Origin of the sequence: Marinobacterium sp. xm-d-564, assembly GCF_013283345.1 — a bacterium.
Taxonomy (GTDB): Bacteria; Pseudomonadota; Gammaproteobacteria; order Pseudomonadales; family Balneatricaceae; genus Marinobacterium_E.
The window spans coordinates 57496-288181 of sequence record NZ_WBYO01000003.1 but is presented as its reverse complement, the minus strand read 5'-3'; the positions used below and the strand labels follow the sequence as shown (position 1 = coordinate 288181).

Below are 230686 nucleotides of genomic sequence, written 5' to 3'. Positions count from 1 at the left end.
CATAAGCAGATAAAGCCCAATCAAAATCATGGGTAGAGAGAGTAACTGACCCATTGTTAAAACATCAAACCCAATAAAGCCAAGATGCGCATCCGGCTCCCTGAAGAACTCTACAGCACTACGAGCAAGGCCGTAACCTAACAAAAAGAGCCCTGAAACCGACCCCAACTTGCGCGGTTTCATTGAGTAGATCCAGACAATTGAGAACAGAACAATACCTTCGAGCAGCGCTTCATAAAGCTGCGAAGGGTGTCTAGCTAACAGGTCGCTGGCACGTGGAAAGATCACACCCCAGGCCTGATCAGTGGCACGCCCCCACAACTCACCACCGATGAAGTTACCCATCCTGCCAGCAGCCAAACCTAAAGGCACGAGCGGGGCGACAAAATCACCGATCTCAAACAGTGATTTACCCTGACTTTTAGAGAACCAGAGAATGACTGCAACCACCCCTAACAGGCCACCATGGAAGGACATCCCGCCCTCCCAAACATGGAATAACCAGAGCGGATTTTCTAAGAAGTAGTCAAAGTGGTAGAAAAGGACATAACCGACTCGGCCACCAAGAATGACACCTAGAGCACCATAAAAAATCAGATCAGAAAGCTGCTTTTCGCTCCATAGACCGGTTCGCTTTGCTTGAACAGTACCCAACCAATAGGCCGAACCGAATGCGAGCAGGTACATGATGCCGTACCAATGAATCTGTATAGCACCAAAGCCGACCGCAACTGGGTCAATATCATGAGTCCAGATCACGCCAGCCCCATCAAGTTAATCAGCAAGAAACGAACACCAATGACCATTAAGAAGATGGCAAAGATCTTTTTCAGGTGTTTTTGTGGCAGAGAGTGCGCCAATTTCGCACCGACTCGAGCAAACTGTGAACTGGCAATCGCAATGCCCACAAAGGCTGGCAGATAGATGTAGCCAACACTATAAGCTGGCATACCTGCGGCATCTTGGCCGGCCCAGATATAAGCCAGTGCACTGAACAGCGCGATGGGCAAACCAACTGCGGCTGAAGTACCGACCGCTTCACGCATGTCACTGCCTCGAGCGGTCAAGTAGGGCACCGTCAAGGTACCACCGCCGATACCGAAAATAGAGGAGGCTCCACCAATGACTGACCCCGCAACACCCAACTCTAAGTTTTCAGGCGTGCTATTACCTTGACGCGGCTTCAAATCGAAAGCCATCTGCACTGCGACCATACAGGCAAAAATTCCAAAGATGATTTGAAGATTATCACCAGTTAACTGATCAGCGATCCAAACACCGACCATAGCACCAACGGCAACACCGACAGCGAGCGGCTTAAACTGATCAAAGCGAACCGCACCGCGTTTATTATGCGCCAGTACCGAACTGATCGAGGTAACCACAATGGTTGCAAGTGAAGTCGCTACTGCAGCGTGGGTCACAACGACCTCTGGCATCGCCTGAGCCGTAAAGCTAAAGATAAGAACGGGGACGATCAAAAGACCGCCACCAATACCAAAGAGCCCAGCCACAACGCCAGCCACCGAACCTAGAACTAGGTAGGTAATTAATGTCTCTATCATCTAATCGTTTCCTGGAAGAACGGGACGCGTCAACTGTGTCAGACCCGCGTTTTGAAGCGTTTCACGAAGCAATAGGTGAATATCTGAAGACTCATCCATTTTCATCACCTGCCCTAAAAGCAACGCTGCATCTTTATATTCAACACTGCGAATCGCCAACTTAACTTTAGGTAAGTTGGTCGAGTTCATTGAAAGCACGTCATAACCCATCGCCATCAACAGCAACGCACCGCCGGGATCGGCCGCCATCTCACCACAGATAGAGACCTGTTTCTGGTATTTGTGCGCCTCATTAGCAATCAACTGCAGTGCCTGCAACACCGATGGGTGATAGGTGGTGTAGAGATCAGCAACACGCGGATTATTGCGATCAACTGCGAGCAGATACTGAGTCAAATCATTAGAACCGACTGAGACAAAATCGATCAAAGGCGCAAAACGGCCAATTTGATAGACCGCAGCGGGCACTTCAATCATGACGCCAATCTCAGGCTTCTGAAGATCCAACCCCTCCTCCAACAACTCGTTGAACGCCTGATTAATCTGCTCCAGCGCCGCTTCCACCTCTTGAACACTGCTGATCATTGGCAGCATGATCCTTAAGTTATTGAGCCCCTCAGATGCCCGCAACATAGCACGCACCTGAACAAGGAAGATCTCGGGATGATCTAAGGTGACACGAATGCCTCGCCAACCAAGGAATGGGTTCTCTTCCTCAATTGGGAAATAGGGCAACGCCTTATCACCACCAATATCTAGGGTGCGCATGGTTACAGGTTTGGGGGCAAAGGCTTCCAGTTGACGACGGTAACTGTCCGCTTGCTCTAGTTCAGAAGGAAAAGTATCCCTAATCATAAACGGAATTTCTGTACGATAGAGTCCGATACCTTCAGCACCGCGTTTAACCGCACGCTCCACATCTGCCGTCAGACCGGTATTAACCCATAACGTCTGATTGAAACCATCTTGTGTCTCAGCGGGAAGGTCGCGAAGTTGATCCAGGTTAGCCTCAATCGCTCGCTCCTCTTTGAGAATAGAGCTGTAGGCTTCTAACAGATCATCTGTCGGGTCAACGTAGATCCTGCCTGAGTAGCCATCGACAATAACCTGACGACCATCAAGCTTGGTATAGGGCAGCTCAACCACACCCATCAGCGTTGGAATACCCATTGAACGAGCCAATATGGCGGCATGTGAGGAGCCAGAGCCGGTCACAGACACCATACCGACCAACTTATCTTCAGGCACCAAACCGAGCATAGCCGGCGAAAGGTCATCGGCAATCAAAACCGTGTTATCTGGGAAATCAGGAACCCGTTCAGCCCCCTCTTGTTGCATTGCCGAGAGCAGACGACGACCTAAGTCACGAATGTCAGTTGCCCGCTCGCGCAAGTAGGGGTCCTCCATATCGGAGAACTGCCTAACATGAGCTTGAATAACTTCCCGAAGCGCACCCTGAGCCCAGTTTCCTGCCTCAATCTTAGTTCGCACTTCACTTGGAATGGCATTGTCATCCAGCATACGGAGGTAGACTTCGAAGAGCGCCTGCTCCTCTGTTCTAAGGCGCGTCGCTAGAGAGTCAGAGACCTTCTGAATATCTTCCCGCACTTGAACCAGGGCGTGTTCGAAATCTTGCAGCTCTGCCTGGATATCATTGGCCGGCTTGTCAGGCACACTGCGTAGATCTGCAGAGAGCGTTGCCACATAGACATTACCGATAGCGACACCGGGTGCGCCAGCGATACCGACAAAACGCTTCGCCGTGACAGGCTCATCATCCTGTTTAGCGGCAGCAAAAACATCAAGAATGGAGCCGGTGGCCTCGGCATGGGCAATCACGCCAGCGAGCTGAGCCGACAGAGTAACCATGAAAGCCTCTTCAGACTCATCAAAGCGTCGAACTTCCCGCTGCTGAACAACCAACACACCGTGCACTTTACGCTGATGGATAATCGGCACACCAAGGAAGGCGTGGAAGCGTTCCTCACCGGTCGATTGTAGATAGACAAACGAAGGGTGAGTGAAGGCATCTTCAAGGTTGATCGGTTCTGCACGAGAACCGACTAAACCCACGATACCCTCAGTCGACGATAGAGAGACCTTACCCACCGCGTCCTGATTCAAACCCTCGGTGGCACGAAGCACATAACGATTCGTTTGCGTATCGGTTAGGTAGATGGAGCACACTTCAGTCGACATTGTCTCACGAATGCGACGCACAGTAAGGGAGAGTACCGACTCAAGATCGGACTCACTGCCTACTTCCTGCACAATCTGACGCAATCGAGCGAGCATGCTCATGTGCGACTCCTTTTAGACATTGTGTGTCTAGCGTTTAACGATACGTGTCAAACGAGGAGATAACTCCCGCATCGCTTTACGATAAACCTCTTTTTTAAATGAGACGACTTGCCCTACTGGGTACCAATAACTCACCCATCGCCAACCATCAAATTCTGGGGTGTCCGAACAGTCGATTTTCACTGCCTCGTCACGACTCAACATGCGCAACATAAACCACTTCTGTTTTTGACCTATACAGAGTGGAAACTGATTACGACGAATCATGCGTTTTGGCAGACGATACCTTAACCAACCACGGGTAACGCCGAGGATCTCCACATCCTTTTTCGTTAGGCCGATCTCTTCATGGAGTTCACGATACATGGCTTGTTCAGCGGTCTCATCCGCATTGATTCCACCTTGTGGAAACTGCCACGCATCTTGACCACAACGACGCGCCCACAGAACTTGACCCAGCGAGTTAACCAGAATGATACCTACATTCGGTCTAAACCCATCTGAATCGATCACTTTGTTTTCCTTAAAAAACTTTAACTTATGGTCCTATTGTTCCACAGTACCAACTTTTAAGAAATAGACTATTCACAGTGTCTTGCCAGTCAGCTCAGACACCCGTATTCTCTGCAGCGAATCCTAAACACGAGAACCTTATGAAACCCTTGGCTATTTTTGATCTGGATAACACCCTACTCAACGGCGACAGTGATCACGCATGGGGGGAGTTTTTGTGTCAAAAAGGCATTGTTGATGAGACCGCCTACCGAGCCGCAAATGATCGTTTTTTTGAACAGTACAAAGCGGGTACGATGGATATCAACGAATTTCTCGAGTTTGCGTTAAAACCACTGACAGAGCACAGCAAAGCTCAACTAGATCAGTGGCACAACGAATTCATGTCCGAGGTTATTGAGCCGATCATCCTGCCTAAGGCTGAAGAGCTCTTAGCAACACACCGCGCCGCGGGAGATAGGCTGATGATCATCACCGCGACCAACAGCTTTGTCACAGGACCCATTGCTAAACGCTTAGAGGTAGATGAGTTTCTTGCCACTGAGCCAGAACAGCTCAATGGTGCATACACAGGAAAAATAGCGGGCACACCCTGCTTCCAATCTGGCAAAGTTACCCGACTCAACGAGTGGCTCAAAGAGCACAACGCCAACCTCTCTGGCAGCCACTTCTACAGCGATTCAATCAACGATCTACCTCTGCTTGAGCAGGTAGAACGCGCCGTAGCCGTTAACCCAGACGAACGACTAACAGCTGAAGCTCAGCAGCGCGGCTGGCCGATCCTTGATCTTCGCCGCTAATCCTACGCAACTGTTTTAAGCGGATTTTTTGGTATTCGCCAGCGTGTCATTAAGTGCACGCATCACATTTTTACGGGTTACTATTCCAAGCAACTTACCCTCTTCACAGACTGGGTAAACCTTAGGCTTACCACCTTCCATGCGCTCAGCCAGCTGCAACAGCGTCTCTTTAGGAGAGACCGTCAGTGGTTGGCGATACATGATATCGCTGACACAGGTGCGATCATCAAGATAGTAGCTACTTGAGATGAGGTAGCGCAGGCAGTCATGCTCTGACAAGAATCCTGAAATTTTGCCCTCAGTGTTAACAACGGGCAGACCCGGGTAGTTAGAATCAACAAGGTGGGCAACCGCCACCTCCAAAGAGGCAGACTCTTGCAGAGGCACGACCGAAGCATCCATTAGATCTGAAACCAGTTTCTGGGAAAACATTACTCTCTCCTATTGATTAGAGTCACACTTTCATTATGGTTCAAAATCCAATTTTTTCCACACTCAGACTTAAGAGATAATCAATCAAATGATCTGGCACAAAAAAACGGAGCTAGGGCTCCGTTTTTCTCTTCCATAAATTCTGATCACTCATTCGCCAATAAGCGCATGAAATAAGCTTTCAGATACTCAGTTTCAGGAATCGCTGGGTGAATAGGGTGATCCGCTCCCTGATAGCCCTGTGCGAAAATTTGCCCCTGACGATCCAGCTCACGACTGTTGGTCCGTAGCGTATCGACTAGACGGTCTGTCTGCAGGTGCATTGAGCATGATGCCGATACCAACACACCACCACGCTTCAGCAGACGCATCGCAAAGTTGTTGATACGTGCATAAGCACGCTCACCATTACGAATGTCTTTTTTGCGCATAATAAAGGCAGGTGGATCGACGATCACCACATCAAAGCGCTCTTTATCAGCTACCAGTGTTTTACAGATATCGAAGGCATCGCCTTGCAGAGCTCTAAATTTCGGCAGAGCATTTTGTAGACGCGCATTCTCTTCAGCCACTTCCAGTGCGCCTGCAGACGCATCAACACAGGCCACTTCAGACGCGCCGGCAGCCAGTGCTTGAGCACCCCAGCCACCCACATAACTGAACAGATCAAGGACCTTTTTACCCTTCACCATCGTCTGCATACGTGCTCGGTTTTCACGGTGATCGTAGAACCAACCTGTTTTTTGCCCCGTCAACAGGGGTGCAACTAGGTTAACGCCATTTTCAGACAGTGGTGACAGATCGCCGACTTCACCTTGAACCACCTCAACGTAGGCCTCAAGACCTTCGGTTTCACGGAACTTACCGTCATTACGCAACACAATGGCGGCCGGCATAAAGACCTTGTTCAAGGCATCAATCACATGATGCTGAACCTTCTCCATCCCTGCCGTCGAAATCTGTATCACAAAGATATCGTAGTATCGATCGATCACTAGGCCAGGTAGACCGTCCGAATCGCCATACACTAAGCGGTAGCAGGGCTGATCAAAACTCATCTCGCGCAAAGACAGTGCGATGTTGAGACGGTGCACAATCAGCGAGCGATCGAGCTCTTGCTCTGGATCACGACTAAACAGACGACCACAGATCAAGGTATTGGGGTTGATAATCGCACTGCCTCTTGGGCGACCTTGGGAATCTACAACCTGGACCTGCTCTCCCACCTCAAAATTTTTCAGGGGTGAGGCTTTATTGTCCACCTCATTACTGTAGATCCAGACGTGTCCGCCACGAAGACGGCGATCTGCACCCTGCTGTAGAACTAAAGATTTTGCTTTCATCTAGCGATTACCAAAAATAAAAATACCCCGGTTGGCATTGAAACTTTCAAGCCAACCGGGGTTTTAGTCAGATCAGATTACTCTTCTTCGCAAGCAGCTGAGTATTCGTCAGCGCTTAGAAGGTCATCCAATTCACTCTCATCAGTCAGTTTAAGTTTGAAGAACCAGCCATCACCATAAGGGTCGCTGTTAACCATCTCTGGTGCATCTTCAAGATCATCGTTAACCGCAACGACAACACCGCTAACCGGTGCATAGATATCAGATGCTGCTTTTACAGACTCAACCACACCTGCGTCATCACCAGCAGACACCTCTGCATCGATGTCAGGCAACTCAACAAATACCACATCGCCCAGTGCTTCTTGCGCGTGGTCTGTAACACCAATCGTTACAGTGCCATCACCCTCAACACGGATCCACTCGTGGCTGCTTACATACTTCAATTCGCCAGGAACGTTACTCATCTTTTATCACCTGATCTGATTATTCAAAAACTTTTTTGCCGTTGCGGACGAAAGGCGGACGGACGACTCGAACGTCGATCTCTTTTCCACGCATTTCAACTTTCGCAGCAGCACCAGTACCGGCAGGCACTCGAGCCAGAGCGACCGAGAAGCCTAAGGTTGGGGAGAATGTACCACTGGTAATTTCACCCTCACCAACACCGTCAACAATAACACGCTGATGCCCTCTTAAGACACCTCTTGTTTCAAGCACCAAGCCCACTAACTTATCGTAGCCGCCATTCGCTTTTTGCTGATCAAGAACCTCACGACCGACAAACTGTCGATCAGATGGTTCAAACGCCACCGACCATGCAATGCCGGACTCTAACGGAGTCACAGAATCGGTCATATCGCTGCCGTATAGATTCATACCCGCCTCCAGGCGAAGCGTATCACGCGCACCTAAGCCACAAGGTGCGACACCCGCTTCAGCCAGTGCAGACCAAAACTGAGCAACTTCATCATCAGGCACCATGATCTCAAGGCCATCTTCGCCGGTATAACCGGTGCGGGCAATAAACCACCCTTCCGACTCAAACCCTTGGAAGACCGATAGTTCGTTAATGGCCTGCTCACGCGATCCACCAAGAAGCGCAGCGACTTTTGCACGCGCCTTAGGACCCTGCACAGCGACCATGGCCAACTCAGGTTGCTCATTTAACGTCACATCAAAACCGATCGCTCGATCCGCCATCCAGGCCAAATCTTTCTCACGCGTCGCACAGTTAACCACCAAGCGGTACCACTCGTTAGAAGAGCTCTTATCAGTCATCAAGTAGATAATAAGATCATCGATAATGCCGCCCTGCTCATTGAGCATGGCTGTATAGAGCGCCTTACCTTTAACTTCTAAACGCGCGACATCATTAGCCACAAGATATTGAAGATACTTACGTGATTCCTGACCTGATACGTCAACAATGGTCATGTGCGACACATCGAACATACCTGCATCTTGGCGCACGATATTGTGCTCTTCTAGCTGAGAACCATAGTGCAATGGCATATCCCAACCGCCGAAATCGACAAGCTTACCGCCCATTGATGCGTGCAACTCATAGAGTGGAGTTTTGTGTCCCATTTACAGTCCTGTTATTCAATCAATAAACTCCGCTTCTCTGCGGAGTTTCAAAAAGGGACAAGAAGTTTACCCTAAAATGGGTTTAGTTCAATCTTTGATCAACGCTTGCCGACGCTGCTCGTCGCATCCGAGTCGGTAGATCGCCGGAAAGGCCCATCGCTTCTGACATAATGTGCTGCTTAATTGGCTCAACGCGATTGAAAAGACGCATACCAACACTGCGCGCCCATTCGATCGGAGCTGGTTGTGGAGCAAATAGACGCCTAAACCCTTCCATCACCGCGCTCATGCGCAGGTTACTCATCTGCCTTGAACGCTCATAACGCTTTAACACCTTCGCATCACCGATCGGCTCACGACGCATCTGTGCCTGAGCAATCACGTCGTTGAGCGCAGCGCTGTCCAAAAAACCTAAATTGACACCCTGCCCTGCAAGCGGGTGGATCGTGTGTGCAGCATCGCCGATCAGTACTCCTCCCTCAACAGCATAGTGCTTGGCGTGACGCTGTCTTAACGGAACCTTTTGAATACCAGTTGCCGACGCCACTCGGCCCAACACATCACGCGAACCAAAGCTGACGGCTGCACAAAAGGCATCCTGATCCATCTCTAATAGTTCTGCTGCATGTTTAGGCGAGGTCGACCAGACCAACGAGACATGATGAGCGCTTGCGGTCTTAAGAGGGAGCAGTGCAAGAGGGCCATCCTCTGTAAACCGCTGCCAACAGGTGTGTTGATGAGGCCGAGTCATCTCAAGCGTTGCCACAACGGCATGCTGACCATAGTCCCACTCATGAGTAGCCAGACCCAACTGCTTACGTGTATTTGAGTGGGCACCGTCAGCACCTACCACAAGCTGCGCAGATAAAAGATCACCATCTTCGAGCTCTATGAGTCGACTAGACTCTTGGAATCGCCCCAGTGTTTTAATACGTGAGGCGAAATTGAGCTTAAGATTTGCACGGTCAAGTGCCGCTTTTAATAGACCTAAAACAACCAGGCGATTCTCTACGATAAAGCCCAACTGCTTCTCGTGAATATCAAAACAGTCAAAATCGACCTCGCCACGCGTTTCACCGTCCCAGACATGCATTTTCTCATAGGGTTCTGCTCGCCAGCTAAGAATATGCGACCAAGCCCCCAAGGATTTCAGTAACTCGACTGAGGCCAGTGTGAGTGCACTCACACGAGAATCAAAAGCCCCCTGCATGAGCTGAGCAGCCTGGTCATCAATGGTCGACAGATCCATACCAAACTGATCCAACACCTCAACCTTCAAACCAAGATCCGCCAGTTGAATCGCCGCTGCCAAGCCGGTCATACCTGCACCAGCAATGGCAACGTCCATTGAGCGAATAGCATTTTTATCAGTCATTGGACTTTAACCTCGCTGCCGGAGTATCCAAACCCATTGCAGCCCTCGCCAATAGAGTGCGTGCTGACGGAATCAGATCTAAGGTCTGAAGAGCCAAGCTTCGTCCCAAACGCAAAGCAGGGTTAGTAGAGCTGAAGATTTTCAATGCAGAGTCGCCAAAACCGATCGTACGACTTTGATCTTTTCGACGCCCGTCAATGAACTCTTCCAGCATGGCTAATGCACCCATATCTTGGTTAGCTTGCTTGGCCAGAATAATCCGTTCCGCCAACTCACAAACACCGCGTAATGCCAAGTTAAACCCCTGCCCTGCGATGGGGTGCAGAGCATGGGCGGCATTACCAAGAACCACCAAACCACGGCGAACCTGCTCATCAGCCAAGGTTAAATGCAGTGGGTACGAGAATCGCTCACCCACTCCAATCAGTCGACCGGCACGGTAGCCAAACGCTTGTTGTAGATCGGTCAAAAACTGCTGGTCGATTTGCTCCATGCGGGTAATGACCTGATCGTCAGACAGCGTCCAAACCAACCCCATTCGATGGCGCCCTTCGTGATCCTCGATCGGAAGCAGTGCAATGGGGCCATTTTCGGTAAAACGTTCATAGGCGATGCCATCATGAGGGCGATCAATTTCGACGTTGGCAATGAGTGCATGCTGATGATAAGGGGTCTGGCGATACTCAATACCCATACGTTGTCTCAGCTCAGAACGTCCACCATCCGCCATGACCACCAGTGGTGCTGTTAAGGTTATCGACTCACCATCTTGATCTATCACTACATGACGCTGACCCTCCACCCACTCAACCGATTCAACGGTTGCCGGCGAATAGAGTTCGACCTGATCGCGCGCGGCCAGTACCGAGCTCATTAACACCTGACCTAACCAGTGGTTCTCGACAACATAGCCCAGTGCGTCGACGCGCTCCTGCTCAGCACTCATGGTCGTTTGACCCCAGCGTCCTCGGTCAGAAACATGGATCCGATCGATGGGAGTCAGGTGTTCATAGAGAAGCTCCCACACACCCATAGACTCAAAGGCGGTTCGGGATCCATAAGCCAATGCGGTAGAGCGTGCATCAAAGCTGGGCTGAAACTGAGGATTGGGCTTAGCCTGCATAGGGCTCTGCTCAACAAGAGCGATCTTAAGACCTAAGGATTTGGCAGAAGGTGTTAACGCAGCGACTAAACTGGCGCCCACCATGCCACCACCACAAATGATTAGATCAAACTGCGATTCATGCACGGCGCATCAATGCCTCTATCTCATCAATCTCTTTGGGTACTGCAGAGGTTAAAACTCGCGCACCCTCTTCTGTTACCAAAACATCATCTTCGATGCGAACACCGATGCCGCGCCAGCGCTCTTCGACGGTGTGATCATCGGGGGCGATGTAGAGACCCGGCTCAATGGTCGTAACAATGCCAGGCGAAAGCTCTCGCCACTCACCCTCGACACGGTAGGAGCCAACATCATGAACATCCATACCTAACCAGTGCCCAATGCGGTGCATATAGAATCGACGATAAGCGCCCGATTCAATTAACTGATCCACCTCACCCGACAGCAAACCGAGCTCAACCAACCCTTTAGTCAATATTTCGACAGACAACTGATGCAGAGAGTCCCAATTACAACCCGGTTTGACCGCGTCAATGCAGGCTTTGTTGGCGTCTAAGACCAACTGATAGATGGCACGCTGCTCTTCGCTGAACTGGCCGTTAGCAGGGAAAGTCCGGGTAATGTCACTGGCATAGTTATCCAATTCACAACCTGCATCTATCAGAATGAGATCACCCTCATTAATGGGCTGATCGTTGTCGATATAGTGAAGAATACAGGCATTTTTCCCTGCCGCCACAATAGGCGTGTAGGCTTGAAAACGAGCACCCTCAGCCATGCAGTGACTCTGAATAATCGCTTCCAGTTGGTACTCATTCATGCCAACCCGGCACTGCTGCATCGCTTTAACATGAGCCTCTGCAGAGATATCGGCCGCTCGCTGCATGATGGCGATCTCAGCATCGGATTTAAACAGACGCATCTCATGCAAAATAGGATCTGAATCACTCAAAGCCTTGGGAACTTCAGCGCCCGCTCGAACACGTTTAGCCAGATCCTGAATCCAACCTTTTACCCGGGAGTCCAATGCAGCATCGCGTGCTAACGGGTAGAACAGCTGATCAACGCCATCGATTAGGCTGGGAAGCTGTTGATCAATCTCTGAAAGATTGTATGCAGCATCCGCGCCAAAGGTCTCAATGCAACCCTCTGGACCTGCTCGGTAACCAGTCCAGATCTCCATTTCAGGATCACGTGGCTGACAGAACAGTACCACCGGCTGATCTGAACTTGGCTTAAGCAGCAACAAACCATCCGGTTCATTAAATCCCGTAAGGTAGTAGAAATCACTCGACTGCCTAAACGGAAACTCAGCGTCGGCGTTGCGGCTGACCAAAGAGGCCGCAGCGATAATCATGACCGAATTGTCAGGTAACTCAGAGAGCAGTTTAGCTCGACGCTCTTTGTAGATTGAGAGATCAATTTTCATCAGTGCATTACCGGTTTATCAGACTCAGTAGACTCCGCTTTATTACATTCACTAAATAGCAGCATGGCAGCCATACGAACGTACTCTTCCACCTCCATCAGGAGATTCTCGTCCTCTTCGGCCTGGCCGTCCGCCTCAATTTGCGCAATTTGCACCAGATCTTTAAGACCATCTTGCGCATCATTAGAGAGATGTTGCCCTTGATCGCCAATCGCCATGCCAAAACCTGCTAGGAACCCAGTCACCCAAAGGCCTAACTGCTCTGCACGCTCAGCCAGAGGTTGCTCATCATCCGGTAGTAAAATGGCCAACTCAAAAGCGGATGATTCCAGCTGTTCTAAAATCTGGGTGTAGAGTGCCATCAACTTTTCGCTGCTGCTCTCAAGAGCGATACGAGTGATATCCATTTGAGTGACACAAAACGCCTCAAGACTCGCTTTATCAAAACGTTTAGCGGCGGTGAGCTGCCCAACGATCGCGCCATGTAACTCAGAGGGTGAAAAGGCGATAGCCCCCTCTTCAATCATTAAATTGGCTAGTTGATCAAAATCTGGCGCGCTCATCGACTCTCACTTATTACGGTAGAAATAAAGGTTCAGATGCTATTCAGAGGGCGTTTAAGACGACCGCTTTCAAGAGCATTTATTGGGGATGATCCTAGCACTTTGCGGCCTTTGGAGCTATGCAGAACATTGACCCAATGCAACTGCCTGCTAATATGGTCGGAATTCAAAACGTTCGAGGCAGTCAATGTCAGAAGTAAACCCATCAACGCTCGCCACCAAAGTGGATCAATTGATCGAGTTGGTACAAAAGTTGGATGAGCAGAATCGTCACTTACAGACACAGAACCTGAAGTTGAAAGAGGAGCGTGCTCAGCTACTCAAAATACATGAGGGCACCCGTAGTCGTGTTGAATCGATGCTAAATCGCCTTCGTGTTTTGGAGAAAAGCTCATGAGTAACACACTGACCGTTGCCCTTCTTGATAAAGAGTACACACTTAGCTGCCCAGCCGGTGCTGAGGCAGGCCTTATTGCTGCAGCAGAAAACTTGGACGAGAAAATGCGTGAGATCTCTAGCAGTGGCAAACTACTGGGCATGGAACGTATCGCAGTGATGGCGGCTCTCAACCTGAGTTATGACAATTTGAACTCATCAAAAGCCGAAGCGAGCTCAAACGATGAATCCAAGCAGTTGATCGATAAGATCGACGCGACGCTTGCAAAATTTTCATAGTTTTTCCGGTCTTAAACCCTTTAATAGCGGCTTCATAGGGTTATAATTAACTCAACCCTGGGATGTTCGACAGTTGTTCAAGTCCCTCGAGCCGATAATCATTTTCCCGGATGCGGGGAATAGGTATTGTGAGCATGTCCGCGTGCGGAAAGCCTAATATATCTATACTCGTATCCACTCTGAACCTTCGGGTTCAGGGCCAAGAACACCACCGGCATCCTGGGGTCTTTTCTCTATGCTCAGTATCGAAGATAGAAAAACCATTCGTCTTGAGAAACGTCGAGCACGTCGTGCGCTCTCCAGTAAACAGCAGAAGCGTGCTGCACTCTCATTAGTTCACCAACTAAGAAAAGCCCCCTACTTTCATCGCGCTAAACGCATTGCCGTTTACCTAGCTAACGATGGTGAAATCGATCTTCAACCGCTCATCAAGTTGTGTTGGAAACTTAAGAAATCGGTCTACCTGCCGGTACTGCATCCGGTTCGACACAATCGACTCTGGTTTACTCAATATCAACCCAACACCTCAATGAACCAAAATCGCTACAAGATTTGGGAGCCAAAATTAAAGCGCTCACACTCTCCTGCCTGGGCAGTGGATCTAGTACTGATGCCGCTGGTTGCATTTGATCAGCAAGGTGGACGCATGGGCATGGGGGGCGGTTACTACGATCGAACCTTCGAGTTCACACAGAAAAAAGGGTTCATGCACGGCCCTAAACTCATTGGCGTGGCACACGACCTGCAAAAGGTTGAGCAACTACCGATACAACCTTGGGACGTTCCAATGCACGGCATTGCGACTGACAAGGGACGCTATATTGCTTAAAGAGTGAGATTAGATCGATTGGATCAACCCGGTCACTGCAACTCCGGTTACTAAGGTAACCGTGAGTAGCAGTAATAGGTCTGGAGATTGTTTCATTTTCATATTTTGAACTGAAACTAGGAGGCTTATTAAGTAAGACCTCAGCATCAGAAAAAAGTTCAAAATAAGTTCAAAAAAATTTCAAAATTAATATCATTTCACAAAATCAGGCCCGGCAAGGATAGCGCCACCGGCAATGTCAGCATCGATAACAGGGTCTGTGCAGAGAGAATATTTGCAACTAAGGGTGCATCTCCATTCAGCTGTTTCGCCAGAATATAGGCCGCTGAAGCCGTCGGGACCGACGCAAACACCATAAAAATCAGCAGTGACACTGATGAGAGTTGAAGCATCGCACCAACTGCCAATGCCAATAGCGGCATAACGATTAATCGAGCAGCAACGCCCATCATCAGTGGCAAACCTGAAGATCGCATCGCCTTTAAATTGATTCCCGCACCCACCGCCAACAGACCCAGCGGTAAGGCAACCTGAGCCAACAGCTCCAACACCGGTGTGACGAGAGAAGGTATTCCCAACTTAGAGAGGTTCAACGCCAAGCCCAGCAGACAGGCGAGAATCAGGGGATTACTCAGTATCTGCTTCAACACAGTGAAAACAGAGGGGCGTTTATCGCTGTAGAGGGCAAAGACCAACACGCAGAGTAGATTGAGTAGAGGAATCATGACAGAGGCGATGATCGCCGCAATCACTAACCCCTTACCGGGAATCAGGCTCGCCGCAATAGCCAGTGTGATGTAGGTGTTAAAACGCAGTCCGCCTTGGTAAACCGAAGTAAATGAAGCCGCACTGAATTTGAAAAGCCTCTGCAACGCGAGTAAGAACAGCGAGCCTAGCGCTAGAAGTAGTAGCACCGCTTCAATCAACACCAGAGATTCACTGCCATTAAAGTCAGCCGCGGCCAGCCGTGTCACTAACAGGGCTGGGAAGCAGAGGTAGTAGATGATCTTCTCTGCGCCGTTCCAAAAGTTGTGATCCACGAACTGGACTCGATTGATCAACACACCTAACAACAGAAGTGCGAAGACAGGCCAAAGGGCCGCAAAAATATCCATCAGTTATGCACTCTTGCCAAACAAAGTGCTAGTCTTTGAGACAAATCTAGTAACGATCATGCTTTAGAGCATCCTATCTGTGGAGCGACGACAATGAAATCTTTAGTGCTCAGCTTTATTGCTGATGATAAACCAGGATTGGTAAACCTTATCTCTGCAGCCATCTCAGAGCACCAAGGCAACTGGTCTGAATCCAGTCTATCGCAACTGGCGGGTAAATTCGCGGGCGTTGTAGTGGTTGATGTACCTACCGCAAACTTAGATGGTTTAACTCGCGCATTAGACGACCTAAAAGAGCAAGGCATTCGCGTCTCTTGTGAAGTCAGCAACAGTCAAGAGAGTGATACCGAGTATGAAACCGTGACGCTTGATCTGGTTGGACATGACAAACAGGGTATCGTTCGTGATATCTCCAATACCTTGTCCCTACTGGGCGTTAACGTCGCCAGTTTAGAAACCGAATTGACACCCGGCTCAATGTCATCTGAGCTTTTGTTTAAAGCCAAAGGTGAACTGCAAGTACCGAAAAGCGTTGATTTAGACAGCGTACAAGCAGCACTTGAAGAGATCGCATCCGATCTGATGGTCGACATCACCTTCGCCTAACGATCCCCTAAAACAAAAAAACTGCCCGTAGGCAGTTTTTTTTGCTTAGGATAGCCGAATATTACTCAGCGCGTTGCGCCAACTCGTTTCGACCCGCCGCAACCGCCAATCGAACTTGGTTAGGTGCCGTACCGCCAATATGGTCACGAGCGGCCACCGAGCCCTCGAGGGTTAGCACTTCGAAGACATCTTCATGAATCTGATCTGAGAACTGACGTAGCTCTTCAAGAGTCATATCGGATAGATCTTTGCCTGTTTTAATACCATAAGCCACCGACAGCCCAACGATTTCATGGGCATCACGAAAGGCAACACCTGCACGCACTAGGTAGTCAGCCAAGTCCGTTGCGGTAGAGAAACCACGGCGAGCCGCTTCGCGCATCTCTTCAGGACGAGCCTCAATCGCAGGCACCATATCACCAAACGCGCGCAGACAGCCTTGAACCGTATCGACAGCATCAAACAAAGGCTCTTTATCCTCTTGGTTGTCTTTGTTGTACGCCAGCGGTTGTGACTTCATCAACGTCAGCAACGACATCAGATGTCCGTAAACACGGCCCGATTTACCACGTACCAGCTCAGGCACGTCTGGGTTCTTCTTCTGTGGCATGATTGAAGAGCCGGTGCAGAAGCGATCTGGAAGATTGATAAAGTTGAACTGTGCAGAGGTCCAAAGCACCAACTCTTCTGACATACGAGTCATGTGCATCAGCAACACGCTTGAAGCAGCACAGAATTCAATCGCGAAATCACGATCTGACACAGCATCTAATGAGTTGCGAGCTGGCATCGTAAAATCTAGAAGCTCTGCAGTGTAGTGACGATCGATTGGGTAGGTCGTACCGGCCAAAGCCGCGGCACCGAGTGGCATCACATTGACACGCTTACGACAATCCGCAAAACGCTCGTAATCACGACAAAGCATCTCGTACCAGGCCAACAGGTGGTGACCAAAGGTAACAGGTTGTGCCGTTTGCAGGTGAGTGAAGCCAGGCATGATTGTGTCAGCATTGCGCTCAGCCAGATCCAAAAGACCCGCTTGCAGACGCGTGATTTCAGACAGTATCTGGTCAATCTCATCACGCATGTAGAGGCGGATATCGGTCGCTACTTGGTCGTTACGCGAACGTCCGGTATGCAGCTTTTTACCGGTAATGCCAATCTTCTTAGTCAGTGCCGCTTCAATGTTCATGTGCACATCTTCCAGTGCAACAGACCATTCGAACTCACCACGTTCAATCTCAATGCGAATCTCACCCAGACCTTTAATGATTGCATCGCGCTCATCTTCAGTCAGAACACCCACTTTGGTCAGCATGCGTGCATGCGCAATAGAGCCCTGAATGTCTTGGCGATAGAGACGCTGATCAAAATCAACAGAGGCTGTGAATCGAGCCACAAACGCATCGGTTGCCTCACTAAAACGACCACCCCACTGCTGGTTCGTTTGATCACTCATCTCATTTACCTCTCTTGAAACTGTCTCGGTGGATGACACCGCATAAAATAGTGGCGCGATTATAGCACTCTCAGCCGATCTAATAACCCGTCCGGACGCTCAATTTAGTAGAGACATCTGATACACTTAGAAAATTCGAAAAAAAGATCTCTATTTGGAAGTTTCATGTCACGCACACTCCGCATTGCGACTCGCCAGAGCTTACTCGCTTTATGGCAAGCAGAATTCGTAAAAGCCCGTCTTGAAGAGCTACATTCCGATCTTAACGTTGAGCTAGTTACTATGGTGACCCGCGGCGATAAGATTTTGGATACCCCTCTCGCCAAAATCGGCGGCAAAGGCCTGTTCGTTAAAGAGTTAGAAGTCTCCATGCTGGAAGGACGCGCTGATATCGCCGTGCATTCAATGAAAGATGTACCGATGGAGTTTCCAGAGGGGCTAGGATTGTCTGTTATCTGTGAGCGAGAAACACCAACGGATGCGTTTGTCAGCAATACTTACAACCACTTTGATGAACTGCCGCAGGGGGCTGTGGTGGGTACCTCATCGCTTCGTCGCGAGGTGCAACTGCGTGAACGCCGTCCTGATTTAGAGATCAAAACCTTGCGTGGCAATGTTCAGACCCGCCTTGGAAAACTCGATGCCGGTGAATATGACGCCATTATCCTTGCATCAGCCGGACTGATTCGCCTTGAGCTGAAAGATCGCATTAAACATCAAATCGACTCTACCGAGAGTCTTCCCGCGGGTGGCCAAGGCGCAGTCGGTATCGAGTGTCGAATGGATGATCTAGAGACTCAGGCTCTGTTAGCACCACTGAACCACGACGAAACGGCGGCTCGTGTCATTGCCGAACGCGCTATGAACAAACGCCTAGAGGGCGGCTGTCAGGTTCCAATCGGTTGCTATGCCGAACTGGAAGGCGATCAAATCTGGTTACGTGGTCTTGTAGGTCGCCCTGATGGCACACTGGTATTGCGCGATGAGATTCGTGGTCATAAAGAGAGTGCCGAAGCCTTGGGAATTGAGTTAGCTGAAAAGCTCCTTGAAGCAGGTGCTGGTGAGATTCTAGAGCAGGTGTATGCCGAGCGCGGCTAAACCCAGCGTACTAACCACGCGCCCGGCAGCCATGCAGGGCGCGCTAACGTCTGCCTTGAAAGAGAGAGGCTTTACGCCTATCCCACTGCCACTTCTAGAGATCATTCCTGAAGATCTAGAGAACCCATCCACCCCTGGTCTGCAAAGCAAACTACTGGATCTCGACCTCTATCAACACGTCATCGTTGTCAGCCGAAATGCGGCCAGAATTGCCATTGACCTACTCGATCAACTCTGGCCTCAACTGCCTATTGGGGTTCAGTGGCACGCCATCGGCAAAGGGACGGCTGATGAACTGGCCAGTTATGAGATTTATGCCAATACTAATGAAGGGCTCGATTCTGAAGCCCTTTTAACACTGCCTGCATTTGCACAACCCTCTGGAGAACGAATCCTAATATTCAAAGGCGTAGGCGGTAGAACACTTCTAGAAGAGACCCTAGCCGAGCGCGGTGCAAAGGTCGAAACGATCAGTCTCTATCAACGTCAAATGCCTGAATACAGTGACGCTGAACTTTCAGAATGTTTTAAACAGGCACCAGGCGCTATACTCATTAGTAGTGGCGAAGCGTTAGAGCATTTAGCGAAGCTTGCCGATGAGTGGGGCATGTTTGCTGATACACCCATTTTTGTTCCCAGTCAGCGTGTTGCCGATCTGGGAAATACCTTAGGTTTTACCGATATCACAGTCGCAGAGGGTGCTGATGACAGTGCCATGATCGCGGCCTTAGAGCAGCGATTTCAATAAAGGAATAGAGCGATGAGTCACTCCGATAAAGAGAATCAAACCGATCAAGTAGAAGATGCCGAGATTCTCGAAGCTGAAGTTGTCGAGTCAAAGGCAGAAGAGACGGCCAGCGAGCAGGCTGAAGATAGCTCCGAATTGACAGAGGCCTCAGATGTAAAAGAGACTGGCCCAGCCAAAAAAAGCGCGTCAGCAATCTTAGCGACGATCATCAGCTTGGTTGCTCTAGGGGCGGTTGGTGCTGGCGGTTACCTGGCCCAGCAAAAACTCACCCAACTCGAAGAGAGCTTTAATCAGCGCAGTGCCGCTCAACAGCTGGAAGCCACTGCAGCGGTCAATGATGCCAATGCAGCAGTTGCCGAGCTGACTGAGAGCTTCCAACAGATCCAAGCAGAAAAAGTGGCACAAACGGCCGAAATCGCCACTCTACAAGAACGCCTAAGTGATGCCATCAAACAGGTCGAAGCCGGTCGTGAACGATCAGAGAGTGACTGGCGCCTAGCTGAGGCTGAGTATCTATTACGCTTGGCGAACCAACGCATCTTAATGGAGAACCGCGCCGAAGGTGCGCTGGCCCTCTTGCGCAGTACCGACACCATTCTTAAAGAGTTGGATGATGTCAGCCTCTACCCACTGCGCCAAAGCCTTGCCAGTGATATCTCTAAACTCGAATCAGTACCCAATTTGGACATAGAGGGCACTTACTTACGAGTTGCAGCACTAATTGAGCGCAGTAAAGACTTACCCACACTGACCTTAGAGCAACAACGCCAACTGCCTGAGCTGATCGACAATGTTATTACTGAACAGGTTGATGCCGATACACAGCAGAACATCACCAGCGGTTTTGCCAAAGCGATCAGCAAACTTGAGTCACTGATCGTTATTCAACGACACGATCAACCAGTAGAGCCGATCCTATCACCGGATCAAGGTCACTACCTTCGCCAAAATATCCAGATGTTGTTAGAACAGGCGCAACTGGCGCTATTACGTCAACAGCAGTCTATATTCACAACCAGCTTGTCACGCGCGCAGTCTCTGTTGATGCAGTACTTTGATAAGGATAACTACACAACCAGTGTTCTAATCCAATCCCTAGCGGAACTGACAACCTTGAATGTGTCGCCAACGATTCCGGACATCTCGGGATCATTGAAGGCTCTGCAGCAGCATCAAAAAGAGATGGCTAACCTGCGCAGGGAGGCAGAGTAATGAGACGCTTTTTAATCCTACTCTCACTCCTGCTATTAGTAGGTGCTTGGGTCGGGCAGGCCATGATGAAAGACAGTGGATATGTCTTGATTGCCTACCAACAGGTCTCCATTGAGACCAGTCTGTGGGTGCTTCTGATCGCGGTGGTTCTGCTGTTCACATTGACCCACTGGCTATTCAATCTATTCTCGAATTGGCGCTCACCTGCCGAGAAGCTCCGCCGCTGGAGCGAAGCGCGCGGTGATAGAAAAGCCGGCACAAAATCCAATCAAGCGCTGGAAGCGGAACTGGATGGTGACCTATGGAAAGCTCGCCGCCTGTTTATCCAAGCTGCAGAACTCAGTCGAACTCCTGCCCTATTCTATTTAGAAGCGGCTCGATGCGCGGCAGAGCAAGGGGATGAAAAAGAGGCGCACCGCATTCTTATCAAAGCGGCTAAAGAGTCACCTGAGTCAGAGTTACGCCTTCAACTCGAGCAGGTACGTTTTGACGTTAAATCAGGTCACCATGAGAGGGCTGGCGAACTGCTCAGCAGACTTGCAAAAGAGCGCTCAAACTCAACCGCTGTAGATCGTGAAAAAGCGGCGTTACTGAGTGCGAAACGCGATTGGAACGCGCTACTGCCAATGCTACCGAGCCTGCAAAAGCGCAAGGTTTTAAACAGCAGCGACATACAAACTTTAAGACGCACAGCCGCTCTCTCTAAATTGAACAATCTAGAAGAGACGTCTCGTACTGCGCTAGATCAGTGTTGGGAAGATCTGAGTTACGAAGCACAACAAGATCCAGAAGTTCGCCGCGCTTACATTGGCCAGCTAACCGCCCTAAACGAAACAGCAGATGCCTGCTCGCAGATCATTAAGTGGTTAGCTAAACACTGGGATAACGATCTAGCGGTTCGCTTCAGCGAACTGCCCTGTGATGATCCAGATTCCATGATCAAAACGGCTAAAGGCTGGTTAAAACAGCAGCCTGACAATGCGGCGGTAGAACTGGTTCTGGCACGTCTATCTCGTCGCGCTCAGTTATGGGGAGCCGCGTTAACGCACTACAGAAAATCACTCGAACTCAACCATCAGGCACAGACGTTGATCGAACTAACCGAGCTCTACCTACAGCTGGGTGAACAGCGCGAAGCGGCTCAACTGTTGAGTTCCAAGAACGCACCGCTTCAACTGCCAACTCCGTCGGAAGCGGATCGCACGACACGACACCATTTAACTCATTAAGGATTGCACCGTGGCTGAACGTTTTATTGAGCGCTTGATGTATTCAACTCGCTGGATTTTAGCGCCCATTTACTTAGGACTTAGCTTAGCCCTGGTCGCATTGGCCATTAAGTTTTTCCAAGAAGTGATACACGTCCTGACCGATGTGACGGTTCTACCAGAGGCTGATCTCATTTTGATCATTCTCTCTCTTATTGATATCGCGTTAGTCTCGGGATTGATCGTCATGGTCATGTTTACAAGCTATGAAAACTTTGTCTCGCGCCTCGATATTCGTGAATCGACAGAAAAGCTCGAATGGCTTGGCACACTCGATACCAACTCTCTGAAGAACAAAGTCGCCGCCTCCATTGTTGCCATCTCTTCAATCCACTTACTTAAGGTCTTTATGAATGCGAGCAACATCGATAACGATAAACTGCTCTGGTACGTCGTCATTCATCTAACCTTTGTTATCTCAGCAGTGGCAATGGGCATGCTTGATAAGATCACCCGCAAAAGCCCTAAATGAGAGAGCTGATCGAGCAAAATTCGATCAGTAGTGATAGAATCCGCACAATTCAATTTGCTAGACCCCAACCACAGGAAAACCATGACCACACTGATTCTTGATGGCAGCGCCGTTGCTAAAAAAACCGAAGCTGAACTCGCTACACGCGTTGAAAACCTTAAAGCGAAAAGCGGCGGTCAAACGCCTGCATTAGCCACTATTTTGGTAGGCGCTGACCCAGCGTCAGCAACCTACGTGCGCATGAAGCAGAATGCCTGCAAACGTATCGGCATGGAATCAATCACGGTTGAGATGGGTGCAGAGACCACCACCGAAGAGCTGTTAGAGAAAATCCAAGAGCTGAACAGTAATCCAAACTGTCACGGCATCCTGCTTCAGCACCCAGTTCCAGAACAGATTGATGAGCGTGCCTGTTTCGATGCCATCGCTCTAGAAAAAGACGTAGACGGTGTCACCTGTCTTGGCTTCGGTCGCATGGCGATGCAGGAAGAGGCCTACGGCTCCGCAACTCCACAAGGCATTATGCGTCTTCTAGACGCTTATGACATTCCGCTTTCAGGTAAGAACGCTGTCGTAGTTGGTCGCAGCCCTATTCTAGGCAAGCCGATGGGCATGATGCTGTTAAACGCTGATGCGACTGTGACCATCTGTCACTCACGCACCCAAGGACTAGCCGACATTATCAAACAGGCTGATATCGTCGTGGGTGCGGTTGGCCGCCCAGAATTCATTAAAGCAGAGTGGATCAAAGATGGCGCCATCGTTGTCGATGCTGGCTACCACCCAGGCGGTGTGGGTGATATCGAACTTGCACCACTAGAGAGTCGTGTTGCTGCTTTGACTCCTGTCCCAGGCGGCGTTGGCCCTATGACCATCAACACTCTAATATTCCAGTGTGTCGCAGCCGGGGAAAAGAAGATATCTGGCTAAAGCTGAATGCTAACTGATTGCATTTAAAACCAACGAAGGAGAGCAGTAGCTCTCCTTTTTGTTTCTTATCGGCACAACGCAGACGGCTACTCACGACCCATTTGAGACACTCAAGTTAAATTTACACTCCACGTTTCAAAGGTCATTTCAGCATTATCGTGACATGTTTTCAGTGAATAAGATTTTGGTATAGGCAAACACAAAAATCAAAAAGCCTATACTCCAAAGTAGAGCTGATGACGCTATAACTATTGAATATTCCATGCCGAGTAATGACCCTGTGACGCGGTCAATCGCAGCAAAACTAAGGGCTAATAAGGAACAAGTAACCCAAACATTAGCCTTAATAAGTCGTCCAGTATGCCCTAATGAAACTCTCGATATCATCGATAAGATCATAAGTCCCATCCCGCCAACCGTGATCGAATGAAAACCAAATGAAACACTTGGTATCAAATTCATTTTCGCCAAGGCGAGTAGAATAAAACCTAGACTCATAGCTAAGTAACTAAGATGTAAGGACCATACTAGTGGGACCTGCAACGTCACCCATAGCCTCCATCGCAAAGCCCTAAATAGATTTGAAATCCCTGCCACGAATAGAACAGCAATGCTAAGAGTGATCGGTACAAAGTTTTGAGCCAAAGTTGTAATAAACACAATCACAATGCTTAGAATCGAAAGTTGCTCTAACCACCCAATCGAGTTAACCCGAGGTGTCTTTGTTCCGTTGGCTGTGAACATGGGAAAGACTCGCCCCCCCATTATGCTCATTACTAGCGCTGCAAGGATGACCATGGCGTGCGAAATAGTGGTGATATCAACGATAGACTCACTCGACAATGAAAAATGAAAGACAGCATTCATCATCGCCATCACAAGTAGGATAGGTACAAAAAAGAGATTCCTCCACATCTTGGCTTGCAGTATCGGGCGCGCTAAAAAGCCAGCACAGGCAGGCAAGAAGAGAAGATCTATAACGATTGTGTAATCACGAAAAAAGGCGGGTTGAAAGGCAAGTGTTATACGACCTAGAAGCCATGTCAGTACAAGAGCAGCTAACCACCATCCTTCAATGCATTTTCGCTTTGTCCAGGTTTGAACAGCAGTTAGGAGAAACCCAACCATGATTGCTGGAAAAAAACCGAATAGCATTTCATGTAGGTGCCACGCATAGGCACCGCCATATAGGTTCAATTCAATTAAACCCAGAAAGCTAAGTGCCCAAGCGGGTATGCTTAATGCACCAAACGCAGCACCAAGCAAGAAGAATGGCCTGAAAGCTGCGTTTAAAAAAGCAGGGTGGAGCTTCTTTGTGTTTTGTTCGTCAGTTATAGACCCGTCAATTTGTATTAGCGCCACAAATACTCTCTTAGTTTGTCGATGACTTAGATTTCAGCTCATTAACAATTGCATACAGTGAAGGCACAACAATCATGACCAATACTGTAGATGCTAGCAAACCGAACACAACAGAGATCACCAATGGTTTAAGGGTTTGCGCTTGAGTCGATGTTTCCGTGAGTAATGGAGCCATTCCCATTATGGTCGTTGAAACTGAAACAAAAATAGGACGAAATCTAGAGCGAACGGCTTCGCTGGCGGCTTCTATTACTGACTTGGTATCAGATGCTCTCTCTTTGATGACACCGATTAACAATATTGCATTGTTTACAACGATACCCGAGAGTGAAGCTGCACCGACAAGGGATGGCATAGATATGTTGTAACCCATTAAATAGTGTCCCCATACAACACCAAGAAAAGCCATTGGGATAGTTAAAAGCACTATAAAGGGTTCAACATAGCTCCTAAATTGGAATGAAAGAATCAGATATACACCCACGATTCCGATCAAGAAGCCACGAAGAATAGAGGCGACAGTTTCAGCCGAATTCGCTGCTTGCCCTGCTATTTCAAACGTAATACCCGAGTATTCTGATTGAATATTAGGTAACAGGTTTTTCTTTATGTCTGCAGTAATGGCATCAGCATTGGCTATACGGCCATCCACATCCGCTTGAATTGTTACAGATCTTGCCCCATTTCGTTGAGTAACTGAACTCCACTCTCTAGTTTCATAAAGCTGGACAACATTAGGTAAGAGAACTGTTGATCCATCACTCAGTTGTAGCTCAAAAGCCAACAGATCGTTGATGTCTTGTGTGCTGTTATCTGCAAACTTCACTTCAATCGCGTATTGGAGTTCACCAACGCGAATATCATCAAGGGTTTCGCCAAGAAACGCTCCTCGCAACTGATTAGCAATAGCTAATGGCGTTAAGCCTAAAGCTTGTCCGTCAGAAGTTATCTGCATGCCAAGTTGAGGCTTGCCAACATTTAGATCATGTTTGGAGTTTAATACGCCATTGTACTTCTCTACTTCACTTAATAGCTCTTGCGAAGCCTTCGAAAGCAAATTCAAATCCTCATGGAAAAGTCTTAGCTCTACGGCTATACCCTGCGGACCAATACCAGGCTCTGTAATAATTAGGGATGTGATGCCTGGTAATACCCCAATTTCACGTTTCCATATTTCAATGAGTTCATCGAGCGTTGTAGCTCGAATCTCTGCAGATAATAGATCCGCTGAAACCGTAGCCACATGACTTCCGCTCTCTCCAACAGATAAATTTCTTCCGAATCGAGTTATCACACGTTTCACAAGGTCCTGTTGTTGCGGTTGTTTAGACTTTAGCTCGATATTCACACGCGCAAGGGCTTCTTCCACCTGGCGGACAGCTTCCTCAGTTCTACCGAGCGATACCCCCATGGGTAGTAAAATTCGTGCTTCAATTACATCACCATCAATTTCAGGCATTGCTTCCCGCTTCACTACGCCTGAACCTAGGGCTCCAATAGTAAGGATCAATAATCCAACAGCGACTCCAACAACTAGCCAGCGATGATCAATAGCCCAGTCTGCTAGCCTGCCAACGCCCCGCTCTTTAAATGAATTAAAGATCTCTTCGAAGCGGACTTTGAATTTGTTGGGCGAATAATTCGATTTAGTTAGGCTTTGTTTTAGGTGGTGAGGAAGTATGAAAAAAGCCTCAACTAGGCTTGCTGTTAACGCAGCTAAAAGAACGACTGGAAGTACCTCAAGTACAGCGCCAAGCTCACCTGCTAAAAATGATAACGGCAAAAATACAGAAACAGTTGTAAGGAATGAAGAGACTACACCTGGAGCAACCGCTACAACGCCCTGAACTACTGAATTCAAAGTCACGTTACCATGAGAATGCACTGCTATGGAGTCGGATAATACAATCGAATCATCCATAACAATCCCTATAGCCATAAGTAACGCAACTACGGTGATCATATTTAAACTTTCACCAGTCAATGACATCCATGCAAAGGCGCCTAGAAACGCTACAGGCAATCCCATTGCTGCCCATGCTGCATAAGCTGGTCGGAAGAATAGGCTCATTACGAGTACAACAAGGACTAGACCAACGACGCCGTTTTGAACCAGCATTGTTAATCGATCTCGTATAATTGAAGTTACATCCTGAACGACTTCAAGGTGAATCGAGCCAATACCTCTGCTTTGCTCGGCTTTCACCGTATTTGTTAGGTCGTCGAGAGATCTTAAAGCGTCAGCATCCAGGGGTTTGTGTACTTCAAGTAGGATGACAGGAACGCCATCTAAATAGGCTGCGTTACTCGCTGGCTCATAATGCTCCTCTACGCTAGCGATATCACTCAGATTGATCACAGCACCATTGGTTAAGGTGATAATGGGTAGGTTGAATAGGGCATTCTTAGATAGCGCTTCGGAGTCAAATCTGATGTTGTATTCACCGCTTTCTCCTTCAAGAGTTCCAGCAGGAACATTAATGCTGTGTTGTTTAAGTGCATTGGCGATAGAGGAGGTTGTTAAACCGTACTCTTTCAAAACACGAGGATCAGCCTGTATTGACCAGGTTCTCTCCCCTACACCAGAACGAATGACTTTCGCTACAGTATCGAGTGAAGCTAACTTGTCTTGTAGAATCTTTGAGTAGTGATCAAGTTGTTCCAGTGGTAGCTCACCAGATACAGCGACAGAAGCCACAAGATCTGTGCGATGAAGTTCACGAATAATGGGAGCTTCCGCTAATAATGGAAATGAATCAATTGCCGAGATTTCAGTTCTTAGATTGCTGACAAATCTAACGGCATCCCCACTTGGCTGCATTGTCGCTACAGCGTGGGCTAAATTGTTTTGTGCTGTACAGACAAATTCACTCAGTGATTCAACCGATTGAACGGCATCCCATAGGGGTTCACATATTTTCTTTTCAACATCGGAAGGTGTTGCGCCACGATAAACAACAGATACTTCCGCTTCGACAGGGCGAAAGTCTGGAAAAGTCTCTCGTAGAAGGGTCGGTGCTGAAAACGATCCAACTGCTATAAACACTAACAGCAGTAAATTAGCTGAAGTGGGATGGGATGCAAACCATCTGATCATTTCGCCACCTCAATCCCAGTAAACTTTTGTCCTGGTATTGCAGTTATCAGAGAGTCGAGTATCAATCTGTCGCCTGCCTTGAGCCCGCGAGTAATTTTCACTTGGTTCTCTTGCATGAGACCAAGCTGAACTTCTCGAAACTCAATTTCATTCTCTTTATTTAGCAAAAGAACCTGATCTTGGTGAACCGCAGATAATGGAATTGTAATGACGCTTGAGGGCTGAATCGTTTTAAAAACCAACTCAATTGGTTGATTTGGTAACAGTGGGAAATTCTGTGCAGTGGAATGGCTCGAATATGGATCATCCACCCTTACTACGATTTGAAGGGTTCTTGCTCGGTTATCCAGCTCAGTACGAACAGATATTATCTCTGCCTTCCAAGATTCGCTTACGCTCCCAACTGTTCGCACTTCGGCAGAAACCAATTGATTTAAGGTTTGAGTTACAAATTCATTATTCAGAGTGGAAGGTGGCGTATTGAGACCAATTAAATCTCTGAACTTATCGATGTTTGCTTGTGCAGTAACATTGGCTGATTTAACACCCACCCCTTCAATTAAAGGCTGCCCAACGTTAACAGCCTGATAGTCTTCAACAAGAAGCTTAGAGATCCTAAGTGGGTAAGGCGCGACAATATCTGTTCGAGCTAAATCCCTATGTGCACGGTCTAGTGAGATACTTAACGCTTGCTTTTGAGCTAGCAGCTTCTGCTTTTTAGGTTCTACAAGCAACAAGCCATTATTAATGTCTGTAACGACCTTCTCTGAAGTCAGAGTGGCTCTTTGGACATCATCTAATTGCTTACGTGTTGCGGATCCGCTGGCATATAGCTTTTGGATTCGATCTAGATCCGCTTTTGCATATGTAAGCTGTCGCTGCTCTAAATCTAAGATCCGTTGCGTGTTTTCTGCCTCGGCATTCAGAAGTGAAAGCTCGTACTCAATACCAGTCAACTCAGCACTAATTTGAGAAATAGCAAGCTCATAGTCCAAAGGATCTATCTTGAGAATGACATCACCAGCGTCAACCCAAAGCCCTTCAACGATTGAGTCATTTGATCGGTAAATTTCCCCTTTAACCTGTGCAACAGCCGACCATTTGTCGCTTGCCTCAATTGTTCCCGAAATCGACATCTCTGAGAATGCTTCCTCGGGCTGAACAACTAGGTATTTAACCGCTTTGATTTCTATTAACGATGCGCTCTTTTCTGGTGGTTTGACGCCGTTGAGTAGTAATGCAGTTCCAGCAATTCCCACAACAATAGGAATTCCAAACTTTAAGTAACGAGTCCACTGCATCTTGTTACTTCCTTGCAAGAAACATTCGATTCAATAAACCATCTTTCATTATGAAATGATGGTAAAGAGCAGCTAAAACATGCCCAAGAACTGTTATTAAAAGTAATACCTTAAAAAGGTTGTGTGCATTGGCCGCAGCGTCAATATTGAAGAACCATGCCATTCCACCGCTAAGTACCATCATCAGTAAAATTGCATAGAGAAGCTTATGCGCTATGTTTGATAATCTGTTGCCGAGTAAGTCTTTTGTTTCATGGGTGCTTATTGACCTCAAACGCAATCGTATGAGTACAATTGCTGCTATAAAGATACCGCCAGCTACGTGTGATAGCACTAGCGGATCAAATGAAACAGACTTGCCTGATTGGATGAGTTCCCAAGCGTTTACAATAGAGTCATGAAGCACGTATTGAGCTATAACAAGGGCTACTGTACTCCAATGGAGTACGATTTGAGTTTTGCTATACCAGCGTAATTGATCGGACATGGTTTTGGGTCCTTAAACTATTAATTAGATAGTTCTAATGTTATGTTAGTATTTAATTACTTACAAGAGAAAACGTTTTGCTAAAAAGAATGTCCGCATCAAAGCGCAAAGATGAACTTATCAATGCACTTCTAGAGTTGGCTTATGAAATAGGACCAGACCGCCTTACTACCAGTGATATCGCAGCGCGAATTGGAGTCACTCAGGGAACGGTTTTCCGCCATTTCAAAAATAAAGATGAGTTGTGGGTAGCAGCAATACGCAAAGTCACTGATGGACTGAAGAGCGCATGGGCTGAAAATTTACTCCTATCCAAGGAGGTGGATGCCAAACAGCGAGTTGCTCGATTAGTCCATTGCCAGCTTGAACTTATTCAAAATACACCAGCTTTGCCCTTGATTCTCTTTTCACGTGAGTTAAACACGGAGAATGAAGAGCTGCGAACGATTATCAGAGAAACACTGTTTGTGTTTGATAGCCATCTCTCCACTCTGATTGAAGAGGCGCTCATTGGTCGTGACCAATCGGGAATTACAGTGCCTGATGTAGCCAAATATTTAACATCATTAATACAGGGGCAGGCTGTACGATGGGGATTGAGTGATAAGAGCTTCGATTTAGTAGCTAGTGGCAATCAATTATCCCTCAAATTGATTGATATCTTAATTAGCTAGCCCATCAACTGTGAACGGCGGCTATGTGCCGTAAAGCGAAGCTTAACTGAGTGTTCAAAGACGACCCAAAGCCCACATTTAATCGTTTACTTGCAGTTCTTTGTTTTAAACCACATCATTAAATATTGTGACATTTAATCGGTAGAAAGATGACTCTAGAAAGCTCTCTTTCATTCTTCTTGGCTGTTTTGGTCTTTGGGGTAACACCTGGCCCAGGAGTATTTGCAATTTTAGCTAGAGCATTGGTATCTGGCTCACGTTCATGTCTTTTTTTAGCACTCGGTATGACGATTAGTGACATTCTCTATCTAATAGCTGCATGCATCGGGCTTGCGGCACTGGCAACTCACTGGGGCGAAGTGTTTACAGTTATCCGTGTAGTTGGAGCTGTCTACTTAATCTATCTTGGCTGGAAGATGTGGAATGCCCCGCTTGATTTGGATTCCGTAGATTCCGATTCATCAACTTCAGGTGGTCTTTTGAGTTTTGTGCAGGGCTTTTTAATATCCGCATCCAACCCTAAAGTTATTCTTTTTTACATCGCATTCTTACCAACGTTTATGGATTTAAATGCTCTAGATTTAAGTGATATAGCACTTGCTGCTTTTCTAACTTTAATAGCGTTAATGATTGGCTTAATGGGAATTGCTGTTTTTGCAGCTAAAGCACGGAAGTTTTTTAAATCTGAACTGTCAGTAAAGCGGCTTAACAGAAGTGCAGGCTCAATAATGGTCGCAGCAGGGGCTTACTTAGTATCACGCAATTAAGCTTCTTATGACTGCTTAGTGCCGTTAGGCGATCCTCACTCATAGACTTCAGTAGTCAAAACATATTAAGAGACAACCTTTTGCGCCAATTTGATAAACAGAGCGCGCTCGTCATCGCTTAAATTGGCTACCACTTGATCCTGTAACGCCTTAACCACCGGGGTGATCTCCTCCAGAGCCTTACGCCCTTCTTTGGTTAGCGTCACCAATTTAGCGCGTCGATCTTTGGGGTTTGATTTACGCTCTACCCAACCACGTTTTTCGAGTCGATCAATCACGCCTCCAATCGTCGCTTTGTCGTAGTGAATCGACTGCGCGATCTGTGACTGCTCCATCTCGCCATGCAACTCTATTGCCTGCATTGAGGCAAATTGCACCGACGTGACATCGGCACCGATACGCTTCATCTCATCTTGAAACACCTGATTCGACTGCTGACTTAAGCGACGTATCAGGTGACCAGGCATCTCGTAGTAGGACAACTCGTTCTCCAACACTTTTTACTGTTTGTTCCATCCTATTTGAAAAGAACTAGTTTGTATACTTACTAGTTTACAACCACATAAAACTTTGGTTACACTATGAGCACAAATAGTAAGCATACTTACTAACAAGGTTCTCTGAGCCGCACTAAGAGACAGAAGATAATAAGGAGTCTAGTGATGCAATATTACGAAGATGGTTTCCGTGGTGGTAACCCAGATCGCAAAAATGCTGCACCTAACCGTCGCGAATTCGCACCTAATGCCATTCTTCCTGAAAAAGTCGATGTACTGATTGCAGGTACAGGCCCTGCAGGCCTCTGTCTGGCGGCTCAGCTCTCTCAGTTCCCCGAGATCAGCACGATGATCGTTGAACCAAGCCCAATGAATATCCAAAAAGGTAAAGCCGATGGTATCAACACGCGTACCATGGAGATGTTCCAAGCCTTTGGTTTTGCCGATGCCGTTAAGCGTGAAGCTTACTGGGTAAACCAGACCAACTTCTGGATGCCAGACCCAGAAAATCCAAAGAATATCCAACGCATTGGCCGTGTACAGGATGTTGCTGATGACTCATCTGAAATGCCTCACATCATTGTTAACCAGTCACGCATCCACCAGTGGTTCCTTGAGGTGATGGATAACTCACCGACGCGTATGCAACCAGATTACAACTGGTCGGTAGAGACGTTGGAAGTAAACCCATCTCTTGATGAATACCCAGTGACAGTGACTCTGGTGAACACCGGTGTAAACAAAGGCCAGAAGAAGATTGTTCGCGCTAACTACGTGGTCGGCTGTGACGGTGCACGATCTAACGTTCGTACCGCCATTGGTGGCGAGCTGCACGGCGATGCTGCTCACCAGGCTTGGGGTGTAATGGACATCCTAGCTAACACAGATTTCCCTGATGTTCGCCAGAAATGTTTGATCACCTCTGCCACTGAGGGCAACGTACTGATCCTTCCTCGTGAAGGTGGTTACATGTTCCGTATGTACGTGGAGCTGGATAAACTAAAAGAAGATGAGCGCGTTGCCAACCGCAAGTTCACATCGGATGACACGATCGCAGCGGCTAACCGCATCATGCACCCATACAGCATCGATGTGAAAGAGGTTGTTTGGTGGTCTGTTTACGAGATTGGTCACCGCATGACGGACCGTTTCGATGATGTGACTGATGAAGAGCGTGCAACTCGCAACCCTCGCGTATTCACTGCGGGCGATGCCTGTCACACGCACAGCCCGAAAGCGGGTCAGGGTATGAACGTATCAATGCAAGATACCTTCAACCTAGGCTGGAAGTTAGTCCACGTACTGACTGGTCAATCAGACGCATCTCTACTACACACTTACTCTAAAGAGCGTTGGACAGAAGCGAAACGTCTTGTTGAGACCGACCACGAGTGGGCGCGCATCATGTCGGCACCTCCTGGTACGTCTGAACTGGATAAAGGCGATGAGCCTCGTTTCGTTCGTGCCTTCAAAGAGAATCTGGAGTTCACCGGCGGTCTGGCCGTTAAATATGATGAATCAATTCTAACCGGTGCACAAACTTACCAAGCACTAGCAACAGGAGAAGAGATTGGACGTCGTTTCCACTCAGCGCCGGTTCTACGCCTATCAGATGCTAAGCACATGCAACTTGGTCACGCAGCTCAGGCCGATGCTCGTTGGAGAATCTACGCATTTGCAGGCAAAAACGACACCAGCTCAAGCTCTGCCATTCATACGCTAGCGGACTGGTTAGAGAACGACAGCAACTCACCGGTTGTTAAGTACACCAAGTCAGGTGCTGACATCGATTCAGTCATTGATGTTCGCGCTGTATTCCAGCAGACATTCTACGACTTGGATTACGATAAAATGCCTTCTCTACTGATTCCTAAGAAGGGCAAGCTGGGTATCCAGGATCATGAGAAAGTCTTCTGTGTTGATCATAAAGGTAATGGCGACATCTTCGATATGCGCGGTATCGATCGTGAGCAAGGCTGTATGATCGTCGTTCGTCCAGACCAGTACATCGCACACGTACTGCCACTATCGGCAACCGACGAATTGGCCGACTTCTTCTCCAACATCTTTGTTGAGCAGAACTAAGTTCAGATCCAAGGATCAAAGGCACCTCAGGGTGCCTTTTTTATTGCGCACATCAACGGTTTCGCGAAGTGAATTCCGCTGTTTTTCCGCTTGAGTGAATGAACGCCTTAACTTAAGGTTCTTATAGTGTCTTAACCCTAGGTAACCTCATGTCTAAACTGCTATGGCAGCCAAGTAATCAACGCATTGCAGCTGCACGCTTAACCGAATTCCAAAACCGCGTGAACGACCAGTGCTCACTGGCACTGTCGACTTATGATGATCTGTGGCAGTGGAGTATCGATCAGCCCGATCAGTTTTGGGGCTCGGTGTGCCAGTTTCTCGATATTGAGTTCAGTCAGCCAGCACAAGAGGTTCTACAAACCGGGATTGGAATTCGTGACGCCCGTTGGTTTGAAGGGGCCAAGCTCAACTTTGCCAAGCATCTATTAAAACGTCGCGATGACAGCATTGCGATCATTTTTCGGGGTGAGAATGGCAAACGCAGAACGCTGACCTATGCAGAGCTCTTTCAGCAGGTTGCATCGGTACAGGGCTACCTGAAAAAGATGAATATCGGCGCCGGCGATCGTGTTGCAGGTTACCTACCCAATGCGCCAGAGGCGATCATTGCGATGTTGGCCACCACAGCACTGGGAGCGGTTTGGACCTCCTGCTCACCTGACTTTGGTGTCAATGGCATCGTCGACCGGTTTGGGCAAGTTGAACCGAAACTGATCTTTACGGTAGATGGCTACCACTACGCAGGCAAACAGATTAACAACCTCGACAAACTACCGGAGATCGTTGATCGCATTCCCAGTGTAGAAGGGGTCGTGGTCTACCCGTTTCTGAATGATTCACCCGATCTAACGGGGATCAAGGGAGCACAGCCTTGGTCAGAGGCACTGGACGACCAAGCCGGCGACATCGATTTTGTTGAACTCCCTTTTGATCACCCGCTCTACATCCTCTACTCATCGGGCACGACAGGAGTTCCTAAATGCATCGTGCATGGCGCTGGCGGAACACTGCTCCAGCACATGAAAGAGCTAGCCCTACATACAGACTTAGGCCCTGACAGCCGGTTAATGTACTTCACAACCTGCGGTTGGATGATGTGGAACTGGATGGCATCTGGTTTAGCAGTTGGTGCTTCACTCGTTCTGTTTGATGGCTCCCCTTTCCACCCGACTGCCTCGGCACTGTGGGACATCGTGGAGCAAGAGGAGATCACTGCCTTCGGCACCAGCGCCAAGTACATAGCCGCGATTCAGAATGCCGGTTACTTACCCAATCAGCACCACAGCTTTGCTCAGCTTAGATCGATACTCTCGACCGGATCGCCACTCTCACCGGAAAGTTTCGAGTTTATCTATGACTCAGTTAAACAAGACCTTCATCTGGCCTCTATCTCAGGCGGAACCGACATCGTCTCATGCTTTGCGTTGGGTGTGCCGACCCTCCCCGTCTACTCAGGCGAGTTACAGGCCAGAGGCTTAGGTATGGCCGTTGATATTTATGACGATGAAGGCAACTCTTTGCTCGAGGAGAAGGGTGAATTGGTGTGTACAGCCCCCTTCCCTAGCCGCCCCATCGGTTTTTGGAATGATCCGCAGGGTGAACGTTACAAAGCAGCCTACTTTGAACGCTTCGATAACATCTGGGCGCACGGTGATTACGCTGAACTGACAAAACGAAAGGGCGTGATCATCCACGGTCGCTCTGACGCGGTATTGAATCCAGGCGGTGTCCGAATCGGTACAGCCGAGATCTACCGTCAAGTCGAAAAGGTCGCGGGAATCACCGATAGCATCTGCGTCGGGTTACCCAAAGAGGATGATGTCGTGGTAGCGCTCTATGTCGTGCTCGCAGACGGCCTGGAACTCACCGACGACCTAGTGGCCGAGATAAAACGCACCATCCGCAACAACACCACGCCGAGACATGTACCCGGTATCATCAAAGCGGTTACGGACATCCCGAGAACCAAAAGCGGAAAAATCGTTGAGATAGCAGTACGCAACGTGCTGGTTGGCGAGCCGGTTAAAAATAGAGAGTCACTGGCTAATCCAGAGGCGTTAGTGCTGTTTGAAGGGTTAGGAGTTTAGGAATTAAAACGACCCAAACTAATTAATTTTTAAACTTAGCAATCGCTGCAAACTGACCTTGTGTGACTCTCAACAGGTCAGTTGGTGCCAACTCAATCTCAAGTCCACGTCTGCCAGCGCTGACATACAAAGTCTTCAAAGACTCGGCACTCTGATCAATTAAGGTAGCAAAAACTCGCTTCTGCCCCAGTGGACTGATCCCTCCAACCAAGTAGCCGGTTAAGCGCTGAGCAACCTGAGGATCCGCCATCGATACTTTTTTCTGTTTTAGCGCTTTGGCTGCGGCTTTGAGATCCAACGTTGCTGCTACTGGTATGACTGCGACCGCTAGCGCATTTGGGCCTCGGTCAGTCTCAAGCATCAAAGTTTTAAAAACCTGACCTGGGTCGAGGGCTAACTTATCTGCAGCTTCGAGGCCGTAAGCGGCCCCGGGTGCATGTTCATACTGATGCGTATTGAAGGATATTTTTGCCTTTTTGGCAGCATCAATAGCAGGGGTCATAGGTGAATTTAATGATTAAGGACGCGGAGCGTAGGCAAACACGTCAGATTTCATCTGACTCTGAGTAAAGCCCTGCTCTTCTAAAGCATCCAACAGTGCATACACCATTGCCGGCGATCCGCATGCGAACACCTCTGCTTTTGTCAGGTCGTCAACATCTTCCACAATGGCCGCTGGTAGTAAGCCCGTACGTCCACTCCAACCCGGGCTCTTATCTGGTTCACTAACGACAGGAATAAAGTGAATGTTGGCGTGGTGCTCTGCCCAGCTCTTCGGCAACGCTTCGAGGTACATATCCTCTTCAACCCGGGCACCCCAATAGACATGGATCGGATTTTTGCGCGCTCTGGCGATCAGGTGCTCAACAATGCTTTTCACCTGTGAAAAACCGGTACTTGCGGCAGCAAAGATGATGGGCTGATCGTCATTGAGCTCATCTAGATTGATGGTGCAGTCGCCCATCGCCAACTCCACTTCAACGCTCGGTTGATGCAGCAGATGTTGGACAATCGAATCGTTAAACTCACTGTCAGGCATATGGCGAATGTGAAGTTCTAATTCACGACCTGCCTCGGGTGCCGAGGCAATAGAGAATGAAGCTTTTTTCCCGTCTGGCAGGCAGATATCTAGATACTGTCCCGCTTTAAATTCAGCGCCCGCTTGCTCAGACTCAGGAAGCAAAAGGCGGATACGGTAAACATCCCTATTTAACAGATCAGCCGATAAAATCGTCGTAACTTTCCTTGCCACGTTCACTCTCCAAATAACAGTCCACGCGATGCGTGAATTAACAATTTACTCTAGTCAGGTAACTAAATAGTGGGGACTTAGTCGTCGATTCCAAGATCAGCCCAGATATCATCTACTCGACGTTTCACCGACTCATCCATGGTAATGGGCTCTCCCCATTCACGATCCGTTTCGCCCTGCCACTTATTGGTCGCATCCAATCCCATTTTGGAACCCAACCCAGACACAGGGGATGCAAAGTCCAAATAGTCGATCGGGGTATTCTCAATCATCACCGTATCCCGAGCCGGATCCATACGCGTAGTAATGGCCCAGATGACATCCTGCCAGTCACGAGTGTTCACGTCTTCATCCACAACGACAACAAATTTGGTGTACATGAATTGACGCAAGAAGGACCATACCCCCAGCATCACACGCTTAGCATGACCCGGGTACTGCTTCTTCATACTGACAACCGCCATACGGTAAGAGCATCCTTCTGGTGGCAAGTAAAAATCGACAATTTCTGGGAACTGCTTCTGCAGAATCGGTACAAACACCTCGTTCAATGCAACGCCCAGAACAGCCGGTTCATCCGGTGGACGGCCCGTGTAAGTACTGTGATAGATCGCATCAGCACGTTTCGTGATGCGTTCCACCGTAAAGACGGGAAAACTGTCGACCTCGTTGTAGTAGCCGGTGTGGTCACCAAACGGACCTTCGTCCGCCATTTCGTCAGGGTAGATGTAACCCTCTAATACGATTTCTGCACTAGCAGGCACCTGCAGGTCGCTACCAATACAGGACGTCACTTCCGTTTTCCCACCCCGTAACAGTCCAGCAAAAGCGTACTCGGACAGAGTATCGGGAACCGGTGTCACAGCGCCCAGAATGGTCGCCGGATCCGCACCCAAAGCCACCGCAACCGGGAACGGCTCGCCTGGATGCTGTTGCTTCCACTCAAGAAAATCCAACGCACCACCGCGATGCGACAGCCAGCGCATGATCAGTTTGTTCTTAGCAATTTTCTGCTGACGGTAGATACCTAGGTTTTGACGCTTTTTGTTTGGGCCGCGAGTAATGACCAATGGCCAGGTCACCAAAGGACCAGCATCACCTGGCCAGCAGGTTTGAATCGGAATCAGATCCAAATCGACAGCATCACCCTCAAGTACCACTTCCTGACAGGGCGCCTTTTTGACTACCTTAGGCCCCATATTCAGCACTTGTTTGTAGAGCGGTATTTTGTCCAGTGCATCTTTAAAGCCCTTGGGTGGTTCAGGCTCTTTAAGTTGCGCCAGCAATTTACCGACATCGCGCAGTGCCGAAACGGACTCTTCCCCCATGCCCAGTGCAACGCGATCAGGTGTACCAAACAGGTTGCCTAATACCGGCATGTCATAACCAACCGGGTTTTCAAACAGCAGTGCTGGACCACCGGCTTTTAACGTGCGGTCACAGATTTCTGTCATCTCTAAATTGGGGTCGACAGGATGCGTTATTCGCTTAAGCTCACCACGAGCTTCCAGCTGGCTAATAAAATCACGCAGATCTCTGTACTTAGGTGTCGCCATACAATCCTCGGCAAAAACAAAAAAGGGCGAGTGGTAAATGCTCGCCCTGTTTCAATACTAAGCCAAATAAACGCTCAGATTGATTACTTACGCTTCATCGAAAGGAAGAACTCTTCGTTGGTCTTGAAGTCCTTCAGTTTATCGATGACAAATTCAGTTGCGGCCGCATCTTCCATTGGATCCAACAGCTTACGCAGAATCCACATACGTTGGAGCTCTTCTTCTGTTGTAAGAAGATCTTCACGACGCGTACCTGAACGACGAATGTTGATCGCAGGGAAGACACGCTTCTCAGCAACGCGACGATCCAGGTGAACTTCGGCGTTACCAGTACCTTTGAACTCCTCAAAGATGACTTCATCCATCTTAGAGCCCGTATCAACCAGAGCCGTAGCAATGATCGTCAAGCTACCACCCTCTTCGATGTTACGTGCCGCACCAAAGAAACGCTTAGGACGCTCAAGTGCATGCGCATCGACACCACCGGTCAGTACTTTACCCGAAGAAGGCACAACCGTGTTGTAGGCACGGGCTAGACGGGTAATCGAATCAAGTAGAATGACAACGTCTTTCTTGTGCTCGGTTAGACGCTTCGCTTTCTCTAGCACCATTTCAGCCACTTGTACGTGGCGTGATGGCGGCTCATCAAAGGTAGAAGCAACCACTTCACCACGCACCGTACGCTGCATGTCGGTTACCTCTTCCGGACGTTCATCAATCAGAAGAACAATCAGGTAACACTCTGGGTTGTTACGTGTGATGCTATTAGCAATGTTCTGTAGCATCAGTGTCTTACCGGCTTTAGGTGGAGAAACCACCAATGCACGCTGACCTTTACCAACCGGAGTCACTAGGTCTAAGACACGAGCGGTAATATCTTCTGTACTACCGTTACCGATCTCCATACGCAGACGCTTTTGAGCGAAGAGTGGCGTAAGGTTCTCAAACAGAATTTTGTTCTTGGCATTTTCAGGCTTGTCGTAGTTGATCTCAGCCACTTTAAGCAGTGCGAAGTAACGCTCACTGTCTTTCGGTGGGCGGATCTTTCCGGCAATGGTGTCACCCGTGCGCAGATTGAAACGACGAATCTGGCTTGGCGATACATAAATATCATCAGGTCCAGCTAGGTAAGAGGAGTCCGCTGAACGAAGGAAGCCGAAGCCATCCTGTAGGATTTCAAGAACACCGTCACCGTAAATATCTTCACCACTGCGGGCGTGCTTCTTAAGGATCGAGAAGATGACATCTTGTTTACGAGAACGAGCAAGGTTATCTAGGCCCATTTCTGCTGCGATATCGAGCAGTTCAGGCATGCTTTTTAGTTTGAGTTCGGTAAGGTTCATTTTTTCGTTATGAATAGTGTCGTGCACGACGAGAGCCGCGAGACAGGAATGATTGAAATTAGAAGAAGATTATTTGGGTTGGTCAGAAATCAACCAACGGAGTTAATATATAACCAGTTGGTGGTGCTGTCTAGCCAATAGACAAAGAAAAGGCGGGATATCCCGCCTTTTACCTAATATTTAGATGTTTGCGTCAACAAACGCCGTTAGCTGCGACTTAGACAGTGCGCCAACTTTGGTTGCTTCAACGTTGCCGCCTTTGAAGATCATCAGTGTTGGAATACCACGAATACCAAACTTAGGAGCGGTTTCAGCGTTTTCGTCGATGTTCAACTTACACACTTTCAAACGACCCGCGTACTCAGTCGCAACTTCTTCTAGGACCGGTGCAATCATCTTACAAGGGCCACACCACTCTGCCCAGTAATCAACCAGTACTGGACCTTCAGCCTTTAGGACGTCCTCTTCGAAACTTGCGTCAGTTACGTTTAGGATGTTTTCGCTCATCTGTTCTTATCTCCAATGCGTTTTACGCGAAGCGGTTGCAAGACTTGTCTTAACAAGACATCAACCTTAAATTGCAAAATAACTTGCCCAATAATAGCATCTGCTCACCAATAATGGGAATGATGTCGAGAACTGTGATGAATCCACTAATGAAACACCTGCGTGAAGTCACAGAGGACAGTGTTCGCGTTACCCTGACCCTGTTCAAAATACTCATCCCAGCCATCGTCATTGTACGCCTATTGGAGCTAATCGGTGCAGCCGACTTCTTAGCCGACACACTCAGTGCACCTATGGAGTGGCTAGGTCTACCAGCCATTGCCGGCATTGTATGGGCCACCACGCTGCTCACCAACATCTACGCAGGCTTAATTGTCCTATTCACCTACTCACAAGCCTGGACACTTGAGCAGATTACGTTGATGGGCATCCTGATGCTGGGTGCGCACAACTTGATTGTTGAGATCGCCATCACCTATCGAGGGGGTTGCCGATTATTGCCGATGATTCTAATTCGCATCGGCGGCGCACTCGGGCTTGCGATCTGTATGCACTGGGTCTACCAAGATATGCCCAGCATGCAGCAGCTGGTTAGCTTCGATTTTGCCCCAGAGATTGGTGACAACAGTTGGACCGCGTGGCTAAGTGCACAACTCGAGATGCTATTTTGGACCGTTGTCGTCATTTTTGGTTTGGTAGCCGTTCTAAGAATTGCCAAAGTGACGGGTTTAGAGCGCGCCATCGAATATCTACTTAGACCGATTCTCAAACTGATTGGTATTAAACGAGAAGCCCTACCGATGAGCTTAATAGGGATGACACTGGGATTAGCCTATGGTGGCGGATTACTGATTCGTGAAGCAGAGCGAGGCACCATCAGTGGACGCGATATTTTTGCCTCTTTTGCCCTTCTTGGCCTGTGTCACAGCCTGATTGAAGATACCCTACTGATCGCACTAACCGGTGCAGAACTGCACGGCATACTCTGGGCTAGATTGGCTTTTGCACTGATTATCATTGCCCTACTAACGCGGCTACTACCTCTGATATCAGATCAAACCTTCTATCGATTCTTCATGAGAAAGCAGGAGTAATATTAAAAACTGAGAGGCGGCTTTGAGTCGTTGAAGTTTTTACCGCCCCCAATCCTTACCACTCATTTCGACCAACCGAGACGCGGCTCGTCGAAAAGAGAAGGCTAGATCATTGGCGGCCGATAATTTTGCCAGTGACGCGCCATTTAGACCCGTTGCCGACCACTCCATATCTTCACCCTCTTTGGAACGAATCATGGTCGTCGCAAAGGAGCTTGAGTTGCCCCCTTTTTCACTAACAAACAACTCTTCATTGCCATCGCTGCGTTCAATTTGCGCTGAGAAATCGACAAACAGTTCATCGAGTGGGACGTTGGCTGCCAGCACCAAGCGGGTGCGAGATTCATAACACAGGTCAATGAGGGTCAAAAATCGTCGCCCTTCGTCAAGGTGATTGACGTCTAATTGCGGAACACCGTCGATGATGAGGACCGGAAATCGGTCGCAAAGGGAAATATAATCGGACGCGCCAAGCGGCTGGTGACACAACTCGGAAAAATCAAACCAGGCGCACCGGTCATTATGTCGTTTGACCTGGACGGTGCGGCCGAAGCGTACGTCAATGACCTCGTCCTCAGTTCCCGATACAGTGCCACCAAATATATCTTTAAGCTGCGACTGAATGTTGTTATTGCCATGGTCATCCTTGTTTGACCAAAAATAGGAATGACCATCTGCTCGAGTTTCGAGTCGATAATCTCTGGCGGAATCCTCCATGGAGATAATGTCGAACCTGTCTTTTAACATGTCTATGAATGGCAAAAAGAGGGATCGGTTAATGCCTCCCTCATACAATGTATCCGGGGAGCGGTTTGAGGTGGCGACCACTACGACATTCCTATCCAATAATAATGAAAACAGTCGCTTCAAAATCATGGCATCGGCAACATCGGTTACTTGAAATTCATCAAAACAGAGGAGTTGAGCTTCCTGTGCCAATTGTTGTGCAACAACAGGCATCACATCATCTAGTGGGTGCTTCTGTTTGAAGACAAATAGGCGATGGTGCACGTCTAGCATGAATTCATGAAAGTGGACGCGGCGCTTGGTAATAGAAGCCTTAACCGACGCGTAAAAGAGGTCCATTAGAAAGCTCTTGCCGACTCCGACCGGACCATGAATATAGATACCGCGCGGTGGTGGACTAAAAGACCACAAATTGAGTTTCTTTCGAAGAGAGAACTGAGCGGAGACCAAAGATCGTCCAAGTGGAAGCGGGCTGTTGCTAGTAGTACTGCTCGCTATCGATTTATCAGAACCCACAGGGACTGGCGGTAGCAAGGCAAGCGAATCATGCAGAGCATCGAGTTTTGCGGCTAGTGTGACTTGTGCCTCATCTCGTTGCACCTCCCCCGCATCCACCATTCGTTCATAGGTCTCAGTCACGGGGCCTATCGATAGGGGTTGCTGGGTGACGAAATGTTGTGCTGCCATATTCTTCCTAACCGTACTCATCATGAATCTGATCAGTAATACGGTATGGTAGGCAATATATGATCAAGTCTTTCATTGAAACCACTCATCGCGTTTCTCCTGTTTGTTAGATAGTTAAAATTTACCCCCAAGCCTCAGTAATATGAAATTAGATCTGTTTATCGGTCTGATAACCTTTTGGCTATAGTTGATAACGAGAGTTATTTGAGCTCAGCTCTGCAAAGGTCTGCAAACTGAGGCAGAACATAAATTGGCTTGTCCCCATCATAGAACTTCAGCTTTACGCCGAATTGGCGAGTCACTTCGTCGAAACTAGTCATCACCCCATGAACTAGAGGGCATGTTTTGGAGACGACAAACGTAAATTTGCTACCCCAACAGTTGTGAGGCTCACACAGACTATAAATTTCAAAAACGAAACCGCCCTCCTCTACGTACTCAACTGGATGCTCCACGGCACCGTTGTCCAGGTATTCAGCCAACCACTGATCTACACCAACCTCGCCTTCAAACAGACCGTTCCATTTCATCCGATAGTCCGGTTTGTCGATCACGTCTGTGAGATAGTCAGGCATTGGTTGTTTTAATACATCGGAGAAATCGTCACGCGTTGGGTTTTCTTCGGCTTGAACTGGAACCGCTAGCATTAACACGCTCAACACAGCTGCTATTTGATTGTTCATAGAAGAGCCCCTCTGTCCTTAGTGGATATCAGTCTCATTTTACTTTTTTGTTTCTGCTGCCCACTTGTTCACCTGCTTTGAAAGCTGCAAGTATTCCTGACAACCCCTTATTATTATTTGCCTAGCGGACAGCGTCGATATCAGCTTTTACAGTAACAAAAAAGGCGACCTAAGGTCGCCTTCTAATCAAAGATATGCAATGTAATTACAATTACTTTTTACCTTTTTTGTACTGTTTTTTTAGCTGACTACCCGAGCCATCGCCAGACTTTTTCATCGTTTTGGTCTGTGTTTTGGTCTGTGCCATAGTACCCAAATCTGAGCCGGTACCATCTTCAACGTGTAACATAAGTTTCTGTTGAGTTTGTGTCTGTAGTGCCTCATCGGCAATGGCAAAGTTGATCGACACTGTAGATAAAGAGGCAACTAATGCTGCGGTAATCATCTTTTTCATAATAAGCTCCAATAATGTATTCATCGTTGCCGGTGGTAACGATGAAGACATTATTGCGTATCAAAATATTAAGTTGGGTTTCTGAGGTGTAAATAAAGGTAAAGTTGTAAAACTAGAACTCAATACCGTCGAGAAACTTTAAAACTCATTTTTTAACAATAAAAAAGGCGACCTAAGGTCGCCTCTCTATACTGCATGCTGCCTCTTAAATTTGAGGGCCTGCAGCAATGATCTTCTCATCAACACCTTCAAATTTTTCGAAGTTGTTAACGAACTGTGCGGTCAGATCGGCACAAGCAGCATCATAATCGGCGCCGTTTGCCCAAGTATCACGTGGCACAAGTAGGTTGTCATCAACACCCTGAACGGTCACAGGCACTTCTAGGTTTAGACCAGGGATGTGCTTAGTTTCCACATCTTTAAGGTGTCCGTGTTGAATCGCAGAGATGATGCCGCGAGTCGTTGGGATGCTGAAACGCTCACCTGTACCGTAGCTACCGCCGGTCCAACCGGTATTCACTAGGTAAACTTTAGAGCCGTACTCTTCGATACGCTTGATCAGTAGTTCTGCGTACTCGCTTGGTGGACGCGGGAAGAATGGTGCACCAAAACAGGTTGAGAAGGTCGACTTGATGCCGCCGCCTGAACCCATCTCTGTAGAGCCAACCAACGCTGTGTAGCCAGATAGGAAGTGGTACGCCGCTGCCTCTTTGCTCAGGATAGAGACAGGAGGCAGTACGCCGGTTAGGTCACAGGTTAGGAATACGATGTTATCTGGCTCGTCACCCATATTAGTCGCCGAACGCTTCTCAACATGGCTCAACGGGTAGGCACAACGACCGTTCTCTGTCAGGCTGACATCGTTGTAATCCGCTTCACGACACTCGTCTAGAACAACGTTCTCGACGATTGCACCAAAACGGATTGCATCCCAGATGATCGGTTCGTTTTTCTGGCTAAGGTTGATTGTCTTAGCGTAACAACCGCCTTCTAGGTTGAAGACACCGCCTTTCGCCCAACCGTGCTCATCATCACCGATTAGGTAACGGCTTGGGTCTGCAGAAAGGGTTGTTTTACCAGTACCTGAAAGACCGAAGAAGAGCGTCGTTGAGCCATCTTCACCAATGTTCGCTGAACAGTGCATTGGTAGCACGTCTTTTTCAGGTAGAAGGAAGTTCTGTACAGAGAACATCGCTTTCTTCATTTCTCCCGCGTAACGCATACCGGCGATCAACACTTTACGTTGTGCGAAGTTCAGAATGACACAGCCATCAGAGTTGGTGCCATCACGCTCTGGCTCACACTCGAAACCAGCAGCGTTAAGAATTTGCCACTCTTCTTTACCCTTAGGGTTGTAGTCGCTTGGACGGATGAAGAGATTTTGACCAAAAAGATTTTGCCATGCAGTTTCAGTTGTCATACGCACTGCAAGGTAGTGACTTGGATCAGAACCGACATGCACTTCAGAAGTGAAAGACTCTTGCTCAGAAATGTACGCTTCAACACGCGCCCATAATGCATCAAACTTGTCTGCGTCGAATGGACGGTTGATTGGCCCCCAAGAGATGGCATCGGATGTGCTTGGCTCTTGGACGATGAAACGATCCATTGGTGAACGACCTGTACGCTTACCGGTAGTAACGACAAGTGCACCTGTGTTTGCTAGTACGCCTTCATTGCGTGCGATAGCAGCCTCAACCAACGCGGCAGGCGTCAGGTTAAGGTGATTCTCTGCGATTGACTCTTTAGTCATCAACTGATCCCTTGGGCTTTAACCCATTTGTACCTAAAAGTTACCGTCCTCAAAGAGGGCGGAACGCGGAAAATAATTTAAATAATATTATTGGTGGTTGGTTTGAAAGGTCGTGGCCAACTCTTTTTGTAGGTGCGCGATTATCTCATAGCCGGGGGCTCTAACAAACCCCCAGATCGATAACCTTTAGTGTAACGAGTCACTCTCGTTCAATGCCCCATCGTTGTGGAACAGTGCTTTAATGTCTTGCGCATCAAAATCATAGCTGCGATTACAGAAATGACAAGTTGTTGATACGACACCGTTATGCTCTTCAGCAAGGCTCAGAAGCTCCTCTTCGGTCATCGTTTGCAGAGCGGCTGCACTGCGTTGACGTGAACAGTCACACGAGAAGCTTAACGGCTCAGGATCTGTGATACGTGCGCTCTCTTGGTGGAATAGACGATACAACAGTGTCTCGTTATCCAACTCGAGTAGCTCATCGTTTTGCAGGGTTTGCGCCAGAGTAGAGATGTGATTCCAATCCTCATCGCCATTGCCAGCAGCCGGTAACACTTGCAGCATCATGCCAGCGGCACGCTGACCATCGGTGGTCAGAATCAGTTGCGTGGGTAGCTGCTCTGATTGGCGGAAATAGCCTTCGATACACTCGGCAACGCTCGCCCCTTCAAGCGGTACAATGCCTTGGTAACGCTGACCCTGTTCAGGCTCCATGGTCAGCGCCATGCGACCATTAACAAAGGAGTGATCGAAACGCTCGCCGTGCTTTAGAGTCTCTTCGTCAAAACGAGCAATCGCACGGACCTGGCCTTTATCGTTGCACTCAGCAAGAAGCAGACGCAGTCCACTGTCGCCCTGTGCTTGAAGTGACAAACGACCTTCGATCTTCAAGTTTGAACTGAGTAGCACAACCGCCGCCAACATCTCGCCCAACAGGTGGCGAATCTCATCCGGGTAGTCACCATAAGCAATCGCTTGCTGGAAACTCTCTTCAAGACCGACAACAACGCCTCGCACGTCGGCATTATCAAACAGGACGCGTTGAATTTGATCAGGTGTGCTCATCAGAAGACCTATAATAATTTAACAATTGGGGCGCGATTTTACGCGGAATTGGTGCAGGTTTCAGCTATCAATCTCGTAAATAACCTTTAACCCGCAACAACTCACGACGGCTCTTTTTATCCGGTCGTGCATCAGGCCCTGAGCCCAACTGCTTACGCATCGCAGCGTTCTCTTCGCGCTTATTGATACTGGCTTGAGTCTCAACGTAGAGTTTTTGAGCTTCTGGCGCGCCACGACGTTGATCAGAGAGTGCAACGATCTCGATCTCTTTCTCGTCGTAGCCCTGACGAATCTTAAGCTTGGCACCAATCTCAACCGCTTTACTGCACTTTGCTCTTTGCCCGTTGTAGTGCACCTTACCGCCTTCAATCATCTCTTTGGCAATGCCTCGGGTCTTGTAGAACCGGGCAGCCCAAAGCCACTTATCTAGACGGATACCGCTACTCATTCGTTTACCATTACCTCATTAAAATCATTGATCGACATAAAATCACAATCACTCATGTCGCGTGGGGGCATCTGCAGATCAGGCTGATCAATCGTTAGCAGATGCTTGATGCCGAAATCATGTGCGGACTGCAGAACCGGTAGACTGTCATCCACCATCAATGTACGCTCAGGGTCGAAGGGCTCATGCTTCATAAGAGTCTCCCAAAAGGCTTGCGACTCTTTCGGATAGCCATAGTCGTGTGAACTGATCACACCCTGCACCTCATCCGCTAAATTGGTACGAGAGAACTTTAAATCAACCCCTGCCCGATGCGAATTGGTGACAATCAGCACACGTCGACCACTCTGTTTAAGCCAAGCTAGAAACTCGGGCACAGAGTGGCGGTAGCCAATCCTATCGGCCACCTCGTGTTTTAGCTCAGCAATCGGTAGCTGAAAGCGCTCACTCCAGTAGTCAAAGCAGTACCAGTTTAATGTCCCCTGCTCTTCCATAATGTTCGACAGGATATATTTCTTAGCCTCTTCAACATCGATTTGGTGAATCTCTGCGTAACGAGCAGGCAGAAACTCAAGCCAGAAGTGTGAATCGAAGTGAAGATCCAACAGGGTGCCGTCCATATCTAAGAAGACGGTGTCTATCTCTTGCCATTGAAGCATAATCGGGGAACACTCTAGGAAACGTTATTTGGATACCAGTATGCCGATCAAACCGGAAATTTTGAAGGTCACTAAGCCAGAGAAGAGTGCACTGTTTCATGTCGAGCAGGTCGACCTTCGCTTCAGCAATGGTGAGGAGCGTCGATTTGAACGTCTGGCATCCAAGGGCCGAGGCGCCGTCATGGTGCTTGCCATCGATGCCCAACAGAACATCGTTCTGATTCGAGAGTATGCGACCGGCTTTGATGATTATGTCTTAACACTACCCAAAGGCGTGATCGATCCCGGCGAAGATGCCCTACAAGCAGCCAATCGAGAGCTTCAAGAGGAGGCTGGTTTTGCTGCCAATCAACTTCAGGTTATCCGGAATATGAGCGCGGTGCCCAACTACATGGGCAACTCACTGACGCTGGTTGTGGCGCAGGATCTTTATGAGAGTCGTTTAGAAGGTGATGAACCAGAGCCTCTGGAAGTTGTGAAATACCCACTGGCGGATATCGAGACACTGGCGATGCAGAGTGATTTTCATGAAGGCCGAGCCATTGCCGCACTGTTTCTGGTCAAGCAATGGCTTGCCGAGCAGTAGTTACTGATCCGCAGACTTACAGGCCAACGTACCAGCTGCAATAACGCGATCCACGCGCTCAGAAAAACCAGCATCAGACCGATCACTACGCAGAATGCGACCGACTTCCAAGTCGTCAAAGCGCTCGTGGACATAATCGGTTAGACAGCTGCAGCGCGCTTCAGAGGCACCTGACACCAGACAACCGTTCATAAACGGTTCGTAGGTTTTGGATCCAAAGTAGTTAACACGAACAATGTAGATGGCGCCCATAACAACGGCGATCCACAACAGAACCTTTGACATGCTTTAAGCCTTGTAAATGATCAAGATGGCCGCATTGTAATCAGAGGTGAACATAATTTCAGCTATCTTTAGTTGCAGATACGAAACAACCGAGTGATCTAAAGACATTACTTTTTGTGCCATTAATAGTCGGGCGAAAGGTGATATGATCGCATCCACTAACTTACCGCCAGGGTTTTTATGCCCTGACTAACTGAAATGATTGGAGCATAAAATGAGCTTTGAACTTCCAGCACTGCCATACGCAAAAGATGCACTAGAACCACACATCTCTGCTGAAACTCTAGAATTCCACCACGGCAAACACCACAACACTTACGTGGTTAAGCTAAACGGCCTAGTACCAGGTACTGAGTTTGAAGGTAAATCTCTAGAAGAGATCATCAAAACGGCACCAGCTGGCGGCGTATTCAACAACGCAGCACAGGTATGGAACCACACCTTCTACTGGAACTGCCTATCACCAAACGGTGGCGGTGAGCCAACAGGCGCTATTGCTGACGCGATCAGCGCTCAGTGGGGCTCTTTCGACAAGTTCAAAGAAGAGCTAAACGACAAAGCGGTTAACAACTTCGGTTCTTCATGGACTTGGTTGGTTAAAAACGCTGACGGTTCTTTAGAGATCGTAAACACTAGCAACGCAGGCACGCCAATGACTAACGGTCAAACAGCGATCCTGACTGTAGACCTTTGGGAACACGCTTACTACATCGATTACCGCAACGTACGTCCAGACTACCTAAACGGTTACTGGTCACTTGTGAACTGGGACTTTGCAAACGCAAACCTAGCGGCTTAATCAGTAGCCCGTCATTGAAAAGAGAGCTTCGGCTCTCTTTTTTATTGTCTACTGCACGCCTATTTCCGGTCCCACAACACTCATCACGGTCTCAAGAATGATCGGCTGAGCGACCGCTTTAGGGTGTAGGCCATCTGACTGCATCAGATCCCAATCGGTCGCCACGCCCTCTAACAGGAATGGCACGAGTGGTGCATCAAATGTTTCAGCCAGCTGGGGGAATAGATTAAAAAAAGCGCGGGTGTATCGTGGACCATAGTTGGGCGGTAGCTGAATACCAATCACAATCAGCTTTGCACCTGACTCAGTAATCTTACTGGCCAAAGCTTCAAGATTGGTTTGAATAATATTCAGAGGAGTACCGCGTAAACCGTCATTGGCTCCTAACTCAAGCAGGACCCATTTAGGTTCGTGTAGCTCTAACAGATCGGGAAGTCGCGCCAGCCCCCCGGCTGTGGTTTCACCACTGACACTGGCATTTAATAACGTCAGACCGGAACTTTCCAAACGCTGTTCCATCAACTCTACCCAACCTTCACCCGGGGTTAATCCATAACCGGCCGAGAGGCTATCTCCCAACACCATAATATCCGCTGCCTTAACCGGCAGCGCTAACCAAAAAGCGATGAATAAGTGCAGTATGAAATTCTTTAACAAAACGACCTCGAACCTTTAAAAGCGACGTAACAAACCCAAAATTAATAATAGTCGTAAGGGTATTAGAAGACTATTGGATCATTAAGAGGACACCATGACTAGCCGCTCCGTTCTACTTGAAGCAAAACAGCTGGGAAAACAGTTTAAGACCGGAAGCGGAACACTGGATCTGTTCGTCAATCTCAACCTAACCATTAATGCCGGGGAGACGATAGCGATCATCGGTAAATCTGGCGCCGGTAAATCGACGCTACTCAGTCTGCTTGCGGGGTTGGATACGGCCACCTCTGGGACAGTCGAATTTGAAGGCAAGCCTTTAGAGTCACTGTCGGATGCAGAACGAGCAAAACTCAGAGCCGATAAAATTGCCTTTATTTTCCAATCCTTTCACCTGCTGCCCGAGCTAACAGCACAGGACAACGTCGCACTACCCCTTGAGATTCGCCAGCAACCCAACGCGGAGTCGACAGCGTCAGAATGGCTACAAAACGTCGGGCTGGGTGATCGAACTGATCACTACCCTTCACAACTGTCCGGTGGCGAACAGCAACGCGTGGCGATAGCGCGTGCTTTTGCAGGCAACCCTGCCCTGCTCTTTGCCGATGAGCCTACCGGCAACCTCGATGAAGCGACAGGTCAACAGATCGTTGAACAACTCTTCTCATTGAACGAACAACAGGGCACAACGCTGATATTGATCACTCACGACCTTGAGCTAGCGAAACGCTGTCAGCGTCGAATTCAACTGAGTAATGGGGCTATCGAGGAGCTATCATGAGTTCTGCCATCCCCCGTATTGCAAGGCGTCAGCTGTGGGTCCAACTGCGGACCATTGAGTGGCGAGTATTAATCCTTGCGGCTCTACTCGCTGTGACACTGACCAGCTTTTTATCGATCGTCAGTGATCGTTTAGAGAGTGGCCTCCTCAGAGAGAGTGCCTCAGTGCTAGGGGCCGATCTAGTCGTTCGATCCAGTCGACCCATTAATGAACAACGCACGGACCTAGCTGAAGAGCTGGGGCTAACCACCACCCGAGTGATTCAATTCCCCACCATGGTCGGTGCTGGTGACAACCTCATCCTAAGCTCAGCCAAAGTAATCTCTGATCCCTACCCGCTCAGGGGAGAGGTGATTACTGATCCACCTATGCAAGTAGCGGTACCTGAGCCGGGAACCGCATGGGCTGAAGAGCGCATTATTGATCAACTAGGCCTGTCGATTGGCGACACTCTGCAGTTCGGTTACGCCGATCTAGTGCTTACCGCCAGGTTAAAGCAGTCCCCCGATAGAGGCAGCGGTTTCAACACACTCAACCCACATCTTCTGGTCAATCAGCAAGATCTTGAGAAGAGCGCGGTACTAGGTCCTGGCTCTAGAGCCGAGTTCCGTCTACTGATCAGTGGTGACAATGATCAGCTTAAAACGTACGAGGCACGTCTAAAACCGACGCTGGAGAACCACGAGCGGATACTGTCACTGATCAATGATCAACCGGTCACCGGTAACGCCCTCGCTAACGGTCTCTCCTATGTTCGTTTGAGTTCACTGACGACCCTACTGCTTGCATCACTGACCATTCTGTTGGCACTGCGTCGTTTCGGACATGCCCAGCAGAGTCGCAGCGCGCTCTTCTTAAGCATGGGGTTAACACCCAACGCCTTAGTAAGGCTCTATTTTTGGCAACTTGGCATAGCCGCAACCGTTATCGCAGTGATTGGCGGGATGGCTGGCGCTCTTCTCGCTGGCCTAGCCGATATCTGGCTATCCGGTCTGCTTCCACAAGCGCTCCCTAACGCGCAGTGGAGTAGCTACATAATAGGCCCTGCGTTGGGGTATGCGATGCTACTTCTACTCGGCATGCCTCCCGCACTGGAGCAGGCCAAGGTCCCAGTTGCACAGTTACTACGAAGCGACCAGACGAACACGACTCAAAAAGCGAGCTGGGGGCTCTACCTCATCAGTCTGGTACTGCTAAGCGCTGTCTTACTGCTATTTTTGGCGGCGCCTGCCGCTGCTGCGGTTTTACTGATCATGCTGGGTATCAGCGGCCTGCTGTTCGGTTGGTTGGCCCAACTGATTTTGCATAGCCTCGGGCGTTTTTTAGCTAACCGCCTTGCCCTTGGGCGTTTGCTCACCATGCGTTTGCGCCAGCAACGTAAATGGCACCGATTACAAGCGGGTGTCATGGTTCTGTTACTGATGTTGTTGAGCGTTATCTGGGTGGCTCGTCAGGACTTAGTCAAAGAGTGGCAAGCGCAATTCCCTGAAGACGTGCCGAACTACTTCTTAATCAATATCCAGGAGTGGCAAAAGCCAGGGGTCGATCAGTTTTTGGCAGATCGCGACATTGATACCGAACTCTATCCCATGATACGCGGGCGATTAGTGGACCTTAACGATGCACCGATCAGACCTCAGCTAAACGAAGAGCAGTTAAAGGATAACTCTCTACGCCGTGAGTTAAACCTGACCTGGCGCCAGCAACCACCGGTGCATAACCAGATCATCCAAGGTGAGTGGTGGGATTCAGACTCTAGCGAGCACCAGATCTCAATCGAGCGGGACATGCTGGAGGATCTAGGGCTTAAACTGGGTGACAAGCTCGGCTTTGACGTCGGTGGCCAACCCGTCAGTGGTGTCATCACCAGTGTGCGTGAAGTGAAGTGGGAATCTTTCCAACCCAACTTCTACGTCATTTTCTCGCCAGCAGCACTGCAATCTTATCCGGGCACATGGATCACCAGCTTTAAACTGGCCGAGGAGCGCAAAGCACAAGCGAACGAACTGCTTCGCGAATTCCCGTCGTTAACCTTGATCGATATCGATCAACTGATGAAACAGCTCGCTGGCTGGTTAGAAAGACTCGCTGAAAGCTCGGCCTTTGTGTTGATTATGACGCTGGCGACTGGCCTTATTCTGGTCACTATCACCCTGCTCCAAGCATTAGAACAGCGTAAAACTGAGGTGGCACTGCTGCAAACATTAGGGGCAAGAGCGACTGAGACCAAACAGCTTGATCTCTTGGAGTTTGGTCTTTTGGGTCTGGTGTGTGGCTCACTCGCTGTGTTCAGTGCAGAGATCACCTTGGCAGCCATGAATCAGTTTTTGTTGAAGATACCGCTCTCTGCTCACTGGGAGCTGTGGCTCACTCTGCCAATACTGGCCAGTTTCGCGTTTATTGCGATAGCCAGTCTGCTGCGTGCTCCACTTAAGATAGAGCAGTGCTATGCCATTCTTAAATCCAATGGGTAATAACAACGGCTAATTCCACTATTGGAGTAGTGTTATTTTTCATTAAAGATGTGTAGAATTCGCTCAAATTTTGATCTACATCAACAAATTTGAGGGTTTAAAACCATGGCACACGACGAAAACTTCCGTGACAAATCTGGCTGGGGCTGGATCGCAATCAACCTAGTTGCTCTTGCTTGGATCACTATGCCAGTCAGCATCGCATTGACTCAGGTTGTTCAGTGGTAAGCCACTCAACCAACAAAAAAGGAGCCTAATGGCTCCTTTTTTTGGCTGTACTTTTCCGACTTAGACAGTCAGTGTCTCAACACCCTCTGGCGTTGCCATCAGGACAAGGTCTGCAGGGCGCAGCGCAAACAGACCATTGGTGACAACACCCACCAAGTCGTTCAACTCTCGCTCTAGCCCTTTTGGATTGAGGATCTCCATATCGTGAACATCCAAGATGATGTTGCCATTATCGGTCACAAAGCCCTGGCGGTATTCAGGCTGCACACCCAGCTTCGCTAACTCACGAGCTACGTAAGAACGAGCCATCGGAATCACCTCTACCGGCAGAGGGAAAGCGCCCAATACATCAACCTGCTTAGACTGATCGACAATACAGACAAACTCTTTGGATGCTGCTGCGACAATCTTCTCGCGAGTCAACGCACCGCCGCCACCTTTGACTAGGTTTAAGTGTGGATCGAACTCATCGGCGCCATCGACGTAGACCTCAATACCTGAGACTGAGTTCAAATCAACCACTTCAATGCCATGTGAGCGCAGACGCTCGGCAGAAGCTTCCGAGCTGGCCACGGCCGATTCAAATGCACCTTTGTGTGCTGCCAATGCATCAATAAAGCAGTTAGCCGTAGAGCCGGTTCCGATACCAATCACCGAATCCGCTTTTAATTTTGGCAATACATAATCCAGTGCCGCTTGTGCGACCGCCTGTTTCATTTCGTCTTGAGTCATCAATCCATCTCTAAACAGTCAATTTTCGGGTGTTTTAGCAGCCATTTGCCTGGCTATCTAGACGCAATAGCAGTGAGTCTATACCATTTGCATCCATATTTCTTAAGCAAAACAGCTCTTGATCACTATGCAGCGATACATACGAAAAATTCTTGAAGCGCGTGTTTATGACGTAGCCGTCGAAACCGCACTGGATGACGCACCCGGTTTGTCCGAGCGCACAGGCAACAAAGTCCTACTAAAACGTGAGGATGAACAACCTGTCTACTCGTTCAAAATTCGTGGTGCCTACAACCGTATGGCTCAGCTGACCGATGAAGAGAAGGCGCGCGGTGTTATTACTGCATCCGCCGGCAACCACGCTCAAGGCGTTGCAAATGCGGCTAAATACCTTGGTATTAAAGCGACCATTGTCATGCCCAAAACTACGCCAGACGTGAAAGTCACCAACGTGCGTCGCTTGGGCGGAAAAGCGGTTCTGCACGGTGATGCCTTTGACGATGCGCGCCAGCATGCTGCCAAACTAGAGCAAGAGAAAGGCTTAACGTACATCCCGCCCTACGATGACCCCGATGTCATTGCAGGACAGGGTACCGTTGCGATGGAGATGTTGCGCCAGCATACTGGCCCCATCGAGGCGATCTTTGTACCGGTCGGCGGTGGCGGCTTAATTGCCGGCGTGGCGGCTTACGTAAAATACCTTCGACCCGAGACCAAGATCATTGGCGTTGAATCGGATGAGTCCGCGTGTCTTGCACTGGCTATGGAGAAGGGTCGTCGTGCCACACTGCCACAAGTTGGCATCTTTGCGGACGGTGTCGCCGTAGCTCAGATCGGTAAGCACACTTGGGAAATATGTAAAGATCATGTCGATGAAGTGATCACCGTCAGCGTGGATGAGATCTGTGCGGCCATTAAAGATATCTTTGACGATACCCGTGCGGTGTCAGAACCCGCAGGTGCCCTAGCGGTTGCCGGCCTCAAACGCTATGTCGAGCGCGAGCAGTGCACCGGCAAAAATCTAATCGCCATCAACTCAGGGGCCAACGTAAACTTTGATCGTCTGCGTCATGTTGCTGAGCGTTCAGAGATCGGTGAAAAACGTGAGTTATTAATAGCGGCCAAAATCCCAGAGCGACCAGGTGCCTTTAAGCAGTTCTGTAAAACGCTGGGGAATCGCAACATCACTGAGTTCAACTACCGCTATAGCGACAGCGATGCGGCCGTGGTGTTTGCCGGTGTTCAAATCCGAAAAAACAACGATGGTCGCGAAGAGTTACTGGCCGAACTTAACGACGCATTAGATGAAGTGACAGACCTTACCGATAACGAGGTGGCAAAAAGTCATATTCGCTATATGGTTGGCGGTCACAAGCCTGATGCCTGTGGTGACGAAGCGCTCTTCCGCTTTGAATTTCCAGAGCGTCCAGGCGCGTTGATGAAGTTCCTAAATACTCTGGGTGGGCGTTGGAATATCTCAATGTTCCACTACCGCAACCACGGCGCTGCCTATGGACGCGTTTTAGTGGGTATGGAAGTGCCTAAGAAAGAGCGTTCTGAAGTGCGTAAGTATTTAGACGAGTTGGGCTACACCTGGTTTGAAGAGACCACCAACCCAGCCTACCAGCTCTTCCTAGGTTAACCGAAAAACATCAGTGGTGTTCTGGGGTCTCGGGTGAGACGTCGAACACCTCTTTAGTTAGCGCTTTCATTCCGTATACCAGCAACGAAATAGTTCCCCAGGTCAGACCCAGTACGACACCAGCATCGACAATGCCGCGCCAAGGTTGCGGGATAGAGTGCACCACAATGATCAACACAATGATAAATGTGGTCAGTGAATAGCTGACGATTTTGCGCTTCTTAGTGGTATGAAAGAACCCCATGCAAAAGAGCGGTGCGAGTACCAAACGCGCAGGCGTCACATGGTGACGAAGGTATCGCGCTCGAGCAGCGGCACGAGGTGAAAAGTTTTGCTGGAAGCCGCGATATCCCTCGGCAAAGCCCATAAAGACCAACGAGAAAGCCAGTGCCACCCAATGGCCAAAACTCAATTCAGCAAACGGAAGTTCCAAAGCCATAGGTGCTAAGCGATAGATTGCACTGCTCAACAGAGCAACAACGCCAACAATACCCCAAACAGCTGCAATTGAACCCAACATAGAGAGTCGCCTTATATTCAAACAAGCGGGCAAGTATAACGAATAGTCAGGTCCTGACAACCGGGTGCGTTATTTGTAGTCCGCTTTATCAAGACCGTACTTACGCATTTTGTCAGAGAGGGTTTTTCTAGGTAGACCCAAAGCGGCCAGCGTCTCTTTGATTGAGCCGGCATGACGAGCCAATTCGGTTTGAATCAACGTTTTCTCAAAGTACTCAACGCGATCAGGTAGGCTCATAGTGGTGTTCTGATTACTCTCCAACTCGCCCGCTTCCCCACAATTGAGCTCACCGAGCAGCACAAAACGCTCCGCCACATTGCGCAGCTCACGCACGTTACCTGGCCAATCATAGGCGACAAGTTGCTGAATCTGCTCCGGTGTTAGCGGTTCGACTTCACGGCCAAACTGACCTGAGGCGACCAGAGCAAAGTGTTTAAACAGCAAAGGGATATCTTCGCGGCGTTCCCTAAGGGCGGGTAGATCGACTCGAACGACATTGAGTCGATAGTAGAGATCCTCTCGGAAATCGCCCTGGTCGGCCGCTTCACGCAGGTCCACTTTAGAGGCGGCGATGACTCTTAAGTCCAGTGAAATAGGGTCGTTCGAACCTAAACGCTCAATGACACGCTCTTCCAACACACGCAGCAGTTTAATCTGCAAAGAGATCGACATGCTTTCGATCTCGTCTAAGAACAGTGTTCCACCTTGAGCATGCTCTAACTTACCAATTCGACGATTTTTGGCGTCGGTAAAGGCGCCCGCCTCATGGCCAAAGAGTTCACTCTCAATTAGGTTTTCAGGAACCGCCCCACAGTTAATGGCGACAAAGTTGGCCCCGCGACGGCTGCTGTTTTCATGGATATAGCGAGCTAGCAGATCTTTACCCGCTCCGGTCTCACCGTGAATCAAAATATCCGCAGGGGTATCAGCAACCGCTCGAACAATATTACGCAGCTGTTGAATGCGCGGACTGGCGCCAATTAAACGAGGGCCTGCCGCGTTGTGAGTGGCTAGTTCCTCTTTAAGCGCTCGGTTTTCGAGAGTTAACGAGCGCTTTTCGATCGCACGACGTACGACATCAATCAGCAGCTCAGAGGCAAAGGGTTTTTCAATGAAATCGTAGGCGCCATCACGGATCGCCGTTACCTCCATAGAGATGTCGCCATGACCGGTAATAATGATGACCGGAATATCAGAATCGATGGCTTTGATCTTAGCCTGTAGCTCTAAACCGGTCATACCCGGCATGTTGATATCGGTGACGACAATCCCCGACCAACCTGAACTGATGATACCCAACGCCTTTTCAGCACGATCACAGGTCACCACAGAGTAACCTTCAAGCTCCAGCGTTTGCCCAGCCGAATCCAAGATGTAGGCGTCATCATCTACCAGTAATACTTGAATCTCGTCAGCTCTAGACTCTGTCACTCGGACTCCTTAGTTGCTTGTGCACTGGGTGGTTGAGCCCTATTTAGAAGAATACGAAACTCGGCGCCACCCTCGGGTAAGTTGTGGGCGCTAAGCATACCACCAAGCGACTCGACAATCCGCTGCGAAATAGAGAGACCAAGCCCCAAACCAAGCCCCTGCTCTTTTGTGGTAAAAAATGGTGTAAAGATCTGCTCTAACGCCTCATCACTTAAACCGGGTCCGGTATCGCATACAGAGATGGCGATCTGCTCCCCGAGAAACTCTGTACGAACCTGAATCTGCTTATCTTCACTCTGCTCCATCGCTTGAGCAGCGTTGTTGATCAGATTCACCATCACCTGCTCCATACGCAGAAGATCCGCTTTCAACCAAATTTGATCCGAGTTATCGGGCCAGGTGATCTCAACATTTTGACGCTCTAACTGCCCGTAAAGGATAGACATAGCCCCATCGCGCAGATCACGCAGCGACACACTACTCTGTTGCGGATCTTGCTTACGCGAGAACTCTTTCAGGGGGTGCAGTATGTTGGCCATTCGCTGCGTCAGATTGGCAATCTGCTGCAGATTGCTCGTGACTCGTTCTGCATTATTCAGTGTCTGAAACTTCAAGGCGTTATCGGCGTAATTGCGAATTGCCGTCAGTGGTTGATTCAACTCGTGGTTTATACCGGCTGACATCTGACCAATGGTCGCCAACTTAGCCGCCTGTACCAACTCGTTCTGAGTTAACTGGTGATTTTCGATCTCGGACAATAGCTTTTTGTTGGCGGCCTGAAGGTCCTGAGTACGCTCTGCAACACGACGTTCAAGCTCATTTTGTGCACGCTGTAAGGCCTGTAAATGCTCGCGACGTTCGGTGATATCAACCAAGGTGACAATCAGGTGATAACGGCCACTCTGCTCCATGTTACTGAGGGTCAGTTCAACCGGGATAACGCTACCATTAGCGTTGAGGCAATCCACCTCCAGCTTCAGATGCTGTTCACGGGTTGCGACCTCTAACTCAATATAGCGCTTCAGTAGTAACTGATCCTGCGGCGACAGTAGCTCATGAAACGGCTTGCCGATGATCTGATCCAAGCGATACCCCAGCAGTCTCTCCAGCACCGGATTAAAGTACTCAATCTTACCTTCTGTATCGATCAGAGAGAGGCCAACCTGAGTATTATTAATCACGCCTTCAATGCGCGCTTCCTGCTCTTTTCGAACTCGGCTTTCACGCTCAGTATAGCGCTGACGCTCAATGCGAATGCGGCGTCGCTGAAAGGCCACAAGACTGGCCAGAACGATCAACACACCCAGTATCGTGGTAATCAACTGCACCACCAATACGCGATCTTCAACCGTTTGCAGATTGGCGAGATGGCGAACGGTCAGACCAGTGTTAGAGATCTGGTCCGCCAACAGCAGATACTGTCGTGTGTCGAGCTCGGCCGATGCTGCAGGGTTGTCACTCTCATTGTGCAGCACAGTAATGATCTCAAACTGCTCATCCTCCACACTGCGTTTAGCAATATTCAAAGAATTAAGCGGCTGATCACCGTATCGAAGACTTTCGGCTATCCGCTTCATCTGCTCATCTGACAGCGGGCTGAGTGTCTTAAACATCCAATCTGGCTCGGTACTGATAACGATAACGCCATCCTCATCTGACACCATCACTTCGGTGGCCGGGTTGTTCCAGCGCTCTTCGATCTGATCCAAGTCGATCTTAACGACGACAACCCCAATGATTTCACCATTGCGGTGCATCGGGTGACTGAAGTAGTAGCCCCGTTTATTCGTCGTACTGCCCAAAGCAAAATAGCGCCCCGACTGCCCTTTCATGGCATCGGTGAAATAGGGCCTAAATGAGAAGTTCCGCCCAATAAAACTGGTCTCTTTAAACCAGTTGCTGGAGGCTCTGGTGTAGCCCGCACTGTCCATCACATAGATATCCAATGCATTGACCAGATCAACGGCTCGTTGCAGATAGAGATTCGCCTGCCCAACACGCTCCTCTTCGGCGCCAGTGACCGCATCAGCCAGTAATTCATGATCGGCTAACAGTTCGGGCAAGCTACGAAAACGATCCAGTCTCTGCTCCACTGACACTCGGTAACGATCAAGCTCACTGGAGGCCTGCTGATGCAGCTCCTCTAATGCCTGTTGACGGGTAAACAGGGTCAAGTAGATCAAAGAGACGACAAACAGCGTAAGCACACCTAGAATCACTTCGGGTCGGAAAGGTAAGAACTGTTTGGGCGTATAACGCTCGGGCATCGACTATCCTGTATAGGCGTTTTAAATAAACAGATATCGATTTTTCCACCTTGCAGGGCATCCCACAACCCCGATGTTGAATATGAAATTAAATCGTCTGCAATCCTCGTGGTTTCTGAAGGCTCTCTGATATACTTCGCCAACCAAGAGTAAGGAAGCTTCAAGGTGTTACAAGCAGTTAAAGAGAATCTGGATCGCCTCGTTGCAAGCGGTCATCAACATCTGTTGCGTGAGCTAGGTCACGGCATCGAGAAAGAGGCACTTCGAATCGACAGTGCCGGTCATATTGCCAAGACAGACCACCCCGCCGCGCTGGGTTCTACGCTGACCCATGGACAGATCACGACCGACTACTCTGAAGCTCTGATGGAGTTCATTACCGGAGTCAGCACCGATGTGCGCGACTCACTCAAAGAGCTGACCGAACTGCATCAATTCACCTACTCTTTACTAGGTCATGAATCGCTCTGGTGTGCCAGCATGCCCTGTGCGATCAAATCGGTAGATGACATACGCATTGCCGAATACGGCAGCTCCAACATTGGACAACTGAAGTACATCTATCGTGTGGGCCTTGAGCATCGTTACGGAAAGATGATGCAGACCATCGCAGGCATTCACTACAACTTCTCGATTTCGGAAGCCTTCTGGCCAGCGTGGAAACAGGTGTGCGACTCGGAACTTAGCGACCAAGATTTCGCCTCCGATCGTTACTTTGCACTGATTCGTAACTTCCGTCGTTACAGCTGGTTGCTGCTCTACCTGTTCGGTGCATCACCGGCTGTCAGCAAAGATTTCTTGCACTCTGTAGAGCACCACCTAGAGCCTCTCGACGATGATACCTATTACCTCCCCTACGCAACGTCACTGCGTATGAGTGATCTGGGCTATTCAAACAGAGCCCAAGAGGGGCTGAACGTCTGCTTCAACCATCTTGATACCTACTCAGACTCTCTTCAGGCTGCGATACACCAACCGCACCAACCCTATGAAGCGATTGGTATTAAAGTCGATGGCCAGTATCGCCAGCTCAACTCCAATGTGTTGCAGATTGAGAATGAGTACTACAGTGACATTCGTCCGAAACGCGTTGCCTTCAGCGGTGAAAAACCTGTCCACGCACTGATGGAACGAGGGGTTCAGTACATCGAAGTACGTAACACCGATATCAACCCACTGTTGCCGATTGGTATCGATCTGCAGCAGAGCCTCTTTATGGACGCCTTCCTGTTAACCTGTTTATTTGCAGGTGAGCAACTACTTACTAGCACTGAATGCGCTATGGTAGCTCACAACAAAGACAAGATTGTCTCTGAAGGGCGTCGCCCAGGTCTGATGCTTGAGACTCTTGAGGGCGAAGTGTCACGTGAGCAGTTTGCTCGCGACATCCTCGATCAGGTGACTCTGGTCGCTGAATTACTCGATCAGATCCACGGCGGAAATGCCTATCAACAAGCGGTTCAGAAACAGTATGAACTGGTAGCTGATCCGCAGCTGACTCCTTCAGCTAAAATTATTAGCGAGCTGAAATCGAGCTCACTCACCTTCCAACAGTGGACGCTCAAAATGGGACAGGTGCACCGCGAGACCCTGTCACGCGAACCGCTTGATCCAGCTGTTAAACATCGACTAACTGAAGAGGCTGAACAGTCACTGGCCAAACAGCGCGATGCTGAATCACAAGATGAAGCACCCTTTGATGAATTCCTTCAGCACTACCTAGCCTCCTAAGTGGAACTTAGTTATCACTTGCCAGCACTCTATCGATCGGCATAGACTGAAATCTCAATTGGAGGTTTTGTTATGTTAGAGAACTGCAAAGATGCTCGTGAACGCTGGGGCGGTGTCAGCACCATTATTGACCATTGGCTGGATGAACGTGCCGCGTTAATTCGAATTCTAATGGAAATTCCCCATACTCAAGTGGGCGAAGAGTTGGATGCGCGACTGGGTGAATTTTGCCAACTCTTGGTAGACTACCTCTCATCAGGACACTTTGAAGTTTACCAACAGCTGGTAGCAGAGGGAGAAGCCTTCAGCGATTCACAACTAGCAGAGGCTCAAGCACTCCTTCCCAAGATTCAGATTTCAACCGATCTTGCGCTCGATTTTAACGACCGTTTCTCTGATCTGCCTGCAGCGACCGTTGAAGATATCCGCTACTTCAGCGAACAGGTCTCTAAACTGGGCGAAGCCTTGGCTGATCGATTTGAGTTAGAGGATCAGATGATCGCCATGCTGCATGAGACACATCGCGAAGCCGTTAGCTAAATTTGCGGGACACTGAAACAAAAAAGGCTGCCCAAATGGCAGCCTCTTTTATATATGAGCAATTTACTCAGCCGGATTGATCGCAAGCAGTTCAACTTCGAACACTAGCGTCGCGTTTGGTCCGATCATACCGCCAGCACCGCCAGGGCCGTAAGCCAGATCAGATGGGATCACTAGACGTCCTTTACCACCCTCTTTAATCATCTGCAGACCTTCAGTCCACCCTTTGATAACGCCAGACAGCGGGAAGGTCACTGGTTCGCCACGACCGTAAGAGCTATCGAACTCTTGGCCATTGATCAGCATACCTTTGTAGTGCACTTTGACGTTATCTTCTGCTGTTGGTGTAGGGCCTGCGCCCTCTTCCAAAATCTCTACCTGAAGACCCGTATCAGTAGTGACAACACCTTCACGCTTAGCATTCTCTGCCATGAAGTCTTGGCCATTTTTCAGGTTAGCATCCGCTAGTGCTTGCTCTTTCGCCTGTTCAGCTTCTAGCTTTTTCGCTTGGAATGCCATCATCACATCAGACAGCTCCTGCATGGTCATCAACGGCTTGTTGCCTTCGAACATGTCCTTAACACCCTGACTCAGTAGATCGTAGTCAAGAGAGTCGAAATCAGCCATTAGACGCTCACCAAGTACCAAGCCCATGCCGTAACTCAACTTTTGATCATCGGTCGTAAGTTCAGTCGCCTGAGAAGGTGTCGCTAGCATTGCAGAAGATAGATCAAGCGCTAATACCGCTTTTTTCATTGGAAAATCCTTATTCGTGTTATCAATGAGACCAGTGTCTCTGAATGAGATGAAAGAAACATTAAAACCTATACACCGCAGGATTAAAACCCATTAGGTTTGCGGTTTCAGGCGTTGAAGAACGGCATCCTTATCCTGATCAATATCACTGACGCCGGCTGAGACTCTGTCCAAATTAGATTGCGCTGTTATCAGGTTCATCGCTTTAGGCTTGGGCGCAAGCCACTGATGAAGCATCGCTATCTCGACGCGCTCCATGTTCAGCTCCACCCCTTTTAAATGCTGATACAGGGCTTCAAGTTCGGGGTAGTCATTAAGCTGAGGTTTTAACGACATACGCTGCGACCGAATCGGCAAAATTTTTTGATGCCACGCCTCAATAGCGTCGGGAACCGAATCAGGCCATTCGATCTGCTCAGAAGCCGACCAGAGCGCGGCCAACATTAAATTGACTCGCCCACCTTTCGACTGAATCGATAGCATCGGCTTAGCGACTGACGGGTAGATCTCTAGGGCGAAAGACCACAAAGGGTTGTCGAGTTTTAATCCTGAAGGAACCACGATATCTCCAAATATAAGGAATCTAACAGAGAGGATTACGGCCCTTGCTGTGATAGACTTGCCGCCCATGATACGACTTGAACAGCTCAGTTTACAACGTGGCGCCCAGCGCCTAATTGACCACGCCGACCTAAACATCCATTTTGGTTGGAAGGTCGCCCTTATTGGTGCCAATGGCGTCGGTAAATCGAGTCTATTTAAGCTGATTCTAGGTGAGCTATCACAGGACACCGGGGAGCTACACAAACCCGCTCCTGGCAAGATTGCGCATATGGCCCAAGAGGTCTCCAGCAGTGATCGTTGCGCGTTGGATTATGTACTCGATGGTGACAAGGAGCTGCGCCAGCTGCAGAGCAAACTGGCCATTGCCGAGCAGGAACATAGCCCAGAGTTAGGTGAGCTTTACGCACAACTGGATGCCATTGATGGCTACCGTGCCGAATCCCGCGCCCACACTCTACTCAATGGTTTAGGCTTTGCACCTAATGACGCTAGCAAACCCGTTCAGAGTTTTTCGGGTGGTTGGCGCATTCGTCTTAACCTTGCTCAGGCATTGATGTGCCGATCTGAACTGCTACTACTGGATGAACCGACCAACCACTTAGATTTGGATGCCACCATCTGGCTAGAGCAGTGGTTGAATCAATACCCAGGCACCCTGATTCTGATTTCGCACGACCGCGCCTTTGTCGATGCAACCGCTAACCAAGTCGTACACCTCTATCAGCAACAGCTCACCCTGTATAAAGGCAACTACTCCGCTTTTGAACGCATGCGCGCTGAACGACTCGCGCAACAACAAGCCGCTTACGACAAGCAGCAGGCACAAATAGCACACATCGAAAGCTTTGTGCGTCGATTTAAAGCCAAGGCGAGCAAAGCCAAACAGGCGCAGAGCCGCATTAAAGAGCTAGAGCGCATGGAGATGATCTCCGCGGCACACATCGATTCACCGTTTAGTTTTCGATTCGACTGTTCCGACAAACTCTCATCGCCCCTGCTGAATCTCTACAACACGGAACTGGGTTACAGCGAACAGAGTAAAATTCTTAACGGTGTATCACTTAGTCTTGTACCCGGTCAGCGAATTGGCCTACTGGGTAGAAACGGCGCTGGTAAATCGACCCTAGTCAAAAGCTTGGTCGGAGATCTACCTCTAATCAGTGGCGAGCGCTCCTGTGGTGAGCATCTAAAGATTGGCTACTTCGCACAGCATCAGCTCGAAGCACTGGATATGAACGCCTCGGTTCTGTTGCATCTGCAGCGTATTGCTCCTAAGGCAACCGAAGCTCAACTGCGTTCGTTTGCCGGTTCTTTTGGTTTCAGTGGCGATGATGCACTGGATCCGATTGGACGTTTCTCTGGCGGTGAAAAGGCTCGCCTTGCATTAGCATTGATCGCTTGGCACAAACCCAATCTGCTGCTGCTCGATGAGCCCACCAACCACCTGGATCTGGAAGTTCGTCACGCACTGACTCTAGCCCTTCAGGACTTTGAAGGCTCGATTATCTTGGTGTCCCACGATCGCCATCTACTGGCGAACACCGTCGATCAGTTTCTTCTGGTCGCCGAGGGCAAAGTGACCGAGTTTGACGGTGACCTCGATGATTACCACAAATGGCTAGCGACCCAACGGCAAGAGGACTCTTCACCGGTCATCGCATCGGAAGGCCGCTCACAAAGCGCCGCCGATCGGAAAGAGCAGAAACGCATCGAGGCTGAAAAACGCTCTAAATTACGCCCTTTGCGAAAAGCGCTTGAGAAGCTTGATGCGAAAATGGAGAAGCTCAATCAATCGTTGGAAGCCCTAGAGTCACAGCTTGCCGACACGGATCTGTATACGGATCAACGCAAAGATGAGTTAAAGGCCCTACTAAGCCAGCAGGCCGAAGCTAAAAGCGAATTAGAGGGTGTTGAGCTGGAGTGGTTTGAAACTCAAGAGCAGCTCGAAGAGCTTGAACAAGAGCACGCCTAGGCTAAATTCGACTCACTCGGGTCACTTGCTTAATAGCACGCAGCTTTTTCATAACCCGCGCCAGATGAACACGGTTGGTCACTGTCAGTTCAATGGTAACGGCATTCATCTGACCATCTTTCTCGCCTGACAGTAGCTGATTGACGTTCCCGCCTACTGAAGAGACCGCCATCGCCAGCTGTGCGATGATGCCTCGTTGTGATTCAACCTGAACTTCTAAAACGGTGGTGTACTCATCCTCACCTGTTTCGCCCCACTCGATGTAGATGTTGCGATTGGTGGTCTCGTCACGCTTACCGTTGAGGTTGCGACAGTCAGAGCGGTGCACCACCAAGCCACGTCCTGCCGAGATATTACCGACAATATTGTCGCCAGGAATGGGGTAACAACAGCGAGCAAAGTGCATGACCATGCCTTCTGCACCCCGAATCGAGATCGGTTTACCGTCTGTACCAATAAGTGATTCTGGTTCGTCAGATTCACCATCCGTCGGTTGTAGACGCTGAGCGATGACGTAAGCCATTCGATTACCCAATCCGATATCTTCTAACAGATCATCGAGAGTCTCGAAGTTCAAATCTTGTAACAGCTTGTCCAGCTTATTCTGATCAAGCTGTTGATCACTGATCTCATATTGAGCCAGGTACTGGTTCAACAGGCGACGACCCAACTCGATCGACTCATGCTGTTTTTGGTTCTTCAAGAAGTGGCGAATCGCTGTCCTTGCTTTACCGGTCACAACAAAGTTGAGCCAAGCCATATTGGGTTGGGCACGTGGGGTTGTGATGATCTCAACGGTCTGACCGGTTTTCAGCGGCTCTGACAGCGGCGATAGATGTCGATCAACACGACAGGAGATACAGGAGTTACCCACGTCGGTATGAACCGCATAAGCAAAGTCGACCGGGGTTGCCCCTTTCGGTAGCTCAAGAATGCGTCCCTTCGGAGTGAAGACATAGACCTCATCTGGGAACAGCTCTTTCTTAACGCTGTCGATGAACTCCATCGAGTCACCGGCAGCCTGCTGCATTTCAAGCAGGCCTTGTAGCCATTTGCGCGCACGGTTGTAAGAGCCTTCGGCACTGCTGCCATCGCCACTCTGTTTGTAGTGGCTGTGTTCGGCAATACCCTGCGCAGCGACGGCATCCATCTCATGGGTTCTGATCTGTACCTCAATAGTAATATCGCGTGCACCAAACAGATCGGTATGCAGCGATTGGTAGCCATTTGCTTTTGGGATAGCAATGTAATCTTTGAAGCGCCCCGGTACGGGTTTAAACAGGTTATGTACTGCGCCTAAAATTCGGTAACAGTTATCAACAGATGTCGTAACAATACGAAAAGCGAACACATCCATGATGCTGGCAAAACTGCGATTTTCGCTCTTCATTTTGCGATAGATTGAGTAGAGGTGTTTCTCACGGCCGGTCACTTCACCGACTAACTCCTCCTGTTTCAAGCGGCGATTAATGGCCTCCTGAATCTCAGAGATAATATCTTTACGCTGCCCCCGCGCTTGCACCACCGCACGGCGAATGTACTTAGCACGCATCGGGTGGAAAGATTTAAACGCTAAATCCTCTAGCTCTACCTGAACATCACGCATACCCAAACGGGCTGCAATCGGTGCGTAGATATCCAGAGTCTCTTTAGCGATACGACGCTGTTTATCTGGGCGCATAGCACCCAACGTACGCATATTGTGAAGACGATCCGCTAGCTTAACGATGATGACGCGAATATCTTCTGCCATCGCTAAGACCATCTTCTGGAAGTTTTCTGCCTGCGCTTCCGCTTTGCTCTCGAACTCAAGATGCGTCAGTTTAGAGACACCATCAACAACTCGTGCAACGGTTTCACCAAACTGGCCAGAGATACCGTCAAAATCGATCTCAGTATCTTCGATGACATCGTGCAACATGGCTGCTATTAGACAGTCGCGATCCATGTGCATCTCAGCAAGAACACTGGCAACGGCTAGGGGATGGGTAACGTAGGGCTCACCACTTTTACGACGCTGACCATCATGGGCCTGTTCCGCGTAAAAATAAGCACGCCTTACCTTTCGGATCTCATCGGAGTCCAAATATTCGGTAAGGCGTTCAGATAGAGCGTCTATAGTGGGCATCAGTTATCGCTTAACAAACAATATGATAAGGATGATGCCCCACTTTGAAGAGAGTTGGAAGAGTTAGTCTAGAACTGGCTCGTCAAGGACAGCGCGAGTTGTATGACCTTCAGCGATTTCACGAAGAGCAACAACCGTTGGTTTGTCATTTTCCCATTCAACTTTAGGATCTTGACCACCAGTAGCGATCTGACGCGCACGTTTAGACGCAACCATTACAAGTTCAAAACGGTTATCAAGATTGTCTAGGCAATCTTCTACAGTAACACGTGCCATGAGTAACCTCTTTAAAGAGTAGTAACAAATTCGAACCGGCGATTGTACAGAGTTTAGGCAGCTCTCTACAAGAGTTCAGCGAGTAAACTTTGCTGCGCCTGCTGTTGAACCGCCATTTTTAAACGATTTGCGGTAAATATTGCGGCCAATTGATCCAGTGCGGTGTCGAATTGGTCGTTAATCACCAAGTAGTCAAAGTCGCCGTAGTGGCTCATCTCAGATTCAGCTTGCGCCATACGACCGGCAATCACCTCGTCGCTGTCGGTGCCGCGACCGGTCAAACGACGCAGAAGCTCTTCACGACTCGGCGGTAAAATGAATATAGAGCGGGCTTCGGGCATCTTTTCACGAACGATTTCAGCGCCCTGCCAGTCGATCTCGAGAATCACATCAATACCTAGTGACAGTTGCGAATCAACCCAGCCTTTGGACGTACCGTATTTATTAGTGAAGACTTCCGCGTACTCGAGAAACTGTCCCGCTTCGATCAGACGATCAAATTCCGTTAGATCAACGAAGTTGTAGGCAACACCATCTTCCTCGCCAGGACGAGCAGCACGGGTAGTGTGAGATACCGACACACGAATGCGCTCGTCACGCTCCAACAATGCTTTTACGAGACTGGTTTTACCGGCACCGGAGGGTGCAGAAATGATGTAGAGGAAGCCCTGAGCTGCTTGCATAACAAAAACCCTGATTACTGAGTCGCGAATAATATAACAACTCAGCGCGTCTGTTTAGGGATAGATCAGTAACGCAGCTTACCGTTTTTACGGAATTCACTCGGCGTCATGCCGCGCACTTCCATAAACCTACGGTTAAAGTTTGCGACGTTGTTAAAGCCGACGCTGTAACAGATAGTAGAGATGTACTGATCCGTATCGAGTAGCAGTTGACTGGCCTTGTTGATCCGCATGCGCGTGACAAAGTCAGTAAAGGTATTGCCTGTCGCTTTCCGGAAATAGCGAGAGAATCGGCTCTCACTCATACCAAACTTTTCAGCGACTTCCGCCATGTTGAAGTTGGTTGAGTAGTGTTCTGAGACGTAGCCAACAATTTCACTGATCTCATCAAGATGGTGTTGATCATCTCGACTCTGCAACTGCACAGACGAGAGCAGTCGGTAGTTTTCATGCTTGGCCAAAATAGCCATTAACTCAATGAAATTGGCCAGGCGATCCATACCTGAGCTGACTTTTATGCGGTCCATCATCGCCTCAACTTGAGCGCTGATACCGTAGAATTCGACACCGTTAGCCGCACGATCCAAGAAATTCATTAAAGAACGCATTTCGGGAATCAATTCAGCACTGCGCACAAGAGGCTCGCGACGGAACTGCAACACCTTGTCACGCACTTCAACATGATCTTGGCCGTTAGGGTATTCCGTGGAGATCCAGTTATGAGGCAGGTGAGGCCCGGTCAGGACAAGCTGACCCGGCTGGAAGTGACCAATGTAATCACCGACAAAAACTTTGCCCTTGGTTTCGGTGATCAAATGAAGTTCATACTCTTCATGAAAGTGCCAACGAATCAACTGGTGAGGTGCACCATGCTCCAAAAAGCGAATAAAGCCCTCATCAATCTGCTCCTCATAACCGAGGTCAGGATGACGGTGAAAATCACTCTCTTTTTCTGGCGGTCTAATGACCTTCAAATCATTTGTTTGCATATGCACCTCGATGCTGACTCAGTCAGCTTATTATCAACGCCCCTCCCGACGTTCAATAAATTCATTCACCTGTTGGTAAGCGCTTCTCATTGCGGCCAACAAAATCTCATTGCCTGCCAACTCATTGAATAGCAGGCGCTCAGCAACAAAAGCATTTACCGGATCTTCTGCACCAACAATCGCGTCAGCCACTGCAGCATCCATTAGCTGATCTTCATAAGTGTAAGGGATATCCCCTCGACGCTCACGAATCAAGAAAGCTAAAAATAGAGCCGGAAGAATAGAGACCGATTTTAGATCTAATCCACGCTCTAAACCATCTCGAATGGTTGGCAGAATGAAACCGGGGATCTTCGAAAAACCGTCCATGGCAACTCGTGCGTTGGTATCTTGAATGTTCGGATTAGAGAATCTATCCAACACCACATCACGATATTTTGCCAAATCCAACGGGCAGTCTGGCAACGCTGGAATGACATTGTCGGTTACATAATTATAACCCAACTGACAGATCTCTTTATCCTGCGTACCTTCATGGATATAGTCCATACCGGCTAATGTACCCGCCCAAGCGATACAGCTATGCGTCGCGTTTAGACAGCGTATTTTAGCCTCTTCGTAGGGGCCTACGTCCTCAACCATCTCTACGCCGACTTTCTCCCAAGCGGGACGCCCTGCAATAAAGTGATCTTCAATAACCCATTGAATAAATGACTCACCCATCAGAGCGGCTTTGTCATCCATACCCGTCGCAGCTTTGACACGCTCTACCACATCAGCGGTTGGGCGCGGTGTAATTCGATCCACCATCGCATTGGGCGCTGAGGTATTGTTTTCGACCCAAGCTTTTAGCTCTGTCTCGTTACGCAGATCTAAAAACTGTAGGAAACCTTTCATGAAGCGATCACCATTCGAACGAAGGTTGTCGCAGTTCATTAGAGTAACAGGACCTGCACCCGCCGCTAAACGAGCCTTTAACAAACGCGCCAAAGCGCCGTAAAGCGTAACAACTGTCTCACCTTTAAGGTCAGTGACCAGGTCTGCATAGCTTTGATCCAGCTGATCTTGTGAGTCTAGGTAGTATCCCGCTTCAGTAACGGTAAATGAGATGATCTTTGTCTTCTCATCCACAGCGACCTCTGTCAGACCATTGAGCTCAGCATCGAATGGAATGATCTGTTTAATCGCCTCAATACGCTTATAGTCACGCTCACCCTGAGGCGTCACTGTCTCAAGCGTGTAAGCACCTGACGAGGCTTGAAGGGCTGCAATCGTATCGGCCATGTCAGGACGAATATTACCCCCGGCTAGAACCCAAGATTGATCACCCAGATCATGTAACCACTGCAAATAGAGCGCTTGGTGGGCTCGATGAAAAGAGCCCAAGCCTAAATGCAGGTTAATATTAGGTTGTGTATTACTCATACCGAGACCTCAGCGAATCGCCTCACCCTTCGCATCAAATTGATGCAGGTGAGAAGCGTCGTAATTGATTGAGACAGAGTCACGAACTTTGATGCTTGGCTGCTCATACTGGCGAACAATCAATTTCTCGCCACTACCTTCAAGGCAGACGTGAATCAGCGTTTCGTTACCCAGGGCTTCGATCAATTCAACCTGACCGGAAATAGCACCTTGTCCCGCATCCACAATAGAGAAATGCTCTGGGCGCACACCCACATCGACCGCATCGGCAGAGATACCGCTGAAGTAACTCGCAGAGAGTAGGTTCATCTGAGGCTGACCAATAAATTGAGCAACAAACTTGTTTGCAGGTGCTTCGTATAGTTCCATCGGCGTACCGACCTGCTCAATCACACCACCCTGAAGGACAACCACTCGATCAGCCAGTGTCATTGCTTCGACCTGATCGTGTGTTACGTAGATGCTAGTCGCGTTCAAATCACGGTGTAGCTCTGCAATCTCTACACGTGTTTGACCACGAAGAGCAGCATCAAGGTTTGATAGCGGCTCATCGAACAGGAATACTTTTGGCGAACGAACAATCGCACGACCGATCGCGACACGCTGACGCTGACCACCTGAAAGTTCCTTAGGAGTGCGCTTCAAGTAGGGCGTTAGGTTCAGCGTCTCTGCAGCCTTAGCGACCTTTTGATCAATAATCGACTGTTCTTCACCTTTGATACGCAGAGCGAACGACATATTCTCTTCAACCGTCATGTGTGGGTAGAGAGCGTATGACTGGAAAACCATCGCCAAATCACGCTTAGATGGAGCCTGGTGAGTGATCTCATTGCCATCTAACACTAGATCGCCATCGTTGATCTCTTCTAGACCGGCAATCATGCGAAGCAGCGTGGATTTACCACAACCGGATGGACCTACGAATACAATGAATTCGCCTTTGTTGATGGTAAGGTTAACCCCTTTGATCGCGTGTACATCGCCGTAGTACTTATCGACGTTTTTTAATTCTAAATATGACATGTGTAAAAACTCCAAATACTTACTTCACGGCGCCGAAAGTCAGGCCTTGAACCAACTGTTTCTGTGAGAACCAACCGATCACAACGATTGGTGCAATAGCCATGAGGGACGCTGCAGAGAGCTTCGCCCAAAACAGGCCTTCAGGGCTTGAGTAACTGACCATCATGGTTGCCAACGTACCAGCATCTGCTGCCCCGAGGTTTAGCGCCCAAAATGCTTCATTCCACGCCAGTACCAGACATAAGAGGCCAGTAGAGGCTAGACCACCAATACCCAGTGGAAGCAACACATGGCGAAACTCCTGCCAAACCGAAGCACCGTCCATACGCGCAGCTTCTAAGATTTCGTGTGGAATATCTTTAAAGTAGGTGTAGAGCATCCAAACCATAATAGGCAGGTTCATCATGGTGAAGATGATGACCAAAGCCGTCTTGGTATCTAACAGACCGAGTTGTTGGAAGATGACATAGATCGGAAGCAACGCACCGACTGCAGGCATAAACTTAGTTGATAGCATCCACAACAACAGACCATTAGTGCCCTTGGTAGGCGAAAACGCCATACTGTAAGCAGCAGGTGCAGCAATCAGTAGACCTAAGACAGTTGAAACAACCGAAGTGACCACAGAGTTCCAGGCAAACTGGACGTAGTCAGAGCGCTCGTTAACGACATGGAAGTTCTCCAGTGTCGGCTCAAAGGCCCAAAGACTAGGAACAGCGATCGCCTGCAGCTCTGTTTTGAACGCTGTAAAGCCCATAAATATAAGTGGAAAGAAGAGCAGCAACGCAATACCCCAAGCTGCTGCCGTTCTAGCAATAAGGGCTGGAGTCCATTTAGATTTTTTAGTACTCATCTTACTTCTCCAGATTTTTGCCGATGATACGGATCAAAAAGATCGCAACGATATTCGCTAGGATGATGGCAAAGACCGCGCCAGCTGATGCAACACCAATATCGAATGCCTGCAAAGCCTCATTGAAAATCAAGTAAGCAAGGTTGGTACTCTGTGTACCTGGACCACCGTTCGTGGTTGTGAAGATCTCTGCAAAGACAGACAGTAAGAAGATCACTTCAATCATGATGACAACAGAGATCGGACGAGCTAAGTGAGGTAGATACATGTAACGGAATTTCTGCCAGTAATTGGCACCGTCCATTTCAGCTGCTTCAAGCTGCTCGCGATCCATCGATTGCAGTGAGGTCATAAGAATCAAACAGGCAAAAGGGAGCCACTGCCAGCTGATCATTATGATGACTGAAAAAAGTGGCAGATCTTGAAGCCAGTTGATCGGGGTTAGCCCAAAAAATGTCCAAACTTGAGCCAACACACCATAAATAGGGTTCATCATCATGTGTTTCCACAAAAGTGCATTGACGGTTGGCATGACAAAGAACGGAGAAATAAGTAGCAGACGAACAATACCTCGCCCGGGGAATGTTTCATTGATGAGAAGCGCTATCGCTAATCCACCAATCACAGTAATAGCAACTGTCGAAGCAAGCAGAACCAAGGTATTGATAATGGCATCACTGAATGCAGGGTTGGTGATCATGAACTCGTAGTTCATCCACCCAGCAAAACCGGTGCTATCTGGTTGCATCAAGTTATAGAAAATCGACGAAAAATAGATCGTCAAAGCCAGTGGCACGACCATCCAGATCAACAGTGTGATCACAGCTGGACTTAGTAGTAACCGAGGCATTAAGCGACTGCTTCGAGATTGCGAAGACATAATAAATTACCGTAAATAGATCAGAAAAAGTGCCCCCAGCTAAAGATTAGCTGGGGGCTTTTTAGGGTAAAAGAATACTGAAACCCTAAATTACAGCTTGCTTAGTAGTAGCGAGCTTTACGCATTTCGCGGTCAGCGTAAGCCTGTGCTGCAGCCAACGCCTCTTCTACACTTTTCTCACCTGCAAGAGCAGCAGCGAACTGCTGACCAGCCGCTGTACCGATAGCCTGGAACTCAGGAATCGCAGCAAATTGAACACCTGTGTATGGTGTTTTCTCGAAGGTAGAGTCGTATGGATTTGCGCTGTTGATAGCATCCATCTCAGCGCTTGCGAAGTTAGCAGCTGCCTGGAATTTCTCGTTAGCGTAAGTCGATGCACGAGTACCAGTTGGAACACGGCCCCAACCGTTAGTCTCACCAACTAGGTTGATGTAGTCAGCAGATGTAGACCACTCTAGGAACTTCATTGCAGCATCTTTCTTCTCAGAAGAGGCTGGGATACCTAGAGCCCAAGCCCATAGCCAGTTTGCACCACGTTTAGTTTTCTGAACTGGAGCCTGTGCATAAGCAATTGAGTCAGCTACTTTTGACTGGGCTGGATCAGATACGAAAGATGCAGCGATTGTTGCGTCAACCCAAGAGCCACACTTACCTTCGTTCATTAGAGCAAGGATTTCGTTGAAGCTGTTAGCTGTTGAACCTGGAGGGCCGTACTTAGTCATTAGGTCGACATAGAAGTTAATAGCAGCATTCCACTCAGCAGAGTCTAGCTGTGGCTTCCAGTTCTCATCAAACCAACGCGCACCGAAAGTGTTAGCAATCGTTGTGATGAATGCAGCATTGTCACCCCAACCTGGCTTACCACGAAGACAAGTACCGTACACACCATTTTCTGGGTCATGCATTGCAGCGATTGCCTGCTCCATATCTGCCCAAGTTGGGTTGTATGGAAGAGTGATACCTGCTTTATCTAGTAGGTCTTTACGGTACATAACCATAGACGACTCACCGTAGAACGGAGCAGCGTATAGGTTACCTTCGTGAGATAGACCACCGCGCATCGCTGGTAGGATATCGTCTACGTTGTACTCAGCAGAGAAATTTAGAGGCTCTAGCCACCCTTTCTCACCCCAGATAGGCGCTTCATACATACCAATAGTCATGATATCGAACTGACCACCTTTAGTTGCGATGTCAGTCGTAACACGTTGACGAAGAACACCCTCTTCAAGAGTTACCCACTTAACTTTGATACCAGTCTCTTCTTCGAACTTAGGCGTTAGCTTCTGCATCTCGATCATGTGACCGTTGTTTACAGTAGCGATTACTAGCTCAGTGCCGCCGTGTGATCCAGCGAACGCTTGAGTTGATAGCATTACGGCACCTGCAACGGCAGCCGAGAGCATTTTTACTTTCATGACGTACTCCTGTCGATTTTTTTCTTGTTTTGACACTAAATGTACTTTTATTCGCAAATTCGAATATAACCCTTAGCATCTGAGCAACACAGTAGCATTAGATTTTTTCAAACACTTATACAAAAAAACTCAATGATTGTATTTTATTGCAATTCTATTTCGCATATGCGTTAACCAGTGCAATATAGTTTATAAATACGTCAAATAATGCAAAGTTTCGACGTTGAATATAGCCAATGCATTTTTTGGAATAAAAATAGTAGGTAGTTGAAATGTATTTAGGACTCGACCTAGGAACCTCTGGGGTTAAAGCCCTGTTAATGGATGACTCACAGCAGGTTGTGGGCAGCGAAACTGCTTCGATCACTGTCTCAAGACCTCACCCGGGTTGGTCAGAACAGGACCCTGCCGACTGGATTGCGGCCTGTGAAGAAGCGATTACTAAACTGAAAAGTCATCACCCAGAAGAGCTTGCTGCAACGCGTGCTATATCATTTTCAGGCCAGATGCACGGTGCCACACTGCTGGATGCTGAGGGCGAAGTACTTCGTCCATCTATTCTTTGGAACGACACTCGCAGCTACAAAGAGGCCGCTGAATTGGATGCTATGCCAGAATTTAGACAAGTATCGGGCAACATCGTATTCCCAGGTTTTACGGCACCCAAACTCGTATGGGTAGCAAAAAATGAACCCGAAATTTTTAACAAGGTAGCCAAGGTCCTTTTACCCAAAGACTACATTGCCTATTGGTTAAGTGGCGAATACATTTCTGAGATGTCCGATGCGGCCGGAACAAGCTGGGTAGATGTTAAGAATCGCTGCTGGTCAGAAGAACTTTTATCATTGAGTGGAATGACGCTTGATCAGATGCCTCGTCTTGTTGAGGGATCTGAAGCGGCAGGAAGGTTACGTAATGAGTTAGCCAGCAGATGGGGTTTGAGCAACGACGTAATCATTGGCGGCGGTGCAGGTGACAACGCAGCTTCGGCTATCGGCATGGGCGTTATTGATGAGGGCCAAGCCTTCCTCTCATTAGGCACTTCCGGCGTCCTATTTGCAGCGACCAATGGTTTTAAACCACTTCCAGAGAGCGCTGTTCATGCCTTCTGTCATGCCATCCCAAATACTTGGCACCAGATGGGGGTCATACTCTCTGCTACCGACGCACTGAATTGGTATGCCAGGCTAACGGGCAAGTCAGCAATAGAACTTGATGCCGCACTGGAGGCCGAGCCTAAGGGGCCTGCTAGCGTCACTTTTCTGCCCTATCTTTCGGGTGAACGAACGCCCCATAACGATGCGCAGGTAAGGGGGATGTTCATCGGCTTAGATCACAGTTCTGACCAGAAGCTACTGACTCAAGCCGTTATGGAAGGGGTCGCTTTTGCTATTCGCGATAATCTTGAAGCTCTTATTGCTGCAGGCTCATGCGTCAACGAGATCATTGCGGTAGGAGGCGGCTCAGGGTCAACGTTTTGGTTACAGACGCTGGCTAATATTCTGAACAGAACTCTGCTGCTTCCATCCGATGGGGATTTTGGTGCCGCCTACGGTGCGGCACGTCTAGCAATGCTGGCTCACCGGAAAGCTAGCCCTGAATCACTACTGACTCAACCTAAGATTGAAGCTCGCATTGAGCCAGATGCAACTCTGTTGAATCAATATGAAGCAGCCTATCAACGTTACCGCTCTCTTTACCCAGCAATTAAGTCACTGAATCTATAAAGAGTATGTTAGCGTAAAGCTTGGCTTTACCAATCTAGAATTAACGAAAACTTAGAAGGGGTTAGCATGCAGTTCAGCCGTTTAGGAACCAGTGGATTAAGCGTTTCAAGAATCTGTTTGGGCACAATGACCTGGGGTAAGCAGAACACCCAAGCGGAGGCCGACGAACAGATCGAACACGCCTTATCAGTTGGTATTAACTTTTTTGATACAGCCGAAATGTACGCAGTGCCGCCAACAGCAGAGACCTACGGTAAAACAGAAGAGATCATTGGTAACTGGCTTGCTCGAAACCCATCCCGTCGCAGCGAGATGATCATTGCCACCAAAATCGCAGGTATCGGGTTACCTTGGGTAAGAAGCGGCGGCCCAATTACAGGCAAGGCAGTGATTGAGGCGGTCGATAATTCATTGAAGCGCCTGCAGACTGACTACATCGATCTCTATCAACTACACTGGCCAAACAGAACTTCACCTCACTTTGGCAAGCATACTCCGAACTTCTTCAAGTTTAGCGACATTAAAGCGGCTGAACATGAAGCTCAAATGTTGGATATCCTTAAAGGTTTAGCGCAATGCATAAGTGACGGAAAAATCCGTCATTTCGGCCTCTCAGATGATACTACCTGGGGCATCAACACCTATCTAAAACTGAGCCGACAGCATGACCTACCCAAACCGGTCTCGATTCAGAATGAGTTTAGTCTGTTGCATGCGAAAGATTGGCCCTACTTGATCGAGAACTGCGTTCACGAAGAGATCGCCTATCTTCCTTGGTCACCGTTGGCATCAGGATTACTCTCTGGCAAATACGCTGATGGAGCAATGCCGAAAGGAAGCCGCTGGAGCATCTCAAACCCCGCTGCCCTGCATCGGAATACACCCCAGGCTCATGAAGCTGTTGCAGAGTACGTCAAGTTAGCCAAACAGTTTGGTTACACCCCGTCACAGCTTGCACTCGCATGGTGTGATCAGGTTGATGGCGTAACCTCTACCATTATTGGGGCGACCTCAATGGATCAACTAAAAGAGGACATCGCCGCTTTTGATATGCTACTGTCTGAAGAGCTACAAACTGAGTTAGCGGCTGTCTTTAAGCGCTACCCTCAACCCTTTTAAGAGGCGGCTATCCTGATAGCCGATGCAAAATAAGAGATTGATATGAGCGAACAATTAAAAGGCAAAATTGCCGCGGTTACAGGCTCTGCGTCAGGCATTGGTTTCGCCAGTGCCAAAGCGATGCTGGATGAAGGTGCCACAGTTATCTTTATCGATCGAAACGAGTCTGCGCTGTCTGATATCTGCAGTCGTCTTGGGGATAAGGCTCTACCACTGGTCATTGACCTGCTCGATCCGGAACAGTGCAAAGAGATGGTGCCACGCATTCTGCAGATGACTGGGCATCTGGATATCTTTCACGCCAACGCTGGGCTCTATGTCGGCGGAGATCTCATGGAGTCTGACGCTGACCAGATTGATCGAATGCTGAATTTAAATATCAATGTGGTGATGAAAAACGTACAAGCTGTGTTAGCGCATATGATTGAGCGAGAGACCGGTGACATTTTGGTGACCAGCTCGCTAGCAGCCCACTACCCGACGCCATGGGAACCTATTTATGCCTCATCAAAATGGGCGATCGACTGTTTTGTTCAGACGACTCGACGTCAGATGTTTAAGCACGGCATTCGTATTGGATCGGTATCACCTGGGCCTGTGGCAACGGGATTACTCTCGGACTGGCCGGAAGGTAAATTAAAAGAGGCTCGTGCCAATGGCAGCCTAATCGAGCCAGAAGAGATCGCAGAGGCGTTGCTGTTTATGTTGACTAGGCCACGTCATATGACTGTGCGTGACATGGTCATCATTCCAACGAATTTTGATCTCTGATGGGCGAGTAATTTTCGCTTCGCACCGAGTGCTAGCTCCTAAGGCAGGTTTCATACTTTGGAGCTAGCGTTAAAACTACTTCAGCTTTCAGAAATTCGCTTAACCGCTCTGCGCATCGACAGACGATAAAGAAGCGGAATCACAAACAGCGTCAGTACAGACGAGAAGCCCAAGCCCCATACAATCGAGGTGGCGACTGGGCCCCAGATCAGAGACTTACCACCCAGACCTGCTGCGAGTGAGAATAGGCCCGCCATGGTGGTCAGGGTGGTAATCAATACCGGAATGACCCGTCGACGCGACGCATAAAGCGTCGCATGCATCAGGCTCATGCCATTGCCAATTCGGTCATTGGCGGCCGATATCAGTACGATCGCGGCATTCACGGCAATACCGGCTAAGGCCACGACACCGTACATAGTGTAGAGACTGAGCGGGTTTTGCGTCACGATCAAGCCCAATACAACACCGGTAAACGCCAGTGGCACTGTCGCCAAGATCATTAATGGCTGCCAGTAACTGCGGAACTGCGTCCCCAATATTAGGTACATCAAGCCGACGCCGACCAAGAAGAGAATCGCAATCGAATCCATACTCTCTTGGATATCATCCAACTCACCCGAGAAGTCGAGATCGATGGCAGGATATTGCGCTTCGTACTCCTTCCAGCGCTCTAGCAAGAAGGCGTTGGCTTGTACGGTATCCATACCGCCAGAGCGAAGGTCAGCCTCTAAGGTGATTGCACGACGGAAGTTGTAGTGACGAATGTTACCCAACGACTGTTTACGCTCCTCTATTACCAACTCCGACAGAGGAATAGCACCGCCCGCGGGAACAGGAATACGGTAGCTAAGCAGACGCTCAAGAGAGGGTAGCGACTCAGGATTAGCACGAACACGAACATCCAGGCGTTCACCGGCATCTCGCATACTCGCGACAACTTCACCGTCGACCAATAGGCGCAGGGTGCGACGAACATCCGCAGGGTTCAAACCTGTACGATTGATCGCATCACTGTCTAACTCCAGACTCAACTCATAACGACCACGAGCCGCATCGTCTTCAACATCCACGAAATCTTCGTGACTGTTCAGAATCTCAATCAGAATGTTGGTAGCGTCGCGAATCTCTTGGTAATCATCACCACGTACTTTGACCGAGATCGGTTTAGAGGCAGGCGGACCACCCGATAGGCGCAAGAATGAGATGCGAATCGGACCGGCAATGTCACCCAAATCTTCACGCACCGCATCGGTCATCTCTTCAACTGTGCGCAGTTCAGGTGTTTTAGGGTTTAGACCGACAAGAATCTGGCCGTACTGCTCGCCAATACGCGGCTCTGTCTCGGTAAACATCTGACCGGCATAGCTTGCGATGGCGCGCACTTCCCCGTCACGCACATTTTGACGGACACGCTCTTCCACACGTGAGACCACCTCCATCGTTTTCGCGACAGGCGTCGCTGCCGGCATTTCAACGTTCACATAGAAGAGGCGGACAGGATCAGCCGCAAAGAAATCCATCTTGATGTAGCCGTTGCCTAGGGCACCGACCGCGCCTATCAGTGGCAATACAGCGACAATCAGTGAGAGAACCGGACGGCGCAGCGCTTTGATCAACAGACGTACATAGGTGATCTGCACGCGGTGGGTCATGGTTTCACGCAGACGCTGAATTCGACTCGGTTTATCAAACCCAATCTTAGCCGCCAAAATGTGGGCAGGCAGCATCCAAAAGGCTTCAATTAGACTGATCGCTAGGGCGATCGACACCACCATAGGAATAACCTTCATGAACTTGCCCAAAATACCGGGCAGTAGCATCAGCGGTAAAAAAGCGGCGATGGTGGTCAGTACCGCCGCTGTGACGGGAGCCGCTACCTCTTTCAACGAACCCTGAACAGCCGCGATCCCGGTAAATCCACGCTGTAACCGATAGTAGATCGATTCGACCACAACGACGGCGTCATCAACCAACATACCCAACACAATCACCACACCCAACAGCACGGTGACGTTTAACGTTTCGCCCAGTCCCGCCAGTACCCAGAAAGTGGCTGCCAAAATAAAGGGGATGCCGATCGCCGTCAGCAGTGCGATACGTGTACCTAAGAAGAGCCAAGCCACAACCAACACCAGGATCAGACCGATCAGTGCATTGTTCTCCATGATTTGGATCGACTTGCGCGTCGCAATGGTCTGATCATCAATCAAGACCATCTCGACACCGGTCTCAACCGAAAGGGCATTTCGCTCATCCATGTAGGACTGAACACGCTCGACTAATTCCAGGGTGTTGGCACCCTCTTTCTTCATCACCGCCAACAGCACAGCCGGTTTATCATCGACACGTACTAAGAAACTAGAATCTTCACGAGCGCGCTCGACACTGGCGACACGTGACAGTGGCACTTCTCCCGATGCCCCCAATACCGGTCGATTGGCCAGATAGCTTGGGTCAGCGGCCGTACCGACAACACGCACCAACCAGTTACGATCGCCTTGTACCAAGTTACCAGCCGCCTCATCTTGGAAGAAGGCAGTAACGGTGTTGGCAACCTGTTGTGGGGTAATGCCTAGGGCTTCCAGTTCAGAGACATCCAGATTGACCTGCAGTTCTGGGTCAGGCAGTGCCACAGGGTCGATGCGAGAAACGCCTTTAAGCTGGGACAGATCTTTGTCGATACGAGTCGCTTGCAGACGCAGGTTCTCGTCATCCGCCAAGCTGGTCACCGCCACCGTTGCGGCAGGGAAGGCATTGGAGCTGGTGATCTCCAGAATCAGTGAATCTAACGCAGCATCCGGCAGTTCAGATTCAGTGTTTTGTATTTCACGACGCAGATCGGCTAAGCGTTTATCGAAGGTACGATCATCGATGTCCTCAAAGCGCACTAGGATACTAGAGATCCCTTCACGTGAATTACTCGAGACAAACTTTACATCGGCCAGTGAACGTAACGCATCTTCAAGCGGATCCGTCACCTTACTCTCAACATCAAGCGCTGTAGCACCCGGCAGCGGTGTGGTGACGATGATCCAGTTGAAGTTGATGGTTGGATCTTGTTGGCGGGGTAGTCCTTGATAACTCAACAGACCGACCGCCAGTACTAGCAAGAAGGTCAGGTTAGCTAGCACATGGTTAGTAATGAAGCGTTGCCACATATCAGCGCACCTCTACCGCTTCGCCCTCGACTGCGAGCAATCGACCCTCGGTAATGACCTGTGACCCCTTGGGAAGATCAACCGCCGCAGGCTGACCCTCTATGGCACCGTCGACGACGACAAATTGTGCGACACCCTGCTCTTCAAGCAACAGACCAAGCTTCCATTCGCCATCGACTTTACGACGAACCAACAGTTCAGAGGAGACGTGCGGTTGATTGGCGGTCCAGTTTAAACGACCCGTTGCACCAATCTCGGGCGTCGCTTCAGTAAAAATAAAACGGTAGGTCTGCGTGCGTTCGCGACGATCAATAATGGGCAATTTAGCTCTTAACTCAACCGCGAAAGATTGGCCGTTGCTTTCAAACCACACCTTGCTCTCAGCAACCCCTTTTCCAGGGGCGACTTTGGCTTCTAGTTCTGCCCCATCCGTTTGAACCAACTGAAGCAGAGGCATACCGGGAGCGGCTAAGGCACCTAGCTGAGCCATTCGTGCTGCAATGACTCCATCGAATGGAGCAACCAGCGAACAATTTTCAGTCGCAATACCAGCCAGTTCAATCTGACGGTTTTGCACATCGATGCGGGCATCCAATGAGGTAAGCGCCGTTTCACGCTGTTGCAGAGCATCGTCACCTAGATTGCCTCGTTTGTTCAAGGTCTTAGCACGTTCGTATTGATCGCTTAAAAGAGGACGTTGTGAACGCAACTCACTCAAAACCGCTTTTTGCGTCGCCAACTGACTCTCGTAGGTACGGCAATCTAAATTCACCAGAGCGTCGCCCTGCTTCACTCGATCACCCACCTCAACATTAATCTTCACAATACGTGCGGAGAGTTCAGCACTCAGCGCTGCATCATTGGCACTGATCACTTCAGCAGGTGCTGAGAATGTTGGGTAGTAGACCAAGTCCGCTAAAGACTGGGTCGACACCACAGGTGCTGCGTGAACACTGTTAGATAGGCCAAACACTAAAGCAAAAAGAAGGGAGCGCATCATTAACCTCGATTGTGACGGATGGTCTAAAGATCTAGACCAATATCTACGCAGTCTAGCAAGGAATGGTGCATTGCAAAATAAAAGAGTGAGAGGGTAGCCGACTGCACCCTCTCTTCAGGGATCAGAACTATTTAAGATCAGCAGTTAGCGTAACCTGAGTTTCAGGGTCTACTTCATCTATATGGTGCTGATAGTTGGGGTGATCCACACCAACGGCAAGGGCCGCGCCCGCTTTAAGTGTCGCAATCATCTCATCAGTTAATTCAAAACGCATGAAGTGGACGGCACTGGTCTTCTCTTCAGTACTGCGTTCTAAATCTTCATCGGCTATCGCAAACACCTTTTCATGGCCGAATACCTGAACATAGGTTTTGTGTTCAAGCCCGACCAACTTACCCAGTGCCACTTTGCGCTCGTCTGGATCGGCAAATTCAATGAGCTGTGTACACTTCAGGTTGGTCCCATCAGGAATCAGCGGGTTGTAGGCATCCAACTCATCTTGAATACCTTCTTCATCGAAGGTTTTCTCGATACGAAGCATCTCTTGGATCTGGTAGCGGATGGTCAACTCATCTTCAAACTGAAGCGTGACGTTGGGACCAATAAAGACCGTTCTTCGACGGCGGTGCTCCAGTGCCTTTTTACGAAATTCAGGACGTTCTTTGTGGTAGGTTTCCAGCGACATTAACGAGTCGCGTACTAATTGGGTCATACTCTACTCCTTAAATGCCATAAGCCTTGCGCAATAGTGATATTGGGTGTGACTTTTCTGGCTGCTTATCGTGATTTTTATCGATACCTTGTGCGATGTGAGCTCCTCCCAATGGGCAGTCACTCGAAATATAATCCGGATCAAAATCAGCCATCTGACGGAATACCGGCTTACCTATCTTCATCGCTTTTTCATGAAACTCTTTCTTAACACCGTAGGTGCCAGCGTGACCACTGCATCGCTCTACTGTTTTTAGTTCGGTATCAGGAATCTGCTTCAACATCTCTTCGGTTTTCTTACCGACGTTTTGCACGCGACCGTGACAGGGAACATGGTAAGAGACTTTACCTAGTCCTTGTTCAAACTCCGCTTTCAATAGACCATCTTTTTGACGTGCGATCAGGTATTCAAACGGATCCCAAAATGCTTCCTGGACCAACTTAACCTCTTCGTCATCCGGGTACATTAGTGGCAGCTCTTGTTTAAACATCAAGGTACAACTTGGCACAGCCGACGTCAGCGCATAACCCTCTTTGGCTAACTTAGCCAGTTGCGGGATGTTGATACGTTTTAGTGAGTCCACCCCTTCAAGATCGCCCTGCTCTAGCTTCGGCATGCCACAGCAGACCTCTTTCTGAGCAAAGGTCCAAGGTATGTCGTTGTGCTCTAGTACTGCAATAAAATCTTCACCAATACCCGGCTCGTTGTAATTGATGTAGCAGGTCGCAAACAGTGCCACTTTGCCGGGTGTGCGTTCACCCGCTACAACGTCAAAAGTCTCATTCGGCTTGGCTTTGCTGCGTAACTTCTTACTTGCAAATGGCGGTAACCATGCCTCTTCGTCAACGCCTAATGTTGCAGAGAGTGCTTTGCGCGTCGGCTTCCAATGGTTAACCGTATTAATCGTCTCACTGACAATGGGGATACCGGCTAGCTTACCGGTGGTGTCAGTGCTGGATAAAATCTTGTCGCGCATGGGGAGACCCTTCTCTTTGGTCTCGACCGCTTTAGCGCGCAGCATAAGATGCGGAAAATCTAAATCAAACGGGTGTGGAGGTACGTAGGGGCACTTCGCCATGTAACACATGTCACAGAGGTAGCACTGATCAACAACCTTCTTGTAGTCCTCTTTAGCAACACCATCGACTTCCATAGTTTCGCTTTCATCAATCAGATCAAACAGCGTTGGGAAGGCGTCACATAAACTCAGGCAACGACGGCAACCGTGACAGATATCAAAGACGCGCTCCATCTCTTGGTGAAGGTCATCTTTGTCGTAAAAAGTTGGATTTTTCCAATCCAGAGGATGGCGTGTTGGGGCTTCTAGGTTGCCCTCTTTTTTTGTACTCATAACACTCTCCAGGCAAAGATCGATAGGTCGAACAGCTTGCCCGACCTATCGTAGGCTGATTACGCTTCCGCTTTGTAAGCTTCCAGAGTTTTCTGGAACTTATTAGCGTGACTGCGTTCTGCTTTTGCAAGCGTCTCGAACCAATCAGCAATCTCGTCAAAGCCCTCTTCACGAGCTGCTTTCGCCATGCCTGGGTACATGTCAGTGTACTCGTGAGTTTCACCTGCAATCGCAGATTCCAGTGCTTCCGCCACATTACCTGCAGCTAGACCAGTTTCAGGGTCACCTGAACCACCATCGATTAGGTATTCCATGTGGCCGTGCGCGTGACCAGTTTCACCTTCAGCCGTATTACGGAATACGTTGGCTACTTCTGGAGCACCCTCGATGTCTGCCATGTTGGCAAAATATAGGTAACGACGGTTTGCTTTTGATTCGCCAGCGAATGCTGCCTTTAGATTCTCTTCTGTTTTAGTACCTTTGAGATCCATGATGTTCTCTCCTATTTTTGTTAGCTAACTAAACAGAGCTTGGACAAGAAAATTTCTTGTCTCACTTAAAAATACGCCAGGATCTCAAAATTGGCTTAATTTTAATTTTCTATGGTGCTGATAGATCTTTCCTATTCACCTTTCAACCCTAAAGCTGGCAACATAAAGCGGTCTCTTTAAGAAACGAAAAAGAGAGCTAAAAAGCTCTCTTTAATTAGTAATTCACCAGGCCGCTAAACCAATGCCTGATTTACATGTTCGGGTAGTTAGGGCCACCGCCACCCTCTGGTGCCACCCAACGAATATTCTGCGTGGGGTCTTTGATGTCACAGGTCTTACAGTGCAGGCAGTTGGCTGCGTTAATCTGAAGGCGTGGTTCGGCTTCATCTTCAAGCACTTCATATACACCGGCTGGGCAGTAACGCTGTGCTGGCTCGGCATACAGAGCAAAGTTAACGGTGATAGGAACACTGCTATCCTTCAGCTGTAGGTGACAAGGCTGATCCTCCTCATGCACGGTGTTCGAAATAAACACTGACGAAAGCTTATCGAATGATAGCTTTCCGTCTGGTTTAGGGTAATCGATCTTCGTACACTCGCTTGCTGGACGCAGCATCTCATGGTCGACGTGAGTATCGTGCAGTGTCACTGGGATACGACCACCAAAGATGTTCTGATCCAGCGTATTGAAAGCGCCACCAAGAATTGGACCAAACTTATGTAGAGCTGGGCCAAAGTTACGTGAGCTGTACAACTCTTGGTACAACCAAGAGTTTTTGTAGAGATCATTAAATGTGGTTGCCGTGTTTGACTCTTCAGCAATAGCAGAGACTACCGCTTCGGCCGCCAACATGCCCGACTTCATTGCCGTGTGAACACCTTTGATGCGCGAGAAGTTCAAGGTACCGGCATCACAACCGATCAATAGACCACCAGGGAAGGTCATCTCTGGAAGACAGTTGTAACCACCCTTAGCAATGGCACGTGCACCGTAAGAGACACGAGTACCGCCCTCTAAGTACTGCGCGATTTTCGGGTGGTGCTTCATACGTTGGAATTCATCAAAAGGACTGACCCAAGGGTTTGAGTAGTTCAAATCGACGATTAGGCCCACAACGACCTGATTATTCTCAGCATGGTAAAGGAAGAAGCCACCACTTGTACCGTCACTCAATGGCCAACCAGAGCCATGAATCACCAAGCCCTCTTTATGTTGCGCAGGATCGATATCCCATAGCTCTTTAATACCAAGACCGTAGTGCTGAGGATCTTTGCCCTCATCCAAGTTGAACTGACTGATCAGCTCTTTACCTAAATGACCGCGACAGCCTTCGGCAAAGAGTGTGAACTTAGCCTGCAGCGCCATGCTCGGCACGTAGCTATCTTTCTCTTCACCGTTTTCGCCAATGCCCATCGCACCGGTGAGAACACCTTTGACACTGCCGTCTTCGTTATAAAGAACTTCAGCCGCAGGGAAGCCAGGAAACACCTCAACACCCAAGGCTTCAGCCTGTTCTGACAACCAACGTGACAGATTGCCAACAGAGGCGATGTAACAGCCGTGGTTGTGCATCGTTTTAGGTGCCACAAAGTTAGGCACTGTAATCGATTTTATCTCGTTTTTCAGAAGGACGATTTCGTCTGTTTTCGCTTCAGTGACCAGGGGTGCGCCCTGCTCTTTCCAATCTGGGAAGAGTTCAGTTAACGCTTTAGGATCGACCACCGCGCCTGACAGGATATGACCACCCACCTCAGCCGCTTTCTCAACAACACAGACCATCAGATCAGCATTGAGTTGTTTGATCTTACAAGCAGCTGCAAGTCCCGCAGGGCCTGCACCTACAATTAGGACATCAAAGTCCATTACTTCATAATCCATTGATCTCTCCTAAAACGACTCAATCACTGAAATGTAAATTAAAACTGTTCGTCACTCAGCACAAATGCGGCATCAAGGCCCGTCATAATCGTTTGTGCATGAGCTTCTGCTCGTGGCAAGTAGTGCTCTGCATAAAAGCGCACGGTGGCAACTTTAGCGGCCAAAAACTCATCCGAGTAAGCAGAACCTGCTCCGCTTAAGGCTTTAGCTCGAATGGCCTCTTTTGCCATTAGGTAGGCGCCGGTGAGGTAGCCCATCTGCATTAAGAAATCGAATGCGACCGCACCCATTAAGCTGCGATCGGCAGCAGCACGATCAAGAATAAACTCTCGAATCTCTCGTGCGCGGGCCACGGATGCCACAAAACGATTGGCCATCTTATCAAGTCCGCACGCTCGAAGATCGGCTTCAATAGCCGCCATTTCATCAAGCAGATCCGCTAACGCTGCACCGTTATCGCTCAAGGTTTTACGACCAATCAGATCCAGTGCCTGAATGCCGTTAGTACCTTCATAAATGGCTAAGATACGGGCGTCACGGTAGTGCTGAGCCGCGCCAGCCTCTTCGATAAAGCCCATGCCACCATGAACCTGAATATTCAGAGAGGTCAGTTCATTGGCCATCTCTGTCATCCAGCCCTTCACGATCGGCGTTAACAGTTCAACACGCGCTTTAGCCGCCGATTGATCACCCTCGATGTGCGAACGATCAATCTCAGCAGCAGCAACTAGGGCCAATGCACGCATCGATTCACAGCCCGAGCGCATCGCCATCAACATTCGGCGCACATCGGGATGTTCAATAATAGGTATTTTCGAACCATCTTTACGACTGCCCTGAGTGCGCTCTTTCGCGTAGGCAACCGCTTGCTGATAAGCACGCTCAGAGATCGACAAGCCCTGGAGACCCACCGACTGACGTGCATGGTTCATCATGGTGAACATGTAAGCCAAGCCTTTGTTCTCTTCACCGACCAGGTAGCCTACTGCACCGCCATTATCGCCAAAACTCATCGTACAGGTTGGCGAACCATGAATGCCCAATTTGTGCTCTAGAGAGATGCATTTTGCATCGTTTAGCTCTGCAGGCTCTCCGTTCTCATCCAGCAAGAACTTAGGCACGATAAACAGCGAAATCCCTTTTACACCGGCCGGTGCATCTGGAAGTCGCGCCAAGACTAAATGCACAATGTTCGGGGTCATCTGATGATCGCCCCAAGTGATGTAGATCTTCTGGCCTGAGATCAGGTAGTGATCGCCATTCGGTACCGCTTTGGTTGAAACGGCTGCTAAATCTGAACCCGCGTTAGGTTCAGTCAGATTCATGGTGCCGGTCCACTCACCGCTGACTAAGCGCGATAGGTACTGATCTTTTAGCTCATCACTGCCGTGAGCGATCAGTGCTTCAATCGAACCCTGAGTCAACATCGGGCAGAGTGCAAACGCCATATTGGCCGAGTGCCACAACTCATTGACTGCCGTACCTACAACATTTGGCAAGCCCTGGCCGCCAAACGCTTCAGGAGCTGTCAGAGTTGCCCAACCGTTTTCCATATATTGTTGATAAGCATCAGAGAATCCCGGAGTCTCAATAACCTTGTCACCCTCAAGGCGTGCGCCATTTTGGTCACCCACTGCATTGAGCGGAGCCAGTACTTCAGATGCGAGCTTACCCGCCTCTTCAACGACGACATTGGCCAGTTCAAGATTAACTTCATCCAGGCCCATCGCCTGGCAAAGTTGATCGAATTCAACCAATTGATCCAATACAAAAGCGGTGTCTTGAGCCGGTGCGTTATAGATACTCATTATTGTTAGTCTCCGGAATGAATAAAACGGGGCAGGCTAACTGCCCCAAGGTGTGCTGGTTATACCTTAGAGACAAGCTCTGGAAGGATATCGTGAAGATCGCCCACTAGACCGTAGTCTGCGATGTTGAAGATTGGTGCCTCTTCATCTTTGTTAATAGCAACGATAGTGCCTGACTCTTTCATACCTGCAAGGTGCTGGATAGCGCCTGAGATACCTACAGCAATGTATAGCTTAGGCGCTACCATCTTACCTGTCTGGCCAACCTGCATATCGTTTGGCACAAAGCCGCTGTCGACCGCAGCACGTGATGCGCCCACTGCAGCACCAAGCTTATCTGCAAGTTCGAATACCTTAGCGAAGTCCTCTTTAGAACCTACACCACGACCACCTGAAACAACGATATCTGCAGATTCAAGTTCTGGACGATCTGATTCGCTCACCTCTGCACCTACGAAACGTACTTTCGCAGCTGGGACAGTCACTGATGCCGCTTCAACAGCAGCTGAACCGCCTGTTTCAGCCGCAGCAAAAGCGGTGCCACGAACCGTCATCACTTTTAGTGCATCACTGCTCTTAACAGTAGCGATCGCATTACCTGCGTAGATAGGACGCTTGAAGGTTTCTGCATCGATCACTTCAATCACTTCAGATAGCTGGTTAACACCGCAAAGCGCCGCAACGCGTGGTGCCAAATCTTTACCGAAAGTGCTCGCACCTAAAATAACGTGCGTGTAATCACCTGCAAGCTGCTTAGCGATTGGTGCAACAAACTCAGCAAGTGAGTGTTCAAGAGCAGAATCTTCAACTGTTAGGACACGATCAACACCCGCAACTGAAGCTGCCTGCGCTGCAGCCGCAGCTACAGAAGAACCTACCACTAGCACATCAACTGGCGCGCCTAGTTTAGTTGCAGCAGTCACTGCAGAAAGAGTTGCACCTTTAAGTGACTGACTGTCGTGTTCAGCAATAATCAACGTTTTCATCATCAACTCTCCCTTAAATAACCTGTGCTTCGTTACGTAGCTTGTCGATCAGTGCATCTACTGAATCAACTTTGATACCGCCGCTACGCTCTGCTGGAGTCTCAACAGAGATAAGCTCTACGCTGTTTGTTAGCTCAACGCCAAGGTCAGCTAGAGTCTTAACATCCAGTGGCTTACGTTTAGCCTGCATGATTTTTGGCAGTGCTGCGAAACGTGGTTCGTTCAAACGAAGGTCAGTAGTGATAACTGCTGGAAGATCCATCTCAACAGTGACAAGACCACCATCCACTTCACGTGTTACCTGTGCTTTACCGTCAGCGATTTTCACTTCAGATGCGAAGGTTGCCTGAGGCACATCTAGAAGTGCTGCAAGCATCTGACCAGTCTGGTTGTTGTCAGAGTCGATCGCCTGTTTACCTAGAAGAAGAATCTCAGCGTTCTCAGACTCGTTCACTTTTGCAAGGATACGCGCAACGTCTAGCGAGTTAAGCTTGCCTTCCGCTTCAACCTGGATACCACGGTCAGCACCTAGCGCCATTGCGTAACGCATCTGCTCTTGGCAAGACTTGTCGCCGATCGATACAACAACGATCTCAGAAACAACGCCCGCTTCTTTAAGACGCACAGCCTCTTCAACTGCAATCTCACAGAATGGGTTGATCGACATTTTAGTATTTGCCAAATCTACATCGCTGTTATCCGCTTTAACGCGAACCTTAACGTTGTAGTCAATAACGCGTTTTACTGCGACTAATGCTTTCATGTTAACTCCTCAAAACATGGCCACTAAGGCCACTCTACATAAACTCTATTACAGCGCGTTTGCTTGATCGCGCAGTACGAACTTCTGAATCTTACCGGTCGACGTTTTTGGTAGCGGACCGAAAACAACATTCTTAGGTACTTTGAAACGTGCTAGGTGCTCACGACAGAACTCGATCACATCCGCTTCACTTACCTCTGGCGCACCCTCTTTTAGAGTGACGAATGCACACGGTGTTTCGCCCCACTTCTCATCATTCTTCGCTACAACTGCAGCCTCTTGAATGTGAGGGTGAGAATAAAGAACACCTTCAACTTCGATACTAGAGATGTTCTCACCACCCGAGATGATGACATCTTTCGAACGGTCTTTAATCTGCACGTAGCCATCTGCATGCCATACCGCCAAATCACCCGATGCGAACCAGCCGCCTTTGAATGACTTCTCAGTAGTTGATGGGTTCTTCAGATAGCCCTTCATGACAAGGTTACCTCGCATGAAGATCTCACCCATGGTCTCACCATCTTTAGGCACAAGTTCCATGGTCTCTGGATCCATAACCACCATGCCTTCCATCATTGGCGAACGCACACCTTGGCGAGCTTTAAGCACAGATTTTTCTGCAGGTGATTTTTCATTCCACTCATCTTTCCATGCACAAACAGCACATGGACCATAGGTCTCAGTTAGACCGTAGACATGAGTTACCTCAAAACCAATTGCTTCCATACCAGCGATAACTGGAGCTGGAGGAGCAGCACCCGCGGTCATTACTTTAACTTTGTGGTTGATGCCCGCTTTCATCTCAGCAGGAGATGAGTTCAGCATATTAAGAACGATTGGCGCACCACAGAAGTAGCCAACCTCTTCTTCTTTGATCAGTTCAAAAATCTTATCGGCACGGACATGACGCAAGCTCACACTGACGCCCGCTTGTGCGGCAATGGTCCAAGGGAAACACCAGCCGTTACAGTGGAACATTGGTAGAGTCCAAAGGTACGATGCGTGAATTTCCATACCCCAAGATAACGCATTGCTTGCAGCATTCAGGTAAGCACCACGGTGGTGGTAAACAACCCCTTTCGGATCACCTGTAGTACCTGAAGTGTAGTTTAATGAGATCGCATTCCACTCATCAGTAACGCGCGGGAAATCGTATTCCGGATCACCACCAGCGATAAACGCTTCGTAGTCCATCTCACCGATCATCACACCGCCATCATAGCTAGCATCATCAATACCAATCACAAGCGGTTTGTTGTCTAGCATGCCTAGTGCAGCCGTAGCCAATTCACCAAACTCTTTATCGACTAGGAATACTTTTGCTTCAGCGTGCTGAAGGATAAACGCAACAGCTGCCGCATCCAGACGCGTGTTAATCGAGTTAAGAACAGCTCCAGCCATCGGCACACCGAAGTGCGATTCAAAATGCTCTGGAAGGTTAGATGCAATGATTGATACGGCCTCACCCTTTTTAACACCCGCTTTATTGAGGGCGCTCGCTAACTGCTTACAACGTGTGAGAGTCTCTAACCAAGTACGACGAACAGCGCCATTCACTGTTGCAGTTCGATCAGGGTAGATGAACGCAGAACGCTCAAGGAAGCTGATAGGTGTTAATGCTGCATAGTTTGCAGAGCATTGATCAAGGTTGGTCTCAAAGGGTGAGTTGTGCATCTGATTATCCCTCATTTATTTTATGCGAGTTTTATCACTCGTTTATTCTGTTTATCGTCACAGCTTAAACCGCTTTGAGCAGCTTAAACAGCGTTAATTCCCTAAATTTAGTAGGTATAAAAACCTTTTCCGCTTTTCTTACCTAGCTCTCCCTCAACCACTTTTTCTCGCAAAAGAGGCGCAGGTAGATATCGAGCATCTTTAAGCTCAACAAACATCAAATCCAAAATACTTAGACAGGTGTCCAAACCAATCATATCAGCGAGAGCTAGCGGCCCAATTGGGAAGCCTGCCCCAAGTGTCATGATTTGATCGACCTGTTCTGGTGTTGCAGTACCCTCTTCGACAACACGAATCGCTTCATTAATGGTCGGAAGTAAAATTCGGTTGAGCACAAATGCAGGGCGGTCTTTAACAACAACCGCTGTTTTACCTAATTTCTCAGCGAGTTCGAGCACTGTCGATCGAGTATTTTCTGAGGTGTGCTTAGTCACTATCACTTCAATCAACGCCATCAAAGGCACCGGATTCATAAAGTGCACACCCAACATACGCTCTGGATTATCTACTAAAGCTGCCAATCGACCGATTGAAATTGAGGAGGTATTACTCGCCAGAATAGCTGAAGATTTACAAACTCCATTGAGCGCTTGGAAAATCTTACGCTTGGTCATCTCATCTTCAGTAGCAGCCTCAACCACCAGGTCGCAGTTAGCTAAAGCATCCATTGAAACAGATGTAGCAATGAAAGGTAGTGGATTACACTCTACTGGAAGCTTATTGCGCTCTTTAAGCTTAGCAACACTCATTTCGGTGCGACTGAGAGCTAACTCTAACTGATCCGCGGAGATATCAACCAATACAACCTGGATACCCGCACACGCCAAAACCTGAGCAATTCCTTGCCCCATCTGTCCTGCGCCGACAACACCAACCTGCTGAATCATCACTCTAACCTTTAACTTTTTGCATGGTTTAAATTATCGGGCATAAGTGGCAAGGACTAAATGATAAGGCGAGACTATTTATTGATATTTTCGGACGTGAAATTGCGCTATATTGTGACACTAATACCTAAGTAGAAGCCAATAGATAGATTTTCGGTCAGCGCTATGCAGCATTTTGATAACAATAGCATCTCCTCTCATTTTGCGCTGGGAACACTTAAATCCGCAGCACGGATGGGAGTCGATATTGGCTCACTACTTAAAGACTCAAATCTGGACGGACGACTCCTCGGCAACCAAAAGTTTCGCTTAACGCCCGCGCAGTTCGGTTCATTAGCTCGACTCTCATGGGAGCGAGGGGACGATGAGTTCATGGCCTGTGCCGAACGTCCTGCTCGGTATGGGACGTTTAGTCTCTTCGCGAGGGAGGCGGTGCGCGCAGAAAACCTGTTAGAGGTTTATAAGCACTTATGTCGCTTCTACCGTTTAGTGAATGAATCACTCTCACTTACACTTAGTGTCGACAACTCCAAAGCGACGCTCGAGATGTCACTTTCCAAACCTGAGTTGGATCCAGACTACCTTCTTAGAGACTTCCTACTTCTACTCTGGCACCGCTTTCCGAGCTGGCTGATTGGCCGCAGGATTCACCTATTTGAAGCGCAAATGACAGGCCCTAAACCGCCACATGCAGACGAGTATCGGCTTATCTTCCCCTGCCCAGTCTCATATGAATCATCCGCTAACCGACTCATCTTTGAGGTAGAGGCGTTAAAAGCACCGATCGTTCAAAATCTGGAGACCCTTCGTGATCATCTCCGCAGCGCACCGCTGCAATGGTTCACTCGACAAGAGTATCTGCCGGTATTCACCCGTCGCGTAAGAGATATCATGGGTCACATGGAGTTTGTCGAGATAGATATGGAAAGTGTCGCCCATCAACTCAATATGACTGTTAGAACGCTACGAAGAAAACTTGATGATGAGGGTACTGGATTTCAAGATATTAAAGACGAGCTCAGACGAGACAGTGCTCTGCATCTGCTAAACCAATCCTCTCTTTCAATTCAACGGATATCGCAACAGCTTGGTTTTTCTGAAACTGCCGCATTTACGCGCTCTTTTAAGAAGTGGACGGGCCAAACCCCAAGAGCCTTTAGGGCTGGTACAAAGTAAATCCGAAAACATCTCTTGTACAAGGCTATTAAATATGAAAAGGGTTTATGTCTATTTATGTTTTGTGTAAAAAACCGTCAATGCCATCAACAGCAGATTGGCACATCATATTCTCAGCCATAACATCGCCAGCAAATGCGTAGGCATCTGATAGAGCCATCTGACGCTGCGGATAGAACATTGCTTTGCCAAAACGGATTGCATCGGGGCTCTTTTCGGTAATTTTAGCAACTTTGTCGGCCACAGCTTGATCAAGCTCTTCCTCTTCTACGACCTGACTGACTAGACCCCAGTCATATGCTGTATCAGCATTAATAAAATCACCGGTCACAAGCATATCGAAGGCACGCTTTGGTGCTATAGATCGAGACAACGCAACCGCAGGAGTCGAACAGAAGAGTCCTAGCTTGATACCCGATACTGCGAAGCGTGCAGAACTTGCCGCAATTACCAAATCACTGCTAGCTGCCAACTGGCATCCTGCGGCAGTCGCAATTCCATGAACCTTCGCTATTACTGGCACAGGAAGCGCCACAATGCTTTGCATTACTTTACCACAACGCCCGAAGAGGTCCTGGTAATAACTCTGCTGAGGATGAGCGCGCATCTCTTTCAAGTCATGTCCTGCACAAAAACCTCGACCGCTACCTGCTATCACTACACATCGAACCCTGTCATCCTGTGCAATATCATCGAGTTCGCGCTGCAATGCTTCAAGCAATGCTTCAGATAGAGTATTGAAGTGATCAGGGCGATTAAGGGTTAGCTTAACCACACCATTTTTGTCTTCACGCATTAATACTGTCATCACATCATTCCTCTTATTTTTAGTCTGTGACTAGATTAGTTTTCAAAAACTGTTCGATACTCTCAAGCACCTTCTCTGCATGTGTTCTATGCGGAACGTGAGCACAATCAGGAATTATCACCTGCTCAGAGGGGCCTGCACTCTGATCGTGAATATATTGTGGAAATGCCTGTGAGCCATACTCATCCAACTCACCATGAATGGCTAGCACTGGAGATTTTAGCGCATTAAGCGCACCGGTTAGATGCCATTCAGCGAAGTCCGGATTTAGCCAAACATCGGTCCATGCATTAAGTACCCAACGGGCATTCGCGCCATGCCAACGCTCAAGCTTTTCAAGCTGACCATCCTGCGTAAAGAGCACCTTTGCTTCACCAATAGATTTAAGCGTCTGCTTCTCCACAAAAGCCTGCGCTGCAATCGTGATGACAGTCAAACAATCAGGATCCGAAGCGCCAATTTCCACAGCCATCGCACCACCCACAGAGTGACCCAAAACTAGATACTCTTTAAGCCCTAAAGCAGCTTTAATTTGTGGAAAATAGTGCTGCGCTTCTTCAGCTACAAAGTCGAGGCTAGGCAAGGAGGATCTGGAGTCGGAGCATCCAAATCCGAGACGGTCATATGCGATAATAGGTCGCTGGAGTCGTTCGAGAAGCTGCTCTGGAAACTCACGCCACAAGTTTACTGAACCAAGGGAATCATGCATAAGTACCAGAGGCGCAGGTTCGGGATACAGCTCTGCCCCCCAGATCTTTATGTTAACCTGCCCCTGATCGGTATTGACTTGTTTCTCCACCCTATTACTCCTGCAACTCTGCTAAATTCTTGAATAGTTCTAGAGCATGCGGATTCGCTAGCGCTTCCACATTATTAACCTTTTCGCCTAAGACAGTTTTGCGCACGGCCAGCTCAACTATCTTACCGCTAATGGTGCGAGGGATTTCGGAAACCTGAATAATTACGGCAGGCACATGACGCGGCGTTGTATTTCTTAGAATCTGCTGCCGAATCTTCATCTTGAGCTCATCATCCAGTCGAAAATCTTCACGCAGCACAACAAATAGAACGACCCTCGTATCATCTCTGTACGGTTGCCCAATACAGACACTCTCGAGCACCTCTCCCAACTGCTCAACTTGACGATAGATCTCAGCGGTTCCTATACGCACACCGCCAGGATTCAATACTGCATCAGATCGTCCATGAATTATTAAACCGCCCTGCTTCGTAATTTCACCGTAGTCACCATGTGCCCAGATGTTCTCAAATCGATCAAAATAAGCAGAACGATACTTCACTTGGCGGGGATCATCCCAAAAACCGATTGGCATTGATGGAAAAGGAGCGCAGCAAACAAGCTCCCCCTTCTGTTCAACTACTGTTTCGCCTCCATCGTCGAGTATTGCCACAGCCATACCCAAACCGCGACACTGCAATTCGCCGGCGTATACAGGCAAAATAGGACAGCCGAGTGCGAAGCAGGAAATAATGTCCGTACCTCCAGAGATAGAGGCGAGCAAAAGATCTTCTTTAATGTCACGGTATACATATTCAAAGCTCTCATTGCTAAGAGGAGAACCCGTCGATAGTATCGTTCGTAATTGCGATAGATTGTGCGACTCACGCGGTTTAAAGCCTGCCTTTTCCAGGGCTGCCAAATATTTAGCGCTCGTACCAAAGATAGTCACGGACTCCTGTTCCGCCATATCCCACAACACGCGAGGTCCAGGAGCGAAGGGAGAGCCATCGAACAACATTAGTGTGGCGCCTGTGGCAAGACCACTGACTAACCAGTTCCACATCATCCAGCCACAAGTTGTGTAGTAAAAGAGGGTATCCTCGCGTCTTAGATCAGTGTGTAACTGATGCTCCTTAAGATGCTGCAAAAGCGTCCCACCGATTCCATGCACTATGCATTTTGGCTGCCCAGTAGTGCCTGATGAATACATAATATAAAGCGGATCATCAAAGGCCATCGACTCAAACCTGATTTCGGAAGCTGTCGTATCAACAAAGTCTTCCCAGTGCAACGCCTTGCTAATCCCAGAGAGTTCTACATACTCGTCAATGTAGGGGATCACTACCAACTGCTCTACAGACGGTAAAGCATCTACAAGCTGTGCGCTCTTTTCCAACGTTTCGATACGTTTGCCGTTATAGAGATAGGCACTGACGGTGAAAAGCACCTTGGGAGCAACTTGACCAAATCTATCAAGAACACCCTGAAAGCCAAAATCAGGCGAGCAGGATGTCCAGGTCGCACCTAGACTTGTTGCAGCCAGCATGGCAACGCAGGTCTGCGGTAAATTTGGTAAGAAACCAGCAACTACATCGCCCTTCCCAACACCAAGATGACGCAGAGCGGATGCACATTGAGCAACGCTGGCATATAAATCAGAGTAACTGAGACTCTGACGCCCACCCTGCTCATTGCGAAATAGAATCGCAGTGCGATTATCACGAAACTTAAGCAGATTCTCGGCAAAGTTTAGCCTTGCACCGGGAAACCAGCGCGCCCCCGGCATTTTTTGCCCATCCACCAGATAAGGCTCACGCCCTTTATCACCGACCACACCAGCCGAATCCCAAATATCAGACCAAAACTGCTCAGAGTTCTCAACTGACCATTCGTGAAGTTGAGAATACTCCTGCAAGTTTAGTGAATATTTGTGATTAACTGTCTGCATAAATTGCCACACCTGAGTATGTTCAATCTGGGACAGAGTCGGTTGCCAAAGTTGTTTAGCCATAATACTAATCTCTTTTGCGCTACGGCTTATCTTCAGGTCGACGTTTAAGCATATTAGTCACAAGGTAGCTCACGACTTTCTCTTTATGCTGATTAAAGCCCTCAATGCGGTAACGAACAATGCCAATGTCGGGTTTTGATTTTGAAGGGTTTAACTCTTCGATATGCGCCTCACACCGAAGAGTGTCACCTGGACGAACTGGCATCAAAAAACGGAGCTCATCGATTGCTGGCCCACCCATAGAGCAGGCCCTAAAGTGATCTCGCTGAATAAACAGCCTGAAACAGAGCGCAATCGTTTGAAAGCCACTGGCAATCAAACCTCCAAAATGGCTTTCAGCTGCTGCTTGGGTATCTACATGAAAACTCTGCGGATCATACATCATCGCGAACTCTATAATCTGAGCTTCAGTTAACGTTGCACTGCCGCCTTCAAGTCGTTCCCCAATAGTAAAATCATCGAAATAACGCATAAAATCTAGCTCCGTTGCTTTTACTAGATTCTCAGTCCGCCATCCATCTCTACGATGCGGCCAGTGAAGAAATCATTTTCAATAATATATTGCAGAGTGTGAGCCATCTCTTCGGTTTCACCCAAGCGACGCAGTGGTACAGCTGAAATCATTCTATCGATCGCTTCAGGTTTCATCTGCGCAGTCATTTCTGTAGCAATCACACCTGGTGCAATGCCACCAACACGAATCTTATGACGTGCCAACTCACCTGCCCAGCTTGCTACCATTGTTGCTACAGCCGCTTTAGTTGCCGAATAGTTGGTCTGACCGATATTGCCCGCACGAGAAACTGACGAAATATTTACAATAACACCCCCTTCCCCCTGAACGGCCATAATCGCAGCAGCCTCACGACCACACAGGAAGCTACCGAGCATATTAACGTTCACCACAGACTGGAACTGATCAAGAGACATCTTGTCTTGCAACTCGCCATCCTTAACTTTTATCAGCATACCGTCGCGCATGAGTCCGGCGTTATTCACTAATCCATTGATCTTTCCAAACTCTGTTTTGATCTTAGCAAAACAGTCTTCTACCGCAGTCTCGTTAGTAATATCGCAAACATATCCTCGCGCTTCACCACCTAAAGACTGACACGAAGCAGTCGCTTCATTGAGGTTTTCTTCACTCAGGTCGATAAGCGCCAAGCCAGCCCCCTGCCTAGCAAGACTTTCAGCCATAGCTCGGCCAAGTCCACGTCCACCACCGGTAATAACAAACACGTTATCTTTTATTTGCATGTTGATTTCACCTTGTCTTAAATCATTTCAATCGCGACCGCAGTAGCCTCGCCACCACCAATACATAGGGAAGCTAAGCCACGCTTTTTCCCACTCTGCTTTAGAGCATGCAGAAGAGTCACAAGGATTCTCGAGCCGCTTGAACCTATCGGGTGTCCTAGCGCACAAGCACCACCACGAACATTGACTTTAGAACCATCTAATCCTAGCTCACTAATCGCCAACATAGTTACAACCGCAAAGGCTTCATTAATTTCAAAGAGATCAATGGAATTTAGATCCCAGTTAGCACGTTCAGCTGCTTTCTTAATCGCACCGATTGGCGCAATTGTGAATTCCGCAGGTAGTTGAGCATGGGTACTGTGCGAAGCTATACGAGCCAACGGTGTGAGCCCCTTAGCCTTAGCTGTAGACTCTCGCATCAGCAATAACGCAGATGCTCCATCAGAGATCGAGCTAGAATTGGCAGCCGTGACTGTGCCATCTTTTTTGAATGCAGGCTTGAGAGCACGGATCTTATCAATACGAGCATTACCGGGTTGCTCGTCAACATCGACGACCACCTCTCCCTTACGAGTTTTAACACTCACGGGAACGATCTCTTCTGAAAATTCCTTACGATCTATGGCACCAAGAGACTTTTCGAGTGAAGCAATCGCGAAGTCGTCCATTGCCTCTCGAGTAACCTGATAATCATCAGCGCTTTTTTGGGCATAGAGTCCCATCAAGCCCCCTTCGTAGGCATCTTCAAGGCCATCACAAAACATATGATCAATCACCTGTGAATGTCCCATTCGCATACCGGAACGCGCCTTAGGAAGTAGGTATGGCGCTTGACTCATATTTTCCATACCTCCAGCCACCATAACATCAACCATGCCTGCCGTAAGCTGGTCATGAGCCAACATAACCGCTTTCATACCTGATCCACACATCTTATTGATAGTTGTACAGCCGGCTGCATCAGGTATACCTGCCCCGCGTGATGCCTGACGAGCAGGCGCCTGTCCAAGGCCTGCTGGAAGGACACAGCCCATGACAACTTCATCAACATCGGCTGGTGCTATACCTGCACGTTCGATTACCGCCTTTATCGCCGTAGCCCCGAGCTCTGGCGCTCTCACATCTGAAAAGACACCCATCATCCCTCCCATAGGAGTTCGGGCTGCACTTACTATTACAATTGGATCTTGGTTCATGGCTTACCTATTTAAATGAAAGTTTACGTAAACGTAATCCTGAGATTAAAAAGAGAGAGGCAGCGCCTCTCAATTAATTAACTAAAATTTTTCTTCATGAACTTCTGGAATTCACCCACGATTCCGCTACGGAATGCCAGAACACAGACAACGAAAATTAGTCCCATGATGATATGAATGTAATTACCTAACTCGCCACCCGAGAGATAGTTCTGAATAGTAACTACAGAAGCAGCCCCAACAAGCGGTCCTAACAGCGTTCCCATGCCACCCAGAAGGGTCATAAGTACAACTTCTCCTGACATATGCCAGTGAGCGTCGGATAACGATGCAAGCTGAAACACCAAGGTTTTTGTCGAACCAGCCAAGCCAGCCAGACTTGCCGAGATAATAAATGCGACCCACTTATAGTCATTCACATTGTATCCAAGAGATACAGCACGAGGTTCATTCTCGCGTATCGCTTTCAGTATCTGACCAAAGGGTGAATGAATAGTACGGTTTATTAACCAGAAGCCGAACAGGAAAATTGCCAGAACAGTGTAGTACATATTCAGACTATCGCTTAAGTCGATAAAGCCAAATAATTCACCGCGCGGTATACCCTGCATGCCGTTTTCGCCACCTGTAAATGGGGCTTGTAGATAGAAGAAGAAAGCCAACTGTGCGAGCGCTAAGGTCACCATTGCGAAATAGATACCCTCACGCTTAACTGCCAACTTACCATAAAGTGCACCCAGCAAGCCTGCGGCAATGGTGCCACAAAGTATGCCCAGCTCAGGCGACAAGCCAGTCTCCATAACCAAGTAGCCAGTTACATAGCCACCCGTACCCAAGAAGGCTGCATGACCAAATGAGAGCAAACCGACATAACCAAGTAGTAGGTTAAAAGCCATCGCAAACAGACCAAAACACAGCACTTTCATCACAAAAACAGGGTAAAGGAAATAGGGCGCAATAAGACCTAAGGCCACAAGAATAAGTGTCGATTTAGAAACTTTAAACATCTTAACTCCTACGCCTCTTTACCAAAAAGACCCGACGGTTTAAGTAACAGCACTATCACCATTACGACAAAAATAATCGTAGTTGAAGCCTCGGGATAGAAGTACTTTGTTAATCCTTCTAAAATGCCCATTGCCAACCCTGTAAGAATCGCTCCACCAATAGAGCCCATTCCACCAATAACTACTATCGCAAAAACAACGATTAACAGATCGGCTCCCATGTATGGAGATACCGAATATATAGGGGCAGCCAGTACGCCACCCAAACCTGCAAGGCCAACACCAAATCCAAAGGTCAGTGTGACGATCAGTGGCACATTGATACCAAATGCTTGCATCAACTTTGGATTCTCAGTACCCGCGCGCAGATAAGCGCCCAACTTGGTTTTTTCAATCATGTACCAAGTCAATCCACATACAAGTATCGAGACAACGATAATCCACGCACGATAGGTAGGCAGGTACATGAATGGCAGTTTAAAACCGCCTTTTAACTCGGCAGGAATCTTGTACGACAAGCCTGACGAACCAAAAATATGAGTAAATACGCCCTGAAGAATCAGCGCTATACCGAACGTAAGTAGAAGGCTGTAGAGATGGTCTTCATTAGAGATGCGGCGCAATAGAAAACGTTCCATTATTACGCCTATTAAACCGACAGCCAAAGGAACAATAAACAGGGCTGCCCAATAATTGATTCCAAAATACTGAAGCACCATCCATGCCATGAAGGCACCCAGCATATAAAGTGCACCTTGAGCAAAGTTAATAATTTTTAGCAAACCAAAAATTATTGCCAGTCCTAAACTCAGAAGCGCATAAAATGAGCCATTAATAAGGCCGATTAAAAGCTGCCCAAAGAGCCCGAAAACATTAATATCAAAGAGTGACGCCATTACCTTTTCCTTTGAGGGAATGGCTGATGGGTCATAAAACCCATCAGCACGCATTGGTCAGATTACTTCGCTGCGAAGTTACACTGATCCATCATTGGACCAAATGCTTGGTCACCAGGGATGACATTCTGTACTTCGAAGATGTCATCTGGAGAGCTTCGCTCATCACCTTTTTTGATACGCACTTGGTACATATCATGAACCATACGGCCATCGGCACGAAGGTATGCATTACGTGCGAAGAAGTCGTTAGGCTTGTTCTTCTTCATCACAGCCATAACTGCTTCAGCCTCATCAGTACCCGCTTCTTTAACCGCGTTTAGGTAATGCATGACCATAGAGTACTGTCCTGCCTGTCCCATTGCTGGAATAGAACCATGACGCTCTTTAAAACGCTTAGACCATGCACGTGTCTGCTCATCCAGATCCCAGTAGAAACCTGTAGTTGTAAGCATTCCTCCAGCAACTTCTGGATCTAGCGCCTGTGCGTTAGGTGTAAACACCAACAGACCAGCTACATCAGCTGATTCAGTCAAACCAAACTCTGCAGCCGCTTGAAGTGAGTTAACGAAATCGGCGCCCGCATTTGCTAGTGCGACAACATCTGCGCCTGATGACTGAGCCTGAAGAATGAATGAAGAGAAGTCCGTTGTACCAAGCGGTGCACGAGCTGCACCTAGCACCTCACCACCATTATCAGTAACAACTTTACTTGCTACACCCTCAAGCGCATGACCAAATGCGTAGTCAGCAGTAATGAAGAACCATTTCTTCTTGCCAGACTGAACCATTGGCTTAACTGTACCGTTTGCTAGTGCAACTACGTTGTAGGTCCAATGAGCGTTGTAAGGTGAACATGCTTTAGTTGTAAAAGCATGCGATGCTGATGTAGAAATAAGAGCAAGCTTACCTTTCTCTTTTGTAACTTCTGTAACAGCACCAGTTACCGAGGATGCTACCAAACCTGAAACAGCATCAACGCCTTCAGTGTCAAGCCACTTACGGGTAATTGAAGCACCTACATCGGCTTTGTTTTGGTCATCTGCACTAACTATTTCGATTGGTTTACCTAATACAGTACCCCCAAAATCTTCTACTGCCATCTGAGTAGCAGTAACACAACCAGCACCACAGATATCAGCGTAAACACCACCCATATCTGCAAGCACACCAATTTTAACAACATCGCCACTAATGCCAGCAGCACTTGCAGCACTGATTGACATAGCCGCACCGATAGCAGTTGCTAATAGCTGAGGTTTTATTGATTTCATCGATATATCCTTCATTTTTATATTTATTAGCCTAAGGGCCGAAGTAACTTCACCGATAGTTTTTGAAAAAAAATCAAAAACTGTTCAGTTCGTTTACACACCAAGAAGTGTGTTTAAAAGAGGCGTTTTAGCTTCAAGTTCATGCTTAGCAACCTCTTCGACTATGTGGCCATGTTCAACCACATAATGCCGATCTGCGATAGGAGCAGCAAAACGAAAATTCTGCTCTACCAATAGTATTGTTAGTCCGCGACGTTTTAGCTCAACCAGAACCTCACCCAGTTTCTTGACGATTACTGGAGCCAATCCTTCAGTAATCTCATCAAGCAATAGGATATTGGCGCCAGAACGCAAAATACGCGCGATCGCTAACATCTGCTGTTCACCACCCGATAAACGAGTACCCTGACTAAAGCGACGCTCTAATAGATTAGGAAAGATCTCGTAGATCTCCTCCACACTCATACCATCACTACGAACAGTCGGTGGGAGCATAAGATTCTCTTCAACATTCAAACTTGCGAAGATCCCGCGCTCTTCAGGACAAAACCCAACACCAAGGTGTGCGACACGATGCGCAGGCAGATCAAGAGTCTCTGTACCATTAATATTTATGCTACCTGTGCGACGCCCAACCATGTTCATAATTGAACGCAATGTCGTTGAACGACCAGAACCGTTACGACCAAGCAGTGTTACAAGCTCACCCTGCATTACATGCAGGTCAATACCATGAAGAATGTGAGACTCGCCGTAGAAAGCATGCAAATCACGAATCCGGATTTTTTCGTTGCCAGTCATCATGCTTCAGCCTCCTCTTCGCTAACGCCAAGATAAGCCTCTCGTACTCGGCTATCGGCAGAAACAGTTGCATAGTCACCCTCTGTGAGGATAGCGCCGCGCTGAAGCACCGAAATGTTATCAGCAAGCTTAGAGACAACATGAAGATTGTGCTCGACCATCAATATCGTTCTATCCTTCGATACCTTTTTAATCAATTCAGCAACTGTCTCAACATCTTCATGACCCATACCCTGAGTTGGCTCATCTAGTAACATTAACTCAGGATCGAGCGCCAATGTGGTTGCAATCTCAAGTGCTCGCTTGCGACCGTATGGCTGATCAACTGTTAAAGAGTTCGCATGATCCGCCAATCCAACCGAATCCAAAAGCTCAATAGCTCGATCATTTAGTCGATCTAAAACCTTCTCAGACTTCCAAAAATGAAAGCTATTACCCTCTTTGCGCTGCAGTGCAATACGAACATTTTCTAAAACTGTCAGGTGAGGAAATACCGCAGAGATTTGAAAAGAACGAATCACGCCACGTCGTGCAATTTCAGCAGAACGCATATTAGTAATGTCGTTACCATTAAATAGAATCTGTCCCGATGTCGGGATCAAAAATTTGGTTAACAGATTGAAGACCGTGGTTTTACCAGCCCCATTAGGGCCGATAAGTGCATGGATAGTTCCGCGCTCAATGTTCAAGTTCACATTATCTACAGCAGTGAAACCCTTGAACTCTTTAATCAGATTCTTCGTCTGCAATACGTAATCGGCACTCATGAAGCCTAGCTTCTCCCGTCTATTCGATGTTGTTTTTATTGCAGCACAGCATGAGAAAAACGACTCTCAATATGCTTTAGCTTAAGTACAAACCTATCAAGCAAACACTAGGGAAGCAAAGTACTACTTTAGTACCATAAGAACATTCAACCACTATAAATAAATTTTTTTATTTATATTTTTCAATGATTTAAACAAAATCACAGACTCTAAATAAAAATAAAGGTTTTCCCTTATTAATGTTTACGTAAACGTAAACCTAGGTTACTCTGGCTATATATATTCTTAATAGAGCAGCCCATGACCGAGCAAACCACTTTCTCAATTAGCGATCTTGCCAAAGAGTTTGACCTAACCACCCGAAGCGTTCGCTTCTACGAAGACCAAAACCTTCTCTTCCCAACCAGAAGAGGACAGACACGAATATACTCAAAGCAGGACCGCGTGCGTTTGAAACTTATTCTACGGGGCAAGCGCCTGGGCTTCTCTTTAGCTGAGATTGGCGAACTATTCTCCCTCTGGGACGAAACCAGTTCCGGTAGTGAAAAGCAGCTCAGACGTCTACTTGAGGTAATCAGCACCAAACGAGCCGAACTAGCACAACAGCTAGAAGATATAGCCAATCTCCAAACCGAACTTTCCGCTGCTGAGGTTCGTTGCCGCGAGGCACTTAACGAACTTCAAGAGCGACCAACAAACAAACGCAACGCCGTTTAATACAAATAATAGGAATAAACGATGATTTCACAATACTCTGGACTCAACTTTGGCCTTGGCGAAACCATTGAAATGATGCGCGACCAAGTCAATGCTTTCGCTGCAAAAGAGATTGCACCTCGCGCAGCCGAAATCGATCTTAATAACGAATTCCCGAAAGATCTTTGGCGTAAATTTGGAGACATGGGCCTTCTCGGCATAACAGTTAAGGAGGAGTATGGTGGCGTTGACATGGGCTACCTTGCACACGTAATTGCAATGGAAGAGCTTAGCCGAGCTTCGGCATCTGTTGCCCTATCATACGGCGCACACTCCAATCTTTGCGTAAATCAGATTCACCGAAACGGCACTGAAGAACAGAAGCAGAAATACTTACCAAAGTTAATTAGCGGGGAGCACGTAGGCGCTCTAGCAATGTCCGAGCCTAATGCTGGTTCCGATGTGGTATCAATGAAACTAACTGCCCGCGATAACGGCGATCATTACCTACTTAACGGTAATAAAATGTGGATCACCAACGGACCAGACGCTGATACATATGTCATCTACGCAAAAACAGATACATCAGCTGGAGCAAAAGGCATTACAGCATTTATCGTAGAACGTGATTACCCTGGTTTTTCACGTCACCAGAAGCTTGATAAATTAGGCATGCGTGGATCCAACACTTGTGAACTAGTTTTCATCGACTGCCCTGTTCCTAAAGAGAACATTCTAGGCGAGCTAAACGCTGGTGTTCGTGTACTTATGTCTGGACTAGATTATGAGCGTCTCGTTCTAGCTGGTGGACCTCTAGGTATTATGGAAGCGGCGATGGATATCTCTATCCCTTACATCCGTGACAGACAGCAGTTCGGCCAAGCCATTGGCGAATTTGAACTAGTGCAAGGAAAGGTGGCTGATATGTACACTTTGATGAATGCATGTAAGTCATACACCTACACGGTAGCTCAAGCTGCGATGCGGGGTGAGACAAGCCGAAAAGACTGCGCTGGTGTTATCTTATACACAGCAGAGACGGCGACAAAGCTAGCACTCGATGCTATCCAACTCCTCGGCGGCAACGGTTACATCAATGAATTCCCTACAGGCCGACTTCTTCGCGACGCTAAGCTTTATGAGATTGGCGCCGGCACATCAGAAATCCGTCGAATGCTTATTGGCCGAGAGCTGTTCCTAAACAAGTAACAGAACCAATCAGAGGTGGAGAGTCATTCACCACCTCATCATTATTTGATACGAGTTGTGAGGAACAGTGTATGCCTATCCTGCAAAGCAAAGTTAATAAACGTGCGATTGAGTTTATTAACAACAACACAAGCATGACCAATGCTGTCAATGACCTGAGAGAAAAAGTAAAGCTAATCGAACAAGGGGGTGGCGCTAAATATCAAGAGCGCCATCTTTCACGCGGCAAGTTGCTTCCTCGTGATCGAGTAAACGCCCTACTGGATGAAGGGTCACCTTTTCTAGAGCTATCACAACTGGCAGCCTATGAAGTATACGACGATAACGTACCTGCTGCTGGCGTTGTTACTGGCATTGGCCGGGTTAGCGGCCAGGAATGCATGATTATCGCAAATGATGCGACCGTTAAGGGCGGCACCTACTTCCCTCTTACCGTTAAAAAGCATTTGCGCGCGCAAGAGATTGCCGAACAAAACAATCTACCTTGTATCTATCTTGTTGACTCGGGTGGTGCGAACCTACCCCAACAAGATCAAGTATTCCCCGATCGTGACCATTTCGGCCGCATATTCTTCAATCAGGCCAGAATGTCAGCAAAAGGGATACCGCAGATTGCGGTAGTAATGGGGCTTTGTACGGCTGGTGGAGCTTATGTTCCTGCAATGGCGGACGAATCAATTATTGTTCGCAATCAAGGTACTATTTTTCTTGCCGGCCCTCCCCTCGTAAAAGCCGCTACCGGCGAAGTGGTGAGTGCTGAAGATCTAGGTGGTGCAGATGTTCACTGTAAAATTTCAGGCGTAGCAGACCACTATGCAGAAAATGACGCACACGCTTTACAGATCGCACGAACCTGTGTGGCTAACTTAAACCGCCGCAAGCAGGTTGATGGGGATATTCGAGCACCAAAAGCACCGCTTTTCGATGCGAATGAAATCTACGGTATTGTTGGAACAGATCTTAAAAAGCCATTCGATGTTCGAGAAATTATTGCTCGAATCGTCGATGGTTCTGAATTCGATGAATTCAAGAAGCTGTACGGCACAACACTCATTACTGGATTTGCTCACATCCACGGATATCCAGTAGGCATCTTAGCCAACAACGGTATCTTGTTCAGTGATTCTGCCCAGAAAGGCGCACATTTTATTGAGCTATGTTGCCAGAGAAAGATTCCTCTTATCTTCCTTCAAAATATAACTGGGTTCATGGTTGGACAAAAAAGCGAATCAGAAGGTATCGCCAAACATGGTGCAAAACTAGTCACCGCAGTTGCTTGTGCTGATGTTCCTAAGCTTACAGTTTTGATTGGCGGCTCATTTGGTGCTGGTAACTATGGAATGTGTGGCAGAGCCTATAGCCCTAACTTCTTATGGATGTGGCCAAACGCTCGCATATCTGTAATGGGCGGTGAACAAGCAGCAGGCGTTCTTGCCACAGTTAAAAGAGACGGTTTAGAACGCCAGGGACAATCTTGGTCTGCTGAGGAAGAGGCTGAGTTCAAAAAGCCTGTGCTAGAGACATATGAGCGTCAGGGGCATCCATACTATGCAAGCGCTCGTCTATGGGATGATGGCGTCATAGATCCAGCACAAACCCGTGAAGTTCTAGCTATGGGACTCTCTGCCGCCCTCAACAAACAGGTTCCGGACACTAAGTTCGGCGTGTTCCGAATGTAAGGGGTGAACATGTCTGAATCTTTAGTTCTTCTCGAAAAAGCCAAATCAGGTTGTGCGCATCTTGTCATCAATCGTCCCGAAGTTCACAACGCGTTTGATGACACTATCATTGAGCAGCTTATTACTGGACTTAAAGAGGCCGAAAACGATCCCGATGTTCGCGTCTTAGCACTGCGTTCTAATGGTAAGAACTTTTCTGCTGGGGCTGATCTTAGCTGGATGAAACGGATAGCAAATAACAGTTATGCAGAAAACCTCGTTGACGCGGGTCGACTTGCTGAGCTGATGCGTTGTCTCTACCACTTCTCTAAACCAACTATCTGCCTCGTTCAAGGTGCCGCTTATGGTGGTGCAGTTGGACTGGCCGCATGCTGCGATATTGTGATTGCTGAAGAAGTAAGTCGATTCTGCTTGAGTGAAGTGAAAATCGGACTGATTCCAGCAGTTATTTCTCCATATGTCGTTCGTGCAATTGGTGAACGACAATCACGAAGATATTTCCTAACTGCGGAGCCATTTAATGCACATGAGGCATATAGATTTGGATTAGTTCATGAGGTGGTGAGTGACTCATCTCAATTTGATGAGGCCCTAGAAAAGTTCTCTGGCTTTTTGATCGGGAACAGTCCTCAAGGAATGCATTCAGCTAAAGAGCTAATCTTTGCCGTTAGTAACAAAGAAATTGATGAAACTCTAATAAATGATACAGCTCGCCGCATAGCAGAAATTCGTGTTAGCCCAGAAGGTCAGGAAGGACTAGGCGCCTTCCTTGAAAAGCGCAAGCCGAACTGGATTCAGGAGTAACCCAAGATGTTTAGTAAAATATTAATTGCAAACCGTGGCGAGATCGCATGCCGCGTTATTCAGACAGCACATCGTTTAGGCATCAAATGTGTTGCGGTTTACTCAGAAGCAGATGCGAATGCGCGACATGTAGCCATGGCCGATGAAGCATTCCTATTAGGCCCTGCACCTAGTTCAGAAAGTTATTTACGCGCAGATGCAATTATTGAAATCTGCAAACGCTCAGGTGCACAAGCAGTACACCCAGGCTATGGTTTCTTATCTGAAAACACCTCTTTTGCAGAAGCTCTTGAAGCACAGGGAATAACATTCATAGGCCCTCCTTCGTCCGCAATTGCTGCGATGGGCTCCAAATCTGCCGCAAAAGCGATTATGGAAGATGCAGGAGTTCCATTGGTTCCTGGATATCACGGTGAAGATCAAACACCTGAGTTGCTGCGCAAAGAGTCAGAGCGTTGTGGCTACCCACAGCTTCTGAAAGCCATTGCGGGTGGCGGTGGTAAAGGGATGCGCGTTGTTAATTCGTTAGAGGAATTTGATAGTGCCCTGCAGTCTGCCCGCCGCGAAGCCCAAAACGCTTTTGGCAATCCGGACATGCTTATAGAACGTTACCTTACTCAACCTCGCCACGTAGAAATTCAAGTTTTCTGTGATCAATTAGGACATTCAATCTATCTAGCGGAGCGTGATTGTTCTGTACAGCGCCGTCATCAAAAAGTAATCGAGGAGGCCCCAGCTCCAGGACTTTCAGATGAAACTAGGCGCGCTATGGGAGAGGCCGCTGTTCGAGCGGCTGAGGCTATTAATTACGTTGGCGCCGGTACAGTTGAATTTCTTTATGACGTTGATGGCTCCTTCTACTTCATGGAGATGAATACACGTCTACAAGTAGAACACCCTGTAACAGAAATGATTACAGGACTAGACCTAGTCGAATGGCAACTTCGAATAGCTAGTGGCGAAGCACTTCCTCTTGCTCAGAGTGAACTAACAATTAAAGGGCATGCACTTGAAGCTCGAATATATGCCGAAGACCCAGAGAATGACTTCCTTCCCGCAACAGGCACACTGAACTATCTGAGAACGCCTGTAGAAAGTAATCATGTCCGAGTAGACACAGGTGTTGTAGAGGGCGACGAAGTCAGCATCTATTACGACCCGATGATTGCAAAATTGATTGTATGGGATGAGAGCAGGGAAAAAGCCATTGATCGCATGGTACAAGCACTTGAAGATTATCGTATTTCAGGTGTTAGAACTAACACCCAATTCCTTCATGCACTTACTGATTCAACTCCATTTAGAGGATGCGAATTAGACACAGGGTTCATTGAAAAACACGAAAAGCTAATTTTTAAATCTGAGTCTGCTGATAGAAATCGATTACTGGCGATTGCGACGGCATTTTTTTGCGAATCTGAACGAAGCAAATCAATCATTCCAGGCGACCAATTCTCCCCTTTCAGCTCAACCAGCAGTTGGCGTTTGAACGCTTCATATTCTCGTCCAGTTACGTTAGTAGTTGATGATGAAAACTATGAACTTAAAGTACTAGAAGTAGAAAATTACTATCAAATCAGTCTCGGTGAGATCCATTATGAAGTGAAAGCTTGCCTATCTGGGGATCATCTTTCTCTAGTGATTGATGGTCATAAACTTTCTGTTCATGGAAATTTAGAGGGCGACGAGCTTTCGCTATTTTACCAAGGCGAACAGCTTGAATGTATTCGCCATCGCCCAACCTTTACTGATACAAATGAAAACAACGAAGGCTCACTATCAGCACCAATGAACGGAGCAGTAGTAGCCGTTCTAGTCGAAGAAGGTCAAGAGGTGACTGCGGGACAGGCGCTTGTGATTATGGAAGCTATGAAAATGGAGCATACAATTTCCGCACCGTGCGACGGTAAAGTAAGCTCAATTTTTTATGCTGATGGCGACATGGTGAGTGAAGGAGCTGACCTTATCGCGATCGAACCGCTAACCGAGGTTGAAGCATAATGAATTTACCCAATTCAGTAAGAATCGTGGAGGTGGGCCCACGAGATGGGCTACAAAACGAAAAAGGTGAATTCATTAGCACCGAGATTAAGGTTGAACTGATCAATTCCCTCGCAGATGCGGGACTCACCCATATAGAAGCGGCAAGTTTCGTTTCACCGAAATGGGTGCCTCAGATGGCAGATGCTGCTGAAGTCATGAGTGACATTAAACGCAAGGAGGGAGTGACCTATTCAGCATTAACTCCTAACTTGATTGGCCTTGAAGGCGCAATAAGCGCTCGCGCTAATGAAATTGCCGTATTCAGTGCCGCTTCTGAGGCGTTTACTCAAAAAAACATAAACTGTTCAATAAGCGAAAGTTTAGAGCGTTTTAAGCCCGTCATGTCCGCCGCAGAAAAGGCTGGAATTCCTGTTCGCGGATATGTCTCGACAGTAATTGGCTGCCCCTATGCTGGAGATATCGATCCAGAGGCTGTGGCAAAGGTTGCGGAAGCGATGTACAAAATGGGCTGCTATGAGATATCGCTAGGTGATACGGTAGGGGTCGGAACGCCCTTGAAGGTTAAGCGTATGCTGGCCGCAGTAAGTGCTTTAGTCCCTACAGAGCGTTTGGCTGTTCATTTTCACGATACCTACGGTCAAGCGCTGGCGAATATTTACGCCGCTCTTGAAGAGGGTATTGCAGTCGTCGATAGCTCTGTTGCTGGACTTGGAGGATGCCCGTACGCTAAGGGGGCATCTGGGAATGTTGCAACAGAAGATGTGGTCTACTTACTAGAAGGTTTAGGCATTACATCAGGTATTAATCTGGATGCTTTAGTTAGAACTAGCCACTGGATCACCGAAAAATTGGATAAGAAGAATAACTCAAAGGTCGCATTGGCAATGGGAGCTGATCGATTACAGTTGGAGAAATAATAATGAGCGCACAACCAAAACATATTACAGCTCTCGAACTTGGAATCCCTAAGCGAGACGAATTACCTGAGAACATTCAAAAGTACTTTGATATCTGCGATGAAAAGCTTGGAATGGTTCCAAATGTACTCAAAGCATACAGCCACAGACTAACTCAGCTCGACTCTTTTACACGCTTCTATAATGAACTGATGTTTGGCGAAAGCGGGCTTACTAAGTTAGAGAGAGAGATGATTGCGGTTGCTGTTTCATCTTCGAATCGCTGCTACTACTGCCAGGTTGCACATGGTGCTGCTGTTCGGGACTACTCAGGCGATCCGACTCTTGGTGAACTGCTAGTTATGAACTACCGTGCGGCTGAGCTTTCCGAGCGTGAGCGCGCAATGCTCGACTTTGCAGTGAAAATAACAGAAACACCACACGCGATTGTCGAAGCTGATCGCCAAGCGCTAAGAGATGTAGGGTTTAGCGACTTGGATATTTGGGATATAGCCAATGTCGCCGGCTTTTATAATATGTCCAACCGCGTCGCAAGCGCTGTCGATATGCAACCCAACCTTGAATACCACGCACAGAATCGGTCTTAACCTTAAATAACAACAACTCTGAGGAGCTAAGGAATGAAAACAATAAACCTAAGCTACACAAATGGCGTTTCAACTACACCTTTACTAGGCACTACAATCGGTGACAAGTTTGATGAAATTGCTCATCGCTTTGCTGATAATGATGCATTAATTGTGCGTCATCAAAAGATTCGCTGGACCTATGCTGAGCTGGCTGAAAAAGTAGAACTGGCAGCTAAAGCCTTCATCGCTATTGGTGTCGAACCAGGTGATCGTGTTGGCATGTGGTCACCGAACTGCGCTGAGTGGACTATTACCCAATTCGCTACTGCAAAAGTCGGTGCGATTCTAGTAAATATCAACCCTGCTTACCGCCTACATGAACTTGAGTATGCACTCAACCAATCAGAAGCTAAGTATTTAGTAACCGCAGACTCTTTTAAGAGCTCCGACTACCGCGGCATGCTCTATGAATTGGCACCTGAATTACAACACGCTGCTGTTGGAGCACTCGAATCGACCAAGTTGAACCACCTAAAAGGAGTGATCAATCTCGATTCAGACAAACATGCAGGCATGTGGCGCTGGAACGATTTTGTAGAGCTAGGGGCGGGTGTCTCAAGTGAGCATCTTAAGTCTGTTCAGTCGGCACTACAGGCTGATGATGCAATCAATATTCAATATACATCTGGTACCACCGGGTTCCCGAAAGGCGCAACCCTGTCGCATCATAATATTCTTAACAACGGTTTCTTCGTTGCAGAGTCGATGAACCTCACCGACCAAGATCGCATGGTTATTCCAGTACCTCTATACCACTGTTTCGGCATGGTGATGGGTAACCTCGGATGTGTTACTCATGGCGCGACCATGATTTACCCATCCGATGCGTTCGAGCCCCAGTCAGTGCTCGAAACCGTTGAGGCTGAACGAGCTACCGCACTTTACGGCGTTCCTACAATGTTCATCGCTGAACTGGAGCACCCTGAGTTTGATAAGTACGACGTATCAACTCTTCGTACTGGCATCATGGCCGGCTCTATCTGCCCCGCCGAAGTGATGAAAGCTGTCAACTCAAAACTACACATGAAAGAGGTACAGATCGCCTACGGTATGACTGAGACCAGCCCAGTATCTACCCAGACTGCTGCCAGTGACCCATTCGAAAAACAGGTCACCACTGTTGGCCGCACCCAACCGCACCTGGAGACAAAACTGGTGGACCCAGCCACGGGCCATACGGTCCCACGAGGCGAGATTGGTGAGCTTTGTACTCGCGGATACAGCGTAATGCTTGGGTACTGGAACAACCCCGAAGCGACTAGCAATGCGATTGATGAGGCACGCTGGATGCACACGGGCGACCTCGCCATTATGGACGACGAAGGCTACATCCAAATCGTGGGCCGCATCAAAGATATGGTGATTCGCGGAGGGGAAAATATCTACCCGAAAGAGATTGAGGAGTTCCTCTACACCCATCCACACATATCGGACGTACAGGTTATCGGCGTTCCTGACAAACGCTTCGGTGAAGAGTTGGTCGCATGGGTTAAGCTGGTTGCCAATGCACCTGAGGTAAGCGCTGATGATTTGAAGGAGTTCTGTAAAGGACAGATCACACACTTCAAGATTCCTAAGCACTTCAAATTTACTGATAGCTTCCCAATGACCGTGACAGGCAAGATCCAGAAATTCAAGATGCGTGAAATATCTATTAGTGAGTTAGAGATCGAGAGCGAGCAATAGTAAACAAGGAGGGGAGCTAAATGCTCCCCTTAACTTCTCAGGTATATATGTCTGTAACAATTCAAAATCACTACCAAAATGAACTCGATGTAGAACTGATCGTCGGGCAGATTCGCAAACACTTCTCTGAAGGCGCAGAAGACTTTCAACTAGCGCCAGTTGACCAACTACATGTAGGTGGTTTGGGCGCATCAAAAAGGCTACTTGAGCGACTAACGCCCCTGAAACCGCTGCATGTTTTGGAGATCGGCTCGGGTTTAGGTGGATTAATGCGTCAAGTGGAGTCACACGGGACGATTCAAGTCACCGGAATCGACATCTGTCACGAATTTAACCGCCTTAACCGCGAGCTTAGCCGAGTTGCAGTGGGCGATTTTAGGGGGCGAGTAGTAACAGCTGATGCGCTTGCTTTACCTTTCAAAGACTCCAGTTTTGATCTAATTATATTTCAACATTCTTTACTCAACATACCCGATACTCAAGCTCTGTTAAACGAGTGCCACAGGCTTCTACGTGAGAAGGGTTCACTATTGCTGCACGAAATTTTTACAGGAACCACACCCGAAATGATGGTCTATCCTGTTCCTTGGGCACGCTCTAGCGCGACATCTCATATAATCAGCACAGAAAAAATGACTGAGCTTTTGAACGCTGCAGATTTCGACATACAGTCAACAGAAGATTGGACAGAGGAGGCGCTTAACTGGCGCCAAAAGCAAGTAGCCAAAGAAACGACTTCTCAACAGTCGCGTGCAAAACTAGCGCCTACCATGATCTTTGGACAAGATTTTTTAGCCATGGGAAAGAATATTGTGTTTAATATTTCTAATAACGCGGTACGTGTCGTAGAAATATTAGCAAGGGCGAGATGATAAAACCGATCGACGAACTTCAAAACTGCCGCGAAGATGCGGACAGATATCGCCTGCTCGCAGAGCAGTCTACTGATATGATCTCTCGCCATACCACTTCGCCTGATTGGACCTATATTGATGTCAGTCCTGCGGTAGAGAAGATTCTTGGATACACCGCTGAGGAGATCATTGGCACTTCTGGTTATGCAGCATTCCATCCCAATGATGCAGACAACCTCACCAAGCGTGACGCCAGCGTACGCTACCGTGAAGGGTTGTATAGCAATATTTATCGCTATCGTCATAAGGCTGGACACTATATCTGGTTAGAAACCACTAGCCGTGTCATACGTGATTCAGACGGAAAACCACTTGAGATCATCTGTGTCTCACGCGACGTAACCGAACGCGAAGAGATTCAGCAGACTATGGCACGTCTTGCTAGAGTAGTCGAAGCCTCTTCAGACATGATCATGTTTTGCAACCATGAGACACACAGGCTCACCTACCTAAATGAATCCGCATACCACACACTAGGAACGGAACAAGAGACTCCAGTAAGCTATTACCTACCAGAGCTATTCACTCAGGAAATATATCACTCACTGGTATGCGATGCGTTGAAGCACGCATTTGATCACGGCGTCTGGTACGGCAGCATCCCGATGGAGTTGCCTGATGGTCTAGAGCGGGTCGCTGAAATTCGTGAGATCATCGCGCACCGAAATCGCCGCGAAGACGATAGAGTCGACTACTATTCTATTATTGGGCGCGATATAACGCTCAAATTAAGGGCAGAAGAAGCTGCAAAACGACACCAGCTCGAAATTGCACATATGTCACGTCTAATGTCTGTAAGTGAGATGGCTGCCGGTTTGGCACATGAGATCAATCAACCTCTCGCAACCATTCTCAATTACTGTCACGGCACGGCCTTGCGTTTAAGTGAGGGAGTTTCAAATCCGGTTGAAACTGTAACCCAGTCAATGAAACTGATCACTCAACAGGCAAAACGTGCATCAGATATCATCAAACGTATGCGTGCGTTTGTGGCAAAGACCGAGCACCATCAAGTGGAGTTCTCGATCAACGACTGCTGCCGCGAGGTTTCTACCTTCCTCTATCAGGAAGCGCTGGATCACAATATCCGCTTCATTTTCGAGTTAGCAGAGCAGGACCCACTTCTGGTGGCCGATAAAATACAGATTGAGCAGGTACTTCTTAATCTGATCCGTAATGCGATTGAGGCATACAGTGATTGCGAGCGATCGCAGAGGTCCGTTACCATAAAGACAGAATTGAATGATAAGCAACTGGTTATTCATGTAGAAGATAAGGGCAGCGGCATATCCCAAGAAGGGCTAGAGAGACTATTTGAACCTTTCTATACTTCTAAATCGACCGGCTTAGGGATGGGCTTATCCATATCACGAACCATCATAGAGACACATGGTGGGCAGCTTTATGCAACCAGTGACACAGAAACCGGAACTCGCTTTACACTCAAGCTTCCAATTAGAGACTAGCTATGGATCAGCTAACCAATAGCACAATATACATCGTTGACGATGACGAAGACTTCCGCAACTCGATGAGTTGGTTATTGGAATCGGTCAACTGCAAGGTTGAGTGTTTTTCAAGTGCTCGCAGTTTTCTAGAACGATACGACGGCGGCCTCGGATGCATGTTGTTGGATGTACGTATGCCTGAGATCAATGGCCTAGCGCTGCAACAGATTATGATCGAACGGAATATTAAGATGCCTATCATCGTGATCTCTGGTCATGGCGATATTCAGATGGCAGTGAGTGCAATGAAACAGGGCGCAATAGATTTCATAGAGAAGCCGTTCGATGGTGATGTACTTCTACGCTTGGTAAAAAAGGCGCTTACGCTCGCCAAAGACAATTACGAGGAGCGTACCGAAGAGAGACGCATTCGTGAGTTATACGCCAACCTCAGTCGGCGCGAAATGGAGGTTATGGATTTAGTTGTGAAGGGTAATGCCAATCGCGAAATTGCAGATCAGCTTGATATCAGTCCAAAGACTGTAGAGGTACATCGTTCCCGTGTAATGGCAAAAATGCAGGCAAACAACATTGCCGATCTGATTCGTCTTCACACTAATCTGGCCTCTAAGTAACGCTTAGACCGGTATCGCGTAGGTCATGGTGGCATGTGCAACCGGATCAGTTTCCCCTTCCGAAACTATAGTCACCTCTCCTACAGCCAGCCTTTTTCCTACTTTGAGCATCTCTGCGAGCGCTACAATGTTAGCATCAGCTTTGGGTTTTCGAAGAAAGTTGATATTCAAGTTAGTGGTTACGGCCAAGCTGACAGGACCAATAACGCTAAGTAAAGCGGCATACACCGCAACGTCAGCTAAAGCCATCATGGTAGGGCCAGACACAGTACCGCCTGGGCGAAGATGATCATCACCCACGGCTAGCACCATCGTTGCTTTTCCGGGCTCCAATTCAACTAACTCACCAAACCGATCTCCTTGAGGAAACTGTTCGGCAAGAAATGTCCGCATCTCATCTAACTGCATTTTTACCTCGTATAAACTTGATTAAAGGAAGAGCCCCTAGGAGATAATTCCCAAAAATCTAATGACTCACCCTTAGTAAGCGTCAACCTCGTCGCGAGCTCGATTGCGGAGCACAAAACGCTGTATCTTACCGCTTGGTGTCTTAGGCAGCTCGTCAACAAACTCGATTTCTCTTGGAAAAGCATGAGTTGAAAGACGACTACGGACATGAGTCTGCAGTGTCTCCGCAAGCTCTTCTGTCGGCGCAAAACCAGATTTAATCACAACATACGCCTTAATAATTGCACCACGCTTCTGATCGGGTTTACCCACCACACCAGATTCCGCGACCGAATCATGCTCTAGTAACGTACTCTCCACATCAGCCGGTCCGACGCGATACCCTGCGGTAGTAATAATGTCATCATCTCGACCAGTAAACGAGAAACTTCCATCGCCGTGACTGAGTACCACATCACCCGTGAGATAGTAGTTACCATGATAGGGCTCTTTCTCCTGCCAGGTGTATCCTGGAAAGAAGAAGAGGGGAGAGTTAGATATATCAACCGCCAACTGCCCCTGCTCGCCCTCATTCACTTCATTGAAATCAGCATCTAGAGCGACGACTCTATGCCCGGGCATTGAAAAGCCCATCGAACCCACGCGAACAACCGACTGTTCCAATGCATGGTGGTTACATGCGGTCATCCCTGTCTCTGTCTGACCATAGTGATCCATCACAGGGCACCCCAAGCGACGTTTAACCCAGGAGATAACTTCGGGGTTAAGCGGTTCACCCGCGCTGCTCGCAAGTCGAAGGTTGAAGCGTTCATCCGCCCCTAATTGATCATCATTTGCCATCAACATACGATAAGCCGTAGGAGCCGCAGCTAAGTTGGTGATCCCATATTTACGAAGCATCTGATAGGTGGTTTCAGGTGTAAAGCCAGCCTCGCAGAAATGAGTAGTGTTTCCTAAGAGTAAGGGGCCTACAACAGCGTAATAGAGACCGTAGGCCCAGCCCGGATCGGCTACGTTCCAAAACTTATCTTCGGGCACCAAGCCAATGGCATAGCGCATATAGACGTAGAAAGAGAGTATCGCTCTCGTAGGTACTGCAACCCCCTTAGATTTGCCTACAGTACCCGAGGTAAACATCTGCAGAAAAGGCTCATCTTTACCCACACGCACGGGGACAAACTCAGTGGACTGATTATATACAGACGTAACGAAATCAGGCTCTTGAGCATATTGCTCCGGAGCTTGAGCCGCGTTAACTAACAGCACCGCTGGGCAACCTTCGACATCATCCAGTTTTGAGCGATTTGCAGGATCTGTCACGATCAACCGCGTATCCGCTTGCTGCACTCGATATTCGATGGCTCCTGAACCAAAAGCAGTGAAGAGCGGCTGATAGACACCTCCAACTCGAAGAGTACCGAGAATCACTACCATCAATTCCGCTGAACGAGGCAGGAGTGCAGAAACTCGATCACCCTGACCAATACCCTGCGAGGTCAAATAGTTGGCGAACTGCGCAGCTCTGTCACGCAGCTCCACAAAGGTATAAGCGGATGAAGTTCCATTCACCGACTCATGCCTAAGGGCAACGGCGGTAGGATCAGAGCACCACTTATCGATCATCTCTTCACAGACGTTAAAGCCTTTCTCTAGCGTACCTAACATCTCCTGTTCAACTGATTCAACGCTAAACTGGTCGTAGAATTTCTGGTAGTTTTGTGCGCTCATTTTCGCTCCTTAAACTATTTTTATTGTTTTTTACTACCTAAGAGCTACAAGAGCTCTAGTTGTTTTAAAATCTCATTGTTGTCGCAACCTAACAGCGGTGCAGGCTTTGGCAACGGATTCGAATGGCCGTTAAAACGAATGGCGGGGGCTACTTGAAGCTCTGCGCCATTGCTATGGGCCACCATGTCTCGCGATTTGAACAAGGGGTGCTCTGCCGCCTGTTTTATACTGAGTACAGGCTCAACACAGGCATCAGCTGCGGCAAATTTCTCGATCCAGTAACTTTGATCTGCCGATAAAAAACGCTCTTGCAGCTTATCTTTGAGAGTACAGTCATCCAAAGCACCCAGCTCAGAAATATTTAATTGCTCTAGTAGCTGTTGCTTAAACTTGGGCTCAAGGCTACCAATAGCCATATATCGCCCGTCGCGCGTGGGGTAGTAATCGTAAAAGCCACCACCGTTTAGAAAGTGCGTCTCCAGCCCTTCGTCGGACGCACCATTTAACTGACCGGGCGCCAACAAGGGCTGAAGCGCAAGACAATTATCCGCCATCGAAATATCGATGTGAGCACCCTCCCCCGTGCGGGTGCGATGAATAACCGCACTCAAAATACCAATCACTGCGGGTTGAGAACCGCCAGCTAGGTCAGCCATCTGTAGGCCACTTAAGCAAGGGCCACTGCTGACACGTCCTGTATGACTTGATATACCTGCAAGTGCTAAATAGTTGATGTCATGGCCAGCCCGATCGGCATACTCCCCATCTTGGCCATAACCAGTGATTGAGCAGTAGATCAAATCAGGTTTGTATTGTTTAAGTTGTTCGTACCCTAGTCCCAACTTGGCCATTACACCAGGCCTGAACTGCTCAACTACAATATCGAATTCTTCCAGAAGCTTATGAACTATCTCTATCGAATTAGGATTTTTTAGGTCTAACGCTAACGACCTTTTACCTCGATTGAGGTAACGAAATGCAGCAGACTGCCCCTCTATTTGGGGCTCAAGATCACGCACAATATCTGGCTTATCAGGGGACTCGATGCGAATGACATCCCCCCCCAAATCCGCGAGCAACATAGTGGCATATGGCCCTGGCAAGAGTGTCGAAAAATCGAGTATTTTTAATCCTGTTAAGGGTTTCATCGACTAACCTAATTCACGCAAAATTTCGCGCGAAATGATGACCCGCTGAATTTCACTAGTCCCTTCGTAAATCGTGGTGATTCGAGCATCTCGACTGAACCGCTCGAGCGGAAACTCCCGCATGTAGCCGTATCCACCTAAGAGCTGAAGCGCGGTGTAACAAGCAGCATTCGCCTTCTCGGTAGAAAATAGTTTCGCCATAGAGGCCTCTTTGGCAAAGCTCATACCGCGATCCTTTCGATCTGCCGCTGACATCAGTAAAAGTCGGGCTGCTTCAAGCTCAGTATAACGATCAGCCATCATCCACTGTATGCCCTGAAAATCGGCAATCGCTTTTCCGAATTGTTGACGCTCAGTAACATATCGCGATGCGTAATCCATCGCAGCTTGCCCAATACCCAATGCGAGAGAGCCCACACCGATTCGCCCACCAGCCAACTCAGCAACAGCAATCCTAAAGCCATCATTAAGTTTTCCCAGCAGAGCCGATTCCTTCACAAAAACCTGATCGAAGTGTACTTCGTTAGTTGCTGATCCCTGTTGCCCCATCTTATGTTCGGCAGGGCCGATGCTGATTCCAGCGAGATCAGCATCCACCAAAAAGCATGAGATACCCTTACCCTTGGGTGCATTTGGATCGGTGACAGCCCAAACAACAAATACACCAGCGAACTGTGCACTGGTAATCCACTGTTTGGTACCTGAGATTGAGAAACCACCTTCGACCCGCTCCGCTTTCGTGCGCATAGATGCAGGGTCTGAACCAGCTCCTGCCTCCGTTAGACAGAAACTACCCGCTTTGTATTCCCCAGAGCAGATTTTAGGTAGATAGTGATTTTTTTGCTCTTCGTTACCAACCGCCTGAATAACTTCCGCAACCATATTAGTTACAGACATGGTGACAGCAGTTGAAGCACAAGCGCGACCTATTTCAGTTAGAGCAAGACTAAATGCAACAGTCCCCGCTTCAGTACCTCCATACTTAGAGTCAATATTCAGCCCCATGAAACCTAACTCAGCTAATGACTTGCAATTCGCTAGTAGCGGGGAGATCTCTTTTGTGCGATCAAGATCAGCGGCAACATCTGCTATCTGGGACTCGGCAATACGCTTTGCAGTCTCTTGTATCAGAAGCTGTTCTTCACTCAATTGCAGATTCATTACGGGAACTCCTGTAGGGGTTTTCCCTTATTAATATCCGAATCTGAATTACTAGTAAACCCTTTTCTTCAGTTTCTAGTTAATTAAGGCAGTCTTTTAACATCACCAACTAATTCAACCCATGGGTGTTTGCGCGACTCATAAATTGAGGTACGCGGTGCTGGGAAATCAGCATCAGCAAAAGCACCAATAGGTATACCGATCATGCCTTTAGCACGCTCGGCGCGATACCAAACCTGACTCCCGCAGCAAGGACAAAAATTAAACGTTACACTAAACCCCTCGTCCCCGATCTGTGTGTACTCCCTTGATTCGCCTTCAATATGAACAGACTCCTGTTCAAACAGTGCCTGATGGCCAAAGGCACTCCCGGTCCTTCGCTGACAATCGAAGCAGTGACAGACAAAAACTTGTAATGGATCAGCCTGAACTACAGCGTTTAACTGTCCACAACTACAGCGTGCTTGGTATTTAGGCATGCTTAGATTCCTTTAAGTCAGAGCCTTGCGATATTGGCTAGGTGAAATCCCAATCTGCTTTCGAAAGATACGCGAAAAGTAGTAAGCATCCTCATAACCTACCTCAAATGCGATCTCCTTTATTTCCATAGCAGTGGTATCGAGCAAGTAGCAAGCGCGCTCTATTTTAAGTTGAATGAAGCGATTAATCGGTGTTGTGCCAGTAATAGCTCTGTAGCGCTTCACAAAATGGTACTTCGACAAATTCACACTGGCTGCCAAAGTATCTAAGTCTATCTGTTCATGGAGGTGCGTTTGCATGAGTGTATGAAGGCTATCTAAGTCCAAACTCTCTCGTTGGCGACGCAACTGTTCAGGCGGCTTAAGAAACGCAACATGTGACAAAATTTGACGAAGCAAGCTTGCCGAAAAGATATGAACTGTCAAATCATGGGCAGAGTAGCGGCAACTCAATAAGGCATCAAAACTACCAGTTAACTGCGGATGAAAACCAATATTTTTTAAATAAAACCCTCCAGGCGACCGTTCAACTTGAGTGTTACTGCAAAATTTTTTCACTAGCGCTCCCTCGAAGTGAACCCAATAAATTGTCCACGGAGAAGCTAGAGACGAAGTGTAACGATGTGATAAGCCCGACGGGACTATTAATACATCTCCCATTTTTACTGAGCTTGAATGACCACTTGCACTAACAACCCCCTCCCCCTGGATACAGTAAATCATCAAATAATCATCGTGTATCAATCGTTCCATCATGTGCCCTTTAGCGTGGCAATAATATCCCATCGCTTTAGGGAATAGATCGCAACTGAGTGGATTATTTGAGAGTTCCTTATAAAGGGCTTTTGGGACCAAATAGCGAACACTTTCAGGAGGTAGAGGCCAATTGGAGGGTCTGCTCATTTTTATGAATCTTCTACTAATGAATTAATTGTTATCGCAATATAGTCCATCAACTAAACAAGATTATCAATCTCATTCCACTTAAAACGGTGCTACAAATGTAAGCGAAATACAAAAGTAATATATATCAGGAGTTTCTCATGACTGTTCGTGTTCCTTTACTTATTGATGGCCAGATGGTTCAAAGCCAATCAGACAAATTCATTCCAGTTACCGATCCTGCTACACAAAATGTTATCGCAGAGGTACCTTGCGCTACTGAAGCAGAAGTTGATCAAGCTATCGACTCAGCTAAGAAAGCATTTGAAACCTGGAAAGAGACACCCGTCGGCGAACGTGCCCGCTTAATGCTTCGCTATCAGGCGCTTTTGAAAGAGCATCATGATGAGATTGCCACCCTACTATCAAGCGAAACTGGCAAAACGTTTGAAGATGCTAAGGGTGATGTATGGCGTGGAATTGAAGTCGTAGAACATGCCTGTAACATCGCGTCATTGTCTATGGGCGAAACTGTTGAAAACGTAGCTCGCAAGATCGATTGTTATAGTATTACTCAGCCTTTAGGTGTCTGTGTAGGCATTACCCCATTCAACTTCCCCGCAATGATTCCTCTTTGGATGTTCCCCATGGCTATTGCATGCGGAAATACATTTGTACTTAAGCCATCAGAACAGGACCCGTTGACACCTATGCGTCTCGCGGAGTTGTTTATCGAGGCTGGTGCACCAGCTGGCCTACTCCAGGTAGTCCATGGCACCAAAGAAGTTGTTGATCAACTACTCACTCACAAGGACACGCCTGCTATATCTTTCGTAGGATCTGTTGCAGTTGGTGAACATATCTACCGCACAGGTACCGAACACCTAAAACGCGTGCAAGCGTTCGCCGGAGCAAAAAACCACATGGTGATAATGCCTGACGCTTCGAAAAACCAGGTTATTAACAATTTAGTAGGCGCCTCTGTAGGTGCAGGCGGACAACGCTGTATGGCCATATCTGTCGCACTATTTGTAGGCAGTGCTAAAGAGTGGATTCCTGAGTTGCGCGAAGCTATGAAGAAGGTTCGCCCTGGCGCATGGAATGACCCCGAAGCTGGATACGGTCCTCTAATCAACCCAGCAGCACGCCAGCGTGTTCTCAATTTTATTCAGCAAGGCAAAGACTCGGGGGCAAATTGTCTGCTTGATGGTACTGACTGCCAAGTTGAAGGCTTTCCTGACGGTAACTGGGTGGGTCCGACACTTTTTAGCGGTGTAACTACTGACATGTCTATATACCAAGAGGAGATCTTTGGTCCTGTACTTTGCGCCATCGAGTTGGATTCTCTCGAAGATGCTATTGAGTTAATCAATGCAAATCCATACGGTAATGGAACATCGATCTTTACATCATCTGGAGCTGTCGCGCGTAAATACCAGCATGAAATCAAGGTTGGTCAGGTTGGCATTAACGTACCTGTACCTGTACCGCTTCCAATGTTCTCTTTTACTGGATGGCGCAAATCTTTCTACGGCGATCAGCACGCTTACGGGAAACAGGCAGTTAAGTTCTACACCGAAACCAAAACAGTAACAGCACGCTGGTTTGAAGAGGATATCGATACTGGGGTAAACACTACTATTCAGCTAAAGTAAGTCATCCACTTCTAACAGATAAAGATAACAAAGGAAAAGTGTATGGATTTTGAACTAAACGAAGACCAAATTGCTTTTGCAGATATGGCTCGCAGTTTTGCACAGAAAGAACTCGAACCTCACGCGGCCATGTGGGACGAAGAGCAGATATTTCCGGTTGATACGCTTAAAAAAGCGGGAGAGCTTGGATTTTGTGGACTCTACGCATCAGAAGATGTTGGCGGTCTAGGTCTTAGCCGCCTTGACGCTAGTATCATCTTTGAAGAGCTAGCCATGGGTTGCACTTCAACTACTGCTTACATCACCATCCATAATATGTCGACTTGGATGATCGCGGAATTTGGCAACAGCGATACTCGTATGGATTGGTGTCCAAAACTAACCGCTGGTGAACAATTCGCATCTTACTGTTTGACAGAGCCCAACGCGGGATCAGATGCAGCTTCCCTCAAAACCACTGCTCGTCGCGATGGTGATGGCTACGTAATCAACGGCAGCAAAATCTTTATATCTGGAGCTGGTTCAACTGATGTCCTAGTCGTTATGGCCCGTACTGGTGAAGCTGGCGCGAAAGGCATCTCTGCATTTGTGGTAGATGCCAAACTACCGGGTATTAGCTACGGACGTAAAGAACAAAAAATGGGGTGGAATAGTCAGCCAACACGAATGATCACCTTTGACGATGTACGTGTACCTGCCTCTGCCATTCTTGGAGCCGAAGGCGATGGATTCAAGATAGCGATGAAGGGGTTGGATGGTGGACGCATAAATATCGGGGCCTGCTCGATAGGTACTGCTCAAGCGGCACTTCAACGTGCTCGCGACTATATGCTCGACCGCAGTCAGTTTGGAAAAACCCTAAGCAATTTTCAAGCTCTGCAATTCAAAATAGCTGATATGACGACCCAGTTAGTAGCTGCTCGCCAGATGATACGTATGGCAGCTAGCCGTCTAGATGCTGGACATCCCGATCGAACTGTTTATTGCGCTATGGCGAAGCAGTTTGCCACGGATGCAGGTTATAACATCGCCGATGAAGCACTGCAGATATTTGGAGGCAACGGCTACATCAAAGAATACCCAATGGAGCGTTATCTGCGTGATAACCGTGTACACCGTATTCTTGAAGGGACTAATGAAATAATGCGTTTGATCATTGCTAGACGCGCACTAATGCAAGATTGCGCCAAAATTCTTTGATCACAAATAGGAGACAGCATGACAGATACACTTCTACTCGAAAAACAAGGCCATACAGCCATCATCACAATGAACAATCCTCCAGCTAACACTTGGACAGAGGAGAGTCTAAAAGGGCTTATTTCATTAGTGAATGAACTGAATGAAGATCGAAATATTTTTTCATTAGTTTTGAAATCAGATAGCGATAAATTCTTCAGTGCAGGTGCAGACCTAAATATGTTTGCAGACGGCGATCGCGCTACAGCACGTGATATGGGACGTTATTTTGGAGAAGCATTTGAAGCTTTATCTAATTTTAGGGGCGTATCTATCGCTGCTGTAAATGGATTTGCTATGGGAGGGGGCTTAGAAGTCGCTCTCGCTTGTGATATCCGTGTTGCAGAAGAGCAGGCTCAATTAGCTTTACCTGAGGCAAAAGTTGGCCTACTTCCCTGTGCAGGCGGCACTCAAAATTTAACCATGCTGGTTGGAGAAGGCTGGGCCAAGCGCATGATTCTCCTTGGCGAACGCGTAAACGCTACTAAAGCAAAAGAGATCGGTTTAGTTGAAGAGCTTGTTGCAACCGGTGAATCATTCAACCGTGCTATGGAGCTGGCCAAACAAGCGGATCAACAGAGCCCAATGTCTATTGCAAGCTGTAAGCTACTTATTCAAAACAACCGAAAACATCACTGGAATGCAGGCTATATGCTTGAGCGTGAACTTTTTGTCGATCTATTCCACTCTGAGGACCAGAAGGAAGGCGTAAATGCTTTCCTCGAAAAACGTAAGCCAAACTGGAAAAACTGCTAAGGGCATCATTATGAGTTGCGTACTATTTACCGAACACGCGACCCAGGATAACCACCTTATCCTGGAAATTTCACTCAATTCAGAAAGGTCGCTAAACGCGTTAACCCTGGAGATGATTGAGCTGATTCAACCGCGCCTGACCGCAGCGGCAAACGACGAACGCGTGAAAGCAGTCCTCCTTACGAGTGCTGGCGAGAAAGCCTTCTGTGCAGGTGGTGATGTAGTCGGACTCTACAAGTCAATCACATCAGGTGAACAGCCGAACTTCCCTGAAAACTACTTCACACGTGAGTACCAGCTCGACTATCAGATCCACACCTACCCCAAACCAATCATATGTTGGGCCAGCGGCATCGTTATGGGTGGAGGCATGGGACTGATGAATGGCTGTAGCCACCGAGTAGTGACTCAGACGTCACACCTTGCTATGCCGGAAGTCACCATTGGTTTGTACCCTGATGTTGGAGGAAGCTTCTTCCTCAACCGTATGCCAGGACGAACCGGTCTGTTCCTTGGCTTAACCGGCAACCCTATTTATGCAGCCGATGCTATCTTTTTAGGCCTTGCGGATCGTTTCGTCGACGCGGGTAAATATGGGGAAATGGTGGCCCAGCTACAAGCTAGCGACTGGAGCGGCGATGCCTACACCAAAGTGACGCAGGTGCTTCGTGCGTTTGAACAGAACTCTACTGACAGTTTCCGGGCTGACTCTCCTATTCAGAATCACTTTGCATTTATCCAGCAGATCACCGACCAAGATTCACTGTCCGACCTTATGTCTGCGATGCACGAACTGGAAAGCGATGATCCATGGATTCAACGTTCGAAAAAAGCGATCTCTCATGGTTCACCTCTCTCAGTACACATTATCGCAGAGCAACTCCAGCGCTCTCGCCACCTATCCCTTAAAGAGGTATTTATGGCCGAACTGGTGCTTTCGGTGCAGTGCTGTCGTAATCGCGAGCTCCCCGAGGGAGTCCGAGCGCTTTTGATCGATAAAGATGGTAGTCCTGATTGGATCTATAAAACCGTGCAAGATGTTAATAGCAACTTTGTAGCGCAGTTTTTCGAGTCACCCTGGAGCGAGAACCCACTCGCTTCGCTCTAAACTTGAGCACATTAAAAATAAAAACAGAGGAAATACAAATGGCAACAATTGGATTTATTGGCTTAGGCAATATGGGTTGCCCAATGGTGGCTAATCTAGTTAAAGCGGGCCACATGGTAAGGGTTTTTGACCTCAACAGTGCCGCTATTACACAAGCTGAAGAGGCCGGCGCAGTAGCTACCACTTCAGCTTATGAGGCAGTGAAAGGTGCCGAGTTTGTAATCACCATGCTTCCAGCCGGCAAGCACGTTGAGAGCCTTTACGTAACGGGCGATCAACCACTATTTGATGCAGTTGAGGCAGGAGCTCTGTTGATCGACAGTTCAACTATCGACGCTGAGACCGCCAAGCGTGTCGCTGCAGCAGGGGCCTCTCGAGGCATCGACTTCATCGATGCGCCTGTATCAGGTGGTGTTGGTGCTGCAACTGCTGGCACGTTGGCATTTATGGTAGGTGCGAGTGAAAACCTTTTCGCTAAAGCCGAACCGATTCTCCAAGGAATGGGCAAAAATATATTCCGCGCGGGCGATAGTGGCGCAGGACAAATCGCCAAATGCTGTAACAACATGATGCTTGGAATACTGATGACTGGCACTGCAGAAGCCCTCAATATGGGAATGAAAAATGGGCTAGACCCAGCTGTTCTCTCAGAAATCATGAAACAGAGTTCTGGCAACAACTGGGCTCTACAAGTATACAACCCAGTTCCTGGCGTAATGCCAAATGTCCCATCGTCCAACAACTATCAAGGCGGCTTTCAGGTTGATCTGATGTTCAAAGACCTCGGGCTCGCAATGGATGTGAGTCAGCAGAGTGCATCTCCTACACCAATGGGTGCCGCAGCTCGCTCATTATTCATGCTACACAAAAGCAAAGGTAATGGCGGACTGGACTTCTCTAGCATCTTAAAACTCTATCAAGATCAGTAACGACTTAACTCACTATCAACAATAAATATAAGTGGAAGGTTATGAGATACGACAACGAATACAGCGCAGCTTTTCAAGATCCGCAAGCTTATTGGGCGTCTCAGGCGAGTCGCATCGATTGGTTCAAAGCACCAAGCACGACACTTAGCAAAACAGATTTTGGTACCTACAGCTGGTATCCCGATGGCGAACTGAATAGCTGTTATCTAGCTCTAGATCGTCATGTAGCCGCTGGCCGCCAAGATCAGGTCGCTCTCTACTACGACTCACCGGTTAGTAATACCAAAGAGGAGATCACCTACTCAGATCTTTTAACTCGAGTACAGCGGTTCGCCGGTGCACTCAAAGCACGCGGTGTTAAGAAGGGTGATACGGTGCTGATCTACATGCCGATGATCCCAGAAGCGGCAGTCGCGATGCTCGCCTGCGCACGCCTAGGAGCAGTGCACTCGGTCGTGTTCGGTGGTTTCGCCCCACACGAGATGGCTATCCGAATAGACGACGCAAACCCCAAGATGATACTTACCGCATCATGCGGCATCGAATTCGACAAACAAATCGCCTATAAACCGTTAGTCGATCAAGCGATTGACTTAGCGACTCACAAACCACAGAACACTGTCGTTTGTCAGCGCCCCATGCTATCTGCGGAACTCGACAAGCCATGGGATCTAGACTGGCAAGAATTTCAAAAAGATGCTGAACCTGCAGAGTGTGTCGTCGTCAAAGGTTCAGATCCACTTTATATACTCTACACCTCAGGCACTACAGGTCAGCCCAAAGGGATAGTGCGCGATAACGGTGGCCATGCTGTTGCACTGAGTTATGCCCTAAACAACGTCTACGGGATGCAGGCAGGCGATGTTTGGTGGGGCGCTTCAGATATTGGCTGGGTCGTGGGTCACTCATTTATAGTATACGGCCCGTTAATGGGGGGGTGCTCAGCAATCTTTTTTGAGGGTAAACCAATTAAAACGCCAGACGCCGGCACATTCTGGCGTGTGATTGCGGAGTACGGCGTCAACTCTATGTTCTGTGCACCGACCGCCTTCCGCGCCATTCGAAAAGAGGATCCGAGCGGCAGTCTCGCCAATCAGTACGACCTCAGCTCACTTAAATGGGTATTTGTTGCAGGTGAAAAACTTGATTCGTCGACCTACGGCTGGCTAGATGAATTGCTAAATGTTCCTATATTGGATCACTGGTGGCAGACTGAAACCGGCTGGCCAATGACCGCACCCATGATGGGTTGGGAGAGCCCCTCAAAAGAGCGACTAGGTTCGACTAACAAACCAATTCCCGGCTATGACATCCGTGTTCTCGATGATGAAGGAGTCGAGGTCGAGAGAGGTAATGCAGGCAATATTTGTGTCTCCCTCCCCATGCCACCAGGAGTGGCCTGGAGCATCTGGAACAATAACGAACGATATCGCTCTTCATACTTGGAAAGCTTTCCAGGCTTTTACCACACAGGCGACGGCGGTTATATCGATGAAGATGGATATATCTACATTACAGGTAGAACCGATGACGTAATCAACGTATCTGGTCACCGTCTTTCAACTGGTGAGATGGAGGAGATTCTTTCAGCCCACAATGCTATAGCAGAGTGTGCCGTTATCGGAGTGCCAGATGAGCTAAAAGGGCAAGTCCCTCTTGGGCTAGTTGTGCTTAAAGCAGGCGAGAATATCTCTGAAGAAGATTTAGTCACTCAACTAGTTAATATGGTTAGAGACCAAGTTGGAGCTGTTGCGTGTTTCAAACAAGCTTTTGTAGTCCAACGTCTACCTAAAACAAGATCAGGCAAAGTGCTGCGAGCAGTTCTTCGTAAGATAGCTGCTAAAGAGGAATACGTGATGCCTTCAACTATAGATGACCCTCTGATTTTAGATGAAGTCCAACAGGTATTATCTAAAGCAGGCTTATAAAAACTCAATAAATTAGTAACTTCCAAAGCTGCTGGCATAAACAGTGTAAATGGCAATTTATCAATAAAGACAAATTGCCTTTTACTACACATCAAATTAAACGCCTCAGTTTTTGCTGCTTGACCTTTCGAGACCACTTAGGCTGTAGCGAGGGTGCACTTAAATTCACTTAGCTTTCGATAGCGACTCCAGTAATCGATGTACTGCGTCAAGGTGTTCTGGTTCGTTATGACACATTCCTTGAAAACAGGCACACAGATCGAGAAAGTCTTTTAACTCCATACGCTGCGCCATTTTCATCAACCTTTTAGTTAGGCGCGTTGCTTTTGGCGGTTGTGCCGCAATGCGGTTTGCCAATTCCAATGATGCGTTTAAAAGCTGATCATCTGGAACAACCTCCAGTACAACTCCGAGTTCTTTTGCCTCTATCGCATCGATTACTCTGCCCGTCAGAGTCAATTCAAAGGCACGTTGATAACCGATTAGTCGCTGCAGAAACCAAGCCCCTCCATCTCCAGGAATAATTCCCAAATTGAGAAATGTTTCACCAAATTTTGCGTGTTCTGAAGCAAGTCTCACATCGGCCATATTTGCCAGATCAAATCCTGCACCAATTGCAGCACCATTCACTGCTGCTATTATTGGTACCTCTAATGATTGCAGTGCCACCGGTAACCGTTGAATGCCATGCCTATAACGCGTTGCACATTCCGCAACATCACCAGCAAAATCTGCTTCCCGATTAGCCATATCATGAACATTACCGCCCGCACTGAATGAGGAACCAGCTCCAGTAATGATGAGTACAGAAATCTCCGATTCACGATTAATCCACTCAACTGTTGCAAGGATATCTTCAACCAGATTTGTCCCCGTCAATGCATTTCGAACATCGTCGCGGTTCATGGTTAAAATAGCGACTCTTCCTTCTTTGCGAATAAGAGCGTCTTTTAAAATTGGTATGGTCACTCTATACCTCGAATATAAAAATGCTTTGATTGAAGGTCTTAATGATTGTTTGCAACAGACTTATCTAATACTAAATAGATACCCAACGCCATTATCAGCAGTCCAGCGATTCGCTTAAGGGTAATAACATATTGCTGCGCACCGAATAGCCCAAAGTGATCAATTGCGCTCATCGCTATTAGCTGTCCAAGCAACGCAAAAGCGATAGCATTAGAGACGCCAAATCGAGGAACAATCCAGGTTACGCTGATGACGTAAAAAGCAACGCAAAAACCACCCAAGTAGAAATAGATGGGTAGATCATCTGCAACAAATTTACTCGGGAAGCCCTCTGTTACGAGCAAGTAAACTGCAACTGATGTAAAACCTAATGCAAGCGCCATTGCAGTAGCCAATGATGAACTCATTAGACGACCACCTAAGCCACCATTTAAGGTTGCCATAGTCGGAATTCCAATACCGGCAAGTAGCATTACTAGCGCATACACAAGAGGATTGTTCATAGATATGTTTCCAACAACTCAGCTTGTTCAAATAGGGGTCAGGATTCCCAGTCGACATCAGCAGTCAACATGTATCCTGCACCGTATACCGTCTTAATGATTTTAGGATCTTTAACGTTCTCTTCGACTTTTTTGCGCAATCTGGACATACGCGAATCGATACTTCGATCATAAGGAATAATCTGATCACCTAGAAGCTGATCACGCGTTAAGATCTTTTTGGGCGCTTTCAAAAACGAAACGAGCATGTTGGCCTCGGCTGTGCTTAAAATCGTCTCCTCACCCGTTTGCGAGGTGAGGATTAACGAATCTAAATCAAAACTCCAGCCTGAAAAGCGAGCTATACGCACTGCATTAACCACATCGTCACGATGGATTCGACGCAATAGACTCTTGACCCTTGCGACCAACTCACGCGGCTCAAATGGCTTAGTAAGATAATCATCTGCACCCAGCTCTAGCCCAAGTACACGATCGGGAAGACTGCCTCTGCCCGACAGAATTAGCACCCCAACATTGAACTGATTCACCATCTCTCCGACAAGAGTCAGACCGTCCATATCTGGCAGACCTAAATCGACAACACAGAGCTCTGGCCGCTGCTGCTTTAGCCCTTTAAGAATTGCAGCTCCAGTATTAAAGGTCGCTACCTGATAACCGAACCTCTCTAGTTCTGTTTGAATCAGATCACAAATATCTGACTCATCATCGACCACGTAGATCAGATTCTTTTCCATATCTCGTTATCCTCTTGCCACCGTCCGATTAAGGGCAGTCACAATCTGTTCTCGTGTAAATGGCTTAAGTAAAATTTCGTAGCAGGCAGCTGTTGAATGTTCGACTGCATACTCAGCATTACCCGTCATCAACAAAATACGTTCAACACCTCTATTACCACATAGATGATTAGCTAGCTCAATGCCATTGAAACGCCCGGGAAGGTCAATGTCACTGATTAGTGTGCGTATATCTGGAATAGCATCTATAAGTAACAGCGCTTCATCAGTGTCTGAAGCCTCCACCACGCTTAAGCCTATTGATGTCAATTGATCACGTACTACCTGGCGCACATCAAGATCATCCTCCACCAACAACAAAAGTCCATCCATCAGAGTTGGAGCTAATTTTTCGGCATCGGCAGAGAGTTGATGTACCGCCGAGTCCTTTTGCTTCGCTTTAGGCAAAAGAATAGAAATCGTGGAACCAATATCTGAATTATTCAGGATTCTAATGTAACCATTTGACTGCTTTGCAAAGCCATAGACCATACTTAGACCAAGTCCTGACCCACGCCCTTTTTTGGTAGTGAAAAATGGTTCAAATGCTCTCTGAATCGCGTCACGACTAAATCCAGTACCGGAATCTTTTACTTCAATTAGAACATATTCCCCTGGAACAACGGCCTCATCAAAACCTCTGGGGGAAGCGCTGGCACTATTAACCACGCGAATCTCAATTTGGCCACCGTCGGGCATACTATCGCGCGCATTTAGTGCTAGGTTAATCAGTGCGTTTTCAAACTGAGCCAAATCCACTTCAATTAAAGCGTCAGATTTGCCAGTAACATTGAAATTTATCGATGCTGGTAGAGAGCTTTTTATAAGCTCTGACACTCCATTAATTGCAGATGCGGCCCCCACAAGAACAAGTTCTTGAGACTGTGCGCGAGCAAAGGTCATCAAGCGACGAATAATGTCTGCGCCACGATAGGCCGCTCTCAGTGCAGGCGATAAATTACCCTCAATACTCTGCGACTCATTATGATCTTTAGCTGCTAAAAGGTTCCCGATAATGACTGTCAGCAAGTTATTGAAGTCATGGGTCAACCCCCCCGCCAACTGGCCAGCCGCTGTCATACGCGAGGCTTCAAGCATTCGTCGCTCTGAGTTTTTCTCGTCTGTAATATCCAGAGAAAGATTGAAAATACCAACGACGTTTCCAGCAGTATCGAACTCAGGAATGAATCGACGACGTGTTATCAACTCACCTTTTGGCCCCTCTGATACATACTCAAAAACAACATCCTCACCAGAGAGGCATCGATTAATGTGAGAGGCAATTTCGACCTGCATGGAACCAGGGATAACATCGCTTAATTTGCGCCCAATGATGCCCTCTTTGTTCAAACCATAAAACGCTGCATATTCTCGGTTAACAAAAAGGAAACGTAGATCGCTAGTTAAGTAAGCAACCTGAGCAGGGAGCGCGTCCAGAATAAGTGTTTGCCGCTCCTCTAATTGTTCGACCATGTTGGATTTGCGCACAACCTCTTGGCCAAGAGCATCCACACTATGCCCGATACGTGCGACCATACTGTCAAAAGTAGAGGCAAGAATACCGAGTTCATCATCACTCTGAATACCTGATCGAACTCTAAAATCACCATCTTTGACACGCTGGGCAGCGGATGCGAGGCGACGAAGGGGCGAAAGAATTCGGTCAATAGCAAAAGAGCCAACAATGACGGCTATAAGAATACTGATAAGCGCGATCATGAGTATTCGCTGACTTAGAGTGAAAGCGCTACTTTGCAATTCATCCACATAAACAGAAGAACAGATATACCAGTCGAGGCCTTCTAATTTGCGAACAAGCGAGATCTTTTCATGCACATAATTACCCGGGTCAGCCGGCGAGTCCCAGGCATATAAAAGCTCTTCTCCAGTGTCCGCAACTGACTTCAGGTCGAATATAATCGACCGCCCCGTGGTGGGGTTTTTTAGGTTAGTGGCATTCGTCTTATCGATATTTGAGTTAGGGTGCGCAACCAAATAACCCGACGAATCAAAAATAAACATGTAGCCGGTTCTGGCAATTTTGATCTCCATGAGAGCCGCACGTAGCTCATTGACCAGCTGCTCACGTCGCTCAACGACTTGCCGCTCAATATCAACCATAAAAACACCGGTACCAATGCTGACACCAAGATCTGGAAAAAAACGGATGAAGGATAGTTTTTCGGATGAGGTATCACTTCCTACTGACTGCCAGGGATAGCTAATAAATGCTTCCCCTTTCTCGGTTACTTCACGGTGTATTTTCGCGAGTATAGCGAGCTGCCCATCAGAACTATCGGAAATTGGCTTACCAATTAACTCTGGGTTTGGGTGTGATAGGAGCACACCATTGCGATCGGCTATCCAGATATAACCCTCTTCGTCATATCGAAGCTGTTCGAACAGTTTAATAATCGCTCTTGGATCGCCTCCTGCTACAACAGAGCGACTTAACTGGGCACCCACCAGATCAACGATGGTACGCAAAGAGGCCTTACGTGATTCAAGTGCCTGTAGCCTATAAGTATCGACACTCGAGAACATCTTGTCCGCCAGCTGATAGACATTATCCAGCGCCAAACGAGCAGAGTTACGCTCAATCTTGTACACCTCCGCACGAATAAGAGGCACAGAGTAGCTGTAGATACCAATAAAGGTCATTCCAAGCATCGCTAAGATGAGCAGTATGGAGCGATTTCGAATCTTATTCTTTTTCATGAAATCAAATATTCATCACCAAAAAAGCTAGGGAACCTGCGAACAATTCCATGGTTCCCTAGTCTATTCGTTATGGGAGCTAATTTCTGCATCAGTCACATTTCGGTGGAATTTAGTCAGAACTGCGCAAACCTTAAGATATTTAATAGGGACTCACTAAATCCCATTAAACCTTGTCCCAGCAACAAATTTTAAAGATGGAGCAAACACCGATGAAAACAACAAAAATACTGGCGCCAACGGAAAGTGCTTACCAATACCCCCTTCTAATCAAGAGTCTACTTCTTTCAGGCGTCAGATATGAGCCTAACCAGGAGATCGTTTACGGCGATAAGGTTAGATACAACTACGTTGAACTTAATAAACGTATTGCTCGCCTCGCGAACCTGCTTACGAAAGCTGGCATAGGTGCGGGCGATACTGTTGCTGTAATGGACTGGGATAGCCACCGCTACTTAGAAGCGTACTTTGCTGTACCAATGATTGGTGCAATCTTGCACCATGTAAATATTCGTTTAAGCCCGGATCAAATTGCTTACACGATGAACCATGCAGAAGATGACATGGTCTTAGTACATGATGATTTTGTAGAACTCTTTGAAGATATTGCCTCCCAGGTACCCTCTGTGAAAACGGTGGTTCAATTGACAGATAAAGAGAGTGCAAAATCTACAAAGCTTGCGACACTTGGTGAATATGAAGCGTTACTTGCAGAATCCTCTGAACAGTATGATTTCCCTGATTTCGATGAAAATTCTGTAGCGACAACCTTCTACACAACCGGCACAACTGGAAACCCTAAAGGGGTCTTTTTCTCACACCGACAACTGGTACTTCACACACTTAATGCTGCTGTCACTATGGGGGCATACGACGCACTTCCACTGCTTCGCTCTGATGACGTCTACATGCCAATGACGCCTATGTTCCACGTTCACGCATGGGGCATCCCATATGTAGCAACCATGAAAGGTATTAAGCAGGTATATCCGGGTCGTTATGAGCCAAACAAACTGGTCCGCCTATATCGCGAAGAGGGTGTAACTTTCTCGCACGGTGTTCCGGCTGTGCTCCAGATGATCCTTGAGTCTGAAGAGGCCAAAACAACCGATCTATCGCGTTGGAAATTAATGACCGGAGGAAGTGCACCGACACTCGGCCTTGCAAATGCTATGGCTGCTAAAGGAATTAAATTCCATACCGGATACGGCATGTCCGAAACCTGTCCTATACTGACCATAACCTACCTGCACACCGATACACGTGAGTTGTCTATCGAAAACCAGATGAGCACACGAATCAAAACAGGCGTTCCAATGGGTCTCGTTGACCTGCGAATAGTAGACCCTAATGGCAACGATGTTCCGCACGATGGAGAAGCGATGGGCGAAGTGGTGGTGCGTGCACCATGGTTAACACAGGGGTATGTAAAAGAGCCTGAACGAAGCGAAGAGCTGTGGAGCAACGGCTGGCTTCATACGGGAGATGTTGGCTCAATTGATGGCCGCGGCTTCTTGCAGATCAAAGACCGTATCAAAGATGTCATCAAAACTGGCGGCGAGTGGATATCTTCCTTAGAACTTGAGAATCTGATTAGCCAACACCCAGCTGTGAACGAAGTCGCTGTAGTTGGCATACCAGATGAAAAGTGGGATGAGCGCCCGCTTGCACTCATCGTAGCTGCTGCCGATACAACTATAGAGCCAACTGAAATCCAACAACACTTAATGCAGTTTGTAGAGAGTGGCCGCATCAATAAGTGGGCCATACCACAGCAAGTACAAATTGTTGAGTCGATTCCGAAAACCAGTGTCGGTAAAATCGACAAAAAGTTAATACGCGCAAACGTATAACAACGGAAAACTTGGACAATATGAATTCAGTGCAATCAATATCCGAAGACAACCTGCTGGGTATTCCCACAGAGGTCGCAGAAGGCATCTACCAAATTCGGTTACCTCTACCCTTTGCACTGGATCATATTAACGTTTACCTAGTCGAAGATTCCGACGGGTGGATCCTTGTTGATACAGGTATTAAAAGCGAAAAGTCGCAAAAAATACTAGAAAACATCCTAGAAAAACTGCCTGAATCGAGACCTTTAAAGGCTGTACTAGCCACTCATGCTCATGTAGATCATATCGGCGTTGCTGGATGGATCTGTGATAAATGGAATGTACCCCTTTGGGTAAGCAAACCCGAATACGATGGAATAAAGCAATTTTTAGCGATGAATCCCGCTGAAGATGCCGCACTCTCAAGCAATCTGAATGAGTTTTACCATCAAGGGGGTATTCCAGAGTCTGAATACGAGCTCATCATTAGAGGATTATTGGGCTTTCAAAGAGCCTTCTATCCACTACCAAGCACATACGTCGCACTTGAACCAGGCACACTCACTATTAAAAACGAGACCTGGGACATTTTTGTAAATGATGGCCACACTGTAGCCCACGTATCACTGTTCAATCGAGATAGAAATATTCTGATCGCAGGCGACCAAGTACTGGCAAGAATAAGCTCTAATGTAAGCGTTCGATTTGGTGATGCTGACGCCAATCCGTTAAAAACTTGGATCGATGGGTTACTTCAGCTTAAATCACTGCCATCTGAGACACTGGTGTTACCTTCACATGAAAAATCGATGACTAATCTTTCAGCTCGAATCGATGAGTTAGTTGAGGGTTATCTTGAAAACGCACACAAAATCACTCGTTTTTGCAAAACACCTAGTACAGCTGAAGAGCTATTAAGAGCACTGTTTCCTCGCGATCTTTCACCGTTCGAACACCACCTTGCATTCGGGGAAACGAGGTCCTATATCAACTATCAAATTGCACAACAGAAAATTGAAGTAGTTGGTGATGAGAGTGACATTCCTCTCTACATTGCTGTTTAACTTTTCGCTCTAAACGTATGCGGCGAAACTCCAGTCCAGTTCTTGAATGCACGAGAGAAAGAGGGAGCATCAGAAAAACCTAACTCAATAGAGATGTTATGGATTGAGAGCTTTTTCTGACCAAGTAATGTAATTGCCTGATCCAATCTGACACGATCTTTAATGGATTGAAAACTGCCCTTTTCATCCGCAAGTTTGCGTCTTAATGTGCGGGAAGTTATGTAGAGCTCATTCGCTAGATGCTCTATCGAGGCATTAGCAAAACCCACCCTAACCAAATAGTCATAGGTTTTCTTAGTGAAGGTCTTCTGATACGCCTGTTTTGTGAACCAGGCGTAAGGTAAGCGCCTTATATATTGATCCAAACTGCCTTCATCTTGAACGATAGGAAGTGACATTTGACTGCGTTTAAAGACCAAAGCATTTGCGGATTTATTAAAGATGACAGGGGATGGGTACATGAGTTGATATTCTGAAAAATGCATAGGTTCCGAAAATGCAAATTCAACAGAATTAAGGTTTATTGTTTTCCCGACTAACCAACTACCAAATCGATGCCAAACCATCAGATAAAATTCATCCAGCGTATAGCCTGAGTAGTGTGTATTCGCATCAGTTTTAAGTGTTAAACGCACCCACTCCTCATCCTCCTCTAGCCCCAATTTCATAGCACTACCCGTAAGCGCATAAAAATCACTTAAATAACGGAAGAAAGAGCCAAGATCAGGCAAGCAGACAGCATGCTTTGCCATCAACATAAACATGCCAAACCTGGCGTTTTTATTAGCCATCCCCATGAATTCATCATCCATAGAACGCCAAATCGACAAAATGAAACGCGAAAATTGCGTTGGCGTAACACGTGATAAACGACTGGTTAGAAGGCGGGGATTTATACCCGCTTTACTAAGCATCAATTGAACATCAACACTCTGATCATCTATAGCACTTATCAATTCATGAACGAAGTGAATGGAGATAGTTTGCTGGACAGATTTCATATTCTTTCTATTAGGTTGTAAGCGAGGAGTGATTCTATCTAAGCATGTCCGTTTTTGCTAATTATCGATCTGTTTTTGCAATTCTAACCCCTAATTTCATCCGTAAAATATTGCCCCTATAACAATTTAAAACAGGAGTTTTTCATGCAAGAAGTAGTTTTTTTAAGCGCCGCTCGCACAGCCATCGGAACCTTTGGCGGCTCTTTTAAGGATCAAGCACCAACACAACTTGGGGCACTTGTGATTAACGAAGCTATCAGACGCGCGGGGATAGAAAACTCTGATATCGAACAGGCCGTTATCGGTAATGTGACGCATAGCGAAGCTGCAGATATTTATATTTCACGTGTGGCAGCCCTGGGGGCAGGCATCCCAGAAAGGACGCCTGCCCTAACAGTAAACCGCCTCTGCGGAAGTGGTTTACAAGCAATTCTTACTGCTGCCCAGCAAATTCAATTGGGTATTTGTAAAACAGTGGTTGCGGGCGGCGCAGAATCGATGAGCCGTGTTCCTTACCACATTCCATCAGCTCGGTTTGGTCAGCGCATGGGCGATGGAAAAATGGTTGATGCGATGGTCGGAGCGCTAACCTGCCCAATCAACCAAGTTCACATGGGTGTAACAGCAGAGAATCTTGCAGAAAAATACAACATTTCACGTGAAGAGCAGGATCAACTGGCAGTCACCAGCCATAATCGAGCTCAGATGGCGATAGAAAATGGCTTCTTCAAAGAGCAGATCGTACCGGTAACATTGAAAACACGTAAAGGTGAACAACTTGTCGATACCGATGAGCATGTTCGTCACAACTGCGCATTAACTGACATGAGCAATCTAAAACCTGTATTTAAACGTGAGGGTACGGTAACTGCAGGTAATGCATCGGGGCTGAATGATGCGGCAGCTGCTGTAGTCATGATGTCTGCTGAAGAGGCTCAACGTCGCAACCTAAAGCCCATGGCCAGGTTGGTCGATTACAGCGTCGCAGGTGTAGACCCAGCCTACATGGGAATTGGTCCAGTGCCTGCGATTCAACAGATCCTTGCGCGTCAAAACCTTTCTGTAGATGACATCGATCTATATGAAGTCAATGAAGCCTTTGCAGCACAGGCTCTGGCTGTTGCTAAAGAGCTAAAACTACCTATGGATCGTCTAAATCCAAACGGAAGCGGGATATCTCTAGGACACCCAATTGGTGCGACGGGCGCCATCATCACGACAAAAGCACTTTACGAACTTGAGCGCACCCAAGGCCGCTTTGCAATCATTAGCCTATGTATCGGCGGCGGCCAAGGAATAGCTGCACTAATAGAACGAACTTGATCAATTTTCGCTCGACACTATCACCCTTGAAGTGTCTTTAGGTGGGTGAATTTCACCCGCCATTTTTTATAAGGTAAAAGAACGATGTATACAGGCGAACATATCCAAGTTATTCAACGCAAAGACTCTATTATTGAGCTTGTCATCAACTCGAATAATGCAAGTGTAAACACATTAAGCGCCGCTGTTTTATCTGAACTGAAAACTGCGGTTCAAACGATCAAATCTGAAAGCAGTGCACTAGGCTTAATTATTCGCAGCAGCAAATCTTCGTTTGTTGTAGGTGCAAATATACTTGAGCTAATCGAGCTACAGAAACAGCATAAGGCTGCAATACTCGAGATGCTTGACGAAACCCATGCCCTTTTTAATTCAATTGAAAACCTGCCATTCCCAACAGTCAGTATCATTAACGGCATGGCGCTGGGCGGTGGTTTAGAGATCGCTTTAACTACAGATTTTCGTGTAGCTACTCAGGACGCACTTATTGGCCTACCCGAAATTACTCTAGGTCTCTGCCCAGGCTGGGGTGGAAATATTCGAGTTGCTCGATTAGCTGGAGCAGACAAGGCTTTTGAGATGATCCTATCAGGCAGACCATTAAAGGCAGATAAAGCCCGTGAGATAGGATTAGTAGATGCGATTGCTGATGACACAGGCGTTGAAAGTGCTGTTTCCCTTCTCTTAAACAGTCAGAAACAGGCAACTGAGAGCCAACGCTTACGTAAACAGCTTGCATCAAAGCAGAGTAGCGAAGCAATTAAAGCTGCAGCTCTAAATAAATTTGGATCGCAGTTGAATGCAAATACACCCGCTGCAACTGAGATCATCGAACTAATCAGTAACACAGCTCAATTAGACTTCACTTCAGCACTCGATGCTGAGGCTCAATGCTTTGCAACTTTGATGCAATCCGATGCCGGCAAGGCATTAAGCGGCCTCTTTGCGAGTGATCAATTCATTAAAACTCAAGCTAAACGTTTTGCAAAAGCAGGTGGATCTGTAAGCAAGGGTGCAGTTATTGGCGCCGGAGTCATGGGCGGTGGTATTGCTTACCAGTCAGCAATCAGCGGCATTCCTGTTGAGATGAAAGATATCAACGAACCAGCGTTAGACCTTGGGGTTTCAACTGCATCCGTACTACTCGATCGCCAAATTAAGAAGGGTAAGTTATCCGAAGAGCAGAAGATTGAAACACTCACTAAAATCAATCCAACCCTTAATTACGAAGGCTTTGGTGATGTCGATATGGTTGTTGAAGCTGTGGTCGAGAATCCGAAAGTTAAAGCGATGGTATTGAGTGATGTAGAGAGTGTTTTGAGAGATGACGCTGTACTCTCTTCGAATACATCGACTATCTCTATTACAAGCTTGGCAGAATCACTCCAGCGTCCAGAGCAATTCTGCGGCATGCACTTTTTCAATCCTGTCCATGCTATGCCGTTAGTTGAAGTTATCCGCGGAGAAAAAACCAGCGATGAAACAGTCGCTCGTGCTGTAAATTACGCACTTGCCATGGGTAAAAAACCGATTGTTGTGAATGATTGCCCAGGCTTTTTAGTTAACAGAATTCTCTTCCCTTACTTCAATGCGTTTAACCGTTTGCTACTCGATGGCGCAGATTTCGAGCAGATCGACCGCGTCATGGAATCGTTCGGCTGGCCAATGGGCCCGGCCTATCTTGCCGATGTAGTGGGGATTGATGTCCTTGTCCACGCTGATCAGGTTATACAACAAGGATTCCCTGAACGCATGGGCCATGACGGCACTGTAATTGCTGAGTCATTGCTTGCAAAAGGTGAGCTGGGCCAGAAGAGCGGTTCGGGCTTCTATGCCTACGGCAAAGACGAAAACGGCAACCGTTTTAAACGCCCAGCAGAAAGCACGCTTGCGCTCATTTCAGAGCATGCAGCGGATCAGCGCAGTTTCAGTGATCAGGAGATCATTGATCGTCTAATGATTCCACTATGCATGGAGACTGTGCGCTGTTTAGAGGATGGCATCGTCTCCTCGGCAGCCGAAGCGGATATGGGCTTAATACTCGGACTTGGCTTTCCGAAATTCCGAGGCGGAGCACTACGCTATATTGACCTGATAGGTCTTAAAGAGTTCCAAGCCAAGGTTGAACAATATGCTTCTCTTGGTGCGCTATACCAAACCACCGAAAACTTCATCGCTCGCGCGAATGAAAACAGAACATTTTACTAATCGGAGTTTTATCTATGAGTGACTACCAACACCCCCAAGATGATGCACTTTTCGTACTTAACGAAGTGATTGGACTTGATCAACTTTGCAATACGATTGGCGCAGATGAATGCAACTCCGAATTAGCGGAGATAGTTTTAAACGAAGCCGGGAAACTTGGCAGCCAACTATTAGCACCCCTCAACTCTATTGGAGATAAAAATCCACCAAAACTGGATTCTAATGGAGTTCAAGAGACTGCGGGTTATAAAGAGGCGTATGCACAATTTGTAGAGGGTGGCTGGAACGGCCTCACCTCTCAAGAGGAGTACATGGGTCAAAACCTACCTAATGTATTAGGTACGGCAGTGAATGAAATTTGGCAGAGCGCCAACCTCGCGTTTGCCCTTTGCCCCCTTCTAAACCAGGGTGCAGTTGCAGCGGTAACAGAACACGCTTCTAATGAACTGAAAGCAGAGTTTCTAGAAAAAATGGTATCAGGTGAGTGGACAGGCACCATGAACCTTACAGAACCTGATGCAGGCTCAGATCTAGCCGCAATTCGATCAACTGCAACTCCAATGGGCGATCATTACCTAGTCAAAGGTCAAAAAATCTTCATCACCTGGGGCGATCACCAGATGACCGATAACATCGTCCACCTGGTACTAGCTCGCCTACCTGATGCACCAGCGGGCGTTAAAGGAATTTCACTATTCTTAGTACCTAAATTCCTAAAAGACGAAGCGGGTAATTACACTCAACGAAATGATGCACATGCTATCGCAGTTGAGCACAAACTGGGCATCCACTCTAGCCCAACCTGTGTCATGAGTTTTGGAGATCAGGGCGGTGCGGTTGGCTACCTTATTGGCGAAGCAAACAAAGGCTTGGCGTACATGTTCACAATGATGAACCACGCTCGCCAGTCTGTGGGATTACAAGGCCTTTCAATCGCTGAGCGCGCCCGCCAACAATCAGTTAGCTATGCGCGTGATCGCATCCAAGGTCGCTCTAAAAGCGGCGAAAAACTTGCCATCATCGAATTCCCAGATGTACGCCGCATGCTTCTCACACAGCGAGCAGCTACCGAGGCGATGAGAGCATTTGTCCTTGAAGCTGCTGCAGAGATAGACCGCGCACATCACTCCGAACCAAACAGTGACGCGCAAAAGCGTGTTGAACTATACACTCCCATTGTTAAAGGCTGGATGACAGAGCTTGCCCAAGAGGTCTGTTCTTTAAATGTGCAAATTCATGGCGGCATGGGCTTCATTGAAGAGACAGGTGCCGCGCAACACTTTAGAGATGCTCGAATTCTTCCGATATACGAAGGCACAACTGGAATCCAGGCACTTGATTTAGTGGGACGCAAAACACTTCTAGATCAGGGCGCTGCGGTAAACAATTTCCTAGCAGAAGTGTTAAATACTGCGAAAGAAACTGCTCAAGTTGAGGGTTTATCTGTAATCGGGGAAGCGCTTGCCAACTCAGTGAAAGAGGCCCAAGCAGCAGTACACGCAATCACCTCGTCAGATCTAAATCAGGGTGCGGCTGTTAGCTTCGATTACCTCATGGGCATGGGTTACCTGTGTGGAGGCTGGATGCTAGCGCGTTCAGCTATAGCAGCAAAAACTAGCTCAGACGGAAACTTCTCTGACGACTTTATTGCAGCTAAGTTAGCAACCACTCAATTCTACACAGAATATCTACTGCCTCGTGCCCAAACTCACCTAGGTCTTGCACAAAAAGGTCTTAGTTCCCTATTTAAGTTTGAAATCAGTCAATTTTAATTTTCAGACTTAGATCTTTTGCCCTGCCACAGCAGGGCATTTTTTTGTCTAAAAAGCCCTCTAATACCAATGGATAATAAACAATAAGCAATTGAAAAATAACGATTAATTGCAATTGTGTCACAAATATTACAAAGACGACCCCACAAAACACAATTCGTCGTATTCTCTTAATAGTTACGACAAGCTTACTACTTAACCTTGGATGAAAAGCTAGAACCACTGAATGATGTGGTAACCAAGGGATAATAAAAGTAATGGCTTCAAATCAGTCAGAATTCATTCTCCAGACCAAAAATTTGACGAAAGAGTTTAAAGGTTTTTCGGCCGTCTCTGATGTTAACTTGAATGTTAAGCGCGGCAATATCCACGCGCTTATTGGTCCAAACGGAGCAGGTAAAACCACAGTATTTAACCTGCTGACTAAGTTTCTTCAGCCGACTTCGGGCGTCATTACCTTTAATGGGCATGACATTACTCGAAAAGAGCCTGCTGAAATTGCCCGTATGGGTATCATCCGCTCATTCCAGATTTCTGCAGTCTTCCCACACCTAACGGTTCTTGAGAATGTCCGTGTTGCGTTACAGCGCAAAGAGGGGCACAGCATGCACTTCTGGCGCTCAGAAAAAATTCTTAACGGCCTTAATGATCGCTGCATGGAACTACTCGAATCGGTAGGTCTAAAAGAGTTTGCAAATACAGTCACCACTGACCTGGCATACGGTCGTAAACGCGCACTAGAAATTGCCACTACACTCGCACTGGAACCTGAGCTGATGCTTCTTGATGAGCCAACTCAGGGCATGGGACATGAGGATGTAGGCCGTACAACAGACCTTATCAAACAAGTCAGCAAGAATCGCACAATCCTTATGGTTGAACATAACCTAAAGGTAGTTTCGACCCTCGCTGATCAAATTACCGTTCTGCAACGCGGTCAAATCCTTACAGAGGGTAATTACGAAACTGTATCTGCAGACCCACAAGTTCGTGAAGCCTACATGGGCCGCGAAGCGGATGCAGCGGGAGCACACTAATGAGCCAAAGTCATCGCGAAAAGATTCGTATTAGCAACCTCCACGCCTACTACGGTGAAAGCCACATCCTTCATGGCATCGATCTTCACGTCATGGAAGGAGAGCTTGTCACTCTGTTAGGACGAAATGGTTCAGGCCGCTCTACAACCTTAAAAGCGATCATGAACCTCGTAGGCAAACGTAGCGGTCAGATCGTCATTAATGGCAATGAAACCATCAACATGGCTTCACACCGTGTTGCCCATTTGGGACTTGGCTACTGCCCAGAAGAGCGTGGCATCTTCGCAAGCTTGAACGTAGAGGAAAACTTGATGCTTCCTCCAAATGTTCGCTCTGGCGGGATGAGCGTCGATGAAATTTTTGAGATGTTCCCTAACCTATATGAGCGCCGCATGAGTCAGGGCACGCGCTTATCAGGTGGTGAGCAGCAGATGCTTGCGCTTGCTCGCATTCTAAGAACAGGTGCCAACATCCTGCTGTTGGATGAGATCACAGAAGGGCTTGCACCGGTTATTAACGACAAACTTGCTGATGTTCTTGTACAGCTCAAAGAGCGCGGCTTAACAATTTTGCTTGTTGAACAAAACTTCCGCTTTGCAGCTCCGATAGCTGACCGTCACTACGTGATGGAGCACGGACACATTGTTGAAGAGATTCAAGCAGATGAATTGGAAGCAAAAACTGAGCTTCTAAACAGCTACCTAGGCGTCTAATTAAACAGCCAAAGATAGTCAGATAACAAAAAAATCCAATATGGAGAAAAGATGATGCGTAAAACACTACTCGCTTCAATGATCGCAGCTAGTATGGCAGCAACAGCGACTGCAGCAACTGTAGACGGCAAAGTTAAAATCGGTGTAATAGGCGACATGGGCGGCGTATACGCTGACGTTGGCGGCAAAGGCATGACCGAAGCTACTCAGATGGCTATCGATGATTTCGGCGGCAAAGTACTTGGTCAGCCTATCGAACTTGTTTCAGCTGATTCACAGCTTAAACCAGACGTTGCCTCTTCTATCGTTCGCAAATGGGTAGAAAATGAAGGCGTAGACACCATCGGTGGTCTTGTTTCTTCTGCAGTAACAGGTGCTGTAACTCAGGTTACTTCAGCGAACAAAAACATCGCACTTATCACTGGTTCAGCTTCACACTCTTTCACAGCTAAGCCAGGCGTTTGTTCTCCATACATCGCGCACTGGACATACAACGTAGCAGCTCTTGCAAACGGTACCGTCAAGAACATGGTTGCTTCAGGCAAGAAGAAGTGGTTCTTCATCACTGCTGACTACTCTTTCGGCCACGCGCTTGAGGGTGTTTCTAGTGGCGTAATCAAGGCTAACGGCGGTGAAGTAGTAGGTGCAGTTCGTGCTCCACTTGGTACAACAGACTTCTCTTCTTACGTACTACAGGCTCAAGCTTCAGGCGCTGAAGTTATAGCACTTGCTAACGCAGGTAACGACACAACTAACGCTCTAAGAGCTGCTATCGAGTTCGGTCTAACTGAACAGTCTGATATCGCAGGTCTTCTTGTTTTCGCAACAGATACCAAAGCGATGGACGGCAATGTTGCTAAAGGCATGCGTCTAACAACTGGTTTCTACTGGGATATGGACGAGCAGACTCGTGAATGGAGCAACCGCTTCAAAGCGATCCACGGCTCAATCCCAACAATGGTGCACGCAGGTGCTTATTCAGCAACTATGAACTACCTGAAAGCTGTTGAAGCAGCAGGTACCGACGATGCTGACGCAGTAATGGCTCAGATGAAGTCTGCTAACCCAAATGACTTCTTCGCTCGTAACGCGTCTCTACGTGGCGACGGTCGTATGGTTCACGACATGCTTCTAGTAGAGATCAAAGATCCTGCAAACCGTAAATCTGAAGATGACATCTACGACATCGTAAAAATTATCCCAGGTAACGAAGCTTACAACCCAATGAACCCAGAGTGTGATTTCTCTGCTAAGTAATTGCGGTTAAATAAAGGGGGAGTGCTTAGCACTCCCCATCTTTCAGTTTGAGATCGGTAATAGCATGTTCGATATCAATATTATGGCGTTAAGCGGGCAACTGCTGGTAGGACTGATAAACGGTTCTTTCTACGCCCTTTTAAGTTTAGGTCTTGCCATCATTTTTGGTCTGTTGCGAATAATTAACTTCGCTCAGGGCGCAATGTATATGCTTGGTGCTTTTGCGGCGCTTTTAGCATTCAAATGGACCGGTTTGAATTACTGGGTAGCACTTGTTGTCGTGCCAGTAACTGTCGGTGTATTGGGCATACTTATCGAACGTTTCTTAATCCGTCCGATCGCTAATTTAGACCATCTATACAGTCTACTTTTAACCTTCGGTATCGCTCTCATGCTGCAGGGTACCTTTACCCACATATTCGGTTCATCTGGTCAGAGCTACCCTGTGCCTGCTGAACTAAAAGGCGGAATTAAATTACCGTTCATGTACCTGCCTACTTACCGCGCTTGGATCGTTGTTGCTTCAGTTGTGGTCTGCCTAGGTACCTGGTTCATGATTGAAAAGACCAAACTTGGGGCTTACCTTCGTGCAGGCACTGAGAACCCTAAACTCCTTCAAGCCTTTGGTATTAACGTACCCTTGATGGTCACACTAACCTTTGGTTTTGGTGTGGCTCTAGCTGGTTTAGCAGGAGTTCTTGCAGCACCTGTCTACTCTGTATCACCGGATATGGGCTCTAGCATTTTGATTGTTGTATTTGCCATCGTAGTCATTGGTGGCATGGGCTCCATCGGTGGCGCTATCGCTACCGGTTTAGGCATGGGGGTTGTTGAAGGTCTAACTAAATACTTCTACCCAGAAGCATCAACTACAGTCATTTTTGTTGTGATGATGCTGGTTCTATTGTTTAAACCTGCGGGTTTATTTGGAAAAGAGGCATAAGAGATGAATACCAATATTCGAAATCTAATTATTGCCGTAGTAGTGCTTGGCGTTGCGCCCTACCTACTCTACCCAGTTTTTTTGGCTAAGCTACTCTGCTTTGCACTATTCGCAGCCGCATTCAACCTGCTGCTTGGTTACGCTGGCATCCTCTCCTTTGGACATGCAGCCTTCCTAAGTACCGGCGGCTACATTACTGGTTGGGCGATGATGAATCTTGGCGTGTCTACAGAGATTGGTATCCTTATGGGCACCCTAGCTGGCGCTCTACTGGGTGCTATTTACGGCAAACTGGCGATCAAGCGCGAAGGTATCTACTTCGCGATGGTTACCCTTGCTCTAGCTCAGTTAACATTCTTCGTATACCTGCAATCAGATTTCACGGGTGGCGAGAACGGCATGCAGGGTATACCTCGTGGCAACCTCTTTGGCCTAATCGACCTTACAGATAATGTCGCGATCTACTACACCGTTGCTGTCATCTTTCTGATTGGGTTCGCGATCATTCAGCGAACTGTACACTCGCCTTTTGGCCAGGTTCTTAAAGCTATTCGCGAGAACGAGCCACGTGCAATCTCTTTGGGATACAACGTTAACAACTACAAGTGGCTGGCATTTATTATCTCATCTGCGCTGGCAGCATTAGCGGGCTCAACAAAGACTATTGTCTTCAACCTAGCGTCACTTACTGATGCTCACTGGCACATGTCGGGGGAAGTGATCCTGATGACCCTAGTGGGTGGTGTAGGCACTCTTATGGGACCAATCGTTGGTGCTGGTGTCATTGTGACCATGCAGAACTACCTATCTACGGGCGACCTAGGTAACTACATTCATATCATCATGGGTGCAGTGTTTGTAATCTGTGTACTGGCATTCCGCGCAGGTATTGTTGGGCAGTTTAAAAAATTCAAAGAGCGTAACTTCTAATAATTTAAGTTACTCTCACAAGGGCTGACTGTTGTGTCGGCCTTTTTTATCTAGTAGGACTAGGATGTACCGATGCTTTACTTGGAAGACCTGAAGGCTGGAGATCGATTTGAGAGTGAAAGCTATGAGATAACCAATGAGAATATCGTAGCCTTTGCAGAACACTACGACCCTCAACCTTTCCATTTATCTAATGAATCAGCCCAGGACTCCTTCTTTGAAAGCCTTGCAGCGAGTGGTTGGCAGGTAGGCTCAATTACAATGCGCCTGATCGCAAAATCACTTCCGATTGCCTCAGGCGTTATTGGCGGCGGCGTTAGCCTACGCTGGTTAACACCCACTCGTCCTGGCGATGTGCTTCACGTAGAGACCGAGATATTAGAGGTGATACCGTCTAAGTCGAAACCAGACCGTGGTGTGGTGAAGATTCATGCTAAAACCATCAATCAGCATGGGGAAACACGCCAAACATTTGATAGCTCGCTATTGGTATTTCGCACCAGCGCGGGAGTGAAAGGCGGAATTTTCGCTCCAAAATAGTCAACTAATTTAAATGAGCAATCAACCAGATGTGGCATAGCGAAACGACCACCGTTAGATGAGTTCTCAATCTCCGATAATCGCCATCTTCAATCTGAGTATGATCCCAGGCCCACCAAACCAAAAAGGCAATTAACCCAACCCACAAACCTAAATAGAGGGGGAGTAAAAGTGCCAACCAGGCTAAAAGTGAAGGGAGCATGCAAATGGCCAAACGAGCATCAGAAGCAAAGTTGCTATCCCGTATAGCAACTCCCCAGTGAATCCCTCCTAAAAACGAGAGGATCACAGCGGAATAACTCATAAAAGCCGAGACAGACGCTGCATCTTCAAACTGAAAAGCCAATCCGACGAAAGGGATCAACCCGGCATAACCCAGACGGTGTGCTAACTTAATCACGCGAAATACTCTTAACTGTTTCTATGAGTTACGCAGCTGTCGGTATTCAGGATCTTATTCGATATTCTGTATCTGCTCGCGCATCTGTTCAATCAAAACCTTAAGCTCTACCGCGCTTTGAGTCGTTGCGACGACAACGGATTTGGAGCCCAGTGTGTTAGCTTCACGGTTCAACTCTTGCATTAGAAAATCCAGCTTACGACCAATTGGCCCCTTCTCTATTAAGATGCGTCTTACTTCAGTCACATGGGTATCTAGACGGTCCAGCTCTTCTGCAACGTCGGCACGTTGTGCCAACAGCACTACCTCTTGCTCAAGACGTTCGGCATCAAGGTCGACTCCTAATTGCGACACTCTTTCGACTAGATTCGCTTTTTGATTTTCGATAATTTGCGGCATTTTTGATCTTATTTTGCCGACGATCGCCGCAATTGACTGCAACCTATCCTCTATCAAACCCGCCAACTCAATCCCTTCGCGATGACGGCCCTCAATAAGTTGAGCCAATGCGTCATCAAATAGCGCTAGCGCGGCCTGACCTACCTCACCAGGATCAGCTGAAGTGCTGTTCATCACGCCCGGGAATTGAAGCAGAGCCAAAGGATCAACCCTTCCCTCTGAAGCACCACTGAGTTTAATCTGCTGTAGCGCTTCATTAATCTGCTGCAACCGCACTTGATCCACTTGAACACTCTGCTGACCCACCGATTCATGGAACCGAAGCGAACATTCAACTTTGCCGCGGGCCAGGCGTTTGCGCAGCTTGTCGCGAATGGCTATCTCGTGCTGACGCATAAAGTCTGGAAGTTTGAAATGAGGCTCTAAGAAACGCTGATTAACCGAACGAATTTCCCAAACCAAGGTACCCCATGAAAATTCAGCTTCTGAACGGGCAAAAGCGGTCATACTCTGTGTCATATACTGTCAAACTCGATTACCATAGATTGATTGTCACTATAACAGCCGATGCCGGCACTTTTAAGGTACCTACATGAGCTCTCCACTCTCTGATCAATTGAAAAACCTAGGTTTAGATGCAATGCGCCCAAGTGGTCGTCAACCAGACCAAATGCGCGAGGTTAAAGTCACTCGTAATTTTACAATGCATGCAGAAGGTTCGGTTTTGATCGAGTTTGGTAATACAAAAGTCCTTTGTAATGCATCGGTTACTCGAGGTGTACCTCGGTGGTTGCGCGGATCAGGCTCAGGCTGGGTAACGGCTGAGTACGGCATGCTACCTCGTGCAACTAATAGCCGCACCGATCGTGAGGCGTCGCGCGGTAAGCAGTCAGGACGCACACTTGAGATTCAGCGCCTGATCGGCCGCTCACTACGTGCTGCGATTGATCTAGATAAGCTAGGCGAGAACACCATCACCATCGACTGTGATGTTCTGCAAGCAGATGGTGGTACTCGTACCGCCTCAATTACCGGTTCGTACATTGCGCTGATTGATGCGATCAACGAACTGAAAAAAGATAAAAATGGCGCACTAAAAGGCAACCCGATTAAAAACCAAGTTGCAGCCATTTCGGTGGGCATCTATAAAGGCCAAGCGGTATTAGATTTGGACTATGCAGAAGACTCATCGGCCGAGACTGACATGAACGTCGTCATGACAGAAACCGGCGGTTTTGTTGAAGTACAGGGCACAGCAGAAGGCGCACCTTATACCCAAGATGAGCTGAATCAGATGCTAACCTTGGCTAAGAAAGGCATTGAGGAGCTAACAGCAATCCAAAAAGCCTCACTGGCGTAAGCGACTAAAATTTAATTTCCTGGAACTAAGAATGACCATCAAACAACTCGCTACAGCTCTATCTTTGATGATTTTCAGCAGCATGGCGTTTGCCCATACTGGTGAAGGTATTAACACAGGTTTTGCATCAGGCTTCTGGCACCCCATCATGGGTTGGGATCATGTCGTAGCGATGGTAGCCGTTGGACTTTGGGGTGCTTTCTTGGGAGCGCCTGCCATCTGGATTCTTCCAGTCGTATTCCCACTGGTCATGGCGATTGGTGGGGCACTTGGCATTGCCGGGATTCCCATTCCTGCGGTTGAGACGGGGATTGCACTTTCAGGGGTGGTTCTTGGTCTACTGATTGTCTTTGCTGTAAAAGCACCTCTATGGATAGCGGCTGTAATTGTCGGCATTTTTGCGATCTTTCATGGCCATGCACACGGCACAGAGTTTCCAACAGAGTTTAACGCTTACGGTTATGCCGTTGGATTTGTTATTGCGACCGGCCTACTTCACCTTATCGGTATCGCATTCGGCTTCCTAACCAAACTCGATTTTGGTGCAATTTTGGTTCGTCTAGGCGGCGCGATCATTGCATTAGTCGGTGCTGGCTACCTGTTTGGTGTGCTTTAACTTATGGTCTATCCATCAGGTTTGATACTGCTTCTTTTGACCACAGTGTTACTGCCTAGCCGGGCAGTAGCGCATAGCTTTGGGGCTGGTACCGATCAATTTGCCAGCTTTGTCGAAGGGGCCAGCGTGGTGATCTTTGATCAAGTCACTCTATTTGCCACCCTCTCTTTAGGGCTAATGATCGCACTATGGAAAAATCGCGGTGTAGTTCAGGCCCTTCCCCTCTTTGTCGCAGGGTTAGTCTTGGGCTTTTTACTGGCGCCTTCAGTAACCACTTGGGTGATGATGGGGGCTACCGTTGTCGGCTCTATCACTGCAACCCTGGGTGCTAGCTTGAACCAGCAGTTCAAACCGCTAACGCTGATTCTGGCGCTGTTTACTGGCTTGCTAGTTCAGATGGTCTCATTGGAAGGGCATGTCTGGATGGAGTTAAGCGTCTCCATCTATGTCGGTGTGACACTTGGGGCGATATTGCCAGTGATGCTTGGCGCCGCAACCGGTGAGTTACTACTGGAAAAGCTGCCCGCAACCGTTTCACGAATTGCCGTCAGGGTAGCCTGCTCTTGGCTCGCAGCGATTCAGATCATGATGTTAGCTTTCTTCTCGCGCTAACAATAAAATACCCTCGTAAAGAGGGTTTCTAAAATCCAATTCTCAATTAAAAATCGAGATCGTAATCCACGATGTAGGGTGCATGCTCAGAGAACTGCTGACCTTTGTAGATACTGCAGTGCTGAATGGTTTTACGCAGACCTTGAGTCGTAATCTGGTAATCCAAGCGCGCACCTTCATTTAGCTCACGGGCACGGTTGTAGTCTGGCCACCAAGTGTATTCGCGATCCGCTTTTGTACACTCACGCATTGTGTCGACGTAGCCCATTTCACCGAATAGCTCCTCCATGAACTCACGCTCTTCTGGAAGGAATCCAGATACGGTCTGATTGGCATACCAGTTACTCAAGTCGACCGGTTTGTGCGCAATTTTCATGCTACCGGCGAAGATGAATTCACGACGCTTGCGAAGAGTCTTCTCAAAGTGACTTTCAAATTGCTCAATGAACTTCTCTTTCTCTGCTTGAGCGTCTGGTCCTTTGAGACCCGATGGCACATTAAAAGAACCGACGCTGAATCGTTCGAAGTCAGCCTGAATATAACGGCCTTGGAAATCGCACTGTTCAAAACCTAAGCCGGTCATAATCGCTTTAGGTAGACGGCGGGTGTAGATCGCTACACCGCTGTAGTCATCATCAAAGGCTTCAAAGAAGTAGGCTTCGTAACCCTCAGGGTGGTAGCGAGAATCATCTAATTGATACTCACGTGCACGAATGTTTTGCAAGCAGACAACATCCGCATCCTGCTTAACCATCCAATCGAAAAAGCCCCGATCAGCGGCTTGAACAATGCCTTGAGTATTAAAAGTAATTACGCGCATGAGTTCGAAGCGCTCCGTATAACTATTGTTGTTAGACTAAAGATTGCAATTGTAGCGATAGATTCATAAAAACGGAATTTTTTAAAGCTGAAAGAAGTTGGTTTGGGAGTTGAACTCTGTTCAGGTATCCTACGCGGATTAAACCCAGTTCTAAGGATTTCACTATTATGCAAAGCTACCAGCGTGAGTTCATCGAATTCGCAATCGAAAAAGGCGTTCTTAAATTTGGTGAGTTCACCCTAAAATCGGGTAGAACTAGCCCTTACTTTTTTAACGCAGGCCTTTTCAATACCGGTGATGCCATAGCAAAACTGGGTCGTTTCTATGCAGCGGCAATTGAAGACGCGAAGATCGATTACGACGTCATGCTTGGGCCTGCTTACAAAGGCATTCCCCTTGCAACAACGACCGTCGTTGCACTGGCAAATGATTTCGGTAAAGACGTTCCTTATGTTTTTAACCGCAAAGAGGTTAAGGATCACGGTGAAGGTGGCAACCTAGTGGGCGCACCACTCGCTGGCCGTGTTCTGATCATCGACGATGTCATTACCGCGGGTACCGCTATCCGTGAGGTGATGACGCTGATCGACGAAAATGGTGCAACACCAGCCGCCACGGTGATCGCACTGAACCGTATGGAACGCGGTACAGGTGAGCTTTCCGCCATTCAGGAAGTTGAGCGTGACTACAACATGCAAGTTGCTAGCATCATTTCCTTAGATGATCTCGTTGAGTACCTTGAAGAGCAAGGTGGTCGTGATGCTGAGTTAACGGCCATTCGAGCCTACCGTGACGAATACGGAATCAGCGCATAACTTATGCAGTTTAAAGCAGTCCTACTTAGATCAATACTCACGCTGAGTCTGGCTGCTTTTGCATCCTCACAAGCCGTTGCAAACACACTTACTGTGTTTGCAGCAGCGAGCTTAAAAAATGCGATCGATGAGATCACAGAACATTACGAGGCAGACCATTCAGACTCGATTGTTGTCTCTTATGCGGGGTCTGCCACCTTAGCACGTCAAATAGAGATGGGCGCACCAGCCGATATTTTCATCTCTGCCAACACTGCCTGGATGGATTACCTATCTGATAGGGCGCTAATTAATGAACCGACTCGCTTCAACCTTGCCAGTAATCAGTTGGTACTGATAAGTCATACTCCAGACGCAAAACTCACCCTCACCAGGTCGCAAGAACTGCTCGATTGGCTGGACAATGAATACCTGGCCATGGGTCTTGTGGAATCTGTACCTGCTGGCATTTACGGTAAGCAAGCACTTACTTATTTTGATCTTTGGGACCCCCTTAAGCAGCAAGTCGCTCAATCAGACAATGTGCGGTCTGCACTTGCATTAGTTGCTTCAGGTGAAGCACCTTTAGGGATCGTCTATCACTCGGATGCGGTGGCTGAACCCAAGGTCTCAATAGCTGCCACCTTCCCTACAGAGTCCCATGACAGAATTCTATATCCGGTTGCGGCTGTTACAGAGAGTGATAAATCAACCGCGGCATTTTTAGAGTTTTTGCGCTCAGAGCAGTCTAGGGCGATACTAGAGCGCAACGGCTTTTTAATGGATTCGCAACAACGTGACTGATTGGCTAGGCCCCAACGAGTGGGCGGCAGTTCTCCTATCAATAAAGGTAGCTTTTTGGGCAACACTGCTTAGCCTGCCTGTGGCCATTGGCGTTGCCTATCTTCTGGCGAAAAAGGAGTTTGCAGGGAAACAGCTTCTCAACGGAATTGTCCATCTACCGTTGATCTTACCGCCCGTTGTAACGGGTTATCTGCTGTTAATGACCTTCGGAAAACGCACGCCTGTCGGATCATTCCTTGCTGAGTGGGGAATTGAGTTTGCTTTCCGCTGGAGCGGTGCCGCATTAGCAGCAGCCATCATGGCTTTTCCATTACTGGTTCGCGCTATTCGTCTCTCCATTGAAGCCATTGATCCTAAATTAGAGGAAGCGGCCGCAACCCTGGGTGCCTCAAGGCGCTGGGTGTTTATCACCATCACCCTACCTTTAATGCTTCCTGGTGTGATCGCCGGCTCCGTTCTGGGCTTTGCCAAAGCGATGGGTGAGTTTGGAGCCACCATCACCTTTGTATCGAATATTCCAGGTCAGACTCAGACACTCCCTTCGGCTATCTATGCGTTTCTTCAGGTACCCGGTGGTGAAAGCTCTGCGACCAAACTGGTGATCATCTCTATTATTATCGCGATGAGCGCACTTCTTGCCTCTGAATGGCTGTCACGTCGTATGAGCCGGAGGTTGCAGTCATGACACTGTCAGTCACTTTGCAGCAGTCGATGCCAAACTTCTCGCTTGATATAGCCTTTGAAGCCCCCAGTGGCATCACGGTTCTATTTGGCGAGTCAGGTTCAGGGAAAACCACCACAATCAATGCGATAGCCGGCTTGCAAAGCAACAGCCAAGGCCGCGTCACTCTGTCCGATCGGGTGTTATTTGATAGCGCTTCAAACACGAGCTTAAAGCCCTATCAACGCAACATTGGCTACATTTTTCAAGAGAGCCGACTCTTTCCACATCTGACAGTAGAGCAGAATCTAAATTACGCGAAACGCTTCAATAAGGTCGACAAAAGCGTCGATTTTTACCAGATCGTCGAACTTTTAGGTATAAAACCCCTACTTAGGCGAACGCCAAATTCACTCTCTGGTGGTGAAAAACAGCGTGTTGCGATTGGTCGTGCGTTATTAAGCGCACCAGATCTTATTCTGGCCGATGAACCCCTTGCAGCACTCGATGGCGCCCGAAAAGCGGAGCTACTCCCCTACTTCAAAAAATTAAACCGGGAATTGGGTATTCCTATGCTCTACGTAACCCACTCACCCGAAGAGGTATTAGAGCTGGCTGACCATGTCATCGCACTGGAGCAGGGCCGCATTGTGACTCAAGGGCCTGCGCGAGAGGTGATGGCCAACAGCAAGGTCGCGCGAACCGCCAATCGTGCGATCAAGTCGACACTGACAACCCAGTTAGTGGCACAACACCCCGATGGACTGTCCGAGCTTCAAGTGGCCAGCGAAACACTCTATGTGCCGACCCTTGATGCACCCATAGGTTCAGCGGTCTGCCTTGAACTGGTCGCGAACGATCTAATCCTATCGACCGCAAAAGTGGCAGGCATCTCTGCCTTGAATCAGGTTTCCGGAAGGGTTGAATCCATTGAAACGACTTCATCGAGTGATGTACTTATTAACGTGTGCATTGCAACAGATATCGTCTCAACACACATCACCAAACGCTCCCTTAACAATCTAAACCTCAAGATCGGCGATCCCTGCGTTCTGATCATAAAATCGGTCAACATCTGCCCCTCTAACCGCTGCCAAGGTTGAGATTTTCTCAACTAGTCGTGAGCATTTATCGTTAAGACTTTAGATATATATCAATTACTTTTGACTATATAACCGATTACAATTCTGAAACTTTGTGCAGTGCACATAATTTTTGTGCTTAATTTGTCTACTGGAGGCATCCCCGATGATTTCAGAATCGGTTGTGGAACTATCGCGTTGGCAGTTTGCTATTACCGCGATGTATCACTTTCTATTTGTACCACTGACCCTCGGTCTATCCTTCCTGCTGGCCATCATGGAATCTGTCTATGTCATGACCGGCAAGCAGATCTACCGCGATATGACCAAATTCTGGGGTAAGTTGTTCGGTATTAACTTCGCGCTAGGTGTGACCACCGGTTTGACCATGGAGTTCCAATTTGGAACCAACTGGGCCTACTACTCGCACTACGTGGGCGACGTCTTTGGTGCACCGCTGGCGATTGAAGGTCTGGTAGCCTTCTTCCTTGAATCCACTATGATCGGCCTGTTCTTCTTCGGTTGGGATCGCCTGAGCAAGGTACAGCACCTTGCTGTGACCTGGTTGGTCGCACTGGGCTCTAACTTCTCTGCGTTGTGGATTTTGATCGCCAACGGTTGGATGCAGAACCCTGTTGGGGCCTACTTCAACTTTGAAACCATGCGCATGGAGATGGACAGCTTCGCGGAAGTCCTGCTAAACCCAGTGGCGCAGGTTAAGTTTGTTCACACTGTCTCTGCAGGTTATGTAACGGGCGCTATCTTCGTTCTAGCCGTCAGCAGCTACTTCATGCTGCGTAACCGTGACATTCCATTTGCACGTCGTTCATTCGCGATCGCTTCAGCCTTCGGTTTAGCCTCTGCGATCTCTGTCATCGTGTTAGGTGACGAATCTGGCTACGAAGTGGGCGAAGTGCAGAAGGTTAAATTGGCAGCGATCGAGGCGGAGTGGGATACACACCCAGCACCTGCAGCCTTTACCGTTGTCGGCCTTCCCAATGAAGAGACCATGACAACTGACTACGCTCTGAAAATTCCGGGCGCCTTGGGTCTAATTGCAACCCGCTCCTTGGATGAGGAGGTTACCGGTATTAAAGATCTAGTGGCTCATGCTGAAGATCGCATTCGCAACGGCATTGTCGCTTATGGCCTTCTAGAGAAACTGCGTAACGGTGAAGACACTCCTGAAAATCGTGCTGCGTTCTCTAAAGTCAGCGTTGATCTGGGCTACGGTCTGCTGTTGAAGCGTTACACGCAGGCGGTTGTTGACGCGACCGAAGAGCAGATCAAACTGGCGGCTCGGGACACCATTCCACAGGTGGCTCCGATGTTCTGGACCTTCCGTGTCATGGTCGGTGCAGGCTTTACGATGCTGCTTCTATTTGTCCTAGCCTTCTACTACACCGCTAAGCGTAAGGCTTACCAGACACGTTGGTTGCAGTGGTTCGCACTGCTCTCTCTACCGCTTCCTTGGATTGCCAGTGAGATGGGTTGGTTCGTTGCTGAATTTGGCCGTCAACCTTGGGCGATCGGTGAAATTCTTCCGACCTATGTCGCAACCTCTCACCTAACTGAGACGGATCTGTGGATGAGCTTGGCGGGCTTTATTGGACTCTACACTCTGTTCTTGGTCATCGAGATCTACCTGATGGTGAAATACATCCGCAAAGGCCCAAGCGCCTTGCAGACTGGCCGTTACCACTTTGAACAGAACACAGCGACTCAAGGAGCTTAATGATGTTTGATTACGAAACGCTTCGACTTGTTTGGTGGCTGCTGGTTGGTGTACTGCTGATTGGTTTTGCCATTGCAGACGGCATGGATTTGGGTACTGCTATGATGATCCCTGTATTGGGTAAAACGGACACTGAGCGCCGCGTCATCATCAATACCATCGGGCCTCACTGGGACGGTAACCAGGTGTGGTTAATCACTGCCGGTGGTGCCATCTTTGCCGCTTGGCCACTGGTTTACGCAACAGCATTCTCTGGCTTCTACTGGGCCATGCTACTGGTACTGTTCGCACTATTCTTCCGTCCTGTCGGATTTGAGTACCGCTCTAAGAAGGACTCTGTCGCTTGGCGTCGCAACTGGGACTATGCACTGGCAGTGGGCTCGTTTGTTCCATCACTGGTCTTTGGTGTGGCATTCGGCAACCTATTCTTAGGCGTGCCCTTCTACTTTGATGAGTTTACCCGCCCAATCTACACCGGTTCTTTCTGGGCTCTGTTGAACCCATTCGCCATTGTCTGTGGCCTAGCCAGCGTGGTAATGCTTGCTCTGCAGGGTGCAACTTGGTTGCAGATGCGTGCCGGCGGTGAGGTTCAAGGCCGCGCTCAAACTATGGCAACTCTGCTAGGTCCGGTTCTAACGGTACTCTTAGCGGTTGCGGGTGCATGGTTGTACTACGGTATTCCTGGTTACGAAATCAGCTCTACTGTCGTGGGTGATGCTCCTTCTAACCCGTTGAGCAAAACCGTAACGACCACTGACAACTGGTTCGGTAACTACACCGATTACCCAATCCTTTGGACATTGGTAGCGGCATCTGTGGCACTCCCTCTGCTAACAAGCTTAATGGCTAAAGCGGGTAAAAGTGGTTTTGCCTTTACGTTGAGCTCACTGGCGATCGCAGCGATCATTCTTATGACCGGTTTCACCCTATTCCCATTCGTGATGCCTTCATCGACTGATCTAGCCAGCGCTCTAACGCTGTGGGATGCGACGTCGAGTGAACTGACACTTGAGATCATGTTCTGGGTGGCTCTGTTCTTTGTACCGATCATTTTGGGTTACACCTTCTGGGGCTACTACAAAATGTGGCGTCGAATTGAACCTGAGTTCATCGAACAAAACAGCGTTTCAAACTACTAGGAGATTAAGAAGATGTGGTATTTTGCTTGGATCCTTGGCGTACTCCTAGCCTGCAGCTTCGGCATCATCAACGCGATGTGGTTGGATGCTGAAGAGGAGCAGCGCGCAGACGATTAATCTGTACGCTCTAGCTGTACGTAATCAAGGGGCTTTCGAGCCCCTTTTTTTGTAAACCTTAGTGAGTGTTAAGTTGGCCAGACAACGAAAATCCAACCCGACCGCAATCCTCGATCAGCACCAGTTTGATCTGAAGGGTTCCATGCGCCTGTCGCTGCTATTGGGCGTGATTCAAACGCTTTGTACTATTGGATTCGCCTACTGGGTCGCTCTGTTGATCGATCAGGTATTAACTCAGGGCAGCTTAGATCACAGCCCGCTTCTTTTGGTCGCTGCGGCCTTCCTCATTCTTGCCGTTAAAGCGGCTGCATCACTCTGGCAATCGACTATCAATCTGCGCAACTCAGTCACCATCCGCGATCGCTTGCGAGAGCAGATTCTTAGCCTCAGTTTTAAAACTGGGATTTCGCTCTTCCCTGCTTTCAAGCCGGCACAACTGGCCAACCTGCTGACCAGTGAAGTCGACAAGCTCAAAGAGTATTACGCAGAGTTTAAGATTCAAAAGCAGATGGCTGTATGGACTCCCGTTTTGATTCTAATTGCCGCTAGCTTTGTGAACTGGTTAGTGCCGCTGATTTTGTTGCTGACCACGCCTTTGATTCCGATCTTTATGATCATTGTCGGTAATAAAGCGGGGGAAGCGTCACGCAACAACTTAGAGCAGCTCAATCGGCTTGGCCATCTACTCGAAGATCGTCTTCGTAACGTCGATCTGCTTCAGCAAGAGAGAGCAGTCGATAGAGAGACCGAGGCGTTGCATCATCAATCGGATCAGTTCCGTATTAGCACGATGAAAGTTCTGCGTTTGGCGTTTCTGTCCGGGACGCTCTTGGAGTTTTTTGCCGCGATCAGCGTGGCACTGGTCGCAGTCTATTTAGGACTCTTCTTTTTGGACAAATACTCTCTCGGTGCATGGGGAACAGACATCAGTTTTGCTGAAGGTGCCTTTCTATTGATGCTAGCGCCCGAATACTACTTACCCCTGCGTAAGATGGGCGCGCTATACCACGCAAAATCGAATGCTCGGGCTGTCGCCGAGCAAATTGAGCAACTCAAACAGGCCGCTGAACAGTCAAGGGTAGTTAGTGAACCTTCAAAAGCAGGCTCTTTTAAAGCATCGATAAAAATCGAAGGCTTAGTATCAGGTAGTGATCAAGCCATTCACAAACCTGTCTCTGTTGAGCTTAAAGCGGGTGAATCACTACTGATTGAAGCGCCTTCTGGCACAGGAAAAACGAGCTTACTCGATACCCTAGCAGGGCTTCGTCCCCCACTATCTGGATCCCTGTCTGCTGACGAAACAACAATCGAACCTTACAGCAACCCTCACTGGCAGCAGACCATTGGATACATAACCCAGCACCCAGAACTGATCTATGGATCGTTAAGGGAGAACCTCTGCTTAGGTAAGAGTTACTCTGATGATGACATTTGGGCTGCCCTAGGATCGGCTCAATTAGAAACCGTCGTTAAGCAACTTCCGCAGGGTTTGGACTACTTCATCACGGACTCTGGGCACTTTCTATCGGGAGGTCAGACACAACGTCTTTCGATTGCGCGAGCGCTTCTGCATCGACCTAAACTACTGCTTCTTGATGAACCTGTAGCGAACTTAGATGTTGATACCGCCGAATTGTTTATGAATGCTCTAAACCAGTATGTTGAACAGGGTGGCATGATCATCATGGCCAGTCACCGCACCAATCGCTTCAACTTCACGCAACGACTCACTTTAGCTAAAGCGGAGGTAGATGCATGAATCGACACTACTGGTCTCTACTGCTAGCAGAGCGAGGCGTCTTTCTACTCGGCTTAACCCTATCCATTGTCACTGCATTTGCCGGCATCGCTCTACTGGCTGTATCAGGCTGGTTCATCAGTGCAGCGGCTTTAGCCGGTGTGACGGCAGCCGCCGCTCATGCATTTAACTTTTTCACCCCCGGCGCCATCGTTCGTGGTCTCTCCATTGCCCGCACAGCTGGTCGCTACGGGGAGCGATTGGCCAATCACGAAGCAACCTTTAGGCTCATATCGACACTAAGACGAGATATCTTCTCTCGATTAGCCAACAGCCAAAACATCAGCGCACGGATGAATCGACACGACAGTGCGAGTCAGATGCTGCAGGATATTCAAAACATTGAAGGGATCCATCTGCATTCGCTCGTGCCTGCCATTACCGCTCTCTTTTCAGCGCTTGGGTTTATTCTGGTTACGGCTCTGTTTCTACCCGGTCTAGCGATAGCTAGCCTGCCATTAATTCTATTAGCTTTGATCGGAATTCCTTGGCTCTATGCTAAAGCGGTTCTGGAGCCCGAGTCTGAGCTGCATCTGAGTCGAAATGCACTCTGGTCACGCGCCAGCGGTATCTTCTCAAGCTTGCGCCTGCTCACCCTGTCGCAGCAGCTTGAACATGAGGGCAATAGGTTGCGCCAGCAGAGCCGACAGTCGGATCTATTCGAACTCCAAGCCCTAAAGCGCCAGCAACTCATCAACCTTCTATCGCAATTGATTAATTTATCTTTGGTCGGCTTAACACTGCTCATGGCTCTGCAGGCCTATCTCACGGGTGAACTGGCCGGCGCATTAATCTTTATGTTGCTGCTGTTATCTCTCGGAACCATTGAGGTCTTTGCCGCTGCAAATGGAGCCATCTCGCACCTTCTGTTAGGCCAACGCGCTTTAAGTCGCTTAGGCAAAAGTAGTAAAAATAAGCAAAACTTCGAAGAAAAACGCACTATATGCATAGAAAAGCCCTATTTTGGTATCTCAATCAAAGAGCTCTCATACGCTTATGAGGGGAGTGCACAGAGCGTCTTCGAAGCGCGATCTGTTGAGTTTAATCAGCTAGGTTTAAACTGGATTGCCGGACAGAGTGGCCGCGGTAAAACCACACTACTTCGATTAATTGCTGGCGAACTTGAGCTACAGCAGGGCAGCCTGATCGTTGAAGGTACCGCCTTATCTCAAATCGCTTATCTACCTCAACGAGTACAGATTGTTCGCTCTACACTGCGTCACAACCTAGACTTCACTGGCCAACGAAGCGACGAAGAGATTATCAGTGCACTGCAAACAGTAGAGCTAGGCGAATGGGTCGAATCACTACCCAAGCAACTCGACACTTGGATTGGTCCTGGTGAATGGGAGCCATCTGGCGGTGAGTTAAAACGCATTGGTTTGGCGCGTCTGCTTCTGAAACAGGCTGACATCCTGCTGTTAGATGAGCCCTTCGCTGGAATGGATGCTGAGCTTCAATCCACCATCGTCAATTCGCTACGAGATCTTTGGCAACATAAGCTGGTTATTCTGGTGTCACATGATCTTGAGCAACGAGCTTCGCAGGACGCCTTACACCAGCTGTAGAGAGACATTGTTATGAAAACCCCTATTACACTCCTCACAGGCTTTTTAGGCAGTGGAAAAACCACACTACTGAATTACTTAATTAATCAGCCTGAACTATCAGATACTCTGGTTATCATTAATGAGTTTGGTGAAATCGCCTTGGATCATCTGTTGGTGGCTGAGAGCAACGAGAATGTCTTGATGGAGATGGACAGCGGGTGCATGTGTTGCACCGTGCGGGGTGATCTGGTCAACACGCTTCACGAAGTAACCGCACAAATTTCAGAGCCTGAGGGTCGACAATTCAAGCGCATCATCATTGAGACAACTGGGTTGGCAGACCCTGCTCCCATCATTCACACTCTGATGACCGATCGCTGGATTGCTGAAGCCTATCAATTAGATGGTGTTGTCACGACGGTCGATCTGGCTACGGGGTCACACACCTTAGATCAGCATAAAGAGTCCGTAAAACAGGCTGCTTTGGCAGACCTGCTGCTACTCACCAAAGGGGATATGACCGATAAAGTGGCAAAAGAGGCGTTAATCAGCCGACTTACCCAAATCAATCCCAGTGCGCGTAAGCTTGAGGTGGCCAGCGGTAAAGCAGACCCTAATCAGCTGCTCAACCTAGGATTGTTCACTACTGAGGGCAAACTAACCGATGTAGAGGCCTGGTTAAAAGAGGAGGCTTATTCTGAACAACATGATCACCACCATGACCATGATTGCCATCAGCATGGCTGCGATCATGATCATGCCAAACGTCATGGTGACAACATCGAATCCTTCTGCCTGACCGTTGAAAAGCCGATTAGCAAAGAAGCGCTTCAAGATTGGATGCAGTTATTAATGAGTCTAGTCGGCAGCAACATCCTACGTATCAAAGGCCTACTAAATATTGAAGGCGTTGCAGAACCCCTAGTCATTCATGGGGTACAGCAACTGTTTCACCCACCCGTTCCTCTACCAGCCTGGCCAAACGATGATCAGCGAACACGATTAGTGTTTATCACGCAAAACGTCAGCAAAGAGTTTATCGAGAACACGTTTAAGGAGCTGATTGATATTGCGGAGCCGTAAAGTAAAAACCCCATGAAATAACGACATTTCATGGGGTTTTTCAGTTAATCGCGACCTCTTCGAGATCGCTCCTACTGTTTATACTGCAGGTTCTACCACTAACTCTGGGTGGCGAAGCATGTTGTTTGTAAGGCGGACAATCGCATAAATCGTCGCGGCCTGAATCAAGAACATAACCCCGATACCCAACCAGTAGACTAAGCCAAACTTAGCGACAATGCCGTTGCCGACAATCGCAACGTGCCACCAGAAAAGGTTCAGCACAAAGAAGGCAACACCTGGGCAGACCAGACCAAAGGCAACTGGGCTGTGCTCACCTCCGTGCAGATACTTGTCTAGGTAACCATTCAACTTCATGACACGGTACCCAACCATCAAGATCACGGCTTGCAGGGCAACCATCAACGTCATCATTTGGAAGTTATCGCCAGCATCCAATGCACCACCGGTTAGGTGAGCAATGCCATGTTCCATACGTAACCACTCAATACCGAGCAGTGTCACAATCGGTACCAACATCCAAAGACTTGGCGTCGCTTGCTCTTGTAGACCATGCTGCATCATCGCATTGACGCCCGACACCAAAACGACCAGAACAACCAACACTGCGGCGATTAAGAACAGGTAAGAGAACACCGCGGCAATTGTAATAACAGCGGGAATGTGTGACATCGCTGCAGGCGCCGCAAAGCCGACCGATAGCATCGAAAAGGTAAAGGCCGCCATCAAAGGTGAAAGGTGGTTGTGCTCTTCACTGCGGTAACCCCCCTGCGTCAACATGCGACCCAAGTAACGTCCGTACATTTTTAGCGCGTAGTAACCGATGATCAAAAAGGCGATCAGCGCGCCGGGGAACATCCACTCAATAATCGTCCATAGACCCGGAACAAATAGCGCACCCGATACAAACATCACGTTCACTGTCATGGAGAAGGTCAGAGGCAAGGCCATCATTTGAACTTCAGCGGGTGAGTTCAAAATCCTCTCGTGGGCGTCAGTGCCTTTAACTGCGTTGTATTCGCGAATATTCCAAACCAACAGCGCAATGTGCAACAAGCCAAAAATAACGACACCGGCAATAGCAAAAACGATAATCAATGGCATTGGAATACCACTGGCAATGTCAGCACTCCAGGCACTCGTCCAGTGGTCCCAGGTTGGCATAGGGTAACCCTTATGCGGAACCATCCACATTAGGTACATAAAAAATGCCACTGACATACCGCCAGCGCCAAGTGCAGCTAAGAAAAAGCTAGGATGCCAAGGCTGAGTTGAGTCTCTTCTGAACATGGGAGATCTCCTAATTAGTTAAACCATAATGTATTAGACTTTTCTAATATATTAACAAATCATTAAATTAGCAATATCTAATATAGATATTAATCATCCCCTTTTGATTTATCGCAAAAACCATTAAATCCGGTTGCGGATTCTCAATGCGACGATCACTGCATGAATAGATACTGCTCGCCAAGCTGGTCGAGATGACTCGACCATTGAGCGGGGAGGCACTCCTCAAAACGTATCGTCTTCAAGGGGAATTATTCAATGGAGATGCTAGGACTCTATCCAGTCTGGTTTGAACCGACTCTTGGTTCAGGTTGGATCATCGGTATCATTGCGACCATACACGTTCTGTTTTCACACACATCGGTGGGTGCAGCACTGGTCTTCTCTTACCTTGCGGTGGTCGCTTACCGTAAGAACCGCCCAGAGCTTCTCGACTACATTCGTCGTTACGGCCTGTTTCTTTTGGTCTTCTCTTATGTCTTAGGTTCGATTACCGGGCCAGGCATCTGGTTCTCAACCACAGTCGGAAGTCCGCGAGGTATTTCGGCACTGATTCATAGCTTTGTCTGGAAGTGGGCAACTGAGTGGGTCTTCTTTGTCATCGAGGTCATCGGTGTCTACATGATCGTTTACTTGGTGAATAAGGTAGATCAGAAAACACACCTGCGCATCAGTATCATCTTTGGCCTAGCTTCTTACACAACCATGCTAATCATTATCGGTATTCTGTCGTTCATGCTGATGCCTGGTAATGAGAGTTGGTACACCGAAGGCGGTTACTTGAACGGTTTCTACGGCGCCAACACCTTTGCGCAATTGGCGATGCGAACGGCGTTTATGTTCACCATGACAGCGGTAGTCGGGGGCATTGTTGCCTCTTCAATTAAAGATATCGATTTCCGCAAAGAGATGGTTCGTCGTTTGGCGATTCTAGGTTTGGTAGCGACTGCAGCCGGCCTTGGTCTATTCAAATGGTACCTATCAACCATTCCAGCGACCGCTGAATTGGTCATGGAGAACCGTCTACCGGAATACTTCACACCCGCTCTAATCTCTGTAATGGGCGGCATCATGGCCTATTTCGCAGCGACGTTGGCAGCACCTAAACTGCTAAAACCAGCCATCGCAGGCGTAATGACGGTCGTCATTTTGGTGTTCGGTCTCTGGCCAGAGGAAGTGGCGCGCGAGTCGATCCGTAAGCCCTATGTTGCAGGTGGATACGTTTACTCTAACCAGGTTATTGGGCGTGATGTTCCGGGGCTTGGCATTCAAAGTGAAATCCCAACCATTGAAGAGCATGGCTTCACTAACGCTCTGATCTTCCTTCCCGAGGAGCTGCGCACGGTGACTGACTCTAATAAAGAGGCGGTTGGTCAAGCTCTAGCGTTGAACACCTGTTCAAACTGTCACTCACTGACCGATACAGGGATTCGCCCACTGGCAAATTACTTTGGTGACGACTCTAGCGAGTCGGATATTGCGGCCTACTTAAGAGCGGCACTGTCGAGTGGTACAACGCTCTATATGCCACAAATTCCACTTCAACAAGATGAAGCAGTGGCCTTGGCTAGCTTTATTCGTCAGTTGAAAGATCAATCTATTGCAGTCGCGGCTGATCAGGGTAATCCGATCACTGTGTCTCAGTCTCACTAAGGAGTATCACGATGAATGTAGACTCTTTATACGCACTTCGTGATGTGGCTGGGGTTCCCTCACATCCGATTCTATTTTTAGTGTTAGGTGTCGTCACCTTTGCTCTTCATATGTTTGCGGTTCACGTTATGTTGGGCGGTGCAGCGCTGACAATTCGTGGAGCATTGAGCCAAGATAGCTACTGGCGCCAGCTTGCAAATGCCATGCTATCGACCGCAAAGATTGCGGTGTCGGTTGCCGTAGTTATCGGCGTTGCGCCTCTGCTGTTTGTGCAGGTGATCTATGATCCTTTCTGGTACACCTCTAATGTACTGTCCGCTTGGTGGGTCATTGGATTCATCATCATACTGTCAGTCGCTTATCTATTGATCTACCTCTTCTACTTTAAAAATGAAGATCTGACTCAGAATAAGACAAAATGCCCTGGCAGCATGATTCTATCGCTTGCGCTATTCATTGTTGTGGGTCTAATCATGCACACCCTAACCAACCAGATGCTATCCCCTGATCAGTGGATGGAGTGGTACGCACCACAGGGTCAAATTGATGCCAGCGGCACTCAGTTACACTCCATCAACTGGGCGCGTTTCATATTTATGATCGCTCTCGCAGCACCTGTGACCGGCGCTTGGCTTTACGGCTACCGCCACTACATCAGCGTTCGTCCTGGTAGCGACTCGGGTTACCTTGAGTTTGTTCATACTCTGGCGCGCAAACTGCTTGCACAAGGCTCTGTGGTATCGCTTCTTATTGGTGCAATCTGGATGGTTAGCCTGCCAGAAAACCAAACTGAGTTTTTAACCAACCCGATGCTCTACATCACAGCAGTAGCATTGATCGCTTTAGCGATGGTGCCGACTCTATTTGGCAGCAAAATTAACAACGGCTACACCGCCTACTGGTTAGTAGCGATCGCCTTTGTAGTGATCGCACTGGTCGCGGTTGATCGTGAAATCATTCGCTGGTTTGCCCTAGTCGTTGAGTCTGGCTACAACCCAATGGACTACCCAATCAACATGGATTGGTACAGCACCATTCTGTTCTTCGCGACCTTTGCGGTTGTCGGTGGCATGGCCTGCACCTATCTAATCACGGTTGCATGGCAGGCAGGACAAACAGAAGGCACCTACACGCCCTCTGTGGCTATCTCTCGCCTCGGTAACTGGACCATTTACATCATCTTAATCTGGATCGTGCACTACTTTGCCGTCGGATTCTGGGTATGGGCACAGTAAGGAGCTGACGATGAAAAAAGTAATGATATTAAGCGCCCTACTCCTATCGTCCTCAGCTTTGGCCGATGAGCGAGCGGAAATTATGGCGAACAATTGTGCCGGCTGTCATGGCACAGACGGCATTGTTGAAAACTCTGCACTCATCAGTATCGCCGGGCTTAAGGCTGATGTGTTCATTCAGACCATGAAAGATTTCCGTAGTGACGAACGCTCATCGACAATTATGCGAAATGTTGCTTTAGCACTCACTGATGATGAGATATCAGCCATGGCTAAATACTTTGAAACACTGCCTACGGGAGAAGAGAAATGATCTCACGTCGCGAATTTCTATCATTAGCCGCTGCGTTCAGTGCAACGGCTGTTATACCCGCTGGTGCTTTTGCTGCAAGTAAAGCAAACATTGTTGTGATCGGAGGGGGTGTTGGCGGAGCGACATTTGCCAAGTACCTTCGACGCAAAGCACCCAATGTTAACGTTACGATCATCGAACAGAATCCAATCTATGTTCGCCCCTACGGTTCATCCGAGGTACTGACAGGTCACGTCGACATGTCTGACCTAGACGTAAACTATGATGTACTGCGCAATAAATATGGCGTGAATGTGGTGATTGATCGAGCGATCGGACTTGATGCTGACCGTCAAATCATTAAAACAGCCTCAGGTACTGACTATGCTTATGATCGGTTGGTTGTTTCACCGGGTATCGAGCTCAACTACGAAAAGGTCGAAGGCTACACAAAAGAGCTAGCCGAAACCAAAGCACCTTCTGGCTGGATTCCAGGATCACAGACTGCTCTGTTACGTGACCAGATCAAAAACATGCGCCAAGGTGGCACGATGCTGATTGTTGCTCCACCCAATCCATACCGCTGTCCTCCGGGACCTTATGAACGCGGTGCGCTGATTGCAGAGTGGATGCAGAAACACAATCCAACTGGCAAGGTGATTATCACCGATCCAAAGAACAAATTTACCGCGGGCAACAACTTCCTATTGGGTTGGAACCGTCTCTACGGCTACAACATTCCAATGGAATTCATGGATGGTATGCCAGAGGATGTCGTTGAACACTCAACACCTGGCATGATCGACTGGATAGCTGGCAAAGACGGCGGCACCCCTCTCTCTTTTGATGCGGCCAATATGAGCATTGAAACTGAAGGTGGCAACATCAAAGCCGATGTCATCAACATCGTTCCTCCTATGAAAGCCGGCAAAATTGCTCAACAGTTTGGCCTAACCAATGAACAGGGTTGGTGTCCGGTCAATCGAGTCACTTTTGAATCACAAAAGATCGCAAATGTTCATGTGCTTGGCGACGCCTCCATAGCAGACGCTATGCCCAAATCAGGCTTTGCCGCTAACACTCAAGCGAAAGTAGCAGCCTATGCCATTGCGCATCTATTGGCCGGCGAAGCACCGGAGCAGAGCCCTGCATTTGAAAACACCTGTTACGCATTAGCAGGTTCAGATTACGGCTTCTTTGTCTCTGCAGTCTATGAACTTAGAGATGGAAAAATCGCCAAAAAAGAGGCTCCAAGCCTACAAGACCTGAATGCATCAGAGGCTCAACGCCGTTTAAGTGCCGTCTATCAACAGGCTTGGATGAAGTCATTTACTGAGGATTGTTTCGCATGAAAAAGTTAATTCTCTCGGCAGTCGCTACCACCATGCTAGTAACCAACGTGATGGCGAGTGACGCAGTCATCGCAACAAAAGAGTGGACTTCTAGCACTCTTAGGCAGGCCGTATCCACGCGTCCCGCAGGCGATGCGACACGTGGTGCACAACTCAATGAGCATTTGATGTGCAGCTCCTGTCACGGTAAAGAGGGGCTACCACCGACTAACCGTTGGCCAGCTGTTGCAGGACAGCTGGAGAGCTACACTTACAAGATGCTATTGGACTATCAGTCAGGCGCGCGAAGCGAGGATAACCGAGCTAACATCATGACGGCCGTCGCTGACCTAATGTCAGAACAGGACATGTCTGATGTTGCAGCCTACTACGCATCGCTACCAGCACCGACCCTAGCGCAACAGTCAGCACCGGCACTGGTAACCGAGGGTGATAAAGATCGACTGATTACTGCCTGTGCCTCTTGTCATGGTCTAAGTGGCCAAGGTGGTATTAAGGGAACCCCTGCTATTGCGGGCCAAACTGCCGAGACTTTGAAGCGTGCGTTAGAGATGTATCGCAGCGGTGATCGTGACTCTGATCTCTATTCTGTCATGCGACAAGCAAGTCAAAGACTCACAACTAGTGAAATTGACTCATTAGCCAACTATTATAGTGGAACTAATTAACTATAAGAGCGTTGAGTATGGGAACACTGGTTGGTCAAGGGCACTGTTTAACCTGCCCGATTAGGCCGTCGAGTCTGTTTGGATGTCTAAAAGAGTCCGAGCTTTCGCTGATTGAAGATTTTCAGACGCGTGTCATTAAATTTGAGACGGGCGACATTATCTACAACGAGGGCGAGAGTCTCGGACTGATCTACACTCTTCGAGCCGGCCATATCAAACTGACTAAATTCAACAATGAGGGCAATGCTCAGATTGTTCGCTTAGTTCGTCCTGGCGATCTCTTTGGCTATGAAAAGCTGATCAGCAGTGGCACCTATATGCACACAGCCGAGGCGCTGGAACCGATCGAGCTCTGCCAGCTTTCGGTTGAGAAGTTGAACCACCTGCGTGATCAGAGTGGCGCCATCAACCAAGCCATTATTGAACGTGCACTGCAGCAGGTGATGAAAACAGAAGATCACCTAACCCAGGTAGGTCTACTCAAATCCAAACCTCGTTTGGCTTGGTTCCTGCTTCAATGGGTGGGTGAGACTGCAGAAGCGGTCAGCTTCCCGATCAGTCGAAGAGATCTCGCTCAGTATCTCGGCTTAACCATCGAGACCATTTCACGCCATACCGCGGAGTGGAAACGCCAAGGCATTATTAGCGAATCAAAGAACTTGTTAACGATATCTGACAGAGATGCTCTGCAGGAAATAGCGAACAGCTAAAGGAGTTCCAATGAAGACAGCACAAGATCTAGTCATGGCCGCAAAGGCGACCATTAAAGAGGTCAGCGTTGCAGATGCCGATGGTGCCATTCACGACGCTGAGATCGTTATTGATGTGCGTGAACCGGCCGAATATGAGCAGGGTCATCTGAGTGGCGCAATCAATATTCCGCGTGGCCTACTCGAGTTTAAAATCGGTGGAATGCCGGCTCTAGAGTCACGTGATACAAACATCGTGATCTACTGTAAGACCAGTGGTCGTGCTGCTCTTGCTGCTGCATCTCTTGCCGAGATGGGCTACCTGAATGTCACATCCATTGCCGGCGGTTACGACGGATGGGTAGAGGCAGGTAAGCCGGTTGTGACCCAGAACTTGCCTGAGTTCGGTTAATCACAAGAGCCACACCCTAAGAATCAAAAACGGCGCTCAAAAGCGCCGTTTTTATTTTTGATTTACTGACTAGGGTCTGTAGGCGGCGTTTTGTTGCCAGCCGATAAAGCCTGACTGGAGTACCACAACATTTTCTCGACCCGCGACACGCAGTGCAAAAGTGGCCTGTGCTGAGAGAGAACCTGTATTACAGAACAGAATCACCTTACCAGTCTCTGGAATTTCGTCGATGCGATCCAACACCTGGCGCCACTCAATGTTGATCGCACCCGGAATAGTCGCTTCTGCGAACTGCTCTGCATCACGAGTATCGATAAAGGTTGATGCTTCAAATACGACTTGATCAATCTGCTGAGGGACCATAATACCCGACTCATACTCTTGAAAAGCCATGTAGTCGTTCATCGCTTCAATCGCCTCTTCGTTGGCAACCGCAGCAGACATATTAAATGTGAATAAAATCGTAACCAACGAGGTCATTAAGGCACGCATCATTAAACCCTACTCTTAAAATTATCAATTGGCTGCATTGTAACGACACAACCTGTAAAACTCAGTGATTCATTTAGACTCTTTTGCCACAAATAAAAGTCTCTCTATAACGTTAGTGCATCAGGCTGATGGACAGAGCGTCTTGGCTGACAAATTAATCACCGCTTCACAACCTGGATCCTTGGCATGGAAACTAGCCCGCACTCGATAGTCACCTTCCGCAACCGTCCACATGCCTGTTTTGATATCAAAGTATGCAAAACGACGAAGAGGTAGATGAAATGTTAGATCAGCACTCTCCCCAGCATTCAGTTCAAGCTTTTCAAAGTCGGCCAACTGGAATTCTGGACGATCAATATCAGAGTTAACTTCACCACAGTAAATCTGAACAACGGTCTGACCCTGTCGCTGACCAATATTGTTAACACTCACCTTCAGTTCGACATGACCATTCGCCACCTTCCGACAACGTAGATTATCGAGTTGATAATCACTGTAACTGAGGCCAAATCCGAAGGGGAATAGCGGCTCAATCTTGTTGGCCTGATAGTGACGATAGCCGATAAACACGCCTTCACGATAAAGCACATGGCCGTCTCGTCCAGGGTAGACCAGTGGGTCATCGGTGCACGTAGGATTATCTTCCAGCTTGACTGGGAAGGTCTGTGGTAAACGGCCGGAGGGATCTTGTTTACCAAACAAAACATCGGCAATCGCATTGCCACACTCCTGTCCGGGGTACCAAGCCTGCAATATGCCAGACACTTGATCTACCCAAGGCATTTCAACCGGTCCACCCGTTTGCAATACCACTATGGTGTTAGGGTTAGCACTGGCCACGGCTGAGACCAACTCATCCTGACGACCAGGGAGTTTAATGCCTTCAAGGTCACTTCCTTCCGTATCCCATTGACCGGATCGACCAACAAACAGGATGGCCACTTCGGCACTTTTTGCTAGTTCTACCGCAGCTTGTATTGCCTCATCCCCCAAGGGTTTTGATAGACCAAAGCGCCATGCGGCAAGGTCGAGATTGTCCGTATCCTTAGTGGCAAACTCCATCTCAAGGGTATAGGTTTCACCTGCCTCGAATCGATAACTGGCAACGACCTCATCACACCCCTCCTCGAAGAAGGTTCGACCTTTCTGCCAGTGATCCCAAACATTGATCACCAAATCGCCATTCACATAGAACTTGGCAAGGCCTGCACTGTGAAGGCCAATATTAAAATCGCCCGTCTCCGTTGCTGTGTAATCAACACTCGCTCGCAGAGAAAATGCGTGTTGATCGACCAGTCCATTCGCCACTGGGGGCAGAATGAAACTCTGGCTCTCATCAACCTCTTCAGTGAAAACCACCTCACCCGAAAGATCTCGATTGGCGAAGTAATCGACTCGAATCTTTTGGTTAACCAGGGGCTCCCAACGATGGTTAGTACACCCCTGTGCATAATGAATAACCTCACCGCCCAGAAGGTTTGTTAATCCCTGCATAGGTGAAACGGAATAGTGAGGATTGAGCATCGAGGAGCCACCGCCCATGATCTGAGCCTCGATGGCATTAGGCCCAATTACCGCAACGCTCTTTAGGTCAGTAGAAAGGGGTAATAAGCCTGTGTTCTTAAGCAGCACACTAGCCTCAACACCGGCACGTCTGATCAGCTGCTGGTGTTCAGGGCGATTATCGGCAATCTCTTTGAACGGCGAAGCATCATTAATAGCACCGCAACGCTCCATCAACTGAACCATGTTAACGGCCAGCTGACGAACCTGTTCAACAGGCACTTCACCACGATCCACGGCGTTAAGCAATGTGTCACCGCGGTCTCGGGTTGGCCCTGGCATTTCTAGATCTAAGCCCGCATTAATGGTTGGTGCCGTTGTTCTAGAACCAAACCAATCGGACATCACAATGCCGTCATAGCCCCACTCGTTGCGAAGAATTTCGGTCAATAACCAGTGATTTTCGGCGGCATAGGTATCATTAATCTTGTTGTATGAGCCCATAATGGCCCAAGCACCCGCCTCTTTAATGGCGGCTTCAAAGGGGCGAAGGTAGATCTCGCGCAGTGTGCGCTCATCAATATCGGAACTGACCGTTGTGCGCTCAATTTCAGATTCATTTCCGATGAAATGCTTAGGTGTGGCAGCAACCCCTGCACTTTGAAGCCCTCTGATGTATGAGACAGCCAGTGCAGCGGTTAGCTCAGGATCTTCTGAATAGCACTCAAAGTTACGGCCGTTGGTCACAGATCGTTGAATGTTGATGGTAGGACCAAGCAGCACGTGTGCCGATTTAGATTTGACTTCGTCAGCAATAGCGCCACCCACCTTCGCAAGCAGAGCGCGGTTCCAGGTTGCGCCTAAGGCGATGCCAACGGGGAAACAGGCGGCCGTCACACCGCCAAATAGAGAACCACCACCACGTGCACCATTAGGTCCGTCAGTGACACGCAGCTTATGGATTCCTAGTCTAGGTATAGCATTAACTGACCAAACATCTTCACCCGACAGTAGAGAGATTTGCTCTCTCAAACTCATCGAATCAACCAGTAGCTCTGCCGTCTGTCGGTCAGCCATCACCTCTCCCTTTTATTTATTGGTTTAACCCTTTTAAACGTCGTGCAAAACGTTTCTCAATAGCGGTAATCATAGCGCCCGCAACATCCTTACCAGAAGCCCCCTCAATACCCTCTAGGCCTGGGGATGAGTTAACTTCCAATAGAAGAGGACCTTTGCGAGAACGGATGATATCAACACCCGCCACCTTCAGACCTAGAGTTTTAGCCGCTTTAATCGCTAGCTTACGCTCTTCTGCTGAAATGCGAACCGAAGAGGCCGAACCACCTTGATGTATGTTTGCACGGAACTCACCCGGTGCTGCTGTGCGCATAATCGAAGCCACTACTTTGCCGTCAATGACAAAACAGCGTAGATCCTTGCCATCCGCCTCTTTAACAAACTCTTGTACCAACAAGTTAGCTCGAAGCGCTTTAAACGCGTTGATTACCGACTCGGCTGCTTTGCCTGTTTCGGCCAACACAACTCCACGGCCTTGCGAGCCTTCGAGTAGCTTTACGATCAAAGGTGCACCGCCGACCATCTCAATCAGGTCATTGGTATCCATTGGCGAGTTGGCAAAGCCTGTTGTAGGTATATCCAAACCCGACTTCTGCAGCAGTTGCAGCGAGAAGAGTTTGTCACGCGAACTTGTGATCGCCTCTGCCGTATTCTGAACATAGACGCCAAGACTCTCAAAGTGACGAGCCAATGCACAGCCATAAAACGTCATTGAAGGTCTAATTCGAGGAATGATGGCATCAAAATCGTTCAGGATAGCGCCACCACGGTAGTGAACCTCTGGATTATCAGCATCCATCTTCATGTAACACTGTTTGATGTTCAAGAAGACCATCTCATGTCCGCGCGCCTCACCCGCCTCAATCAAACGACGGTTTGAGTAGAGATCCGGATTGCTAGCCAACACACCAATTTTCAGAGCAGTGCGTGCTGTTGGGTTCACACCGTACATCTGATTACACTCAGTAATGGTGCGCTCACCCTGCAGACAACTACCTTCAGGATCAACGATCATGCGACCTGACATCGCTTCACGGCCCAGCAGCATTCTATAACCCATAGAGTCACGGTTAGTGAGTGTTAGCTCAGCCTCAAACGTTTGATCTGCCAAGGTAATGTTGGTTTTTACAACGTAACGTCTCTCGGCTGTTCCGCTTGATGACTTTACAGTACGGCGATCAACCACCTGAGCTTCACAACGAACAACTAACTCATCATTTTTCTGCAGAGGGTGGATTTCGAAAGAGACCCAAGTGTCTCGATTACGAGTGAATTTACGAATGTTAAACGCATGCAGTGATGAGGTTTTTGCCCCCGAATCGACACGAGCTTTAACAGCGGGTAGGCCCAATAGAGGAAGGCCACACCACTCCTCAGAACCAACGATCAGTTTGTCCATAATGTTCTCCATTTAATGGGGCGAACCATAGCTCATAAATCCCCAATCACGTAGCTTTTTATAGCGACGATTGGTGAAAAATACTCAGCCTTTATCTGTATATTTTTTAGCCATATTTAATACCACTTTCAAAAAACAGGTCTATATTGAAGGAGATAGAGTTAAGTTACTGAATTCAGGAGTTGTAAATTGCGACGTAGGCAATTTATTAAAAACGCTGCGGGTATTGCACTGCCTGCTGCAATTGGGGGCTTCCCTGCGATTTTAAAAGCAGAGAATGCTCGCCCGACTATTCGTGTCATGGGAACTCACGTTACCCTGCAGGAAGAGCTACGTCTGCGTGCCGAAAAAGAGCTCGGGATTAATATTCAGTTCTACCCAGGCGGTAGTGCTGAAGTACTCATGCGTGCAACAACCAACCCCTCCTCATTTGATCTGTATGAGCAGTGGTCAAACTCCATAAGAGTTCTATGGAATGCCGGTGCGATTCAATCAATCGATACACAACGAATTCAGTACTGGAATGAGATCAATAACCTCTCGAAAACCGGTCAGATTTCGGAGGGCTCCAAGATCGGCCGCGGCGATGCACCACACCGTATTCTCTATGTACAGAAGGATAAAACTTTAGGCCGTGAGCCTAGCCAAAACGTTAGTTTCCTACCCTATGTGCACAACACCGACTCCTTTGGCTATGACTCACGCTACATTGATGTTGGCGAACCCTACATCACAGAGAGCTGGGGCTGGCTCTTAAACGATAACTACTCCGGTAAGGTCGCCATTGTGAACGAACCCACGATCGGCATATTTGATTTAGCCTTAGCCGCTCAAGCAAAAGGACTTATGACCTTTAATGACATAGGTAACATGAGTATCAGTGAGATCGATCAGCTGTTTGAGATCGCAATTGATTACAAAAAACGCGGCCACTTCAGGGGGGTATGGTCATCCGTCCCCCACTCCGTTGAGTTGATGGCGAACAACGAAGTCATCATTGAGAGCATGTTCAGTCCCGGTGCTTCTGCACTCCAAGGGCAAGGGATTCCTTGTATTTACGCTGCGCCGAAAGAGGGCTATCGAGCATGGCATGGGGTCATGTGCCTCTCCAGCCAAACGCGGGGCGAGCAAGAGGACGCAGCTTACCAATTTATGAATTGGTGGTTATCGGGTTACCCAGGAGCATTTATTGCAAGGCAGGGGTATTACATCTCCAACCCAGAACGCTCTAAACAGTTTATGAGTCCAGAGGAGTGGGACTATTGGTACGCGGGCAAACCCGCCGCTACATCGCTAAAAGGGACAGATGGCTCGATTTCAGTAGCAGAAGGTTCCATAAGAACGGGCGGATCCTACGAACAACGCTTCAGTAATGTTGCCGTTTGGAACAGTGTCATGGACACCTATGACTATACACTGCCCAAATGGAAAGAATTTGTGCTGAGTTAGGGGATTTGAATGCCTGCTCAAAGAGTTCCTTTTACCACTCGAATTTACACCGGTTATTTTTTAATGGGGCTGATTACCCTTGCGCTGGGGATTATTGCTTTTATCGGGCTCACAACCCTTAACAAACAGTTTGATCAACAAAACGATCTATCGAGCAATTTAAAACATGCAACGCAATTAGGTTTTCATGCAGCAGAGATGCAGAGCCGCGCTGAAACCTTTTTAAGAGTTGGCCAGACCCAAGCAGCCGACTCTGTCGACATTGCCTACCGATCCGCACTGTACGAGCTATCAACGCTCTCATCATTAGAGAGCGAAACAGCCAAACCGATCATAAAACGAGTGGATGAACATCTTCATACTTTTCAAGAAGCGTTTAAGAGAGCTAAAACTCAGCGATCGCGCCGACAAAAGCTAGTAAAGACAACACTTCCCAGTGTCACGAATAGTTGGAGCGCGCTAATCGAAGCCTATCAAAAGCAGACCATATCGGCCGGCTCTTTAGCGATTAGCAACAATATTTGGCGAGACCTATTAATCATCGAAAAACACATGGGGCAATATTTTGAGTCACTCAACCCAGCCGAGCTGGAACTGGTGGATGAGAACTATCAACACGTAATGGGGTTGATTGAAGATCTCTACATTCTAGAGAGCTACCCCCCACAAATCACCCGTTTAGATATCATCCGTGACTCATTGGCTCGCGGTTACTCAACATTCAATGAGGGTGTTCAAACCACCCGAAACTATCTCTTTTTAATTAATGTTGTCATGGCGGCCGAGAGTTATGAAATTAAATATCTTTCTGAGAAATTAACTCAAGAGTTCAGGCAGGCCCTAAGCAGCACACAAGAACAATCTTCAAGCATAGTCAGTTCTTTATCACAGCAGCTAATTGCACTCTGCATTCTCTTTATCTTGATGACGATCATTATCGGCATGGTCGTCGGCAGAAGCATAGAGAGACCCATTGCCAGACTGAGGGAGATTTTTGATCGACTATCCAATGGCGAGCGAAAAGTACCCATCCCAACTTACCACTCTAAAGATGAGATAGCGGCCCTGGCTGTTTCAGCAGAGGCATTTAGGGAAGCCAACGAAAACACACAGAAGCTGCTCGATAAATACCAAGAGCTCAGTTCGCAACTCGATGAGAAGGTCAAACAACGAACCAAAGAGCTCGAGAAAGCGAATCACCGATTAAAGGATCTATCGGTAAAAGATGGGCTTACACAGATCTATAACCGACGCTTCCTCGATGCAAGCTTGGTCGAAAACTTTAATCGTGCCCGACGCAGCGCTCTTCCACTATCGGTTATTATCCTAGATATCGATTATTTCAAAGCGTACAACGATACCTACGGCCATCAGGCGGGCGATACCTGTATTCAACATGTCACCCAAGCCATGAGCCATGTATTTCATCGCTCTACTGATACCGTCGCTCGTTACGGTGGCGAAGAGTTTGTTGCACTTCTATTCGACACGCCTGCACCAGCGGCGCAAGCGCTTGCTGAAAAGCTGCGTAAAGAGATTGAATCGAAAAACATTCCGCATCGTGCATCACCCATTGGCTGTGTCACGGTGAGTTTGGGCTGTTGCACCTGGACACCTGATACAGAATTAATGAGTGGCGAAGAGCTCTTAAATCAGGCAGACAAAGCGCTGTATCGATCTAAAGAGAGCGGGCGAAACCAATTAGGCATCTGTTCTACAAAACCGCCATCAGAAGAGAGTAGCTGAGTATTCCTGCTAACAATGAGTAGAGCAGGCTTCGCGTCCAAGCGCCAACCAACAGGGTTAAAAACGCTGCGATCAGTCGAGTCGGCTCTAACTCCCCGCTGCTGCTACTTAACACCATAGGCATAGCTATACCCGGCAAAATAGCCACCGATGTATAACCCAAAGCTCGCTCAACCGGTTTGGGAAGTTGACGATCACCAATTAGCCCTAAGAAAGAGAAACGAATCGCAAAGCTACCTAGACTTAAGCCCGCAATGATCATCCAAACATACAGATCAGAGTGAATCATACAGCCTCCTTAGAGCGGCGCTTTTCAAGCCAAACTTCCGTTAGATAGCCCACCGCCAATGCCATGACTCCGGCCACCAAAAGTCCCGAACTGAATGGGAAATCTGCAAATAACAAGGTAAACAGGACTGAGGTAAATGCTGCAAGTAGGTGTGGAATACTTCTTAAAAGTGGTGCAACCAAGGCTAAAAATGTGACGGGGACCGCAAATTCTAGCCCTAATTCGGACGGAATTTGATTGCCCACCACCGCGCCAAGGTAAGTACCGAGATACCATAGAGAGGAGACCGGAATCGCAACCCCAAAAAAGACACCTAACCGCTCATCCAACGAAAGCTTGGGGTTTTTATTGTGCTCTAGAACCGTCACGGCGTAGGACTGATCAAAAATCCAATAGCTTGCTAGTACTCTCTGCCAGAGTTTCGCTTTCCCAATCAGTGGCACTAGGGCAGCTGAGTACATCCCCATCCTCAGGTTCACCGCAAGCGAGGTGGCTAGAATAATGACGGTAGGGGCATTCTCCTCCATAAGTGTCACGGCTGTAATTTGCGCAGCGCCTGCTAATACCGCAAAGCTAAACCCCATCACTTGAAGCACATTTAAACCTGCTTCTGTGGCTAAAAGCCCAAACAGTGTGCCAAATGGAACCATGACCATATAAAAAGGGAGCGACGAGATAAAACCACGCCTAACGCCTTGCCAAAAGAGCTTATTACGACCAAACAACAGAGGTTTCCTTATGGGACGGAAAAAGTGAGAATAGCGTTTCAGTTAGGTCCACTATTGTGATCTTTAGCCAACGCGACAACAAGTAAAAAGAGGAGCTAAGTGCTCGACAAAATCCTGAATGCATTTCGCAATTCAAAATGGCGAGGCTCAAGCTTCATTATCGTGGGTATCGATTTTGTAGAACACCAACTCGCCCAAGCACTGCTTGAGAGAGGTGGAAAAATAATAGCCTTTATCGATGATGAGCCATGGAGCCATAAAACCGAGATGCTTGGAGCTCCTCTTCGATACCCAAGCGAAATAGAAGCACTGGCTCAACGACATGATGTTCAAGCTGTGGTTACATTCAACCAAAGAGCTGAGCTGCTGCCTGATGAATGCATTCAGCAACTTAGTTCAATGAACATACCCACTGTCCAAATGGACCCAAACCTGAGTTTGGAAGAACAACTTAATACGATCTCTTCAACGCTGGCCTCATATGAACAAAAGTAATGCGACACTGATTGGTTTTTCAGCCATAGCGCTCTGGGGTGCCTTGGCTCTGTTAACTCGATTAACGGACAACCAGGTCCCACCCTTTCAATTAATGTCGATGACCTTCGCCATTGCATTTCTACTGATGCTAACCAAATGGCGTAAAGAGGGTCACTGGGGTGTCCGCTATGCTAAGCAGAAAAAACGTGTTTGGCTGCTAGGCGTGAGTGGCTATTTTGGTTACCACTTCTGCTATTTTTTAGCGATGTCGAAAGCACCGGCTGTGCAGGTCAGTCTATTAGCCTACCTTTGGCCCCTACTGATTGTTCTATTCTCTACCCTACTTCCAGGCCACCGTTTTAGATGGGCGCATCTAGTCGGCGCTCTATCAGCTCTAGTGGGCTGTTGGTTATTGATTGGGGGTGGCAGTGACGCCTTCGAACCGCAATACACGTCAGGCTATTTAATCGCCCTAGCCTGCGCTCTAATCTGGTCTAGCTTTTCTGTCACCAGCCGTTTGGCCGCTAATGTACCGACCGATGCAGCCGGCTGGTTCTGTGGTGCCACAGCGGTATTGGCCTTTATCTGTCATCTTGCCTGGGAGACGACCGTCATGCCGGCCAACCTGATTCAATGGATAGGAGTGATAGGCCTTGGCCTGGGGCCAGTCGGCATCGCCTTTTTCACTTGGGATTACGGGGTAAAGCACGGCAACATCCAACTGCTGGGGGTACTAGCCTATTCAGCACCGTTGATCTCGGTCGTACTGTTGGTTCTGTTTGGATTAGCAGAACCGAGTTGGACTCTTGCCTGGGCCTGTCTGGCTATTGTCGGTGGGTCACTGATTGCAGGTTTTGAACGCAACAAAAAAGCCGCTCAATAGAGCGGCTCTTCAATCACTTAGCGGAACTTAAAACGCGGTACCCGCTTTACCGCCTAGCTTCTTCAGGATAATGGCCAGTGGGCAGAACCCAGTAAAGGCTGTTTGGAAAAGGTTCGCACCAACAAAGGCTGTGAACCACAACCAGTACTCACTGACAAACAGTGGGCTAGCCGTTACGCCGAGTGCCAAGCTCAACAAAACCATAAAGCCAGCAAAGGCAAATACCATACGTTCTACAGACATGTTCCGTCCCTCTCAAAGTTGAAATTAAGTGGTTCAACTAGAACCAATATCGATATATTAGTTTTTACTAATTAAACAAGCAACTAATTTATAAAATGCACAGCGACCTCTAACCAAACCGTGTAAAATATTCAGATCGAAAATTTTTAAGGAGTGGGCGATCCCATGAACGAAATCACCATCAAAACACCCGATGATTGGCACCTTCACTTTCGTGATGGCGATATCCTTGCTGAGACAGTAGCAGCTACCGCTCGCTGTTTTGATCGTGCGATTGTCATGCCTAATCTTGCACCACCGGTTCGTAACGCTGCTGACGCAGAGGCCTACAAACAGCGCATCCTTGCTGCACGACCAGCGGGTTCGAACTTTGAGCCTTTAATGACGTTGTACCTTACCGACAGAACCACCGCTGAAGATATCAATGAAGCGGCAAAAGCGGGTATTAAAGCCGTTAAGCTATACCCTGCCGGTGCGACCACAAACTCGGATGCTGCAGTAACAAACATCGATGGCTTAGCCGATGTGTTCGCTGCGCTGGAAGCGAACAACATGCTTTTACTGGTCCATGGTGAGGTCACCGATTCGCATATTGATATTTTTGATCGCGAAAAAGAGTTCATCGATCAACGCATGGGCCCTATCACTCAGAAGTACCCAACGCTTAAAGTTGTCTTTGAGCACATCACCACCAAAGACGCAGCTGAGTTTGTGCTTGCAGCGGGCGGTAACATTGGTGCCACCATTACACCGCAACATTTGATGTTGAACCGTAATGATCTTCTGGTCGGGGGTATTCGCCCACACAACTACTGCTTACCAGTCTTAAAGCGCAACATTCACCAGCAAGCGCTACGTGATGTCGTTGCATCAGGATCTGACAAATTTTTCTTAGGCACCGACTCAGCACCGCATGAACAGGCTAAAAAAGAGACCGCCTGTGGCTGTGCAGGCTGTTACAGCGCTTGGGCAGCCATTGAACTCTACACTCAAGTGTTTGATGAGTTAGGGGCACTGGATAAACTGGAAGGCTTTGCGAGTCTACACGGCCCTAAATTTTATGGCCTACCGGAAAACAACGGCACCATCACACTGGTGAAAGAGTCCTGGACACTCCCAGAGAGCATCACCCTACCGAATGGCCGCCCCATCATTCCATTCATGGCCGGAAGTGAAGTTCAGTGGAAACTGAAAGACTAGAACTCACTTGCAAAGCGAGGCGGTATCAGTAAGATTCACGCCTCAAGTTAAAGCACCCGCTCGAAGGGGCGTTGAATCGCTTAAGCGATTCAACGAGTCTATCCCGACAGTGGATAGCACTATACAATTTGGTTAGAAAAAATTACGCGCCCGTAGCTCACCGGAGCGCCGGCCGGCTGGATAAAGCAGCAGGTTCCGACCCCGTTGGTCGGGGGTTTAATTAAATTTAGTAGAAGTTTAGCGTCTATAGCTCAGCTGGATAGAGTAGCAGGTTCCGATCCTGTTGGTCGGGGGTTCGAATCCCTCTAGGCGCGCCATATAAACCAAAAGGCCCCGCATACTGCAGTATGAGGGGCCTTTTGGTTTATTGGAGAGTGTAGAGACTCTAAGAAGGGGGTTCGACAAAATTGTCTGGAACAATTTTGAACGCACGCCAGTGCGGGCCTGAAAGGCCGAGGTCAGGATTGACCGAGTAATCCCGGGCGCGCCATCTTTGTCCGATTGAGCGGGTAGTCTTTAATAACCGAGTATCCCAGAGCGGATAACTACTTCAACCTAGCCAGACCATTCTGTTTAGATATTTAACTCGATCTTAACGCAAAGCCCTCCAATGGGTGCGTCACTGAAGCTCATGCTACCTGAATAACTCTCTACCACCGCTTTACTAATCGCTATACCAAGACCTGAGCCAGTCGCTGCAGAATCTTCGTCTAAACGAACGCCTCGTTGAGTTAGTCGAATCATATTCTCTTGCGACACCCCTGTTCCATCATCCTCTATTAAAAGAATCCAACGGTGATTTTCACGTGAATAGGTTATCGATAACTCAGCTTTTGAAGTCGCATACCTTAGGGCGTTATCTAGCAAATTGCCAATAAGCTCGAGCATATCATCTCGATCATAGGGGAGTTCATATCGGGGCAGTTGTTTTAGGTGTAACTCCTTACTGGGGTAAATTCGTTTAAAGAGCTCAACCATAGGGGTCAAGTCAGCGTAAGGAGCAAACAGTTTGCCGGGCGTTGGTGTTCCTGAAATACGAGCTCGTCGAAGTTCGCGGTCCATCAAATGCTGAAACTCTTCACTTAGAGCTATTGCCTTGGCAGAGCTTCCATTTGAATCTAGTTCAGAGGAGAGCCAGCGCAACTTCTGAATAGGCCGCTTCAGTTCATGAGCTAGATTGCCTAAACCTGTGCGCGATCTCTCTATTTGCGCAGCTGAGCGAGCCAATAATCGATTGAGCGCAGAGGCTAAAGGCGCTATCTCTCGAGGAAGTTGATCCGGGAATTGAATCGATGAACTGATGTCACCAGCCTCAATCGCTTGCCGAACTGGCTCTAGACTAGCAAAAGCTGCTTTAACCATTCGCCTTTGTAGCCAAACGACCACCCCAAAAACAACCACCATGATTAGAATGAGCAACAGCTCTAATAGCCATTGATTGTTATATAGCTCCGTTACATCCTCAGCAACCGCAAGCGTAAAAGTGACATCTGATTTTTTGAATCCTTGGGTCAAAATCATCCAGCGCTGGTCATCATTAATAACCACCGCAATATCAACAATGCCAGGAGCCACTATTGAGACATTAAGCTCGTGATCCCAAAGAGAGCGGGAAAGTGACTGAAACTGATCTGACTGAAGCTTGAAGTAATGGCCCGATTCGACGCGCTGATAGATCGATGAAATTCGATCCTGTTGCAATTGCCACTGATTATTTTGATCTACACTCAACGCTGTGATTATTGTCTCAGCATCATGACCAAGGCGTTGTTCGATAATGTCATCAACAAACGAGCGAACAGTTAGATGTAAGGGCACTAACAGCAGAACAGCAAGAAGCAGCAGAAGTTTAGTTAAGCGAGATTGGAGCTGAAACTCTATAGAGTATCCCTGCTTTGACATATTAGTTGCTCTTATCCCGCTGAACGATGTAGCCCTGGCCTCGTTTAGTCTCAATAAAATCTTTACCAAAGTATTGGCGAAGACGGTTGATGTAGACCTCGATCACGTTGCTATCTTTGAGCATCTCCTCTTCATAGACATGCTCACTCAGTTCCGACTTGGATATGATTTTACCGGCATGAGTTATCAGATATCGCAGTAATCGAAACTCTTTACCAGTTAATGCAATATTATGACCTAAAGCATCCCTCGCTTGCTGGGTATCTATGTTTAAGGTGACGCCCTGACAAACCAATGTATTGTCCGCACGCCCTTGTTTGCGACGCATCACAGCTTCTATTCGTGCTTGAAGCTCTTCAAAGTAGAAAGGTTTGGTTAAGTAGTCATCGGCTCCGTGCTTTAGACCATCCACCTTCTCTTGCCAGGAGTCGCGAGCCGTAAGAATCACAATGGGGGTATCAATACCCGCACCTCTCAGGTTAGATAGCACCTCAATTCCTGGGCGTTTAGGCAACCCCAGGTCGAGAATAATGCCGTCGAATGACTCCTCTAGCGCAAGAAATTCGCCATCCACCCCATCTTGAGCTACTTCAACGGCAAAACCCGACTTTTGCAGTTGGGGTCTCAACTGGTTAATGAGTTCGATGTCATCTTCGATAAGCAGAAGGCGCATGCTTAATCCTCTAACTTCTCTTCAAGAAGCTCACCACTAGCTGCGTCGATATAGTACTCACGCACCTCCCCGTCACCACCAAGAACTTCAAATTCATAGATCAATTTGCCATCTTTGCGTTCTAGCTCAAGATCTAAGATTTTGCCGATAAATGTCTGTGCGTGTCTGTCCTGTAGTTCCGAAAGTGAGAGGATATGACCCGACTCCAACAACTCCCTCGCCTCCCGCTGTGAGAGGTTATCTCCCGCATTAGAAGGCAACGAAAGTGCTAGGAGATTAATGATCCCAGCGGCCGTGATTCGGAATATTAACCGAGTCGTCATCAAAGTAGCCCTGCTCTGCTCTATCCCCATGACAAGCCTGACACTGGCTAAAACTACCAACATCTGGATTACCGGTTACCATACGATCCGGTACCTCATCATGCTTCTTTTTAAAGTAACGTAACTCAGTAATACGCAGTGGTGTAGCGTTATCTGATACGCTGCGTAAAAACTTACGTGCCCTTCGATTTGAACTGTTTTCAGCCGCATTATCAACCAGATACTGAGTAATCGCTTGTTGTGATGTAGGGTCCAACTCGGCATTTTCACCAAAGTGATTGTCTAAATTACCCATCATCTTCTGCCAACTTCGCTCAGGTAGAAATCCTGTGGGATAGGCCATATGACAGGCTGCACACTCATCAATATAGAGCTGGCGTGCTGGCGAGTTATCTGTCTGTTTTAAAGCGCCATTTCGACGCTCACCGTACTCATCGTCGTCATCATGACCGAAGATTTTCCAGCCCTCATCAGCGGAGGCGACATTAACAACACCAACCATTCCAACCCCTAGAGCACTGGTAAGCAGTGTCGTACCCGCAATCCAACGGACCGTTTTAATGCCAAGTTTCATATTTCTATCTCGCTCTTATTGATTAGATAACCAGAGTAGGATGTCTCCTTTCTCTGCTGGGGTGCACTCGCGGCCAAGCGTCCATTTACAGTTCCTTAGGAACCACTTATTAATCTTATGATCCTGCGTAAGTCGCTCCGGATTTACGCTTGGCGCTAGAGGCTCAATCGCCTTTTTGGTTTTTGCATGCTGGCCTACCTGTTTCACATCAGACCCATGACAGGTTGTACAGCTCTTACCGTTAAAGTCTCGGTTCCAGAAAGCCTCGCCGGCTGCCGCATCAGCACTTTTGCCGCTGGCCGCTTCGAATGTCGTAATCATGCGTTCACTCACTGGGGTTGCATTTGCAACCACTACAAAGAGTGAACCGGTCAGTGCGATAGCTAATTTATTAATTCTCATCGCTCTTCTCCTCGATCTCTTTTTTCCCATTGATCATCGCCCGTACGAGGTTTTCCCCATGGACTAAACTACTCACCAAAACACCGGCTATATGGAACAACACAAAGGCTAGAACAAGATTAGCAACGGCCTCATGAACGTCTTCCATCCAGTGCCCTGAAATCGACTCTACCCAAGTGCCAGCAAGCGGCCCTATGCCATCTGGCGCTACAGAAGCCATGCCTGTAAATGTGAGCAATCCAAGAGAGAGAAGCAGGATAATCACCATTAAACCACCTGCAGGGTTATGCCCCACATAGTGTTTAGGACGCAATGCAGCCAGATCGATTAGATAGGTTTTAATAGTGCTCAGGCGGTAAACAAAGTCGCTGAAACGTGCATGGCGAGTTCCTATAACACCCCACACAATACGAAAGGCTACCAAAGCGGCAATGGTGTAACCGGCCCAGAAGTGCAAGGTATCAAACTCATCTGCACTGACCCAAGCAATCGCGAAGCTCAACACGAGGGTCCAGTGAAAAACACGGACTAATGGATCCCAAACCCTGATCTCTTTTTTCATTGAATCCTCCAAAGGTTCATTCAAACTTCTCAACTTGAAAGAGATCTTGCCGTGAGGAAGATAAAACCAAGCTTAAAAATTTATTAAGAGATTGGAGTTACAAGAAATTGAGGAGAAGCAGCTAATAGTGCTTCCTTATGCAGTGCGAATTTAGAATAACTTATTGGAGATATCCGTCTAATCGGTTATCGCCTTCTGACACGACCTCCCGTCGCATTATACGGCTTACCATTTTTAGAAGCGCCACCACGTTTTGGACCTCGATCAGGATGTTTAGTCGTTGGTTTACGCACGATCGGTTTGCCGGCCGCATTTCGTTTTGGTCCGTTGGAATTGGTTTTTTTACCTTCTCCGTGGCTATTACGATTTGCTTGCCCTTTTTTGTGTGAGGATTGGGAGGGCTTTGATCGGTTCGGGCTGCGTGATTTGCGTGTTCCGGGCTTCGCCTCTGACGAGGAGTGCTCTACTGATTTTAACAGTGTTGTTAACTCTTTTTGTGTCAGATCTCGCCAATCGCCAAGCGCTAGGCCCTTCAGGTCGACGTTCATAATGCGGGTACGCTCTAGCTTTACGACCTCATAGCCAAAGTGTTCACACATACGGCGAATCTGTCGGTTAAGCCCTTGAACAAGCGTTATGTTGAACACACGAGTATCTAGCTTTTTCACGGGGCACTTTTTGGTCATTGTGCCAAGAATGGGGACTCCGCCCGCCATCCCTTCTATGAACGCCGGAGTGATCGGTTTATTAACCGTGACCACATACTCTTTCTCGTGGTTATTACCCGCGCGCAGGACTTTGTTAACCAAATCGCCATTATTGGTCATAAAAATCAGACCCTGAGAGTCTTTATCTAGACGGCCGATTGGGAAGATACGCACACCGTGATTTACGAAATCAACGATATTGTTGGGGCGAGAGCTCTCTGTAGTCGATTCAATCCCTACAGGTTTATTTAGGGCTATAAAGACGAAGTCATCGGGCTCTGGTGGGTCGATCATCTGACCATTGACGCGAACCTGATCTCCAGGGTGTACTTGGTCTCCAATCTGAGCCCGTTTGCCGTTAATAAAGACATTACCCTGTTCAATAAAGCGGTCGGCTTCTCGTCGAGAGCAGATACCACTCTCACTGATAAATTTATTGAGTCGCTTTGCTGAACCGTTGAACATGGCTTAGAGTAATCCTGATTAATTGATCGTCTATTGTATCGATCGAACCAGGCTTCACCAACTTAGACCGCAGATTCATAAGTGAAAAAATGACAAACATAACCGCTTTGCTCTTGGCCCTGTCTGTAACAGCACCGGTATTAGCCGATACAGATAACTACACCTTCATATCGGGAAGTGACATTTATGAAGCTTTATCACAGGAGTCGATGGTCGTTCAGGGGTATGTGTTAGGCGTGGCCGATGCACTGAAGCACAGCACAAATTCTAGTCACTGTTTTGTGATTCCTATGCGTCCCGATGCGGATGCCGTTATCTATTCAGCCTATTTAGACTATTGGCAGAACCGCCAAATTCCCGACAGTGGGACCGAGGCAATTACTCAGATGATGCTAAACAACTTCCCTTGTTCGACCAACGTCGAAAATAACTGATATTTCTTAGTAACAGCGTTTAATTACTAATTAATCTACGATTTTTATCCTGAAACTTTGAAAATTGAGAAATATCAAATTAAGGTGTTAACAGAAATAAAAAAACTGACTAAAAGTTATAAGTCAGTTTTGTTTTTTCTACAAAATGGAGAAAGAAATGAATTTCAAATTTCTAGCCGCAATCCTTACTTCGTTGATGATGGCTTTCGCATTTGTATCACCAGTTCAGGCTGCTGATGAGGGTGAAGCAAAATCCATCTACTGCGATGACGGTTCACTGTGTGTACCAGAGGGTGAGCCAGAACCCGAGTGTGATTAAGTTCAACACTCAATAACTTATAAAAAAAGAAACATCACTGAGGAATCAAATATGATCCGTAAATCACTTGTAATGGGCCTAGTAGGCGTAGTTGCTTCAGGAATGGCGAGCCTTTCAATGGCTGGCTCTCACTCGGACGACAAACCAGTCGGCATCACTGGCGACCTAATGTCGATCGAAGTCATGCACAATGGCAGCAAAGTGACGGTTGAGCGTAACGCTGACAACCAGAACACTGTTAACCCATCATTCGCATTGACTTCACGTCCTTGTCCTCCTTTCTGTATTCAGCCAATGAAACTAGCACCTGGTGTTGAAACCATTGGTGAAGTAGAGATGATTGGCTACATGGAGAAAGCGTCTGCAGGTGACGACTCAATCCTAATCATCGACTCACGTACACCAGACTGGGCTGCGCGTGGCATGATTCCTGGTGCGATCAACCTACCATGGACAGCGCTATCAACTCGTAAAGGTGCTGACCCTATCTCTATTGGTGAGATCTTCACTGACACCTTCGGTGCTGAAGAGTTCGACGGTCTTTGGAAGTTCGGTAACGCTAAAACTCTAGTAATGTACTGTAACGGTATGTGGTGTGGCCAGTCGCCAACTAACATCAAAGCCCTTCTAGACTTCGGCTACCCAGCGCACAAAATCAAGTGGTACCGTGGTGGTATGCAGAACTGGGAAAACCTTGGCCTAACAACTGTTAAGCCTTAATTGGGGTTTTATACCTAGTTGAACAAAAAAGCGTAGTTGTTAACGACTGCGCTTTTTTTTGCCCAAAAATAAGGAAGATCCAATGAAAAAAATTCTAATCGCGTCACTGGCCGCACTTACACTGGCAGGCTGTAACTCTGCAGCAACTAAAAAAGAGTCGGCTGCAGCAACCAAACCTGTGGGTATCACTGGCAGCCTAATGTCGACTGAGGTCATGCATAACGGTCAAAAAGTCACTGTCATGCGTAACCAAGATACTAAAAACACCGTGAACCCTTCGTTCGCAATGACATCACGCCCTTGTCCGCCATTCTGTATTCAGCCAATCGTACTGGCACCCGGTGTTGAGACCATTGGTGAAGTTGAGATGGTCGGCTATATGGAAGCGGTCTCAGCAGGTGATGACTCAATCCTTATCATTGACTCACGCACCCCAGATTGGGCTGCTCGCGGTATGATTCCTGGAGCTGTAAACATTCCATGGACTAAGCTATCGACACGTAAAGGGGCAGACCCTATCTCTATCGGCGAGATCATCGTGGAAGATTTCGGTGGTGAAGAGTTTGATGGCCTATGGAAGTACGGTAAGGCTAAAACTCTAGTGATGTACTGTAACGGTATGTGGTGTGGCCAATCGCCAACCAACATCAAAGCGCTGCTTGATTTCGGTTACCCAGCTGACAAGATCAAGTGGTACCGCGGTGGTATGCAGGATTGGGAAACACTCGGTTTCACAACCGTTAAACCATAGTAGCTACCCCAAAAAAGAGAGCCTCGGCTCTCTTTTTTGTTTCTAGCGTGACAGCCTTTGTGCAATCCAGAGGTAGATAGGCTGCCTAAACAGCACCACTAATCCAACCACCGTTATTGTTCCTAGCAGATCGCCTATCAAGAAGTGGAGCCATATTCCCAGTGGCGCTGCAGTTCCATAAAGCACCGTTGAGAAAAATGCGTTAAGCATGGCTGCAATAACGGTCACGACCACGGCCGTTCTAAACAGACTCATTGATTCTTTAGTCGTATCCACCCCCTGACCTCCCCCTTTCAAGAAGCGGATCAAAAGGATTGGAATATAAAGAGAGACCGTCGATATGATTGCAAATTGCGAGCTAAAAAGAAGGTCATCAGTATGCAGCCACATACCGAAAATCGTTGAGAACAGGATAGCAGGTGCCGCCATCCAGCCCATAATAACGGCAATAATGACTTTAAACCCAGCCGGTAAGAATAGCGTGCTAGCGACCTCTACCCATGATGGATCCAATAACGTGCGCTCTATAGGATAGATAATTTGAGTTTGTAAAACCCATACAACTGCTATCAACAAAAACAGTTGAACATTGACAATTAAGGTGGCCACACAAAATCTCAAATAGTGAAGAATGGATTCATACTAACAAGCAAAACCCTGTCACAAAAGTCACCCCTTACATCTTTAAACGATAAGAACCAAAGATAGCGTTATTTCGAATAAAACTAATAATCGTTATAATGCGCGCAGAATTTTTAGCCTTCGGTCTAGGTTACCCACAAGGTAACAAGTAGAGCCGACTTCAATACAGAGAGGAGCAGCCAATGAAAGCAATCATTTCTAAGGCTTCAACAGCACTATGTACTCTAGGACTAACCTTTGCAGCTCTTTCAGCGCAAGCCGTTACTTCTGAAGATGTCATCGCAGAACGTCTAATGCCCGTTGGTAAAGTATGTCTACAAGGTGACGAAAGCTGTGGATCAGCATCTGCTGCACCAGCGGGTGGCGCACGAACTGCAGCGGATATCGTCGCGGTTTCATGTAACTCTTGTCATGGTGCAGGTGTATTAGGCGCTCCTAAGATCGGCTCTGGTGAATGGGCTGCACGCTTAGATGCTAAAGGTCTAGACACCTTGGTCAGCAATGCAATTAATGGCATAGGCGCTATGCCTCCCCGCGGTACATGTTCTGACTGTACTGATGATGAGATCAAAGCTTCAATTGAGTACATGATCGCTCAATAAGCGATACTCGATGAAAAACAGCGCCAATAGGCGCTGTTTTAATTTGTACTATCAGAAATCATCCAATAGATTTTTTAATCCAGCCAAGGTCTGTTTGCCTCTGACTCGGTTTCGTTCTGGATCGACTTCGCCATGCCCTTCACGCTCAATGTCCTCGTCAGGCAGTTCGTCTAAGAATCGACTCGGTTCACAACTCTGCCACTCTCCAAACTGCTTACGCTTCTTCGCTAAGGTCATCGCTAAGGTACGCTGCGCTCGTGTAATGCCCACATAAGCGAGACGTCGCTCCTCTTCGATGGTATCCGACTCGATGCTATTTCGGTGCGGTAACAGATCCTCCTCCATGCCCATTAGATAGACATGGGGGAACTCCAATCCTTTCGAGGCGTGCAGCGTCATTAACTGCACCCGATCGGAGTCATCCTCCTCCTCTTGGCGCTCGAGCAAGTCGAGCAGCACAAGTCGCGCAATCGCCTCTTCAATAACCGCATCTGGATCATCTTCTTGGATACGCTCCAATGAGGCTCGAAGGGAGTCGACTAGGAACCAGACATTCTGAATACGCTTTTCCGCGACAATATCGCTAGATGCGTTAGCAGTAATCCACTCTTCGTAGCCAATTTCGGCGATCAGTTCACGAATTGCGCCAATGGGATCTGACCCCAAACAGAGCGAGTGCAAACGCTCTATCATCTCAGTAAAGGCACGCAGCCTAGCCAGCGCGTTGGGCTTCATAACCTGTTCAATACCCAACTCATCAACCGCTGCAAACATACTAATATGTCGCTCGGTCGCATACTCACCTAGCTGCTGCAACGTGGTGGGCCCGATCTCTCGACGCGGCAAGTTGATGATGCGAAGAAAGGCGTTATCGTCATCGCGATTAATCAATACTTTGAAGTAGGCCATCAAATCTTTGATCTCGGCGCGAGCAAAGAACGAGGTGCCGCCGCTGAGCTTATAAGGCACCTTAAAGTTCTGCATTTTAATCTCGAGCAACCTGGCTTGGTGATTGCCACGATAGAGCACAGCAAAATCTTTAAAGGGTGCGCGCTCTCGCAGGTGTCGTTCCAGAATCTCGGTCGCGATGCGCTCACACTCCGCATCTTCACTGGGTAGGTGTATCAGACGCAGCGGATCACCCATGCCCATTTCGCTCCACAGCGTCTTATCAAACACGTGGGGGTTGTTCGCAATCAAGGTGTTAGCCGCCTTGAGTATGCGGCTTGTAGAGCGATAGTTCTGCTCTAGCTTTACTAGTTTTAAACTTGGAAAGTCGTGCTGCAGTTGGGCCAGATTCTCTGGACGAGCACCACGCCATGCGTAGATCGACTGATCATCATCACCTACGACGGTTAAACCTGTACGATGCCCCACCAGCTGTCGAACTAGACGGTACTGTGACAAGTTGGTGTCTTGGTACTCATCGACTAACAAGTAGCGAATGCGGTTTTGCCAACGCTCTAACACCTCTGGCTTTTGATCAAACAGCCGCACAGGCACCAAAATAAGATCATCAAAATCGACCGCGTTATAGGCACGAAGGTGGCGCTCATATGCCTCATAGGCTCTGGCGCAGAGAATGTCGATCGGCTCTGAGACAGTCTCCAGAGCCTGTTGAGGCGTGATCATCTCATTCTTCCAAGAGGAGATTTGGCTCTGAACGACATTGATCTTATCCGTGTCCTCATCGTGATGGACTAGAAGATCTCGAATTAAGATGCGACTGTCTTGGTCATCAAACAACGAAAAGCCTGGCTTCATTCCGAGCGCTTTATGCTCACGGCGCAAGATGGTTAGACCAAGGTTGTGGAAGGTTGAGACAATCAAACCGCGTGCCGCCTTGCCCTCCACCAGCGACATGACGCGCTCTTTCATCTCACGCGAGGCTTTGTTGGTAAAGGTGACCGCCGCAATGTGGCGCGCCTCAATGCCGCACTCTTCAATGAGGTAGGCAATTTTACGCGTGATGACACTGGTTTTCCCTGAGCCAGCGCCAGCCAATACCAGCAGTGGACCACTGATGTATTCGACGGCTTCTTTCTGACGGGGGTTAAGACGTGACATGTTTGATGAGCAGACTCGATATTAGGGCGCACAGTGTACACCCTGACATCAGCAAGCCCAAGATCTGCTCATCAGTTAAAGCTGTCGATAGCTGAGCGCCTCCATAATGTGGCTGTTTGCGATCGCCTGATCTGCATTCATATCCGCCAGTGTGCGAGCAACGCGAAGCGCTCTGTGACAAGCCCTAGCGGAGAGCTGTAAGCGTGTCGCTATCACCATAAACTCTTTTGATAATGTCTCTGAAGCATTCAGCTCTTTTTGGACTTCACTGCCTGTTAACTCAGAGTTGAGCTTGCCCTGCCGATCATACTGGCGCTGCTGACACTGACTAACTCGCTTGCGGACTCTATCAGAGCATTCCTCATGCGATTCGCCCAGTAATAGCTCCTCTGTGGGCACCGCACTCAAAGCCAACCGCATATCAAATCGATCCAACAATGGGCCAGAGACTCGACCCTGGTATCGATCGATCGCAGCCTGCGAACACTGACATCGCTCGGTCCCATCAGCGTAGTAACCGCAGGGGCAAGGATTCATCGCCGCCATCAAAGAGAATCGCGCAGGGTAGGTCAGTGTGCCCGCCACTCTAGAAATACTGACCTCACCGGTTTCAAGGGGCTCTCGCAGAACTTCCAGCACAGAGCGGGGAAATTCTGGCAGCTCATCCAGAAATAGAACCCCTTGATGCGCCAATGAGATCTCACCCGGCCTAGGGGAAGATCCACCCCCCACCATCGCCCGTGATGATGCACTGTGGTGCGGTGCTCTATAGGGCCGTTCACCCCGAAACAACCGCTCGACCGGCAAACCCGAGACCGAATAGATACTGGCCGTTTCGATACAACTGGATTGTGAAAGTGGCGGTAGGATCGATGGCAGTGCTTGAGCCAACATACTTTTACCACTGCCCGGAGGGCCGCTCAAAAGCAGGTTATGCATTCCACTGGCGGCCACTTCCAAGGCACGACGGGCCATCGGTTGTCCCCGAACTTCTGAAAGATCTACGGGGTAACTCGGCGGATGATGAACTGGGGGTTGAGGGTCAATTTCAGGTAGCTTTTCAGCACTCAACGCCTGACATAGATCGTACAGCGTCTTAGCTGAGAGTTGCTGCTTAGCTCCCGCAAGTGAGGCTTCTTGACTATTGTCGGGTGCTATAATTATCAGCGCGCCCGCTTCAGCACAGGCATAGGCGGCCGGGAACAGACCTCTAATAGGGTGCAGTTTGCCATCCAAGCCCAATTCTGAGTAGAGCTCTGCCTGTTGCAAGTGAGTTGTTTTGAGCTGATTGGATGCCAACAGAATGCCCAACGCAATGGCTAGGTCATAACGTCCGCCCTCTTTAGGGAGATCGGCCGGTGATAAATTAACGGTGATTCGTCGTTGCGGGTATTCAAAGCCGGCGTTTAACAGTGCACTGCGCACACGCTCGCGGCTTTCACGCACCGCGGTTTCTGCCAAACCCACAATTGCAAAGGAGGGTAAGCCTCCTGAAAGGTGCACCTCAACGCGAACGCGAGGTGCCTCGATACCGAGCTGAGCTCGGCTATATAGAGTTGCCAATGCCATGACGCCATCCTTGGGTCCTGCAGTTGGCCTAGCGTTGATTTAGGACTCTTTTGACTCCAACTCCGCAACCATCGCTTCCAACTGCTCTAATTTTTCTCGAGTTCGCTGAAGTACAGCGGCCTGAGCGTCAAACTCCTCCCGAGTGACTAAATCCAGTTTAGCAAAACTTGATTGAAGTACAGTTTTAATTTGCTGCTGCATCGCCTCCTGACCTGGAAGTGATGAGTTACCCTGAAGGAATTGGGTCATCGTCTGACTTAGGTTTTCAAACATCTTAGGATCAAGCATCTCAGCCCCCTTTAACATCGATATGCGTCTCAATAGATGCACTATACCAGAACCCTTTTAAGACAAGCGTCTATGATCACTATTTTAGCCTCAATATGGCGCACCAAAGTAGTGCATGCACTTTTGTGGTGCATACTGGCGTGCACTATAAAGGTTGATAAAACGGTAAAGAGACCCATGAAAAATTTATAAGTCAATGTTTTATAAGTTATTTTTAAAAGTTGGCACAAGTTTCGCAAATAGAGTTCACAGGAAAAAATTAATCCTCCCTTTTCACATTAAGGAGAAATCTGATGAAACTAGTGTCAGCCGTAATTAAGCCATTCAAGCTTGACGACGTGCGCGAAGCGCTATCAGAGATCGGTGTACAAGGTATCACCGTGACTGAAGTTAAAGGCTTTGGCCGTCAAAAAGGCCACACCGAACTCTACCGTGGTGCAGAGTATGTTGTGGACTTCCTACCTAAAGTTCGCCTAGACGCTGCTGTCTCTGATGAGATCGTAGATCAGGTTATCGAAGCGATCACCAATGCTGCGCAAACCGGCAAAATTGGCGACGGTAAGATTTTTGTTTCAGCGCTTGAACAAGTGGTTCGCATCCGTACCGGTGAGACCGGCGACGAAGCTCTATAACGTTTTGATTTTTGGCCTTATTGGAGGGCATAACAATGGAAGAACTTTTGAATACAACAGCTGGTGATGTTACCCAGCTGAAGTACGCACTCGATACCTTCTACTTCTTGGTGTGTGGTGCGCTGGTTATGTGGATGGCGGCAGGCTTCTCAATGCTAGAAGCAGGTCTTGTTCGTTCTAAGAACACCACTGAAATTCTAACTAAGAACATCGCGCTATTCGCGATCTCTTGCATCATGTACTTCGTTTGCGGTTACGCGATCATGTACGGCGGTGACTACTTCCTATCTAGCATCACGGGTGACGGTGTTGCCGATGAGTGGACCTACGCGCCATCAGCTGACTTCTTCTTCCAGGTGGTATTCGTTGCAACAGCAATGTCTATCGTATCGGGTGCAGTGGCTGAACGTATGAAACTATGGGCGTTCCTAGCGTTCGCGGTTGTGATGACAGGCTTCATCTACCCAATGGAAGGTTCTTGGACTTGGGGCGGCAACGCTGTATTCGGCATGTACACTCTAGGTGATCTTGGTTTCTCTGACTTCGCGGGTTCAGGTATCGTCCACATGGCAGGTGCTGCAGCAGCACTAGCAGGTGTCCTAATGCTTGGCGCACGTAAAGGCAAATACGGTAAGAACGGTGAGATCAATGCGATCCCTGGTGCTAACCTACCAATGGCAACACTGGGCACATTCATCCTTTGGATGGGTTGGTTCGGCTTCAACGGTGGTTCGGTTCTAGCAACGTCTGACGTTGAGAACTCAAACGCAGTTGCCGTTGTCTTCATGAACACTAACGCAGCTGCGGCTGGCGGTGTAGTAGCAGCACTAATCACAGCGCGTCTACTGTTCGGCAAAGCGGACCTTACAATGGCACTTAACGGTGCACTAGCAGGTCTAGTAGCGATCACAGCAGAGCCTTCAACCCCTTCTGCACTACAAGCTCACATCTTCGGTGCGATCGGTGGTGTTCTGGTTGTCTTCTCTATCCTAACGCTGGATAAACTAAAAATTGACGATCCTGTCGGTGCGATCTCTGTACACGGTGTTGTAGGTCTTCTTGGTCTACTACTAGTACCAGTAACAAACGACGGTTCTACTTTCTCTGGCCAGATCATCGGCGCCCTAACAATCTTCGTATGGGTATTCGTTGTCAGCCTAGTGGTTTGGGGCATCATCAAAGCTGTGATGGGCATCCGAGTGACTGAAGAGGAAGAGTACGAAGGTGTCGATATCTCTGAATGTGGTATGGAAGCGTACCCAGAGTTCGTCACTTCACGTAAGTAAAATGAAACTCAGTTTCTGTTGAAACCCGGGGTGTAGCGATACACCCCTCTTCTCAGCCCTACCCCCAGGTAGGGTTTTTTTTGTTTCTGGACAAACAGGTTGATCAGGAAACTTGAAGGTTCAACCATCCATGTACATAATGGATGAAAATTTACAGCGGATTGGGACAGGCCTCCTGCGCAATCCAACAAGGAGAAACTATGAAACTGGTATCGGCAGTTATCAAACCGTTCAAACTGGATGATGTGCGCGAAGCACTGTCTGACATTGGTATCCAAGGTGTTACTGTGACTGAAGTTAAAGGCTTCGGTCGCCAGAAAGGTCACACAGAACTTTACCGTGGTGCAGAGTACGTAGTGGACTTCCTTCCTAAGGTAAAAATTGAAGTCGCTATCGACGACGACATGCTAGATCAAGTCATTGAAGCGATCAGCTCGACTGCCAATACTGGTAAGATCGGTGATGGTAAGATCTTCGTTATGCCTGTTGAGCAGGTGGTACGTATTCGTACTGGCGAGACCGGTTCAGAAGCGCTATAAGCTTCGATATTTTTCAAAAATGCCGCTACCGATCATTTCGCTAGCGGCATTTTTATATCTACTTGAAGCCCCGTTGGCGAGAGGTTTTTGAACTGAACCTCTCCACCGACGCGTTCAGTCGCTCGAGTCACGATACTCAAACCCAAACCGTAACCACCTGAGTTAGCTCCACGTCTAAATGGCTGCCCAATCGAATCTAAAATCGACTCTGGTAATCCGGGCCCATTATCAACCACTCGAATCGTTAGCCTGCCGTTATCAGTCGCGACAGATACCTTAATCAACGTACCCTCTGGCGTATGATTGATGGCGTTATTCAACAGATTGCTGACGACTCGACTCAGTGGCTCACTTCGAATGGTTGCTCCATCGGCGACGGCAAGCGACAGGTCGAATTGATGCTCTGGACCGCTGACACGAGCGTCCTGAACCAGATCCCGACACAGCAGTGCCACATCCAGAATTGGTGCAGTTGCTTCGGCATCTCTAGCGCGAGCCAGTGTCAGTATTTCAGAGATCAAACCATCTAATTTCACGCACTCTTTATTGATGCGTTGCAGGGTACGATCATCCTCACCCCACTTCTGCTCTGCCAAACCAGCGGCCGCCTGAAGACGGGCTAAAGGTGCTCGTAACTCATGCGAGACATCCTGCAGAAGGTGCCGTTGGCTATCGAGCGTCTGCTCAACGTAATCAACCATCTGGTTAAACTCACGAGCCAGCTGGCCGAGCTCATCGCCACGCTTGACGAGCTTACCCTCTGCTCGACTGCTTAAATTACCCTGTTGATGAAGGCGGCGAACAAACCCCTTCAAGTCGTTAATCGGTCTGACGACTAACCACGTGACCAGAAGGCTGCTGCCAAAGGAGACCGCAATGACCCACAAAACTTGGAAGGAGAGTAAGAACCCCCACATCCGTTCAAACAGCTCTTCATTTCGTTCGGGTGGGAAGTAGACGAGGTATGGGGTGCCATCAGCAGCGATGATCTCTGTCACCATTGCATCCTTGGGTTGTGACCGTCTACCTGACGAGTAGATCAGTTGATTGGATCGCTTCTCATAGATCCAAAGCGGTAGACGTCGGCGCTGCTCTTTACGTTGCATCCCATACTGATAATCGGAGATTAACTGCTCTGCGATGATGGTCGCTTTCTGCTTTTGGCTCTCGGTGCGATCGGGAGTATCAGTGACAGAGATGAACAGGGTCAAGCTGATAAGAATACCAAGCGTGCTGACCAGCCAGACGGCGCCGAAGATGCGCCAGAATAGATGTTGATACCAGCGCATTAACCCTCCACCCCAACGACCATCTGGTAGCCTTCACCACGGACTGTTTTAATCATCTCGGCTAAGCCAGGCTTTGCCTGCTCAAGCTTCTGTCTAACACGGCTGACGTGGACATCGATCGATCGATCGTAAGCCGTTAATTTGCGGTGCAGTACCTGTTCGGTCAGCCACTCTTTTGACGCGACCTGCCCAGCACGCTCCATCAACAAAGCCAGCACATTAAATTCAGCTGCGGTTAGCTGTAACTCTATCTCATCAACACAAGCCACTCGACGAGCTGGGGTAAGATTCACTGCCCCAACCGAAAGCGTCTGTTTGTTAGTCTCCTCTTTAACGGGAACAGACCTGCGTAACACGGCACGAATACGCGCCAGCAGCTCGCGCGGGTTGGCCGGTTTAGACAGGTAGTCATCAGCCCCCATCTCTAGTCCCAGGATGCGATCAATATCATCCCCTTTACCGGTCAACATGATGACAGGTGTAGAGACCTTAGGACGAACCTGCTGCAGCAACTCAAGTCCAGATAGGCCAGGCATCATGATATCGAACACACAGAGATCAAACTGACGACCCGCATCAAACAGCTCCATAGCCTGCTCTGCTGACCCTGCTTGAGTCACTGAGAACCCCTCATTCTCAAGGTATTCACCCAGCATGTCCGTCAGATCAAGATCGTCATCAACTAACAGTATTTGTGTGCTCATATTCACTCCTATTTGGGCCCAGTTTACGCTTGGCTGCGTCAAACTCCCAAAACTTTACGCAACTTTACGAACTCGCAACCCAACTTAGCATTGCCATCATCAATAATGGATACATCGAAACGAACAACGAACGGAGAGTTCACATGAAAAAGACAATCATCGCTTCAATTACAGCTGTCACAATGACTTTTGGTGCGCTAGCCGGTATCGCCCACGCAGACGGTAAAGGTGGCCCAAAAAGCGCTGAAGATCGCGTAGAGAAACTGACTCAGCGTCTAGATCTATCCGCCGATCAACAATCACAGCTTTTGGCTATGTTCACAAAACGTGATGCGGATCGTGAACAGATGCAAGCGACCCTAACGGCAGAGCAGCGTGAAAACATGAAAGCCAATGCGCGTGATGGCATGCGTGACCAGATGCACAAAGATATAAAATCGCTGCTGACCGCAGAACAGATCGCTAAGTTCGAAAACATGCACTCTGGTGAGGGCAAAGGCGGCCATGGCAAAGGTGGTAAAGGCGGCAAACACTAAGAGACACCACTGCAGGCTCTGAATGAGTTTTTGAAACCAACAATAGGTTAGAACCTGTTGCAGTGTGGGGAGCTTCGGCTCCCTTTTTTGTTTCTCTTGACCTGACTCAGTCCTCATAGTTAATTAGACCTAAACAATAAGGAGCTCCTAATGAAATTGTTACGTGTCGGCGCAATAGGACAAGAGAGACCTGCCATTCTGGATAAGGATCAACAGATACGAGACCTCTCCTCTGTTGTTCCAGATATCAACGGCGATCTATTATCTGATCAAGCGCTCGAGAGATTAAGAGCGGTAGATCTCGATTCACTTCCCATAATCGACTCATCAGAAAGAGTCGGTCCCTGTATTGGTCAGGTTGGCAAAGTAGTCTGTATCGGTTTGAACTACTCAGATCATGCTGCAGAAGCGGGTATGGAGCTTCCTTCAGAACCCGTTCTCTTTATGAAAGCCACCAGCGCGATTTCAGGCCCAAATGACCCTATACAAATTCCACGTGGTGCCGATAAAACAGACTGGGAAGTCGAGCTGGCCATCGTCATTGGCAAAAAAACAAAATACATTTCAGAAGATCAATCGATGGATCATATTGCTGGCTTTTGTCTTGCCAACGACCTATCCGAACGAGCTTTTCAACTTGAGCGTTTAGGCAGCTGGGACAAAGGGAAATCCCATGACAGCTTTGCTCCTATCGGGCCCTACTTAGTGACCAAAGATGAAATCGTTGATCCGCAAAATCTAAGGATGTTTACAGAGATTAACGGTGAGCGTTTCCAAGACGGAAATACCAATACGATGGTGTTTGATGTCAAAACGATCGTCGCCTATTTGAGCCAATTTATGACCTTAGAAGCTGGCGACGTCATTATGACGGGGACTCCCCCTGGTGTCGGTATGGGTCAATCACCCCAAAAGTATCTTATGGCTGGTGATAGGGTGCGAATTGGCATCGAAGGGCTCGGTGAGCAGCACCAGCTCTGCATCGATGCTTAAAACGCGTAACTAATGACCGACTCACCTGAGTTACTAACCGCTAACACGGGGAAGCGCTCAGGGTGAGTTTTGGCCTCATTAAGCTCTGACTCACTGGTGGGTAGTAGATTCGCCTGCAAAAAGTAACCGATCAGCGCTTTACGAATCTCAAACGCTTCAAGCTGCTCCAGGTCAAAATCATCGATGACCAGTCGTTGTTGTGCCGCTGTAAGCGCGTCATTAACGACCAGTCGAACAGAGAGTGATTCATTCCACGCATTGTCGACCGGCAGCTCATCTCCACCCTCTTTAAGAGTCAGAGCACCGCGGAAGCGACTTAACACAAAGTCACGATAAGCTTGTCGCTCCCAACAATAGGCACGTACATGCAATCGATTGCTGGCACTGATGATGGCACAGGGTGTAATCGATCGAAGTGAACCCTCTGGATTCTGCATCGAAACATAGACCGCCTCTATACGGCTTCGATTCTCAATGCCTGCCAAAATAGTGGCTAACGCGCCGGGCGCAGTCGATCGATTCAATACGGGTACAGAGAAGAAGTCGGGGTTCGCCGGAGTCGATAGGCGGGAGATGGTGATCAACGAGTCAGCCGAATCTGGAATCAGCTTAGGTTTAAACCCTTGTGTGGGTTTGTAACTGCGATCAGATGGCGAATAAGGGCGAACATTTTCAGGCGCGAACTCACAGTAGGTATTAATCGCCTCTTGCGCCTCTGGGCGAGCAATACCAAAGGCCCCAACCAACATAGGCGCGGTGACTTCACGCTCCCACAACAGCTGACGCTCAATAAACCTTAAGCGCTGCAGCTGCGGCCAAGATGTCTCGTTAATTGTGACTGCCATCTTATCTATTCCATCCCATTTTAGGTAAAGTCTAGCGCATTCAGAATCAAAGTTGGGGATATTCTAATAGCCTCTCAGATCTCCTGTTAGCATGGTAATATGGAGTAAAAATTTTAGGAGTCAAAAATGTTAGGTACCGCTCTTTGTAACAGCGCAACACGCGTCATGATGTTGGGTTCTGGTGAACTCGGTAAAGAGGTTGTCATCGAACTTCAGCGCTTGGGTTTAGAGGTGATTGCCGTCGATCGTTACGCCAACGCACCTGCTATGCATGTCGCTCACCGAAGCCATGTCATCAATATGCTAGATGGTGATGCACTGCGTGCCGTTGTTCAGAGCGAAAAACCGGACTATATAGTGCCTGAGATTGAAGCCTTAGCAACCGAGACACTTCTAGAACTTGAGAGCGAAGGATTCAAAGTAGTCCCTACCGCACGTGCCGCGCGTCTGACAATGGATCGTGAAGGTATTCGTCGCCTAGCGGCTGAAACACTAGGAGTACCGACTTCAGCTTATCGCTTCGCAGATACTGAGGCTGACTATCAAGAGGCTATCAAAGAGATTGGTATTCCCTGTGTCGTGAAACCGATCATGAGCTCATCCGGCAAAGGGCAGTCGTTGGTTCGTTCTGAAGCGGATGTGGCACCGGCCTGGCAATATGCTCAAGAGGGAGGCCGTGCCGGGAAAGGCCGTGTCATCGTTGAAGGGTTTGTCGATTTTGATTACGAGATCACACTGTTGACGGTTAATGCCGTTGATGGCATCCACTTCTGTGCACCGATTGGTCACCGTCAGGAGGGAGGTGACTATCGCGAATCTTGGCAGCCACAAGCGATGTCGGAGCTTGCTCTACAACGCTCACAGGAGACTGCTCGCAAAGTGGTCGAGAACCTAGCGGGTTTTGGCATTTACGGTGTCGAGCTGTTTATCAAAGGCGATGAGGTCTACTTCAGCGAAGTGTCACCCCGACCACACGATACGGGATTGGTCACTCTGGTTTCCCAAAACCTCTCTGAATTTGCGTTGCATGCCCGTGCGATTCTTGGCTTCCCTATCGGTAACATTCGCCAGCTTGGCGCGTCGGCATCGGCGGTCATTTTGGGTGATGGGCACTCTACGAATATTCAGTTTGACGGGGTTAAAGAGGCTCTAAGTGATCACGACACTCAACTGCGTCTATTCGGAAAACCCGAAATCGCTGGAAGTCGCCGTTTAGGCGTGGCCCTCTGTCAGGCTGACAGTGTTGAAGCGGCTATCGAGAAGGCGGTAACTGCCGCTGGCAAAGTTAGCATCAACTACTGATCAGAGACTCAATATGTCACGACACGGCGGCGGCCGGCACTACAAGAGCGACTCCAATAGCAGCAACACTGTCGGCATGAGCGAGGCTTGGTCGGTCATTAAAATGATCTGGCCTTACTTATGGGAGTATCGCCGTCGCATGGCGGTCGCATTTATCTTGTTGATCTCCGCCAAGCTTGCCGTGGTTGCCATGCCGCTGGCTTTGAAACAGATCGTTGATGGTCTAGATGCTTCTCTGAATCCATTGATTACAGTACCCATTGCGATGGTCGTAGCTTATGGGATGCTCCGCTTTGGCTCGGTCTTCTTTGCAGAAGCTCGCGATGCGGTGTTTAGCCGAGTCACAGAGAGAGCGATGCGACGAATGGTGCTCAAAGTCTTTCGCCACCTCCATTCATTAGAGTTGGATTTCCATCTCTCTCGGCAGACCGGTGGTATCTCTCGCGACATTGACCGTGGCAGTAATGGCTTCAGCTTTTTGATGCGGATGATGGTCTTTAACATCGTACCAACGCTGATTGAGATCAGCCTCGTTGCGGCCATTTTGCTGTTCAACTTCAGTGTCTGGTACGCATTGGTGGTTGTGGTCTGCGTCGGCATCTACATCTACTTCACCATACTCACTACCGAATGGCGCAACCGCTACGTGCGCGAAACCAATCAACTCGACTCTCAAGCCAATACACGAGCCATTGATAGCCTGCTCAACTATGAGACCGTGAAATACTTTGGCAATGAGGAGTATGAGGCTAGCCAGTACGATAAAAACCTAGCCAGCTGGGAAACGGCTCGTTTAAAAACGCGCATGACGTTGATGATTCTGAACAGCGGTCAGGCATTCATCATCTCGCTAGGGATCATCTTAATGCTCTGGCTGGCCGCAGAGGATGTCGCGAGCGGAGCCATGACCCTGGGTTCGTTAGTCATGATTAATGCCTACATCTTACAGCTATTCATGCCGCTTAATTTCCTTGGCATGGTCTACCGTGAAGTGCGCAAAGCCCTGACCGACATTGAGAATATGTTTGGGTTGTTGAAGAAGCAGCCTAAGATTGTCGACCGCCCCGATGCAACCGACTTGAGAACTCAAGGGGGCGCCATTTGCTTTGACTCCGTCAATTTTGCTTACCACCCCGACCGTCAAATTTTGAAGAGTGTCAGCTTCAAAATAGAAGCAGGCAAAAAGGTCGCCATCGTCGGGCCAAGTGGATCGGGCAAATCGACCTTAGCGCGACTGCTGTTTCGATTCTATGATGTTCAGTCGGGGCAGATCAGCATTGATGGCCAGCCGATCGACCAAGTGACTCAGCACTCATTACGACAAGCGATTGGTGTGGTTCCGCAGGATACCGTCCTGTTTAACGATACGATCTACAACAACGTGGCTTATGGACGCCCAGGTTCAAGCAGAGAAGAGGTGCTCAAAGCGATTGAACTGGCCAACCTCAACGACTTCATTGCAGCACTCCCTGAGGGGGTGGATACCCTGGTTGGCGAACGTGGCCTAAAAGTCTCTGGCGGTGAAAAACAACGCATTGCGATTGCCCGCGTGATTCTGAAACGCCCACCCATTTTGCTCTTTGATGAAGCGACCTCAGCGTTGGATAGCGACAATGAGCAGGCGATCCTTCACGCCTTTGCATCACTCTCGAAAAACCATACGAGTTTGGTGATCGCGCACCGTCTGTCGACGATTATCGATGCCGATAACATCCTAGTGATGCGCAAAGGCGAAGTGGTGGAACAGGGTACTCACACAGAACTCCTTGCCCAACAGGGCGTTTATGCTGGTATGTGGTCTCTACAGCAACAATAGAGAGCAATCGCCTCATCTTCGATAAGGCTCCAACCCAGTGTTGGAGAACTATTGGCGCTCTGTTGGAGCGGTCTTAAAAAGGCCGCGATAAATGCACTCAGGCACCAAAACGAATCTTAAAGCTTTCCATCAAAGATTAATCTGAATCTATGTACTATGCTAAGTAAAACAGTATCAATTTGGAGTGATCAATGAACGGTGAATTCCTTAGTGGCGGCATGATCGTCACCTTAGCTTTTGCAATCTTCTTCCTCGTACTCGCCTGGTCTGCCGTTAAGGTTGTTCCACAGTCACAGGTATTTGTCGTTGAACGTTTTGGTAAGTTCTCCAAAACCCTGAACGCAGGGATCAACTTTATTGTCCCTATGATCGACCAAGTGCGTCACCGCATCTCTATACTTGAACGCCAGCTACCGGCCTTTGAGATCAGCGTCATTACCAAAGATAACGTTGAAGTGATCCTAGAGGCGACCAACTTCTACCGTATTACCGATGCGGCCCGCTCGGTCTACCGTATTCAGAACATCGATCAAGCCATTCAGACGACAGCCGAGTCGATTGTTCGCTCTGCAGCGGGCAAGCTGGACCTTGATGAGCTGCAATCATCACGCGCTCAGATGAACGAAGAGATCCTGACCAATCTGCAAAAAGCAGCTGAAGTCTGGGGAATTGAGATTACTCGTACTGAGATCACCGATGTTCAAGTGGATGAGCAGACCAAAGAGGCGCAACGTCAGCAACTCAATGCAGAACGTCAGCGTCGGGCACAGGTTGCGCAGGCAGAAGGCCAAAAACGCTCTGTGGAGCTGAATGCAGAGGCACAACTCTACGAAGCACAAAAGCAAGCTGAAGCGGTAAGAGTCGCGGCCGATGCAGATGCCTATGCGATAAAAGTGAAAGCCGAAGCGACCGCCGAGCAGACGCGCATGATAGCCGATGCTATTAATAACGGCGGGCAATCGGCGATCAACTTCGATATTCTACAGAAACAGGTTGCAGCACTGTCTGAGGTTGCAGCAGCTGATAACAGCAAAACAGTGATCATGCCGACAGACATCACTAAAGCAATTGGCTCATTAGAGCTATTAGCACAGACCGTTGGCGACGGATTAAAGAGTAAATGATGGATTTTTTTACAAACGGAAACGGCTGGCTGATTCTTGGATTGGGGCTCATCATCATTGAGATGGTGTTGAACCTCGCTTACATCTCTATCAGCTTCGGTATCGGGTCAATCCTAACGGGCCTATTGATTAAGTTGAATCTGATCCCGACCCTATTGGATTCTGGCGTAATCGATGAGCTACTGATCGTCGGTATTATCTCAGTGATCACGCTGATTGCTCTGCGCGCACTGTTCAATAAAAAGAGTGATCAGGATATCAACCAGTACTGATCTATCGCCTCATCCTCGATAAGGCTCCAACCCAGTGTTGGAGCTCTGTCGGCGCACTGTTGGAGCGGTCTTACAAAGGCCGCGAATAAGACTGATCAGAAATCATCTTCTGAGTGCGGTGTAATGTAATAATCGCCATACCCATCCACTGAGACAGAAAAGTGGATGGGGTGGCAACAGACCGTACAATCACAGACAAACATCTCAGCCTCATCGGGCTCGTAGACAATCTCGATCATCTCCCAACAATAGGGACACTGTACATTTTGACTGGGCAGCATGGGCGATCTCAGCTTAAAGAGTTAACTTCTATAAGTGAGCTTTAACCCGTTGGATCACCCAATGACTACTCGGAATCTTTACTGCGCTTTTTCGCAAAGCTGGCAGAGACGTAGTAGATCAGCAGCAGAAAGGCGCCAATACCGTACTGAAGCAGGGACACATCAAAGCGTGGCGGACCGCCGTTAGCAATGGCGTAACCCCCAGCAATTGAGGCCACCATCCAAGCTAATGGTAGCGATAAGAGCTCTTTTTGCGGCGAGCTCTTTTTCTTAAACAGCAGATTACCAATTAACCATACCAACACCCACACACCAATTAACGAAGAGAGTATTGAGAGGAGTATTGCTGTCATATCGGCTCCTTAATTAAGTTGAGAAGTGACTCGAGCGATCAGTCCGCTCTCTCTTCCGCTTTTTTTACACGAATCATATTACGGCCAACCAGTGTGTGGTTTAGATTTTTAACCGCCGCTTTCGCTTCACCTGGCTTAGGCATTTCAACAAACCCAAAGCCCTTCGATGAGCCCGTTTTCTCGTCCATCACCAAGGTGCAGTACTGAACGCTACCGTAACCTTCAAAGAGCTCTTTAATCTCAGCTTCTGTGGTTGAACGATCCAAATTACGGACTAACAATTTCATAATTAACTCTCTCTATTCAGCAGAAGGTATCAATGTAGAGCTGCTCTACCTTATCGCGAGCCCACTGCTGTTTGCGTAAAAATTTTAGGGATGACTTAACGGATGGATCGATCTGAAAGCAGTTAATATCGATCCGCTCGCCCAACTCATCCCAGCCGTAATGATCCACAAGACGCTCGACAACATCAGCCAACTTAACGCCGTGCAGTGGATTATTCGGTTGATTGTCCATCTTAGTTGACGCGCTCGAACATCAGATCCCAAACACCGTGACCTAGCTTTTCACCCCGTTTTTGGAACTTAGTCACAGGGCGGAAGTCTGGCTGTGGCGAAAACTGACCTTCGCCCATCTGGTTTTGATAGCCCTCTGCTGCACTCATCACTTCCATCATATGCTCTGAGTAGGGCTCCCAGTCAGTCGCCATATGGAAGACACCGCCAATCGCCAGCTTTTGACGAATGGTTTGAGCAAATTCAGGTTGTACAATGCGGCGTTTATTGTGCTTCTTCTTATGCCAAGGGTCTGGGAAGAAGAGCTGCACACCCGCCAAAGAGCCATCCGGTATGCACTGTGCCAGTACCTCGATCGCATCTTCACAATAGACGCGAATATTGTCGACCCCTTCGGCACGTGCATCAGCTAACAAACGACCAACACCGGGAGGATGCACTTCGATTCCAATAAAGCCCTTCTCAGGTGAGCGGCTCGCCATCTCTACCAGCGACGCGCCCATACCAAAACCGATCTCTAGAGTGACGGGGCGATCATCGCCAAACAGAGTTTTAAAGTCGACCATGCCATCTTCAAGTTCTAGCCCATACAGAGGCCAGTTCTCTTTCATTGCACGCTCTTGCCCTTCTGTCATGCGTCCAGCGCGTACGACAAAACTTCTAATCGTACGGTGTGGGCGCTGCTGTTCTGTGTCACTCATTGTTCTATCCGTAAGGTTCGTAACGACCAGGCAAACAGTGCCCAGCCAATAATCATTAATATACCACCGATGGGGGTGATCGATCCTAACCAACCGGTATCAGTTGCGATTAGCAGGTAGAGGCTGCCACTGAAGATCAACGTCCCTGCCAACAACGAATACCCAGCAAGGCGCCAGCTTTTACTATTGAGTTTAAAACCGGTAATACCGACCACCATCAAACCTAGAGCCTGCCAAAACTGGTAATCCACAGCGGTGCTGAAGGTTTCAAAGCGAGCAGCTGACAGGGTATTTTTCAGTAAATGGGCACCAAAAGCGCCAAAAATCACCGAAAACATCGCTAAAAGCACACCAATCATCAAAAAACGTTTCGCGTGCATCATCACCTCATTTGGGCCGCAAGCATACACAAAAAAAGCCGCTAATGCGGCTTTTTCACAACACTTTTATCCGTTAGATAACGACTAAAGCGTTTTTAATTTTCTTCATCGCGTTCTTTTCAAGCTGACGAATACGCTCTGCAGAGACCTCATACTTAGCGGCCAACTCATGCAAAGTCGCTTTTTCATCAAGCAACCAACGCTGTGCCAAGATGTCTCGACTGCGCTCGTCCAACTGGCCCATCGCTGCGGCCAACTGACGGTTGGAGTTATCTTCCCAATCCTGCTCTTCAAGTAGCTCGGCTGGATCGGCAGACTTGTCTTCCAAGAACAGTGCCGGAGCAACAGGCGCACTCTCTTCGGAATCATCAGCAGCAGGCGCATCAAAGGCCATGTCAGTGGCGGCCATGCGACCCTCCATCTGACGCACTACTGCAGCATCAACGCCTAGATCTTCTGCGATCGCTTCAACTTCATCGTTGTTCATCCATCCTAGGCTCTTCTTCTGTGAGCGTAGGTTAAAGAACAGCTTACGCTGAGCTTTGGTCGTCGCAACTTTAACAATACGCCAGTTGCGAAGAATGAATTCATGCATTTCGGCTTTGATCCAGTGAACGGCAAAGCTCACTAGACGAACACCGACGGTTGGATCAAAACGTTTAACCGCTTTCATCAAACCAACGTTACCCTCTTGGATCAAATCACCTAGAGGAAGGCCGTAGCCTTTGTAGCTGCGCGCAATGTGCACAACAAAGCGCAGATGTGACATAACCAACTGGCGAGCCGCATCAAGGTCTTGCTCAAAATGCAGACGCTCGGCAAGCTCCCGTTCTTCCTCTGGAGTGAGGATAGGGATAGTGCTGACATTCTGAACGTAAGCGTCAAGATCGCGCCCCGGTGTCAGATGTTCAACTAATTGCAAGCTAGTGCCCATTTCTCTTTAAACCTCAAAAACTGTCGTTTTTTACACTGTTTTAAATCGTTTTAACTGTCTAGTTAGACCCAGTTTTGGCAAAAAAGTTCATTAGGAATTACTAATATTTACCAACACTGGACCCAAAAAGATACCAGAGTGACAGATAAACGCAAATCCGGCTAAATCCGATCAATCAGAGCCTTGATTTAACTGCCCCATCTGTCTGGATACAGCAATGAATGCCCCTATCCATCCTAGTATAGTCCCGCCCACTAACAGCGCCATGATTAATGACAAATCAGGTCCCTGAAGATCAAAACGACCAATATAGAGCTCTGTTAACTCAGCCAATGGCGCTTCGACAAGTGCCAGTGAGAAGTAAACCAATACTAGGCTCAACAGTGCACCAAAGTGTCCGTACAGCAGTCCTGCATAGAGGAATGGGCGTCTCACCCAAGCAGCGGTAGCGCCTATCAACAAACTGACCTCAATCTCCTCTTGGCGACTGCTGATCATGGTACGAATGGTGTTAGCGATCACCAGAAGCACGGTCATACCCAATAACAGCGCCAGCACAAAACTGATGCTGGAGAATGAGCCTAAAATCACTTCGAGACGCTCTAACCACTCTACGTCTAACTCGGCGACATCCACCTCTGGCAAGGCTGCCATGCTTTCACGCAGTGCTTTCATGGTCGCAGGATCTTGATCACGCGGCGTCGCGAGCACAACCGCTGGGAGTGGATTCTCATCCAATAGGTTGATCAGCTCACCCAGTTCAGAGTGGCTTTTAAACTCGCTGGCACCTACATCGCTACTGATCAATTCAACCGAAAGTAGATCATCACGCAGCAGGAGTGAACGGCTGAATCGATCTAACTCGTCGGCTTTGAGTTCTGGGCTTAAATAGAGTGCAAGCTGAGGCTCAAAGTCAGTACCCGGTGTCAGCTGTTTCAAATTACCCAACAGCGAATACATAAAGGTTGGCACAGCGAGTACAACCGCCAATAGCAGCAGTGTCACCAGCGTCGACAGTCGATTATGTAGAAGACGCTTAACGGCATCGGCACTCTCTAGACGGTGCTGTACCGCCCAGTGTTTAACGCGTTGCCAACGGCTGACGCTGATATCAGAGGCGCCGCGTGATCGAGTCTCACTACTGGACATGACGCAGTCGCCCCTTATCTAAAATCAGCACTCTATGACGCATTCGCTTGATCAACGCCACATCATGGGTCGCGATCAAGACGGTCGTTCCAATGCGGTTGAACTGCTCGAATAGACTCATGATGTCGAGAGAGAGTCTAGGGTCGAGGTTACCGGTCGGCTCGTCGGCAATCAGCACCCTAGGCTTATGAACAATGGCACGCGCAATACCGATACGCTGCTGCTCGCCACTCGATAACGCCTGTGGGAGCTTCTGCTCTGACTCCAACAGTCCTACTCGATCGAGTGCCGCGCGTACGCGACGACCAATATCCTCTTCGTTATAGCCTGCGATACGCAGTGGAAGTGCAATGTTCTGGTAAACAGTGCGATCTTCTAACAGACGATGATTCTGGTAGACCACACCGAGGGTTCGGCGATATTGCGGAATCTCGCTGCGAGACAATTCAGATAGATTTTGATCACCGACCCACACATCACCACGGCTAGGTTGCTCAACGCGCGTCAGCAGTTTTAACAGGGTACTCTTCCCTGCTCCCGAGTGGCCTGTCAAAAAGGCCATCTCGCCCGACTCCAATGTAAAGTCGACAGACCTTAGGGCCTCTTGACCAGAGTCATAGCGCTTACTGACGTTAGTGAATTGAATAGCCGCCATAGGAGTTAGTCGAACAACGCCTCAACAAAAGCTTTCGCTTCAAAAGGACGTAGGTCATCAGCTTGCTCACCGACACCGATGAATCGAATAGGCAGACCAAACTGTTTGGCGATGGCAAAGATAATACCGCCCTTCGCTGTGCCATCGAGTTTCGTTAGGGTAATGCCCGTCACGCCCACCGCCTCTTTGAACTCTTTAGCCTGGCTGATGGCGTTCTGACCCGTACCCGCGTCGAGTACCAACATCACTTCATGTGGCGCCGAAGGATCTAACTTCTGCATCACACGAACAACCTTCTGTAACTCTTGCATCAGGTTATCTTTGTTCTGCAAACGACCCGCTGTATCTGCAATCAATACATCAACGTTTTTCGCTTTAGCTGACTCAAGCGCATCAAATAGAACAGAGGCTGAGTCTGCACCGGTATGTTGAGCAACCACTGGGACGTTATTTCGCTCACCCCAAACCTGAAGCTGTTCAACCGCCGCGGCACGGAAGGTATCACCCGCCGCTAACATCACCGACTTACCTTCACCCTGATACTTCTTGGCCAGTTTACCGATGGTCGTTGTTTTACCGACACCGTTAACACCCACCATCAGAATCACCATTGGGGATTTGTCACTCTGTAATTCAAGCGGTTGATCAACGGGTTCTAATAGCTCGGCCAGCTCCTGTTTCAGAGCCGCCTGCAGAGCGTCGCCATCCGAGAGCTGTTTACGCTCTACACGATCGGTTAAACGTTCGATAATCTCTGTCGTTGCCTCAACGCCAATATCGGCCATCAGCAACAAGGTCTCGATCTCTTCCATAAGATCTTCATCGATCTCAGGGTTACCGGCGAAGAGGGTTGTAATCTGCTCAGTCAGGCCGGCTTTCGTGCGACTTAGACCGGATTTAACACGATCGAAGAAGCTTTTTGTTGGCTCTGGCTCTGGCTCTGGCTCTGGCTCTGGCTCTGGCTCTGGCTCTGGCTCTGGCTCTGGCTCTGGCTCTGGCTCTGGCTCTGCAGGAGTCTGTTCAACCTCCACTTCGGTCTCAACAACTTCTGGCTCAACTATCTCTTCTGCAGCTACAGGCTCAACTACCTTTTCGACTGTGTCTTCAACAATAGGCGGCTCTTCAACGGGCGCTTCGTCAACCGATGGTGTTTCAACGGGGGCCTCTGTAACGCTCTCTTCTACGCTTTTTTCTGAATCAGAACCCTGAATAGCCTCAGTTTTATCCCCTTTCAGATAACGCATCATCACAATCAAAATGACGACGGCAAAAGCGGCCGCAACGTAAGGGATAATGGCTGGATCGTAGCCGTTATCAAGCATCCAGTTGTAGAGAGATTCCATAGTCTAAACAGTCCTAATCAGAGGGAACTAAACAGTCAAAATATAAGTCCAGAATTCTACCACATCAGACGCTGTGAAAGCCTATCTATTAGCCTAAGCTGAGGTTAAAATTTCTGTTTACCTAAAACTGCTTTGGCAGAGACCATTTTTCATGAGCCCTAGACGCAACAGAAACAGCAAACCCGCCCCTCACAATCGAGCAAATGAGTCGTTCGTTCGCATCATCGGCGGAGATTGGCGCTCACGAAAACTGAGCTTTCCAGAGAGCGAAGGACTTCGCCCAACACCAGATCGGGTTCGAGAAACGCTATTCAACTGGTTACAAGCTTACACACCAGCAGCCAAATGCCTGGATCTGTTTAGCGGCAGCGGTGCGCTGGCGTTTGAAGCGCTGTCGCGCGGTGCAGCTCACGCCACACTAATTGATGCATCGCGCTTGGTCTGCAATTCACTTAAACACAATCTGCAAGAGCTGAAGGCACAAAACGCTGAAGTGCTCGAAACAGACGCTACTCAATGGCTCCTGCAGCAAGCGAGCAGTGAATTTCGATACGACCTGGTCTTCTTAGACCCCCCCTTCAACAAAGACTTAGTTTCAGGCATCTGTCAGCTACTTGAGGAAAATCAAGTTCTTGCAGATGGATCGATGATATATATAGAGACTGAGAGATCGCTAAGTACCCTATTAGTTCCAGATAACTGGCAACTGTATCGCGACAAACAGGCAGGTGACGTCAGCTACCGCTTGTATAAAAGAAATTAATTTTAGTTATAGATAAATAATTTAATATATCTATTAATTATTAAAAGTTTCTCCTATAATTTGTCGCCTTGACGCAATTCCGTTACCATCCGCGGGAATATTACCGCTATTAGGAGTAGCTGGGATGAAAAGGGTAGCTTACCCAGGAACGTTTGATCCTATTACGAACGGCCATGTAGATTTGGTGGAGAGAGCCTCCAAACTGTTTGGTCAGATTGTAGTAGCTGTGGCAGAGAGCCCAAAAAAACGTCCCCTGCTGGATTTGGATGTTCGAGTAGAACTTGCACGCGAATCCTTGGCACACCTCGACAACGTAGAAGTGGTTGGCTTTAACAGCCTACTGATCGATCTTTTGAAAGATCATCAATGCGACGTCATTTTACGAGGTTTGCGAGCGGTTTCAGATTTTGAATATGAGTTTCAGCTTGCCAATATGAACCGAAAGTTGGCTCCACAAGCTGAGAGCCTGTTTTTAACACCGGCTGAACACTTGTCGTACATCTCATCGACGCTGATTCGCGAAATCGCGTCATTAGGTGGAGACGTGACAGAGTTTGTTCATCCGGCTGTCGATGCGGCATTGAAACGACATTTTTCTAACTAGTTTAGATTTGAGCCTAGAGTGAGGTAGACACGATGGCACTAATGATTACCGACGAATGCATCAACTGTGATGTGTGTGAACCAGAATGTCCTAACGAGGCGATCAGCCCAGGGGATGAGATCTACGAGATCGAGCCAAGTAAATGTACTGAGTGTGTAGGCCACTACGACACGCCACAGTGTGTTGAGGTTTGTCCGGTTGACTGTATTCCAAAAGATCCTGATCACGTTGAAACTGAAGAGCAACTGATGATCAAGTACGAGAAGCTGGTTGGCTAATCGAACTCAAAGACAAAAAAACGCGACCTTGGGTCGCGTTTTTTTGTGCCTGATTGACCTAAAACTCCGGCGCCAGCTCGTTCATCTGAAACTCTTGATCAAGACGCTGGCCAACCACATTGGGCTCCACCAAGTGGTAGGCGTAGTTCATGTGCAGACAACGAACTTTGTCCCAGTTAGCAATACCGCCAATGCCTACCTCGTTGAACATCTTAGTGAACCCAAGAGTTTCGATTCGCTGTCTGTCCTCCGGACGCATCAGTTCCCAGCGGCGCTCCATGTAGTGTTTCTGCTGCGCCATGTAGGTATCACGAAGCTCTGCATCCTCTTGCAGCTCCTCCTCAAAACGCTTAATCCAGCCCGTCATCTCGACACGACTGATCTCAACACTTAAATCCTTACTGCTCAGCCAATAGAGGGTTGGGAAAGGCTTATCATCGATCAGGCTTCGCATCTGTAACACCAATGGCACACCACTAGGGGTTTGTGCCGCTATCGCCTCGATACCGCGAGGCTCGCGACCGATCTGCTGGCGTACTATTTGAAGCTGTCTCTCTGTTGGTTGCATCTTAAACCTGTGCGTATTGATCAGCATTGAGGATCCATCGATCACACAGCTGACGGGTTAATTCTGTTGATGTCTCTATGCGCTCTGCTGTCTGCTGGACACTGTCGAGCATGTCAGCGTCACGTTGCAGATCGGCGATTCTGAAACTCATCATGCCTGTCTGGCGGGTGCCTAACACCTCACCCGCGCCTCGCAACTCAAGATCACGCTCTGCAATACGGAAACCGTCACTGGTCTCACGCATGATTGCCAAACGGTCGCGACCCTGCTGCGAAAGAGGCGCATGATACATCAAAACACAAAAACTCTCTCGCGACCCTCGACCTACACGGCCGCGTAACTGATGCAACTGTGATAATCCCAGTCGTTCGGGGTTCTCGATGATCATTAAACTCGAATTCGGAACGTCTACGCCGACCTCAATCACCGTCGTAGCCACCAAAAGATCCAACTCATGCGCTTTGAATTGCGCCATCACATCCGCTTTTTCGGCCGGTTTCAGACGACCATGCACCAGACCAATTCTAAGATCGGGCAGAGCCTCGCGCAGCTCTTCGGCAGTCGTTTCGGCTGCCTGACACTGCAGCGCTTCGGACTCCTCTACCAGCGTACAGACCCAATAGGCCTGCAGGCCCTGTTTGCAGTTCTGTTCAACGCGCTCAACCACTCGATCGCGACGACTGTCATCAATCACGACCGTTTGCACTGGCGTTCGGCCCGGTGGTAGCTCATCGATGATGGAGCAGTCCAGGTCAGCGTAAGCACTCATTGCTAGTGTACGAGGGATGGGGGTAGCGGTCATTATGAGCTGATGAGGTATTTTACCGTCATTTCGCCCCTTTTCACGCAAACTTAGCCTCTGATCGACGCCAAATCGATGCTGCTCATCAATCACAACCATCGCCAGATCATGGAAGGCGACCTCATCTTGAAACAGGGCGTGGGTTCCGACAACCACCTGAGCCTCACCACCACTGATCTCAGCTAATGCCGCTTCCCGTGCTTTACCTTTTACCTTACCCGCCAACCACGAGACCTTAATCCCAAGCGGCTCCAGCCAACTTTTAAAGTTGATTAGATGCTGTTCGGCCAGAATTTCTGTCGGAGCCATAACCGCCGCTTGTTTGCCGTTTTCAACCGCTTGTAACGCGGCCAATACAGCAATCATGGTCTTACCTGAGCCCACATCACCCTGCACCAACCGCAACATCGGCAAAGGGCGCCCCATATCACGGGCCACCTCTCGTGCCACACGAAGCTGAGCCTCTGTAAGTGAAAAAGGCAGCCGATCTAGAAACGGCAGCGTGAGTCGACCCGTCGATTTCAGCGCTGGCGCACCTTGCGTCTGCATCTGATGACGTACCACGCGAAGCGATAGGTTATGTGCCAATAACTCTTCGAAAGCTAAGCGTCTCTGCGCTGGATGCTGCCCTTCAAGTAGCGACTCCAAATCCACACCAACAGGAGGCTGGTGAAGAAAGCGCACGGCATCGGTTAGTGAGGGGTAATGGTTGCGCGCTAGCTCAGAATCCGGCAGCAACTCATCTAAGGGTTCAGAACCCAAAGCGGAGAGTGCCTGCCCTACCAGGCTTCTAAGGCGCGGTTGAGTCAAACCTTCAGTCAATGGATAGATTGGGGTCAGCGTCTCTTCCAACTGATCAAAGCCATCGCCCTTCATCAGCTTGTACTCGGGATGAATCAGTTCTAAACCATTTGCACCAGGGCGCACCTCGCCAAAACAGCGAATATCCGCATTGATCAAGCCGCTCTTTTGCGCAGCGCTGAAGTGGAAAAAACGCAGAGTTAGGGTACCAGTGCCATCCTGAATACGGCAGACCAGGCTTCGGCGGCGCCCCATCACGATGTCACACGCGATTACACGCGCCTCAACCACCACCTCATCACCGGGGCGCATCGCTCCTATCGCAGTGATGCGCGTTCGATCTTGGTAGCGCAACGGCAAGTGAAACAGCAGATCCTGAAAGTTATGAATACCTAGCTTGCCAAGTTTGGACGCTAGCGCAGCGCCAACACCCTTTAGCTCAGTGACCTTTCGATGGGCTACCTGAGAAGACACGGCCAGTTAACTATCCAACGCTCGGCACTTAGCGATGGCATCAACCAACACATCAATCGCCTGTGGACGAGGGAAGCTGGCACGCCAAGCAACAGCAACCGATCGCATCGGTTTGGGATCATTGAACGGCACAATATCAACCAACGAATTGGAGGGGTGATTCGCTAAAGCCGACTCTGGTAACACGCTGGTTCCTAAGCCAGAGGCGACCATCATACGAATGGTCTCTAGTGAACTGCCTTCAGTGACTCTGTGTTGATCATGGAACGACTGATTCAAGCTTGGGCAGGCCTCCAGTACCTGATCCCTGAAACAGTGCCCCTCACCCAGCAGCAGCATATCCAGCTCGTTCAACTTCTGAGAGTCCACTGAGCCCGCTTTGCTCAGCTCATGCCCTTTTGGAGTAATTAAACTGAAGGTCTCATCATAAACCGCCCGAGTCAGCACATCGGGCTCATGGAAAGGCAACGCGATGATGATCGCATCCAACTCACCAGTGCGTATTTTGCTTCGAAGAACTTCGGTCAAATTCTCCTCGATGTAGAGAGGCATTTGCGGTGCAATCTGCTGAACTTCGGGAATTAGACGAGGGAAAAGGTAGGGACCGATGGTGTAAATTGCACCCACACGTAACGGGGTAGCCAGCTGATCTTTACCTTCACGGGAGAGCTCTTTAATCGCTTCAGCCTGCTCTAATACGCGCTGTGCTTGACGCACTACTTTGTCACCTATGGGCGTCACGCGTACGGCGTTTTTACTGCGTTCAAACAACGCGACACCGAGCTCATCTTCCAGCTTTTTAACGGCGATAGAGAGCGTCGGCTGACTGACAAAGCATTTTTCGGCGGCATGGCCGAAGTGCTGTTCACGAGCTAGCGTGACGATGTAGCGAAGTTCTGTAAGCGTCATTTTCGATCCTCTGGTAATCTTTAACGACTAAAGGGAGAACACTACCGTGTCGAAACGTTTTCTAATCATTGGCTGTGGTGACTTGGGCAATACCATTGCAACCAAGCTCATCAGTCAACAACATAAGGTCTATGGTCTTAGACGTAATATAGACCAGCTATCGGAAGGCGTACAACCAATAGCGTGCGACTTTTATGAAATTGAAAATCTCCCGCCCCTTCCAGAAGTCGATTACGTCATCTTCTCGGCCGCCGCAAAATCACGCGATATTGAGCACTACCGACAGATATACGTCGATGCCCCGGCTGCCATATTAAAAGCACTGCCAACTGCACCGATACGCTCTTTTGTGGTTAGCTCAACCGGCGTCTATGCTCAAAACCGTGGTGAGTGGATTGATGAATTCAGCGCTGCTGAACCTAACACGGCGCACTCCGTTCTACTTTTGGAAGGCGAATCACAGTTTAAACAGCGATCAGCTTGCACCCTGATCCGCAGCAGCGGCATATACGGCCCTGGCCGTACCCACCTTCTAAAACGCATCCTCAGTGGAACCATTGCGTTAGAGACGCCGACTCATTTTAGCAATCGTATACACAGTGACGACTTGGCCGATTTTGTTGTGCACTTAATTGGCAAAGCGATCGACCAACAACCACTGAAAGAACTCTATTTAGCCAGCGACGGTCACCCAGCACCGATTCATGAGATTACCAAGTGGCTTGCAGAGCAACTGGGCGTGGCAGCCCATCATCAGGAGCCGATACAGCGTGGCGGGAATAAACGCATCGCTAACAGAGCGATGAGGGAGAGTGGCTTTGTCTGTCGATACCAGGACTACAAAGCCGGATTTGCGCCTCTGCTGGATGATTTCAAATCGCAACAGAGGCAGATCACTTAACAGCGGTTAAGCCTTCGATTTAAGCAGGCGTGCCGCTTTAACGGCAAAGTAGGTCAAGATGCCATCGGCACCTGCTCGTTTGAATGCCAGCAGTGACTCCATCATCACCGACTCCTCATCCAACCAGCCATTTTGAAACGCCGCCATGTGCATCGCATATTCGCCGCTCACTTGGTAAGCATAGGTAGGCACACGTAGCTCAGTTTTCACACGGCGCACGATATCAAGATAGGGCATACCCGGTTTTACCATCACCATATCAGCACCCTCAGCTAGATCGAGAGCAACCTCGTGCAGGGCTTCATCGCTGTTAGCAGGGTCCATCTGGTAGCTGTATTTATTGCCTTTGCCAAGATTACCGGCAGAGCCTACTGCGTCACGGAAAGGACCGTAGTAAGCACTTGCATACTTGGCAGAGTAGGCAAGGATGCGAGTATTGACATGACCACCGGCCTCTAGCGCTTCACGGATCGCCTGAATACGGCCATCCATCATATCACTCGGGGCCACCACATCAGCGCCCGCTTCAGCGTGTGAGAGCGCCTGCTTCACCAATACATCAACAGTGATGTCATTGAGTACGTAACCCTCTTCATCGATGATGCCGTCCTGTCCATGGGTAGTAAATGGATCCAACGCAACGTCAGTAATCACACCCAGTTCTGGTAATTTTGCTTTGATCGCTCGCACGGCACGCTGTGCCAAACCCTCTGGATTGAATGCCTCTTCGGCCATTTCAGACTTAGCGGATGCAGGTGTGACTGGGAATAGAGCCACGGCAGGAATACCTAGTTCATAAGCTTCCTGACAGGCATCAACAAGCAGATCAATACTGAGTCGCTCAACACCCGGCATAGAGGGGACCGTTTCACGCTCACCTTCGCCCTCAATCACAAACATTGGGTAGATCAGATCTTGGGCTGTCAGCTGGTTCTCACGCATCAAATCACGAGAGAAAGTGCTAGCACGCATACGACGCATGCGAGTGAGTGGAAAAATGCGTTGGCTAGGATCGAATGCCACGAGACACCTCATTAGTAGATGATTTTTAACAAGTATAACGCTCAAGATGGCGGCAAGACTAACCCGCCGACCAACAAATCGACACAAAAATGGCTTTGGTTATTTACATATAACTAAATAATATCTAAATAACCTCTTTTTAGCTGTTATGACTATATACAAACCCTATCTCAATCCCTAAAGTACGCACCACGGAATAACTGAGGTCATGGATTGACCCGGTGAGACCAAGGATTGGTTTCAATGGAAGTAAAGCAACACAGGGACATCGCAGGACGCGACTAGGTTGCAAGGAAAGTCTTCCAACAGGGCGTGCCATGGAGTGGCCGCCCTATTTTTTTGCCTGCTATTTGCCCAACAGCAATGCGATGCGATGCGCCAGATCCTCGGGATCATCCCAGGGCATCATATGCCCAGCCCCTTCAATGAACTCCAAATGCATCGGCTGCTTAATCCTATTAGCCACACGTAGCGCATACTCTTTGGATAACACCTCATCATGATCACCTTGCAGATTGATCAATGTAAATGGGAACACCGAATCAGCAATCCCAGCTTGATGGGTAAACAGTGAAGCAAGCGTTGCCAGAGGGTAGTCAAAGATAATCAATGGATCGTCATTGATGTAGGGCCCTGCGGGGTGATCACCCAGAAGCGACTCAAAATCGATAAAGCTCTTAAGTGGCAGGCGCATATTGGGAAACCACAGAGCGCTGAAGCGAGTCCAGCTCCAACCCAAGGCATACATCATATCGGGAGGCTCTTGCCCTAACAGCAGCGTGGTACAGAGCACCGATTGAATGCGCTGATCTAGCTCAGCCAACGCAACCGCCGTGACAGCCCCTATCGAGTAACCATAGACGGACCATGGACCGGTAAAGCGGGATTCAAGGGCATTCAGCACATGGGAAAGGTGATGCTGGAACTGTTCAACAGTATATCGACCGCGATTACCTGCAGAGTAGCCGTGTCCCGGAGGATCGACCGCAATCACATTAAAACCCTGCTGATTAAGGGCTACAGCTAATTCAGCATAGAGCTCGACATAGGTGCCGATCCCTGCGAGAAACAGAATATTGGGGGCGCTGTGCGAGACAGGGTAGATCTCGACATTAATGCTGGCATCCAATCGCCACACTTCACGATGTGTCAGCGCATCCGAAATACCCAACCCCTGACGACGAGCCTTCTGCTCTACCGTCTCAACGGGGAACGCCTGCCTAAAGCTCATTAACGCTGACACCTAGGACAAAATACCGTCGCCCGTTGACCCTGACGAATCTCTTTAAGCGTCGAGACACAGGATTTACAGGCCTCACCGCCTCGACCGTAGACCGAGAGCTCTTGCGCAAAATAACCTGGCTTGCCGTCACTGGAGAGGAAATCCCTTAAGGTAGTACCACCGCGCGTGATGGCGTACTCAAGCACGCTCTTAATCTCGCCGACCAAACGCTCATAACGCTGTTTTGACACCTTACCCGCCGGCTTACGCGGATCGATACCCGCTCTAAAGAGAGACTCATTAGCATAAATGTTGCCAACACCGACGACGACTTCAGAGGTCATGATGAACTGCTTGATGGCTAGAGAGCGATTACGTGACGCCTTAAACAGATAATCCACGTTAAATGCATCGGACAGAGGCTCTGGGCCTAGCTTCTCCAATAACTTGTGCGTCTCACCTTTGGGTTGCCAGAGCACAGAACCGAAACGGCGAGGATCGGTTAGGCGCACCAACAAGCCATTTTCCATCACGAGATCCACATGATCATGTTTGGCCGGTTCTGTTCCTTTGGGAAGAACTCTCAAGCTACCTGACATACCCAAGTGCACCATGAGATCGCCCTCATCAAAACGTATCAGGATATATTTTCCTCGACGTTCGACGCTATTAACCTTTTTTTCAACGATGTTTTTAGGAATTTCACTAGGCACAGACCAACGCAAACGAGGCTCACGCACCACAAAATCGGCCACACGCTGCTGATCAATGTGCGGCTCTATGCCTCGTCGTGTTGTCTCTACTTCGGGTAACTCTGGCACTTAACTCACCTTAGCCGCACGTTGGGTTAAAAAGACACCTAGCACCGTCACAGCCACACCCACCAAGGTTAGCATCGACAGACGCTCATCAAACAGATACCAAGCTTCTAGCGCTGTTGCGGGCGGAACAAGATAGAAATAGCTGGCTACTTTGGCTGACTCACCTTCACGAATCATCAACATCAATAGCAAAATAGCAGAGAGCGACAGACCAAGCACCAACCAGGTCAACGCGCCAATTAACTCAATGTGCCAAACCACCTCTTGAGTCTCAAAAGCGAAGGTTAAAGCGCCCATGATAATCGCCGTCATCACGTATTGAATGAACGATCCAGTAAGAAGATCCGCCCCCCCACCAAAACGTTTCTGATAGAGGGTGCCAATAGAGATCGCAAAGAGTGCCACCAAGGCGGCCGTGATCGCTCCCGCCGTAAGGGTAATCTCCTCATCCGCCACACCTGACCAGAGCACTGTCACGACGCCGATCAAGCCAAGCCACAACCCAACCCAACCCATAGGGCTCAACTTCGACTTGAGCCATATCTGTGAGATAAAGGCGGTCAGTAGCGGCTGCAGACCGACAATAATCGCCGTTACACCGGCCGGCATATCCAACTTGATGGCTGCAAATACGCCACCCAAATAGCCTGCATGAATCAACGATCCCGTAACCAACTGATGTTTAGCGACATCCCAGCTCGGCCAACGTCCACGGAAGATCTGAATCAATAAAAAGAAGACCGCCAACGTGAACAGCATACGGATAAATAGGTAGTTAAACGGTTCAATATAGGGCAAACCGTATCGAGCACCGATAAAGCCGGTGCTCCAAAGCAGAACAAATGCAAAAGGTACAACACTCATCCATGATCTTGTCATCTATTAATCCCAATCCAACAAATTGCACTCTGATAGTAGCTTGGGTGACTGGCTTCAGCCTGTCATCCTCTTTTGTTTTACACTACTAAGACTGGAATACGCTGATATAGCGGATGACAGGCTGAAGCCAGTCACCGGCGCTGCGTAGCCAGTTTATAGCAGGCAAAAAAATACCCGCATCAGTGTAACCGAATGCGGGTATCTTTGGGATGCTGTATCAATTACTTGATTTTAGCTTCCTTGTAGATAACGTGCTTACGAACAACCGGATCGTATTTCTTGAATTCGAATTTGTCCGGAGTGTTACGCTTGTTCTTATCTGTAGTGTAGAAGTGACCAGTACCTGCAGAAGAGACTAGTCGGATCTTTTCGCGTGCGCCTTTAGCCATGACTTAGCTCCTTATGCTTAGACTTTGTTGCCATTTTTACGAACGTCAACAAGAACAGCGTCGATGCCTTTCTTGTCGATGATGCGCATACCTTTAGAAGATACGCGTAGACGAACGAATTTGTTTTCGCTCTCTACCCAAAAACGGTGCCAGTGCAGGTTTGGTAGGAAGCGACGACGTGTTTTACGTTGTGAGTGGGAAACGTTGTTTCCTGTTACTGGGGATTTGCCAGTAACCATACATACTCGAGACATTTTAAAACCTCAGTTAATAGTGTTTTCTTTTACTCTGTCAGATATTTATTGAATGCCACTTTCATAACGAAAACCTTGGCAATCTCAGGCGGAGCGTCCGAAAACGAGACAGAAATCCCGTACCAATGAGACAGAGGCGCGTGATATTACAGAAGAACCACCCCAAACGCCACCTTTTTGTCTGTTTTTTGTTCAATCTTAGGAGTGATGTGAGATCGTGGTTTTGCGGTTTTGTTCGCGGTTTTTAGATTTCGCGGTTTTTCGCTTCGCTCAAATTCGCTCCTACAACGCCACCCCGTAAGAACGAATTACCGTAGGCAAACCGTGACCTATAGCAGCCCCCGCTCTGCAAAGCTCATCGATTGGCTGCCCGCTATGATCAGATGATCGAGCACTTTGATGTCGATCAGAGCTAGCGCTTCTGAGATTCTTTGGGTAATGGTTTGATCGGCCATCGAGGGCTCGCAGACGCCTGAGGGGTGGTTATGGGCGAGGATAATGGCTGAGGCGTTGAGCGACAGCGCCGCTTCAACAATAACTCTGGGGTAGACCGCAGCCGCATTTAACGTACCAGAAAAGAGCACCTGCCATTTAATCACTCGATGCTGTGCATCCAGAAACAGACAGCCGAAGTGCTCTCGGCTGGCGCCGGCCAGCTCATGGCTAAGATAGGCCTTAACCGATTCCGGACTCTCGATCACCGAACGTTGTGCTATTTCACTGGCTAGGTAGCGTTTCCCCAGCTCCAGAGCTGCCTGAAGCAGAACGTACCGAGCAAGGCCGGCGCCGGCCAAATCGATAAAGCTTTCACACTCTCTATTGAGCAGTGCATTTAAGCTACCCGCTTGATCCAACCATTGACGGCCAAGATCGACGGCATTGCAGCCCGGTAACCCCTGCCCTACAAAAACGGCCAGGAGTTCAGCATCACTCAGCGCCGATGCGCCCTGTTGTAATAGCCTCTCACGCGGCCTCTCTGAACTTGGCCAATCCAAAATTTTCATATCACCTCCCTGTGATGAACGATATTTCGCTATACTCTGATCCCAGTATAGAAGATAATTCAATTTAAACATTGTCACTGTTTATAAGGCTTTCGAGGTATGCATAGACTTACTAACCGCCACATTTTGATCGGTATCACTGGCGGTATTGCAGCGTATAAAGCAGCTGAATTGACGCGTCTATTCAAAGGAGTCGGCGCGGATGTACGCGTTGTTCTAACGGACGCTGGTGCCGAGTTCATCACCCCGCTGACCCTGCAAGCGCTATCAGGCAACCCTGTGCATCAATCCCTGCTCGATCCGGAAGCTGAACAGGGCATGGGGCATATTGAACTGGCCCGTTGGGCGGATCTCATCATCGTAGCGCCAGCGACGGCTGACTTTATGGCTCGATTTGCAGGCGGCATGGCAAACGACTTGCTGACCACTCTCTGTCTGGCGACGGATGCCCCTATCGCGTTAGCGCCAGCCATGAACCAGGCTATGTGGCGTGACCCTCGCACCCAGCAGAACTTAGAGACGTTACTATCTCAAGGCGTCAATATATTTGGCCCAGGTTCGGGTGAGCAAGCTTGTGGTGATACGGGGCCTGGTCGCATGATTGAGCCCACTGAAATCCTAGCCAGTTGCGCCAATCTCATCGCGAACGGTCCGCTCAATGAGAAGAGCGTCGTGATCACCGCCGGTCCTACCCGTGAAGCGATCGACCCAGTTCGTTTCATCTCGAATCACAGCTCAGGCAAAATGGGATTCGAGCTGGCTGCTGCAGCTGCTAAAGCGGGCGCCAAAGTCACCTTGATCGCGGGACCTGTATCACTACCAACGCCAAAAGGGGTTCGACGCGTTGATGTCGAGTCAGCAGAGCAGATGCTTGAAGCCGCTTTGATTGCGTCAGAACAGGCGGACATCTTCATTGGCGCCGCCGCTGTGGCCGATTACCGTCCGCAACTGGTCGCAGAGCAGAAGATCAAGAAAGGGGCCGAAGAGGTGATGGAGATTCTATTAACCAAGAATCCAGACATCATCGCTACCATTGCCGCGCAACCTGAGCGCCCACTGATGATTGGCTTCGCTGCTGAGACTGAAAATCTTGTTGAGTACGCTCGCAGCAAACTGGTTCGCAAAGGGCTGGATCTGGTGATTGCTAACGATGTTTCGCAAGCCGATATTGGTTTTAATGCTGATCAGAATGAAGTCATTCTGGTCGGACCTAACGGCGAGCTTCCTCTACCCAAAGCCGGTAAGAGCGAATTGGCCGAACAACTCATTTCACACATTTCACAATTGATGGATTGATATGCAAAAGCTACAAGTAAAAATCCTAGATAAGCGCCTAGGTGACTCGATTCCCATGCCAACTTACGCCACCACTGGATCAGCGGGGCTGGATCTTCGTGCCTGTGTTGAAGCACCGCTGACTCTAGAGCCAGGCCAAACTGAACTGATCCCAACCGGTATGTCGATCTTTATTGAGGACCCTAGCCTCTGTGCGATGATTCTTCCACGTTCTGGCTTGGGACATAAACACGGCATCGTGCTTGGCAACCTGGTTGGTTTGATCGATTCTGACTACCAGGGCCAGCTATTTGTATCGTGCTGGAACCGTGGTCAAACCACTTTCACAGTTGAGCCAGGCGAGCGCATCGCACAGTTAGTTTTGGTTCCTGTGGTTCAAGCTGATTTTGAATTTGTTGAAGAATTTACTGAAACGGATCGCGGCGAAGGCGGCTTTGGCTCTTCGGGTCGTCACTAATTTTTATATTTGATTTAGAGGTTTTTTCACCATGCCATTAACACGCCAACAAGCGATCTCGACCGCCACCGTCCTTTCTGAAGCGCTTCCCTATATTCAACGCTTCGTCGGTAAAACCATCGTCGTTAAATACGGCGGCAACGCCATGACCGATGAGAAGCTAAAAGCCAGCTTTGCACGCGACATCGTTATGCTGAAACTGATTGGCCTGAACCCCATTGTTGTGCACGGTGGTGGCCCGCAGATTGGTGATCTACTCGACAAATTGAAGATCGAATCTCACTTCATTAATGGCATGCGTGTCACCGATACGGCAACCATGGATGTGGTTGAAATGGTTCTCGGCGGCATGGTCAACAAAGAGATTGTCGGCCTCATCAACTCCGCCGGCGGTAAAGCGATCGGCCTGACCGGTAAAGATGGCGACCTGCTTCGTGCACGTAAGCTGAAAGTGAAACACAAGACGCCTGAGATGGAAGCACCTGAGATCATCGATATCGGTCACGTCGGTGAAGTTGAGCGTGTTAACGTCAGCGTTCTAGAGATGCTGGTGGATTCGGACATCATTCCAGTCATCGCCCCAATCGGCGTAGGTGCTGACGGTGCCTCATACAACATCAATGCGGACCTAGTCGCGGGTAAAATTGCAGAGGTTCTTCAGGCAGAGAAACTGATCCTACTGACCAACATTGCAGGTTTGATGGACAAAGAGGGCGAAGTGTTAACAGGCCTCTCAACCCAACAGGTCGATGCTCTAATTGCCGACGGCACGATCTACGGCGGTATGTTGCCTAAAATCGACTGTGCATTGAGTGCGGTAAAATCAGGCGTGACTTCAGCGCACATCATCGACGGTCGTGTCGAGCACTCCTGCATGCTGGAGATCT

The 230686-nt window shown here is 48.4% G+C and carries 227 protein-coding genes, 1 tRNA gene, 1 other RNA gene and 2 pseudogenes (2 of these 231 running past the window's edge); 105 read left to right on the top strand and 126 right to left on the bottom strand.

Annotated elements, in window-relative coordinates; translation table 11 throughout:
* The 4 genes in view from lgt to rppH are tightly spaced (at most 33 nt apart) and all read right to left on the bottom strand, a layout consistent with a single transcriptional unit that may run on beyond the window.
* Positions 1–756, bottom strand: partial view of a prolipoprotein diacylglyceryl transferase gene (gene lgt / locus XMD564_RS05420; RefSeq protein WP_173488820.1) — the 5' portion only. Its footprint begins 24 nt before the window's first position; only the first 756 of its 780 coding nucleotides appear in the window; it begins with the start codon at positions 754–756; its stop codon lies off the left edge, out of view.
* Positions 756–1565, bottom strand: a complete 810-nt coding sequence (locus tag XMD564_RS05415) for a sulfite exporter TauE/SafE family protein (RefSeq protein ID WP_173488806.1) — start codon at positions 1563–1565, stop codon at positions 756–758. The genes lgt and XMD564_RS05415 overlap by 1 nt, the downstream gene beginning before the upstream one ends.
* Entirely contained in the window at positions 1566–3860 is a 2295-nt protein-coding gene (gene ptsP / locus XMD564_RS05410; RefSeq protein ID WP_173481816.1) for a phosphoenolpyruvate--protein phosphotransferase, read from the bottom strand.
* 33 nt (positions 3861–3893) lie between these two features.
* Entirely contained in the window at positions 3894–4379 is a 486-nt protein-coding gene (gene rppH, locus XMD564_RS05405; protein ID WP_173481782.1) for an RNA pyrophosphohydrolase, read from the bottom strand.
* Between the two features lie 140 nt (positions 4380–4519).
* Between rppH and XMD564_RS05400 the strand changes: the two genes are divergently transcribed.
* Complete coding sequence (locus XMD564_RS05400) at positions 4520–5179, top strand: HAD family phosphatase (RefSeq protein WP_173481815.1); 660 nt, start codon at positions 4520–4522, stop codon at positions 5177–5179.
* Between the two features lie 15 nt (positions 5180–5194).
* Here XMD564_RS05400 and XMD564_RS05395 read toward each other — a convergent pair whose 3' ends face one another.
* The 8 genes from XMD564_RS05395 to XMD564_RS05360 all read right to left on the bottom strand — a co-directional run bounded on the left by XMD564_RS05395 (position 5195) and on the right by XMD564_RS05360 (position 13037).
* Positions 5195–5611 carry a CBS domain-containing protein gene (locus XMD564_RS05395; protein ID WP_173481781.1) on the bottom strand — a complete coding sequence of 139 codons (417 nt, stop codon included), beginning with the start codon at positions 5609–5611 and terminating at the stop codon, positions 5195–5197.
* 146 nt (positions 5612–5757) lie between these two features.
* Positions 5758–6954 (bottom strand): class I SAM-dependent rRNA methyltransferase, encoded by a 1197-nt coding sequence (locus tag XMD564_RS05390; protein WP_173482539.1) that lies wholly within the window; start codon positions 6952–6954, stop codon positions 5758–5760.
* Positions 6955–7031: 77 nt separating this feature from the next.
* Entirely contained in the window at positions 7032–7421 is a 390-nt protein-coding gene (gcvH, locus tag XMD564_RS05385) for a glycine cleavage system protein GcvH (protein WP_173481779.1), read from the bottom strand.
* 19 nt (positions 7422–7440) lie between these two features.
* On the bottom strand, positions 7441–8544 hold the full coding sequence (gcvT, locus tag XMD564_RS05380) for a glycine cleavage system aminomethyltransferase GcvT (RefSeq protein ID WP_173482540.1): 1104 nt from the start codon (positions 8542–8544) through the stop codon (positions 7441–7443).
* Between the two features lie 82 nt (positions 8545–8626).
* A complete protein-coding gene (locus XMD564_RS05375) occupies positions 8627–9919 on the bottom strand; it encodes a UbiH/UbiF/VisC/COQ6 family ubiquinone biosynthesis hydroxylase (RefSeq protein WP_254442857.1) in 1293 nt (430 codons plus the stop codon).
* Positions 9912–11168 (bottom strand): 2-octaprenyl-6-methoxyphenyl hydroxylase, encoded by a 1257-nt coding sequence (gene ubiH / locus XMD564_RS05370; RefSeq protein ID WP_371740252.1) that lies wholly within the window; start codon positions 11166–11168, stop codon positions 9912–9914. Before ubiH ends, XMD564_RS05375 begins: the two co-directional genes overlap by 8 nt.
* Positions 11161–12474, bottom strand: a complete 1314-nt coding sequence (gene pepP / locus XMD564_RS05365; protein ID WP_173506869.1) for a Xaa-Pro aminopeptidase — start codon at positions 12472–12474, stop codon at positions 11161–11163. Before pepP ends, ubiH begins: the two co-directional genes overlap by 8 nt.
* Positions 12474–13037 (bottom strand): UPF0149 family protein, encoded by a 564-nt coding sequence (locus XMD564_RS05360; RefSeq protein ID WP_173481775.1) that lies wholly within the window; start codon positions 13035–13037, stop codon positions 12474–12476. Before XMD564_RS05360 ends, pepP begins: the two co-directional genes overlap by 1 nt.
* Before the next feature lie 187 nt (positions 13038–13224).
* On the opposite strand from XMD564_RS05360, the gene XMD564_RS05355 reads away from it, so the two are divergent.
* The 4 genes from XMD564_RS05355 to XMD564_RS05340 all read left to right on the top strand — a co-directional run bounded on the left by XMD564_RS05355 (position 13225) and on the right by XMD564_RS05340 (position 14541).
* The gene (locus XMD564_RS05355) at positions 13225–13434 is read left to right on the top strand and encodes a TIGR02449 family protein (protein WP_173482543.1); all 210 of its coding nucleotides are present in this window, start codon (positions 13225–13227) and stop codon (positions 13432–13434) included.
* Entirely contained in the window at positions 13431–13712 is a 282-nt protein-coding gene (locus XMD564_RS05350) for a cell division protein ZapA (RefSeq protein ID WP_173482544.1), read from the top strand. Before XMD564_RS05355 ends, XMD564_RS05350 begins: the two co-directional genes overlap by 4 nt.
* Positions 13713–13763: 51 nt before the next feature.
* Positions 13764–13942, top strand: a non-coding RNA gene (gene ssrS, locus XMD564_RS05345) — 6S RNA.
* Positions 13943–13947: 5 nt separating this feature from the next.
* Positions 13948–14541 (top strand): 5-formyltetrahydrofolate cyclo-ligase, encoded by a 594-nt coding sequence (locus tag XMD564_RS05340; protein WP_173507961.1) that lies wholly within the window; start codon positions 13948–13950, stop codon positions 14539–14541.
* A gap of 197 nt (positions 14542–14738) precedes the next feature.
* On the opposite strand, the gene XMD564_RS05335 is transcribed toward XMD564_RS05340, so the two are convergent.
* Positions 14739–15656 carry an AEC family transporter gene (locus XMD564_RS05335; RefSeq protein ID WP_254442856.1) on the bottom strand — a complete coding sequence of 306 codons (918 nt, stop codon included), beginning with the start codon at positions 15654–15656 and terminating at the stop codon, positions 14739–14741.
* Between the two features lie 93 nt (positions 15657–15749).
* Between XMD564_RS05335 and XMD564_RS05330 the strand changes: the two genes are divergently transcribed.
* Positions 15750–16262: a glycine cleavage system protein R gene (locus tag XMD564_RS05330; protein WP_173488803.1), complete on the top strand. Its 513-nt coding sequence runs from the start codon at positions 15750–15752 to the stop codon at positions 16260–16262.
* Between the two features lie 61 nt (positions 16263–16323).
* On the opposite strand, the gene argH is transcribed toward XMD564_RS05330, so the two are convergent.
* Positions 16324–17721, bottom strand: a complete 1398-nt coding sequence (argH, locus tag XMD564_RS05325) for an argininosuccinate lyase (RefSeq protein ID WP_173481769.1) — start codon at positions 17719–17721, stop codon at positions 16324–16326.
* 165 nt (positions 17722–17886) lie between these two features.
* Here argH and hemC point away from each other — a divergent pair, with 165 nt between their 5' ends.
* From hemC to folD, 6 genes are all read left to right on the top strand, one after another.
* Positions 17887–18819: a hydroxymethylbilane synthase gene (gene hemC / locus XMD564_RS05320; RefSeq protein ID WP_173484092.1), complete on the top strand. Its 933-nt coding sequence runs from the start codon at positions 17887–17889 to the stop codon at positions 18817–18819.
* Positions 18803–19567, top strand: coding sequence for a uroporphyrinogen-III synthase (locus XMD564_RS05315; RefSeq protein ID WP_173484093.1), 765 nt, complete (start codon positions 18803–18805; stop codon positions 19565–19567). Before hemC ends, XMD564_RS05315 begins: the two co-directional genes overlap by 17 nt.
* Positions 19568–19579: 12 nt before the next feature.
* Entirely contained in the window at positions 19580–20779 is a 1200-nt protein-coding gene (locus XMD564_RS05310) for a uroporphyrinogen-III C-methyltransferase (protein ID WP_173507960.1), read from the top strand.
* Positions 20779–22008: a heme biosynthesis HemY N-terminal domain-containing protein gene (locus XMD564_RS05305; protein WP_173481765.1), complete on the top strand. Its 1230-nt coding sequence runs from the start codon at positions 20779–20781 to the stop codon at positions 22006–22008. The genes XMD564_RS05310 and XMD564_RS05305 overlap by 1 nt, the downstream gene beginning before the upstream one ends.
* A 10-nt stretch (positions 22009–22018) precedes the next feature.
* The gene (locus XMD564_RS05300; RefSeq protein WP_173481764.1) at positions 22019–22519 is read left to right on the top strand and encodes a TIGR00645 family protein; all 501 of its coding nucleotides are present in this window, start codon (positions 22019–22021) and stop codon (positions 22517–22519) included.
* An 81-nt stretch (positions 22520–22600) separates the two neighbouring features.
* Positions 22601–23449 (top strand): bifunctional methylenetetrahydrofolate dehydrogenase/methenyltetrahydrofolate cyclohydrolase FolD, encoded by an 849-nt coding sequence (gene folD, locus XMD564_RS05295; RefSeq protein ID WP_173481763.1) that lies wholly within the window; start codon positions 22601–22603, stop codon positions 23447–23449.
* Positions 23450–23602: 153 nt separating this feature from the next.
* Here folD and XMD564_RS05290 read toward each other — a convergent pair whose 3' ends face one another.
* The 4 genes from XMD564_RS05290 to XMD564_RS05275 are packed head-to-tail and all read right to left on the bottom strand — an operon-like array spanning position 23603 to position 29696.
* Positions 23603–24811 carry an NnrS family protein gene (locus XMD564_RS05290; protein ID WP_217364274.1) on the bottom strand — a complete coding sequence of 403 codons (1209 nt, stop codon included), beginning with the start codon at positions 24809–24811 and terminating at the stop codon, positions 23603–23605.
* 10 nt (positions 24812–24821) lie between these two features.
* Positions 24822–27908 carry an efflux RND transporter permease subunit gene (locus tag XMD564_RS05285; RefSeq protein ID WP_173506872.1) on the bottom strand — a complete coding sequence of 1029 codons (3087 nt, stop codon included), beginning with the start codon at positions 27906–27908 and terminating at the stop codon, positions 24822–24824.
* Positions 27905–29209 (bottom strand): efflux RND transporter periplasmic adaptor subunit, encoded by a 1305-nt coding sequence (locus tag XMD564_RS05280; protein ID WP_173507959.1) that lies wholly within the window; start codon positions 29207–29209, stop codon positions 27905–27907. The genes XMD564_RS05285 and XMD564_RS05280 overlap by 4 nt, the downstream gene beginning before the upstream one ends.
* A gap of 4 nt (positions 29210–29213) precedes the next feature.
* Positions 29214–29696 (bottom strand): cytochrome b, encoded by a 483-nt coding sequence (locus XMD564_RS05275; protein ID WP_173498301.1) that lies wholly within the window; start codon positions 29694–29696, stop codon positions 29214–29216.
* An 89-nt stretch (positions 29697–29785) separates the two neighbouring features.
* Here XMD564_RS05275 and XMD564_RS05270 point away from each other — a divergent pair, with 89 nt between their 5' ends.
* Both XMD564_RS05270 and XMD564_RS05265 read left to right on the top strand, forming a co-directional pair.
* Entirely contained in the window at positions 29786–30370 is a 585-nt protein-coding gene (locus XMD564_RS05270) for a TetR/AcrR family transcriptional regulator (RefSeq protein ID WP_173507958.1), read from the top strand.
* A 149-nt stretch (positions 30371–30519) separates the two neighbouring features.
* The gene (locus tag XMD564_RS05265) at positions 30520–31137 is read left to right on the top strand and encodes a LysE family translocator (protein WP_173507957.1); all 618 of its coding nucleotides are present in this window, start codon (positions 30520–30522) and stop codon (positions 31135–31137) included.
* 65 nt (positions 31138–31202) lie between these two features.
* Here the strand turns inward: XMD564_RS05265 and XMD564_RS05260 are convergent, their stop codons facing one another.
* Complete coding sequence (locus XMD564_RS05260; RefSeq protein ID WP_254443635.1) at positions 31203–31619, bottom strand: MarR family winged helix-turn-helix transcriptional regulator; 417 nt, start codon at positions 31617–31619, stop codon at positions 31203–31205.
* 180 nt (positions 31620–31799) lie between these two features.
* On the opposite strand from XMD564_RS05260, the gene XMD564_RS05255 reads away from it, so the two are divergent.
* Together XMD564_RS05255 and XMD564_RS05250 are read left to right on the top strand one after the other, a co-directional pair.
* Entirely contained in the window at positions 31800–33719 is a 1920-nt protein-coding gene (locus tag XMD564_RS05255) for an FAD-dependent monooxygenase (protein WP_173481758.1), read from the top strand.
* 149 nt (positions 33720–33868) lie between these two features.
* A complete protein-coding gene (locus XMD564_RS05250) occupies positions 33869–35809 on the top strand; it encodes an acetoacetate--CoA ligase (RefSeq protein WP_173495326.1) in 1941 nt (646 codons plus the stop codon).
* Between the two features lie 22 nt (positions 35810–35831).
* On the opposite strand, the gene ybaK is transcribed toward XMD564_RS05250, so the two are convergent.
* From ybaK to trxA, 5 genes are all read right to left on the bottom strand, one after another.
* Positions 35832–36311, bottom strand: a complete 480-nt coding sequence (gene ybaK, locus XMD564_RS05245) for a Cys-tRNA(Pro) deacylase (RefSeq protein ID WP_173481756.1) — start codon at positions 36309–36311, stop codon at positions 35832–35834.
* A 15-nt stretch (positions 36312–36326) separates the two neighbouring features.
* Positions 36327–37061: an NAD(P)H-flavin reductase gene (locus XMD564_RS05240; RefSeq protein WP_371731531.1), complete on the bottom strand. Its 735-nt coding sequence runs from the start codon at positions 37059–37061 to the stop codon at positions 36327–36329.
* Positions 37062–37138: 77 nt separating this feature from the next.
* The gene (ubiD, locus tag XMD564_RS05235) at positions 37139–38617 is read right to left on the bottom strand and encodes a 4-hydroxy-3-polyprenylbenzoate decarboxylase (protein ID WP_173494634.1); all 1479 of its coding nucleotides are present in this window, start codon (positions 38615–38617) and stop codon (positions 37139–37141) included.
* Between the two features lie 83 nt (positions 38618–38700).
* On the bottom strand, positions 38701–39960 hold the full coding sequence (gene rho / locus XMD564_RS05230; protein ID WP_173481811.1) for a transcription termination factor Rho: 1260 nt from the start codon (positions 39958–39960) through the stop codon (positions 38701–38703).
* Between the two features lie 180 nt (positions 39961–40140).
* The gene (gene trxA, locus XMD564_RS05225) at positions 40141–40467 is read right to left on the bottom strand and encodes a thioredoxin TrxA (protein WP_173481753.1); all 327 of its coding nucleotides are present in this window, start codon (positions 40465–40467) and stop codon (positions 40141–40143) included.
* A gap of 137 nt (positions 40468–40604) precedes the next feature.
* Here trxA and XMD564_RS05220 point away from each other — a divergent pair, with 137 nt between their 5' ends.
* Entirely contained in the window at positions 40605–41561 is a 957-nt protein-coding gene (locus tag XMD564_RS05220) for a hypothetical protein (RefSeq protein WP_254443081.1), read from the top strand.
* Between the two features lie 39 nt (positions 41562–41600).
* Here XMD564_RS05220 and zapE read toward each other — a convergent pair whose 3' ends face one another.
* The 7 genes from zapE to yrfG form a co-directional block, all read right to left on the bottom strand.
* The gene (gene zapE / locus XMD564_RS05215) at positions 41601–42995 is read right to left on the bottom strand and encodes a cell division protein ZapE (protein ID WP_217364273.1); all 1395 of its coding nucleotides are present in this window, start codon (positions 42993–42995) and stop codon (positions 41601–41603) included.
* A 200-nt stretch (positions 42996–43195) separates the two neighbouring features.
* The gene (locus XMD564_RS05210) at positions 43196–43678 is read right to left on the bottom strand and encodes an Ivy family c-type lysozyme inhibitor (protein WP_173481750.1); all 483 of its coding nucleotides are present in this window, start codon (positions 43676–43678) and stop codon (positions 43196–43198) included.
* Positions 43679–43889: 211 nt separating this feature from the next.
* Positions 43890–44132 carry a hypothetical protein gene (locus XMD564_RS05205; protein ID WP_173507955.1) on the bottom strand — a complete coding sequence of 81 codons (243 nt, stop codon included), beginning with the start codon at positions 44130–44132 and terminating at the stop codon, positions 43890–43892.
* Positions 44133–44337: 205 nt separating this feature from the next.
* The gene (locus XMD564_RS05200) at positions 44338–45885 is read right to left on the bottom strand and encodes a phosphoenolpyruvate carboxykinase (protein WP_173481748.1); all 1548 of its coding nucleotides are present in this window, start codon (positions 45883–45885) and stop codon (positions 44338–44340) included.
* Positions 45886–46071: 186 nt separating this feature from the next.
* Positions 46072–46950: an Hsp33 family molecular chaperone HslO gene (hslO, locus tag XMD564_RS05195; protein ID WP_173481747.1), complete on the bottom strand. Its 879-nt coding sequence runs from the start codon at positions 46948–46950 to the stop codon at positions 46072–46074.
* A 67-nt stretch (positions 46951–47017) separates the two neighbouring features.
* Positions 47018–47398: a ribosome-associated heat shock protein Hsp15 gene (hslR, locus tag XMD564_RS05190; RefSeq protein ID WP_173481746.1), complete on the bottom strand. Its 381-nt coding sequence runs from the start codon at positions 47396–47398 to the stop codon at positions 47018–47020.
* Positions 47395–48057 (bottom strand): GMP/IMP nucleotidase, encoded by a 663-nt coding sequence (gene yrfG / locus XMD564_RS05185; protein ID WP_173507954.1) that lies wholly within the window; start codon positions 48055–48057, stop codon positions 47395–47397. The genes hslR and yrfG overlap by 4 nt, the downstream gene beginning before the upstream one ends.
* 40 nt (positions 48058–48097) lie before the next feature.
* Here yrfG and nudE point away from each other — a divergent pair, with 40 nt between their 5' ends.
* Entirely contained in the window at positions 48098–48643 is a 546-nt protein-coding gene (gene nudE / locus XMD564_RS05180; RefSeq protein WP_173481744.1) for an ADP compounds hydrolase NudE, read from the top strand.
* Here nudE and XMD564_RS05175 read toward each other — a convergent pair whose 3' ends face one another.
* Positions 48644–48928, bottom strand: a complete 285-nt coding sequence (locus XMD564_RS05175) for a hypothetical protein (protein WP_173481743.1) — start codon at positions 48926–48928, stop codon at positions 48644–48646. It lies immediately after the preceding gene.
* A 214-nt stretch (positions 48929–49142) separates the two neighbouring features.
* Here XMD564_RS05175 and XMD564_RS05170 point away from each other — a divergent pair, with 214 nt between their 5' ends.
* Positions 49143–49727: a superoxide dismutase gene (locus tag XMD564_RS05170; RefSeq protein WP_173495331.1), complete on the top strand. Its 585-nt coding sequence runs from the start codon at positions 49143–49145 to the stop codon at positions 49725–49727.
* Between the two features lie 48 nt (positions 49728–49775).
* On the opposite strand, the gene XMD564_RS05165 is transcribed toward XMD564_RS05170, so the two are convergent.
* On the bottom strand, positions 49776–50384 hold the full coding sequence (locus XMD564_RS05165; protein ID WP_254443080.1) for an arylesterase: 609 nt from the start codon (positions 50382–50384) through the stop codon (positions 49776–49778).
* 94 nt (positions 50385–50478) lie between these two features.
* On the opposite strand from XMD564_RS05165, the gene XMD564_RS05160 reads away from it, so the two are divergent.
* The 3 genes from XMD564_RS05160 to XMD564_RS11485 all read left to right on the top strand — a co-directional run bounded on the left by XMD564_RS05160 (position 50479) and on the right by XMD564_RS11485 (position 53864).
* Positions 50479–51162: an ABC transporter ATP-binding protein gene (locus tag XMD564_RS05160; protein ID WP_173484107.1), complete on the top strand. Its 684-nt coding sequence runs from the start codon at positions 50479–50481 to the stop codon at positions 51160–51162.
* On the top strand, positions 51159–53636 hold the full coding sequence (locus XMD564_RS05155; RefSeq protein WP_173507953.1) for an ABC transporter permease: 2478 nt from the start codon (positions 51159–51161) through the stop codon (positions 53634–53636). The genes XMD564_RS05160 and XMD564_RS05155 overlap by 4 nt, the downstream gene beginning before the upstream one ends.
* 105 nt (positions 53637–53741) lie before the next feature.
* Positions 53742–53864: a hypothetical protein gene (locus tag XMD564_RS11485; protein ID WP_256368141.1), complete on the top strand. Its 123-nt coding sequence runs from the start codon at positions 53742–53744 to the stop codon at positions 53862–53864.
* Between the two features lie 60 nt (positions 53865–53924).
* On the opposite strand, the gene rpiA is transcribed toward XMD564_RS11485, so the two are convergent.
* Positions 53925–54596, bottom strand: coding sequence for a ribose-5-phosphate isomerase RpiA (rpiA, locus tag XMD564_RS05150; RefSeq protein ID WP_173482564.1), 672 nt, complete (start codon positions 54594–54596; stop codon positions 53925–53927).
* Between the two features lie 127 nt (positions 54597–54723).
* Between rpiA and ilvA the strand changes: the two genes are divergently transcribed.
* Positions 54724–56238 (top strand): threonine ammonia-lyase, biosynthetic, encoded by a 1515-nt coding sequence (gene ilvA / locus XMD564_RS05145; protein WP_173481738.1) that lies wholly within the window; start codon positions 54724–54726, stop codon positions 56236–56238.
* Positions 56239–56248: 10 nt separating this feature from the next.
* On the opposite strand, the gene XMD564_RS05140 is transcribed toward ilvA, so the two are convergent.
* From XMD564_RS05140 to XMD564_RS05130, 3 genes are all read right to left on the bottom strand, one after another.
* Positions 56249–56758 (bottom strand): hypothetical protein, encoded by a 510-nt coding sequence (locus tag XMD564_RS05140; protein ID WP_173481737.1) that lies wholly within the window; start codon positions 56756–56758, stop codon positions 56249–56251.
* A gap of 69 nt (positions 56759–56827) precedes the next feature.
* A complete protein-coding gene (locus XMD564_RS05135) occupies positions 56828–58189 on the bottom strand; it encodes a sigma-54 dependent transcriptional regulator (RefSeq protein WP_173507952.1) in 1362 nt (453 codons plus the stop codon).
* Positions 58186–60456, bottom strand: coding sequence for an ATP-binding protein (locus tag XMD564_RS05130; RefSeq protein ID WP_173481735.1), 2271 nt, complete (start codon positions 60454–60456; stop codon positions 58186–58188). Before XMD564_RS05130 ends, XMD564_RS05135 begins: the two co-directional genes overlap by 4 nt.
* A 165-nt stretch (positions 60457–60621) precedes the next feature.
* Here XMD564_RS05130 and gshA point away from each other — a divergent pair, with 165 nt between their 5' ends.
* Entirely contained in the window at positions 60622–62187 is a 1566-nt protein-coding gene (gene gshA, locus XMD564_RS05125) for a glutamate--cysteine ligase (protein WP_173481734.1), read from the top strand.
* Between the two features lie 72 nt (positions 62188–62259).
* The gene (rsd, locus tag XMD564_RS05120) at positions 62260–62727 is read left to right on the top strand and encodes a sigma D regulator (protein ID WP_173481733.1); all 468 of its coding nucleotides are present in this window, start codon (positions 62260–62262) and stop codon (positions 62725–62727) included.
* 63 nt (positions 62728–62790) lie between these two features.
* Here rsd and XMD564_RS05115 read toward each other — a convergent pair whose 3' ends face one another.
* Together XMD564_RS05115 and XMD564_RS05110 are read right to left on the bottom strand one after the other, a co-directional pair.
* Complete coding sequence (locus XMD564_RS05115) at positions 62791–63483, bottom strand: FKBP-type peptidyl-prolyl cis-trans isomerase (protein ID WP_173507951.1); 693 nt, start codon at positions 63481–63483, stop codon at positions 62791–62793.
* 93 nt (positions 63484–63576) lie between these two features.
* A complete protein-coding gene (locus XMD564_RS05110) occupies positions 63577–64044 on the bottom strand; it encodes a TIGR02444 family protein (RefSeq protein ID WP_173481731.1) in 468 nt (155 codons plus the stop codon).
* Positions 64045–64111: 67 nt separating this feature from the next.
* On the opposite strand from XMD564_RS05110, the gene XMD564_RS05105 reads away from it, so the two are divergent.
* Positions 64112–66019 carry an ATP-binding cassette domain-containing protein gene (locus tag XMD564_RS05105; protein ID WP_173481730.1) on the top strand — a complete coding sequence of 636 codons (1908 nt, stop codon included), beginning with the start codon at positions 64112–64114 and terminating at the stop codon, positions 66017–66019.
* Position 66020: 1 nt separating this feature from the next.
* On the opposite strand, the gene spoT is transcribed toward XMD564_RS05105, so the two are convergent.
* The 9 genes from spoT to XMD564_RS05060 all read right to left on the bottom strand — a co-directional run bounded on the left by spoT (position 66021) and on the right by XMD564_RS05060 (position 75694).
* Complete coding sequence (gene spoT / locus XMD564_RS05100; protein ID WP_173481729.1) at positions 66021–68147, bottom strand: bifunctional GTP diphosphokinase/guanosine-3',5'-bis pyrophosphate 3'-pyrophosphohydrolase; 2127 nt, start codon at positions 68145–68147, stop codon at positions 66021–66023.
* Between the two features lie 63 nt (positions 68148–68210).
* On the bottom strand, positions 68211–68423 hold the full coding sequence (gene rpoZ, locus XMD564_RS05095) for a DNA-directed RNA polymerase subunit omega (RefSeq protein ID WP_173481728.1): 213 nt from the start codon (positions 68421–68423) through the stop codon (positions 68211–68213).
* Positions 68424–68488: 65 nt separating this feature from the next.
* The gene (gene gmk, locus XMD564_RS05090; protein ID WP_173507950.1) at positions 68489–69106 is read right to left on the bottom strand and encodes a guanylate kinase; all 618 of its coding nucleotides are present in this window, start codon (positions 69104–69106) and stop codon (positions 68489–68491) included.
* 65 nt (positions 69107–69171) lie between these two features.
* Positions 69172–70095, bottom strand: coding sequence for an AraC family transcriptional regulator (locus XMD564_RS05085; protein WP_173507949.1), 924 nt, complete (start codon positions 70093–70095; stop codon positions 69172–69174).
* Between the two features lie 33 nt (positions 70096–70128).
* Positions 70129–71520, bottom strand: coding sequence for a D-arabinitol 4-dehydrogenase (gene dalD, locus XMD564_RS05080; RefSeq protein ID WP_173507948.1), 1392 nt, complete (start codon positions 71518–71520; stop codon positions 70129–70131).
* 9 nt (positions 71521–71529) lie between these two features.
* A complete protein-coding gene (locus XMD564_RS05075; RefSeq protein ID WP_173482569.1) occupies positions 71530–72543 on the bottom strand; it encodes an ABC transporter ATP-binding protein in 1014 nt (337 codons plus the stop codon).
* Between the two features lie 19 nt (positions 72544–72562).
* Positions 72563–73396 (bottom strand): carbohydrate ABC transporter permease, encoded by an 834-nt coding sequence (locus XMD564_RS05070; protein ID WP_173482570.1) that lies wholly within the window; start codon positions 73394–73396, stop codon positions 72563–72565.
* Between the two features lies 1 nt (position 73397).
* Positions 73398–74276 (bottom strand): carbohydrate ABC transporter permease, encoded by an 879-nt coding sequence (locus tag XMD564_RS05065; RefSeq protein WP_173498309.1) that lies wholly within the window; start codon positions 74274–74276, stop codon positions 73398–73400.
* A gap of 101 nt (positions 74277–74377) precedes the next feature.
* Entirely contained in the window at positions 74378–75694 is a 1317-nt protein-coding gene (locus XMD564_RS05060; protein ID WP_173482572.1) for a sugar ABC transporter substrate-binding protein, read from the bottom strand.
* Positions 75695–75966: 272 nt separating this feature from the next.
* On the opposite strand from XMD564_RS05060, the gene xylB reads away from it, so the two are divergent.
* The 3 genes from xylB to XMD564_RS05045 all read left to right on the top strand — a co-directional run bounded on the left by xylB (position 75967) and on the right by XMD564_RS05045 (position 79311).
* Complete coding sequence (xylB, locus tag XMD564_RS05055; RefSeq protein ID WP_173507947.1) at positions 75967–77421, top strand: xylulokinase; 1455 nt, start codon at positions 75967–75969, stop codon at positions 77419–77421.
* Positions 77422–77487: 66 nt separating this feature from the next.
* The gene (locus XMD564_RS05050) at positions 77488–78540 is read left to right on the top strand and encodes an aldo/keto reductase (protein ID WP_173482574.1); all 1053 of its coding nucleotides are present in this window, start codon (positions 77488–77490) and stop codon (positions 78538–78540) included.
* 42 nt (positions 78541–78582) lie between these two features.
* Entirely contained in the window at positions 78583–79311 is a 729-nt protein-coding gene (locus XMD564_RS05045; protein ID WP_173507946.1) for an SDR family oxidoreductase, read from the top strand.
* 80 nt (positions 79312–79391) lie between these two features.
* Here the strand turns inward: XMD564_RS05045 and XMD564_RS05040 are convergent, their stop codons facing one another.
* The 11 genes from XMD564_RS05040 to XMD564_RS04990 form a co-directional block, all read right to left on the bottom strand.
* Positions 79392–82472 (bottom strand): efflux RND transporter permease subunit, encoded by a 3081-nt coding sequence (locus XMD564_RS05040; protein WP_173507945.1) that lies wholly within the window; start codon positions 82470–82472, stop codon positions 79392–79394.
* A gap of 1 nt (position 82473) precedes the next feature.
* Positions 82474–83472: an efflux RND transporter periplasmic adaptor subunit gene (locus tag XMD564_RS05035; protein ID WP_173507944.1), complete on the bottom strand. Its 999-nt coding sequence runs from the start codon at positions 83470–83472 to the stop codon at positions 82474–82476.
* A gap of 127 nt (positions 83473–83599) precedes the next feature.
* Positions 83600–84184, bottom strand: coding sequence for a DUF3501 family protein (locus XMD564_RS05030; RefSeq protein ID WP_173494627.1), 585 nt, complete (start codon positions 84182–84184; stop codon positions 83600–83602).
* 10 nt (positions 84185–84194) lie between these two features.
* The gene (locus XMD564_RS05025) at positions 84195–85535 is read right to left on the bottom strand and encodes a heterodisulfide reductase-related iron-sulfur binding cluster (RefSeq protein ID WP_173494626.1); all 1341 of its coding nucleotides are present in this window, start codon (positions 85533–85535) and stop codon (positions 84195–84197) included.
* A gap of 59 nt (positions 85536–85594) precedes the next feature.
* Complete coding sequence (locus tag XMD564_RS05020; protein ID WP_173481720.1) at positions 85595–86026, bottom strand: rubrerythrin family protein; 432 nt, start codon at positions 86024–86026, stop codon at positions 85595–85597.
* Between the two features lie 250 nt (positions 86027–86276).
* Positions 86277–87905, bottom strand: a complete 1629-nt coding sequence (locus tag XMD564_RS05015) for an electron transfer flavoprotein-ubiquinone oxidoreductase (RefSeq protein WP_173495334.1) — start codon at positions 87903–87905, stop codon at positions 86277–86279.
* Positions 87906–87943: 38 nt separating this feature from the next.
* Entirely contained in the window at positions 87944–89713 is a 1770-nt protein-coding gene (locus XMD564_RS05010; RefSeq protein ID WP_173507943.1) for an acyl-CoA dehydrogenase, read from the bottom strand.
* Between the two features lie 59 nt (positions 89714–89772).
* Entirely contained in the window at positions 89773–90699 is a 927-nt protein-coding gene (locus XMD564_RS05005) for an electron transfer flavoprotein subunit alpha/FixB family protein (RefSeq protein WP_173507974.1), read from the bottom strand.
* Positions 90700–90712: 13 nt separating this feature from the next.
* On the bottom strand, positions 90713–91462 hold the full coding sequence (locus XMD564_RS05000) for an electron transfer flavoprotein subunit beta/FixA family protein (protein WP_173507942.1): 750 nt from the start codon (positions 91460–91462) through the stop codon (positions 90713–90715).
* A 48-nt stretch (positions 91463–91510) separates the two neighbouring features.
* Positions 91511–93139 carry an acyl-CoA synthetase gene (locus tag XMD564_RS04995; protein WP_217362097.1) on the bottom strand — a complete coding sequence of 543 codons (1629 nt, stop codon included), beginning with the start codon at positions 93137–93139 and terminating at the stop codon, positions 91511–91513.
* Positions 93140–93246: 107 nt separating this feature from the next.
* Positions 93247–94086 carry a 3-hydroxyacyl-CoA dehydrogenase family protein gene (locus XMD564_RS04990; protein ID WP_217362098.1) on the bottom strand — a complete coding sequence of 280 codons (840 nt, stop codon included), beginning with the start codon at positions 94084–94086 and terminating at the stop codon, positions 93247–93249.
* Positions 94087–94251: 165 nt separating this feature from the next.
* Here XMD564_RS04990 and XMD564_RS04985 point away from each other — a divergent pair, with 165 nt between their 5' ends.
* Positions 94252–95262, top strand: coding sequence for an AraC family transcriptional regulator (locus tag XMD564_RS04985; RefSeq protein ID WP_173507941.1), 1011 nt, complete (start codon positions 94252–94254; stop codon positions 95260–95262).
* Positions 95263–95317: 55 nt separating this feature from the next.
* On the opposite strand, the pseudogene XMD564_RS04980 reads toward XMD564_RS04985, so the two are convergent.
* The 11 genes and pseudogenes from XMD564_RS04980 to XMD564_RS04930 all read right to left on the bottom strand — a co-directional run.
* A pseudogene (locus tag XMD564_RS04980) lies at positions 95318–96094 on the bottom strand (enoyl-CoA hydratase); the annotation flags it as partial.
* A complete protein-coding gene (locus XMD564_RS04975; protein WP_173507973.1) occupies positions 96090–96779 on the bottom strand; it encodes an alpha/beta fold hydrolase in 690 nt (229 codons plus the stop codon). The pseudogene XMD564_RS04980 and the gene XMD564_RS04975, both read right to left, overlap by 5 nt.
* Before the next feature lie 94 nt (positions 96780–96873).
* The gene (locus XMD564_RS04970) at positions 96874–98823 is read right to left on the bottom strand and encodes an acetoacetate--CoA ligase (RefSeq protein ID WP_173507939.1); all 1950 of its coding nucleotides are present in this window, start codon (positions 98821–98823) and stop codon (positions 96874–96876) included.
* A 19-nt stretch (positions 98824–98842) separates the two neighbouring features.
* Positions 98843–99295, bottom strand: a complete 453-nt coding sequence (locus XMD564_RS04965) for a MaoC family dehydratase (protein WP_173507938.1) — start codon at positions 99293–99295, stop codon at positions 98843–98845.
* A 23-nt stretch (positions 99296–99318) separates the two neighbouring features.
* The gene (locus XMD564_RS04960) at positions 99319–100080 is read right to left on the bottom strand and encodes an SDR family oxidoreductase (RefSeq protein ID WP_173507937.1); all 762 of its coding nucleotides are present in this window, start codon (positions 100078–100080) and stop codon (positions 99319–99321) included.
* 17 nt (positions 100081–100097) lie between these two features.
* Positions 100098–101279 (bottom strand): acetyl-CoA C-acyltransferase, encoded by a 1182-nt coding sequence (locus XMD564_RS04955; protein WP_173507936.1) that lies wholly within the window; start codon positions 101277–101279, stop codon positions 100098–100100.
* Positions 101280–101356: 77 nt separating this feature from the next.
* A complete protein-coding gene (locus XMD564_RS04950) occupies positions 101357–102286 on the bottom strand; it encodes a branched-chain amino acid ABC transporter permease (protein WP_173507935.1) in 930 nt (309 codons plus the stop codon).
* A gap of 8 nt (positions 102287–102294) precedes the next feature.
* Entirely contained in the window at positions 102295–103182 is an 888-nt protein-coding gene (locus tag XMD564_RS04945; RefSeq protein ID WP_173506219.1) for a branched-chain amino acid ABC transporter permease, read from the bottom strand.
* Positions 103183–103244: 62 nt separating this feature from the next.
* A complete protein-coding gene (locus tag XMD564_RS04940) occupies positions 103245–104456 on the bottom strand; it encodes an ABC transporter substrate-binding protein (protein ID WP_173507934.1) in 1212 nt (403 codons plus the stop codon).
* A gap of 93 nt (positions 104457–104549) precedes the next feature.
* Entirely contained in the window at positions 104550–105260 is a 711-nt protein-coding gene (locus XMD564_RS04935; RefSeq protein WP_173507933.1) for an ABC transporter ATP-binding protein, read from the bottom strand.
* Positions 105257–106024 carry an ABC transporter ATP-binding protein gene (locus XMD564_RS04930; RefSeq protein ID WP_173507932.1) on the bottom strand — a complete coding sequence of 256 codons (768 nt, stop codon included), beginning with the start codon at positions 106022–106024 and terminating at the stop codon, positions 105257–105259. Before XMD564_RS04930 ends, XMD564_RS04935 begins: the two co-directional genes overlap by 4 nt.
* A 300-nt stretch (positions 106025–106324) precedes the next feature.
* Between XMD564_RS04930 and XMD564_RS04925 the strand changes: the two genes are divergently transcribed.
* The 11 genes from XMD564_RS04925 to XMD564_RS04875 all read left to right on the top strand — a co-directional run bounded on the left by XMD564_RS04925 (position 106325) and on the right by XMD564_RS04875 (position 118645).
* A complete protein-coding gene (locus XMD564_RS04925; RefSeq protein WP_173507931.1) occupies positions 106325–106741 on the top strand; it encodes a MerR family DNA-binding transcriptional regulator in 417 nt (138 codons plus the stop codon).
* Between the two features lie 21 nt (positions 106742–106762).
* Positions 106763–107929: an isovaleryl-CoA dehydrogenase gene (locus XMD564_RS04920; RefSeq protein ID WP_173507930.1), complete on the top strand. Its 1167-nt coding sequence runs from the start codon at positions 106763–106765 to the stop codon at positions 107927–107929.
* Positions 107930–108000: 71 nt separating this feature from the next.
* Entirely contained in the window at positions 108001–109608 is a 1608-nt protein-coding gene (locus XMD564_RS04915; protein WP_173507929.1) for a carboxyl transferase domain-containing protein, read from the top strand.
* 9 nt (positions 109609–109617) lie between these two features.
* On the top strand, positions 109618–110412 hold the full coding sequence (locus XMD564_RS04910; RefSeq protein ID WP_173507928.1) for an enoyl-CoA hydratase/isomerase family protein: 795 nt from the start codon (positions 109618–109620) through the stop codon (positions 110410–110412).
* Between the two features lie 6 nt (positions 110413–110418).
* On the top strand, positions 110419–112413 hold the full coding sequence (locus tag XMD564_RS04905) for an acetyl/propionyl/methylcrotonyl-CoA carboxylase subunit alpha (protein ID WP_173507927.1): 1995 nt from the start codon (positions 110419–110421) through the stop codon (positions 112411–112413).
* Positions 112413–113333 (top strand): hydroxymethylglutaryl-CoA lyase, encoded by a 921-nt coding sequence (locus tag XMD564_RS04900; RefSeq protein ID WP_173507926.1) that lies wholly within the window; start codon positions 112413–112415, stop codon positions 113331–113333. Before XMD564_RS04905 ends, XMD564_RS04900 begins: the two co-directional genes overlap by 1 nt.
* 2 nt (positions 113334–113335) lie before the next feature.
* On the top strand, positions 113336–113920 hold the full coding sequence (locus XMD564_RS04895) for a peroxidase-related enzyme (protein WP_173507925.1): 585 nt from the start codon (positions 113336–113338) through the stop codon (positions 113918–113920).
* A gap of 33 nt (positions 113921–113953) precedes the next feature.
* Entirely contained in the window at positions 113954–115648 is a 1695-nt protein-coding gene (locus tag XMD564_RS04890) for an AMP-binding protein (protein ID WP_173507924.1), read from the top strand.
* Positions 115649–115668: 20 nt separating this feature from the next.
* Positions 115669–116520 (top strand): class I SAM-dependent methyltransferase, encoded by an 852-nt coding sequence (locus XMD564_RS04885; RefSeq protein WP_173507923.1) that lies wholly within the window; start codon positions 115669–115671, stop codon positions 116518–116520.
* Positions 116517–118028, top strand: a complete 1512-nt coding sequence (locus XMD564_RS04880; RefSeq protein WP_173507922.1) for an ATP-binding protein — start codon at positions 116517–116519, stop codon at positions 118026–118028. Before XMD564_RS04885 ends, XMD564_RS04880 begins: the two co-directional genes overlap by 4 nt.
* A 2-nt stretch (positions 118029–118030) precedes the next feature.
* Entirely contained in the window at positions 118031–118645 is a 615-nt protein-coding gene (locus XMD564_RS04875; protein ID WP_173507921.1) for a response regulator transcription factor, read from the top strand.
* A gap of 3 nt (positions 118646–118648) precedes the next feature.
* Here XMD564_RS04875 and XMD564_RS04870 read toward each other — a convergent pair whose 3' ends face one another.
* From XMD564_RS04870 to XMD564_RS04845, 6 genes are all read right to left on the bottom strand, one after another.
* Positions 118649–119053, bottom strand: coding sequence for a PaaI family thioesterase (locus XMD564_RS04870; protein WP_173507920.1), 405 nt, complete (start codon positions 119051–119053; stop codon positions 118649–118651).
* A gap of 72 nt (positions 119054–119125) precedes the next feature.
* On the bottom strand, positions 119126–120781 hold the full coding sequence (locus XMD564_RS04865) for an AMP-binding protein (RefSeq protein ID WP_173507919.1): 1656 nt from the start codon (positions 120779–120781) through the stop codon (positions 119126–119128).
* Between the two features lie 44 nt (positions 120782–120825).
* Positions 120826–121929: a CaiB/BaiF CoA-transferase family protein gene (locus XMD564_RS04860; protein WP_173481689.1), complete on the bottom strand. Its 1104-nt coding sequence runs from the start codon at positions 121927–121929 to the stop codon at positions 120826–120828.
* Positions 121930–121932: 3 nt separating this feature from the next.
* Entirely contained in the window at positions 121933–123090 is a 1158-nt protein-coding gene (locus XMD564_RS04855; protein ID WP_173481688.1) for an acyl-CoA dehydrogenase family protein, read from the bottom strand.
* A gap of 83 nt (positions 123091–123173) precedes the next feature.
* Entirely contained in the window at positions 123174–123569 is a 396-nt protein-coding gene (locus tag XMD564_RS04850; RefSeq protein ID WP_173481687.1) for a GFA family protein, read from the bottom strand.
* Positions 123570–123581: 12 nt separating this feature from the next.
* Positions 123582–124355, bottom strand: a complete 774-nt coding sequence (locus tag XMD564_RS04845) for an AraC family transcriptional regulator (RefSeq protein WP_256368478.1) — start codon at positions 124353–124355, stop codon at positions 123582–123584.
* Positions 124356–124612: 257 nt separating this feature from the next.
* On the opposite strand from XMD564_RS04845, the gene XMD564_RS04840 reads away from it, so the two are divergent.
* The 6 genes from XMD564_RS04840 to XMD564_RS04815 are packed head-to-tail and all read left to right on the top strand — an operon-like array spanning position 124613 to position 132066.
* A complete protein-coding gene (locus XMD564_RS04840) occupies positions 124613–126106 on the top strand; it encodes a CoA-acylating methylmalonate-semialdehyde dehydrogenase (protein WP_173481808.1) in 1494 nt (497 codons plus the stop codon).
* 42 nt (positions 126107–126148) lie between these two features.
* Positions 126149–127306, top strand: a complete 1158-nt coding sequence (locus XMD564_RS04835; RefSeq protein WP_173481685.1) for an acyl-CoA dehydrogenase family protein — start codon at positions 126149–126151, stop codon at positions 127304–127306.
* Positions 127307–127324: 18 nt separating this feature from the next.
* Positions 127325–128101, top strand: a complete 777-nt coding sequence (locus tag XMD564_RS04830; RefSeq protein WP_173481684.1) for an enoyl-CoA hydratase — start codon at positions 127325–127327, stop codon at positions 128099–128101.
* A gap of 10 nt (positions 128102–128111) precedes the next feature.
* Positions 128112–129209 carry an enoyl-CoA hydratase/isomerase family protein gene (locus tag XMD564_RS04825; protein WP_173481683.1) on the top strand — a complete coding sequence of 366 codons (1098 nt, stop codon included), beginning with the start codon at positions 128112–128114 and terminating at the stop codon, positions 129207–129209.
* A 38-nt stretch (positions 129210–129247) separates the two neighbouring features.
* Entirely contained in the window at positions 129248–130138 is an 891-nt protein-coding gene (gene mmsB / locus XMD564_RS04820; RefSeq protein ID WP_173481682.1) for a 3-hydroxyisobutyrate dehydrogenase, read from the top strand.
* Positions 130139–130179: 41 nt separating this feature from the next.
* The gene (locus XMD564_RS04815; RefSeq protein ID WP_173506893.1) at positions 130180–132066 is read left to right on the top strand and encodes an AMP-binding protein; all 1887 of its coding nucleotides are present in this window, start codon (positions 130180–130182) and stop codon (positions 132064–132066) included.
* A gap of 165 nt (positions 132067–132231) precedes the next feature.
* Here the strand turns inward: XMD564_RS04815 and XMD564_RS04810 are convergent, their stop codons facing one another.
* The 4 genes from XMD564_RS04810 to XMD564_RS04795 are packed head-to-tail and all read right to left on the bottom strand — an operon-like array spanning position 132232 to position 137032.
* Positions 132232–133035, bottom strand: a complete 804-nt coding sequence (locus tag XMD564_RS04810) for an enoyl-CoA hydratase-related protein (protein ID WP_173506209.1) — start codon at positions 133033–133035, stop codon at positions 132232–132234.
* A 38-nt stretch (positions 133036–133073) separates the two neighbouring features.
* Entirely contained in the window at positions 133074–133538 is a 465-nt protein-coding gene (locus XMD564_RS04805; protein WP_173507918.1) for a DMT family transporter, read from the bottom strand.
* 38 nt (positions 133539–133576) lie between these two features.
* Positions 133577–134275: a response regulator transcription factor gene (locus tag XMD564_RS04800; RefSeq protein WP_173507917.1), complete on the bottom strand. Its 699-nt coding sequence runs from the start codon at positions 134273–134275 to the stop codon at positions 133577–133579.
* A 6-nt stretch (positions 134276–134281) separates the two neighbouring features.
* Positions 134282–137032, bottom strand: a complete 2751-nt coding sequence (locus tag XMD564_RS04795; protein WP_173507916.1) for a cache domain-containing protein — start codon at positions 137030–137032, stop codon at positions 134282–134284.
* Positions 137033–137244: 212 nt separating this feature from the next.
* Between XMD564_RS04795 and XMD564_RS04790 the strand changes: the two genes are divergently transcribed.
* Both XMD564_RS04790 and XMD564_RS04785 read left to right on the top strand, forming a co-directional pair.
* Positions 137245–138885 (top strand): fatty acid--CoA ligase, encoded by a 1641-nt coding sequence (locus XMD564_RS04790; RefSeq protein ID WP_173507915.1) that lies wholly within the window; start codon positions 137245–137247, stop codon positions 138883–138885.
* A 20-nt stretch (positions 138886–138905) separates the two neighbouring features.
* Positions 138906–139931, top strand: coding sequence for an MBL fold metallo-hydrolase (locus XMD564_RS04785; protein WP_173507914.1), 1026 nt, complete (start codon positions 138906–138908; stop codon positions 139929–139931).
* On the opposite strand, the gene XMD564_RS04780 is transcribed toward XMD564_RS04785, so the two are convergent.
* Entirely contained in the window at positions 139928–140932 is a 1005-nt protein-coding gene (locus XMD564_RS04780; protein WP_173507913.1) for an AraC family transcriptional regulator, read from the bottom strand. The genes XMD564_RS04785 and XMD564_RS04780 overlap by 4 nt on opposite strands.
* A gap of 144 nt (positions 140933–141076) precedes the next feature.
* On the opposite strand from XMD564_RS04780, the gene bktB reads away from it, so the two are divergent.
* The 9 genes from bktB to XMD564_RS04735 all read left to right on the top strand — a co-directional run bounded on the left by bktB (position 141077) and on the right by XMD564_RS04735 (position 151655).
* Positions 141077–142255, top strand: a complete 1179-nt coding sequence (gene bktB / locus XMD564_RS04775) for a beta-ketothiolase BktB (protein WP_173482590.1) — start codon at positions 141077–141079, stop codon at positions 142253–142255.
* An 84-nt stretch (positions 142256–142339) separates the two neighbouring features.
* Entirely contained in the window at positions 142340–144463 is a 2124-nt protein-coding gene (fadB, locus tag XMD564_RS04770; RefSeq protein ID WP_173482591.1) for a fatty acid oxidation complex subunit alpha FadB, read from the top strand.
* A 14-nt stretch (positions 144464–144477) separates the two neighbouring features.
* Positions 144478–146235, top strand: a complete 1758-nt coding sequence (locus XMD564_RS04765) for an acyl-CoA dehydrogenase (RefSeq protein WP_173507912.1) — start codon at positions 144478–144480, stop codon at positions 146233–146235.
* 257 nt (positions 146236–146492) lie between these two features.
* Positions 146493–147272, top strand: coding sequence for an ABC transporter ATP-binding protein (locus XMD564_RS04760; RefSeq protein ID WP_173482593.1), 780 nt, complete (start codon positions 146493–146495; stop codon positions 147270–147272).
* A complete protein-coding gene (locus XMD564_RS04755) occupies positions 147272–147985 on the top strand; it encodes an ABC transporter ATP-binding protein (protein WP_173482594.1) in 714 nt (237 codons plus the stop codon). The genes XMD564_RS04760 and XMD564_RS04755 overlap by 1 nt, the downstream gene beginning before the upstream one ends.
* Positions 147986–148036: 51 nt before the next feature.
* On the top strand, positions 148037–149242 hold the full coding sequence (locus XMD564_RS04750; protein ID WP_217364271.1) for an ABC transporter substrate-binding protein: 1206 nt from the start codon (positions 148037–148039) through the stop codon (positions 149240–149242).
* Positions 149243–149306: 64 nt separating this feature from the next.
* On the top strand, positions 149307–150185 hold the full coding sequence (locus tag XMD564_RS04745; RefSeq protein ID WP_173507911.1) for a branched-chain amino acid ABC transporter permease: 879 nt from the start codon (positions 149307–149309) through the stop codon (positions 150183–150185).
* Between the two features lie 3 nt (positions 150186–150188).
* Positions 150189–151115 (top strand): branched-chain amino acid ABC transporter permease, encoded by a 927-nt coding sequence (locus XMD564_RS04740; RefSeq protein ID WP_173507910.1) that lies wholly within the window; start codon positions 150189–150191, stop codon positions 151113–151115.
* A gap of 72 nt (positions 151116–151187) precedes the next feature.
* The gene (locus XMD564_RS04735; protein ID WP_173482597.1) at positions 151188–151655 is read left to right on the top strand and encodes a MaoC family dehydratase; all 468 of its coding nucleotides are present in this window, start codon (positions 151188–151190) and stop codon (positions 151653–151655) included.
* A gap of 4 nt (positions 151656–151659) precedes the next feature.
* Here XMD564_RS04735 and XMD564_RS04730 read toward each other — a convergent pair whose 3' ends face one another.
* Together XMD564_RS04730 and XMD564_RS04725 are read right to left on the bottom strand one after the other, a co-directional pair.
* Entirely contained in the window at positions 151660–152055 is a 396-nt protein-coding gene (locus XMD564_RS04730; protein ID WP_173507909.1) for a DUF3429 domain-containing protein, read from the bottom strand.
* Positions 152056–152109: 54 nt separating this feature from the next.
* The gene (locus XMD564_RS04725) at positions 152110–152961 is read right to left on the bottom strand and encodes a YicC/YloC family endoribonuclease (protein WP_254443079.1); all 852 of its coding nucleotides are present in this window, start codon (positions 152959–152961) and stop codon (positions 152110–152112) included.
* An 85-nt stretch (positions 152962–153046) separates the two neighbouring features.
* Here XMD564_RS04725 and rph point away from each other — a divergent pair, with 85 nt between their 5' ends.
* From rph to XMD564_RS04710, 3 genes are read left to right on the top strand one after another with little or no spacing between them, the layout of a single operon-like run.
* A complete protein-coding gene (gene rph, locus XMD564_RS04720; RefSeq protein ID WP_305848707.1) occupies positions 153047–153814 on the top strand; it encodes a ribonuclease PH in 768 nt (255 codons plus the stop codon).
* Between the two features lie 31 nt (positions 153815–153845).
* Positions 153846–154430: a HupE/UreJ family protein gene (locus XMD564_RS04715; RefSeq protein WP_173507908.1), complete on the top strand. Its 585-nt coding sequence runs from the start codon at positions 153846–153848 to the stop codon at positions 154428–154430.
* 3 nt (positions 154431–154433) lie between these two features.
* Positions 154434–155042: a hypothetical protein gene (locus XMD564_RS04710; RefSeq protein ID WP_173507907.1), complete on the top strand. Its 609-nt coding sequence runs from the start codon at positions 154434–154436 to the stop codon at positions 155040–155042.
* A 46-nt stretch (positions 155043–155088) separates the two neighbouring features.
* Here XMD564_RS04710 and XMD564_RS04705 read toward each other — a convergent pair whose 3' ends face one another.
* A complete protein-coding gene (locus XMD564_RS04705) occupies positions 155089–155862 on the bottom strand; it encodes an exodeoxyribonuclease III (RefSeq protein WP_173507906.1) in 774 nt (257 codons plus the stop codon).
* 167 nt (positions 155863–156029) lie between these two features.
* Here XMD564_RS04705 and pyrE point away from each other — a divergent pair, with 167 nt between their 5' ends.
* The 10 genes from pyrE (at position 156030) to XMD564_RS04655 (ending at position 166625) form a co-directional block, all read left to right on the top strand.
* Positions 156030–156677, top strand: coding sequence for an orotate phosphoribosyltransferase (gene pyrE, locus XMD564_RS04700; RefSeq protein WP_173481944.1), 648 nt, complete (start codon positions 156030–156032; stop codon positions 156675–156677).
* A 3-nt stretch (positions 156678–156680) separates the two neighbouring features.
* On the top strand, positions 156681–157460 hold the full coding sequence (modA, locus tag XMD564_RS04695) for a molybdate ABC transporter substrate-binding protein (RefSeq protein ID WP_173481943.1): 780 nt from the start codon (positions 156681–156683) through the stop codon (positions 157458–157460).
* A complete protein-coding gene (gene modB, locus XMD564_RS04690) occupies positions 157453–158145 on the top strand; it encodes a molybdate ABC transporter permease subunit (RefSeq protein ID WP_173481942.1) in 693 nt (230 codons plus the stop codon). Before modA ends, modB begins: the two co-directional genes overlap by 8 nt.
* A complete protein-coding gene (modC, locus tag XMD564_RS04685) occupies positions 158142–159224 on the top strand; it encodes a molybdenum ABC transporter ATP-binding protein (protein WP_173481941.1) in 1083 nt (360 codons plus the stop codon). The genes modB and modC overlap by 4 nt, the downstream gene beginning before the upstream one ends.
* Positions 159225–159369: 145 nt before the next feature.
* On the top strand, positions 159370–160938 hold the full coding sequence (locus XMD564_RS04680) for a cytochrome ubiquinol oxidase subunit I (RefSeq protein ID WP_173481940.1): 1569 nt from the start codon (positions 159370–159372) through the stop codon (positions 160936–160938).
* A gap of 2 nt (positions 160939–160940) precedes the next feature.
* Positions 160941–162077 carry a cytochrome d ubiquinol oxidase subunit II gene (cydB, locus tag XMD564_RS04675; protein ID WP_173481939.1) on the top strand — a complete coding sequence of 379 codons (1137 nt, stop codon included), beginning with the start codon at positions 160941–160943 and terminating at the stop codon, positions 162075–162077.
* A 12-nt stretch (positions 162078–162089) separates the two neighbouring features.
* Complete coding sequence (gene cydX / locus XMD564_RS04670; RefSeq protein WP_173481938.1) at positions 162090–162194, top strand: cytochrome bd-I oxidase subunit CydX; 105 nt, start codon at positions 162090–162092, stop codon at positions 162192–162194.
* A 73-nt stretch (positions 162195–162267) separates the two neighbouring features.
* Positions 162268–163953: a thiol reductant ABC exporter subunit CydD gene (gene cydD / locus XMD564_RS04665; protein ID WP_173484125.1), complete on the top strand. Its 1686-nt coding sequence runs from the start codon at positions 162268–162270 to the stop codon at positions 163951–163953.
* Positions 163950–165560 carry an amino acid ABC transporter ATP-binding/permease protein gene (locus XMD564_RS04660; RefSeq protein ID WP_173507905.1) on the top strand — a complete coding sequence of 537 codons (1611 nt, stop codon included), beginning with the start codon at positions 163950–163952 and terminating at the stop codon, positions 165558–165560. Before cydD ends, XMD564_RS04660 begins: the two co-directional genes overlap by 4 nt.
* A gap of 12 nt (positions 165561–165572) precedes the next feature.
* The gene (locus tag XMD564_RS04655; protein WP_173481935.1) at positions 165573–166625 is read left to right on the top strand and encodes a GTP-binding protein; all 1053 of its coding nucleotides are present in this window, start codon (positions 165573–165575) and stop codon (positions 166623–166625) included.
* Positions 166626–166703: 78 nt separating this feature from the next.
* Here XMD564_RS04655 and XMD564_RS04650 read toward each other — a convergent pair whose 3' ends face one another.
* Positions 166704–167915: a hypothetical protein gene (locus XMD564_RS04650; RefSeq protein WP_173484126.1), complete on the bottom strand. Its 1212-nt coding sequence runs from the start codon at positions 167913–167915 to the stop codon at positions 166704–166706.
* Positions 167916–168173: 258 nt separating this feature from the next.
* Between XMD564_RS04650 and XMD564_RS04645 the strand changes: the two genes are divergently transcribed.
* From XMD564_RS04645 to XMD564_RS04615, 7 genes are read left to right on the top strand one after another with little or no spacing between them, the layout of a single operon-like run.
* Positions 168174–169568 (top strand): cytochrome ubiquinol oxidase subunit I, encoded by a 1395-nt coding sequence (locus XMD564_RS04645; protein WP_173507904.1) that lies wholly within the window; start codon positions 168174–168176, stop codon positions 169566–169568.
* Between the two features lie 11 nt (positions 169569–169579).
* Positions 169580–170803, top strand: a complete 1224-nt coding sequence (locus XMD564_RS04640) for a hypothetical protein (RefSeq protein ID WP_173507903.1) — start codon at positions 169580–169582, stop codon at positions 170801–170803.
* A 10-nt stretch (positions 170804–170813) separates the two neighbouring features.
* The gene (locus tag XMD564_RS04635; RefSeq protein WP_173507902.1) at positions 170814–171116 is read left to right on the top strand and encodes a c-type cytochrome; all 303 of its coding nucleotides are present in this window, start codon (positions 170814–170816) and stop codon (positions 171114–171116) included.
* Positions 171113–172447 carry an NAD(P)/FAD-dependent oxidoreductase gene (locus XMD564_RS04630; protein WP_173507901.1) on the top strand — a complete coding sequence of 445 codons (1335 nt, stop codon included), beginning with the start codon at positions 171113–171115 and terminating at the stop codon, positions 172445–172447. Before XMD564_RS04635 ends, XMD564_RS04630 begins: the two co-directional genes overlap by 4 nt.
* On the top strand, positions 172444–173115 hold the full coding sequence (locus XMD564_RS04625; RefSeq protein ID WP_173507900.1) for a cytochrome c: 672 nt from the start codon (positions 172444–172446) through the stop codon (positions 173113–173115). The genes XMD564_RS04630 and XMD564_RS04625 overlap by 4 nt, the downstream gene beginning before the upstream one ends.
* Positions 173116–173132: 17 nt before the next feature.
* The gene (locus tag XMD564_RS04620; protein WP_173481929.1) at positions 173133–173825 is read left to right on the top strand and encodes a Crp/Fnr family transcriptional regulator; all 693 of its coding nucleotides are present in this window, start codon (positions 173133–173135) and stop codon (positions 173823–173825) included.
* Positions 173826–173835: 10 nt separating this feature from the next.
* Positions 173836–174216, top strand: coding sequence for a rhodanese-like domain-containing protein (locus XMD564_RS04615; RefSeq protein WP_173481928.1), 381 nt, complete (start codon positions 173836–173838; stop codon positions 174214–174216).
* A gap of 69 nt (positions 174217–174285) precedes the next feature.
* Here the strand turns inward: XMD564_RS04615 and XMD564_RS04610 are convergent, their stop codons facing one another.
* The 4 genes and pseudogenes from XMD564_RS04610 to XMD564_RS11315 form a co-directional block, all read right to left on the bottom strand.
* Positions 174286–174711, bottom strand: coding sequence for a rhodanese-like domain-containing protein (locus XMD564_RS04610; RefSeq protein WP_173481927.1), 426 nt, complete (start codon positions 174709–174711; stop codon positions 174286–174288).
* 117 nt (positions 174712–174828) lie between these two features.
* Entirely contained in the window at positions 174829–177288 is a 2460-nt protein-coding gene (locus tag XMD564_RS04605; protein ID WP_173507899.1) for a glycoside hydrolase family 3 protein, read from the bottom strand.
* Positions 177289–177304: 16 nt separating this feature from the next.
* Positions 177305–178207 carry a 30S ribosomal protein S6--L-glutamate ligase gene (gene rimK / locus XMD564_RS11320; RefSeq protein WP_217364276.1) on the bottom strand — a complete coding sequence of 301 codons (903 nt, stop codon included), beginning with the start codon at positions 178205–178207 and terminating at the stop codon, positions 177305–177307.
* A gap of 75 nt (positions 178208–178282) precedes the next feature.
* Positions 178283–178687: pseudogene (locus XMD564_RS11315) on the bottom strand (ATP-dependent zinc protease); the annotation flags it as partial.
* 189 nt (positions 178688–178876) lie between these two features.
* On the opposite strand from XMD564_RS11315, the gene XMD564_RS04595 reads away from it, so the two are divergent.
* A complete protein-coding gene (locus XMD564_RS04595; protein ID WP_254445584.1) occupies positions 178877–180136 on the top strand; it encodes a PotD/PotF family extracellular solute-binding protein in 1260 nt (419 codons plus the stop codon).
* Positions 180137–180145: 9 nt separating this feature from the next.
* Positions 180146–181882 (top strand): diguanylate cyclase, encoded by a 1737-nt coding sequence (locus XMD564_RS04590; protein ID WP_173507897.1) that lies wholly within the window; start codon positions 180146–180148, stop codon positions 181880–181882.
* Here XMD564_RS04590 and XMD564_RS04585 read toward each other — a convergent pair.
* Entirely contained in the window at positions 181851–182171 is a 321-nt protein-coding gene (locus XMD564_RS04585; RefSeq protein ID WP_173482611.1) for an AzlD domain-containing protein, read from the bottom strand. The two genes, XMD564_RS04590 and XMD564_RS04585, sit on opposite strands and share 32 nt — an antisense overlap.
* Positions 182168–182896 carry an AzlC family ABC transporter permease gene (locus tag XMD564_RS04580; protein WP_217364270.1) on the bottom strand — a complete coding sequence of 243 codons (729 nt, stop codon included), beginning with the start codon at positions 182894–182896 and terminating at the stop codon, positions 182168–182170. Before XMD564_RS04580 ends, XMD564_RS04585 begins: the two co-directional genes overlap by 4 nt.
* A gap of 102 nt (positions 182897–182998) precedes the next feature.
* Here XMD564_RS04580 and XMD564_RS04575 point away from each other — a divergent pair, with 102 nt between their 5' ends.
* A complete protein-coding gene (locus XMD564_RS04575; protein ID WP_173495341.1) occupies positions 182999–183394 on the top strand; it encodes a nucleoside-diphosphate sugar epimerase/dehydratase in 396 nt (131 codons plus the stop codon).
* The gene (locus XMD564_RS04570; RefSeq protein WP_173498317.1) at positions 183381–184259 is read left to right on the top strand and encodes a DMT family transporter; all 879 of its coding nucleotides are present in this window, start codon (positions 183381–183383) and stop codon (positions 184257–184259) included. The genes XMD564_RS04575 and XMD564_RS04570 overlap by 14 nt, the downstream gene beginning before the upstream one ends.
* A gap of 27 nt (positions 184260–184286) precedes the next feature.
* Here the strand turns inward: XMD564_RS04570 and XMD564_RS04565 are convergent, their stop codons facing one another.
* Positions 184287–184502, bottom strand: a complete 216-nt coding sequence (locus tag XMD564_RS04565) for a DUF2892 domain-containing protein (RefSeq protein ID WP_173495343.1) — start codon at positions 184500–184502, stop codon at positions 184287–184289.
* Between the two features lie 165 nt (positions 184503–184667).
* Here XMD564_RS04565 and pyrC point away from each other — a divergent pair, with 165 nt between their 5' ends.
* Positions 184668–185702 carry a dihydroorotase gene (gene pyrC / locus XMD564_RS04560; RefSeq protein WP_173507896.1) on the top strand — a complete coding sequence of 345 codons (1035 nt, stop codon included), beginning with the start codon at positions 184668–184670 and terminating at the stop codon, positions 185700–185702.
* 240 nt (positions 185703–185942) lie between these two features.
* Positions 185943–186019, top strand: a tRNA-Arg gene (locus tag XMD564_RS04555).
* Positions 186020–186275: 256 nt separating this feature from the next.
* Here the strand turns inward: XMD564_RS04555 and XMD564_RS04550 are convergent.
* From XMD564_RS04550 to rluF, 7 genes are all read right to left on the bottom strand, one after another.
* Positions 186276–187604: a sensor histidine kinase gene (locus XMD564_RS04550; protein WP_173507895.1), complete on the bottom strand. Its 1329-nt coding sequence runs from the start codon at positions 187602–187604 to the stop codon at positions 186276–186278.
* A 1-nt stretch (position 187605) separates the two neighbouring features.
* On the bottom strand, positions 187606–188277 hold the full coding sequence (locus XMD564_RS04545) for a response regulator transcription factor (RefSeq protein WP_173498320.1): 672 nt from the start codon (positions 188275–188277) through the stop codon (positions 187606–187608).
* 2 nt (positions 188278–188279) lie between these two features.
* Positions 188280–188489, bottom strand: coding sequence for a PepSY domain-containing protein (locus tag XMD564_RS04540; RefSeq protein ID WP_173498321.1), 210 nt, complete (start codon positions 188487–188489; stop codon positions 188280–188282).
* A gap of 64 nt (positions 188490–188553) precedes the next feature.
* Positions 188554–189174 carry a diheme cytochrome c gene (locus XMD564_RS04535; protein WP_173498322.1) on the bottom strand — a complete coding sequence of 207 codons (621 nt, stop codon included), beginning with the start codon at positions 189172–189174 and terminating at the stop codon, positions 188554–188556.
* A gap of 15 nt (positions 189175–189189) precedes the next feature.
* Complete coding sequence (locus XMD564_RS04530) at positions 189190–189576, bottom strand: DUF1924 domain-containing protein (RefSeq protein ID WP_173507894.1); 387 nt, start codon at positions 189574–189576, stop codon at positions 189190–189192.
* On the bottom strand, positions 189566–190138 hold the full coding sequence (locus XMD564_RS04525; protein WP_217364269.1) for a cytochrome b/b6 domain-containing protein: 573 nt from the start codon (positions 190136–190138) through the stop codon (positions 189566–189568). The genes XMD564_RS04530 and XMD564_RS04525 overlap by 11 nt, the downstream gene beginning before the upstream one ends.
* Positions 190139–190323: 185 nt before the next feature.
* Complete coding sequence (rluF, locus tag XMD564_RS04520; RefSeq protein WP_173507893.1) at positions 190324–191310, bottom strand: 23S rRNA pseudouridine(2604) synthase RluF; 987 nt, start codon at positions 191308–191310, stop codon at positions 190324–190326.
* An 89-nt stretch (positions 191311–191399) separates the two neighbouring features.
* On the opposite strand from rluF, the gene XMD564_RS04515 reads away from it, so the two are divergent.
* From XMD564_RS04515 to XMD564_RS04500, 4 genes are all read left to right on the top strand, one after another.
* Positions 191400–191744 (top strand): hypothetical protein, encoded by a 345-nt coding sequence (locus XMD564_RS04515; RefSeq protein ID WP_173507892.1) that lies wholly within the window; start codon positions 191400–191402, stop codon positions 191742–191744.
* Positions 191745–191901: 157 nt separating this feature from the next.
* Positions 191902–192063, top strand: coding sequence for a hypothetical protein (locus tag XMD564_RS04510; RefSeq protein WP_173495347.1), 162 nt, complete (start codon positions 191902–191904; stop codon positions 192061–192063).
* Positions 192064–192114: 51 nt separating this feature from the next.
* Positions 192115–192783 (top strand): rhodanese-like domain-containing protein, encoded by a 669-nt coding sequence (locus XMD564_RS04505; protein WP_217364104.1) that lies wholly within the window; start codon positions 192115–192117, stop codon positions 192781–192783.
* 82 nt (positions 192784–192865) lie between these two features.
* A complete protein-coding gene (locus tag XMD564_RS04500) occupies positions 192866–193534 on the top strand; it encodes a rhodanese-like domain-containing protein (protein ID WP_173507891.1) in 669 nt (222 codons plus the stop codon).
* A 42-nt stretch (positions 193535–193576) separates the two neighbouring features.
* On the opposite strand, the gene XMD564_RS04495 is transcribed toward XMD564_RS04500, so the two are convergent.
* Entirely contained in the window at positions 193577–194143 is a 567-nt protein-coding gene (locus XMD564_RS04495) for an MASE1 domain-containing protein (protein ID WP_173507890.1), read from the bottom strand.
* Positions 194144–194358: 215 nt separating this feature from the next.
* Between XMD564_RS04495 and XMD564_RS04490 the strand changes: the two genes are divergently transcribed.
* Positions 194359–194778 (top strand): cytochrome c5 family protein, encoded by a 420-nt coding sequence (locus XMD564_RS04490; protein WP_173507889.1) that lies wholly within the window; start codon positions 194359–194361, stop codon positions 194776–194778.
* Between the two features lie 51 nt (positions 194779–194829).
* On the opposite strand, the gene rep is transcribed toward XMD564_RS04490, so the two are convergent.
* From rep to XMD564_RS04475, 3 genes are all read right to left on the bottom strand, one after another.
* The gene (gene rep, locus XMD564_RS04485; protein WP_173507888.1) at positions 194830–196845 is read right to left on the bottom strand and encodes a DNA helicase Rep; all 2016 of its coding nucleotides are present in this window, start codon (positions 196843–196845) and stop codon (positions 194830–194832) included.
* Positions 196846–196920: 75 nt separating this feature from the next.
* Entirely contained in the window at positions 196921–198414 is a 1494-nt protein-coding gene (locus tag XMD564_RS04480) for a YifB family Mg chelatase-like AAA ATPase (protein WP_173507887.1), read from the bottom strand.
* 39 nt (positions 198415–198453) lie between these two features.
* Positions 198454–198702: an accessory factor UbiK family protein gene (locus XMD564_RS04475; RefSeq protein ID WP_173481906.1), complete on the bottom strand. Its 249-nt coding sequence runs from the start codon at positions 198700–198702 to the stop codon at positions 198454–198456.
* Between the two features lie 293 nt (positions 198703–198995).
* Between XMD564_RS04475 and glnK (XMD564_RS04470) the strand changes: the two genes are divergently transcribed.
* The 3 genes from glnK (XMD564_RS04470) (at position 198996) to glnK (XMD564_RS04460) (ending at position 201159) form a co-directional block, all read left to right on the top strand.
* Entirely contained in the window at positions 198996–199334 is a 339-nt protein-coding gene (gene glnK, locus XMD564_RS04470) for a P-II family nitrogen regulator (protein WP_173481905.1), read from the top strand.
* Positions 199335–199369: 35 nt separating this feature from the next.
* Positions 199370–200620 carry an ammonium transporter gene (locus XMD564_RS04465; RefSeq protein ID WP_173481904.1) on the top strand — a complete coding sequence of 417 codons (1251 nt, stop codon included), beginning with the start codon at positions 199370–199372 and terminating at the stop codon, positions 200618–200620.
* A 200-nt stretch (positions 200621–200820) separates the two neighbouring features.
* Positions 200821–201159 carry a P-II family nitrogen regulator gene (gene glnK, locus XMD564_RS04460; RefSeq protein ID WP_173481903.1) on the top strand — a complete coding sequence of 113 codons (339 nt, stop codon included), beginning with the start codon at positions 200821–200823 and terminating at the stop codon, positions 201157–201159.
* Positions 201160–201191: 32 nt separating this feature from the next.
* On the opposite strand, the gene XMD564_RS04455 is transcribed toward glnK (XMD564_RS04460), so the two are convergent.
* Entirely contained in the window at positions 201192–202448 is a 1257-nt protein-coding gene (locus tag XMD564_RS04455; RefSeq protein WP_173488774.1) for a HAMP domain-containing sensor histidine kinase, read from the bottom strand.
* Positions 202448–203152, bottom strand: coding sequence for a response regulator transcription factor (locus XMD564_RS04450; RefSeq protein ID WP_173484163.1), 705 nt, complete (start codon positions 203150–203152; stop codon positions 202448–202450). The genes XMD564_RS04455 and XMD564_RS04450 overlap by 1 nt, the downstream gene beginning before the upstream one ends.
* A 143-nt stretch (positions 203153–203295) precedes the next feature.
* Between XMD564_RS04450 and XMD564_RS04445 the strand changes: the two genes are divergently transcribed.
* Positions 203296–203688 (top strand): hypothetical protein, encoded by a 393-nt coding sequence (locus tag XMD564_RS04445; RefSeq protein WP_173507886.1) that lies wholly within the window; start codon positions 203296–203298, stop codon positions 203686–203688.
* 150 nt (positions 203689–203838) lie between these two features.
* Complete coding sequence (locus tag XMD564_RS04440; RefSeq protein ID WP_173507885.1) at positions 203839–204681, top strand: fumarylacetoacetate hydrolase family protein; 843 nt, start codon at positions 203839–203841, stop codon at positions 204679–204681.
* Here XMD564_RS04440 and XMD564_RS04435 read toward each other — a convergent pair.
* A complete protein-coding gene (locus tag XMD564_RS04435; RefSeq protein WP_173507884.1) occupies positions 204678–205526 on the bottom strand; it encodes a WYL domain-containing protein in 849 nt (282 codons plus the stop codon). The two genes, XMD564_RS04440 and XMD564_RS04435, sit on opposite strands and share 4 nt — an antisense overlap.
* A 126-nt stretch (positions 205527–205652) precedes the next feature.
* Here XMD564_RS04435 and purT point away from each other — a divergent pair, with 126 nt between their 5' ends.
* The 4 genes from purT (at position 205653) to XMD564_RS04415 (ending at position 210040) form a co-directional block, all read left to right on the top strand.
* The gene (gene purT, locus XMD564_RS04430) at positions 205653–206828 is read left to right on the top strand and encodes a formate-dependent phosphoribosylglycinamide formyltransferase (RefSeq protein WP_173507883.1); all 1176 of its coding nucleotides are present in this window, start codon (positions 205653–205655) and stop codon (positions 206826–206828) included.
* A gap of 13 nt (positions 206829–206841) precedes the next feature.
* A complete protein-coding gene (locus XMD564_RS04425; RefSeq protein WP_254445583.1) occupies positions 206842–208644 on the top strand; it encodes an ABC transporter ATP-binding protein/permease in 1803 nt (600 codons plus the stop codon).
* A gap of 191 nt (positions 208645–208835) precedes the next feature.
* Positions 208836–209768 carry an SPFH domain-containing protein gene (locus XMD564_RS04420; protein ID WP_173481897.1) on the top strand — a complete coding sequence of 311 codons (933 nt, stop codon included), beginning with the start codon at positions 208836–208838 and terminating at the stop codon, positions 209766–209768.
* Positions 209768–210040, top strand: a complete 273-nt coding sequence (locus XMD564_RS04415) for a hypothetical protein (protein ID WP_173481896.1) — start codon at positions 209768–209770, stop codon at positions 210038–210040. The genes XMD564_RS04420 and XMD564_RS04415 overlap by 1 nt, the downstream gene beginning before the upstream one ends.
* A 95-nt stretch (positions 210041–210135) precedes the next feature.
* Here XMD564_RS04415 and XMD564_RS04410 read toward each other — a convergent pair whose 3' ends face one another.
* From XMD564_RS04410 to ftsY, 10 genes are all read right to left on the bottom strand, one after another.
* Positions 210136–210321, bottom strand: a complete 186-nt coding sequence (locus tag XMD564_RS04410) for a CPXCG motif-containing cysteine-rich protein (RefSeq protein WP_173481895.1) — start codon at positions 210319–210321, stop codon at positions 210136–210138.
* 65 nt (positions 210322–210386) lie between these two features.
* Positions 210387–210674, bottom strand: a complete 288-nt coding sequence (locus XMD564_RS04405) for a hypothetical protein (RefSeq protein ID WP_173507882.1) — start codon at positions 210672–210674, stop codon at positions 210387–210389.
* Positions 210675–210712: 38 nt separating this feature from the next.
* Positions 210713–210961, bottom strand: a complete 249-nt coding sequence (locus XMD564_RS04400) for an RNA-binding protein (protein ID WP_173481893.1) — start codon at positions 210959–210961, stop codon at positions 210713–210715.
* Positions 210962–210977: 16 nt separating this feature from the next.
* Positions 210978–211193 carry a VF530 family DNA-binding protein gene (locus XMD564_RS04395; protein ID WP_173481892.1) on the bottom strand — a complete coding sequence of 72 codons (216 nt, stop codon included), beginning with the start codon at positions 211191–211193 and terminating at the stop codon, positions 210978–210980.
* Position 211194: 1 nt separating this feature from the next.
* Complete coding sequence (gene trmB, locus XMD564_RS04390; RefSeq protein ID WP_173481891.1) at positions 211195–211893, bottom strand: tRNA (guanosine(46)-N7)-methyltransferase TrmB; 699 nt, start codon at positions 211891–211893, stop codon at positions 211195–211197.
* Positions 211890–212276, bottom strand: coding sequence for a DUF423 domain-containing protein (locus XMD564_RS04385; protein WP_217364268.1), 387 nt, complete (start codon positions 212274–212276; stop codon positions 211890–211892). The genes trmB and XMD564_RS04385 overlap by 4 nt, the downstream gene beginning before the upstream one ends.
* A 70-nt stretch (positions 212277–212346) precedes the next feature.
* Complete coding sequence (gene rpoH, locus XMD564_RS04380; RefSeq protein WP_173482621.1) at positions 212347–213207, bottom strand: RNA polymerase sigma factor RpoH; 861 nt, start codon at positions 213205–213207, stop codon at positions 212347–212349.
* A 171-nt stretch (positions 213208–213378) separates the two neighbouring features.
* Entirely contained in the window at positions 213379–214356 is a 978-nt protein-coding gene (ftsX, locus tag XMD564_RS04375) for a permease-like cell division protein FtsX (RefSeq protein WP_173482622.1), read from the bottom strand.
* Entirely contained in the window at positions 214346–215011 is a 666-nt protein-coding gene (gene ftsE / locus XMD564_RS04370) for a cell division ATP-binding protein FtsE (RefSeq protein WP_173481887.1), read from the bottom strand. Before ftsE ends, ftsX begins: the two co-directional genes overlap by 11 nt.
* Positions 215012–215016: 5 nt before the next feature.
* Positions 215017–216354, bottom strand: a complete 1338-nt coding sequence (gene ftsY, locus XMD564_RS04365; RefSeq protein ID WP_254445582.1) for a signal recognition particle-docking protein FtsY — start codon at positions 216352–216354, stop codon at positions 215017–215019.
* Positions 216355–216505: 151 nt separating this feature from the next.
* Between ftsY and rsmD the strand changes: the two genes are divergently transcribed.
* The 3 genes from rsmD (at position 216506) to XMD564_RS04350 (ending at position 217999) form a co-directional block, all read left to right on the top strand.
* Positions 216506–217117: a 16S rRNA (guanine(966)-N(2))-methyltransferase RsmD gene (rsmD, locus tag XMD564_RS04360; protein WP_173507881.1), complete on the top strand. Its 612-nt coding sequence runs from the start codon at positions 216506–216508 to the stop codon at positions 217115–217117.
* Positions 217118–217241: 124 nt separating this feature from the next.
* Positions 217242–217721 (top strand): pantetheine-phosphate adenylyltransferase, encoded by a 480-nt coding sequence (gene coaD, locus XMD564_RS04355; RefSeq protein WP_173481885.1) that lies wholly within the window; start codon positions 217242–217244, stop codon positions 217719–217721.
* Between the two features lie 32 nt (positions 217722–217753).
* Positions 217754–217999: a YfhL family 4Fe-4S dicluster ferredoxin gene (locus tag XMD564_RS04350; protein WP_173481884.1), complete on the top strand. Its 246-nt coding sequence runs from the start codon at positions 217754–217756 to the stop codon at positions 217997–217999.
* Between the two features lie 58 nt (positions 218000–218057).
* On the opposite strand, the gene XMD564_RS04345 is transcribed toward XMD564_RS04350, so the two are convergent.
* The 3 genes from XMD564_RS04345 to XMD564_RS04335 are packed head-to-tail and all read right to left on the bottom strand — an operon-like array spanning position 218058 to position 221553.
* Complete coding sequence (locus XMD564_RS04345; RefSeq protein ID WP_254442848.1) at positions 218058–218594, bottom strand: DUF501 domain-containing protein; 537 nt, start codon at positions 218592–218594, stop codon at positions 218058–218060.
* Entirely contained in the window at positions 218569–220644 is a 2076-nt protein-coding gene (recG, locus tag XMD564_RS04340; RefSeq protein WP_173507880.1) for an ATP-dependent DNA helicase RecG, read from the bottom strand. The genes XMD564_RS04345 and recG overlap by 26 nt, the downstream gene beginning before the upstream one ends.
* 6 nt (positions 220645–220650) lie before the next feature.
* The gene (locus XMD564_RS04335) at positions 220651–221553 is read right to left on the bottom strand and encodes a hydrogen peroxide-inducible genes activator (RefSeq protein WP_173481882.1); all 903 of its coding nucleotides are present in this window, start codon (positions 221551–221553) and stop codon (positions 220651–220653) included.
* 46 nt (positions 221554–221599) lie between these two features.
* On the opposite strand from XMD564_RS04335, the gene XMD564_RS04330 reads away from it, so the two are divergent.
* On the top strand, positions 221600–222454 hold the full coding sequence (locus XMD564_RS04330) for an NAD-dependent epimerase/dehydratase family protein (protein ID WP_173482625.1): 855 nt from the start codon (positions 221600–221602) through the stop codon (positions 222452–222454).
* Between the two features lie 6 nt (positions 222455–222460).
* Here XMD564_RS04330 and hemB read toward each other — a convergent pair whose 3' ends face one another.
* From hemB to radC, 7 genes are all read right to left on the bottom strand, one after another.
* On the bottom strand, positions 222461–223477 hold the full coding sequence (gene hemB / locus XMD564_RS04325) for a porphobilinogen synthase (RefSeq protein WP_371731467.1): 1017 nt from the start codon (positions 223475–223477) through the stop codon (positions 222461–222463).
* Positions 223478–223823: 346 nt separating this feature from the next.
* Positions 223824–224708, bottom strand: coding sequence for an alpha/beta hydrolase (locus XMD564_RS04320; RefSeq protein ID WP_173481879.1), 885 nt, complete (start codon positions 224706–224708; stop codon positions 223824–223826).
* Entirely contained in the window at positions 224708–225520 is an 813-nt protein-coding gene (gene mutM, locus XMD564_RS04315; protein WP_173507879.1) for a bifunctional DNA-formamidopyrimidine glycosylase/DNA-(apurinic or apyrimidinic site) lyase, read from the bottom strand. Before mutM ends, XMD564_RS04320 begins: the two co-directional genes overlap by 1 nt.
* Complete coding sequence (locus XMD564_RS04310; RefSeq protein ID WP_173488769.1) at positions 225521–226399, bottom strand: DMT family transporter; 879 nt, start codon at positions 226397–226399, stop codon at positions 225521–225523.
* A gap of 221 nt (positions 226400–226620) precedes the next feature.
* A complete protein-coding gene (gene rpmG, locus XMD564_RS04305; RefSeq protein ID WP_027854336.1) occupies positions 226621–226788 on the bottom strand; it encodes a 50S ribosomal protein L33 in 168 nt (55 codons plus the stop codon).
* A 17-nt stretch (positions 226789–226805) separates the two neighbouring features.
* Positions 226806–227042: a 50S ribosomal protein L28 gene (gene rpmB, locus XMD564_RS04300; RefSeq protein WP_173481876.1), complete on the bottom strand. Its 237-nt coding sequence runs from the start codon at positions 227040–227042 to the stop codon at positions 226806–226808.
* A 329-nt stretch (positions 227043–227371) separates the two neighbouring features.
* A complete protein-coding gene (radC, locus tag XMD564_RS04295; RefSeq protein ID WP_173481874.1) occupies positions 227372–228046 on the bottom strand; it encodes a DNA repair protein RadC in 675 nt (224 codons plus the stop codon).
* 99 nt (positions 228047–228145) lie between these two features.
* Here radC and coaBC point away from each other — a divergent pair, with 99 nt between their 5' ends.
* The 3 genes in view from coaBC to argB are tightly spaced (at most 31 nt apart) and all read left to right on the top strand, a layout consistent with a single transcriptional unit that may run on beyond the window.
* Complete coding sequence (gene coaBC / locus XMD564_RS04290; RefSeq protein WP_173482628.1) at positions 228146–229342, top strand: bifunctional phosphopantothenoylcysteine decarboxylase/phosphopantothenate--cysteine ligase CoaBC; 1197 nt, start codon at positions 228146–228148, stop codon at positions 229340–229342.
* Between the two features lies 1 nt (position 229343).
* On the top strand, positions 229344–229799 hold the full coding sequence (gene dut / locus XMD564_RS04285) for a dUTP diphosphatase (RefSeq protein WP_173481872.1): 456 nt from the start codon (positions 229344–229346) through the stop codon (positions 229797–229799).
* Positions 229800–229830: 31 nt separating this feature from the next.
* On the top strand, positions 229831–230686 hold the 5' portion of the coding sequence (gene argB / locus XMD564_RS04280) for an acetylglutamate kinase (RefSeq protein ID WP_173481871.1). Its footprint extends 59 nt past the window's final position; 856 of the gene's 915 nt are visible here — the first part of the coding sequence; it begins with the start codon at positions 229831–229833; its stop codon lies off the right edge, out of view.

Excerpts from the sequence above, each read along its gene's own strand:
- XMD564_RS05210 (WP_173481750.1), bottom strand. The coding sequence starts at position 43,678 with ATGAACAATCAAATAGCAGCTGTGTTGAGCGTGTTAATGCTAGCGGTT.
- rho (WP_173481811.1), bottom strand. The coding sequence starts at position 39,960 with ATGAACCTTACCGAACTCAAACTAAAAAGCATGCCTGAACTGCTCGAT.
- XMD564_RS04850 (WP_173481687.1), bottom strand. The coding sequence starts at position 123,569 with ATGCCTAAATACCAAGCACGCTGTAGTTGTGGACAGTTAAACGCTGTA.
- rsmD (WP_173507881.1), top strand. The coding sequence starts at position 216,506 with ATGAGCCCTAGACGCAACAGAAACAGCAAACCCGCCCCTCACAATCGA.
- XMD564_RS05065 (WP_173498309.1), bottom strand. The coding sequence starts at position 74,276 with ATGTCTTCGCAATCTCGAAGCAGTCGCTTAATGCCTCGGTTACTACTA.
- gmk (WP_173507950.1), bottom strand. The coding sequence starts at position 69,106 with ATGCAAGCAGCTCAGGGCTTCCTCTACATCATTTCTGCACCCTCCGGT.
- XMD564_RS04975 (WP_173507973.1), bottom strand. The coding sequence starts at position 96,779 with ATGCATGATTCCCTTGGTTCAGTAAACTTGTGGCGTGAGTTTCCAGAG.
- XMD564_RS05130 (WP_173481735.1), bottom strand. The coding sequence starts at position 60,456 with ATGCCCGAGCGTTATACGCCCAAACAGTTCTTACCTTTCCGACCCGAA.
- XMD564_RS04870 (WP_173507920.1), bottom strand. The coding sequence starts at position 119,053 with ATGCAGTTAGATGAGATGCGGACATTTCTTGCCGAACAGTTTCCTCAA.
- XMD564_RS05220 (WP_254443081.1), top strand. The coding sequence starts at position 40,605 with ATGAATCCACTAATGAAACACCTGCGTGAAGTCACAGAGGACAGTGTT.
- rep (WP_173507888.1), bottom strand. The coding sequence starts at position 196,845 with ATGTCACGTCTTAACCCCCGTCAGAAAGAAGCCGTCGAATACATCAGT.
- rluF (WP_173507893.1), bottom strand. The coding sequence starts at position 191,310 with ATGTTCAACGGTTCAGCAAAGCGACTCAATAAATTTATCAGTGAGAGT.
- XMD564_RS04835 (WP_173481685.1), top strand. The coding sequence starts at position 126,149 with ATGGATTTTGAACTAAACGAAGACCAAATTGCTTTTGCAGATATGGCT.
- XMD564_RS05375 (WP_254442857.1), bottom strand. The coding sequence starts at position 9,919 with ATGACTGATAAAAATGCTATTCGCTCAATGGACGTTGCCATTGCTGGT.
- XMD564_RS04450 (WP_173484163.1), bottom strand. The coding sequence starts at position 203,152 with ATGAGCACACAAATACTGTTAGTTGATGACGATCTTGATCTGACGGAC.
- XMD564_RS05025 (WP_173494626.1), bottom strand. The coding sequence starts at position 85,535 with ATGAGTACAAAAAAAGAGGGCAACCTAGAAGCCCCAACACGCCATCCT.
- XMD564_RS04515 (WP_173507892.1), top strand. The coding sequence starts at position 191,400 with ATGACAAACATAACCGCTTTGCTCTTGGCCCTGTCTGTAACAGCACCG.
- XMD564_RS04615 (WP_173481928.1), top strand. The coding sequence starts at position 173,836 with ATGAAGACAGCACAAGATCTAGTCATGGCCGCAAAGGCGACCATTAAA.
- XMD564_RS04650 (WP_173484126.1), bottom strand. The coding sequence starts at position 167,915 with ATGTTCAGAAGAGACTCAACTCAGCCTTGGCATCCTAGCTTTTTCTTA.
- hslO (WP_173481747.1), bottom strand. The coding sequence starts at position 46,950 with ATGAGCACACCTGATCAAATTCAACGCGTCCTGTTTGATAATGCCGAC.
- XMD564_RS04510 (WP_173495347.1), top strand. The coding sequence starts at position 191,902 with ATGAATTTCAAATTTCTAGCCGCAATCCTTACTTCGTTGATGATGGCT.
- XMD564_RS04960 (WP_173507937.1), bottom strand. The coding sequence starts at position 100,080 with ATGCAAATAAAAGATAACGTGTTTGTTATTACCGGTGGTGGACGTGGA.
- XMD564_RS05020 (WP_173481720.1), bottom strand. The coding sequence starts at position 86,026 with ATGGATCTCAAAGGTACTAAAACAGAAGAGAATCTAAAGGCAGCATTC.
- XMD564_RS04765 (WP_173507912.1), top strand. The coding sequence starts at position 144,478 with ATGAGTGACTACCAACACCCCCAAGATGATGCACTTTTCGTACTTAAC.
- XMD564_RS04885 (WP_173507923.1), top strand. The coding sequence starts at position 115,669 with ATGCTCCCCTTAACTTCTCAGGTATATATGTCTGTAACAATTCAAAAT.
- XMD564_RS05060 (WP_173482572.1), bottom strand. The coding sequence starts at position 75,694 with ATGAAAGTAAAAATGCTCTCGGCTGCCGTTGCAGGTGCCGTAATGCTA.
- XMD564_RS04920 (WP_173507930.1), top strand. The coding sequence starts at position 106,763 with ATGATTTCACAATACTCTGGACTCAACTTTGGCCTTGGCGAAACCATT.
- XMD564_RS05360 (WP_173481775.1), bottom strand. The coding sequence starts at position 13,037 with ATGAGCGCGCCAGATTTTGATCAACTAGCCAATTTAATGATTGAAGAG.
- XMD564_RS04715 (WP_173507908.1), top strand. The coding sequence starts at position 153,846 with ATGACCATCAAACAACTCGCTACAGCTCTATCTTTGATGATTTTCAGC.
- XMD564_RS05285 (WP_173506872.1), bottom strand. The coding sequence starts at position 27,908 with ATGATCAGATGGTTTGCATCCCATCCCACTTCAGCTAATTTACTGCTG.
- XMD564_RS05050 (WP_173482574.1), top strand. The coding sequence starts at position 77,488 with ATGCAGTTCAGCCGTTTAGGAACCAGTGGATTAAGCGTTTCAAGAATC.
- XMD564_RS04590 (WP_173507897.1), top strand. The coding sequence starts at position 180,146 with ATGCCTGCTCAAAGAGTTCCTTTTACCACTCGAATTTACACCGGTTAT.
- bktB (WP_173482590.1), top strand. The coding sequence starts at position 141,077 with ATGCAAGAAGTAGTTTTTTTAAGCGCCGCTCGCACAGCCATCGGAACC.
- XMD564_RS04790 (WP_173507915.1), top strand. The coding sequence starts at position 137,245 with ATGAAAACAACAAAAATACTGGCGCCAACGGAAAGTGCTTACCAATAC.
- ybaK (WP_173481756.1), bottom strand. The coding sequence starts at position 36,311 with ATGACCCCTGCTATTGATGCTGCCAAAAAGGCAAAAATATCCTTCAAT.
- XMD564_RS04795 (WP_173507916.1), bottom strand. The coding sequence starts at position 137,032 with ATGAAAAAGAATAAGATTCGAAATCGCTCCATACTGCTCATCTTAGCG.
- XMD564_RS04840 (WP_173481808.1), top strand. The coding sequence starts at position 124,613 with ATGACTGTTCGTGTTCCTTTACTTATTGATGGCCAGATGGTTCAAAGC.
- XMD564_RS04815 (WP_173506893.1), top strand. The coding sequence starts at position 130,180 with ATGAGATACGACAACGAATACAGCGCAGCTTTTCAAGATCCGCAAGCT.
- XMD564_RS04830 (WP_173481684.1), top strand. The coding sequence starts at position 127,325 with ATGACAGATACACTTCTACTCGAAAAACAAGGCCATACAGCCATCATC.
- XMD564_RS04750 (WP_217364271.1), top strand. The coding sequence starts at position 148,037 with ATGATGCGTAAAACACTACTCGCTTCAATGATCGCAGCTAGTATGGCA.
- modC (WP_173481941.1), top strand. The coding sequence starts at position 158,142 with ATGACACTGTCAGTCACTTTGCAGCAGTCGATGCCAAACTTCTCGCTT.
- XMD564_RS04505 (WP_217364104.1), top strand. The coding sequence starts at position 192,115 with ATGATCCGTAAATCACTTGTAATGGGCCTAGTAGGCGTAGTTGCTTCA.
- XMD564_RS04335 (WP_173481882.1), bottom strand. The coding sequence starts at position 221,553 with ATGACGCTTACAGAACTTCGCTACATCGTCACGCTAGCTCGTGAACAG.
- XMD564_RS05390 (WP_173482539.1), bottom strand. The coding sequence starts at position 6,954 with ATGAAAGCAAAATCTTTAGTTCTACAGCAGGGTGCAGATCGCCGTCTT.
- XMD564_RS05070 (WP_173482570.1), bottom strand. The coding sequence starts at position 73,396 with ATGAGTACTAAAAAATCTAAATGGACTCCAGCCCTTATTGCTAGAACG.
- XMD564_RS05045 (WP_173507946.1), top strand. The coding sequence starts at position 78,583 with ATGAGCGAACAATTAAAAGGCAAAATTGCCGCGGTTACAGGCTCTGCG.
- XMD564_RS04655 (WP_173481935.1), top strand. The coding sequence starts at position 165,573 with ATGAAAACCCCTATTACACTCCTCACAGGCTTTTTAGGCAGTGGAAAA.
- XMD564_RS05415 (WP_173488806.1), bottom strand. The coding sequence starts at position 1,565 with ATGATAGAGACATTAATTACCTACCTAGTTCTAGGTTCGGTGGCTGGC.
- XMD564_RS05315 (WP_173484093.1), top strand. The coding sequence starts at position 18,803 with ATGCCGAGCGCGGCTAAACCCAGCGTACTAACCACGCGCCCGGCAGCC.
- XMD564_RS04735 (WP_173482597.1), top strand. The coding sequence starts at position 151,188 with ATGCTTTACTTGGAAGACCTGAAGGCTGGAGATCGATTTGAGAGTGAA.
- pyrE (WP_173481944.1), top strand. The coding sequence starts at position 156,030 with ATGCAAAGCTACCAGCGTGAGTTCATCGAATTCGCAATCGAAAAAGGC.
- XMD564_RS04625 (WP_173507900.1), top strand. The coding sequence starts at position 172,444 with ATGAAAAAGTTAATTCTCTCGGCAGTCGCTACCACCATGCTAGTAACC.
- XMD564_RS04780 (WP_173507913.1), bottom strand. The coding sequence starts at position 140,932 with ATGAAATCTGTCCAGCAAACTATCTCCATTCACTTCGTTCATGAATTG.
- XMD564_RS04410 (WP_173481895.1), bottom strand. The coding sequence starts at position 210,321 with ATGCTGCCCAGTCAAAATGTACAGTGTCCCTATTGTTGGGAGATGATC.
- XMD564_RS04535 (WP_173498322.1), bottom strand. The coding sequence starts at position 189,174 with ATGAAACTTGGCATTAAAACGGTCCGTTGGATTGCGGGTACGACACTG.
- XMD564_RS05115 (WP_173507951.1), bottom strand. The coding sequence starts at position 63,483 with ATGAAAAAAGCGGTATTAGCGCTTGATCTATCTTCTGCAATGCTAGCG.
- ilvA (WP_173481738.1), top strand. The coding sequence starts at position 54,724 with ATGCAGCGATACATACGAAAAATTCTTGAAGCGCGTGTTTATGACGTA.
- XMD564_RS05030 (WP_173494627.1), bottom strand. The coding sequence starts at position 84,184 with ATGACCCAATTAGTACGCGACTCGTTAATGTCGCTGGAAACCTACCAC.
- XMD564_RS04635 (WP_173507902.1), top strand. The coding sequence starts at position 170,814 with ATGAAAAAAGTAATGATATTAAGCGCCCTACTCCTATCGTCCTCAGCT.
- XMD564_RS04710 (WP_173507907.1), top strand. The coding sequence starts at position 154,434 with ATGGTCTATCCATCAGGTTTGATACTGCTTCTTTTGACCACAGTGTTA.
- XMD564_RS04915 (WP_173507929.1), top strand. The coding sequence starts at position 108,001 with ATGCCTATCCTGCAAAGCAAAGTTAATAAACGTGCGATTGAGTTTATT.
- rph (WP_305848707.1), top strand. The coding sequence starts at position 153,047 with ATGAGCTCTCCACTCTCTGATCAATTGAAAAACCTAGGTTTAGATGCA.
- ftsX (WP_173482622.1), bottom strand. The coding sequence starts at position 214,356 with ATGTCCAGTAGTGAGACTCGATCACGCGGCGCCTCTGATATCAGCGTC.
- XMD564_RS04350 (WP_173481884.1), top strand. The coding sequence starts at position 217,754 with ATGGCACTAATGATTACCGACGAATGCATCAACTGTGATGTGTGTGAA.
- folD (WP_173481763.1), top strand. The coding sequence starts at position 22,601 with ATGACCACACTGATTCTTGATGGCAGCGCCGTTGCTAAAAAAACCGAA.
- nudE (WP_173481744.1), top strand. The coding sequence starts at position 48,098 with ATGCCGATCAAACCGGAAATTTTGAAGGTCACTAAGCCAGAGAAGAGT.
- XMD564_RS04530 (WP_173507894.1), bottom strand. The coding sequence starts at position 189,576 with ATGAGAATTAATAAATTAGCTATCGCACTGACCGGTTCACTCTTTGTA.
- XMD564_RS04945 (WP_173506219.1), bottom strand. The coding sequence starts at position 103,182 with ATGGCGTCACTCTTTGATATTAATGTTTTCGGGCTCTTTGGGCAGCTT.
- XMD564_RS05105 (WP_173481730.1), top strand. The coding sequence starts at position 64,112 with ATGATACGACTTGAACAGCTCAGTTTACAACGTGGCGCCCAGCGCCTA.
- XMD564_RS04620 (WP_173481929.1), top strand. The coding sequence starts at position 173,133 with ATGGGAACACTGGTTGGTCAAGGGCACTGTTTAACCTGCCCGATTAGG.
- XMD564_RS04640 (WP_173507903.1), top strand. The coding sequence starts at position 169,580 with ATGAATGTAGACTCTTTATACGCACTTCGTGATGTGGCTGGGGTTCCC.
- zapE (WP_217364273.1), bottom strand. The coding sequence starts at position 42,995 with ATGGCAGCACAACATTTCGTCACCCAGCAACCCCTATCGATAGGCCCC.
- XMD564_RS04645 (WP_173507904.1), top strand. The coding sequence starts at position 168,174 with ATGGAGATGCTAGGACTCTATCCAGTCTGGTTTGAACCGACTCTTGGT.
- XMD564_RS04475 (WP_173481906.1), bottom strand. The coding sequence starts at position 198,702 with ATGCTTGATCCTAAGATGTTTGAAAACCTAAGTCAGACGATGACCCAA.
- ptsP (WP_173481816.1), bottom strand. The coding sequence starts at position 3,860 with ATGCTCGCTCGATTGCGTCAGATTGTGCAGGAAGTAGGCAGTGAGTCC.
- XMD564_RS04995 (WP_217362097.1), bottom strand. The coding sequence starts at position 93,139 with ATGCACAACTCACCCTTTGAGACCAACCTTGATCAATGCTCTGCAAAC.
- XMD564_RS04570 (WP_173498317.1), top strand. The coding sequence starts at position 183,381 with ATGAACAAAAGTAATGCGACACTGATTGGTTTTTCAGCCATAGCGCTC.
- XMD564_RS04435 (WP_173507884.1), bottom strand. The coding sequence starts at position 205,526 with ATGGCAGTCACAATTAACGAGACATCTTGGCCGCAGCTGCAGCGCTTA.
- xylB (WP_173507947.1), top strand. The coding sequence starts at position 75,967 with ATGTATTTAGGACTCGACCTAGGAACCTCTGGGGTTAAAGCCCTGTTA.
- XMD564_RS04970 (WP_173507939.1), bottom strand. The coding sequence starts at position 98,823 with ATGGCTAAACAACTTTGGCAACCGACTCTGTCCCAGATTGAACATACT.
- XMD564_RS04910 (WP_173507928.1), top strand. The coding sequence starts at position 109,618 with ATGTCTGAATCTTTAGTTCTTCTCGAAAAAGCCAAATCAGGTTGTGCG.
- XMD564_RS05140 (WP_173481737.1), bottom strand. The coding sequence starts at position 56,758 with ATGTTGGGTTCAATTGCAGCTGTTTGGGGTATTGTTGGCGTTGTTGCT.
- XMD564_RS05010 (WP_173507943.1), bottom strand. The coding sequence starts at position 89,713 with ATGAGTATCTATAACGCACCGGCTCAAGACACCGCTTTTGTATTGGAT.
- argH (WP_173481769.1), bottom strand. The coding sequence starts at position 17,721 with ATGAGTGATCAAACGAACCAGCAGTGGGGTGGTCGTTTTAGTGAGGCA.
- yrfG (WP_173507954.1), bottom strand. The coding sequence starts at position 48,057 with ATGCTTCAATGGCAAGAGATAGACACCGTCTTCTTAGATATGGACGGC.
- XMD564_RS04935 (WP_173507933.1), bottom strand. The coding sequence starts at position 105,260 with ATGATGACTGGCAACGAAAAAATCCGGATTCGTGATTTGCATGCTTTC.
- gcvT (WP_173482540.1), bottom strand. The coding sequence starts at position 8,544 with ATGGGACACAAAACTCCACTCTATGAGTTGCACGCATCAATGGGCGGT.
- XMD564_RS04610 (WP_173481927.1), bottom strand. The coding sequence starts at position 174,711 with ATGATGCGTGCCTTAATGACCTCGTTGGTTACGATTTTATTCACATTT.
- rpoZ (WP_173481728.1), bottom strand. The coding sequence starts at position 68,423 with ATGGCACGTGTTACTGTAGAAGATTGCCTAGACAATCTTGATAACCGT.
- XMD564_RS05270 (WP_173507958.1), top strand. The coding sequence starts at position 29,786 with ATGTCCGCATCAAAGCGCAAAGATGAACTTATCAATGCACTTCTAGAG.
- XMD564_RS05335 (WP_254442856.1), bottom strand. The coding sequence starts at position 15,656 with ATGGATATTTTTGCGGCCCTTTGGCCTGTCTTCGCACTTCTGTTGTTA.
- XMD564_RS04755 (WP_173482594.1), top strand. The coding sequence starts at position 147,272 with ATGAGCCAAAGTCATCGCGAAAAGATTCGTATTAGCAACCTCCACGCC.
- XMD564_RS04845 (WP_256368478.1), bottom strand. The coding sequence starts at position 124,355 with ATGGGATATTATTGCCACGCTAAAGGGCACATGATGGAACGATTGATA.
- XMD564_RS04345 (WP_254442848.1), bottom strand. The coding sequence starts at position 218,594 with ATGCTGATCAATACGCACAGGTTTAAGATGCAACCAACAGAGAGACAG.
- XMD564_RS04800 (WP_173507917.1), bottom strand. The coding sequence starts at position 134,275 with ATGGAAAAGAATCTGATCTACGTGGTCGATGATGAGTCAGATATTTGT.
- XMD564_RS04395 (WP_173481892.1), bottom strand. The coding sequence starts at position 211,193 with ATGGACAATCAACCGAATAATCCACTGCACGGCGTTAAGTTGGCTGAT.
- cydB (WP_173481939.1), top strand. The coding sequence starts at position 160,941 with ATGTTTGATTACGAAACGCTTCGACTTGTTTGGTGGCTGCTGGTTGGT.
- XMD564_RS05155 (WP_173507953.1), top strand. The coding sequence starts at position 51,159 with ATGAGTTCTGCCATCCCCCGTATTGCAAGGCGTCAGCTGTGGGTCCAA.
- XMD564_RS04465 (WP_173481904.1), top strand. The coding sequence starts at position 199,370 with ATGGAAGAACTTTTGAATACAACAGCTGGTGATGTTACCCAGCTGAAG.
- XMD564_RS04805 (WP_173507918.1), bottom strand. The coding sequence starts at position 133,538 with ATGAACAATCCTCTTGTGTATGCGCTAGTAATGCTACTTGCCGGTATT.
- XMD564_RS11485 (WP_256368141.1), top strand. The coding sequence starts at position 53,742 with ATGGCACACGACGAAAACTTCCGTGACAAATCTGGCTGGGGCTGGATC.
- XMD564_RS05075 (WP_173482569.1), bottom strand. The coding sequence starts at position 72,543 with ATGTCATATTTAGAATTAAAAAACGTCGATAAGTACTACGGCGATGTA.
- XMD564_RS05310 (WP_173507960.1), top strand. The coding sequence starts at position 19,580 with ATGAGTCACTCCGATAAAGAGAATCAAACCGATCAAGTAGAAGATGCC.
- hslR (WP_173481746.1), bottom strand. The coding sequence starts at position 47,398 with ATGAGTAGCGGTATCCGTCTAGATAAGTGGCTTTGGGCTGCCCGGTTC.
- XMD564_RS04545 (WP_173498320.1), bottom strand. The coding sequence starts at position 188,277 with ATGCGCCTTCTGCTTATCGAAGATGACATCGAACTCATTAACCAGTTG.
- XMD564_RS04630 (WP_173507901.1), top strand. The coding sequence starts at position 171,113 with ATGATCTCACGTCGCGAATTTCTATCATTAGCCGCTGCGTTCAGTGCA.
- XMD564_RS04900 (WP_173507926.1), top strand. The coding sequence starts at position 112,413 with ATGAATTTACCCAATTCAGTAAGAATCGTGGAGGTGGGCCCACGAGAT.
- rpiA (WP_173482564.1), bottom strand. The coding sequence starts at position 54,596 with ATGACTCAAGACGAAATGAAACAGGCGGTCGCACAAGCGGCACTGGAT.
- XMD564_RS04890 (WP_173507924.1), top strand. The coding sequence starts at position 113,954 with ATGAAAACAATAAACCTAAGCTACACAAATGGCGTTTCAACTACACCT.
- pepP (WP_173506869.1), bottom strand. The coding sequence starts at position 12,474 with ATGAAAATTGATCTCTCAATCTACAAAGAGCGTCGAGCTAAACTGCTC.
- XMD564_RS04930 (WP_173507932.1), bottom strand. The coding sequence starts at position 106,024 with ATGAGTGCCGATTACGTATTGCAGACGAAGAATCTGATTAAAGAGTTC.
- XMD564_RS04415 (WP_173481896.1), top strand. The coding sequence starts at position 209,768 with ATGGATTTTTTTACAAACGGAAACGGCTGGCTGATTCTTGGATTGGGG.
- XMD564_RS05355 (WP_173482543.1), top strand. The coding sequence starts at position 13,225 with ATGTCAGAAGTAAACCCATCAACGCTCGCCACCAAAGTGGATCAATTG.
- XMD564_RS04740 (WP_173507910.1), top strand. The coding sequence starts at position 150,189 with ATGAATACCAATATTCGAAATCTAATTATTGCCGTAGTAGTGCTTGGC.
- trxA (WP_173481753.1), bottom strand. The coding sequence starts at position 40,467 with ATGAGCGAAAACATCCTAAACGTAACTGACGCAAGTTTCGAAGAGGAC.
- rpmB (WP_173481876.1), bottom strand. The coding sequence starts at position 227,042 with ATGTCTCGAGTATGTATGGTTACTGGCAAATCCCCAGTAACAGGAAAC.
- XMD564_RS04480 (WP_173507887.1), bottom strand. The coding sequence starts at position 198,414 with ATGGCATTGGCAACTCTATATAGCCGAGCTCAGCTCGGTATCGAGGCA.
- dalD (WP_173507948.1), bottom strand. The coding sequence starts at position 71,520 with ATGAGTAATACACAACCTAATATTAACCTGCATTTAGGCTTGGGCTCT.
- XMD564_RS04745 (WP_173507911.1), top strand. The coding sequence starts at position 149,307 with ATGTTCGATATCAATATTATGGCGTTAAGCGGGCAACTGCTGGTAGGA.
- modA (WP_173481943.1), top strand. The coding sequence starts at position 156,681 with ATGCAGTTTAAAGCAGTCCTACTTAGATCAATACTCACGCTGAGTCTG.
- fadB (WP_173482591.1), top strand. The coding sequence starts at position 142,340 with ATGTATACAGGCGAACATATCCAAGTTATTCAACGCAAAGACTCTATT.
- radC (WP_173481874.1), bottom strand. The coding sequence starts at position 228,046 with ATGAAAATTTTGGATTGGCCAAGTTCAGAGAGGCCGCGTGAGAGGCTA.
- XMD564_RS05175 (WP_173481743.1), bottom strand. The coding sequence starts at position 48,928 with ATGTCAAAGGTTCTGTTGTGGATCGCCGTTGTTATGGGCGCCATCTAC.
- rpmG (WP_027854336.1), bottom strand. The coding sequence starts at position 226,788 with ATGGCTAAAGGCGCACGCGAAAAGATCCGACTAGTCTCTTCTGCAGGT.
- XMD564_RS04565 (WP_173495343.1), bottom strand. The coding sequence starts at position 184,502 with ATGTCTGTAGAACGTATGGTATTTGCCTTTGCTGGCTTTATGGTTTTG.
- ubiD (WP_173494634.1), bottom strand. The coding sequence starts at position 38,617 with ATGGCGACACCTAAGTACAGAGATCTGCGTGATTTTATTAGCCAGCTG.
- XMD564_RS05340 (WP_173507961.1), top strand. The coding sequence starts at position 13,948 with ATGCTCAGTATCGAAGATAGAAAAACCATTCGTCTTGAGAAACGTCGA.
- XMD564_RS04990 (WP_217362098.1), bottom strand. The coding sequence starts at position 94,086 with ATGATTCAGCAGGTTGGTGTTGTCGGCGCAGGACAGATGGGGCAAGGA.
- XMD564_RS04425 (WP_254445583.1), top strand. The coding sequence starts at position 206,842 with ATGTCACGACACGGCGGCGGCCGGCACTACAAGAGCGACTCCAATAGC.
- XMD564_RS04525 (WP_217364269.1), bottom strand. The coding sequence starts at position 190,138 with ATGAAAAAAGAGATCAGGGTTTGGGATCCATTAGTCCGTGTTTTTCAC.
- XMD564_RS04405 (WP_173507882.1), bottom strand. The coding sequence starts at position 210,674 with ATGACAGCAATACTCCTCTCAATACTCTCTTCGTTAATTGGTGTGTGG.
- XMD564_RS04420 (WP_173481897.1), top strand. The coding sequence starts at position 208,836 with ATGAACGGTGAATTCCTTAGTGGCGGCATGATCGTCACCTTAGCTTTT.
- XMD564_RS05085 (WP_173507949.1), bottom strand. The coding sequence starts at position 70,095 with ATGCAAACAAATGATTTGAAGGTCATTAGACCGCCAGAAAAAGAGAGT.
- purT (WP_173507883.1), top strand. The coding sequence starts at position 205,653 with ATGTTAGGTACCGCTCTTTGTAACAGCGCAACACGCGTCATGATGTTG.
- XMD564_RS04605 (WP_173507899.1), bottom strand. The coding sequence starts at position 177,288 with ATGGCTGACCGACAGACGGCAGAGCTACTGGTTGATTCGATGAGTTTG.
- XMD564_RS04455 (WP_173488774.1), bottom strand. The coding sequence starts at position 202,448 with ATGCGCTGGTATCAACATCTATTCTGGCGCATCTTCGGCGCCGTCTGG.
- pyrC (WP_173507896.1), top strand. The coding sequence starts at position 184,668 with ATGAACGAAATCACCATCAAAACACCCGATGATTGGCACCTTCACTTT.
- XMD564_RS04825 (WP_173481683.1), top strand. The coding sequence starts at position 128,112 with ATGAGTTGCGTACTATTTACCGAACACGCGACCCAGGATAACCACCTT.
- XMD564_RS04985 (WP_173507941.1), top strand. The coding sequence starts at position 94,252 with ATGCAGCATTTTGATAACAATAGCATCTCCTCTCATTTTGCGCTGGGA.
- trmB (WP_173481891.1), bottom strand. The coding sequence starts at position 211,893 with ATGAGTGACACAGAACAGCAGCGCCCACACCGTACGATTAGAAGTTTT.
- XMD564_RS05000 (WP_173507942.1), bottom strand. The coding sequence starts at position 91,462 with ATGAAAGCATTAGTCGCAGTAAAACGCGTTATTGACTACAACGTTAAG.
- XMD564_RS05160 (WP_173484107.1), top strand. The coding sequence starts at position 50,479 with ATGACTAGCCGCTCCGTTCTACTTGAAGCAAAACAGCTGGGAAAACAG.
- XMD564_RS04950 (WP_173507935.1), bottom strand. The coding sequence starts at position 102,286 with ATGTTTAAAGTTTCTAAATCGACACTTATTCTTGTGGCCTTAGGTCTT.
- XMD564_RS04865 (WP_173507919.1), bottom strand. The coding sequence starts at position 120,781 with ATGAGCGCACAAAACTACCAGAAATTCTACGACCAGTTTAGCGTTGAA.
- XMD564_RS04860 (WP_173481689.1), bottom strand. The coding sequence starts at position 121,929 with ATGAAACCCTTAACAGGATTAAAAATACTCGATTTTTCGACACTCTTG.
- XMD564_RS04965 (WP_173507938.1), bottom strand. The coding sequence starts at position 99,295 with ATGCGTTATTTCGATGATTTTACTATTGGGGAACGACTTGAAGGCGGC.
- XMD564_RS04680 (WP_173481940.1), top strand. The coding sequence starts at position 159,370 with ATGATTTCAGAATCGGTTGTGGAACTATCGCGTTGGCAGTTTGCTATT.
- XMD564_RS05040 (WP_173507945.1), bottom strand. The coding sequence starts at position 82,472 with ATGTGGCAACGCTTCATTACTAACCATGTGCTAGCTAACCTGACCTTC.
- XMD564_RS04725 (WP_254443079.1), bottom strand. The coding sequence starts at position 152,961 with ATGACCGCTTTTGCCCGTTCAGAAGCTGAATTTTCATGGGGTACCTTG.
- glnK (WP_173481903.1), top strand. The coding sequence starts at position 200,821 with ATGAAACTGGTATCGGCAGTTATCAAACCGTTCAAACTGGATGATGTG.
- XMD564_RS05015 (WP_173495334.1), bottom strand. The coding sequence starts at position 87,905 with ATGGATTATGAAGTAATGGACTTTGATGTCCTAATTGTAGGTGCAGGC.
- XMD564_RS05005 (WP_173507974.1), bottom strand. The coding sequence starts at position 90,699 with ATGAAAACGTTGATTATTGCTGAACACGACAGTCAGTCACTTAAAGGT.
- XMD564_RS05305 (WP_173481765.1), top strand. The coding sequence starts at position 20,779 with ATGAGACGCTTTTTAATCCTACTCTCACTCCTGCTATTAGTAGGTGCT.
- XMD564_RS05255 (WP_173481758.1), top strand. The coding sequence starts at position 31,800 with ATGCAATATTACGAAGATGGTTTCCGTGGTGGTAACCCAGATCGCAAA.
- XMD564_RS04440 (WP_173507885.1), top strand. The coding sequence starts at position 203,839 with ATGAAATTGTTACGTGTCGGCGCAATAGGACAAGAGAGACCTGCCATT.
- XMD564_RS04855 (WP_173481688.1), bottom strand. The coding sequence starts at position 123,090 with ATGAATCTGCAATTGAGTGAAGAACAGCTTCTGATACAAGAGACTGCA.
- XMD564_RS05200 (WP_173481748.1), bottom strand. The coding sequence starts at position 45,885 with ATGACTAAAGAGTCAATCGCAGAGAATCACCTTAACCTGACGCCTGCC.
- XMD564_RS04905 (WP_173507927.1), top strand. The coding sequence starts at position 110,419 with ATGTTTAGTAAAATATTAATTGCAAACCGTGGCGAGATCGCATGCCGC.
- XMD564_RS04500 (WP_173507891.1), top strand. The coding sequence starts at position 192,866 with ATGAAAAAAATTCTAATCGCGTCACTGGCCGCACTTACACTGGCAGGC.
- XMD564_RS04925 (WP_173507931.1), top strand. The coding sequence starts at position 106,325 with ATGACCGAGCAAACCACTTTCTCAATTAGCGATCTTGCCAAAGAGTTT.
- XMD564_RS04660 (WP_173507905.1), top strand. The coding sequence starts at position 163,950 with ATGAATCGACACTACTGGTCTCTACTGCTAGCAGAGCGAGGCGTCTTT.
- XMD564_RS05275 (WP_173498301.1), bottom strand. The coding sequence starts at position 29,696 with ATGTCCGATCAATTACGCTGGTATAGCAAAACTCAAATCGTACTCCAT.
- rpoH (WP_173482621.1), bottom strand. The coding sequence starts at position 213,207 with ATGGGCACTAGCTTGCAATTAGTTGAACATCTGACACCGGGGCGCGAT.
- XMD564_RS04875 (WP_173507921.1), top strand. The coding sequence starts at position 118,031 with ATGGATCAGCTAACCAATAGCACAATATACATCGTTGACGATGACGAA.
- XMD564_RS04705 (WP_173507906.1), bottom strand. The coding sequence starts at position 155,862 with ATGCGCGTAATTACTTTTAATACTCAAGGCATTGTTCAAGCCGCTGAT.
- glnK (WP_173481905.1), top strand. The coding sequence starts at position 198,996 with ATGAAACTAGTGTCAGCCGTAATTAAGCCATTCAAGCTTGACGACGTG.
- cydX (WP_173481938.1), top strand. The coding sequence starts at position 162,090 with ATGTGGTATTTTGCTTGGATCCTTGGCGTACTCCTAGCCTGCAGCTTC.
- XMD564_RS04895 (WP_173507925.1), top strand. The coding sequence starts at position 113,336 with ATGAGCGCACAACCAAAACATATTACAGCTCTCGAACTTGGAATCCCT.
- XMD564_RS04955 (WP_173507936.1), bottom strand. The coding sequence starts at position 101,279 with ATGAACCAAGATCCAATTGTAATAGTAAGTGCAGCCCGAACTCCTATG.
- XMD564_RS05265 (WP_173507957.1), top strand. The coding sequence starts at position 30,520 with ATGACTCTAGAAAGCTCTCTTTCATTCTTCTTGGCTGTTTTGGTCTTT.
- dut (WP_173481872.1), top strand. The coding sequence starts at position 229,344 with ATGCAAAAGCTACAAGTAAAAATCCTAGATAAGCGCCTAGGTGACTCG.
- rsd (WP_173481733.1), top strand. The coding sequence starts at position 62,260 with ATGTTAGAGAACTGCAAAGATGCTCGTGAACGCTGGGGCGGTGTCAGC.
- XMD564_RS05400 (WP_173481815.1), top strand. The coding sequence starts at position 4,520 with ATGAAACCCTTGGCTATTTTTGATCTGGATAACACCCTACTCAACGGC.
- spoT (WP_173481729.1), bottom strand. The coding sequence starts at position 68,147 with ATGCCCACTATAGACGCTCTATCTGAACGCCTTACCGAATATTTGGAC.
- mmsB (WP_173481682.1), top strand. The coding sequence starts at position 129,248 with ATGGCAACAATTGGATTTATTGGCTTAGGCAATATGGGTTGCCCAATG.
- XMD564_RS05205 (WP_173507955.1), bottom strand. The coding sequence starts at position 44,132 with ATGAAAAAGATGATTACCGCAGCATTAGTTGCCTCTTTATCTACAGTG.
- XMD564_RS04385 (WP_217364268.1), bottom strand. The coding sequence starts at position 212,276 with ATGATGCACGCGAAACGTTTTTTGATGATTGGTGTGCTTTTAGCGATG.
- XMD564_RS04940 (WP_173507934.1), bottom strand. The coding sequence starts at position 104,456 with ATGAAATCAATAAAACCTCAGCTATTAGCAACTGCTATCGGTGCGGCT.
- XMD564_RS05250 (WP_173495326.1), top strand. The coding sequence starts at position 33,869 with ATGTCTAAACTGCTATGGCAGCCAAGTAATCAACGCATTGCAGCTGCA.
- XMD564_RS05330 (WP_173488803.1), top strand. The coding sequence starts at position 15,750 with ATGAAATCTTTAGTGCTCAGCTTTATTGCTGATGATAAACCAGGATTG.
- XMD564_RS05280 (WP_173507959.1), bottom strand. The coding sequence starts at position 29,209 with ATGCAGTGGACTCGTTACTTAAAGTTTGGAATTCCTATTGTTGTGGGA.
- XMD564_RS05170 (WP_173495331.1), top strand. The coding sequence starts at position 49,143 with ATGAGCTTTGAACTTCCAGCACTGCCATACGCAAAAGATGCACTAGAA.
- XMD564_RS04550 (WP_173507895.1), bottom strand. The coding sequence starts at position 187,604 with ATGTCAAAGCAGGGATACTCTATAGAGTTTCAGCTCCAATCTCGCTTA.
- hemC (WP_173484092.1), top strand. The coding sequence starts at position 17,887 with ATGTCACGCACACTCCGCATTGCGACTCGCCAGAGCTTACTCGCTTTA.
- ftsE (WP_173481887.1), bottom strand. The coding sequence starts at position 215,011 with ATGGCGGCTATTCAATTCACTAACGTCAGTAAGCGCTATGACTCTGGT.
- XMD564_RS04760 (WP_173482593.1), top strand. The coding sequence starts at position 146,493 with ATGGCTTCAAATCAGTCAGAATTCATTCTCCAGACCAAAAATTTGACG.
- XMD564_RS04785 (WP_173507914.1), top strand. The coding sequence starts at position 138,906 with ATGAATTCAGTGCAATCAATATCCGAAGACAACCTGCTGGGTATTCCC.
- XMD564_RS04310 (WP_173488769.1), bottom strand. The coding sequence starts at position 226,399 with ATGACAAGATCATGGATGAGTGTTGTACCTTTTGCATTTGTTCTGCTT.
- XMD564_RS04400 (WP_173481893.1), bottom strand. The coding sequence starts at position 210,961 with ATGAAATTGTTAGTCCGTAATTTGGATCGTTCAACCACAGAAGCTGAG.
- gcvH (WP_173481779.1), bottom strand. The coding sequence starts at position 7,421 with ATGAGTAACGTTCCTGGCGAATTGAAGTATGTAAGCAGCCACGAGTGG.
- XMD564_RS04880 (WP_173507922.1), top strand. The coding sequence starts at position 116,517 with ATGATAAAACCGATCGACGAACTTCAAAACTGCCGCGAAGATGCGGAC.
- coaBC (WP_173482628.1), top strand. The coding sequence starts at position 228,146 with ATGCATAGACTTACTAACCGCCACATTTTGATCGGTATCACTGGCGGT.
- XMD564_RS05350 (WP_173482544.1), top strand. The coding sequence starts at position 13,431 with ATGAGTAACACACTGACCGTTGCCCTTCTTGATAAAGAGTACACACTT.
- XMD564_RS05035 (WP_173507944.1), bottom strand. The coding sequence starts at position 83,472 with ATGATGCGCTCCCTTCTTTTTGCTTTAGTGTTTGGCCTATCTAACAGT.
- coaD (WP_173481885.1), top strand. The coding sequence starts at position 217,242 with ATGAAAAGGGTAGCTTACCCAGGAACGTTTGATCCTATTACGAACGGC.
- ftsY (WP_254445582.1), bottom strand. The coding sequence starts at position 216,354 with ATGGAATCTCTCTACAACTGGATGCTTGATAACGGCTACGATCCAGCC.
- XMD564_RS04490 (WP_173507889.1), top strand. The coding sequence starts at position 194,359 with ATGAAAGCAATCATTTCTAAGGCTTCAACAGCACTATGTACTCTAGGA.
- XMD564_RS04320 (WP_173481879.1), bottom strand. The coding sequence starts at position 224,708 with ATGAGCTTTAGGCAGGCGTTCCCCGTTGAGACGGTAGAGCAGAAGGCT.
- XMD564_RS04445 (WP_173507886.1), top strand. The coding sequence starts at position 203,296 with ATGAAAAAGACAATCATCGCTTCAATTACAGCTGTCACAATGACTTTT.
- XMD564_RS04585 (WP_173482611.1), bottom strand. The coding sequence starts at position 182,171 with ATGATTCACTCTGATCTGTATGTTTGGATGATCATTGCGGGCTTAAGT.
- XMD564_RS05395 (WP_173481781.1), bottom strand. The coding sequence starts at position 5,611 with ATGTTTTCCCAGAAACTGGTTTCAGATCTAATGGATGCTTCGGTCGTG.